This window comes from Bradyrhizobium sp. 25ACV (assembly GCF_054863005.1).
Genome location: NZ_JAVAYO010000007.1, coordinates 231,334 through 415,971 on the forward strand (window position 1 = coordinate 231,334; position 184,638 = coordinate 415,971).

At 65.1% G+C, this 184,638-nt stretch carries 171 protein-coding genes and 1 tRNA gene (1 of these 172 only partly in view); 87 read left to right on the plus strand and 85 right to left on the minus strand.

What is annotated here, in order from left to right:
• The 3 genes from RAD04_RS18525 to RAD04_RS18535 all read left to right on the plus strand — a co-directional run.
• Positions 1-1,760: the 3' portion of a sensor domain-containing diguanylate cyclase gene (locus RAD04_RS18525; RefSeq protein WP_201760022.1), read on the plus strand. The gene continues 145 nt to the left of window position 1, outside the view; 1,760 of the gene's 1,905 nt are visible here — the last part of the coding sequence; its start codon lies off the left edge, out of view; its stop codon occupies positions 1,758-1,760.
• 136 nt (positions 1,761-1,896) lie between these two features.
• A complete protein-coding gene (locus tag RAD04_RS18530) occupies positions 1,897-2,940 on the plus strand; it encodes a helix-turn-helix domain-containing protein (protein ID WP_461624900.1) in 1,044 nt (347 codons plus the stop codon).
• Between the two features lie 56 nt (positions 2,941-2,996).
• Positions 2,997-3,644, plus strand: a complete 648-nt coding sequence (locus RAD04_RS18535; protein ID WP_461624901.1) for an HAD family hydrolase — start codon at positions 2,997-2,999, stop codon at positions 3,642-3,644.
• Between the two features lie 113 nt (positions 3,645-3,757).
• On the opposite strand, the gene RAD04_RS18540 is transcribed toward RAD04_RS18535, so the two are convergent.
• The 6 genes from RAD04_RS18540 to RAD04_RS18565 form a co-directional block, all read right to left on the minus strand.
• Positions 3,758-4,726, minus strand: coding sequence for an ABC transporter ATP-binding protein (locus tag RAD04_RS18540; RefSeq protein WP_461624902.1), 969 nt, complete (start codon positions 4,724-4,726; stop codon positions 3,758-3,760).
• Positions 4,723-5,718 carry an ABC transporter ATP-binding protein gene (locus RAD04_RS18545; RefSeq protein WP_092255726.1) on the minus strand — a complete coding sequence of 332 codons (996 nt, stop codon included), beginning with the start codon at positions 5,716-5,718 and terminating at the stop codon, positions 4,723-4,725. Before RAD04_RS18545 ends, RAD04_RS18540 begins: the two co-directional genes overlap by 4 nt.
• On the minus strand, positions 5,718-6,635 hold the full coding sequence (locus RAD04_RS18550; protein WP_018316289.1) for an ABC transporter permease: 918 nt from the start codon (positions 6,633-6,635) through the stop codon (positions 5,718-5,720). Before RAD04_RS18550 ends, RAD04_RS18545 begins: the two co-directional genes overlap by 1 nt.
• Positions 6,601-7,560: an ABC transporter permease gene (locus RAD04_RS18555; protein ID WP_018316290.1), complete on the minus strand. Its 960-nt coding sequence runs from the start codon at positions 7,558-7,560 to the stop codon at positions 6,601-6,603. Before RAD04_RS18555 ends, RAD04_RS18550 begins: the two co-directional genes overlap by 35 nt.
• A gap of 29 nt (positions 7,561-7,589) precedes the next feature.
• Positions 7,590-9,380, minus strand: coding sequence for a peptide ABC transporter substrate-binding protein (locus tag RAD04_RS18560; protein WP_461619882.1), 1,791 nt, complete (start codon positions 9,378-9,380; stop codon positions 7,590-7,592).
• Between the two features lie 261 nt (positions 9,381-9,641).
• A complete protein-coding gene (locus RAD04_RS18565; RefSeq protein WP_461624903.1) occupies positions 9,642-11,060 on the minus strand; it encodes a M20 family metallopeptidase in 1,419 nt (472 codons plus the stop codon).
• A 283-nt stretch (positions 11,061-11,343) separates the two neighbouring features.
• Between RAD04_RS18565 and RAD04_RS18570 the strand changes: the two genes are divergently transcribed.
• The 3 genes from RAD04_RS18570 (at position 11,344) to RAD04_RS18580 (ending at position 13,698) form a co-directional block, all read left to right on the plus strand.
• A complete protein-coding gene (locus RAD04_RS18570) occupies positions 11,344-12,315 on the plus strand; it encodes a S1C family serine protease (protein ID WP_461624904.1) in 972 nt (323 codons plus the stop codon).
• A gap of 22 nt (positions 12,316-12,337) precedes the next feature.
• Positions 12,338-13,408, plus strand: coding sequence for a phospholipase (locus RAD04_RS18575; protein ID WP_461624905.1), 1,071 nt, complete (start codon positions 12,338-12,340; stop codon positions 13,406-13,408).
• A gap of 83 nt (positions 13,409-13,491) precedes the next feature.
• The gene (locus tag RAD04_RS18580) at positions 13,492-13,698 is read left to right on the plus strand and encodes a hypothetical protein (protein WP_018316294.1); all 207 of its coding nucleotides are present in this window, start codon (positions 13,492-13,494) and stop codon (positions 13,696-13,698) included.
• A 76-nt stretch (positions 13,699-13,774) separates the two neighbouring features.
• Here the strand turns inward: RAD04_RS18580 and RAD04_RS18585 are convergent, their stop codons facing one another.
• From RAD04_RS18585 to RAD04_RS18605, 5 genes are all read right to left on the minus strand, one after another.
• Positions 13,775-14,431, minus strand: a complete 657-nt coding sequence (locus tag RAD04_RS18585; protein WP_201760024.1) for a DsbA family protein — start codon at positions 14,429-14,431, stop codon at positions 13,775-13,777.
• Positions 14,432-14,517: 86 nt separating this feature from the next.
• Complete coding sequence (locus RAD04_RS18590; protein ID WP_104464249.1) at positions 14,518-15,240, minus strand: LrgB family protein; 723 nt, start codon at positions 15,238-15,240, stop codon at positions 14,518-14,520.
• On the minus strand, positions 15,237-15,620 hold the full coding sequence (locus RAD04_RS18595; RefSeq protein ID WP_461624906.1) for a CidA/LrgA family protein: 384 nt from the start codon (positions 15,618-15,620) through the stop codon (positions 15,237-15,239). Before RAD04_RS18595 ends, RAD04_RS18590 begins: the two co-directional genes overlap by 4 nt.
• A 34-nt stretch (positions 15,621-15,654) precedes the next feature.
• Complete coding sequence (locus RAD04_RS18600) at positions 15,655-16,140, minus strand: PaaI family thioesterase (protein WP_461624907.1); 486 nt, start codon at positions 16,138-16,140, stop codon at positions 15,655-15,657.
• Positions 16,141-16,143: 3 nt separating this feature from the next.
• Positions 16,144-16,572 (minus strand): acyl-CoA thioesterase, encoded by a 429-nt coding sequence (locus tag RAD04_RS18605; protein WP_461625027.1) that lies wholly within the window; start codon positions 16,570-16,572, stop codon positions 16,144-16,146.
• A gap of 106 nt (positions 16,573-16,678) precedes the next feature.
• Here RAD04_RS18605 and RAD04_RS18610 point away from each other — a divergent pair, with 106 nt between their 5' ends.
• Entirely contained in the window at positions 16,679-17,227 is a 549-nt protein-coding gene (locus tag RAD04_RS18610) for a TetR/AcrR family transcriptional regulator (RefSeq protein ID WP_461624908.1), read from the plus strand.
• Positions 17,228-17,272: 45 nt separating this feature from the next.
• Here the strand turns inward: RAD04_RS18610 and RAD04_RS18615 are convergent, their stop codons facing one another.
• Positions 17,273-17,761, minus strand: a complete 489-nt coding sequence (locus RAD04_RS18615; RefSeq protein WP_461624909.1) for a hypothetical protein — start codon at positions 17,759-17,761, stop codon at positions 17,273-17,275.
• Between the two features lie 205 nt (positions 17,762-17,966).
• Here RAD04_RS18615 and RAD04_RS18620 point away from each other — a divergent pair, with 205 nt between their 5' ends.
• Together RAD04_RS18620 and RAD04_RS18625 are read left to right on the plus strand one after the other, a co-directional pair.
• Positions 17,967-18,239: a PsiF family protein gene (locus RAD04_RS18620; RefSeq protein WP_461624910.1), complete on the plus strand. Its 273-nt coding sequence runs from the start codon at positions 17,967-17,969 to the stop codon at positions 18,237-18,239.
• Between the two features lie 101 nt (positions 18,240-18,340).
• Positions 18,341-19,426, plus strand: a complete 1,086-nt coding sequence (locus tag RAD04_RS18625) for an AbrB family transcriptional regulator (protein WP_461624911.1) — start codon at positions 18,341-18,343, stop codon at positions 19,424-19,426.
• Positions 19,427-19,589: 163 nt separating this feature from the next.
• Here RAD04_RS18625 and RAD04_RS18630 read toward each other — a convergent pair whose 3' ends face one another.
• A complete protein-coding gene (locus tag RAD04_RS18630; RefSeq protein ID WP_461624912.1) occupies positions 19,590-20,129 on the minus strand; it encodes a disulfide bond formation protein B in 540 nt (179 codons plus the stop codon).
• A 157-nt stretch (positions 20,130-20,286) separates the two neighbouring features.
• Between RAD04_RS18630 and RAD04_RS18635 the strand changes: the two genes are divergently transcribed.
• From RAD04_RS18635 to RAD04_RS18660, 6 genes are all read left to right on the plus strand, one after another.
• Positions 20,287-20,371, plus strand: a tRNA-Leu gene (locus RAD04_RS18635).
• A gap of 189 nt (positions 20,372-20,560) precedes the next feature.
• Positions 20,561-20,863, plus strand: a complete 303-nt coding sequence (locus tag RAD04_RS18640) for a hypothetical protein (RefSeq protein WP_461624913.1) — start codon at positions 20,561-20,563, stop codon at positions 20,861-20,863.
• A gap of 738 nt (positions 20,864-21,601) precedes the next feature.
• Positions 21,602-21,829, plus strand: coding sequence for a hypothetical protein (locus tag RAD04_RS18645; RefSeq protein WP_461624914.1), 228 nt, complete (start codon positions 21,602-21,604; stop codon positions 21,827-21,829).
• Between the two features lie 255 nt (positions 21,830-22,084).
• On the plus strand, positions 22,085-24,841 hold the full coding sequence (locus RAD04_RS18650; protein WP_461624915.1) for a DUF2235 domain-containing protein: 2,757 nt from the start codon (positions 22,085-22,087) through the stop codon (positions 24,839-24,841).
• A 149-nt stretch (positions 24,842-24,990) separates the two neighbouring features.
• The gene (locus RAD04_RS18655) at positions 24,991-25,674 is read left to right on the plus strand and encodes a response regulator (protein ID WP_461624916.1); all 684 of its coding nucleotides are present in this window, start codon (positions 24,991-24,993) and stop codon (positions 25,672-25,674) included.
• Positions 25,671-27,617 (plus strand): sensor histidine kinase, encoded by a 1,947-nt coding sequence (locus RAD04_RS18660; RefSeq protein WP_461624917.1) that lies wholly within the window; start codon positions 25,671-25,673, stop codon positions 27,615-27,617. The genes RAD04_RS18655 and RAD04_RS18660 overlap by 4 nt, the downstream gene beginning before the upstream one ends.
• Before the next feature lie 136 nt (positions 27,618-27,753).
• Here RAD04_RS18660 and RAD04_RS18665 read toward each other — a convergent pair whose 3' ends face one another.
• Positions 27,754-28,044: a hypothetical protein gene (locus RAD04_RS18665; protein ID WP_018316308.1), complete on the minus strand. Its 291-nt coding sequence runs from the start codon at positions 28,042-28,044 to the stop codon at positions 27,754-27,756.
• Between the two features lie 238 nt (positions 28,045-28,282).
• Here RAD04_RS18665 and RAD04_RS18670 point away from each other — a divergent pair, with 238 nt between their 5' ends.
• The gene (locus RAD04_RS18670; protein ID WP_028139882.1) at positions 28,283-28,507 is read left to right on the plus strand and encodes a hypothetical protein; all 225 of its coding nucleotides are present in this window, start codon (positions 28,283-28,285) and stop codon (positions 28,505-28,507) included.
• Positions 28,508-28,572: 65 nt separating this feature from the next.
• Here the strand turns inward: RAD04_RS18670 and RAD04_RS18675 are convergent, their stop codons facing one another.
• Both RAD04_RS18675 and mddA read right to left on the minus strand, forming a co-directional pair.
• On the minus strand, positions 28,573-28,995 hold the full coding sequence (locus RAD04_RS18675; protein ID WP_461624918.1) for a GFA family protein: 423 nt from the start codon (positions 28,993-28,995) through the stop codon (positions 28,573-28,575).
• Between the two features lie 216 nt (positions 28,996-29,211).
• A complete protein-coding gene (gene mddA, locus RAD04_RS18680) occupies positions 29,212-30,000 on the minus strand; it encodes a methanethiol S-methyltransferase (protein WP_461619867.1) in 789 nt (262 codons plus the stop codon).
• 133 nt (positions 30,001-30,133) lie between these two features.
• Here mddA and RAD04_RS18685 point away from each other — a divergent pair, with 133 nt between their 5' ends.
• Positions 30,134-31,681 (plus strand): winged helix-turn-helix domain-containing protein, encoded by a 1,548-nt coding sequence (locus tag RAD04_RS18685; protein WP_461624919.1) that lies wholly within the window; start codon positions 30,134-30,136, stop codon positions 31,679-31,681.
• A gap of 183 nt (positions 31,682-31,864) precedes the next feature.
• Here the strand turns inward: RAD04_RS18685 and irr are convergent, their stop codons facing one another.
• Positions 31,865-32,350, minus strand: coding sequence for a Fur family transcriptional regulator Irr (gene irr, locus RAD04_RS18690; RefSeq protein ID WP_461624920.1), 486 nt, complete (start codon positions 32,348-32,350; stop codon positions 31,865-31,867).
• A gap of 484 nt (positions 32,351-32,834) precedes the next feature.
• Between irr and RAD04_RS18695 the strand changes: the two genes are divergently transcribed.
• From RAD04_RS18695 to RAD04_RS18725, 7 genes are all read left to right on the plus strand, one after another.
• Complete coding sequence (locus RAD04_RS18695) at positions 32,835-34,385, plus strand: ABC transporter substrate-binding protein (RefSeq protein WP_461624921.1); 1,551 nt, start codon at positions 32,835-32,837, stop codon at positions 34,383-34,385.
• Between the two features lie 270 nt (positions 34,386-34,655).
• The gene (locus tag RAD04_RS18700; RefSeq protein ID WP_461624922.1) at positions 34,656-35,627 is read left to right on the plus strand and encodes an ABC transporter permease; all 972 of its coding nucleotides are present in this window, start codon (positions 34,656-34,658) and stop codon (positions 35,625-35,627) included.
• The gene (locus RAD04_RS18705; RefSeq protein WP_028139871.1) at positions 35,624-36,463 is read left to right on the plus strand and encodes an ABC transporter permease; all 840 of its coding nucleotides are present in this window, start codon (positions 35,624-35,626) and stop codon (positions 36,461-36,463) included. The genes RAD04_RS18700 and RAD04_RS18705 overlap by 4 nt, the downstream gene beginning before the upstream one ends.
• A 2-nt stretch (positions 36,464-36,465) precedes the next feature.
• On the plus strand, positions 36,466-38,085 hold the full coding sequence (locus tag RAD04_RS18710; protein WP_461625028.1) for an ABC transporter ATP-binding protein: 1,620 nt from the start codon (positions 36,466-36,468) through the stop codon (positions 38,083-38,085).
• A gap of 373 nt (positions 38,086-38,458) precedes the next feature.
• The gene (locus tag RAD04_RS18715) at positions 38,459-38,635 is read left to right on the plus strand and encodes a hypothetical protein (protein ID WP_461624923.1); all 177 of its coding nucleotides are present in this window, start codon (positions 38,459-38,461) and stop codon (positions 38,633-38,635) included.
• On the plus strand, positions 38,632-38,841 hold the full coding sequence (locus tag RAD04_RS18720) for a hypothetical protein (RefSeq protein ID WP_018316320.1): 210 nt from the start codon (positions 38,632-38,634) through the stop codon (positions 38,839-38,841). Before RAD04_RS18715 ends, RAD04_RS18720 begins: the two co-directional genes overlap by 4 nt.
• 162 nt (positions 38,842-39,003) lie before the next feature.
• Positions 39,004-39,942, plus strand: coding sequence for an AEC family transporter (locus RAD04_RS18725; protein WP_461624924.1), 939 nt, complete (start codon positions 39,004-39,006; stop codon positions 39,940-39,942).
• 15 nt (positions 39,943-39,957) lie between these two features.
• Here RAD04_RS18725 and RAD04_RS18730 read toward each other — a convergent pair whose 3' ends face one another.
• Positions 39,958-40,245, minus strand: a complete 288-nt coding sequence (locus RAD04_RS18730; RefSeq protein ID WP_461624925.1) for a hypothetical protein — start codon at positions 40,243-40,245, stop codon at positions 39,958-39,960.
• A 208-nt stretch (positions 40,246-40,453) separates the two neighbouring features.
• Here RAD04_RS18730 and RAD04_RS18735 point away from each other — a divergent pair, with 208 nt between their 5' ends.
• From RAD04_RS18735 to RAD04_RS18750, 4 genes are all read left to right on the plus strand, one after another.
• Complete coding sequence (locus RAD04_RS18735) at positions 40,454-40,774, plus strand: hypothetical protein (protein ID WP_104466053.1); 321 nt, start codon at positions 40,454-40,456, stop codon at positions 40,772-40,774.
• Positions 40,775-40,998: 224 nt separating this feature from the next.
• On the plus strand, positions 40,999-41,724 hold the full coding sequence (locus RAD04_RS18740; protein ID WP_461624926.1) for an outer membrane protein: 726 nt from the start codon (positions 40,999-41,001) through the stop codon (positions 41,722-41,724).
• 165 nt (positions 41,725-41,889) lie between these two features.
• Complete coding sequence (locus RAD04_RS18745; protein WP_461624927.1) at positions 41,890-44,043, plus strand: methyl-accepting chemotaxis protein; 2,154 nt, start codon at positions 41,890-41,892, stop codon at positions 44,041-44,043.
• A 233-nt stretch (positions 44,044-44,276) separates the two neighbouring features.
• Positions 44,277-45,338: an MBL fold metallo-hydrolase gene (locus tag RAD04_RS18750; protein ID WP_461624928.1), complete on the plus strand. Its 1,062-nt coding sequence runs from the start codon at positions 44,277-44,279 to the stop codon at positions 45,336-45,338.
• A 34-nt stretch (positions 45,339-45,372) separates the two neighbouring features.
• Here RAD04_RS18750 and aroQ read toward each other — a convergent pair whose 3' ends face one another.
• Complete coding sequence (gene aroQ / locus RAD04_RS18755) at positions 45,373-45,804, minus strand: type II 3-dehydroquinate dehydratase (protein WP_183258262.1); 432 nt, start codon at positions 45,802-45,804, stop codon at positions 45,373-45,375.
• 336 nt (positions 45,805-46,140) lie between these two features.
• Here aroQ and hemA point away from each other — a divergent pair, with 336 nt between their 5' ends.
• Together hemA and RAD04_RS18765 are read left to right on the plus strand one after the other, a co-directional pair.
• Positions 46,141-47,370 (plus strand): 5-aminolevulinate synthase, encoded by a 1,230-nt coding sequence (hemA, locus tag RAD04_RS18760; protein WP_461625029.1) that lies wholly within the window; start codon positions 46,141-46,143, stop codon positions 47,368-47,370.
• Positions 47,371-47,725: 355 nt separating this feature from the next.
• Positions 47,726-51,235: a PAS domain-containing hybrid sensor histidine kinase/response regulator gene (locus tag RAD04_RS18765; protein WP_461625030.1), complete on the plus strand. Its 3,510-nt coding sequence runs from the start codon at positions 47,726-47,728 to the stop codon at positions 51,233-51,235.
• 10 nt (positions 51,236-51,245) lie between these two features.
• Here RAD04_RS18765 and RAD04_RS18770 read toward each other — a convergent pair whose 3' ends face one another.
• From RAD04_RS18770 to RAD04_RS18785, 4 genes are all read right to left on the minus strand, one after another.
• Positions 51,246-52,070 (minus strand): SDR family NAD(P)-dependent oxidoreductase, encoded by an 825-nt coding sequence (locus RAD04_RS18770; protein WP_461624929.1) that lies wholly within the window; start codon positions 52,068-52,070, stop codon positions 51,246-51,248.
• An 18-nt stretch (positions 52,071-52,088) separates the two neighbouring features.
• The gene (locus tag RAD04_RS18775; protein WP_461624930.1) at positions 52,089-52,652 is read right to left on the minus strand and encodes a cytochrome P460 family protein; all 564 of its coding nucleotides are present in this window, start codon (positions 52,650-52,652) and stop codon (positions 52,089-52,091) included.
• A 72-nt stretch (positions 52,653-52,724) separates the two neighbouring features.
• Positions 52,725-53,753, minus strand: a complete 1,029-nt coding sequence (locus RAD04_RS18780) for an alpha/beta fold hydrolase (protein ID WP_461624931.1) — start codon at positions 53,751-53,753, stop codon at positions 52,725-52,727.
• 37 nt (positions 53,754-53,790) lie between these two features.
• Positions 53,791-54,210 (minus strand): organic hydroperoxide resistance protein, encoded by a 420-nt coding sequence (locus tag RAD04_RS18785; RefSeq protein WP_461624932.1) that lies wholly within the window; start codon positions 54,208-54,210, stop codon positions 53,791-53,793.
• A 198-nt stretch (positions 54,211-54,408) separates the two neighbouring features.
• On the opposite strand from RAD04_RS18785, the gene RAD04_RS18790 reads away from it, so the two are divergent.
• Entirely contained in the window at positions 54,409-57,264 is a 2,856-nt protein-coding gene (locus tag RAD04_RS18790) for an ATP-binding protein (protein WP_461624933.1), read from the plus strand.
• A gap of 5 nt (positions 57,265-57,269) precedes the next feature.
• On the opposite strand, the gene RAD04_RS18795 is transcribed toward RAD04_RS18790, so the two are convergent.
• Positions 57,270-57,941, minus strand: a complete 672-nt coding sequence (locus RAD04_RS18795; RefSeq protein ID WP_018316334.1) for a response regulator — start codon at positions 57,939-57,941, stop codon at positions 57,270-57,272.
• Positions 57,942-58,279: 338 nt separating this feature from the next.
• On the opposite strand from RAD04_RS18795, the gene RAD04_RS18800 reads away from it, so the two are divergent.
• Positions 58,280-59,905, plus strand: coding sequence for an MFS transporter (locus tag RAD04_RS18800; protein WP_461624934.1), 1,626 nt, complete (start codon positions 58,280-58,282; stop codon positions 59,903-59,905).
• Between the two features lie 77 nt (positions 59,906-59,982).
• On the opposite strand, the gene RAD04_RS18805 is transcribed toward RAD04_RS18800, so the two are convergent.
• From RAD04_RS18805 to RAD04_RS18815, 3 genes are all read right to left on the minus strand, one after another.
• Entirely contained in the window at positions 59,983-60,456 is a 474-nt protein-coding gene (locus tag RAD04_RS18805; RefSeq protein ID WP_461624935.1) for a secondary thiamine-phosphate synthase enzyme YjbQ, read from the minus strand.
• Positions 60,457-60,615: 159 nt separating this feature from the next.
• Positions 60,616-61,137 (minus strand): hypothetical protein, encoded by a 522-nt coding sequence (locus tag RAD04_RS18810; protein ID WP_461624936.1) that lies wholly within the window; start codon positions 61,135-61,137, stop codon positions 60,616-60,618.
• A gap of 42 nt (positions 61,138-61,179) precedes the next feature.
• Positions 61,180-61,422 (minus strand): hypothetical protein, encoded by a 243-nt coding sequence (locus RAD04_RS18815; protein WP_461624937.1) that lies wholly within the window; start codon positions 61,420-61,422, stop codon positions 61,180-61,182.
• Positions 61,423-61,497: 75 nt separating this feature from the next.
• Here RAD04_RS18815 and RAD04_RS18820 point away from each other — a divergent pair, with 75 nt between their 5' ends.
• The 5 genes from RAD04_RS18820 to RAD04_RS18840 all read left to right on the plus strand — a co-directional run bounded on the left by RAD04_RS18820 (position 61,498) and on the right by RAD04_RS18840 (position 64,142).
• Positions 61,498-61,872: an AtpZ/AtpI family protein gene (locus RAD04_RS18820; protein WP_461619846.1), complete on the plus strand. Its 375-nt coding sequence runs from the start codon at positions 61,498-61,500 to the stop codon at positions 61,870-61,872.
• A gap of 112 nt (positions 61,873-61,984) precedes the next feature.
• Complete coding sequence (locus tag RAD04_RS18825; RefSeq protein ID WP_091960050.1) at positions 61,985-62,734, plus strand: F0F1 ATP synthase subunit A; 750 nt, start codon at positions 61,985-61,987, stop codon at positions 62,732-62,734.
• Between the two features lie 53 nt (positions 62,735-62,787).
• The gene (locus RAD04_RS18830; protein ID WP_007599451.1) at positions 62,788-63,018 is read left to right on the plus strand and encodes a F0F1 ATP synthase subunit C; all 231 of its coding nucleotides are present in this window, start codon (positions 62,788-62,790) and stop codon (positions 63,016-63,018) included.
• 66 nt (positions 63,019-63,084) lie between these two features.
• Positions 63,085-63,651: a F0F1 ATP synthase subunit B gene (locus RAD04_RS18835; protein WP_461624938.1), complete on the plus strand. Its 567-nt coding sequence runs from the start codon at positions 63,085-63,087 to the stop codon at positions 63,649-63,651.
• 5 nt (positions 63,652-63,656) lie between these two features.
• Positions 63,657-64,142 carry a F0F1 ATP synthase subunit B family protein gene (locus tag RAD04_RS18840; RefSeq protein WP_091960043.1) on the plus strand — a complete coding sequence of 162 codons (486 nt, stop codon included), beginning with the start codon at positions 63,657-63,659 and terminating at the stop codon, positions 64,140-64,142.
• A 192-nt stretch (positions 64,143-64,334) separates the two neighbouring features.
• Here the strand turns inward: RAD04_RS18840 and RAD04_RS18845 are convergent, their stop codons facing one another.
• From RAD04_RS18845 to RAD04_RS18865, 5 genes are all read right to left on the minus strand, one after another.
• Positions 64,335-64,985 (minus strand): hypothetical protein, encoded by a 651-nt coding sequence (locus RAD04_RS18845; protein WP_461624939.1) that lies wholly within the window; start codon positions 64,983-64,985, stop codon positions 64,335-64,337.
• A 139-nt stretch (positions 64,986-65,124) separates the two neighbouring features.
• Positions 65,125-65,712: a GNAT family N-acetyltransferase gene (locus RAD04_RS18850; protein WP_018316343.1), complete on the minus strand. Its 588-nt coding sequence runs from the start codon at positions 65,710-65,712 to the stop codon at positions 65,125-65,127.
• Between the two features lie 39 nt (positions 65,713-65,751).
• Complete coding sequence (locus RAD04_RS18855) at positions 65,752-67,041, minus strand: M16 family metallopeptidase (protein WP_461619843.1); 1,290 nt, start codon at positions 67,039-67,041, stop codon at positions 65,752-65,754.
• Positions 67,038-68,456: a threonine synthase gene (thrC, locus tag RAD04_RS18860; protein WP_461624940.1), complete on the minus strand. Its 1,419-nt coding sequence runs from the start codon at positions 68,454-68,456 to the stop codon at positions 67,038-67,040. Before thrC ends, RAD04_RS18855 begins: the two co-directional genes overlap by 4 nt.
• 569 nt (positions 68,457-69,025) lie before the next feature.
• Entirely contained in the window at positions 69,026-69,670 is a 645-nt protein-coding gene (locus tag RAD04_RS18865) for a response regulator transcription factor (RefSeq protein WP_461624941.1), read from the minus strand.
• Positions 69,671-69,756: 86 nt separating this feature from the next.
• Here RAD04_RS18865 and RAD04_RS18870 point away from each other — a divergent pair, with 86 nt between their 5' ends.
• On the plus strand, positions 69,757-71,103 hold the full coding sequence (locus tag RAD04_RS18870; RefSeq protein ID WP_461624942.1) for a histidine kinase: 1,347 nt from the start codon (positions 69,757-69,759) through the stop codon (positions 71,101-71,103).
• 67 nt (positions 71,104-71,170) lie between these two features.
• Here the strand turns inward: RAD04_RS18870 and RAD04_RS18875 are convergent, their stop codons facing one another.
• The 9 genes from RAD04_RS18875 to coxB form a co-directional block, all read right to left on the minus strand.
• Positions 71,171-71,536 (minus strand): nuclear transport factor 2 family protein, encoded by a 366-nt coding sequence (locus RAD04_RS18875; RefSeq protein ID WP_461624943.1) that lies wholly within the window; start codon positions 71,534-71,536, stop codon positions 71,171-71,173.
• Positions 71,537-71,653: 117 nt separating this feature from the next.
• Entirely contained in the window at positions 71,654-72,406 is a 753-nt protein-coding gene (locus RAD04_RS18880; RefSeq protein ID WP_461624944.1) for an SURF1 family protein, read from the minus strand.
• A complete protein-coding gene (locus tag RAD04_RS18885; protein ID WP_461624945.1) occupies positions 72,403-72,804 on the minus strand; it encodes a DUF983 domain-containing protein in 402 nt (133 codons plus the stop codon). Before RAD04_RS18885 ends, RAD04_RS18880 begins: the two co-directional genes overlap by 4 nt.
• Positions 72,805-72,901: 97 nt before the next feature.
• Positions 72,902-73,798 carry a cytochrome c oxidase subunit 3 gene (locus tag RAD04_RS18890; RefSeq protein ID WP_091960002.1) on the minus strand — a complete coding sequence of 299 codons (897 nt, stop codon included), beginning with the start codon at positions 73,796-73,798 and terminating at the stop codon, positions 72,902-72,904.
• Positions 73,799-73,877: 79 nt separating this feature from the next.
• Positions 73,878-74,531, minus strand: coding sequence for a cytochrome c oxidase assembly protein (locus tag RAD04_RS18895; protein WP_461619837.1), 654 nt, complete (start codon positions 74,529-74,531; stop codon positions 73,878-73,880).
• Positions 74,532-74,536: 5 nt separating this feature from the next.
• A complete protein-coding gene (locus tag RAD04_RS18900; RefSeq protein WP_018316353.1) occupies positions 74,537-74,713 on the minus strand; it encodes a hypothetical protein in 177 nt (58 codons plus the stop codon).
• Positions 74,710-75,654 carry a heme o synthase gene (locus RAD04_RS18905; protein ID WP_038948601.1) on the minus strand — a complete coding sequence of 315 codons (945 nt, stop codon included), beginning with the start codon at positions 75,652-75,654 and terminating at the stop codon, positions 74,710-74,712. The genes RAD04_RS18900 and RAD04_RS18905 overlap by 4 nt, the downstream gene beginning before the upstream one ends.
• Positions 75,655-75,715: 61 nt before the next feature.
• Complete coding sequence (ctaD, locus tag RAD04_RS18910; RefSeq protein WP_461624946.1) at positions 75,716-77,335, minus strand: cytochrome c oxidase subunit I; 1,620 nt, start codon at positions 77,333-77,335, stop codon at positions 75,716-75,718.
• 86 nt (positions 77,336-77,421) lie between these two features.
• A complete protein-coding gene (gene coxB, locus RAD04_RS18915; RefSeq protein WP_461624947.1) occupies positions 77,422-78,261 on the minus strand; it encodes a cytochrome c oxidase subunit II in 840 nt (279 codons plus the stop codon).
• A 518-nt stretch (positions 78,262-78,779) separates the two neighbouring features.
• Here coxB and RAD04_RS18920 point away from each other — a divergent pair.
• From RAD04_RS18920 to RAD04_RS18935, 4 genes are all read left to right on the plus strand, one after another.
• Positions 78,780-79,283 (plus strand): invasion associated locus B family protein, encoded by a 504-nt coding sequence (locus tag RAD04_RS18920; protein ID WP_430649270.1) that lies wholly within the window; start codon positions 78,780-78,782, stop codon positions 79,281-79,283.
• Between the two features lie 216 nt (positions 79,284-79,499).
• Positions 79,500-80,927: a metalloprotease TldD gene (gene tldD, locus RAD04_RS18925; RefSeq protein ID WP_461624948.1), complete on the plus strand. Its 1,428-nt coding sequence runs from the start codon at positions 79,500-79,502 to the stop codon at positions 80,925-80,927.
• Complete coding sequence (gene lepB / locus RAD04_RS18930) at positions 80,924-81,703, plus strand: signal peptidase I (protein WP_018316360.1); 780 nt, start codon at positions 80,924-80,926, stop codon at positions 81,701-81,703. The genes tldD and lepB overlap by 4 nt, the downstream gene beginning before the upstream one ends.
• Before the next feature lie 15 nt (positions 81,704-81,718).
• A complete protein-coding gene (locus RAD04_RS18935; protein ID WP_461624949.1) occupies positions 81,719-82,285 on the plus strand; it encodes a nucleotidyltransferase family protein in 567 nt (188 codons plus the stop codon).
• Between the two features lie 106 nt (positions 82,286-82,391).
• On the opposite strand, the gene RAD04_RS18940 is transcribed toward RAD04_RS18935, so the two are convergent.
• The 3 genes from RAD04_RS18940 to RAD04_RS18950 form a co-directional block, all read right to left on the minus strand.
• On the minus strand, positions 82,392-82,982 hold the full coding sequence (locus tag RAD04_RS18940) for a PAN domain-containing protein (RefSeq protein ID WP_461624950.1): 591 nt from the start codon (positions 82,980-82,982) through the stop codon (positions 82,392-82,394).
• Between the two features lie 213 nt (positions 82,983-83,195).
• A complete protein-coding gene (locus RAD04_RS18945; RefSeq protein WP_028139831.1) occupies positions 83,196-84,566 on the minus strand; it encodes a glutamate--cysteine ligase in 1,371 nt (456 codons plus the stop codon).
• Between the two features lie 99 nt (positions 84,567-84,665).
• The gene (locus tag RAD04_RS18950; RefSeq protein WP_461624951.1) at positions 84,666-85,163 is read right to left on the minus strand and encodes a MarR family winged helix-turn-helix transcriptional regulator; all 498 of its coding nucleotides are present in this window, start codon (positions 85,161-85,163) and stop codon (positions 84,666-84,668) included.
• A 126-nt stretch (positions 85,164-85,289) separates the two neighbouring features.
• On the opposite strand from RAD04_RS18950, the gene gstA reads away from it, so the two are divergent.
• Positions 85,290-85,904, plus strand: coding sequence for a glutathione transferase GstA (gstA, locus tag RAD04_RS18955; RefSeq protein WP_461624952.1), 615 nt, complete (start codon positions 85,290-85,292; stop codon positions 85,902-85,904).
• A gap of 240 nt (positions 85,905-86,144) precedes the next feature.
• Complete coding sequence (locus RAD04_RS18960) at positions 86,145-86,453, plus strand: hypothetical protein (protein ID WP_461624953.1); 309 nt, start codon at positions 86,145-86,147, stop codon at positions 86,451-86,453.
• Positions 86,454-86,841: 388 nt separating this feature from the next.
• Here RAD04_RS18960 and RAD04_RS18965 read toward each other — a convergent pair whose 3' ends face one another.
• From RAD04_RS18965 to RAD04_RS18980, 4 genes are all read right to left on the minus strand, one after another.
• Positions 86,842-89,055 (minus strand): FAD-dependent oxidoreductase, encoded by a 2,214-nt coding sequence (locus tag RAD04_RS18965; RefSeq protein WP_461624954.1) that lies wholly within the window; start codon positions 89,053-89,055, stop codon positions 86,842-86,844.
• Between the two features lie 18 nt (positions 89,056-89,073).
• Positions 89,074-90,282: an acetyl-CoA C-acetyltransferase gene (locus RAD04_RS18970; RefSeq protein WP_461624955.1), complete on the minus strand. Its 1,209-nt coding sequence runs from the start codon at positions 90,280-90,282 to the stop codon at positions 89,074-89,076.
• Between the two features lie 55 nt (positions 90,283-90,337).
• Complete coding sequence (locus RAD04_RS18975) at positions 90,338-92,128, minus strand: acyl-CoA dehydrogenase C-terminal domain-containing protein (RefSeq protein ID WP_461624956.1); 1,791 nt, start codon at positions 92,126-92,128, stop codon at positions 90,338-90,340.
• 95 nt (positions 92,129-92,223) lie between these two features.
• A complete protein-coding gene (locus tag RAD04_RS18980; protein ID WP_461624957.1) occupies positions 92,224-92,607 on the minus strand; it encodes a nuclear transport factor 2 family protein in 384 nt (127 codons plus the stop codon).
• Positions 92,608-92,807: 200 nt separating this feature from the next.
• On the opposite strand from RAD04_RS18980, the gene RAD04_RS18985 reads away from it, so the two are divergent.
• From RAD04_RS18985 to RAD04_RS19000, 4 genes are all read left to right on the plus strand, one after another.
• Positions 92,808-93,398, plus strand: coding sequence for a PadR family transcriptional regulator (locus RAD04_RS18985; protein WP_461624958.1), 591 nt, complete (start codon positions 92,808-92,810; stop codon positions 93,396-93,398).
• A gap of 391 nt (positions 93,399-93,789) precedes the next feature.
• A complete protein-coding gene (locus RAD04_RS18990) occupies positions 93,790-97,326 on the plus strand; it encodes a tetratricopeptide repeat protein (protein WP_461624959.1) in 3,537 nt (1,178 codons plus the stop codon).
• Between the two features lie 351 nt (positions 97,327-97,677).
• Complete coding sequence (locus tag RAD04_RS18995) at positions 97,678-98,595, plus strand: sulfite exporter TauE/SafE family protein (protein WP_461619826.1); 918 nt, start codon at positions 97,678-97,680, stop codon at positions 98,593-98,595.
• Positions 98,592-99,362 (plus strand): TIGR02186 family protein, encoded by a 771-nt coding sequence (locus RAD04_RS19000; RefSeq protein WP_461619825.1) that lies wholly within the window; start codon positions 98,592-98,594, stop codon positions 99,360-99,362. The genes RAD04_RS18995 and RAD04_RS19000 overlap by 4 nt, the downstream gene beginning before the upstream one ends.
• A 111-nt stretch (positions 99,363-99,473) precedes the next feature.
• Here the strand turns inward: RAD04_RS19000 and RAD04_RS19005 are convergent, their stop codons facing one another.
• Complete coding sequence (locus RAD04_RS19005) at positions 99,474-100,385, minus strand: DMT family transporter (RefSeq protein WP_461624960.1); 912 nt, start codon at positions 100,383-100,385, stop codon at positions 99,474-99,476.
• A 97-nt stretch (positions 100,386-100,482) separates the two neighbouring features.
• Between RAD04_RS19005 and RAD04_RS19010 the strand changes: the two genes are divergently transcribed.
• Entirely contained in the window at positions 100,483-101,346 is an 864-nt protein-coding gene (locus RAD04_RS19010; protein WP_461625031.1) for a LysR family transcriptional regulator, read from the plus strand.
• 24 nt (positions 101,347-101,370) lie between these two features.
• On the opposite strand, the gene RAD04_RS19015 is transcribed toward RAD04_RS19010, so the two are convergent.
• Positions 101,371-101,616 (minus strand): hypothetical protein, encoded by a 246-nt coding sequence (locus RAD04_RS19015; RefSeq protein ID WP_177237082.1) that lies wholly within the window; start codon positions 101,614-101,616, stop codon positions 101,371-101,373.
• 204 nt (positions 101,617-101,820) lie between these two features.
• On the opposite strand from RAD04_RS19015, the gene RAD04_RS19020 reads away from it, so the two are divergent.
• Together RAD04_RS19020 and RAD04_RS19025 are read left to right on the plus strand one after the other, a co-directional pair.
• A complete protein-coding gene (locus tag RAD04_RS19020) occupies positions 101,821-104,337 on the plus strand; it encodes a glycogen/starch/alpha-glucan phosphorylase (protein ID WP_461624961.1) in 2,517 nt (838 codons plus the stop codon).
• A 188-nt stretch (positions 104,338-104,525) separates the two neighbouring features.
• The gene (locus tag RAD04_RS19025) at positions 104,526-105,341 is read left to right on the plus strand and encodes an acyl-CoA thioesterase (RefSeq protein ID WP_461624962.1); all 816 of its coding nucleotides are present in this window, start codon (positions 104,526-104,528) and stop codon (positions 105,339-105,341) included.
• 37 nt (positions 105,342-105,378) lie between these two features.
• On the opposite strand, the gene acmB is transcribed toward RAD04_RS19025, so the two are convergent.
• Both acmB and RAD04_RS19035 read right to left on the minus strand, forming a co-directional pair.
• Positions 105,379-106,572: a methyl acetate hydrolase AcmB gene (acmB, locus tag RAD04_RS19030; protein WP_461624963.1), complete on the minus strand. Its 1,194-nt coding sequence runs from the start codon at positions 106,570-106,572 to the stop codon at positions 105,379-105,381.
• Between the two features lie 55 nt (positions 106,573-106,627).
• Complete coding sequence (locus RAD04_RS19035; RefSeq protein WP_461624964.1) at positions 106,628-108,268, minus strand: flavin-containing monooxygenase; 1,641 nt, start codon at positions 108,266-108,268, stop codon at positions 106,628-106,630.
• A 194-nt stretch (positions 108,269-108,462) separates the two neighbouring features.
• Between RAD04_RS19035 and RAD04_RS19040 the strand changes: the two genes are divergently transcribed.
• Positions 108,463-109,491, plus strand: coding sequence for a helix-turn-helix domain-containing protein (locus RAD04_RS19040; protein WP_461624965.1), 1,029 nt, complete (start codon positions 108,463-108,465; stop codon positions 109,489-109,491).
• Between the two features lie 81 nt (positions 109,492-109,572).
• On the opposite strand, the gene RAD04_RS19045 is transcribed toward RAD04_RS19040, so the two are convergent.
• The 3 genes from RAD04_RS19045 to RAD04_RS19055 form a co-directional block, all read right to left on the minus strand.
• Positions 109,573-111,189: a phosphoenolpyruvate carboxykinase gene (locus RAD04_RS19045; RefSeq protein WP_461624966.1), complete on the minus strand. Its 1,617-nt coding sequence runs from the start codon at positions 111,187-111,189 to the stop codon at positions 109,573-109,575.
• A 286-nt stretch (positions 111,190-111,475) separates the two neighbouring features.
• On the minus strand, positions 111,476-114,064 hold the full coding sequence (locus tag RAD04_RS19050; protein ID WP_461624967.1) for a CHAT domain-containing tetratricopeptide repeat protein: 2,589 nt from the start codon (positions 114,062-114,064) through the stop codon (positions 111,476-111,478).
• Between the two features lie 78 nt (positions 114,065-114,142).
• Positions 114,143-114,877 (minus strand): HugZ family pyridoxamine 5'-phosphate oxidase, encoded by a 735-nt coding sequence (locus RAD04_RS19055; protein WP_461624968.1) that lies wholly within the window; start codon positions 114,875-114,877, stop codon positions 114,143-114,145.
• 240 nt (positions 114,878-115,117) lie between these two features.
• Between RAD04_RS19055 and RAD04_RS19060 the strand changes: the two genes are divergently transcribed.
• The 5 genes from RAD04_RS19060 (at position 115,118) to RAD04_RS19080 (ending at position 119,105) form a co-directional block, all read left to right on the plus strand.
• The gene (locus RAD04_RS19060) at positions 115,118-115,819 is read left to right on the plus strand and encodes a response regulator transcription factor (protein ID WP_008542552.1); all 702 of its coding nucleotides are present in this window, start codon (positions 115,118-115,120) and stop codon (positions 115,817-115,819) included.
• A gap of 119 nt (positions 115,820-115,938) precedes the next feature.
• A complete protein-coding gene (locus RAD04_RS19065) occupies positions 115,939-117,735 on the plus strand; it encodes a sensor histidine kinase (protein ID WP_201760035.1) in 1,797 nt (598 codons plus the stop codon).
• Positions 117,732-118,256, plus strand: coding sequence for an HPr kinase/phosphorylase (locus RAD04_RS19070; protein WP_461624969.1), 525 nt, complete (start codon positions 117,732-117,734; stop codon positions 118,254-118,256). The genes RAD04_RS19065 and RAD04_RS19070 overlap by 4 nt, the downstream gene beginning before the upstream one ends.
• A gap of 133 nt (positions 118,257-118,389) precedes the next feature.
• Complete coding sequence (locus RAD04_RS19075; RefSeq protein WP_007597752.1) at positions 118,390-118,791, plus strand: PTS sugar transporter subunit IIA; 402 nt, start codon at positions 118,390-118,392, stop codon at positions 118,789-118,791.
• A complete protein-coding gene (locus tag RAD04_RS19080) occupies positions 118,788-119,105 on the plus strand; it encodes an HPr family phosphocarrier protein (protein ID WP_018316388.1) in 318 nt (105 codons plus the stop codon). Before RAD04_RS19075 ends, RAD04_RS19080 begins: the two co-directional genes overlap by 4 nt.
• A gap of 130 nt (positions 119,106-119,235) precedes the next feature.
• Here the strand turns inward: RAD04_RS19080 and RAD04_RS19085 are convergent, their stop codons facing one another.
• Positions 119,236-120,861 (minus strand): glycosyltransferase family 39 protein, encoded by a 1,626-nt coding sequence (locus RAD04_RS19085; protein WP_461624970.1) that lies wholly within the window; start codon positions 120,859-120,861, stop codon positions 119,236-119,238.
• 114 nt (positions 120,862-120,975) lie between these two features.
• On the opposite strand from RAD04_RS19085, the gene lepA reads away from it, so the two are divergent.
• Complete coding sequence (gene lepA / locus RAD04_RS19090) at positions 120,976-122,787, plus strand: translation elongation factor 4 (RefSeq protein WP_026201664.1); 1,812 nt, start codon at positions 120,976-120,978, stop codon at positions 122,785-122,787.
• 25 nt (positions 122,788-122,812) lie between these two features.
• Here lepA and RAD04_RS19095 read toward each other — a convergent pair whose 3' ends face one another.
• Positions 122,813-122,995, minus strand: a complete 183-nt coding sequence (locus tag RAD04_RS19095) for a hypothetical protein (RefSeq protein ID WP_461624971.1) — start codon at positions 122,993-122,995, stop codon at positions 122,813-122,815.
• 188 nt (positions 122,996-123,183) lie between these two features.
• Here RAD04_RS19095 and RAD04_RS19100 point away from each other — a divergent pair, with 188 nt between their 5' ends.
• A complete protein-coding gene (locus tag RAD04_RS19100) occupies positions 123,184-124,404 on the plus strand; it encodes an MFS transporter (protein WP_461624972.1) in 1,221 nt (406 codons plus the stop codon).
• Between the two features lie 26 nt (positions 124,405-124,430).
• On the opposite strand, the gene RAD04_RS19105 is transcribed toward RAD04_RS19100, so the two are convergent.
• Positions 124,431-124,757, minus strand: coding sequence for a hypothetical protein (locus RAD04_RS19105; protein WP_461624973.1), 327 nt, complete (start codon positions 124,755-124,757; stop codon positions 124,431-124,433).
• Between the two features lie 196 nt (positions 124,758-124,953).
• Here RAD04_RS19105 and RAD04_RS19110 point away from each other — a divergent pair, with 196 nt between their 5' ends.
• A complete protein-coding gene (locus tag RAD04_RS19110) occupies positions 124,954-126,612 on the plus strand; it encodes an amidase family protein (protein ID WP_461624974.1) in 1,659 nt (552 codons plus the stop codon).
• On the opposite strand, the gene RAD04_RS19115 is transcribed toward RAD04_RS19110, so the two are convergent.
• On the minus strand, positions 126,584-127,330 hold the full coding sequence (locus RAD04_RS19115; protein ID WP_461624975.1) for a hypothetical protein: 747 nt from the start codon (positions 127,328-127,330) through the stop codon (positions 126,584-126,586). The genes RAD04_RS19110 and RAD04_RS19115 overlap by 29 nt on opposite strands.
• A gap of 195 nt (positions 127,331-127,525) precedes the next feature.
• Between RAD04_RS19115 and RAD04_RS19120 the strand changes: the two genes are divergently transcribed.
• Together RAD04_RS19120 and RAD04_RS19125 are read left to right on the plus strand one after the other, a co-directional pair.
• A complete protein-coding gene (locus RAD04_RS19120) occupies positions 127,526-128,683 on the plus strand; it encodes an acyl-CoA dehydrogenase family protein (RefSeq protein WP_461624976.1) in 1,158 nt (385 codons plus the stop codon).
• Between the two features lie 173 nt (positions 128,684-128,856).
• Positions 128,857-129,288, plus strand: coding sequence for a hypothetical protein (locus RAD04_RS19125; protein WP_018316399.1), 432 nt, complete (start codon positions 128,857-128,859; stop codon positions 129,286-129,288).
• Positions 129,289-129,320: 32 nt separating this feature from the next.
• Here the strand turns inward: RAD04_RS19125 and RAD04_RS19130 are convergent, their stop codons facing one another.
• Positions 129,321-131,483 (minus strand): putative bifunctional diguanylate cyclase/phosphodiesterase, encoded by a 2,163-nt coding sequence (locus RAD04_RS19130; RefSeq protein WP_461624977.1) that lies wholly within the window; start codon positions 131,481-131,483, stop codon positions 129,321-129,323.
• A gap of 543 nt (positions 131,484-132,026) precedes the next feature.
• On the opposite strand from RAD04_RS19130, the gene mepA reads away from it, so the two are divergent.
• The 5 genes from mepA to modC all read left to right on the plus strand — a co-directional run bounded on the left by mepA (position 132,027) and on the right by modC (position 136,216).
• Positions 132,027-132,971, plus strand: a complete 945-nt coding sequence (gene mepA / locus RAD04_RS19135; RefSeq protein ID WP_461624978.1) for a penicillin-insensitive murein endopeptidase — start codon at positions 132,027-132,029, stop codon at positions 132,969-132,971.
• 387 nt (positions 132,972-133,358) lie between these two features.
• A complete protein-coding gene (locus RAD04_RS19140; RefSeq protein ID WP_461624979.1) occupies positions 133,359-133,862 on the plus strand; it encodes a hypothetical protein in 504 nt (167 codons plus the stop codon).
• Positions 133,863-134,056: 194 nt separating this feature from the next.
• Positions 134,057-134,842, plus strand: coding sequence for a molybdate ABC transporter substrate-binding protein (modA, locus tag RAD04_RS19145; protein ID WP_461624980.1), 786 nt, complete (start codon positions 134,057-134,059; stop codon positions 134,840-134,842).
• A 13-nt stretch (positions 134,843-134,855) separates the two neighbouring features.
• Positions 134,856-135,551 carry a molybdate ABC transporter permease subunit gene (gene modB, locus RAD04_RS19150; RefSeq protein ID WP_461624981.1) on the plus strand — a complete coding sequence of 232 codons (696 nt, stop codon included), beginning with the start codon at positions 134,856-134,858 and terminating at the stop codon, positions 135,549-135,551.
• A gap of 2 nt (positions 135,552-135,553) precedes the next feature.
• Positions 135,554-136,216 carry a molybdenum ABC transporter ATP-binding protein gene (gene modC / locus RAD04_RS19155; protein WP_461624982.1) on the plus strand — a complete coding sequence of 221 codons (663 nt, stop codon included), beginning with the start codon at positions 135,554-135,556 and terminating at the stop codon, positions 136,214-136,216.
• A 222-nt stretch (positions 136,217-136,438) separates the two neighbouring features.
• Here modC and RAD04_RS19160 read toward each other — a convergent pair whose 3' ends face one another.
• Positions 136,439-138,232 (minus strand): potassium/proton antiporter, encoded by a 1,794-nt coding sequence (locus RAD04_RS19160; RefSeq protein WP_461624983.1) that lies wholly within the window; start codon positions 138,230-138,232, stop codon positions 136,439-136,441.
• Between the two features lie 207 nt (positions 138,233-138,439).
• On the opposite strand from RAD04_RS19160, the gene RAD04_RS19165 reads away from it, so the two are divergent.
• Together RAD04_RS19165 and map are read left to right on the plus strand one after the other, a co-directional pair.
• A complete protein-coding gene (locus RAD04_RS19165) occupies positions 138,440-139,756 on the plus strand; it encodes a mechanosensitive ion channel family protein (RefSeq protein WP_461624984.1) in 1,317 nt (438 codons plus the stop codon).
• Positions 139,757-139,941: 185 nt separating this feature from the next.
• A complete protein-coding gene (gene map / locus RAD04_RS19170; protein WP_461624985.1) occupies positions 139,942-140,760 on the plus strand; it encodes a type I methionyl aminopeptidase in 819 nt (272 codons plus the stop codon).
• A 14-nt stretch (positions 140,761-140,774) separates the two neighbouring features.
• On the opposite strand, the gene RAD04_RS19175 is transcribed toward map, so the two are convergent.
• Positions 140,775-141,371, minus strand: coding sequence for a bifunctional transcriptional activator/DNA repair enzyme AdaA (locus RAD04_RS19175; protein WP_461624986.1), 597 nt, complete (start codon positions 141,369-141,371; stop codon positions 140,775-140,777).
• Positions 141,372-141,502: 131 nt separating this feature from the next.
• Between RAD04_RS19175 and RAD04_RS19180 the strand changes: the two genes are divergently transcribed.
• The gene (locus RAD04_RS19180) at positions 141,503-142,450 is read left to right on the plus strand and encodes a DMT family transporter (RefSeq protein WP_461624987.1); all 948 of its coding nucleotides are present in this window, start codon (positions 141,503-141,505) and stop codon (positions 142,448-142,450) included.
• Positions 142,451-142,490: 40 nt separating this feature from the next.
• Positions 142,491-143,204 (plus strand): RadC family protein, encoded by a 714-nt coding sequence (gene radC / locus RAD04_RS19185; RefSeq protein ID WP_461624988.1) that lies wholly within the window; start codon positions 142,491-142,493, stop codon positions 143,202-143,204.
• Positions 143,205-143,265: 61 nt separating this feature from the next.
• On the opposite strand, the gene RAD04_RS19190 is transcribed toward radC, so the two are convergent.
• The 7 genes from RAD04_RS19190 to RAD04_RS19220 all read right to left on the minus strand — a co-directional run bounded on the left by RAD04_RS19190 (position 143,266) and on the right by RAD04_RS19220 (position 148,489).
• Positions 143,266-143,571, minus strand: a complete 306-nt coding sequence (locus RAD04_RS19190) for a hypothetical protein (RefSeq protein WP_026201668.1) — start codon at positions 143,569-143,571, stop codon at positions 143,266-143,268.
• Positions 143,572-143,667: 96 nt separating this feature from the next.
• On the minus strand, positions 143,668-144,042 hold the full coding sequence (locus tag RAD04_RS19195; RefSeq protein WP_461624989.1) for a hypothetical protein: 375 nt from the start codon (positions 144,040-144,042) through the stop codon (positions 143,668-143,670).
• Positions 144,043-144,144: 102 nt separating this feature from the next.
• Positions 144,145-144,837, minus strand: a complete 693-nt coding sequence (locus tag RAD04_RS19200) for an AprI/Inh family metalloprotease inhibitor (protein ID WP_461624990.1) — start codon at positions 144,835-144,837, stop codon at positions 144,145-144,147.
• A complete protein-coding gene (locus RAD04_RS19205; protein WP_461624991.1) occupies positions 144,837-145,826 on the minus strand; it encodes a 2-hydroxyacid dehydrogenase in 990 nt (329 codons plus the stop codon). Before RAD04_RS19205 ends, RAD04_RS19200 begins: the two co-directional genes overlap by 1 nt.
• On the minus strand, positions 145,826-146,644 hold the full coding sequence (locus RAD04_RS19210) for an ABC transporter permease (RefSeq protein ID WP_091959822.1): 819 nt from the start codon (positions 146,642-146,644) through the stop codon (positions 145,826-145,828). Before RAD04_RS19210 ends, RAD04_RS19205 begins: the two co-directional genes overlap by 1 nt.
• Entirely contained in the window at positions 146,641-147,456 is an 816-nt protein-coding gene (locus tag RAD04_RS19215) for an ABC transporter ATP-binding protein (RefSeq protein ID WP_461624992.1), read from the minus strand. Before RAD04_RS19215 ends, RAD04_RS19210 begins: the two co-directional genes overlap by 4 nt.
• Before the next feature lie 10 nt (positions 147,457-147,466).
• Positions 147,467-148,489: an ABC transporter substrate-binding protein gene (locus RAD04_RS19220; protein ID WP_461624993.1), complete on the minus strand. Its 1,023-nt coding sequence runs from the start codon at positions 148,487-148,489 to the stop codon at positions 147,467-147,469.
• Positions 148,490-148,654: 165 nt separating this feature from the next.
• Between RAD04_RS19220 and RAD04_RS19225 the strand changes: the two genes are divergently transcribed.
• The 3 genes from RAD04_RS19225 (at position 148,655) to RAD04_RS19235 (ending at position 152,229) form a co-directional block, all read left to right on the plus strand.
• Positions 148,655-149,461 carry a creatininase family protein gene (locus tag RAD04_RS19225; protein WP_461624994.1) on the plus strand — a complete coding sequence of 269 codons (807 nt, stop codon included), beginning with the start codon at positions 148,655-148,657 and terminating at the stop codon, positions 149,459-149,461.
• Positions 149,462-149,601: 140 nt separating this feature from the next.
• Positions 149,602-149,865, plus strand: coding sequence for a hypothetical protein (locus RAD04_RS19230; protein WP_028143817.1), 264 nt, complete (start codon positions 149,602-149,604; stop codon positions 149,863-149,865).
• Positions 149,866-150,258: 393 nt separating this feature from the next.
• Positions 150,259-152,229 carry a carbohydrate porin gene (locus tag RAD04_RS19235; RefSeq protein ID WP_461624995.1) on the plus strand — a complete coding sequence of 657 codons (1,971 nt, stop codon included), beginning with the start codon at positions 150,259-150,261 and terminating at the stop codon, positions 152,227-152,229.
• An 8-nt stretch (positions 152,230-152,237) separates the two neighbouring features.
• Here RAD04_RS19235 and RAD04_RS19240 read toward each other — a convergent pair whose 3' ends face one another.
• Positions 152,238-152,969: a sulfite exporter TauE/SafE family protein gene (locus RAD04_RS19240; RefSeq protein ID WP_461624996.1), complete on the minus strand. Its 732-nt coding sequence runs from the start codon at positions 152,967-152,969 to the stop codon at positions 152,238-152,240.
• Between the two features lie 117 nt (positions 152,970-153,086).
• Positions 153,087-155,162: a methyl-accepting chemotaxis protein gene (locus tag RAD04_RS19245; protein ID WP_461624997.1), complete on the minus strand. Its 2,076-nt coding sequence runs from the start codon at positions 155,160-155,162 to the stop codon at positions 153,087-153,089.
• A gap of 243 nt (positions 155,163-155,405) precedes the next feature.
• Between RAD04_RS19245 and RAD04_RS19250 the strand changes: the two genes are divergently transcribed.
• Positions 155,406-156,701 (plus strand): hemolysin family protein, encoded by a 1,296-nt coding sequence (locus RAD04_RS19250; RefSeq protein ID WP_461624998.1) that lies wholly within the window; start codon positions 155,406-155,408, stop codon positions 156,699-156,701.
• Between the two features lie 31 nt (positions 156,702-156,732).
• Here the strand turns inward: RAD04_RS19250 and RAD04_RS19255 are convergent, their stop codons facing one another.
• The 3 genes from RAD04_RS19255 to RAD04_RS19265 all read right to left on the minus strand — a co-directional run bounded on the left by RAD04_RS19255 (position 156,733) and on the right by RAD04_RS19265 (position 159,979).
• Positions 156,733-156,972 carry a PilZ domain-containing protein gene (locus tag RAD04_RS19255; RefSeq protein WP_461624999.1) on the minus strand — a complete coding sequence of 80 codons (240 nt, stop codon included), beginning with the start codon at positions 156,970-156,972 and terminating at the stop codon, positions 156,733-156,735.
• 103 nt (positions 156,973-157,075) lie between these two features.
• Positions 157,076-158,779, minus strand: coding sequence for an FMN-binding glutamate synthase family protein (locus RAD04_RS19260; RefSeq protein WP_461625000.1), 1,704 nt, complete (start codon positions 158,777-158,779; stop codon positions 157,076-157,078).
• A 426-nt stretch (positions 158,780-159,205) separates the two neighbouring features.
• A complete protein-coding gene (locus RAD04_RS19265; RefSeq protein WP_091959787.1) occupies positions 159,206-159,979 on the minus strand; it encodes a ferredoxin--NADP reductase in 774 nt (257 codons plus the stop codon).
• Between the two features lie 384 nt (positions 159,980-160,363).
• On the opposite strand from RAD04_RS19265, the gene RAD04_RS19270 reads away from it, so the two are divergent.
• On the plus strand, positions 160,364-161,170 hold the full coding sequence (locus RAD04_RS19270) for an ATP-grasp domain-containing protein (protein ID WP_461625001.1): 807 nt from the start codon (positions 160,364-160,366) through the stop codon (positions 161,168-161,170).
• Positions 161,171-161,361: 191 nt separating this feature from the next.
• Here the strand turns inward: RAD04_RS19270 and RAD04_RS19275 are convergent, their stop codons facing one another.
• Positions 161,362-162,303, minus strand: a complete 942-nt coding sequence (locus RAD04_RS19275) for an amino acid ABC transporter substrate-binding protein (protein WP_461625002.1) — start codon at positions 162,301-162,303, stop codon at positions 161,362-161,364.
• 9 nt (positions 162,304-162,312) lie between these two features.
• Positions 162,313-163,611 (minus strand): dicarboxylate/amino acid:cation symporter, encoded by a 1,299-nt coding sequence (locus RAD04_RS19280; protein ID WP_104465577.1) that lies wholly within the window; start codon positions 163,609-163,611, stop codon positions 162,313-162,315.
• Positions 163,612-163,823: 212 nt separating this feature from the next.
• On the opposite strand from RAD04_RS19280, the gene RAD04_RS19285 reads away from it, so the two are divergent.
• The 5 genes from RAD04_RS19285 (at position 163,824) to RAD04_RS19305 (ending at position 169,092) form a co-directional block, all read left to right on the plus strand.
• Positions 163,824-164,825, plus strand: a complete 1,002-nt coding sequence (locus RAD04_RS19285) for an NADP-dependent oxidoreductase (protein ID WP_461625003.1) — start codon at positions 163,824-163,826, stop codon at positions 164,823-164,825.
• Positions 164,826-164,969: 144 nt separating this feature from the next.
• A complete protein-coding gene (locus tag RAD04_RS19290; protein ID WP_461625004.1) occupies positions 164,970-165,812 on the plus strand; it encodes a cysteine rich repeat-containing protein in 843 nt (280 codons plus the stop codon).
• Positions 165,813-165,935: 123 nt separating this feature from the next.
• A complete protein-coding gene (locus RAD04_RS19295; RefSeq protein ID WP_028175115.1) occupies positions 165,936-166,151 on the plus strand; it encodes a hypothetical protein in 216 nt (71 codons plus the stop codon).
• 191 nt (positions 166,152-166,342) lie between these two features.
• Complete coding sequence (locus RAD04_RS19300; RefSeq protein ID WP_461625005.1) at positions 166,343-167,482, plus strand: FAD-dependent monooxygenase; 1,140 nt, start codon at positions 166,343-166,345, stop codon at positions 167,480-167,482.
• The gene (locus RAD04_RS19305) at positions 167,479-169,092 is read left to right on the plus strand and encodes a benzoate-CoA ligase family protein (RefSeq protein WP_461625006.1); all 1,614 of its coding nucleotides are present in this window, start codon (positions 167,479-167,481) and stop codon (positions 169,090-169,092) included. The genes RAD04_RS19300 and RAD04_RS19305 overlap by 4 nt, the downstream gene beginning before the upstream one ends.
• 159 nt (positions 169,093-169,251) lie before the next feature.
• On the opposite strand, the gene RAD04_RS19310 is transcribed toward RAD04_RS19305, so the two are convergent.
• Complete coding sequence (locus RAD04_RS19310; RefSeq protein ID WP_177237367.1) at positions 169,252-169,764, minus strand: MarR family winged helix-turn-helix transcriptional regulator; 513 nt, start codon at positions 169,762-169,764, stop codon at positions 169,252-169,254.
• Entirely contained in the window at positions 169,754-170,383 is a 630-nt protein-coding gene (gene maiA, locus RAD04_RS19315) for a maleylacetoacetate isomerase (protein WP_461619769.1), read from the minus strand. The genes RAD04_RS19310 and maiA overlap by 11 nt, the downstream gene beginning before the upstream one ends.
• Positions 170,384-170,485: 102 nt before the next feature.
• Here maiA and gtdA point away from each other — a divergent pair, with 102 nt between their 5' ends.
• On the plus strand, positions 170,486-171,526 hold the full coding sequence (gene gtdA / locus RAD04_RS19320) for a gentisate 1,2-dioxygenase (RefSeq protein ID WP_461625007.1): 1,041 nt from the start codon (positions 170,486-170,488) through the stop codon (positions 171,524-171,526).
• 208 nt (positions 171,527-171,734) lie between these two features.
• Here the strand turns inward: gtdA and RAD04_RS19325 are convergent, their stop codons facing one another.
• The 4 genes from RAD04_RS19325 to RAD04_RS19340 form a co-directional block, all read right to left on the minus strand.
• A complete protein-coding gene (locus RAD04_RS19325; protein ID WP_461625008.1) occupies positions 171,735-172,556 on the minus strand; it encodes an ABC transporter permease in 822 nt (273 codons plus the stop codon).
• Positions 172,549-173,322, minus strand: a complete 774-nt coding sequence (locus tag RAD04_RS19330; protein WP_461625009.1) for an ABC transporter ATP-binding protein — start codon at positions 173,320-173,322, stop codon at positions 172,549-172,551. Before RAD04_RS19330 ends, RAD04_RS19325 begins: the two co-directional genes overlap by 8 nt.
• A gap of 187 nt (positions 173,323-173,509) precedes the next feature.
• Positions 173,510-174,514, minus strand: coding sequence for an ABC transporter substrate-binding protein (locus RAD04_RS19335; protein WP_461625010.1), 1,005 nt, complete (start codon positions 174,512-174,514; stop codon positions 173,510-173,512).
• 35 nt (positions 174,515-174,549) lie between these two features.
• Positions 174,550-175,914: an FAD-dependent oxidoreductase gene (locus tag RAD04_RS19340; protein WP_461625011.1), complete on the minus strand. Its 1,365-nt coding sequence runs from the start codon at positions 175,912-175,914 to the stop codon at positions 174,550-174,552.
• A 111-nt stretch (positions 175,915-176,025) separates the two neighbouring features.
• On the opposite strand from RAD04_RS19340, the gene RAD04_RS19345 reads away from it, so the two are divergent.
• Complete coding sequence (locus RAD04_RS19345; protein ID WP_461625012.1) at positions 176,026-176,910, plus strand: LysR family transcriptional regulator; 885 nt, start codon at positions 176,026-176,028, stop codon at positions 176,908-176,910.
• 147 nt (positions 176,911-177,057) lie between these two features.
• Entirely contained in the window at positions 177,058-177,330 is a 273-nt protein-coding gene (locus tag RAD04_RS19350) for a hypothetical protein (RefSeq protein WP_461625013.1), read from the plus strand.
• A gap of 3 nt (positions 177,331-177,333) precedes the next feature.
• Here RAD04_RS19350 and RAD04_RS19355 read toward each other — a convergent pair whose 3' ends face one another.
• Positions 177,334-178,137 carry an enoyl-CoA hydratase-related protein gene (locus RAD04_RS19355; protein ID WP_461625014.1) on the minus strand — a complete coding sequence of 268 codons (804 nt, stop codon included), beginning with the start codon at positions 178,135-178,137 and terminating at the stop codon, positions 177,334-177,336.
• A 150-nt stretch (positions 178,138-178,287) separates the two neighbouring features.
• Here RAD04_RS19355 and RAD04_RS19360 point away from each other — a divergent pair, with 150 nt between their 5' ends.
• Entirely contained in the window at positions 178,288-179,262 is a 975-nt protein-coding gene (locus RAD04_RS19360) for a ketopantoate reductase family protein (RefSeq protein ID WP_461625015.1), read from the plus strand.
• Between the two features lie 2 nt (positions 179,263-179,264).
• Here RAD04_RS19360 and RAD04_RS19365 read toward each other — a convergent pair whose 3' ends face one another.
• Positions 179,265-179,942, minus strand: coding sequence for an alpha/beta hydrolase family protein (locus RAD04_RS19365; protein WP_461625016.1), 678 nt, complete (start codon positions 179,940-179,942; stop codon positions 179,265-179,267).
• 125 nt (positions 179,943-180,067) lie between these two features.
• Between RAD04_RS19365 and RAD04_RS19370 the strand changes: the two genes are divergently transcribed.
• Together RAD04_RS19370 and RAD04_RS19375 are read left to right on the plus strand one after the other, a co-directional pair.
• Positions 180,068-181,213 carry an acyl-CoA dehydrogenase family protein gene (locus RAD04_RS19370; protein WP_461625017.1) on the plus strand — a complete coding sequence of 382 codons (1,146 nt, stop codon included), beginning with the start codon at positions 180,068-180,070 and terminating at the stop codon, positions 181,211-181,213.
• A gap of 209 nt (positions 181,214-181,422) precedes the next feature.
• Positions 181,423-183,033 (plus strand): ABC transporter substrate-binding protein, encoded by a 1,611-nt coding sequence (locus RAD04_RS19375; RefSeq protein WP_461625018.1) that lies wholly within the window; start codon positions 181,423-181,425, stop codon positions 183,031-183,033.
• Positions 183,034-183,070: 37 nt separating this feature from the next.
• Here RAD04_RS19375 and RAD04_RS19380 read toward each other — a convergent pair whose 3' ends face one another.
• Positions 183,071-184,210, minus strand: a complete 1,140-nt coding sequence (locus RAD04_RS19380; protein ID WP_461625019.1) for an amidohydrolase/deacetylase family metallohydrolase — start codon at positions 184,208-184,210, stop codon at positions 183,071-183,073.
• Between the last annotated feature and the right edge of the window lie 428 nt (positions 184,211-184,638).

The window sequence follows — 184,638 nt, forward strand, 5'->3', positions numbered from 1 at the left end:
ACGTCACCAACCTCGCACATTCACTGATCCAGCACGCGGACGATACGTTCGAGCTGGTCGATACGCTCCTGGTAGGACTGGTCCACCGGCTCGAACTCGACGGGACTGGCCCCGACACGATCACGAAGCTCCAGGCCTATCTGCCGACGCGCAAATCATCGGACCGCATCCGCGGCATCTTCGTCTATGACGCGACGGGCCGGTGGCTTGCCACGACCGAGCGCCTCGACTTCTCCAAGCTCAACAACAGCGACCGGGAATATTTCCAGCGCCATCGCGACTCCACGGAGACGGGCACGCTGATCGGACCGCCCATCAAGAGCCGCTCCGGGGGCCAGTGGATCATCACGGCGTCCCGGCGGATCAACGATCCCGACGGCGGCTTCGCCGGCGTTGCCCTGCTCACGATCGACGTCAGCTATTTCGTCAAATTCTACGAGCGGTTCGACCTAGGGCCGAACGGCTCGGCATCGCTGCTCAACAATGGCGGCATCATGCTGGCACGCAGCCGAGACGAGAGCGGCGCCTTCATCGGACGCGACCTGTCCAATGCGCCCTTGTTCAAAGGCTGGAAAAGCCGCCCCGCCGAAGCGGTCTACTATTTTAAGTCGCCGCTCGATGGCGTGCAGCGCCTGAGCTACTACCAGCGCAGCAGCCGCTATCCCCTGATGGTGCTGGCGAGTAAGTCCCAAGACGACGTGCTGGCTCCCTGGCGACGCGCCGCCGCCACGCGCATAACTTTCGTCGTCGGCCTCGTCCTGCTGATCGCGGTGATCGGCTCCTACCTGGTCCGTCAGCTCTGGCAGCGGCAGCGGATGGCGCAGGCCCTGGTCGCCAAGGAGGCAAATTTCCGCCTGCTGGCCGAGCAATCCAGCGACATGGTAACCCGGATCGGGCTGGATAACCGGCTGCTCTATGTCTCTCCGTCATGCGTGCGCATCACCGGCTGGACCGCCGAGGAACTGCTGAACACGTCGGCCCTGGCCGGCATTCACGCCGACGACATGGAACGGGTCGCTCAGGCCATCACCGCGCTGAAGAGCGGAGAGGCCGAGGAAGCGCGGTTCGTCTATCGCCAGCGTCATCGCGAAAAAGGGGAGATCTGGGCGGAGGCGGCGCTGCACGTGACGGTGGCATCGGACAGCGGCGCGATCGACGGCGTCGTCGCTGTCGTGCGCGACATAACCGAGCAGAAGGATCTTCAGGACAAGCTCGCTTCGCTTGCGAGGACCGACGGCCTCACCGGCCTTGCCAACCGGCGCGCATTCGACGAACGCCTTGCCGACGAATGGGCGCGCGCCCGTCGCGACGGCACGCAGCTTTCGCTCTTGCTGATCGACGTCGATCATTTCAAGAAATTCAACGACCATTACGGACATCTGGCGGGCGACGGGTGCCTGCGCGCACTGGGCCGGATCCTGTCCACCCAGGCCAGGCGTCCCGCCGACCTCGCGGCGCGATACGGCGGCGAGGAATTCGCCGTGTTGTTGCCGAACACAGGTCCGGATGGCTGCGTGGAGGTCGCGGAAGCGGTTCGCCAGGCGCTGCACGATCTTGCCATGCTGCATGCGCAAAATCCGCCCTCCCGGCTGGTCACGGTAAGCGTCGGCGCCGCAACCGGTCTTCCGTCCCTGACCTCCACGGACTTCAGCACGCTGGTCGCCGCGGCCGACCGCGCGCTCTATGCCGCGAAGGACAGCGGCCGCGATCGGCTGGTGATGTCCGGACAGGTCGTGCCTTGGCCCGCGAAGACCGCGTGACGGGACCCACCTCGGCCTCGCTTGCGCACCGATTTCCGAATGGCTACATCCAGACCCGACATTGGCTTGCCGCCGATCTCGAGAAATCAGTTGCATGCGGTCTTCCGCATCGCGAGGGGATGTGGACGGGACAGCGTTGAACGGAAGCACGGCGGCGGACAATCCCGGGCGCGGTCCGGAGGCGCTCGCGCAGTTGCGGGCCATGACGGTCGACATTTGTGAGGTCATTCCGCGCACCGCGGAGGACGACTTCCATGTCACTACGGTGACGAGGATGACCCGCAACGCCCTGCTGATCGACACGCGTGCCACCGACCAGGACTATGACCGCACGCCCGCGCACGTCGCCCGCGGCGTCATGGATCATTTTCAGATCACCCTCTGCGTCGAGGGCGAGATGCAGTTCAGCTCGGGCCGGCGCGAGGTCACGCTGCGGCCCGGCGACATCGTTCTCATCGACATGGCGCAGCCAAACCGGACCGCGCTACGCGCCGCGGGCGGCCGCACCCATCTGATGTCGATCGTGCTGCAACGCGCGATTTTGGCGCCTCGGCTTGCCCATCCGGATGCGGCGACGGCAACCCTGCTGCCGTCGGATCACCCTCATGCACGCCTGCTCGCCAGCCACTACGCCGCGCTTGCCCTGCCGTCCGAGCCCGGGACGGACACCGCGACCGGCCATGCCGAAGCCACCGTCGAGGCGATCGCCGATCTCGTGGCGGCCGCCGCCGGCGGGACGGCCGAGATCGTCGCGGGCCTCGAGCGCGCCGAGCGGCACCTCTACCTTACGATGATCAAGCGCCGCATCGCGAACAATCTCGAAACCGATGCGCTCACCAGCGAAGAGCTCTGCCGCCACTTCCATATCTCGCGCGCGACCCTCTACCGGCTGTTCGAGGCCGAGGGCGGGCTTGCGCATTATGTGCGGGAGCAGCGGCTCAATCTCGCGTTTCGGCGCTTGATATCGCCATCCGCGCAGGACGGCCGTCTGATCGATCTCGCCGTCGACATGCGCTTCAGCAGCGATTCCACCTTCATCCGCGCGTTCCGTCGCAAGTTCGGCCTGACGCCGGGCGAATTGAGGGAATTGGCCGACACGTGGCTGCGCGAGACCGGAGCGGTGCCGGCCGTCGACACGGTGCTGCATCAACTGGCGCGGCGGCGCGCATCGCAGCCCTAGCCAGCACCTGATTTGTCGCCCGCGTTCCGGCGGGATATGACTCACGCCAGGGCCGGATGTTCGGCCAATGCGCGAGCGTCGCCGTGACTGATGCCATCAAGCTCGTCCTCTTCGACATGGACAATGTCCTCTGCGACTACGACAGGGCGACACGCGTCGCCTATCTGGCGGAGCTTGCGGGGACCAGCAGCCAAGCCGTCCACAACGCGATCTGGGACAGCGGATTCGAGCTGCTCGGCGATTCCGGCGCGCTCGAGGCCGCCGACTATCTGCGAGGTTTTGGCGAACGCATCGGCTATCCCCTCTCGCTCGATGAGTGGGTGGAAGCCCGGCGCCGTTCGATGCAGGCCGATCGCGCGATGCTGGACATTGCCGGCAGCTTGCGAAACACCGTCGATATTGCCGTCCTGACCAACAATACCACGCTGGTCGCCGACCACATCGACACGCTGCTGCCGGAATTGCGCCCGCTGTTCGGCGCCCGGATCTACACCTCGGCGCAATTCAAGACGGCCAAGCCGGACCCACACTGCTATCGCCGCTGCCTCTCGGAGCTCGGCTTGAGGCCGCAGACCGTCCTGTTCGTCGACGATCTCGCAGCCAACGTCGCCGGCGCGCGACAGGCGGGCCTGTTCGCGCATCAGCACACGTCCGTGGCGACCTTCAGGCAGGCCCTGTCGGAGCACGGCCTGCTTCGCGACTAAGATGGAAGTGCGTAGGGTGGGCAAAGGCGCGACAGCGCCGTGCCCACGTCTTCAGAATCGTGGGCACGCTTCGCTTTGCCTACCCTACAGGTTCTGAACTCGCTTTCGGAGCCTCAAGCCAGATGACACGCCACGAAGTGGCCGCCCGCCCCTTCCTTCAGCACGGGCGCGCTTTCCGCGCAGCGCGGCTGGGCGATCGGGCAGCGGGTGTGGAAGTGACAGCCCGACGGCGGCTTCATCGGGCTCGGCACGTCGCCCTTGAGGCGGATGCGCTCACGCTTGAGCTTTGGATCGGGCACCGGCACCGCCGATAGCAACGCCCTGGTGTAGGGATGCTGCGGGTGGCGGTAGAGATCGCTTGCTTTCGCCAGCTCGACGATCCGGCCGAGATACATCACCGCGACGCGGTCGGAGATGTGCTCGACCACCGAGAGGTCGTGCGCGACGAAGAGATAGGTGAGGTTCAGCTCAGCCTGGAGGTCTTCCAGCAGATTGATGACCTGGGCCTGGATCGACACGTCGAGCGCCGAGACCGGCTCGTCGCAGACGATCAGCTTCGGCTCGACCGCCAGCGCGCGCGCGATCACGATGCGCTGGCGCTGGCCGCCGGAGAATTCGTGCGGATAGCGCCGCATATGCTCGGCCTTGAGCCCGACCTTGACCAGCAGGCCGGCGACGCGCTCCTCGCGCTCCTTGGCGGAGGTCGCAAGGTTATGGATGGTGAAGGCCTCGCCGAGGATCGCGCCGACCGTCATGCGCGGATTGAGCGAGGCGAACGGATCCTGGAACACCAGCTGCATGTTGCGCCGCATCGCGCGCAGATCGTTGCCGCCGAGGCTGCGCACGTCCTGGCCGTCGAAAGTGACCTCACCGTCGGTCGGCTCGATCAGGCGCAGCACGCAGCGTCCCGTCGTCGACTTGCCGCAGCCGGACTCACCGACGAGACCGAGCGTCTCGCCGCGATTGACCGAGAACGACACGCCGTCGACCGCATAGACGGTGCCAACCTGGCGCGACAGCAGGCCACCGAGCACGGGGAAATGCTTCTTCAGATTGGAGACTTGCAGCAAGGGTTCGCTCATGCCGCGCCTCCCAGATTTGTATCGCCGAGATGACAGGCCATGCGATGGCCGGGTGCGATCTCGCGCAGCAGCGGCTCCTTCTCGGTGCAGACGTTCATGGCGAACTTGCAGCGCGGCGCAAAGCGGCAGCCGACCGGCGGATTGATCAGGATCGGCACCGAGCCGCCGATCGCCTCGAGCCGCGTCTTGTGCTCGCTGTCGAGATCGATGCGCGGGATCGAGCGAATCAACCCTTGCGTATAGGGATGGCCGGGATTGCCGAACAGATCATCGACCGGCGCTTCCTCGACCACCTTGCCGGCATACATCACGACGACGCGCTGCGCGGTTTCGGCGACGACGCCCATGGCATGGGTGATCAACATCACCGCCATGCCGAAGCGCTCCTTCATGTCCTGGAGCAGGTCCAGGATCTGGGCCTGGATGGTCACGTCGAGCGCGGTGGTGGGCTCGTCGGCGATGATCAGCTTCGGCTTGCAGGCGAGCGCCATCGCGATCATCACGCGCTGGCGCATGCCGCCGGAGAACTGGTGCGGATAATTGTGCACGCGGCCTTCGGCGTTGGGGATCTGCACCAGCTTCAGCATCTCGATGGTGCGATCGAGCGCCTGCTTCCTGGTCACGGCCTCGTGGCGGCGCAGGCTCTCGGCGATCTGCTCGCCGACGGTGAGCACCGGGTTGAGCGAGGTCATCGGCTCCTGGAAGATGAAGCCGATCTCCTTGGCCCTGATCTCGTCGAGCTCGTTGCTGGTCAGCGGCACGAGGTCGCGACCCTCGAAGATGATCTGACCCGCCGCGATGCGGCCCGGCGGCATCGCGATCAGCTTCAGGATCGACATCGCGGTGACGGTCTTGCCGCAGCCGGATTCTCCGACCACGCAGAGCGTCTCGCCCCGGTTGATGGAGATGTCGACGCCGTCGACGGCCTGGAGGATGCCGTCGTCCGTGGAGAAGTGGGTCTTCAGTCCCTTGATCTCGAGCAGCGGCGCCATCAGATCACCCGTCGCGCATCGAGCGCGTCACGCAGGCCGTCGCCGATGAAGTTGATGGCGACCACCGCGATGAAGATCGCGCCACCCGGAAACAGCGCCCAGTGCGGGCCGATGTCGAGAAAGTCCTTGGCGTCATACAGCAGCCGGCCCCAGGTCGGCGTGTCGGGCGGGAAGCCGAGGCCGAGGAAGGACAGCGTCGATTCCGCGATGATGGCGGCGGCGACGTCGATGGTGCCGGCGATGATCACCGGACCGAGCGCATTGGGCAGGATGTGACGCACCACCTGCCGCACCGGGCTCGCCCCGAGCGCCCGCGCGGCCTCGACGAACTCCTTCTCGCGGATCGACAGGAACTGGGCGCGCACGAGCCGCGCCACCGGCATCCAGCGCAGGCCGCCGATCACGAGCACGATCAGGATGAAGATGCCGCCCTCCGGACCGAACGCGGCCTTCAGACCGTCGCGGAAGAGATAAATCAGCAGCAGCAGCAGCGGCAATTGCGGCAGCGACAGGAACAGATCGGTCAGCCACATCAACCCGTGACCGAGCGCACCGCGCGACATGCCGGCGAGCGCGCCGATCAGCACACCGACAAAGACCGAGACCAGCATCGCGGCGAGGCCGACCGCGAGCGAGATGCGCCCGCCATAGATCATGCGGGCGAGGATGTCCTGTCCGAGATCGTCGGTGCCGAAGGGATGCGCCGGCGAGGGCCCCTGCATGCCCGCGACGATGTCGATGTCGTCGATCTTGACCCGCCAGATGAAGGGGCCGAGCACCACTGCCAGGATCAGAACGAGCAGCAGGAACGCGCTGACCACGGCAAGCTTGTGGCGGCTGTAGCGCCGCCACGTCTCGCGCCAGGGCGAGTAGACGCGCCGCTCAGCGGAGGGAGATGCGAGGGTCAAGCCAGCCATAAAGCACGTCCGCGATGAGATTGAACAGCACGACCAGACACGCAAAGACGAAGGTGACGGCCATCACCACCGGCGTGTCGTTCGAAAGGATGGAGGAGATCAGCAGCGAGCCGATGCCGGGTATGCGGAAGATCTGCTCGGTGACGATGGCGCCGCCGAACACCGCGGGCATCTGCAGCGCGATCAACGTCACGACCGGAATCATGGCGTTGCGCATGACATGCTTGACGATGACCTTGGCCTGCCCGAGCCCCTTGGCGCGGGCGGTGGTGACATAGTCGAGCCGGATCACATCCAGCATCGCCGAGCGCACGAAACGCGTCATCGACGCCGCCTGGAACAGGCCGAGCACCGCCACCGGCATGATCGCCTGACGGATCATCTCCAGCACCCAGTGGATGCCGGTGCCCTTGATGTCGGTGGTGTAGACGAAAGGCAGCCAGTCCAGCGTGACCGAGAAGATCAGGATGAACAGGATGCCGGTGAAGAACGTCGGCAGCGAGAAGCCGACGAAGGCGAGCGTGTTGGCGATCTGGTCGAACAGCGAATACGGCTTCGTGGCGGCATAGACGCCGACCGGAATCGCGATCAGCAGCGCCAGGATCTGCGCCGAGCCGATCACGTAGAGCGTGGCCGGCAGGCGCTGCAGGATGAGCGTGTCGACGTTCATCCTGCTGACGAAGGAGAAGCCCCAGTCGCCGTGCAGCATGGCGTTGAGCCAGTGCAGATAGCGAAGGTGGATCGGATCGTCGAGGCCGAACTTGGCCCGGAGCGCCGCCTGCACCTCGGGCGGCACGTTCGGGTTGGTCGCCAGCTCGGAGAACGGATCGCCGGGCGCGAGCGCGAGCACGACGAACAGCACGACCGAGATTCCGAGCAGGCTCGGAATCGCAATCATCAGGCGACGCAGGACGTATTGGCTCATGAGGGAAGGCCCCGTCTAGAGTTGGGGGATCATTCCTCGCGGTACCAGTCGAACAGATTGTCGGTTTCGTTGGCCCAGCCGGACACGACCGGGCGCAGATTGTTGGCCGCCGCCTCGACCTTGAGGCGATGCTGCACCGGGATGAACACGGTGTCCTGGTACATCAGGTCGTTGGCCTTGATGTAGAGCGCGGCGCGCTTGACCGGATCCATCTCGCCGTCCGCAGCCTGGATGGTTGCGTCGTACTCCTTGTTGACCCAGCGCGGGAAGTTGGTGCCCTGCCACTTGTTCTCCTTGGTGGCGACGAGGGTCGAGAGATAGCGGCGCATGTGCTGCGACGGATCGGGCTGGCTCAGCGGGATCTGGAACATCTCCATGTCGGCGTAGAACTTGGAATAGGTGTCGGGATTGCCGACGTCGGAAGAGAAGAACACGGAGGCAACGACCGATTTCAGCTCGACGTCGATGCCCGCCTTCTGGCAGGCCTGCTTGACGATCGCCTGGGTCTTCTGGCGCGGACCGTTGATCGCGGTCTGGTACAGCAGCTTCAGCTTCTTGCCGTCCTTCTCGCGGATGCCGTCGGCGCCCGGCTTCCAGCCGGCCTCGTCGAGGATCTTCGAGGCCTTCTCGATGCTGAACTCCCACGAGGTGTTCTTGGAGACGAACTTTTCGGGACCGTTGAGGAAGTTGGCCGTGGTGCGGCCGGCGCGACCGTAGATCGCCTTCTTGACCGACTCGCGATCGATCAGCAGCGACAGCGCCTTGCGCACCGCCGGATCCGAGAACAGCGGGTGCTTGGTCTTGATCGAAGAGCGTTCGCCATCGACCTCGGTGTTGGGATCGGTGAAGTTCAGTGCGATGAACTCGGTGTCGCCACCGACCGCATAGACGGTCTTGCCCTTGCCGCCCTTTTCCAGGCGCAACAGCACGTCGTCCTCGACCTGGATGTTCCAGCCGAAATCGTACTCGCCGGTCTGGATCACCGCGCGTGCGGCCGAGACGGCATCGCCGCCGCCCTTCATCTCGACGCTGTCGAAATAGGGGCGGTTCGGCATGTGATAATCGGGGTTGAGCACGCCGCGGACGAGATCGCCCGGCTTGAACTCGACGAACTTGTAGGGGCCGGTGCCGACCGGCGAGAGGTTGGTCGGCGCCTCCCGCGATTTGGACCCCATGTAGTCCTTGAACAGATGTTTCGGGATGATGGTGTTGGGCGCCCCGACGAAGGCGTCGGCCCAGAACGGCGTCGGCTTGTTGAAGAGGATGCGGACCGTGAGGTTATCTACCTTCTCGACGGTGATGTCGCGGAGCGTCGCGATCGTCAGCGCGGAGGTCGCCGGATCCTTGGCGTATTCCCAATTGAACACGACGTCGTCGGCCGTGAACGGCGTGCCGTCATGCCATTTCACGCCGGGCTTGAGCTTCCAGGTCACCGACTTGCCGTCAGCGGCCAGGCCGCCGTTCTGGATCGAGGGAATTTCGGCGGCGAGAACCAGCTTCATGTTGCCGTCGGGATCCCAACAGGCGAGCGGCTCATAGAACAAGCGCGCACCGTCCTGGTCCTTGGTGCCGGTGGCGAAATGCGGATTGAGCAAGGTCGGGCCCTGCCACCACAGCAGCTTCAGCGCACCACCGCCGCCACGCTTGGTCGGCTTGTAGGTCGAGGCACCCTCGGCCATGGCGACGCCGCCGAGCGCGAGGATCTGGTTGGCCAGCGGGGCGGTGAGACCGACCGCGGCCATGCGCGTGATGAAGGCGCGGCGATCCATCCGTCCGTCCTTCACCTGGCCGATCATCGAACGCAGTTCTTTATCCAGCATGGTTGTCCCCCGTCTGGTTCCCATCGTGATGAAGACGGCCGTCAGAGGCAGCCGCCCAATTAGCTGGCAGTAGATGGCACACCGAATGGGGGGCGCGTCAACTGGGACCGTGTGTATGCAAACGGTCTTCTGGCTGTCTGTTGGGCAAAACTGTGTTCTGCAGCCCATCCGTTCGGCAATCCAGCATCAAAACATGCTGGATTGCACGCTGCACTGCGGAAAATTTGTTCGCAGCATCAGACGAAGTGTGGAGGCGAAATTCTATGCGACGGACATGTCGAGCGGTGGCTCGACGTGATCCGGCAGCGGGCAGACATACGGCGTCTTGGCCGTCCGCTTCTTCAGGTCGGCCTTGGCCGACTTGATCAGTTCCGGATCGGTCAGCGCCTTGATGCCGAGACCGGCCATCGCCTTGGCGGCTTGCACCATGGCCTTGTGGGCATGCGGGCTCTTCCCCTGCGCCACCACCTGCCAGGTGTGGAACGGCGTGCCGATTGCAACCGTGGGGGCGTGAACCTGCACGGTCGGCACCACCCAACTGACGTCGCCGACGTCGGTCGAGCCGACCAGCGGGTTGCGCTTGGCATCGAGCGGCACCAGGAAGTCGGCCAGCGGCCGATCGGTCTGCTCCATGCCAATCGCGTAATAGACCGACGCGATATCCTTGTCGCTCAAGGTCGCGCGGATCTGGCTGGCAAAGCTCTTGTCGGCATCGTCGAAATGCGGCGGTCCCAGCTCTTCCATGACCCGGTGCAGCGCCTGCTCCAGCGGCGTGTTCGGCAGGATGTTGGAGACCGCGGAGATGATCTTCATCTCGACCTTGGTCTCGGTCATCAGCGCCGCGCCCTCGGCGATCTTGCTCACACGTCCGACCAGCTCGTTCATGCCCGGAAGGTCACGGGCGCGGATCGAATAGCGCACCCGCGCATGGGCCTGGACCACGTTCGGCGCAATGCCGCCGGTGTCGAGCAGCGCGTAATGCACCCGCGCATCGCTCGGCATGTGCTCGCGCATGTAGTTCACGCCGACATTCATCAACTCCACCGCATCGAGCGCGGAGCGGCCGAGATGCGGCGAGGCCGCGGCATGCGAGGTGCGGCCGGTGAAGATGAAGTCCGCGCGCGTGTTGGCGAGCGACGGCGTCACCGCGACCTCCCAGAAGCTGTGCGGATGCCAGGTGATGGCGATGTCGGCATCTTCGAACGCGCCCGAGCGCACCATGAAGGCCTTTGCCGCGCCGCCTTCTTCAGCCGGGCAGCCATAATAGCGCACGCGACCAGGCACCTTGTTTTCGGCAAGCCAGTCCTTCACCGCGGTCGCGGCGAGCAGCGCGGCGGAACCCAGCAGATTGTGACCACAGCCATGGCCGTGTCCGCCGGCTTCGATCGGACGATGCTCGGCGACACCCGCTTCCTGGCTGAGGCCGGGCAGCGCGTCATATTCGCCCATGAATGCGATGACCGGACCGCCCTCGCCCCACTCGCCCATCACCGCGGTCGGAATGCCGGCGACGTTCTCGGTGATGCGGAAACCCTGATGACGCAACTCGGCGAGATGCTCGGCGGCGGACCGCGCCTCGGTGTAGCACACCTCGGGCATGCCCCAGACCTTGTCGCTGAGGTCGATGAAACGCCCCTTGATCGTGTCGACGCCACGCCAGATATCGCTGCGGTTGTCCATGCTTCGATCCGTGATCCCTTGGTCAAACGAAGCGGCAATGGTTAGCAGCTTCATGGTACGGCGCCTAGCACCTCGCCGGACACCAGCCATGCGACGCATGCCGGATTGAGGGGCGCCTCCCGTTCGTGCACGAGGTGTTTCCGTGCCTTTCAAAGATTTCACGCGGCGTTCTCACGAATAGTTGGGAACGAGGCTTTCAAGACGGCCTGCCCCGGCCTAAATTATGCGTGCTTCGCGCGTCGCTCTGCAGCAATCTCGCGATGCACTCAGCCAGGAGAACTCCATGCCCGCTTTGACCGAATGGAGAGTGCCGCCGGCCAATCAGCCGCGTGCGAGCGACTACGGCTTCGATCTCGACCGCGCGCTCGCGTCCGTCGTCGGCCTGCACGCCATCGTCCCGCCGGACGCCTTCAGCGCCGAGACGCTGGGCACCGAACGCGCCGGCAACGGCGTCGTGATCGATCACGGACTGGTGCTCACCATCGGCTATCTCATCACCGAGGCGGAATCGGTGTGGCTGCACCTTGGCGATGGGCGGGTGGTCGAAGGCCATGCGCTCGGCTTCGATTCCGAAACCGGCTTCGGCCTGGTGCAAGCCCTCGGTGAGCTCGACGTCGAACCGTTGCCGCTCGGCAGCTCGGCAGAAACCGGGATCGGCGACCGCGTCGTGGTCGGCGGCGCCGGCGGTCGCACGCGCTCGGTCGCGAGCCAGATCGTGGCCAAGCAGGAATTCGCCGGCTATTGGGAATATCTGCTGGACGAAGCCGTCTTCACCTATCCCGCGCATCCGAACTGGGGCGGCACGGCGCTGCTCAACGAGCGCGGCGAGCTGATCGGCATCGGCTCGCTTCAGCTGGAGCGCGAGCGCGACGGCAAGGCCGAGCACGTCAACATGGTCGTGCCGATCGACCTCTTGAAGCCGATCCTGGACGATCTGCGCAAGTTCGGTCGCGTCAACAAGCCGGCGCGACCCTGGCTCGGGCTCTACTCGACCGAGATCGACAACCGCGTGGTCGTGATCGGGATCTCCCCCAACGGCCCTGCCGCGCGCGCCGAACTCAAGACCGACGATATCATCCTCGCCGTGAACGGGGACAAGGTCACGAGCCAGACCGCCTTCTACAAGAAGATGTGGGCGCTCGGCACCGCCGGCGTCGACGTGCCGCTGACCGTGTACCACCAAGGCGTCACCTTCGACGTCACGGTGACCTCCACCGATCGCTTCAAGCTCTTGAAGGCACCGAAGCTGCATTGATCCCACGCCGAAGGAAGCCGCAATGAGCGAGGCCGTGATCGACGACATCGTGGCCGTGCTGCCGCCGCTGCTCAATGCGCTGGAAGCGCTCGGCTTCTTCCAACGCCATCTGCATCCGCCGGCGTTCGCTTCCGTGATGAACGCGATCGGCGCACCGGATGAGGCGCTGCAAACGGCACACGCGGCTATTGGAGAGTGGCCGGAGCAGTTCGCGGGCCTCCGCGAGCGGCTCGATCGCGCCTGCGGCGAGACGCTCGCCGCCTTTGCCGGGATCCGCGAGGTCGAGCGCGGCAATGGCGATCTCGTCGCCGTCTTCCGCGCGCTACGCCACGTGCCGCGCGCGCAGGAGGCGCTTTATCCCCTGGCGATGCAGTTTCCTCCCGTAAGCAGCTTCTTCCTCAACACCGCCAATCGCGAAAATGCGGATCTGTTGTCGCGGCTCGACGTCGGCGCGAACGAAAATACTGGCATCTTCCACGATCACAACGAACCGGGCAGCCGCGGCGGCTTCTCGGTCTATGTGCCTGAGTACTATACGCCCGAGCGCGCCATGCCGCTGGTGATGGCGCTGCATGGCGGCAGCGGCAACGGACGCGGTTTCCTGTGGAGCTGGCTGCGCGACGCCCGCAGCCTTGGCACGGTTCTGGTCGCGCCGACCGCGACCGGTCCGACCTGGGCGCTGATGGGCGATGATGCCGATACGCCCAACCTCATGCGCATCCTCGAAACCGTGCGTGGCCGCTGGAGCATCGACACCTCGCGCATGCTGCTGACCGGCATGAGCGACGGCGGCACCTTCAGCTACGTCAGCGGTCTCGACGGCGCCTCGCCCTTCACCCATCTGGCGCCGGTCTCCGCAACCTTCCATCCGCTGATGGCGGAGATGGCGGACGCCGCGCGCTTGCAAGGTCTGCCCATCTTCATCACCCACGGTAAGCTCGACTGGATGTTTCCGGTGCAGACCGCGCGCCAGACCCAGGCAGCGCTCGCAGCGGCCGGCGCTGATGTCACCTATCGCGAGATCGACGACCTCAGCCACACCTATCCGCGCGAGATCAACGTGGAGCTGGTGCAGTGGCTGAATGCGGGGTGAACAACCCGTCCTTATCCGCGCCGCACTGCCGCGGAACCATCACTGCGGGCCGACGTTATTGCTGGCCCACCGGAGGTTCGCAAATGCAGACTTTTTTCGGAATGATCCTTGGCGCGCTGCTGCTTGCCGGCGGCGTGTATGTCTATGACTCCATGCAGACGTCGTCCGTCGCCAATGGCGAGGTCGCGACCACCAATCGCACCATCGTGAACTGGGACGTCGCGAAGGCGGATTGGGACGCGCTGCGCGACCGCGCGCACAAGGACTGGGTCCGGATCTCGTCGAAGTAATGACGCCGTATCGTGAAACGAGGCGCCGTCGCGAGCTCCGCGGCGGCGCCTTTGCGTTGGCTGCGACCGATGCGCCTCAGTTCATCTTGGCCTTGCGGGCATCGGCGATGACCTGCTCGAACTCGGTCATGCTGAGCACGCCCGGGACGCGGTACTTGCCGACGATGAAGGACGGAGTGCCGCTGAAACCGAAGGCTTCGGCCTGCTCGTTGTTGCGCTTGAGCAGCGCGTCGATATCGCTGCCATGGCCGGCGAGATCGCGCTTCAGGCGGTCCATGTCGACGCCGGCGGCGGCGAGCAGCTCGTTGATGCGCGGCTCGGTCAGGCGCGAGCTGACGCCCATCAAGGCGTCATGGGCCTGATGGTATTTGTCCTGGAATTTTGCGGCGAGAGCGGTCCGCGCGGCGGTGACGGAGACCGGCCCGAGGATCGGCCAATCCTTCATCACCAGCCGCACCTTGCCGTCGTCCTGGACGACCTGGCGCAGCTCGGGCTCGAGCTTGCGGCAATAGGGACAATTGTAGTCGGACCATTCGACGATGGTGACGTTGCCGTTGGGATTGCCAGCGACGGGCGTGTCGGGGTCGCGCAGCACCTTGGCTTCGGTCAGCACCTCGTTGTCGTCGGTCGCCGCGCGCGCCGAGGCGCCCGTCAGTGCAAGGGCGCCCGCCCCGATCAGCGTCAACGCCGCGCGTCGCGTCGGCGCAAGGCCCTTAGTCCCAAATCCAGCCATATCTCGTCCCGTTTCGGTCCCATCTCCCTGAATACGGTCGGGACCGGGAATTGTTACTCGTCATATAGAGTGTCGCGGCGGCGATGTCATCGCACCAGCAGCGTGACCGCCAGGGGGACCAGGAACGAGGTCACCAAGGCGTTGAGACTCATGGCGATGCCGGAGAAGACGCCGGCAATCTCATCGACCTGGAACGCTCGCGCGGTGCCGATGCCATGCGCGGCAAGGCCGGCGGCGAAGCCGCGAGCCCGGTAATCGGTGATGCCGGTGCGGTTCATCAGCGGCGTCACGATGATCGCACCCATGATGCCAGTGAGGATCACCGCCACCGCCGCCAGCGAGGGATCGGCGTGCAGGGATTCGGCGATGCCCATGGCGACGCCGGCGGTGACCGATTTCGGCGCCAGCGACAGCACCACGTCGCGCGGCAGGCCGGCGAGCTCGGCCAGCAGCACCACCGACACCACCGCCGTGACCGATCCCGCGAGCAGTGCCACCAGCATCGGCACGATGGATGACACGACGCGCCTGCGGTTCTCATAGAGCGGCACCGCGAGCGCGACGGTGGCGGGCCCCAGCAGGAAGTGCACGAACTGCGCGCCGGCGAAATAGCTCGTATAGGACGTGCCGGTTGCGAGCAGGAACGCGCCGATGATCCACATCGCGTGCAGCACGGGATTGGCGAGCGGATGGCGCCGCGTCGCCAGCGACACCGCATCCGTCGCCGCATAGACCAGCAGCGTCACGGTCAGCCACAGCAGCGGCGACTGCGAGAGATAGACCCAGAGCGAAAACGGATTGTCGTTCATCGCGCGTCCTGCTGCTTCAACAGGCGGCTGACGAGGCGAAAGGTCAGCACCGTCGCGAGCAGCGTGACGGCCACGGAGAGCGCAAGCACGAGGACGATGGCGATGCCATGGGAGGCGAGCAGGTCGAGCTTCTGCACGACGCCGACGCCGGCCGGCACGAACAACAGCGACAGATGTGCCAGCAGGCCCTTGCTTGCCGTTTCCACGCCGTCGTTGCGCAGCGGCCCGTATGCAAGCGCTGCGAAGCGATCGCGGGCGAGCAGCAGGATCAGGAGTAGCAGCAGACCGAGCACAGGTCCCGGCAAGGGTAGCCCGAGGCCGCGCACGACGGCTTCGCCGATCAATTGGCAGAGCAGGATGAGGCCGAGACTCGCAAGCATGACCAGCGCATCAAGGGATGCGCCGGCAGGCTTGTCAATCGCCGCGCGATGCGGGGGACATGCGCGACACCTGCGGAGCTTCGCGCGGCAGCATCGCCATCAACGTCCCGGTCATCGTGGCGATCAGCGTGGTGTTGCCCTCGTGCTCGGCAAACGCCTTGGCCTCGCAGAACGTCAGCGTGCGGCCGGGCTTGACCACCTCCGCCCTAAACACGAACCGTTCGCCGCGAGCGGGTGCCAGCAGGGTCGTCTTGAACTCGACGGTGAGGATGTCGGCCTCGCGCGGCATCAGGGTGAAGGCGGCAACGCCGCAGGCGTTGTCCAGCCCGGCGGTGATGATGCCGGCATGGACAAACCCGTTCTGCTGGGTGAAGGCCGCGGAATGCAGCATCGCCAGCTCGGCCTCGCCCGGTGCAAGGCGGACGATCACGATGCCGAGCGTGTGCATCGCCGGCTGGCCGTCGAACATTGCGATCGCCGCCGCGCGATAGCCCGGGTTCTTCGGCTCGAACGCAGCCATGGTTCAGGCCTCGGCCGGATCGGCGAGATGGCGCAAAGCGATCTCCCGGATGGCATCCGCGAACGGTGCCGATTTGCGCTGGCTCCGATCCATGTGCACGCCGGTGATCTCGCAAGATGCGGCGATCTCGCCGGTCTCGGCATTCGTCATGTCGTGCCGGAAGCGGATCGACTTGTCGCGGACCTCGAGCAGATGGCTGCGGATCTCCACGATGTCGCCGGCGAGCAGCTCGCGCCTGTAGGCGATGTTCTGCTGCACGGCGGCCATGCCGCGGCCGGAGGAGCGCAAATAGCTCGGCGTCAGGCCAAGGCGGGCGAACATGTTCCAGTTGGCTTCGTCGAATTTGCCGACATACCACATGATGTTCATGTGGCCGACATGGTCGCATTGCCACGGATAGACCGTGCCGCGATAGGTCGCCTCCTGCTCCATCGCCATTTTCCGCCCTCGTTGTTTATTGATCTTGATACGGTAGCGTATCAGGCACGAGACGCGTTAGCAATACGGCACCGTATCAAGCGTTCGAGAGGCTTCTTTCATGAGCGACGGCAAGGACGATGTCTGGGTCGAGGCGGGGTTTGCCGAGCTCGCCCGCTCGGGGGTCGAGGGCGTCAGGGTCGAGGTGCTCGCCAAGAATCTCGGCGTCACCAAGGGCGGCTTCTACCGCCGCTTCGCCGACCGCGCCGCGCTGCTCGAAGCCATGCTGCAGCGCTGGCGCGAGGGGCGGGCCGCGTCGATCGCGCAGCAGACGCGCCTCGATGGCCAACCGCCCCGCGAACGGCTGAAGGCGGTAATCCAGCTCTACTCCGAGCGGCTCAATCCGGAAGCCATGGCGATCGAGCTCGCGATCCGGCAATGGGCCCGCTCGGACGAGCGCGCCGCGGCCGCCGTGGCGAGCGTCGACGCAGCGCGGCTCAAGCACGTCGCCGAGCTCTATCGCGCGACCGGGCTTGCGCCCGAGGAGGCCGAGGCGCAGGCTTTCCTGTTCTACTGCTTCATCTTCGGCCAGAGCCTGTTGTTCGTCGAGCGCGGCCCGCGCAAGCGGTCGCAGCTGGTGGCGAAATCGGCCGAGAAATTGCTGGATTAGGCAAAAAGGCCGGAGCGTTGCTCCGGCCTTCGTATCAATTCGAGCTCAGGCGGCGCCCTTCAGCTTCTTGTTGCATTCGCTGTAGTAGCCGCCGCCCTTCTGAATCCACTTCATGCCGCCGTTGCCGTTGGTGGTCTTGTTGGCGTTGTACTGGTCGACGCAGGTGTGCAGGCGTCCCTTGCCCGGGGTCTCCTTGGCATATTTCGGATCGATCGCGTTCGGATAGATCGCAGGTCCCGCCGGCAGGGTCGGCGCGGCGGCCGGGGCCGCCTCCTTCTTGGCCTGCTTCGGCTCGGCGGGAGCGGCGGGCGCAGCCGCGGTCGGTGCAGGAGCAGCCGCCGGCGTTGCATCCGCACCGCACTGGGCCTTGCGGAAGTCATTCCACTTCATGGTGCCGAGCGAGCCGTCCTTCTTGGCCGCCTGGTATTTGGCGCTGCACTCCTGCGACGTCAGCGCCTGCGCTGGCGCCGATACCGAGAGCGCAGCAAATCCCGACAACGCAATCGCGCAAAGCATTTTTGATTGAATGGTCATCCTTAGGTCTCCTCCTTGGTCTTCCCCCGAGGGGAAGTGAAACAAGACTTGCTATCCTAGCGTGCCGGCCGTTTGCGACAAGGAAGCGATGGCTCCCGGCCGCCAAAATATAGTAACGGCGCCGTTCAGATTATTCATGTCGCGTTCAGCAACGCGAGCCGACGTTCGCAGCCCTTCGCAATTCTCGCAAGATGAGTGCAACACCATGACCCTCGCCTCTCGCCTCGCCGCCGTCGCCCTCGCCTCGCTGCTCGCCGGCGGCACTGCCTTCGCGCAGACCGCCGCGCCGGCTGCCAAGACCGAACCTGCCGCCACCGCCGACAAGAAAGCTCCGAAGGAGCGCTCGACCGAGTCGCTCGAATGCTCCAAGCAGGCCGACGCCAAGGGCCTGCACGGCAAGGAGCGCAAGAAATTCCGCTCCGAATGCATCAAGACCGCCAAGGCGGGCACCGCCGCGCCGGCTGCGGACAAGAAGTAGCCTCCGACACGATCCTCGGCGAGCTTCCAGCGAGAGGCGCGCGCATTGCGGCATGACGAGCCTGCAATTGTGCGCCTCTCGCTGATTTGCGATAAGGTGGCGTGAAGCAAATTGCCGCCTCCCTGTCGTTCGAATGGCCGAGCCGTGCCAAGGTCTTGAGCACGGCGGAGACGCTCGTCATCGGCGCCGCCGGCGGCCTTGTGTTTCTCCTCGCCGGCCTTCCCGGCGGGTTGATCTCCGGCTCGATGATCGCGGTCGGAATCGCCGCGATCGCCGGGCGCCAGCTCGCGCTGCCGCCGCTCCTGACCCAGACCGTGCTGGTGCTGCTCGGCATTTCGCTGGGCTCGGTGGTCTCGCGCCATCTGCTTCAGCAGGTCGGTGCATATCCCCTCACCATCGGGCTGCTAGCGCTCGCGACCTTCTGCTCGACCTTCGGCTCGAGCTATTACCTCCAGCGCATCCATGGCTGGGACCGCACCTCGGCCTTCCTGGCCGGCAGCCCCGGCGCGCTGTCGCAGATCACCATCCTGGCGGTCGAGCGCGGCGCCGACCTGCCGGGCATCGCGGTGGTGCAGACCATGCGCGTCATCATCCTCACCGCGGCCCTGCCGATGGTGCTCGCGTTTGCGGGCGTCGCCCCCTCCACCGCGCCGTCGCTGGCGACGACGATCGCCTCGCCGCTCGATCTCGTGGAGCTGGCCGCGGCCTCGCTGGCCATGGCGCTATTCCTGCGCCTGATCAGATTTCCGGCGAGCTGGATGTTCGGCGCCATGATCGCCTCCAGCGTGCTGCATGGCGCCGGCTGGGTCGAAGGCGGCCTGCCGGACTGGGTGCGCGGCGTGGCGCTGGTCGGCATCGGCGCACTGATCGGCAGCCGCTTTGCGCGGATGCGGATCAAGACGCTGGCCGGCCACCTCAACGCGGCACTGGGCTCGTTCACGGTCGCAATCGCCGTCTCCGCCATTTTCGTCGGCATCGTCGCAATGATCACCCAGGTCAGATTCTCCGACGCCGTCGTCGCCTTCGCGCCAGGCGCGATGGATGCCATGCTGGCGCTGGCGCTGACCTTGCACATCGACCCGATCTTCGTCGGGGCCCACCACCTGTCGCGTTTCGTGTTCGTGACGATCGCAACGCCGGGCATCGTGCATCTGTTCGGGCGCACGCAGGACGATGTGGATGATTAGTGGAGCGCGGTGCGCTCGCGAACTCCGCTCTTGTAGGGTGGCAAAGGCGCATAGCGCCGTGCCCACGTTCTCATTCGACCTTATCACTACGAGATAGTGGGCACGCCTTCGCTCTTCGAGCTACGGCGGACAAGTCGCTTTTGCCCACCCTACGGCAGCTTGCCTAGCCTCTCGCCGTCTTCGCAAATCCCCATGCGGCAATCGCGGCCATGAGCAGCGAGATCAGCACGTTGTAGCCGGCGAGCGAAAGGCCGAGGAAGCGCCACTGCACCTCGTCGCAGCGCACCACCTTCACGGTGTCGAGCCTTGAAAAGAGATCGCCGGCATTGCCGAGATTGACGACGGGACCGGAGCAATCGGTCGGCCCTTTCCAAAAACCCCATTCGACGCCGGAATGGTAGGTGCCGAGACCGGCATTGGCGAGCGTCGCCAGTACGAGGATCGCCAGCCCCGCCAGCAGCAGCGGCCGCGGCGCGCCGCTCCGCGCCGCCAGCGCCGTGAGCGCACCGAGCGGAATCGCGAGATAATAGGCGTAGCGCTGCTCCAGGCAGAGCGGACAGGGCAGGATCTCCAGCACGAGCTGGAAGAACCAGGCGCCTGCGATGGTCGCCGCGGCAATCAACGTGACGAGCAGCGAGGCCGTCAGCGCAGCGCCGCTGGCAGCCGGCTTGAACGCAGGTATGGCGGCACTCTGGGTCGTCACGGCAGCCTCTTTCCGATAGGTCGCGCCCTTAAGCCTCTAGCCCCGGTCCATGCGGCTGTCGAGAACGGCTGACATCACTTTGGCGCGGGTTGACCCCGCTTTGTCCATGGCTATAGTCCGCCGGCTTCGCGACGCTCCCTTCAAGGGCCGACCGAGGGCCCCTGTGGCGGAACTGGTAGACGCGCTCGACTCAAAATCGAGTTCCGCAAGGAGTGCTGGTTCGATTCCGGCCAGGGGCACCAGCCTTCGCTGCTTCGCAGCTACGGCTCGGCAAGCCGGGCGCAGCCATATCCATGCGAAGCGGCGAAGGCTGTCGCGCCGAAGCCTTGGCGAAGGCGGACTGGCTCAACACACTCGCTCCCCCACCCTAGCCATCCCCGCATCTCCACTGTATAAACCGGTAGCTTCTTCCGTAACTCGAAGGAGCTCATATGAACGACCTGCACGCGTGGCTTTCGCAGCAACACCACGGTTTGCGGACCTTCCAGACCTTTCAGCAAAAGCTCGAGACGCTCGGCAAGCACGATCCCGCCCAGCGCGGCCTGTGCCGCCTGCTCAGCGGTGTCGTCGGCAGCTATGTCGAGGCCTTTGACGAGGCCCCGCTGCCGGTCGACATTGCCGAGGTCGCCTATCGGCGCCTGCTGACGCTGGTCGAAAGCCTCGATCTGCACGGAAACGCCGCTCGCCGGCTCGCCGACATCAACCGCGTGGCGACCTGCGAGTTGTGGCGGTGATCGACAAGACGAGCCCGCCCACTTCAATTTCTGGATAACGAGACGCGCCGCTACGGCCTCGCGACGCATGACGCCCGAGTCCTGTGCTTCTCTCGACGCCCTTTCCTTGGAAAGGGCGCAGGGAAGGCCGGGCGCCGGCTGGCACCCGCGGTCCGCTGCGCGCAAATTGCGAAGACAAATGCACAGCGGCATACAGGGCAGCCCAGGACATCCCGGCCTTTCCCTGCGCAATGGTTTTACGGCTTATGGCGCGCTCTCCCCGGGGAGCGATGCACTATTGCCCCCGTCGCCTTGCGGATGGCTGATGCGCACGCCCGGTCGGGCAGCTCACATCACCGCAAGCCTTGACGCACAGACCCCGGGCGTCAGGACGACACGCTTTTGCCGTACGCGGACCGCATCGGTCGTGTGCGCGCTGCTCAACCGCTCACGGGCCAAACCCGCCCTGCGATTGCTGGCGCGCCGATGCACTCCACGTCCACCGCCACCCGGCCCGCGCATCGTGACGATCGCGAAACGCCCCTTATCCTTGGGTCGGGATGACGCAAAGCTACGATATTTCCGAATTTCGGTCAACCAGAATCTTTTGGGGCCGGCTCTTGAGGTTTGGGCTATGATTTTCCTGCGGCCATCCTTCGAGACGCCCAGCAGGCCATAAGCGGCTGCCCTGCCCCGTTCCACTTCGCCGCGCCAGTCCCTATATCCTTTGGCAGCAGATGTGATGCAGCGGACAGTTTGATGGCCAGGACACGCAAGACGGACGCCGACGACCTCCCCCGCTATTTCGTCTGGGTCCGGGGCCTCGAAGGCCCTGAGCCGCAGAAATGGATGGCGATGGATTTCGGCGTCGGCGACTGGAAGCGGCCGCTCGTGCTGGCCTATCTTGAGCTGCCGGCGGACGAGCGGGATATGTCGCTATCGATGCTGGCGCGGCGCTACCCGCCGCCGCGGGTGGATCTCTCGTAACGGCGTCAGCACATCCAGCACAAGTCTGTCGTCACGGAGACAACGACCGCTGGAAACAGCCCCGCCGGATCGCCGCTGCCATCCAGCGACGACCCGACACGGCGACGCCGCATGATCCCGCTTGCTACCTCAACGGGACTGTGCGCAGAATGCACCTGTATTTTCATGAGTCAGATATTTCAACCACTGATTGATTCCGGGAATTGAAGCCCGGTTTGGCCTGACGCTTTCCTTGTCGAATTGCCGGAGGGGCTCATGACGCATCATGATGTCGGGGGGAACGCCGATTCTCCGAGGCCGGAACGCGCGCCCAGCGATCAAGACAGCAATGCCGGCGCGGGCGCGGGCCTGCCAAGACGCAAGCTGGTGCTTTTCGCGGACGGCACCGGCAATGCGTTCACCACGCAGGAATCCAGCGTCTGGCGTCTCTATGAAGCCCTGGACCATACCCAGCCGGATCAGATCGCGCATTACATCAAGGGTGTCGGCACAGCGGGCTGGGCGCCGCTTGCCGCGCTCGACGGCGCCACCGGCATCGGCGTCCCCGGCAACGTCCGCAAGCTCTATCGCTTCCTGTGCTGGAACTGGCGACCCGGCGACGACATCTACATCTTCGGCTTCAGCCGCGGCGCCTTCACCGCGCGCACGCTGGCGGCGCTGATCTCGAGCCAGGGCCTGATGCCGGCGGAGATCGACGACACGCCGGTGTCGCATGCCGAGATGGGGCGTAACGTTAAGGCCGCCTGGCGCGAGTACCGGCGCGAGACCGTGCCCTGGACCAAGAGCCTGCCCACGATCTGGGTCACGCGCTGGATCCGCGACTTCCTGCTGTTCGTCTATCACTGGCTTTGCGGGCACCGTAGCTATGCCGAGGTGCGGGGCAAAATGAACGGGCGCAGCGAGGTCGAGATCGCATTCCTCGGCCTGTTCGACACCGTCGAGGCGTTCGGCGTTCCGGTCGAGGAGCTCCGTCTCGCCATCGATTGGGCGATCTGGCCGATCTCGTTCCGGAATCACCGGCTGTCGCACAAGGTCAGGCACGCCTGTCACGCGCTCGCGCTCGACGACGAACGCACCACCTTCCATCCGCTGCGGATCGACCAGAGCCATCTGGCGCAGGGGCAGATCGTCAAGGAAGTGTGGTTCACGGGCGTCCATTCCGATATCGGCGGCGGCTATCCGGAATCCACGCTGTCCTTCGTGCCGCTGGTCTGGATGGTCGAGCAGCTCGGCGACCGGTTGCGCTTCCAGGACGGCGAGATCGAGCATTTCGGGGAATATCAATCGGCGCTCGGACCGCGGCATGATTCCCGCAGCGGCGCAGCGGTGTTGTACCGCTACGGGCCGCGTCCGATCCTCGGCGGCGACGTGAATGGCGGGCTGCCGGTGGTGCACTTCGCCGTCATCGAGCGCATGCTGCTCGGCTGCGATGATTACGCGCCCATCATGCTGCCGGCGAACTGCCTGGTGCTGCTGCCGGATGGAACGAGGTTGCCGCTGCGATCCGAGGGAGAGAGCAAGGATATCGACGAGCAGCACGCGCGCGAGGTCATGAAGGCCGCCTATCTGGCAAAGGCGACGGGCCCTCGACGCGAGGAGGAGGCGAAAGCCTTCACCACGATGTGCACGCCCGACGACACCATGTCGAGCCTCACGCGCGACACCGTTTGGTGGCGGCGCGTCGCCTATTTCTCGCTCTTGTTCATGGTCGGCGTGATCGTCGCCTGGCCGTGGATCGCGCACGCGCTGGTGCAGTGGTCCGAAGACCGCGCCCTGGAGGGCACAGGCGCACTGTCTTTCATCACCAATATCGACTGGGTGATGGGCGCGATGGTGGCGCCGCTGACCAATCTGCTGCAAGACGTGCTGCCTTCCTATGCGGCCCCCTGGCTCAACATCGCGACCTACTATCCCTTCCTGACCTCGATCGTGGTGATCGTCACCTGGTGGATCTGGCACAAGAACGGAACGTTGCGTGACGACATCGAGGAGCGGGCGCGTCTCGCCTGGAACACGTCGCGCCGCAGGGCGAGCATGGAGCACATCGACAAGCCGGGGCCGTTGATGCGGTTCGGACACTGGATGCGCCTGAATGCCGGCCCGGCGCAGCGCGTCATCACCAGGGGACTGGTGCCGGCGGTCTTCCTGATCGCGATCTTCGGCTCGGCCGCGCTGATCGTGTCGAGCAGCCTGTTCACCGGACGTCTCGCCCTCGGCTCGGTCTGCTCGCCGCCTGCGGTCAAGGGCTCTGCCGCGTTCCAGACCGGCACGCCGGTGACGGACGAGCCGGTCGACGCGCGCGCGTTGTTCGACACCCGGGACTTTTGCTGGTGGAGCGGGCTCGCCGTCGAGAAGGGCCGCAAATACCGCGTCTTTCTCGAGATCAAAGAGCCGTGGTTCGACCGTACCATCATGAGCGGCGTGAACGGATTTGCGACCTACGAGCCGCACCACTACGTGGCGCTGCCGGAGCGTCGTCTGTTCGCCGCCGACTGGTTCCAGCCCGTGGTGCGCGTCGGCAGCAAAGGCATCAACGACCTGCCGCTCAAGGCAGTCAATGTGATGCCGGCCGACGAATTTCCCCGCCGCATGAAGCCCACCCTGCCCGCGGAGGACGACATCAGCAGGAGCCGCAATAGGTACCCCGTGCGGTTAGACGACACGGCCGAGTTCAAGGGCAGGCTCGACGGACTCGGCAAATTCGAACCGATTCCGCCGGCCATGCTCGCCGAGGCAGGCCAGGTCTGGACCAAGCAGCTGTTGACCGGCCGCGTCGTCGCCGAATTCGTGGCGCCCGAGTCCGGCGAGCTGTTCTTCTACGTCAATGACGCCGTCCAGATATTCCCGCGGCTGCTTCCGGAGTCGTGGGTCCCGTCCTGGCTCGATGCGATCCAGGGGCCGCGCGATCTGTTCTACCGAAACAATAGCGGCACTGCGAAGATCAAGGTCCAGCGCCTGCCGGCCCCACCGATGCCGCCGGACAAGCCGGCATTACCGCTGGCGAGCAACTGAGGCCCAGCGGGGACGCAGCGTCGAAGCGCTCCGCGCCGCGACTTGGACACGGAATTCCCGCCCCCATGATTATGGGTGTCGCTGCCCGCGTCCGGCGGTTAAACTTGCCCTTGCGCCGCGGGGGACACGCGGGTCGCGGGACCATGATCATGACCGAACAGGGCGAGACGGGTGAAGCCATCACCATCCTCCTCGTCGAGGACGACGCGCCGACGTGCTGGCGGCTGCAGGATGCGCTGATCAAGGCCGGCTACGAGGTGCGCAGCGCCGGCACGCTCGGCGAAGCCCGTTCCGCGCTTGCCGGCGGCGCGCCCCGCGTGCTGCTGACCGATCTGCGGCTGCCCGACGGCCACGGCGTCGAGCTGATCCGCGAGATGAGGCAGCGCTTCCCCGACACCGAGATCATGGTGATCTCGGCCCTCGGGGACGAGGAGAGCGTGATCTCGGCGATCACGGTCGGCGCCACCGGCTATCTGCTCAAGGACGCCTTTCCCACCGACATCGCCACCACCGTGCGCGATCTGGTCGCCGGCCATTCGCCGATCTCGGCCTCGATCGCGCGCTTCATCGTGCGCAGAACCCAAGGTGCCGCGACAAATTCGGCGGAGCCGCCGCCCGGCCCGGCGCTCAACACGGCGAGGCTGACACCGCGCGAGATCGACATCCTCTGGGGCATCGCAAAAGGCTTCAGCTATGCCGAGATCGCCAGCCATCTCGGCCTGTCCAAGCAGACCGTGCCCGGCCATATCAAGAACATCTATCGCAAGCTCGAGGTGCACACGCGCAGCGAAGCGGTGTTCGAAGCGGTGCAGCAGGGCCTGATCAAGCTGTGAGCGAGATCGCGGCCAAAGCGCCTACAAAGGCAGCTACGAAGGCGCCCACGCGGCCGCGGCGCCGGCTGATCGCCTCGCGCCTCGTGCCCTATCTGCTGCTGCAGGCGCTGATCGTGATCGCCACCATTCTCGGGCTGCGGCTGCTGCAGCCGAACGACCCCGACGATTTTGCGCTGAGCGGATTTTCGCTGCGGGAGGACGGCGTGACGCTGCCCGTGACGCTGCCGCATTTCACGGCTTCGCGCTATTCCCTGGTCGACCCGCCACTCTACACCGGCAGCTTCACGTTCCAGCGCGGCGAAGCGGCATCGGGATGGTCGGTCTATCTGCCGCGCTTCAGCAACGCGGTGGAGGTCGCCGTCGACGGCGTCGTCGTGCTCGATTCCCGGCGCGACGCCAACGCCAACCGGCCCGACCGCAACACGCCGCAGATCGCAGCTATTCCCGCCTCGCTGCTGCGCGAGGGCGCCAACGAGATCACGGTGCGCCTGTTCGTGTGGGGCCCGTTGAAGGGTTTTCTCGACACTGTCTATGTCGGGCCGGATGTCGCCTTGCGGCCAGCCTATGAGACGCGGACGCTGCTGTTCGTCACCCTGCCGGTGGTGTTTTCGGCCTGGCAGTCGATCCTCGCCGTCATCCTCGCGATCATGTGGCTGATGCGGCGCCGCGAGCCGGTCTACGGCGTGCTGGCGGCTGCGATGGTGCTCGGCGTGGTGCAGGCGTACGTACCGCCGCCGGTTCCGCCGGCCGCCACGTCGCGGCTTGCCGCGGTGCTGCTGGCGTCCGCACCGATCGAGAGTGCGTTGGTCGTCATGTTCGGCGTGCTGTTCTTCGGCTGGCGCTGGCCGCGCTACGGCATGCTGCTATTCGTGCCAGGCCTCGTCGTGTTCGTGGTCGGGCTGATCGGGGGCCCGCCGCTGCCGCGCATCCTCTTTCTGGTGCTCGGCATCCCCACCGTCGGGCTTTGCCTGTTTCTGATGGCCTGGGTGACCGCGACTGCGGTCGTCCGGCGGCAGGATGCGGCAAGCTTCACGATCGGCTGCGCCGTCACCATCGTGCTGGTCTGCTGGGTCCAGGACATGCTCACGGTGCTCGAGATCGTGAGCAACGATCGCATCTTCGTCTCGCGCCTGTCTTATTCGGCGATGCTGGTCGCGATCGGCGCGGGACTGACCTGGCGCTTCGCCCGCGCGCTCAACCAGGTCGACAGCTTCGCCGGCCAGCTGGTGACGCGCGTGCGCGAGGCCGAGGAGCGGCTGAAGGCGAGCTTCGTCCGCGAAGAGGAGCGCGCGCGCGCCGCCGCGCTCGCCAATGAGCGCACGCGGCTGATGCGTGACCTGCACGACGGCCTCGGCGGCCAGCTCGTCAGCATCGTCGCGCTCTCCGAGCGCGGCCATGAGGGCGCGACCATCACCGACGCTGCCCGTGCCGCGCTGAAGGATCTGCGTCTCGTCATCGATTCCATGGACGACATCGGCGGCGACCTGATGCTGGCGCTCGGCTCCTGGCGGGAGCGCGCGAGCGCGCAATTGCGGCCGCACGACATCACGCTCGACTGGCGCGTGGCGACCCCGCAGGGCCTGCCGCTGCACCCTGAACTCAGGCCATGGCACGTCATCCAGATCGTACGCATCCTCGACGAGGCCGTGACCAATGCGGTCAAGCACGCACAGGCACACCGCATCGCGGTCACCATCGAGACGCTCGATGCGAGCGAGGGGCCGTACGGCCTGATCAGTGTGACCGACGACGGCCATGGCTTTGCACTGGCCGGCAATGGCGAAGCCGGGCGCACCGGCCAGACCGCGCGCGGCTTGCGCAACATGAGAAATCGCGCCGCGCGCTGCGGCGCGATGCTCGACCTGAGTTCCGACGCTTCCGGGACGCGGGTGCGGCTGCAATTGCCGCAGCGTTTTCCCGACAGCGACGCGGCTGCGGGCTGAAAAGCCCCCTCTCCGAACGTGTGGGACGCGCGGAGAGAGGGAACGGGCCGGGTGATTTGCCGGCGGAGGACGGGGGGTTCGTCCGCAGGGCGCCCCGGGCCCGAGGTGATGCAATCAATTCAATCGAATGGAAATATCAGCGCACGCCGACGCGATTGACTGGGCCGCCGCGATTCATCGGCGTTCCCGCGCGCACGCCGACCCCGGGCGCGCCGACGCCGGGCGTTGCGACCGCGGCCCTTGCGACCGGCGCTCCCGGCGCGACCACCACGGCCGCCGTCGGCCGCACCACGCAGCCCTTGGGCACGCCGACCGTCTTGCAATAGACCACCGCCTGTGCCGGGCTCGTGCCCAGCGACACCATCGCCGCGCCGGCCAGCGCCATGACCGTCAGCCCCGCACTCAGCGCTCCAGCTCTCTTCGACATCCTTTGCTCTCCTGCTTCCCGTTCGGCGTCCCGATGCAATCACCGGGTTTCGCAGCCGAGGTGCAGCCTGAATGACAAAAGACGGCGCGCGGATACATGCCATGAAGATGGGGGTCGCTGCGGCCGGGACACCGGGCCGACGCCATGAACATGGCATGGACCCGTGCACGGCCTTCGCGAGATGGTCCGGCCCGATTGATCCCGGTCGGGACCAACGTCGATTCCAAAGAGGTGCTTTATGAAGATTTCAGCTGTCGCCGCGCTGCTGCTCGCCGCTTCCGCCCTGCCCGCTGCTGCGCAATCCGGTCCATCGGTCCAGGAGCAAATGGCCTGCCGTGGCGATGCCAGCAAATTCTGCGCCGAACATATCGGCAAGCCGCCGCAGATGAATGCCTGCCTGCGGGAGAACAAGTCGAAGCTCTCGGACAGCTGCCGCAAGGTCGTCGAATCGCGCGGTGGCTGATCCGTCGCCGTTCTCGCGAAGAAGAGAGGAGCGGCGCGCTGCCGCCCTCTCGACACCCCGCGCCGCTACTCCTGCATCATCTCGCCGCTGCCGCCGAACTCGGCCGGAAAATCCTTCAGCTTGGGCAGGCCGTCGCGCATCGGCAGCACGGACTCGGCATAGTTGACGTGAACGCCGGGCGCGAAGGCGAGCGTCGGGATGGTGGCGGTGAAGACGTCGACCAGTCCGAGCGGCGGATGGTTGGTCATGAGATGGCCGCCGCACTTCTTGCAAAATTTGCGCTCGCTGAGCGGCGTCTTGGCAAACGTCTCGACATTCTGAGCGCCTTCGGTGACGCGCACGGCCTCGGGCTTCCACAGGCTGAAGGCGTTGACCGGGCCGCCCGACCAGGAGCGGCAGGAACGGCAATGGCAATAGCCCATCGCCTCCGGTGCGCCCGTGACCTCGATCGTGACCGCGCCACAGAAGCAGTTTCCGACATGTTTCATTTGGTCATCTCCGTTTGATGAAGAGGAAGAAATCCTCTCCCCGTTCCTCGTCCACAATATGTCGGGACCGATGGGAATGCGGGGAGAGGTGTCGGGGTGAAGGGGGACATCACCCCGGGGGACGTTGAGGGGACGGGTATGTGAGATGCTCTCATACCTCAGCCGACGCGACCAAGCGTCCTCCGTTCGGCGGACGCCCGCGATGCCGCGCCGCGGCTAGAGTGACCGGCGCCAGGGAATAAGCATCGACACCCGTTGTTTGTACTGCCGGTACTCGTCGCCGAAGAGAGCGACGAGGTCGTGCTCCTCCAGCGCGATGCCGACGAAGATGTAGAGCGTGGTGACGACCGCAAACAGCAGATGCCCCGCGGTCATGGTCGGCGCCGCCCAGAACGCGATGATGAAACCGAGATAGATCGGATGGCGGACGAAATTGTAGAGCAGCGGCGTTCTGAAGCGCGGCGGCGTCATTTCCTTGCCGACCAGGTGATTGGTCACCTGATGCAATCCGAACAATTCGAAATGATTGATCAGGTAGGTGCTGGTGAACACCAGGATCCACCCAGCGAACGACAGCGTGACCAACGTCACGGCGAGATCCGGGTTCTCGACATTCCATACGATCGCAGGCAGCGGACGCCACTGCCAGAACAGGAGCAGTAATGACAGGCTCGCGAACAGCACATATGTCGAGCGCTCGACCGGCTTGGGGACGAACTGCGTCCACCACGCCTTGAACTGCTTGCGTGCCATCACGCTGTGCTGAAGGGCGAACAGCGACATCAGGAGGAGATTGACGATGACGGCTTCGGCCGTCGGCGTGTCGGTTCCGGTATCGATGGTCTTGGGCACCACCAGCCCCATGACGAAGCCGATGGCGTAGAGAATGGTGACGAAAAACACGAGATATGCCGCAATTCCGTACAGAAAGGCGATGAACTTGAACATGCGTGAGCCCGCAACCTCCGGGCTGATGGAATGAACCTGGTGATCAAGTTGGGTCATAGAACGCTCCGTTGTGCCGAGGCATCGGCACTGTTTGGTCTTCGCACCTTGCCGGATCGGACGCCCCCAGACTTTCGCGGACGGTTGATTTTCGCCTGAGACGACTTTGATTTTTGCTTGAGACGACAGAAACGTGCGATTTCGCTTTGAAAACAACGTGCTCGACGGCGACCTGCGGGAACTGACCTGCGGCGGGGCCGCCGTGCCGTTGCAGCCGCAGGTGTTCGATCTCTTGCTCTATCTCGTCGCGCAACGCGCGCGTGTGGTCAGCAAGGATGACCTGATCAGCCAGATCTGGAGCGATCGGATCATCTCGGATTCGGCGCTGAACAGCCGGATCAACGCCGCGCGCAAGGCGATCAGTGACGACGGCGCGACGCAGCGGCTGATCAAGACCATTCCGCGCAAGGGCTTTCGTTTCGTCGGCGAGGTCCGGGAAGATGTGGCAGCGCCGATCGTGCCGGCCGAAGCCAGGCCCGCCCCCTCGCGCGTAGGGGACCGCCCGGCGATCGCGGTGCTCGCCTTCGAGAACTTGAGCGGCGATCCCGCGCAGGACTATTTCGGCGACGGCATCAGCGAGGATATCCTCACGGCGCTGTCGAAGCAGCGCTGGTTCATGGTGATCGCCCGCAACTCGTCCTTCACCTACAAGGGGCGCGCAGTCCACCTCCGGCAGATCGCGGAGGAGCTCGGCGTCCGCTACGTCGTCGAAGGCAGCGTGCGCAAGGCGAACAACCGGGTGCGCATCACCGCGCAGCTCAACGATGCCACGTCAGGCAGCCATCTGTGGGCCGAGCGCTACGACCGCGAGCTGGTCGACGTCTTCGCCGTCCAGGACGAGATCACCAACGCGATCGCTGCGGCGATCGAGCCGCAGATTCACGCGGCCGAGAGTTTTCGCGCCCACCGCAAGGGACCTGCGAGCCTGGACGCTTGGGATTTCCTGATGCGGGCGTTGTCGCATTATTGGCGCGTGACCCGGCGGGATCACGAGACCGCACGGACGCTGCTGGAACGCGCGATCGGGATCGATCCGAATTACGGCCAGGCGCTGTCGGTGCTGGCGGCGAATTACATGTTGGGCGTGCATCTCGGCTGGGCCGAGCTGGCCACCGTGGTGCCGGTGGCGGAAGCCGCCGCGCTGGCCGCGGTGCGCTGCGACCATGAGGATGCCTGGGCGCATGTCGCGCTCGGCAGCGTCTGCTTCTCGACACGCAGGCTCGCCGACGCGCTGTCCGAGTTCGAGCAGGCGCTCGCGCTCAATCCGAACTTTTCGCTGGCGCAGGGCTATTACGCGCTGGCGCTGTCCTATGCCGGACGTTCCAAGGATTCGTTCGAGGCTGCCCAAAGGGCGATCCGGCTGTCACCGCGCGATCCGTCGCTGGCGATCTATCACGGCATCGCGGGCTATGCGCGCTTCACCGAACACCGTTATGACGAGGCCATCGCGCTGGCGCGCGAGGCGATCCGCCATCGCGGCGATCTTACCGGCGCCTACCGCGTGCTCGCGGTCTCCGCCGGCATGACCGGCGACGGAACGCTTGCGGAGACGGCGCTGAGCGAGCTCCGCCGTACCCAGCCCGACATCTCGCTGCACTGGATCGCGACGCAACTTCCGTGGGCCAATGACGGGGATCGCGAGCACTATCTGGAAGGATTTCGGCGCGCAGGGCTGCGGTGAAGCGTAGTGCTGCGCTTACCCTCCCCTGGAGGGGGAGGGTCGGCTCACATCTGAGCGGAGCGAAGATGAGAGGCGGGGTGGGGTGACGGCCTCTCCACTTCGCACACTGCCGGAGTGGAGAGATCACCCCACCCCGCTCGCGCTGCGCGCCATCGACCCTCCCCCTCCAGGGGAGGGTAAGTACTACGCGCGCTTGCGGCGCAAATGGACGATGACGTCGAGCCGCGCGATCTCGTAGCCGGGAAGCGCCTCGGGGATCTTGGTGAAGGCGAGGCCTTCGGCAACGTCGACCAGCACATCCTCGCCCTCGAGATAGAAGTGCGGATGCACCGATGTGTCGGTGTCGAAGAACGACTTGATGCCGTCGGCCGCGATCCGGCGCAAGAGGCCGGCCTCGGTGAACTGGTTCAGCGTGTTGTAGACGGTCGCAAGCGACGGATAGGCGCTCGCCGCCATCGCTTCTTCGAACAGGCTCTCGGCGGTGACATGACGATGGCCGCGCAGGAACAGCAATTGGCCGAGCGCAAGGCGCTGGCGCGTCGGGCGCAGGCCGGCATCGCTGAGCAATTGCAGACAGTGCTGCACCCCTGCATCGGGCGGCAACTCGAGGCCGGCGACATCAGGATCGCTATCGTCACTCGCAGGGAAATTCGTGGCCTGGATGTCCATCGATCGTCTCACGGCTCAGGGGGAGCAGGACGCACAGCGCCGGGTCCTGCCAGTTGCTATTCGATCGCAAAAGCGGCGGTCTGGCTTTGATCCGGATCAAATCCGGAGCGGGGCCGCCTCTGACCTATCGCAAGGCGGTCCGGTTTATTCCTGGCCCGTTGGGCGGCGACGGGCTCAGCGCATCATGACGGCCTGATGCTTTTGGTCGCAGGCGCAGGCTTGTGCAACGCCTTCGCAGACTCTCGACACGAGTAAGGCAGCTTGATCGCCCGGAGCGGGCCGATCCGCCGTGCGCGAAGGTATGCGGAAAACAGGACGCGCTGTACATTTTTTGTGCGAGCACTGTCGCGACTTTCATCTTGCGGCGCCGAACGGGACTATGTGAGCCTCAATATCGGATGGGGACTGGGATGGACCGGCCGTAGCTTCGCGCGCCATGGCGTGCGAAGCGTTGACGGCTGGTCTCGCTTGAGAAAGATACGACATGCCGAAACGAGTGTTGCTTGGTCTCCTCCTGGCGTGCGGCCTCACGGCTCCGACACTGGCGCAAGAGCCGAAGACCGGAGGTGTGATCAATGCGGTGATCCAGCCCGAGCCGCCCGGCCTGATGCTGGCGATGGTTCAGAACGGCCCGGTGCAGATGGTGTCGGGCAACATCTTCGAGGGCCTGCTGCGCTACAGCCCGAAGCTCGAACCGCAGCCCGAGCTCGCCGAGAGCTGGAGCGTCAGCGAGGACGCCAAGACCTACACGTTCAAGCTCCGGAAGGGCGTGACCTGGCATGACGGCAAGCCTTTCACCGCCGCCGACGTGCTGTTCTCGGTCGAGATGCTGAAGCAGACCCACGCGCGCGCCCGCAACAACCTCGCGCAGGTCGACAAGGTCGAGGCGCCCGACGATTACACTGTCGTCTTCACGCTGAAGCAGCCGTTCGGCCCATTCCTCGGCATCTTCGAGGTCGGCTCGATGCCGATGGTGCCGAAGCATCTCTATGAAGGCACCGACTGGAAGACCAATCCCTACAACAACGCCCCCGTCGGCACCGGCCCCTTCATGTTCAGGGAATGGCAAAAGGGCTCGTTCATCCGCCTGGTCAAGAACCCGAATTATCACGAGAAGGGCAAACCCTATCTCGACGAGATCTACTGGCAGATCATTCCCGACGCCGCGGCGCGCTCGGTGGCGTACGAGACCGGCAAGGTCGACGTGTTGCCCGGCGGCTCGGTCGAGAATTTCGACGTGCCGCGGCTGTCCAAGCTGAAGGACACCTGCGTCACCGGCGCCGGCTGGGAGTTCTTCTCGCCGCTGGCCTGGCTGTGGCTCAACAACCGCCAGGGTCCGCTCGCGGACAAGCGGGTGCGGCAGGCGATCATGTACGCGGTCGACCGCGACTTCGCCAAGGACGTGATCTGGAACGGGCTCGGCAAGGTCGCGACCGGCCCGTCCGCCTCGACCATCAAATACTACACCGACGATGTGAAGAAATATCCGTACGATCCGGCCAAGGCCAAGGCCCTCTTGAAGGAAGCCGGCTACAAGGGCGAGAAGATCCGCCTGTTGCCGCTCGCCTATGGCGAGACCTGGCAGCGCTGGGGTGAAGCCGTGAAGCAGAACCTCCAGGACGTCGGCATGAATATCGAGACCATCGCCACCGACGTCGCCGGCGGCAACCAGAAGATTGGCGACTGGGACTACGACATCGCCTTCACCTATCTCTACCAGTATGGCGATCCCGCGCTCGGCGTCGGCCGCAACTACGTCTCCAGCGCCATCGCCAAGGGCCAGATGTTCAACAACGTCGAGGGCTACTCCAACCCCGAGATCGACAAGCTGTTCGCCGACGGCGCGGTCGCGACCCCCGACTCCAAGCGTAAGGAGATCTACGAGAAGGCGCAGAAGATCCTGGTCGAGGACGTGCCGGTGGCCTGGATGCTCGAGCTGCAATTCCCGACCATCACCCGCTGCAAGGTCAAGAACCTGATCACCACGGGGATCGGGGTCAATGACGGCTTCAAGGACGCATGGCTCGACAAGTGACGGGCGCTTCGCGTCTGATCTCTCGTGCTGTAGCTTTCGCCGAATGATTGCCGTCCGAGCCACGGAAAAGGTGCACCTCTCCCGCTTGTGGTGGAGGTCGACGCGCGCCGGGCGATGCGAGGCATCGTCCCAAGCGCAGCGGGTGGGGGCTCTCTCCACTCGGGGACCTTCTCTGCGGAAACACCCCCACCCCTGCCCTCCCCCGCAAGCGGGAGAGGGAGCGCACCGTCGCTGCGGCGACCCTCTCGTCAAACAAGTGTCGCTCTAAGCATGCTCTCCTTTATCGCTCAGCGTGTCCTGAAGGGCGTGATCGTCCTGCTTGCGATCGTCGTCCTCAATTTCTTCCTGATCCGGCTTGCGCCCGGCGACCCCGCGGTGGTGATGGCGGGCGAGGCCGGGGCCAGTGATCAGATCTTCGTCAATCAGCTCAAGGAGAAATTCGGCCTCGACAAGCCGTTGCCGGAACAACTCTTCATCTATGTAAAAGGCGTCGTCACCCTCGACCTCGGCTTCTCCTTCCGCCAGCAGGCACCGGTCGCAAAGCTGATCGGCGAACGGCTGCCGGCGACGCTGCTGTTGACGCTGACCGCATTCGCGATCTCGCTCGCGCTCGGCATTCTCTTCGGCACCTTCGCCGCGCGCTTTGCCGGGACCTTCCTCGACACCGCCATCACCGTATTCGCACTGATCTTCTACGCCATGCCGATCTTCTGGGTGGCGTTGATGGGCATCCTGCTGTTCTCGGTCACCATGGATTGGCTGCCGAGTTTTGGTTACGAGACGGTCGGCGCCAATCTGACCGGCTTCGCCCACGCGGTCGACGTCGCAAAACACCTGATCATGCCGGCGATGACGCTCGGCCTGTTCTTCATGGCGACCTATACCCGCATGACGCGCGCCTCGATGCTGGAGGTGAAGCGGCTCGACTTCGTCAAGACCGCGCGCGCCAAGGGCCTCTCCGACGCCGTGATCCAGCGCCGCCACGTGCTGCGCAACGCGCTGCTGCCCGTCGTAACGCTGGCCGGCGTGCATTCGGGAACGCTGATCGGCGGCGCCGTCATCACCGAGACCGTGTTCGCCTGGCCCGGGATCGGGCGCCTGATGTACGACGCGCTGTTGCAGCGGGACTACAATCTGCTGCTCGGCGTCTTCGTGATCTGCTCCGCCATGGTCCTGATCTTCAACCTCATCACCGACCTGGTCTATCGCCTGGTCGATCCGCGCATCGAATTCGCCTCATGAAACAGTTCTGGAAATCGATGCTGCGTAGCCCGAGCGGCGTCATCGGGCTCATCATCCTGGTTCTCGCGATCTCGGTCGCGTTGTTCGGACCGATGCTGTTCCCGAACTCGCCATGGCGCATGGTGCAGCGGCCGTTCCTGCCGCCGTTTACGCTCTCCGCCGTGCCGCTCGGCACCGACGCGCTCGGCCGCGACGTGTTCGCCGGTATGATTTTTGGCGCGCGCGTCTCGCTGCTTGTCGGCCTCGTCTCCACGCTGGTCGCGCTGATCGTCGGCGTTCCCATCGGCGCCATGGCCGGCTATTTCGGCGGCAGGGTCGACGACGCCCTGATGCGTTTCACCGAATTCTTCCAGACCATTCCGAGCTTCGCGCTCGCGATCGTGCTGGTCGCGATCCTGCAGCCCTCGATCTACTCGATCGTGACCTCGATCGCGCTGGTGAGCTGGCCGCCGGTCGCCCGCCTCGTGCGCGGCGAGGTGCTGTCGCTACGAACGCGGGAATATGTCCAGGCCGCCGTGGTCACCGGCCAAAGCAACACCTGGATCATCATGCGCGAAATCCTGCCGAACGCACTGTCGCCCGTGATCGTGCTGGCCTCGCTGATGGTGGCGACCGCGATCCTCCTGGAATCCTCGCTGTCCTTCCTCGGCCTCGGCGATCCCAATCTGATCTCCTGGGGCTACATGGTCGGCGCCGGCCGCACCGTGATCCGCCAGGCCTGGTGGATCACCGTGTTTCCCGGTGTCGCCATCCTGATCTCGGTGCTCGGGCTCAATTTGATCGGCGAAGGCCTCAACGACGCGCTCAATCCGCGCCTGTCGCGGGAGGGACGCTGATGATGACCGCTCCACCCGCCGTCTCCATCAAGAACCTTCAAATTGCCCTGCCCAAAGGCGCCGAGCGTCCTTTCGCCGTCGACGGTGTCTCGCTCGATTTGCGGCCCGGCAAGATCGTCTGCGTCGTCGGCGAGTCCGGTTCCGGCAAGTCGATGTGCGCGCATGCGCTGATGGGCCTGTTGCCCGATACGGTCTCGGTCGCCTCCGGCGAGATCCAGTTCGAGGGACGCGACCTGCTCAAGCTCGACGACGACGGCTGGCGCGATCTGCGCGGCTGCCGTCTCGCGATGATCTTTCAGGAGCCGATGACCGCGCTCAATCCGTTGATGCGGATCGGCGACCAGATGGCGGAGATGTTCGAGGCGCACGGCCTGCTGACGCCGAGGGAGCGGCGCGCGCGAGCGCTCGCTTTGGCACGGGAAGTCGGCCTGCCCGACCCCGAGCGTATCGTCCGCGCCTATCCGCATCAGCTCTCCGGGGGCCAGCGCCAGCGCGCCATGATCGCGATGGCGCTCGCGCTCGAGCCGGCCGTGCTGGTCGCGGACGAGCCGACCACCGCGCTCGACGTCACCACGCAGGCGCAGATCCTCAAGCTGATCCGCAACCTGCAGCGTAACCGCAACATGGCGGTGATGTTCATCACTCACGATTTCGGCGTGGTCGCCGACATCGCCGACCAGGTCGTCGTGCTCCGGCACGGCAAGGTCGTCGAGGAAGGCCCGGCCGCGACCGTCTTCAACGCGCCTCAGCACGACTACACCAAGGCGCTGCTCGCCGCCGTACCCTCGATGGACCCGCCGGCGCGCGAGCCGCTCGACGACCAGGCCAGGGCGGTCGAGGTGATCGGGCTGGACAAGACCTACGTCACGTCAGGGGGCTGGTTTCGCGAGGACCGCCGCGTCGATGCCGCGCGCGCGGTCAACTTCAACATCCTCAAGGGCGAGACCCTCGGCCTCGTCGGCGAATCCGGCTCCGGCAAATCGTCGGTGGCGCGCCTGGTGATGCGGCTGATCGAGGCCGACCGCGGCACGGTGCGGATCGGCGAGACCGATCTCACCCAGCTCTCAGGCAAGGCGCTACGCGCCGAGCGCCATCGCATCCAGATGATCTTTCAGGATCCGTTCGCCTCGCTCAATCCGCGACGCAAGGTCGGCCACATCATCGCCGACGGCCCGATCGCGGCCGGCCTTGATCCGAAGGCGGCGTTCGACCGGGCCCGCGATCTCCTCAAGTTGGTGGGCCTGGATGCCGGCGCGCTCGAGCGCTATCCGCATGAATTCTCCGGCGGCCAGCGCCAGCGCATCGGCATTGCGCGCGCGCTCGCACTCGAGCCCGAGATCATCGTCGCGGATGAGGCCGTCTCCGCGCTCGACGTCTCCGTGCAGGCCCAGGTCTTGCGCCTGCTAGAAGACCTCAAGACGCGCCTCGGTCTCTCGATGCTGTTCATCACCCATGACTTGCGCGTCGCCGCCCAGATCTGCGACCGCATCGCGGTGATGCAGCGCGGCGCCATCGTCGAACTGAAGCCGACCGCGCAGCTGTTCGCCGCGCCCGAGCATGCCTATACGCGCGAGCTGCTGGCGGCGGTGCCGGGACGGAAAGAGCGCGCGCCGGCGGCGTGAGGATCGAGCGCACCGAGTCGCCAAATTCCGGGATTGTTCCAAAAACTTGCCCATGGCCCGAGGTGAAACATATTCGGTCCAGAAGAATTTTCTTGACGAGAATATCCTTGCTGATGAGTGCAGGGATCCAAGTCGACACCAGCATCCGTCGCGCCGCTCCTGAACCGCGCGACGGATGTGAGCTGGTGAGCGGTCTCTCAACCCGGCGCATCAAAGGCACGGGAGACGTTGGGATTCCGGAGTGCGCTCACGCGTTTTTTACTCCTTCGTGATCGGCGACACCGCTTCAAAGCCGAAGACGGCGTCTTAGATGACGATTAAATGATAAGCGTCATCTGATGACGGGATTTGCCAACTGATATTCGGAGCCAACATGGGCGAAGTCATTCGATTTGTCTCAAAGTCCGAGCGCGAGCGAGCACGTCTCATCCAGGAGGCGCGCGCCATCTACGACAGTATCTTCCCGCCGACCGACCCGGCCGGCGAAGGCCAGGATAAGGCCGCGATCGGCCGTACATATATCGGCCGCGAGGGGGGTAACCTGTCGTGATCAAGATCATCGCCGTGCTCTGCAGCCTTGCCTCCCCGACCAATTGTCACGAGCAGGTCGTCACCACCTCGGATTTCGCGCAGGTTTCGGTGCAGTCCTGCCTGATGGGCGCGCCGCAGCTCGCCGACTGGATGAACCAGCATCCAGCGGAGCGACTGGCTGCGTGGCGCTGCGTGATCGGTCAACAGGCCGGCCGGGGGATCTAACGTCTGACGGCCGCGTTCGATCGGCGCGTCGCGCCCGGCCATGACGGTCTCGACTGAAGGGAACGCTTGAGCCAGGGACCACGGCTCGACCAAACCCGTGACGACACTCCATTGCCGGGGTAACCTCTCGTTGCAGCCATTGGCAGCAAGGGGGGAATCCGGATGGAAGTCGCGAGCCTCGTTCTTCCCGTATTCGCGATCATCGTCACCGGCTGGCTGGCCGGCGAGCTCGGCTATCTCTCCCGCTCGCTCGCCGACGCGCTGGTGCATTTCGCCTATAACGTGGCAATGCCTGCGCTATTGATCGTCACCATCGCGCAGGAGCCCGCGCGCAATCTGCTGGAATGGCGTTTCCTGCTCGCGTTCGGCGGCGGCTCCCTCGTCTGCTTTGCGCTGGTCTTCCTGGTGGTCCGCGCCGGCGGAAAGCATGATCTCGCCAGCAGCACGATTCATGGCATGGCGGCGGCGATGACCAATACCGGCTTCGTGGCGCTGCCTATCCTGCACGCGATCTACGGCCAGCCCGCCGTCCTGCCTGCTGCGGTCGCGACGGTATTCGTCGCGGCCGTGATGTTTCCGATCACGGTTATCCTGCTGGAAAGGGACGCGCGCGGATCGGCCGCGCAGTCCGCGGGCCTCGCGAAGCAGATCCTGCTCAATCCGATGGTGCTGTCGACGCTTTGCGGTCTCGTCTGGGCGATCACAGGCCTGCCGATTCCGGCGCCGGTCGCGGCCTATCTCAACATGATTGCCGCCGCGCTCACGCCCTGCGCACTGTTTGCCATCGGCCTCGGCCTGTCGGTCGAGGGCCTGCGCTCCAACCTGAAGGCAACGTTCGCGCTCGCGGTCGTGAAGCTCGTGATCATGCCGCTGATCGTCTACGGCCTTTGTGTGATCACCGGCCTCAACGCGCTCTACACCGTTGCCGCCGTGATATGCGCCGCCGTGCCCACGGCGAAGACGGTGTACGTGCTGGCGCACGAGCATAAGGTCGAGGAGAAACTGGTCGCGGCCACGGTCTCGGTCACGACGATGCTGTCGGTCGCGACATTGCTGGTCGCGCTATACCTTCTCTCGGGTCTGGCGACCGGCACGCGCTAACCCGCATGGGCGCACTTATCGCGTGGTGTTGCTCCAGGTGGGCGCTGAATTGGTCACGCCGACCGAGGGCCAATTGTAAGATCCGACCGACGGTGCCGTGACCGTTCCGACCGTCTGGCCGGACGAGCCGTAGGACGCCCGGGGCTGCACAGCAGTGGGCGCTCCGGCGCCGCCATAGGTCGGGGCCACCACGCCCGTGCTGTAGTGTCGGCTCGACCGCGCCTTCTTCGCTTCAGCCGCAAAGGGCGCGGCAAGCAGCCCGGTCGTGATGAGCGCGGCAATGGCGAGTTTGATGCCTGTCATGGCTGATCCCTCTATCGTTGGGGCCCTTGTGCCATGTGTTCATTGATCGCACGATGTCCATAGGCACAAGTTCATAACTCCGTGTGCTGGCAAATGTGCCGAGGCAACGCGTTCGTCACATCCGCTTCGGGCGGATCATGCCCGCCTTCGGATGGACCCGAATCAGCGCTAGTGCATTGCCCTCAGCGACTTCGCGTATTGAGGCGACATGACCGGGCCCGAATTGAAGCAACTCCGCGCCGACCTCTCCGATGTCCTCGAGCGGAAGCTCACGGCGGCCGATATGGCAAAGCTCTGCGGATTGCCGGAGAAAGGCGGCGGCGACACCATCCGGCGCTGGGAGGTGAGCGGCCCGACGCCGGAGGCGACCAAGGTGCTGCGCGTGCTTGCGATGGCGAGCGAGCGCTATCCCATCCTGGAGAAGTTCGACATCTTCGATCGACATGACGTGCGCGAGGAGGACCGCCCCGCAAAGCGCGCGGCGTTCCGCGAACAGATGCGCGATGAGGCGCGACGGCGTCTTGGTTAACGAAGGACGCCCAGAGGTTACCGAAGCCCTGCGAAGTTAAACCTTCCTTCACCACTTCTTAAGTCGGCATTAAGCACGAAAATCATTTGCAGCCCAATAAGTTAGGTTGGGTCGCGCTGTGCCATGCATGTGACAGCATTTTCGTCAAAAGGAAGCTATCTGCAAAACCAACGCGGCGCGGAAAGCGCGCCTGCCGGGGACCTTAAGTGTCGGAGTTCAAGACGATGAAGAAGATTCTGTTTGCGACCGTTGCGCTGCTCGTGGTGGGCGCTGCTGCACCGGCCGTCGGCGCCGATCTCGGCAACCGTAACTATTACAAGTCGCCCGCGCCGGCCTATGCCGCGCCGATCTACAACTGGACCGGCTTCTACGTCGGCGGCCATATCGGCGGCGCGTTCTCCAGCGACAACAATTTCAACGGCCTTTCCACCGGCAACAACGGCAACGGCCGTTTCCTCGGCGGCGTGCAGGTCGGTGGGGACTGGCAGTTCCACCCGAACTTCCTGGTCGGCGTCGAAGGCCAATATTCCTGGCTCTCCGGCAGCGTCGGTGCCGTGTTTCCGGGCGGCATCGCCTACACCAACGACCAGCGTGGCCTCGGCTCGATCACCGGCCGCGTCGGCTACACCTGGGGCCCCGGCCTCGTCTATGTGAAGGGCGGCTACGCCTATTCGGACAACAACGAGAAGGTGACCGTCGGCGGCGTGCCGACCGCGTTCGTCATCACCGGCGATCACCGCAACGGCTACACGGTCGGCGCCGGCCTCGAATACATGTTCGCCCCGAACTGGTCGGCCAAGGCCGAGTACCAGTACTACAATTTCGGCGACTCGAGCTTCACCGGCGGCCCGCTCGCGGGCACCGGCAGCTTCACCACCGACGACCACACCATCAAGGCGGGCGTCAACTACCGCTTCAACTGGGCAAGCCCGGCCGTCGCGCGCTACTGATCGGTTACCACAACCTTACCATGACGGAAGGGCCGGCGATTTCGCCGGCCCTTCTTTTTTCGCTGTGCGGAACAGGCGCAACCGTTTGCGGAGATTGCGAATTTTTAACCCGCCGTGCGGATACTGCCGGCCACAAACAGAAGCAAGAATGTTGGGGGAATTTCAATGGCGATCCGTTTCAGCCTTGGCGGCTCACTTGGCCGGATGCGGCCTCGTTTCAAAATGCCGACCTGGGGCGTGCGCGGCAGCCTGTTCGCGGCCTTTGCAGTGGTCGCGGGCATGGGCCTCGTGATCGCAGCCGGCGCCGGCCTGGCGCTGCAGAATCTCGGCGGACGGATGACCGAGCTGAGCGGGCGGGACATTCCGCGCCTTGCCGCCAGCCTGCAATTGTCGGCCCTGAGCGCGAGCCTGGCAGCACAGGGACCGGCCCTGCTCGCGGCTCAAAGCGAGGAAGCCCTGAACGAGCGCACCAAGAAGCTCAAGGAGCTGCAGGAGCAGACGCAGCAGAAGCTCACCGAGATCATCGGGCTCGGCGGCGACAAGGCCGTCGTCTCTGGACTCAGCGAGACGATGAAGAGCATCAACGAGGCGGCGCAGAGCCTCGCCAAGGCCGCCCGCGAGCGGCTCGATATCGCCGCCCTCCATGACAAGCAATATGATGCGCTGCGCAGCGCGCAGGGCGCCTTCGTCGGCGCGGCCAGTCCGGCGATGCTCGACGCACAGACCCGGGTCAACGCCATTCTCGGCTCGGCCGACCTGTCCGCCGCAGATGCCAACGACGCCGCGCAGACCGTCGGCCAGCTCGGCAACGTCGTCGCCAGCGGCAATCTCGCAGCCGCCAACATGAGTGCGGCACTGTCGGCGAACACGAGCGACAAGCTCGACGACATCCAGAAGGAATTCAAGACGGCACAGGGACGCCTGCGGTCGAACCTCGATCTGTTGCCGGACAATCAGGGCAACAAGATGCTGCGCGAGACGGCGGAGAAGCTGCTCGCGCTCGGCACCGGCAAGACCGGCGTGTTCAATCTGCGTGAGAAGGAGCTCGACTCGGTCGATTACGGCCAGACCATCCTGGACGAGACGCGCAAGCTCAATGTCGGCCTCGGCATCAGCGTGCAACAGCTCGTCGACGGCGTGCAGAAAGAGACCAACGCCTCGACCTCGCAGGCGCAGCAGGAGACCTCGCTCGCGACCACCGTGATGCTGGCGCTCGGCTGCTTGATGCTGGTCGGCTCGGCGCTGTTCGTGTGGCTCTATGTCGGCCGCAACATCCTGCGCCGCATCCGTGAGCTTCAGCGGGCCATGCAGCTGCTGTCGGCCGGCGACCTCGACACCGAGATCGTCCGCTCCCGGCAGAACGACGAGATCGGCGTGATGAAGGAAACGCTGACCGTATTCCGCGACAGCATGATCGAAGCCCGGGCGCTCGCCGGCGAGCAGGACAAGGACCGTATCGCCAAGGCCGAGCGGGCCGCGCGCATGGAAGCGAAGATCGCCGAGTTCGAAAGCACGGTGCGCTCCGCGCTCGACAATCTGGCGCAGTCGGCCAATTCGATGCAATCGACCGCGCAGAGCATGTCGACCACCGCCGACCAGTCCAACGCGCTGGTCAACGCGGTCGCCTCCGCCGCTGAGGAGACCTCCGTCAACGTGCAGACCGTGTCGTCAGGCACCGAGCAGCTGTCGTCCTCGATCGAGGAGATCAGCAAGCAGGTCGTGACCTCGGCCGCGATCGCCAAGAAGGCGGTCGACGAGGCCGGCGCCACCGACACCACGGTGCAGAGCCTTGCCGACAGCGCGAGCCGCATCAGCGTCGTGGTCGACCTGATCCAGACCATCGCCTCGCAGACCAACCTGCTCGCGCTCAACGCCACCATCGAAGCGGCGCGTGCGGGCGAAGCCGGCCGCGGCTTTGCGGTAGTTGCCTCCGAGGTGAAGAGCCTCGCGAGCCAGACTGCCAAGGCCACGGAGGAAATCCGCACCCAGATCGCCAGCATGCAGGAGATCACGACATCGGCGGTCGGCGCCATCCAGGGCATTGGCCGGATCATCGGCGAGATCGACAATGTGACCACGACGATCGCGGCCGCAGTCGAGGAGCAGGGCGCCGCCACCCGCGAGATCGCGCGCAACATCCAGCATGCCGCCGGCGGCACCAGCGAAGTCTCCAGCAACATCGTCGGCGTCTCCACCGCCTCGGCCGAAGCCGGCGCCGCGGCAAACGAAGTGCTGGGCGCCTCCGACGCGCTCCGGCGCGAAGCCGACATGCTGCGCGGAGAGATCGACGCATTCCTCAACAACATGCGGGCGGCCTGACGTCATTCCGGGGCGCCTCGAAGAGGCGAACCCGGAATCTCGCAACAATCTCCAGATTCTCGGGTGCGCAACAGCGCACCTGAGTTCGCGCTCCGCGCGCCCCGGAATGACGACGTTTTTTACGGTCACGACCGGGACGCGGAAAAACGCCGCCCGGTATGACCGCCATGCGGAGACCACGGCCTGCCCTTTTTCGGCTGGCGCCCCGCTCGCTCTGGGTTTAAGCCGGTAGCATGAACCCGAAAACCGACACCGCACAGTCCTCAGCCGAAGCCCTGCGCTACCCCTGGGAACAGCACCCCGGTCACGACGAGGTCGTGGAGGTCAGGCCCGGCGTGTTGTGGGCGCGGCTGAAGCTGCCGTTCCGCCTCAACCACGTGAACATCTATCTGCTCGCCGACGGCGACGGCTATGCGATGGTGGATACCGGCTTCGGCAACGAGGAGACGATCGAGGCCTGGACGAAACTGTTCGACGGACCGCTGAAGGGCGTCCACATCACGCGTCTGATCGTCACCCACTCCCACCCCGACCATGTCGGACTCGCAGGCTGGGTCGTCGAGCGGTTCAACTGCCCGCTGGTGATGTCGCAGGTCGAATATCTGCAATCGGTCTATCACCAGAACCGCGGCACCGCGGAGCGGCAGGAGGCGCAGCGGCTGTTCTTCCGTCGCCATGGCATGGACGAGTCGCTCACCGAAAAGCTGCTCGGCCGCGGCCAGGATTATCTCAAGCGCGTTTCGGTGCTGCCGCCCTCCTACCGCCGCATCTCCCATGGCGACGACGTCGTGATCGGCACGCGCCGCTTCAAGGTGATCACCGGAGGCGGCCACGCGCTCGACCAGGTGATGCTGTATTGCGCCGACGACAAGCTGTTCCTCTCCGCCGACCAGGTGCTGAGCAAGATCTCGCCCAATGTCAGCGTCTGGGCGGTCGAGCCCGACCAGAACTCGCTCGGCGAATATCTGGCTTCGCTCGCCAGCCTCACCACGACACTGCCCTATGACGTCCTGGTGCTGCCCGGCCATGGCGTGCCGTTCTACGGACTGAAGACCCGCATCAAGCAGCTCGCCGACCACCATGAAGAGCGCTGCCGCCTGATCGCGGAAGCCTGCCGCGAGGTGCCGCAGACCTCGCGCGCCTTGGTGCCTGTCGTGTTCAACAAGCACGTGCTGGACGAGCACCAGATGGGCTTTGCCGCCGGCGAGCTCGTCGCCCACGTCAACTACATGATCGTCGAGGGCCGGCTGACGGCCGAGACGAAGGACGGCGTGCTGCAGTTCAGGACGACGTGAGTCGCTTCGTCATGGCCGGGCTTGTGGCGGCATCTCACTTCATATTCGCGATCGCGTGCAGCGCCGCGATGTAGCCGAACGGGCCCAGGCCGCAGATCACACCGGTCGCCACGAACGAGATCTTGGAGTGGCGGTGATATTCGTCGCGGGCGTGGATGTTGGAGATGTGGACTTCCAGCACCGGCCCTTCGAACGTCTTGATCGCGTCCATGATCGCGACCGAGGTGAAGGAAAAGCCGGCCGGATTGATGATGATTGCATCGGCGTCCTGCCGCGCCGACTGGATCAGGTCGACCAGCACGCCTTCGTGGTTGGATTGGTGGAAGGCGAGCTTGAGCCCGAGCGTTGCAGCGGCCGCCTCGCAGCTCGCGTTGACCTCTGCGAGCGTCGTCGTGCCGTAGATGTGCGGCTCGCGAATGCCGAGCATATTGAGGTTGGGACCGTTCAGAACCATGACACGCTTCATCGGGGCGTCCTTTCGCATGAGCTTGCCGGGCGCCGATCCGCGCCTCGCCAAGGCAAAGGCTACGACATCGGCGCGACCGGCTCAGCAAATCGGAGCGCGCTCCATGGACAAAATGTCCAAGCCAGCTGCAACGGTCCCCGGCTTTCCCCGGAGCCTTGGCCGTGCGGACGGGCAAGCGTTAGGCGTTTGATCCACATCAACTATCGCCGGCGATACGCCGCTATCACTGGACCTGCGCGCCTCGCCACAAATGTGTGCGGGCGCATGGACATTGGGGCTGGAAAAGCTCTAAAAATGAGCGGCCGCCGTGGCCAGGTTCCGTTGCAGGTTTTGCCGATGGATTACAACCAGTTCTTCGATACCGCCCTCGATCGTCTCCACTCCGAGCGGCGCTACCGCGTGTTCGCGGACCTGGAGCGCACGGCCGGCCGATTCCCGCACGCGGTCTGGCACTCGCCCAAGGGCAAGCGCGACGTCGTGATCTGGTGCTCCAACGATTATCTCGGCATGGGCCAGCATCCGAAGGTGGTCGGCGCCATGGTCGAGACCGCGACGCGCGTCGGCACCGGTGCCGGCGGCACCCGCAACATCGCCGGCACGCATCATCCACTGGTCCAGCTCGAGGCCGAGCTCGCCGATCTCCACGGCAAGGAAGCCGCGCTGCTGTTCACCTCGGGCTATGTCTCGAACCAGACCGGCATTCCGACCATCGCAAAACTCATTCCGAACTGCCTGATCCTGTCGGACGAGCTCAACCACAATTCGATGATCGAGGGCATCCGCCAGTCCGGCTGCGAGCGGGTCGTGTTCCGCCACAACGATCTTGCCCATCTCGAGCAGCTGTTGAAAACGGCCGGCCCTGGTCGGCCAAAGCTGATCGTCTGCGAGAGCCTCTATTCCATGGACGGCGACGTCGCCCCGCTCGCCAAGATCTGCGATCTCGCCGAGAAGTACGATGCGATGACCTATGTGGACGAAGTCCACGCGGTTGGCATGTACGGCCCGCGCGGCGGCGGCATCGCCGAGCGTGACGGCGTTATGCATCGCATCGACATCCTCGAAGGCACGCTGGCGAAAGCGTTCGGCTGCCTCGGCGGCTACATCGCCGCCAACGGCCAGATCATCGATGCCGTGCGCTCCTATGCGCCGGGCTTCATCTTCACCACCGCGCTGCCGCCGGCGATCTGCTCGGCCGCGACCGCCGCGATCAAGCATCTGAAGACCTCGAACTGGGAGCGCGAGCGCCACCAGGACCGTGCCGCCCGCGTCAAGGCGATCCTCAACGCCGCCGGCCTGCCGGTGATGTCGAGCGACACCCACATCGTGCCGCTGTTCGTCGGCGATCCCGAGAAGTGCAAGCAGGCGTCCGACCTGCTGCTCGAGGAGCACGGCATCTACATCCAGCCGATCAACTATCCGACGGTCGCCAAGGGCAGCGAGCGGCTGCGCATCACGCCCTCGCCCTATCACGACGACGGCCTGATCGATCAGCTCGCCGAGGCCCTGCTGCAAGTGTGGGACCGTCTCGGCCTGCCACTGCGCGAGAAGTCGCTCGCGGCGGAATAGGCTGTTCGCCTCTCCTACCGTCCCCGGAGCTACCCCCCTCCCCAACCCTCCCCCACAAGGGGGGAGGGAGCGAGACAGGTGTGCCCGCCTCACGTGATTGGCCACCCAACTCTGTCTCGTCTTCGTCGCGACAATGGACGCTCTCTCCGTTCCCTCCCCCTTGTGGGGGAGGGTCAGGGAGGGGGGGTGCCGCACGGGGACTCTCTCGGCGGCCCTCCAGCAATGCACTTAACGACAACCCCAGTTCCCACCGCCGCGCGGCATTTCGCTGTCGCCTCGCCCCGTCCAGCGCGCTAGAATTACTGGGAAAATGAGCTCGGGCGCGGCCAGCGCCCTTTCGAGAAGCGCGCTCGCCATGCTGCACGATTGGGGCGTGATCGCCGCCGCCTTCGGCTATATCGGCTTCCTGTTCCTGGTGGCGAGCCACGGCGACCGCCGTTCGCCGGCGGGGCGCGGCCGTGCCTCCGGGCTGATCTATCCGCTCTCGCTGGCGATCTACTGCACCTCCTGGACCTTCTTCGGCTCGGTCGGCTTCGCCACCCGCGCCTCGACCGACTTCCTCGCCATCTATGTCGGCCCGATCCTGATGATCGGGTTAGGGGCCGGCGTGTTGCGCCGCGTAATCCAGCTCGCGAAAACCCACAACATCACCTCGATCGCCGACTTCATCGGGGCCCGTTACGGCAAGAGCCAGGCGGTGGCGGCGACCGTCGCCCTGATCGCGATCATCGGCTCGGTGCCCTACATCGCGCTCCAGCTCAAGGCGGTCGCCTCCTCGCTCGAAACGATCCTGAGCGAAGACCAGGCCTTCTCCCACATCCCGATCGTCGGCGACGTCGCGCTGATGGTGACGCTGGCGATGGCGGCCTTCGCCGTGCTGTTCGGCACGCGGCAGACCGACGCGACCGAGCACCAGCACGGCCTGATGCTGGCGGTTGCGACCGAATCCATCATCAAGCTGGTCGCCTTCCTCGCCGCCGGCATCTTCGTCACCTTCTGGATGTTCTCGCCGCACGAACTGATCGAGCGCGCCATGAAGACGCCGGAGGCGGTGCGCGCCATCAATTATTCGCCGTCGATCGGCAACTTCCTCACCATGACGCTGCTGTCGCTCTGCGCCATCATGCTGCTGCCACGCCAGTTCCACGTCAGCGTGGTCGAGAACTCCTCGGATGCCGAGGTCGGCCGCGCGCGCTGGTTGTTCCCGCTCTACCTCGTCGCCATCAATCTGTTCGTGATCCCGATCGCGCTCGCCGGCCTCGTCACCTTCCCGTTCGGCGCGGCCGACCCTGACATGTACGTGCTGGCGCTGCCGATGGAGGGCGGTGCGGGGCTTCTCAGCGTCGCCATTTTCGTCGGCGGCCTGTCGGCGGCGACCGCGATGGTGATCGTCGAATGCGTCGCACTCTCCATCATGGTCTCGAACGACCTCGTGGTGCCGCTGGTGCTGCAACGACGGCCGGAAGGACGCGCCGGCGGCGCGGATTTCAGCGACTTCCTGCTGCGCTCGCGGCGGCTCGCGATCTTCGCCATCATGGTGATGGCCTATTTTTACTATCGCGCGCTCGGCAATACCCAGCTCGTGGCGATCGGCCTGCTCTCCTTTGCCGCCATCGCGCAGCTTGCGCCGAGCTTCTTCGGCGGGCTGCTGTGGCGGCGCGCGACCGCGCGCGGCGCCATCGGCGGCATGCTGGTCGGCTTCGCTGTGTGGCTCTACACGCTGTTCATCCCGAGCTTCATGGATACCTCGACATCAGGCATCCTGCTGCTGCAGCATGGCCCGTTCGGCATCGAGGCGCTGCGGCCGCAGGCGCTGTTCGGCGCCGATCTGCCTTCCTTGATGCACGGCGTGATCTGGTCGCTGTCGCTCAACATCCTGACCTATGTGCTGCTGTCGCTGGCGCGAAGGCCGTCGTCCATCGAGCTGCTGCAGGCCGATCTGTTCGTGCCCAATACGCTTGCGCCGATCTCACCGAGCTTCCGCCGCTGGCGCACCACCGTCACTGTGCAGGACATCCAAAACACGGTGGCGCAGTATCTCGGACCCGACCGCGCCCGGCATTCCTTCGAGGCATTCTCCGCACGGCGCAACGTTCGTCTGGAGGTGGGAGCGCCCGCCGATTTCGAGCTGTTGCAGCACGCCGAGCACCTGATCGCCTCCTCGATTGGAGCTGCCTCCTCGCGTCTCGTGATGTCGCTGCTGCTGCGCAAGCGCACGGTCTCGGCCAAGGCTGCACTCAAGCTGCTCGACGACTCGCACGCGGCCCTGCATTTCAACCGCGAGATCCTGCAGACCGCACTCAACCACGTGCGCCAGGGCATCGCCGTGTTCGATGCCGATCTGCAGCTGATCTGCTCCAACCGGCAATTCGGCGATCTCCTCAACGTGCCCCCGCATATCGTCCAGTTCGGCGAGCCACTGCGCGAGATCCTGGAATTCATCGGCGTGAGCGATCCGGACGACCCGGTCGAGCGCGAGGCCATGCTGGAGCGCCGCCTCGCCGCCTACACCACCGACAGCGAGCCTTATCTCGAACGCCTGCCGGAACGCCACATGGTGATCGAGGTGCTCACCAATCGCATGCCCGGCGGCGGCTTCGTCATCACCTTCACCGATGTCACGCCCACCTTCGAGGCGGCGGAAGCGCTGGAGCGCGCCAACGCGACACTGGAAAAGCGCGTGCGCGACCGCACCGAGGAGCTGACGCGGCTGAATTCCGAGCTGGCGCTGGCCAAGAGCGCCGCGGAAGACGCCAGCATCTCCAAGACGCGCTTCCTCGCCGCCGCCAGCCACGACATTCTCCAGCCGCTGAACGCGGCGCGGCTCTATGTCACGAGCCTGGTCGAGCGCCAGCACAGCGGCGAGGAGACGCGGCTGGTCGAGAACATCGACGAATCCCTGCAGGCGATCGAGGAGATCCTAGGCGCGCTGCTGGACATCTCGCGGCTGGACGCCGGCGCGATGACGACCTCGACCTCGAGCTTCAAGATGGCCGATCTGATGCGCTCGCTGGAGATCGAGTTCGCGCCGATCGCGCGTGCCAAGAACCTGGAGCTCACCTTCGTACCCTGCTCGCTGCCGGTCGAATCGGACCGGCTCCTGCTGCGGCGCCTGCTGCAGAATTTGATCTCGAACGCGATCAAATACACCCCGCGCGGACGCGTGCTGGTCGGCTGTCGCCGACAAGGCCCTTCGCTCAAGATCTGCGTCTACGACACCGGCGTCGGCATCCCGCCGGTCAAGCGCGGCGAGATCTTCAAGGAATTCCACCGCCTCGAGCAGGGCGCGCGGATCGCGCGCGGGCTGGGGCTCGGCCTGTCGATCGTCGAACGCCTGGCGCGCGTGCTCAAGCACGGCATCGCCATCGACGGCAACAGAAGCGGCGGCTCGGTCTTCTCCGTGACGGTGCCGACGGCGAAAGCGATCACCCACACCGCCGCGGTGACCAGCGCGACGCCGCTGGCGCGCACGCCGATCTCGGGCGCCCTGATCGTCTGTATCGAGAATGACGCGGCGATCCTCGACGGCATGCGCACGCTGCTGAAGGCCTGGGACGCCGAGGTGATCGCGGTCGCCGATCCCGAAGGTGCGATCGCCGCCATCGAGACGGCGGGACGGCGGGTCACCGGCCTCCTGGTCGACTATCATCTCGACCGCGGCAACGGCATCGCCGCCATCCGCGACATCCGCCGTCGCTTCGGCGACGGTATCCCCGCGATCCTGATCACCGCCGACCGCAGCCCCGCCGTGCAGGTGGCTGCGCGCGACGAGAAGGTCGCGGTGTTGAACAAGCCGGTCAAGCCGGCTTCGCTCCGCGCCCTGCTCGGCCAGTGGCGCACGCAGCAGATGGTGGCGGCGGAGTAGGACGCGCCGGTCAATAGTCGGTCGAGACACTGAGCGTTCGCCACTTCTCCAGTTCTTCGAGTCGGAGCCTGTCCGTCGCAGCGATGGCGTTCACGGCGTCGCTGCCGAGCGCGATGCGTAGCGGTGGGCGTTTCATATCAGCGAGCTTCAGCACCACGGCGGCGGCCTTGGCGGGGTCGCCGGGCTGGCGGCCATCGTAATCGCGCTGCATCCTGACCGCGGCGCCGACGACGGCGTCGTACTCCGGGCGTCCTTCGTCCGTCGCATGCGCGACCCGGGCAAAGCCGGTCCTGAATCCGCCGGGCTCGACGATCGTCACGTGCACGCCGATCAATGCCGTCTCCCGCGCCAGCGATTCCGAAAAGCCCTCGATTCCCCATTTTGCGGCCGAATAGGCCGCGCGTGCCGGCGCACCGATGCGGCCGCCGACGGACGAGACCTGCACGATATGCCCATGGCCCTGCCGGCGCAGCACGGGGATCGCCGCCTTGGTGACGATGATGGTGCCGATCAGGTTGGCCTCGATCTGCTGACGGAACGAATCCAGGCCGGTGTCCTCGACCGATCCGAGGTCGCCGTAACCGGCATTGTTCACCACCACATCGACGCCGCCGAACGTCTTCAGGGCAAGACCGATGGCCGCATGCGCTGCCGCCTCGTCGGTCACGTCCAGCGTTGCAAGCTGGAGCGTTTCGCCGAAGCGCGCAAGCAGCGGTTCGAGCGGCTTGGGGTCCCGGGCCGAAGCAAGCACGCGATCTCCCGCCGTGAGTGCGGCTTCCACGATGGCGCGACCAAGACCGCGCGAGGCGCCGCTGACGAACCATGTCTTCGACATCTCGATCTCCAGATGACCTTAAGGCGCCAGCCGCGTGAAGACGTAGTCCCGGCTCTTGGCGCGAGCTTCGTGACAGCCCCAGCAGGTGCGATGCTGGGCCTCGTCGACCGGTTTGCCGCCGATGAAGCGGCCAAAGCCCCAGCCGCCGGTCGAGGCATATTTCTTGGAATCCTTGACCATCACCTGGACCGTGGTAGCGGCGACGGGAATTGTCGCGGACGCAAACTCCGGCGACTGTTTCCGCTTCCAGGCGCGCTTGACCAGAATGGTGCCGTCGGGAAACGGAAGCTTGTCGGCTTGATACGCGTCGATTGCAGTCTGGTTGCCGACCACAGCGCGAAGCTCGTCGAGCGGCGGCGCCTCTTCGGCCGGCGCGATCAGCTCCCACTGCTTGTAGCCCGGCGGAATCGTGACGCCGAAGATCGGCGAGGCGTCCGCCGTGTCGCGTGCCGCCGGCCCCTCCGCGGAAGCGATCGTGACGAGATACGGCACGCAGGTCAGGAGCACGACGAGGAGGACCACGGCGAGCACGATCATCGCGGCGTAAGGAGATTTTTTCTTTTCAGGTTCGGCTGGCGTCATGACCATTCATCAAGCTGGGTTCAATGGGCGATCCTCGGTCCAGCCCGGCTGGACCGAGGTGCTGACAGATGCTCAGGCGCCGTCGGCGTCGATGACGGCCTTGGCAAAGGCTTGCGGTGCTTCCTGCGGCAAATTGTGGCCGATGCCGCCGGTGATCAGGCGAAACTCGTATCGGCCCGAGAACTTCTTGGCATAGGCGCTGGGGTCGGGATGCGGCGCGCCGTTGGCGTCGCCTTCCATCGTGATCGTCGGCACGTCGATGACGGGAGCCGCCGCCAGCTTCTTTTCGAGATGCTCGTATTTCGCCTCGCCCTGGGCGAGCCCGAGCCGCCAGCGATAATTATGGATCGTGATCGCGACATGATCCTTGTTGTCGAGCGCCGCCGCACTTCGGTTGAAGGTGGCGTCGTCGAACTTCCATTGCGGTGAGGCGAGCTTCCAGATCAGCCTGGCGAAATCATGGGTGTACTTTTCGTATCCGGCGCGGCCGCGCTCGGTCGCGAAATAGAATTGGTACCACCATTGCAGCTCGGCGGACGGCGGCAACGGCGCGTTGCCGGCGGCCTGGCTGGAGATCAGATAACCGCTGACCGACACCAGCGCGCGGCAGCGCTCCGGCCACAGCGCGGCGATGATGTCGGCGGTGCGCGCGCCCCAATCGAAGCCGGCGATAACAGCCTTCTTGATATCGAGCTTATCCATCAGCGCGATGACGTCGGCCGCCATCGCGGCAGGCTCGCCGTTGCGCGGCGTCTCGCTGGAAAGGAAATGCGTCGTGCCGTAGCCGCGCAAGTGAGGGATGATCACGCGATAGCCGGCCTTGGCCAGGATCGGCGCGACGTCGACGAAGGCGTGAATGTCGTAGGGCCAGCCGTGCAGCAGGATCGCCACCGGACCGTTCGAGGGACCCGCCTCGGCATACCCGACATTGAGGACGCCGGCATCGATCTGCTTGATCGTGCCGAAGGACGCAGTTGATGCGGACGATTTCGGCGCTTCGGTCTTAGCGCGCGCGAGGTCGATCACGCCGAGGCCGACGGCGACGGTTCCGGCGGCGACGCCAAAGAACTGGCGGCGATGCTGGTCGATGATCTGCTTCATGGTGGTGCTACCTTTGTTGATGGTTGGTGATGGCGCGTCAGATCAGCGCGACCGTGACGTCGATGTTGCCGCGAACGGCCTTGGAATAGGGGCAGGTCTGATGCGCATCATCGATGATGCCGCGTGCGATCTCGGGATCGAGGCCCGGCAGGCTGACACTGAGGCGCGCCCGGAGCGAGTAGGCACCCTCGTCGAGGACGAGATCGATCTCCGCATCGATCGCGCATTTCCTGGGAAGCTCGATCTTCCGCTTGCGCGCCGCGATCTCCATCGCGCCCTCGAAGCAGGCCGACCAGCCGGCGGCGAACAATTGCTCGGGATTGGTGCCGATGCCTGCCGCGCCCGGCGGCGACAGCTTGACGTCGAGGCGGCCGTCGGAGCTGCGCGATACGCCGTCGCCTCGTCCGCCGCTGGTGTGGGTCTTGGCCGTGTAGAGTGTTTTTGCCGCCTGCGTCATGGAGCTGTCCTTTCCGTTGCGCAACTGACTAGCAGTGGCTGGTGCAGGACACCCGTTGGGAGTTGTGAGAAGTTGTGAGGCCAGACCTCGCGCGCTTAACAAGGCCTGCACCCGCGGTCTGATGCCGATGCAGCGGCGGCCTTGCCGGATCGCGATCATCTAGCTATCGGGTCCTGTCGAAGGGACCCGAGATTTGCCATGACAGAGCCGGCCGGCACCGCAACGGGAACTTTATCGTTCGGGCCATTCTCCGTGACGCCGCATGAGAGGCTCGTGATGCGCGATGGCGTCGCGTTGCCGCTCGGCGCGAAAGCGTTCGACACGCTGATGGCGCTGATGTCGCGACCGAACCAGGTCGTCGGCAAATGGGACCTGATGGCGCTGGTGTGGCCCGGCATCACCGTCGAGGAGGCCAATCTGCGCTTTCACGTCGCAGCGCTCCGCAAGGCGCTCGGCGACGGCAAGGACGGCGCCCGCTACATCACGACGCTGTCCGGCCGCGGCTATTGCTTCGTGGCGCCGATCTCGCAACTCGCAGCGCCGATTTCGCAAACAGGCATTGCGGCAGCCCAGCGCCCCGCGCCGCGGCTGGAATTGCCGCCGGTGAAACTGCCGAACCGGTTACAGCGGATGGTCGGGCGCGACGATGAGATCGCCACCGTTTCCGACAAGCTCATCGCCTCGCGCTTTGTCACGATCGTCGGTCCCGGCGGCGTCGGCAAGACGGCGGTCGCAGTAGCGATCGCCCACGACCTGCTCGAGACCTTCTCCGATGCCGCGCACTTTGTTGACCTCGCCGCGCTCAGCGATCCCGATCTCGTGATCACCTCGATCCTGCTGATGCTGGGCTTGCCGGCCGAGGATCCCCTGCCCGCGCTGCTCGCGCATGTCAGTGACAAGCGGATGCTGCTGGTTCTCGACAATTGCGAACATGTCATCGCGACCGCCGCACCGCTGGCGGCGGACATCTTCCAGGCATCGCCGCATGTTCATATCCTCGCGACCAGCCGCGAAGCGCTGCGCGTCGAGGGCGAGCAGGTCTATCGATTGGCGCCGCTTGCCGTTCCGCCCGACGGCTCCGGACTGACGGTCGCCGCAGCGCAGACCTATCCGGCGCTGCAACTGTTCCTCGAACGTGCCACGGCCAGCGGCGCGCAGATCAGTCTCGATGACGCCAATGCCGCGATCATCGCGAGGATCTGCCGCAAGCTCGACGGCATGGCGCTGGCGATCGAGCTCGCTGCCGGCCGGGTCGAAGCGTACGGCCTGGAGCAGACGGCCACACTGCTCGACGAGCGCCTCAATCTGCTCTGGCAGGGCCAGCGAACGGCACCGCCCCGGCAGAAGACATTGCAGGCCACGCTCGACTGGAGCTACGGACTGCTGTCGGATCTCGAACGCCTCGTACTGCGCAGGCTTGCGGTCTTCGCCGGGCATTTCACCATCGACGCGGCGCTCGAGGTCGTGCCGGACGAGCGCGTCGACCAGGCCCGCCTGTTCGACGCCGTCGACAGTCTCGTGGCCAAATCGATGGTCGCGCCGCGCCCCATCGGCGCCATGATGCGCTACCGCCTGCTCGACACGACGCGCGCCTATCTGCTCGAGATCGCGCCCGACGACGCCGCTCTCGCCGCCCGCCACGCGACTTACTACCGGCGATGGCTGGAACAGGCCGGCATGACATGGGCCGCTGTGCCGAGCGCGGACGAGCGAGCTGCGCACTTCTCCGCACTTCACAATGTGCGCGCCGCGCTCGACTGGTGCTTCGGGGCGGGCGGTGATCTCGGCATCGGCATTGCGCTCACCGCCGCCGCGGCGCCGATCTTCCTGGCGATGTCCTTGTTGATCGAATGCCGGCGTTGGTCGGAACGGGCGCTGCTAGCAATGGCCCCCTCCTCGCGCGGCAGCGCCGAGGAAATGCACATCCAGGCCGCCCTCGGACTGACCCTGATGTTCACCCGCGGCGGCAGCGAAGCGGCGCGCAGCGCCCTGAGCCGGAGCCTTGCGATCGCCGAAGCGCGCGGCGACGAGATCAACCAACTCCAGCTGCTCGGCCGGATGCATATCTTTCACGAGCGGATGGGAGAGTTCGACGCCGCGCTCGGCTATGCGCAGCAGAGCCTCGCGGTCGCAAGGTTGTTGGGCGATCCCGCCTCGATCGCCCTCGCCCATTCCCTCCTCGGCGTCTCCTTGCATCTGGCAGGCCGGCATCGCGACGCGCTTGAGATGCTGGAGGTGGCCTGGCGGGGACCGGGCACGGAGCGAATCAGCACCGTCCACGGCTTCGATCATCGCAACCGGGCCGGCATCACGCTGGCTCGCGAGCTCTGGTTGCAGGGCCGGCCCGCGGATGCGCTGCAACTGGCGCGACAGACGGTCACCGAGGCCGCGCAGATGGACCACCCGATCACGCTCTGCATTGCGCTGATCTGGACGGTCGCGATCGACCTGTGGAGCGGAGACCTCGACGGTGCGGAGGCGAATATCGACCGCTTCATCGCGCATGCGACGTCGCGCTCGATGGGGCCTTATCTCGCCGTCGGCCGCGGCGTCAAAGGCGAGCTGGCGATCCGGCGCGGCGATGCCGCAACTGGCGTCGAGACGATCAGGACTTGCCTGCGCGAGCTCCACGACGCCCGCTACGAGCTGCTGACCACGACGTTCAACATCGCGCTTGTTCAGGGATTGTTGGCGCTCGGCCAGATCGAGCAGAGCGCACAGCTGATCGAGGACGCGATCCGACTCGTCGCGCAGAGCGGCGATCACCTCTACATGCCCGAGCTGTTGCGCATGAAAGGCAAGGTCCTGTCGCACCTACCCGAGCCGCAGATCGAGGAAGCCGAGGCCTGCCTGGTGCAGGCGCTGGAACTCAGCCGCGCGAAGGGCGCCAAAGCGTGGGAACTGCGCGCGGCAATCGATCTGGCGCAACTTCTTGCCCACCGGCGCCGCGGCAAGGAGGCCAGGCGATTACTTCAATCGGCACGCGAAGGTTTCGCTGCAGGTTCCGAGACTGAAGATATCAGGGCCGCCGCTGCGCTCCTGAAGACGCTGTAGCGGGCTCACCCCGTCGGCGTGCCCTGCTTCCACTGGCCGCCGGCGATCTTGGCGGCCGCGATCACCGCCTGCGTCCGGCTCTCGACGCCGAGCTTTTGCAGGATCGCCGAGACATGCGCCTTGATGGTGGCCTCGGAGACCCCGAGCTCATAGGCGATCTGCTTGTTGAGGAGGCCCTCCGACAGCATCATCAGGACCCGGACCTGCTGCGGCGTCAGCGTCACCAGGCGGTCGCGCAGCCGCGTCATGTCAGGATCGGCCGCAGCCGACAAATCGGTATCGGCGGGAACCCAGACGTCGCCTTCCATCACCTTGAGGATGGCGTCGCGCAGGGTCTCCACGCCGAATCGCTTGGGAATGAAGCCGGAGGCGCCGAAATCGAGCGAGCGGCGGATCGTGGCGCTGTCGTCGGACGCCGAGACGATCACCACCGGGATCGCCGGGTATTGCGCACGCAGATAGATCAGGCCGGAAAAGCCTGAGATCCCGGGCATCGAGAGGTCGAGCAGGATCAGGTCGACATCCGAGGTCTGTTCCAGGAGCTTGGTCAGATCCTCGAACGATCCGGCCTCGTCGATCCTGGCCGAGGTCAGGACGCCGGCCACCGCCTGTCGCAGCGCGTCGCGGAAAAGAGGATGGTCATCGGCGATGACGAGATGGGTCGAGGGAGCGTTCATCGTTCTCTTGCTGTCGTTCGCGGGCCGGCGGACAGATCCCGGATGTATCAATTCTTCCCCGAGCGGCCGTGGCATGCAAGTGCACATTATCCCTTTGCTGCAAAGGGGTTAATCCGGAAGCCTACGTGGCGGCGCGCCGGTGCCCGATACCGGGCGTCAGCTACGCGTCAGTGCGCAAGGCCGAAAGTCGTATTGGGGCGGGTTTCACGCCGATGTTACCTTGCGGGCAAGACCTGGGTTGATCCGGCATGTCCGGACGTCTGGGGCGCGAGGAAACGCAATTCGGGGAGCGACTCAATATGTCGACAATGGCCGTATCTCAAGCAGGCGCGGGAGGGATGACGAAGGACGAACGGTTCGTCATTCTCGCCTCCTCGCTCGGTACCGTCTTCGAGTGGTACGATTTCTACCTCTACGGTTCGCTGGCCGGCATCATCGGCGCGCAGTTCTTCTCGGCCTATCCGCCGGCAACCCGCGACATCTTCGCGCTGCTGGCGTTCGCAGCCGGCTTCCTGGTGCGTCCGTTCGGCGCGATCGTGTTCGGCCGCGTCGGCGACATCGTCGGCCGCAAATACACCTTCCTCGTCACCATCCTGATCATGGGTCTGTCGACCTTCATCGTCGGCCTGCTGCCGAACGCGGCGACCATCGGCATCGCGGCCCCGATCATCCTGATCGCGCTGCGCCTCGCCCAGGGCCTGGCGCTCGGCGGTGAGTATGGCGGCGCGGCGACCTACGTCGCGGAGCATGCTCCGAACGGCAAGCGCGGCTACTACACCTCCTTCATTCAGACCACCGCCACGCTCGGCCTGTTCCTGTCGCTGCTGGTGATCCTGTTCACCCGTAGCGCCCTCGGCGAGGCCGACTTCGCGGCGTGGGGCTGGCGCATCCCGTTCCTGGTCTCGGTGCTGCTGCTCGGCATCTCGGTCTGGATCCGGCTTCGCCTCAATGAATCCCCGATCTTCCAGAAGATGAAGGACGAGGGCAAGAGCTCGAAGGCGCCGCTGACGGAAGCTTTCGGCAACTGGCAGAACGGCAAGCTCGTGCTGCTCGCGCTGCTCGGCGGCGTGATGGGCCAGGGCGTCGTCTGGTACACCGGCCAGTTCTACGCGCTGTTCTTCCTGCAATCGATCCTGAAGGTCGACGGCTACACCGCCAACCTGCTGATCGCCTGGTCGCTGTTGCTCGGCACCGGCTTCTTCATCGTGTTCGGCATGCTGTCCGACAAGATCGGCCGCAAGCCGATCATCCTCGGCGGCTGTCTGATCGCGGCGCTGACCTTCTTCCCGATCTTCAAGATGATCACCACCAATGCCAACCCGGCGCTGGAAAAGGCGATCGAATCGGTCAAGGTCGACGTGGTGGCGGATCCCGCGGGTTGCGGCGACCTGTTCAACCCGGTCGGCACCCGTGTCTTCACCTCACCTTGCGACACCGCGCGCGCTTATCTGTCGCAATCGTCGGTCAAGTACTCGACCACGCCGGGCGCAGCAGGCTCGGGCGTGAAGGTTGTGGTCAACGGCAAGGACGTCGCCTACGCCAACGCCAAGGACGGCAACCCGGCGGTTCTCGCCGCGGTGCAGGCGGCTGGTTATCCGAAGGCCGGCGATGCGGGCATCGTGAAGATGTCCCATCCGTTCGACATCTTCCGTCCGCAGGTGGCGGCGATCATCGGCCTGCTGTTCATCCTGGTGCTGTTCGTCACCATGGTGTACGGCCCGATCGCAGCGATGCTGGTCGAGCTGTTCCCGACCCGCATCCGCTACACCTCGATGTCGCTGCCCTACCATATTGGTAACGGCTGGTTCGGCGGCCTGCTGCCGGCGACCGCCTTTGCCATCGTGGCCTCGACCGGCGACATCTATGCCGGCCTCTGGTACCCGATCATCTTCGCCTCGATTACCGTCGTGATCGGCTTCTTCTTCCTGCCCGAGACCAAGGACGTCGACATCAAGGCGACCTGATCGAAAGCAGCGATAAGCACAACGAACCGGCCGCGGAGCGATCCGCGGCCGGTTTTGTTTTGAGCGCTAGAATTGCTTTACTGATTGCTGCCGACGAATTGCAGCACCACCTCGCGCTGGTGCGGGCGCTTGCGGTGCTCGATCAAGTAGATCGCCTGCCAGGTGCCGAGGGCAAGCCTGCCGCTCAAGACCGGGACCTGAAGCGAGGCCCCGGTCAGCATCGTCTTGATATGTGCCGGCATGTCGTCGGGTCCTTCGGTGTCGTGGGTCCACCCGGCATTCTCCGGCGCCAGCCGGGATAATGCCGTGGTGAGATCGACGAGCACGGACGGATCGGCATTCTCCTGGATCGTCAGCGAGGCCGAGGTATGGCGGATGAACAGCGTCAGCGCGCCGTCGCGCGCGTGAACCTCGGCGATGAATTTTGCAGCCTCGCTGGTCAGATCGGTGAAGCCGTGGCCCGATGTCTGCACGGTCAGCAATGACGATGCGATGGTGACGGCTTGCACCGACGAGGTCGCCGAGCGGGTGACTGATCTGGCTGGTGTCATGTAAGGTCTCGACTAATCGAACACTGCCGTAGGGTGAGCAAAGGCGCAAAGCGCCGTGCCCGCGATCTCGATGCCGTTGCGTCAATTGGTGGGCACGCTTCGCTTTGCCCACCCTACGGCACTACGGCACCTCAACGCATGGATGGCGCGAAGGGGTCCTCAAATCTTGCCCGACACGTCCTTCTGGACGCGGTTGGCCATATCGATCAGCCGCCGCCAGGCCTTTTCCAGAAACGACATCACGCGGTCGACGTCCTGGTCGCTCGGCAGCGGGATCTCGATCTTGCGCTCGCCGTCGGCGCCCTTGGGCTCCGCTTTCTTCAGCGGGTCGGATTTCGGCAGCGCCTCGTCGATCTTGCCGGACACCGTCGGTCCGGCCGCGAGCTGTCCCTGCAGCCTCTCGACCTCGGCCTGGAGCCGGCCGATCTCGGCGTCGAGCGCGGTCCGTTCGTCGGGCACCGCGTAGCAGGCCCAGCCGGCGCCGTTCTTGGTGCAGGTCGATACCGTGCCGGTGCGCGTGTCGAGCCGCAGCACGCCCTCGGGGATGGGCGCCATGCTGTAGCGGCCGTTCTCGCTGTCGGGCGCGGACTGCGCGGCCTCGAGGTCGCCGCCGATCGCCATCGCGGCGGCGAACGCGGCCAGCGCTAGCCATGATGTTGTGGATGACGTCACTGGTCTCATCGCGCTCTCCGCCACGACGTGCAGGTGGCTCTCTCGCAAATTCTACACCCCGGTGAGGCGATCCGCCGCCCAAAACACGCACCCCGTATCAACGATCGCGGCGGCGTCTTCGATCCCGGCAGCGTGGCGAAAGGGCGGCCGCCTTCGCCGATCCTGAAGCCTGCTGCTGCGGTGCGGCGTCACGCTGTGTGCAGCGCTGCCGTGCGCGCCAATATCATCAAGTAAATCAGTCACATAATCGAAAGCGACGCAATCGTGACTTGGCTTGACTTGATTATGGGCCATCAGTATGGTCCGCGCGGCTTTTGAGGGTGGCGGGCGCAATTTCCATTCAGCCGCGGCGTTTCGGGTCTTCGTTGCATGACACAGGGCACGGGACACGGCGAGAATGGGGATCGCGATAGATCGTCCGAGGAAGCTGCGCTTTCCGAACGGCTCGGAAAACTTGATCAGCGGTTGTCCGAATTCCGGGACCGACGAATCAAGACCGAGCAACCCGCAGGTGACGGTGAAGACAGAGCGGCCAGAGCTTCGGCGATGGCGCTTGGCTTCCGGTTATCCTCCGAGTTGATCGCCGGGGTCGTTGTCGGAGCGGGGATTGGCTGGGGTTTCGACCGCTTGCTGTCGACGTCGCCTTTCGGATTTATCGTGTTCCTGTTGCTGGGCTTCGTCGCCGGCGTGGTGAATGTGGTGAGAACGGCGGGTGCGGGTCAAAACAGGCGCGGTGGGTCTTAGCCGATCCGCACCAGGACAGGAATGATCGTGCCGGCCTTGCCGGTACGGGCCGGCCCGGCCGGCAGACCGAGACCCGCCGGCATCGCCCGGCAGACCAAGAGATGCCGCGCTGATGAAAATCGACCCGATCCACCAGTTCAACATCGAGCCTCTCTTCACCCTGGGCCATATCGGCAATCACACGATCGCCTTCACCAATTCGTCGCTCTACATGCTGGTGGCGGTGGCGGTGATCTCGATCCTGATGCTCGCCAGCGGCACGCAGCTGGTTCCCGGGCGTCTCCAGTCGGTCGCCGAAATCTCCTACGAATTCGTCGCCTCGACCATCCGTTCGACGGCCGGCGCGGAAGGCATGAAGTTCTTCCCGCTGATCTTCTCGCTGTTCATGTTCATCTGCGTCTCGAACCTGGTCGGCATCATCCCCTACACCTTCACGATCTCGAGCCATCTGATCGTGACGGCGGCGCTCGCGCTTCTGGTCTTCTTCACCGTCCTGATCTACGGCGTCGCCAAGAACGGTCTGAAATTCTTCTCGATCTTCGTGCCCCACGGCGTCCCCGGCTACATCCTGCCGCTGGTGATGTTCATCGAGATCCTGTCGTTCTTCCTGCGGCCGGTCTCCCACAGCGTCCGTCTGTTCGCCAACATGCTGGCCGGCCACATCGCGCTGAAGGTGTTCGCGGGCTTCGTCGCCATGCTCGGCTTCTCGCTCGGGGCGCTGGGCTGGGTCGGCGGCGTGCTGCCGCTGGCTCTCACGGTTGCGCTGTACGCGCTCGAGATTCTGGTCGCGTTCCTGCAAGCCTACGTGTTTGCGATCCTGACCTGCATCTACCTCAACGACGCCATTCATCCGGGACACTGAGCGGTCCGGGGAATTTCCACCCACAACCCAATCTTTCTTCCAAGGAGTCTAAAATGGATCCGGCAGCAGCAAAACTTATCGGCGCGGGCATCGCATGCATCGGCATGGGCGGCGCGGGCGTCGGCGTCGGCGTGATCTTCGGCAACTACCTCGCCGCAGCCGTTCGCAACCCCTCGGCCGCTCAGGGCCAGTTCGGCAACCTGATCTTCGGCTTCGCCGTGACCGAAGCGCTCGGCATTTTCTCGCTGCTGATCGCGCTGCTGCTGCTGTTCGTTCCGCTCTGAGGACGACGTTTTTCGCGCCGTTCCATTCCATTGGGACGGCGCGTGTGACAGCAACAGGAGAACTCCGTGGCTGAAAGTCATGGCGGCGCAAAAGGTCCGGCGGCGGGCGCTCACACCGGGGCTGACGGTGGTCACCACGGTGGCGGTTTTCCGCCGTTCGAGAGCAGCAACTACGCTTCACAGCTGGTGTCGCTCGCGATCTTCTTCGTCCTGCTTTACGTGATCGTGTCCAAGCTTGCTCTGCCGAAGGTCGGCGGTGCGATCGAGGCGCGTCAGAACAAGATCGAGGGTGACCTCGCCGAGGCGCAGAAGCTGAAGGACCAGTCCGACGCGGCGCTGAAGGCCTATGAAACCGAGCTCGCTTCGGCGCGCACGCGGGCACAGGCGATCGGCAACGAATCCCGCGACAAGGCGAATGCGCAGGCGGAAGCCGAGCGCAAGACGCTGGAAGAACAATTGGCGGCCAAGCTCGCCGAGGCGGAGAAGACCATCGCCTCGACCCGCGCCACCGCCATGAGCAACGTCCGCGGCATCGCGGCCGATGCGGCAGGTCAGATCGTGCAGCAGCTCACCGGCGTCGTTCCCGACGCCGCGTCGGTCAATGCCGCGGTCGATGCGTCCCTGAAAGGTTAGTCGAGATGTTCTTCGATCCTGAAACCTGGGTCGCCATCGCCTTCGTGATCCTGATGGTCGTGTTCGCCTATCTCGGGGTCTTCAAGTCGGCGATGACGGCGCTGGATCATCGTGCCGCCCGCATCAAGGCCGAACTCGACGACGCGACGCGCCTCAAGCAGGAAGCTGCCAAGGTGCTTGCCGACTACAAGGCGCGCAGCGCCACGGCCGAGCGCGAAGCTGCTGACATCATCGCCAACGCCAAGGCCGAAGCCGAGCGCATCGCGGCCGACGCCAAGGCGAAGATGGAAGACTTCGTCGCCCGCCGGACCAAGACCGCGGAGAGCAAGATCGCGCTCGCCGAGGCCCAGGCGCTCGCCGATGTCCGCGCTGCCGCCGCGGAAGCCGCCGTCCAGGCCGCCTCCACGATCCTGTCGCAGTCGGTCAAGGGCTCGGTTGCCGACGATCTGCTCGCCAAGGGTATCACCGAGGTTCGGCAGAAGCTGAACTGAGGGCGTCGCCTTCACCAATCAAAAAGCCGGCGCGATGAGCGCCGGCTTTTTTTGTCGAAAGACTCTCATGTCCCGGACGCGGCGCGTCATGAAATGACGCGACGCTGAGCCGGGACCCAGTGTGCCGGCGGCCCCCGGCTCTGCAGCGCACCGCTGAAGAAGCGCTGCGCTGCGTCCGGGGCGCGCCCCCCCCTACTTCTTCTTCCGTCCCTTCGGCTCGGGGGAGAGCGCCTGCGGGTCGAAGCCGACATAGAAGACATAAGAATCGGCGGTCGCGGCCGAGGGCGTCGGATAAGCCAGATCCTCGACGATGAAGGTGAAGGGCACGCTGCCGCCTTCCGACATCTCGACTGTGGTCCGGTAAGCCTTCGAGGCGATCACTTTCTCGCCGACGCCGCCCTGCACCACCGCGACACGCAAGGGGACCTCGACGGTGGCGGGCGCGCCGGCGGGACCGGCGATCACGCGGCCCTGGATTCCGATCCGGGCCGTGATGCCGACACTGCTGCGGGAACATTCGCGCGCCATCTTGGTGATCGAGGCCTGGAAGCGGATCTCGTTGCCGACGGCCGGCTTGCCGGCCGCCCCCACCGCGTAGGTCGATGCGCCTGCGCGCACCGTCACCTGCGGGCAATCGAGGTCGTCTTCCGCCGGCTGGCCAGGCGCAGGCGCGGGCTTGGGCGGGGCCGGCTCATCCGACTTGCCGCCGAACAGGCTCTTGAAGCGGTCGGTCAAGGACTGGGCGGTCACCGGCGAAACCGCCGCGAACGACATCGACAATGCCAGCGCCATCGCCGGCATCCGCCGCAGCACATTCCGCGATGACCGAAGCTGCTTCACCATCAAAGCCCGTACTCCAATGACAATTATCCGGCCGATCGCCCGCCGGGGCATGCGGGTTATATCGCCAAAATCGGCGAACCCAAGGCAGCAAAAAGGGGGACTTGGCCAGGGACTTGGCCCAATGAATGAAGCGAGCCGCTCAGCCGCGGAAATCCTCATGCAGCAGGCCGAACAGCAAATGGTCCTGCCAGACCCCGTTGATGCAGAGATAGCGGCGCGCCAGGCCCTCGCGGGAGAAACCGCACTTCTCCAGCACCCGGATCGACGGCGCATTGGTGGGGATGCAGGCGGCCTCGACCCGGTGCAGATTGAGCTCGCCGAACAGCGTTGGCAGGAGCACCCGCAGTGCAGCCGTCATGTAGCCGCGATGGGCATGGGGTTGGCCGACCCAATAGCCGATGGTGCCGGCCTGCACGATGCCGCGCCGGACATTGGCCAGCGTGATGCCGCCGACCATGGCGCCGTCGAGCTCCCGGAAGATCAGAAAGGGATAGGAACGGTCCGCGGCAATGTCCTCGGAATAGCGGCGCAGGCGGCGGCGGAAGCCGGAGCGAGTGAGATCGTCAGACGGCCAGATCGGCTCCCAGGGCGTCAGGTAATCGCGGCTGGTTTCGCGCAAATGCGCCCATTGCAGGAAGTCCGACATTTGCGGCGCGCGCAGCAACAGCCCGTTACCGCGCGGCGCGAGGGCGGCGGGTCCACTGGACGGCAGGCGAAAGAGGGCCATGGTGATGCTTCCCGGGGCAGCTCAGCCCGCGCGCGGCTCCTAATGCAGCCGCGCCTTGGCACGTGCCCGCGTCAATCCTTCCGCAAAAGACACCGCCGTGTCCAGACCCCTGCCACTGCCTAATGCGACAACGGCGGGCCGGCTCCGCGACAGCAGCGCACGCGCGGCGTCCCGGGTCGATTCGACGCTGACGGCGTCGATCCGGGCCACCAGCTCCTCGACAGTCTGCGGCCGGCCATAGGCCAGCACGTGGCGCGCCAGCTGCTCGGCGCGCGATGAGCAGCTCTCCAGCGCCATCAAGAGGCCCGCCTTCATCTGCGCCTTGGCCCGCGCGATCTCCGCCTCGGTCAGGGTCTCGACCGAATCGTTCATGATGTCGACCACGACCTCCATCATCTCCGGCGCATCGGCCGGATCGGTGCCGGTGTAGAGGCCGAAGAAGCCGGTGTCGGTATAGGGCGCGTGGAACGAATAGATCGAGTAGCAGAGACCGCGCTTCTCGCGCACCTCCTGGAACAGGCGCGACGACATTCCGCCGCCGAGGATGTTGGTGAAGACCTGGAGCGAGAACAGCGACAGATCGCTCTGCGGCACGCCTTCCAGCGCCAGCGTCAGATGCGCCTGCTCCAGCTCGCGATGCACCACCTTGGCGCCGCCCTTGCCGAACATGGCCGCCTGCGGTTTGGGACCCGGCGTCCCCTCAAAACTTGCGAAGCGCTTCTCGACCTCAGCGACCACTTGCTTGTGATCGACCGCACCGGCCGCGGCCACCACCATGTCGGGCCCGCGATAATGCGTCGAGAGATAGTCGCGCAGCGAATCGCGATTGAAGGCGCGCAGCGTCTTGGCCGTGCCGAGCAGCGAGCGGCCCATCGGCTGGTCGGGGTAGCAGAGCTCGTTGAGATGCTCGAACACGACGTCATCGGGCGTATCCTGCGCGGCACCGATCTCCTGCACGATGACGTTCTTCTCGCGCTCCAGCTCGTCGGGCTCGAAGGCGGGATTGGCGAGGATGTCGGCAAGCACGTCGAGCGCGAGCGGCACGTCGGCCTTGAGCACCCGCGCGTAATAGGACGTGGTCTCGGTCGAGGTGCCGGCATTGAGGTCGCCGCCGACCGCCTCGATCTCCTCGACGATCTCGCGCGAGGAGCGTTTCGTCGTGCCCTTGAACGCCATGTGCTCGAGCAGATGCGAGATGCCGTGCTCGTTCGGCTTCTCGTCGCGTCCGCCGACGCCGGCCCAGACGCCGAGCGCCGCGGTCTCGAGATGGGGCATCTTGTCGGTGACGACGGTCAGGCCGGAAGCAAGCTTGGAAATCTCGACGCTCATCCGGCAACTCCCTGCTTTGCGGCGCGGCTGACCGACAGCACGAACCGCTCGACCTCGGCCTGATCGTTCTTCATCACCTTCATGTGTTCGGATTTGGTCATCAATCCGTCGAGCCAGGCCGGCAATTGCGGCCGCTGGCCGCAGGCCACTTCGACAGCGTCGGGGAATTTGGCCGGATGGGCGGTGGAGAGCACGATGCTCGGCACCCCAGTGTCGGTGGTGTCGCGATCGGCGACGGCGAGCGCCACCGCCGTATGGGGATCGACCAGCTCGCCTGCCTCGCGCCAGCCGGCGCGGATCGCAGCCGCGGTCTCGGTCTCGTCGGCGCGCCCGGCGTCGAACTCCTCGCGGATCGCGGCCAGCGTCGCATCGGGCAGCACGAAACGTCCGGACTGCTTCAGCGATTCCATCAGACGGCGCACGCCCGCCGCATCGCGCTTACCGGCCTCGAACAGCAGCCGTTCGAAATTCGACGAGATCTGGATGTCCATCGACGGCGACGCCGTCGCGTGCACCTCGCGCACCTCGTAGATCCCGGTCTTCAGCGTGCGCGCCAGGATGTCGTTGACGTTGGCGGCGATGCGCAGGGTCCGCACCGGCAGCCCCATCCGCTTGGCGACGTAGCCGGCGAAGATGTCGCCGAAATTGCCGGTCGGCACGACGAAGTCCACCGCGCGCGCCGGCGCGCCGACCGCAACGGCGGAGGTGAAATAGTAGACGACCTGAGCGACGATGCGCGCCCAGTTGATGGAATTGACGCCGGAGAGCGAGGTCGCATCGCGGAAGCGATGGTTGTTGAACATCCCCTTCACCAGCGCCTGGCAGTCGTCGAAATTGCCCTCGATGGCGAGCGCATGGACATTGGCCGCGCCTGTGGACGTCATCATCCGCCGCTGCACCTCGGAGATGCGGCCGTGCGGGAACAGCACGATCAGATCCACGTTCTCGAGGCCGGCGAAGGCTTCGACCGCAGCGCCGCCGGTATCGCCTGAGGTGGCGACCACGATGGTCGTGCGCTGGCCGCGCTTCGCGAGCACGTGGTCCATCAGCCGCGAGATCAGCTGCATCGCCACGTCCTTGAAGGCGAGCGTCGGACCGTGGAACAGCTCCAGCACGAATTGGTGCGGCGACATCTGGCGCAGCGGCACCACCGCCGGATGGCGGAAGGTCGCGTAGGCCTCGTTCGCCATGCGGCCAAGCTCGGCGTCCGAAATCTCGCCGCCGGCGAAGGGACGGATCACGTCGACCGCGACCTCCCAATAGGGGCGGCCGAAGAAGCCGGCGATGGTCTCGGCAGAGAGCTCCGGCCAGATCGTCGGCACATACAGGCCGCCGTCGCGCGCAAGCCCGGTCAGCATCACGTCGCAGAAGCCGAGTTCGGGGGCCTCGCCCCGGGTCGAGATATAACGAGTCAAACTGCCCTCCAAAGGCCGACCGGGCCTGCGCCCGCTCGTTAAGCCTTTGATTTTACGAAATTACTTGTTAACAGCCAGAGGCTTTGGGCCACCATAAAGTGTTTTGCGGCATCAGGAAACCGCTTCCCGCCTTTACCCCTGCCCAGCAAAAAGGGCTGCGGCGATGCCGCAGCCCTCTCTTGGAAGGTCTGTCGTTGATATGTGCAGACCGGTTTGCCTCTGGGGTCGCCGCCCCCGCTGAAACTTGTCCGGCAACCTTTCGCCGTCAGTCACGAAATCGTCAAGGGCGAAAACGACGAGTGCGGGAAGATGTTCCTATTTTTCCCGAAATGCCCAAGCTTATGCGGGCGCGTTCCAGCGAAGCGGTGCCAAGGATTGCCATTTTATCCCGACAATTGCCGGGGCTTCGGAACGAATGCCCCCTCGACCCATTGTGTCCGCGGATGGGTGTCGGCTGTGTCCATGCATTGCCCGGCTGCACGCCGACATCAATCCGTCTCGCCGAACCGGCTGCATCCTGGAGCAGCCGGTTCGGTGCCGTCGGTGCCGGGCCGCCAGTGCCCGGGCCGTCAATTCAGCCCGATCTCAACCGCGATCCTGATCAGGTCGGAATGGTTCTTGGCTCCTAGCTTCTGCTTGAGCAGGGACGTGGTGTTGGCGACGGTCTTGTAGGAGATGCCGAGCGCCTCGGCGACCTCCACGATCTTGTCGCCGCGTCCGAGCAGGCGGAGAATTTCGAGCTCCCGCGGCGTCATCTGCGAGGCCGGGTTGGCCTTGATCGCCGCGCCGGAAAACGTCACGGCTTCCGCGAGTTGCGGTGAGATGTAGTTGTCGCCCGCGACCACCTTGCGCACCGCTTTCAGCAGGATCCTGGGATCATCGCCCTTGGAGACATAGCCCTGCGCCCCAAGCTCGACAGCCCGCACCACGAAGGCCGGATCGTCGTTCATGCTGAACATGATGATCTTGGCGTCGGGGTCGTCCTTGCGGATGCGTCGCATCAGCTCGAAGCCGGAGACATCGGGCAGGCTGATGTCGATCACGGTAACGTCAGGCCGCTTGCTGACATAGGCGCGATGGCCGGATTTGGCGTCGGTCGCCTCGTCGATACGGATCGAATGGTCCGAAGCGAACAGGGTGCGGCAACCGGACAGCACCACGGGGTGGTCATCGACAATCAGGATCCTGGTCGCCGGCTTGGCGGTATCTTGCATCGCGCACTCTCTTGTTTTTCGACTCATAGACCGGCGGGAACAAATGGAAAGAGTAAATCCCGCCGATGCGCGTTAGAATTGACCTAATGTGGCAACGACTCTCGTTCAGAACGCAACTGTTTCTTCCGCTCGGCGCGAGCTTTCTCGCAGCGCTGATCCTGGGCGGCGTGCTGCTCCGGATCTTCGCGGCCGGTCAGCTCGCCGACGAGAACGAGCCGGCTCGACGTTCGACCCGGACGATCGCGACCGCACTCAACAACACTCTGCGCGCGTCGGACGACCCCCGGAAGACGCTCGACGCCTTTGTCCAATCCTTGACCACCTCCTCGGACATCCAATTCCGTTCCGCGGAAGGCCCTGCTGCGGAGTCGCCAAAGGACGGCCTGCTCAACCTGCAAGGGGTTCCGCAGTGGTTTGTCAACCTGCTCATGGTACCGGACATGGACGCTGCGACCCCGGTGCTGATCGATGGCAAGCGTGTCGGCGATATCGTGTTCCTGCCGGACCTCTCGGCCGACCTGTTCGAGAAGTGGATCGGCTTCCTGGCGCTGACCGGCCTCGTCGCCATGCTGACCGTGCTCACCGGAATCATCGCTTACGTCGTCGCGGGATCGGCACTGCGTCCCCTGCGGCATCTCGGTGAAGGCCTCACACGGATGCGGCGCGGCGACTACGCAAAGCCAATCCCGGTCGGAGGGCCGCCGGAGATCCGGCAGAGCTGTGCGGAAGCAAATGCGCTGGCCGAGACGCTGGCGCAATTGAGCCAGGACAATCGCGATCTGATGCACCGCCTGGTGTCGCTCCAGGACGACGAACGGCGCGATCTCGCCCGCGAATTGCACGACGAGCTCGGACCGCTGCTGTTCAGCATCCGCGCCGGCACGATCGCGCTGGTCGACGCCTCGCCACAGGTGGGAAATCTCGGCAAGTCAGCCCAGGATGTGCTGCAATCGGTTGAGGCGCTCCAGCAGACCAACCGCCGTATCCTCGATCGGTTGCGGCCGCTCTACATTCAAGAGCTTGGCCTTTCGACCAGCGTGCAGACGCTGCTCCAGAATTTTCGCAAGCAGGCGCCGCACATCGTCCTGACGGACACGATCGATCCGGGTCTCGACGGCATCGCCGGGCCGCTGGCCCAGACCGTCTATCGCGTGATCCAGGAGGCGCTGACCAACGTGCTGCGCCACGCCAAGGCCAACAACGCCCTTGTCCAGGCAACCGTCACCGGCGAGGCGCTCGTCGTCGAGATCTCCGACGACGGCGGCGGCTTTCCCGAGGGCAACGTTTTCGGCCGCGGCCTGACCGGCATGCATGAGCGCGTGCGCGCGCTCAGCGGATCGCTATCACTGTTGCGCGTGGATGGGCGAACCCATGTACGCTGCCGCCTTCCGACCGGACCCACGCGCGAGGCGCCGGTCCAGCCCATCGGATGAGGATGTCTTGTCGAAAAACCGCTGCACACCTTGCGCTAGCGCGGCCCTTTCGGGCCCGGAGCATGCCCTAACAGGCGCAGCCATGATGCGCGTTCTGTTGCGCCGGCTCGCACAGCGTGCTGCGGATCTTGCCTTCCGGGCTGAAGCGAAACGAGGCGTGAATGCGTAGCGCGCCGGCGACGGAGTATTCGAGATCGACGCCATTGGGCGCGGGATGGATCTCCTCCAGCCCGAAACCTGCCAATGAGAAGGCACTGAGTCGCGGCTGCCAATAGGCCTCGAGCTCGCTGCGGCCGCGATAGCGCTGCGCACCGTTGCACGTGCACTCGACCTGGGCGTCGTCCGCATAGAGGTCGAGCAACGTCGTGAGGTCGCCTTTCCGGCAGGCGTCCACCCAATCGACGACAATTCCCATCTGGTCGAAATCGCTCACGCCGCAATCCTGTCTGCCGCGGAAACTCACCGGCGGCTTAGAACCACACTCGTGAATGCGCGCTGAATAATAAACCCCGGGCGATACCGGGTTCCCTCGGGGTATCTACGGTCGAGCTCAGCTCTGCCGCCGGCCTCTTGCCCACACGGCGAAGGCGATCAGCACGGCGCCGGCGAGCATGAACCAGGTGACGGCGTATTGCAGGTGATCGTCCTTCAGATGCACGTCGAGCGGCCCCGGGCGCGGGATGCCGTTCTCGGGCACCGGTTGCTCGAGGTCGACATAGAACGGCGCAACCGCGCCCCAGCCGAGCGCACTTGCGATGGCCGGATGATCGCGCACGAACCAGAGCCGCTTGTCGCGGTTCTCCGCCGGCGTCAGCCAACCGGACGGCTCGGGAAAGCGCAGATAACCGGTGAGCGCGACCGGCTGCCCGGTAACGAGCTTCTTCACCGCGCGATCCTCGACGCTGCGGTCCTGCATGGTGTTCTCGACGAAGCCCGCATCGATCACGACCGTCTCGCCGCTGGGAAGTCGCGCCGGCAGGAACGCCCAGGTGCCGGGGCCGGAGGCATCCTTGCGCACCGCCGAGCCGGAGGAATAGACCATCGCATCCGGCAGGGCTGCGTAGGTCGCGGTGAAGCTGACGCGGCGGAATTCGTCGCGCGCGGGATTGAGCGCGGCCCATTGCGAAGGCGGCGGCAGTGCGATGGGCGCCTCTGCAAGGCGCTCGGTGAGCGCCGCGACCAGCGCGTGCTTGGCGGTCCGGCGCTGCAATTGCCAGACACCGAGCGCGATGAAGACGGCCGTCAGGAACAGCGTGAACAGCGCGAAGCCGGCCACGCGAGGCTTGCGTGCAGGCTGGTTCATTTCGCGCGGTCGACCAACCGGCCCGGCGCCGCCTTGTGGTGGAATTGCAACGCGATCAGCAGCGACTTCATCGCACGCAGCGGCAACAGCGTGGTGGCCAGGATCAGCGGCAACCACAGCGCCGCATGCAGCCAGTATGGCGGCTGGTACTTGACCTCGACGATGAGCGCAGCCGCTACCACGATCCCACCGGCCAGCATGATGATGAAGATCGCCGGCCCGTCGCCGGTATCGATGAAGGCATAGTCTAGACCGCAGCGGTCGCAGCCGGGTGCGAGCGTCAGGAAGCCCGCATAGAGCTTGCCCTGGCCGCAGCGCGGGCATCGGCAGGCAAGCCCGCGCAGCGCGCTTTGCAGGACGGTGGTTTCAGGCGCGGGCTTGCCGGCGGTGTCGTTCATGATGGCAGACTCTATCACAGTTTTCGCGGGAGCTTCCGGCGGCCCAAAAGCGAAAGGGCGGCCCAGCGGCCGCCCTTTCTGATCTCCTTGTCGCGGCTCAGTGCGCGCCGTGGGCCATGGTCTCGGCGCCGTGTCCCCAGACGTAGATGCAGAGGAACAGGAACAGCCAGACCACGTCGACGAAGTGCCAGTACCAGGCGGCGAACTCGAAACCGAGATGCTGCTTCGGCGTGAAGTGGCCGGCATAGGCGCGGAAAAGGCACACCAGCAGGAAGATGGTGCCGACCAGCACGTGGAAGCCGTGGAAGCCGGTCGCCATGAAGAAGGTCGCGCCATAGACGTTGCCGCCGAACGAGAACGCCGCATGGCTGTACTCATAGGCCTGCACGCAGGTGAAGAGCGCACCGAGCACGACGGTGAGGATCAGGCCGTATTTCAAGCCCTGGCGGTCGTTCTCCAGCAGCGCATGGTGCGCCCAGGTCACCGTGGTGCCCGAGGTGAGCAGGATCAGCGTGTTGAGGAGCGGCAGGTGCCAGGGATCGAAGGTCTCGATGCCATGCGGCGGCCACGTGCCCGGAACGGCGCAGGCACCGGCCTGGGTGCCGAGGCCGCAGCCGAATACGGCATCGCGGGTGGCGTGGACGGCGTCGGCCGGAAACAGCGCGGCGTTGAAATAGGCCCAGAACCAGGCGACGAAGAACATCACCTCGGAGGCGATGAACAGGATCATGCCGTAGCGGTGATGCAGCTGCACGACGCGGGTGTGGTCGCCCTTGTACTGGGCTTCCTTGATCACGTCGCCCCACCAGCTCGCCATGGTGTAGAGCACGCCCACGGTGCCGACGCCGAAAACGATCGGCGCGGCCGCGAACATGTGATGCATCCAGGTGATCGCGCCGACCGCCATGATGAAAGCCGAGAGCGAACCAACGGCCGGCCAGGGCGAGGGATCGACCAGGTGATAGTCGTGATGCTTGGTGTGCGCCGTTGCCATTTGCGGTCTCTCTCCTCAATCCCGTGCCTGTCGGGCACTTATCCCCTTGTTTCCAACCGCCTGAGCGTGAGCCCGGCGGTCAGAGATTTCCCTTGCGCTTGTCTGCTTCGCCCGATGCCAGCGGCTTCACCACGGGATCCTTCACCGGATAGAAGGTGTAGGACAGCGTGATCGTGTTCAGTCCGTCGTTCTCGTGATCGTCGGCGATCGACGGATCGACGTAGAAGACAACAGGCATCTCGCGCTTCTCGCCGGGCGCCATGGTCTGCTCGGTGAAGCAGAAGCAATTGATCTTCTGGAAGTAGGAGCCGACCGTCAGCGGCGCGACATTGTAGGCAGCCTGCGCGGAAGTGGTGCGCGCAGCCTGGTTGGTCACGGTGTAGAAGACGGTCACGACCTGGCCGATATTGACCTCGATCTCGCTCTGCTCCGGCTCGAACTTCCAGGGCAGGCCCGGGGCGACGTTGGAATCGAAGCGCACCGAGATTTTCCGCGCGATCGGGCCGGTGGCCGGCGCGGAGGTCGCAACCTGGGTCGTGCCGTTGAAGCCGGTGGCGCGGCAGAACCAGTTGTAGAACGGCACCGCCGCGTAGGAGGCACCGACCATCAACGCGACCACGCCGCCGCAGATGGAAGCAACCACCACATCGCGGCCCAGCCCGCGGCCCTTGGTCGGCTCACGCTTGGCCGGCGTGGCACTGACATCCTGCGATATGGTCGGCTCGTGATCCATGTTTCCTACATCGGCCGCACGAGGACTGCCGGCCCCTTGACCATGGTGACGGCGAAGAACAGCACCACGAGCACGCCGAGCGCGAGCGCGATCGCGATCGAACGCTGACGACGGCTCTTCTTCTGCGCCTCGGTGAGGACGATTCCATCTGGCTCGGGTTTGTCGACCATCCCTGCGATCATGCGCCCCCTACCAGCGGAGCAAGCGCCCGGAACACGACCTCGGCCAGCAGGGTCGCGAACAGCACGAACAGATAGAGGATCGAGAAGGCGAACAGCTTGCGGGTCGCGCGCAGCGACGCAGCTCGCTCGCGGCGCAGATAGACGTTGATCGCGAGCACCAGCATGCCGGCGCCGAGGATCAGCGAGACGATGCCGTAGACGGCGTCGAAATAACCGAGCGCCCAGGGCGCGGCGGCGACCGCGATCAGCACGATGGTGTAGAGCAGGATCTGGAGCCGCGTCGCGTCGGGACCGGCGACGTTGGGCAGCATTGGAATGCCGGCGCGCGCGTAATCGTCGGAGCGGAACAGCGCCAGCGCCCAGAAGTGCGGCGGGGTCCAGAAGAAGATGATGGCGAACAGCAGCAGCGGCTCGACGTCGACCGTGCCTGTGACCGCGGCCCAGGCCACCACCGGCGGCAGCGCGCCGGCGGCACCGCCGATCACGATGTTCTGCGCGGTCCAGCGCTTCAGCCACATCGTGTAGATCACGACGTAGAAGAAGATGGTGAAGGCGAGCAGCGCCCCCGCGATCCAGTTGACGAGGATGCCGAGCGTCATCACCGAGAAGAAGGACAGCGTCAGGCCGAACGCCATGGCTTCAGGGCGGGTGATGCGGCCGCGCGGGATCGGCCGGTTCGCCGTGCGCGACATCTTGGAGTCGATATCGCCTTCCAGCGCCATGTTGAGCGCGCCGGAGGCACCGGCGCCTACGGCGATGCAGAGCAGCGAAGTGATCGCCAGCACCCAGTGGAAATGCCCGGGCGCCATCGCCATCCCGACCAGCGCGGTGAAGATCACCAGCGACATCACCCGCGGCTTCAAGAGCGCGATGTAGTCGCCGACCTCCGCTTCGGAGATGCGGGGATTGATGTCGATGGCGTTGTGGTCGAGGACGGACACTTAATTCAACTCGCTTCGTTATAGAGCCGCGGCGCCCGTCACGGGCGCCGCGGGAGATCGATCACTGCACGCGGGGCAGCACTTCGAACTGGTGGAAGGGCGGCGGCGAGGGCAAGGTCCACTCCAGCGTGGTCGCACCTGCACCCCACGGATTGTCGCCGGCCGGCACCTTCTTCATGAAGGCGTCGAGCACGCAGTAGAGAAAGATCAGCACGCCGAAGCCGGAGATGTAGGAGCCGACCGACGAGACCAGGTTCCAGCCCGCGAACGCGTCGGGATAGTCGACATAGCGGCGTGGCATGCCCGACAGGCCGAGGAAGTGCTGCGGGAAGAACACCAGATTGACGCCGATGAAGGTGACCCAGAAATGCGCCTTCGCGAGCGTCTCGTTGTACATGTAGCCCGACATCTTCGGGAACCAGTAGTACCAGCCGGCGAAGATTCCGAACACCGCGCCCAGCGACAGCACGTAGTGGAAGTGCGCGACGACGTAGTAGGTCTCCTGCAGCACGCGGTCGACGCCGGCATTCGCCAGCACGACGCCGGTGACGCCGCCGACCGTGAACAGGAAGATGAAGCCCACCGCCCAGATCATCGGGGCCCGGAATTCGATCGAGCCGCCCCACATCGTGGCGATCCACGAGAAGATCTTCACGCCGGTCGGAACCGCGATGACCATCGTCGCGGCGACGAAATAGGCCTGCGTCGCCGAGGACATGCCGACCGTGTACATGTGGTGCGCCCACACCACGAAGCCGATGCCGCCGATCGCGACCATGGCGTAGGCCATGCCGAGATAGCCGAACACGGGCTTGCGCGAGAAGGTCGAGATGATCTGGCTGACCATGCCGAAAGCCGGCAGGATCAGGATGTACACCTCGGGGTGACCGAAGAACCAGAACAGATGCTGGAACAGCACGGGGTCGCCGCCGCCGTCAGGCGCGAAGAACGTCGTGTGGAAGTTGCGGTCGGTGAGCAGCATGGTGATCGCACCGGCGAGCACCGGCAGCGACAACAGCAGCAGGAACACCGTCACCAGGATCGACCACACGAACAGCGGCATCTTGTGCAGGGTCATGCCCGGCGCGCGCATGTTGAAGATCGTGGTGATGAAGTTGATGGCGCCGAGGATCGACGAGGCGCCCGCCAGATGCAGCGACAGGATCGCGAAGTCGACGGCCGGGCCCGGATGGCCCGAGCTCGACAGCGGCACGTACATGGTCCAGCCGGCGCCGACGCCGTTGGCACCCGGCTCGCCCTCGACGAAGGTCGACATCAGGAGCAGGGCGAAGGAGGCCGGCAGCAGCCAGAACGAGATGTTGTTCATGCGCGGGAACGCCATGTCGGGCGCGCCGATCATCAGCGGCACGAACCAGTTGCCGAAGCCGCCGATCATCGCGGGCATGACCATGAAGAAGATCATGATCAGGCCGTGAGAGGTCACGAACACGTTATAGGTATGCGTCTCGTGGAAGATCTGCACGCCCGGATACATCAGCTCGGCACGGATCGCGATCGACATCGCGGCGCCGATGACGCCGGCGATGACCGCGAAGATCAGGTACATCGTGCCGATGTCCTTGTGGTTGGTCGAATAGACGTAGCGGCGCCATCCGGTCGGATGGGCATGCTCGTCATGTCCGTGGGCGTGATCGCCGTGTGCCGCTGCGCTCGTTGCCATTTTCAAATCCTGCCTTGCGTCCCAATCGGACCTCTGGAGGTCCCGCCCTTTGTCGCTTTCAGTCCCTTAGAGCCGTCACCCGACGCTTACTGCGTCGGGCCGGCCGCGGAGGCGTAAGTGCTGGTGCCGCCGCTCGCAAACTTCTTCTTTGCCGTCTCGACCCAGGAGGCGAACTCCTGGTCATTCACGACGCGAATCGCGATCGGCATGAAGGCGTGGTCCTTGCCGCAGAGCTCCGAGCACTGGCCGTAGAACATGCCGGTCTTGGTCGCCTTAAACCAGGTTTCGTTCAGCCGGCCCGGAATGGCGTCGATCTTGACGCCGAAAGCCGGCAGCGCGAAGGCGTGGATGACGTCGGCGCCGGTGACCTGGACACGAATCACCTTGTTGACGGGCACCACCATCTCGTTGTCGACGCCGAGCAGGCGGGGCTGCTTGTCCTGCGCCATCAGCGAATCGAACTCGAACTTGCCGTTATCGGGATAGGCATAGGACCAGTACCACTGCTTGCCGGTCGCCTTGATGGTGATATCCGCCTTCGGCACGTCGAGCTCGAGGAACAGAAGCCGGAACGACGGCACCGAGATGCCGACCAGGATCAGCACCGGAACCAGCGTCCAGGCCACCTCGATCAGCGTGTTGTGGGTGGTCCGCGACGGCACCGGATTGGCCCGCGCGTTGAACTTGACGACCACGATCACGAGCAGCGCCAGGACGAACAGCGTGATCAGCGTGATCAGCACGAACAGGAAGTTATGGAACCAGACGATGTTGTCCATCACCGGGGAGCCGGACTCCTGAAGCGTCCATTCCCACGGCTTCGGCTGTCCGAGCTCGGCAAATGCCGCACCGCCCGTCGCCAGCGTCAGACCCGCCACGGCCAATCCCAGCAAGTGCCGGCCCACCGGGCCCATCGACATCTTCATGCCGTTCGCGCTCCCCTTACGAAATCACCCCAAGTGCGCTCCCCTGTTTGTGGGAAACGCTTATTCGATCCGCCCGCCTGACAAACCGCCGCGCAAGAATACCTCTAAGAGGAATTGGGGCCAGATCGCTAGAACGCCGAAATCAAGCCTCTCAAACCATAATTCTTGATCTATCGCAATGCAGTCTTGAGCCCCGTCTGCCAGCGATCACCCGCAAGATATTTCCTAGTAAGATCAGACAAAAATACCGTTTGCCGGGATGCTGCCGCTTGACAGCGGAATTGCCCGCGGTAGGCACTGACAGATGGCCGCGCAGGAACCTGATTCGTGCGGGCGGCGGCGGCGCGAGGCGGCGTGGAATTTGCTTGGGAATCGCCTTCAAGACGCCGTCATTCCCGTATCAGTCCGCCAGATTAGTCCGCCAAGCGCGCGCGACCCAGGCGAGCAGAGGGACCGACCCGATGGGGCTTTCGAAATCGATGGCAGGGCTGGCTATGGCTAGGCTGGCTAGAAGGCAGATGACCCGCCTCCCGGCGCTGGCCAGCCTGCTGGCTGCGCTCGTCCTTCTGGCACTCCCCGGCCTCGCCCATGCGCAGGGCGCAGTCCGCTCCGTCCATGGTGACTGGCAGATCCGCTGCGACACCCCGCCGGGTGCCCAGACCGAGCAATGCGCCCTGATCCAGAGCGTGGTAGCCGAAGACCGCTCCAATGCCGGCCTGACCGTCATCGTGCTCAAGACCGCCGACCAGAAGAGCCGCCTGATGCGCGTGGTCGCGCCGCTCGGTGTCCTGCTGCCCTCCGGTCTCGGCCTCAAGCTCGACAACCAGGACGTCGGCCGCGCCGGCTTCGTCCGCTGCCTGCCCAATGGCTGCGTCGCCGAGGTCGTCATGGACGACAAGCTGCTCGGCCAGCTCCGCACCGCCAAGACCGCCACCTTCATCATCTTCGAGACCCCGGAAGAGGGCATTGGCTTCCCGCTCAGCCTGAACGGGCTCGGCGAGGGCTACGACAAGCTGCCGTAGGGGCAGGTCTCCGGTCGCACATTCTCAATCCCGTCATTCTGAGGCGCGAGTTCGGCAGCGCGATCGCGCTGCCGGTGCGAGCCTCGAAGGATAACGGCCACGCTGCCAGGAGCGTCCCCTCCGATCTTATCGTTCCGTAATGTGACGCCCCGCCCCCTCGCGGAACCGGTCCGAAACCATTATCTTGCCCCACATCTTCCGATAATGGACGGACGCATGACAAATCCTGCCACGACCTCCCTGCTCGACCGCGCCAATCTCGACCGCGACCAGGTTCGCCACGAGGTCGCGCGCGGGCTTTCCGGTGCCGACGACGGTGAGCTGTTCCTGGAGTACAGCCAGACCGAAGCGCTGATGTTCGACAATGGGCGGCTGAAGCAGGCGACCTACGACACCTCGCAAGGTTTTGGCTTACGCGCAGTCAAGGATGATGCCGTGGGCTACGCCCACTCCTCCGACGTCTCGCTGCCGGCGCTGATCCGCGCCGCAGACGCGGTCGCGGCCGTGCGCGGCGGCTATTCCGGCACCTTCGCCGCGCCGCCGGCGCATACCAATGTGCGGCTCTACGGCGACGACAACCCGCTCGATGCTCCGGGCTTCGAGACAAAAGTAAAACTGCTCGCCGAGATCGACGCTTATCTGCGCGACAAGGATCCGCGGGTGCGGCAGGTCAGCGTCAGCCTGGGTGCGACCTGGCAGGTCGTCGAGATCCTGCGGCCCGACGGCGAGAGCTATCGCGACATCCGTCCGCTCGTGCGCGTGAACATTTCCGTGGTTGCCGGCCAGGGCGACCGCCAGGAGAGCGGCAGCAAGGGTTATGGCGGCCGCGCCGGCTATGCCGAATTCATCGAGAGCAAGAACTGGCGCGATGCCGCCGACGGCGCCTTGCGCGAGGCTTTGGTCAATCTGGAATCGATCCCCGCCCCCGCCGGCGAGATGGACGTCGTGTTAGGGGCCGGCTGGCCCGGCGTGATGCTGCATGAAGCGGTCGGCCACGGCCTCGAAGGCGACTTCAACCGCAAGAAGACGTCGGCATTTGCCGGCCTGATGGGCCAGCAGGTCGCGGCCAAGGGCGTCACCGTGGTCGATGACGGTACCATGGCCTCGCGCCGCGGCTCGCTGTCGATCGACGACGAGGGCACGCCGACCAATCGCACCGTGCTGATCGAGGACGGCGTCCTGGTCGGCTACATGCAGGACCGCCAGAACGCGCGGCTGATGAACATGAAGCCGACCGGCAACGGCCGTCGCCAGGGCTATGCCCATGTGCCGATGCCGCGCATGACCAACACCTACATGCTCGCGGGCGACCGCGATCCGGCCGAGATCCTCGCTTCGGTGAAGAACGGCGTCTTCGCTGCGAATTTCGGCGGCGGCCAGGTGGACATCACCTCGGGCAAGTACGTGTTCCAGTGCACCGAGGCCTACAAGATCGAGAACGGCAAGTTAGGTGCGCCGCTGAAGGGCGCCATGCTGATCGGCAACGGGCCGACCGACCTGCATCGCATCCGCATGATCGGCAACGACCTTGCGCTCGATACCGGCATCGGCACCTGCGGCAAGAATGGACAGGGCGTGCCTGTCGGCGTCGGCCAGCCGTCGCTGCTGATGGAGCGCATCACAGTGGGTGGAACGGGCGCATGAGCGTAGAAGAAAAGGTCACCGTCACCCCCAAGCGGAAGAGCAGCGGCTGGGGCGGGCAGATCGTTCAGCTCGCCGGCATCGTCGCCGCCGTCTTCATCGCAAAGGGCGCGCTTGCCGAGCCGTTCTACGTGCCGTCGGGCTCGATGGAGCCGACGCTGCTGATCGGCGATGCGCTGCTCGCCTCGAAATTCCCCTACGGCTACGGCACCTCGTCGCTGCCGATCCAGATCAGCCTGCCCGAGAGCGGCCGCGTCTTCGCGGAGACGCCGAAACAGGGCGACGTTGTGGTGTTCCGCTGGCCCGGCGATCGCTCGCAGGCATGGGTCAAGCGCGTCGTCGGTCTGCCCGGCGATCGTATCCAGATGCGGCAGGGCCAGCTCTTCATCAACGACCGCCCCGCCGAGCTCAAGCCGGACGGCGTTGGCGCGGCCGAGGACGACAATGGCGGCAGCGAGCCCGCCTATCGCTATGTCGAGACGTTGCCGAACGGCGTCTCGCATTTGATCTTCAAGATGCGCGACAACGGTCCGCTCGACAACTCGCCGGAAGTGACGGTGCCGGCCGGCCACCTCTTCGTGCTCGGCGACAACCGCGACAATTCCGCCGACAGCCGCGTGCCGCTGCGGTCCGGCGGCGTCGGCCTGTTGCCGATCGACAATCTGATCGGCCGTGCCGATGCGGTGCTCGGCTCCTGGGATCTCGGCATACGCGGCCAGCCGGTTTACACCTGGCTCTCCGGCTTCCGGCTCGGCCGGTTCTTCACTGCCGTGCATTGAGCCGCCTCATCGCTGATGAACCGTGACGAATTCCTCGCGCTCGCGCTGAGAAATCCCGTCAACATCACGATCATCGACGCGCTGGCGCGGCTCGATCTGCCAGATGCATGGCTGGTCTCGGGATGCCTCGTGCAAAGCGTATGGAACGTGCTGACCGGCCGCCCCATCGATCACGGCATCGCCGACTACGACGCGTTCTATTTCGATCCTGATACATCGTGGGAGGCGGAGGATTCGGTCATCCGCAAGCTGCATGCGCAGCTCGGCCATCTCGGCGCCAAGGTCGAGATCCGCAACCAGGCGCGTGTGCATCTGTGGTATCCCGACAAGCACGGCCTGCCCTATCCGCCCCTGAGAAGCTCGAGGGAAGGCATCGACCGCTTCCTCACGCAGAACACGCAGATCGGGGTCAGGCGCACAGGCGATGGCTACGAGGTCTACGCGCCGCACGGATTCGACGATGTCGCAGGGCTGATCGCACGGCCCAATCCAGGCCCGAATTTTTCCGCTGCGAACTACGCGGTGAAAGCCGCGCGATGGAAGGCGCTGTGGCCGGAGCTCACGGTGATCGCGACGGAGTGAGGTGCCGTAGGGTGGGCAAAGCGGAGCGTGCCCACGCGTCTGTCGCGTATCGGAAAAGATCGTGGGCACGACGCTTCGCGCCTTTGCCCACCCTACGCCACCTTGCCTACCGCACCACGCCCGACGTGAATCCCGCCTTCCGTCGCGGCGGCTTGATTTCCTTTTTCAGGAAGCAGCGCGCCTCGCGTCCGGTGTAGCCGGGGCGGGCATAGGTGAAGGCGCGGCATTTGTTGTCGGCGGTGCAGGCTGCCTTGCAGGCTTCTTCGCCCTCGCCGTCCTTGAGCTCGAAATTGCGCAGATCACCACCGGGGCGGTCGATCGAGGTCTCCACGCCCTCGACGCGCGGCTCGATCACGCCGGCGCCGCGCACACCCGAGATGCAGCAACTTCCAGGCACCCGCGCCGGCACGGTGTTCTTCAGCCAGCACACCGCCGCGCCGCCTTCGACATCGGGATAGCTGAAGCTCCACGAGCGGCAGCGGCGGTCGCGCTCGCACAGCAGCGCGCAATCCTCAGGATCGCCCGAGGCGACCGGTGTGCTGAAATAGTCGCCGCCGGGCCGGTCGAACGCAGTCTGGGCGTGCGCCGGCACGCTCGCGCATGCGAGCGAAAGCAACGCGGCGCATGCCACGACGCTCGCCAGGACTTTTGCCAAGACCTTTGCCATGACGGCGCCGGACAGGCGGCCCTTCCCCATCGGAACAGCTTTCGAGTTATTGACGACGCTCAGGTTTTTCAGCCGGTCATTTGATCGCCGCAAACCTGTATGGGCGATGAACGGCTGAATCCCCGACCGGGGGCTGACCGGCTTAAAGCGCGATGCGATTAGGATGAATCGTCATCGCGCTTTAGGTTGTTGTTTAAGCATGATCTTTTCGGAAAACCGCTGCGCACTTTTCCGGAGCAGGCTTTAGAACGCGTATTCCGCGTAGGCCGGTTCCACCGAGCCCTTCCAGGGACCGTTGAACTTGTCCAACATTTCCTCGGCCGGCGTCCGGCCGGAATCGATGATGCGGTCGAGCGGCTCCAGATGCCGCGTTTCGTCGCGGCCGAGCTGGTCGATGCGGCCGCGCCGGCGCAAGCCGGCATGGGCCAGAACCAGGCATTCCTTGGCGATCTCGAACAGATAACGGTTCTTGATCCGCGCCTTGAAGCCGAAGCGCGTCACGTCGTCGCGCAGGGCCTGACGCTCGGGCGCGCTCCAGTGCTTGACGATCTCCCAGGCCGCATCGAGCGCGACGTCGTCATAGAGCAGCCCGACCCAGAACGCCGGCAGCGCCGGCAACCGGCCCCACGGGCCGCCGTCGGAGCCGCGCATCTCGAGATAGCGCTTGAGCCGCACTTCCGGGAAGATCGTCGAGAGATGGTTGGCCCAGTCCGACAGCGTCGGACGCTCGCCGGGAAGGTTGTTGTTGCGGCCGTCGAAGAACGCGCGGAACGAGGAGCCCGACACGTCGATGTATTCCTCGCCGCGCTTGACGAAATACATGGGCACGTCGAGCGCGTAGTCGACATAGCGCTCGAACCCCATGCCGTCCTCGAAGGCCCACGGCATCATGCCCGACCGCGCATTGTCGGTGTCGCGCCAGATCTCGGAGCGGAAGGACAGGAAGCCGTTCGGCTTGCCTTCGGTGAACGGCGAATTGGCGAACAAGGCGGTTGCGACCGGCTGCAGCGCGAGCGAAACGCGCAGCTTCTTGACCATGTCGGCTTCGGAGGAGAAGTCGAGATTGGTCTGCACCGTGCAGGTCCGGTACATCATGTCGAGGCCGTATTGGCCGACCTTCGGCATGTAGTTGGTCATGATCTTGTAGCGGCCCTTGGGCATCACCGGGATATCGGCGCGCGACCAGGACGGCGTCATGCCGAGACCGAGGAAGCCGATGCCGAGCGGCGTTGCGATCTCGCGCACCTGTGCAAGATGCGCCATCAGCTCGCTCTGGGTCTGGTGCACGTTCTCGACCGGCGCGCCGGAGAGCTCGAACTGTCCGCCGGGCTCGAGCGAGATCGCACCGCCGCCGGTGACGTCGTAGAGGCCGATGATGTTGCCCTTCTCCATGATCGGCTCCCAGCCGAGCAGGAGCTTCATGCCTTCGAGCAATGCACCGATGCCGCGCGCGCCCTCGTAAGGCACCGGACGGTGGCCCTCGAGCGTGAACGGCGTCTTCTCGTGCTCGGTGCCCATGCGGAATTCGGACGGGTCCTTGCAGCCTTCCTCGAACCACGAAACGAGTTCGTCGCGCGATTGCAGCGGCGTCATATCGATCTGGTCTCGCGCCATATCAAACTCTAATCAAAAGGCGCTTCGATCGAACGCGCGCGGGTGACGGGATGGTCCGCGAACCCACCGGGTGCACGGACGAGCTGGTGTGCCGCGCGATCATCGCGACGGCGAGGTTTCGTTGACGTTGACGACGGGCGGCAGTTTCATCTCGCCGCACGAGCAGCCCAGGCGATCGAGCAGACCGCTGAGCTTGACGGCATCTGCGTCGGATAGTTTCGAACCGACATATTTCTCGATCGCAGCCGAATAGGCGCTCCACATCCGCTTCTGCAGCTCGCGGCCGGCTTCGGTGATCTCGACGAACTGGCCGCGCTTGTCGATCTTGCATTCGCGCCGCGAAGCGAGGCCCTCGTCGACCAGGCGGTCGATCAGGCGCGAGGTGGAATATTGCGGGATCAGCATCTGCCGTTCGAGTTCCACCGGCCGTAGCTCGCCCGAGGGAGCCCGCGACAATTCGAGCAGCGCATCATACCATGCCAGCGGCGGGAAGCCGGCCTTCTTCAGATCCTGCTCGACGCAATCGAGCACGCGGCTCTGCACCCGCATCAGGCGGATCCAGGCGGAAGTCGCCTCGGTCGATGGTTTGCGTTTCATGGTCCCGCTCAAGCTCGTCGTCCGTCTCTTACCCCATTTGATGCAGCTGCATCAATATTGACTGTTACAAGCAGCTGCATGTAGTTGTTCTTTCCGCCGAACCAAGCGTCAAGAGGAGGAAATTCCATGAAACTGTACTATTCGCCCGGTGCCTGCTCGCTGTCCCCCCACATCGCGCTCCTGGAAGCCGGCCTGCCCTACGAGCTGGTCAAGGTCGATATCCGGGCCAAGAAGCTCGAAAATGGTGAGGATTATCTGAAGCTGAACCCCAAGGGCCAGGTCCCTGCGCTGGGCCTCGACAGCGGTGAGATCGTGACCGAAGGCCCGGTGATTGTCCAGATGATCGCCGATCAGGCATCAGCTAAGGCGCTGGCGCCCGCCCATGGCAGTTCCGAGCGCTACAAGCTGCTGGAGTGGCTGAATTTCCTCACCTCGGAGGTGCACAAGAGCTTCGGTCCGATGTTCGCGCCGGCCCTGAACGACGAAGCCAAGGCTTTCTTCAAAGATCGCGTCATGGGCAAGCTGAAATATATCGACAGCCAGCTCGCGGGCCGCGACTACCTCATGGGCAAGCAGTTCACGGTCGCCGACGGCTATCTGTTCACGATGCTGACCTGGGGCGAGCGGATGAAGTTCGACCTCTCGGCGATGCCGAACCTTGCCGCCTACAAGGCCCGCGTCGAGGCGCGGCCGCAAGTGCAGGAAGCGCTGAAGAAGGAAGGCCTCGCGCAGGCGAAGTAAGACCAGCCCACGACAGTCGAGACGACGAAGAGCCGGATCGACGATCCGGCTCTTTTTGCTTGAACCAGTTGCGGAAGCCCGGACGTTCGCGAGGTCCTGGGCATCAATTTTACGAGCATTGTCGGAGTTAACAATAACTCCGCCTTGTGTGCGCGGCAGAGATCACCATCGTTGTGAGAGCAATCCAGTTGGCTCAATTTCAGCCATATACCGCGATGCGGCCTGAACTGGGAAGCTCTCGTGACAACCGTACTCCTCCTCTTGCTCGCGAGCACGATCACCGGCTTGACGGCGGGACTGTTCTTCCGAGTCTGGAGTCTATTGCTGGTCTCGCCAGCGACCGCGATCCTCGTCGCAACGGTCCTTCAGACCTCGGGCTTCGGATTTTGGACGGGCATTCCCATCGTCGTCGGCTGCCTGATTGCCGGCCAGGTCGCCTATTTGGCGGCGACGCACTTTGTGCACAGAGGCGAGCTCTCAATGCAGGACAACGTCGACGGCGACCCAGGCAAGCACGGCCATCGCAATATCGATGAAGAGAACGAGTAGCGCCAGGCCGACCCAGGAGGGGATTTTTCTGCGCCGCCGGAAGAGCCTGCGCCGCGGCCACGGCTGCCCCAGCCGCAAGAGGGGGGAGTATCTTACGGCAACGCCGGCTGCGCTGTCTTGAAACACCGTGGGGATCATTGCGGGACACCTTTAATGCTAACGAGCCATCCGATGGATCGTCAGCAAGAGCGGTGCCAGGGCGGAGCGAGCGCGGCTGGGCGGGATTTGGAGCGGCGTTTTCTCGCCATTCGGCGACTGCAAATAGAAAGGCCGGATCGACGATCCGGCCTTTCTTGTTTCCGCGTAGCCCGGATATCCGGGGTGCTCTCGCGAGTTGAAAAATTGGTCCCGGATTTCGCTACGCTCCATCCGGGCTACAGGCTTCTCGTCAGGCCGCCGCTTTCTTCGGCGCGAAGCGGCCGTAGAAAGTTTCGCCCTTCGCCGCCATCTCTTCGAGCAGCTTCGGCGGCGTGAAGCGCGAGCCGTACTTCGCTTCCAGCTTGTGGCAAAGCTCGACGAACTTCTTCGTACCCATGAAGTCGATATAGGACAGCGTGCCGCCGGTGAACGGCGCGAAGCCGAAGCCGAGGATGGAGCCGACATCGGCCTCGCGCGGATCGGTGATGACATGGTCCTCGACCGTGCGCGCGGCTTCCACCGCCTGCACCACCAGGAAGCGCTGCTTCAGCTCCTCGATATCGAGCGTGTCGGGGTCGAGTTGCTTCGGCTGCAAGGCCGAGAGGCCCGGCCACAGGCTCTTCTGGCCCTTGCCCTTTTCAGGGTAGTCGTAGAAGCCCTTGCTGTTCTTGCGGCCGAGCCGGCCCTGCTTCTCGACCAACTCCACCATCAGCTTCTTCTGATCGGGATTGATGGCGTTGGGGCCGAGATCGGCCTCCGTCGCCTTCATGATCTTGAGACCGAGGTCGAGCGCGACTTCGTCCGAGAGCGAGAGCGGGCCGACCGGCATGCCGGCCATCTTGGCGCAATTCTCGATCATCGCCGGCGGCACACCCTCGAGGAACATCTCGTTGCCCTCGGCGACGTAGCGGCCGACGCAGCGATTGGCGAAGAAGCCTCTGGAGTCGTTGACGACGATCGGCGTCTTGCCGATCTGCCGGACGTAGTCTAGCGCAGTCGCGAGCGCGAGGTCGCCGGTGTTCTTGCCCTTGATGATCTCGACCAGCATCATCTTCTCGACCGGCGAGAAGAAGTGGATGCCGACGAACTTGCCCTGATCCTTGAACGATTCAGCCAGCGAGGTGATCGGCAATGTCGAGGTGTTCGACGCGAAGATCACGTCGGGCTTCATATGCTCCTGCGCCTTGGCGAAGGTATCGGCCTTGACCTTGCGGTCCTCGAACACGGCCTCGATGACGAGGTCGACGTCCTTCAGCGCCGCATAGTCGGCGGTCGGCGTGATGCGCGCGAGCAGGGCTTCGGCATCGCCGGGCTTGGCGCGGCCCTTCTTGATCTGCTCCTCGATCACCTTCTGCGCATGGGCCTTGCCCTTCTCGGCGCTCTCCTGGTCGCGGTCGATCAGGACGACGTCGAGGCCGGCACGGGCCGAGACGTAGCCGACGCTCGCGCCCATGAAGCCGGCGCCGATCACGGCGATCCTCTTCACCTTGGTTGCGGGCACGTCCTTCGGACGGCGCGCGCCCTTGTTGAGCTCCTGCATCGACAGGAACAGGCTGCGGATCATCGCGGCCGCTTCCTTCGAGCGCAGCACCGAGGTGAAGTAACGCGACTCGACGCGCAACGCGGCGTCGATCGGCAACTGCAGGCCTTCATAGACGCAGCTCATGATGGCGCGTGCGGCCGGATAATTGTCGTAGGTCTCGCGGCGATAGATCGCGTTGCCGGCCGGGAACATCATCATGCCGGCCTTGGAGAACACCGGGCCGCCGGGCAGCTTAAAACCCTTCTCGTCCCAGGGCGCAATCGCCTTGCCGCCGCCCTTGATCCAGTCCTTCGCGGCCTTGATGAGATCGGCGGCCGGAACGATGGCGTGGATCAGGTTCAGCGCCTTCGCTTTCTCGATCGTGACCGGATCGCCCTTGAGCAGGATCGTCATCGCGTCCTGCGGCGGCACCAGGCGCGGCACGCGCTGCGTACCGCCGGCACCCGGGAACAGGCCGACCTTGACCTCGGGCAGGCCGAGCCGGGTCTTGGGATTCTCCGCGGCGACGCGATAGTGGCAGCACAGCGTGATCTCGAAACCGCCGCCGAGCGCGAGGCCGTTGATCGCGGCCGCCCATGGCTTGCCTGATGTTTCGATCGAGCGCAGCACCAGCGAGAAGCGTCGGCTCTGGTCGAACAGCATCTGGTTCGCCGCGGTCTCACCCTGCTCCTTGAAGACCTTGGCATAGGCCTGGTTCATGCCCTCGAGCATCGACAGGTCGGCGCCGGCGCAGAACGCTTCCTTGGCGGAGGTAATGACGACGCCCTTCACCGCGGCATCCGCCGTGGTCGCCTTGACGATCGCGTCGAGCTCGTTGGTCGAGGTCTCGTCGAGCACGTTCATCGAACGGCCCGGGATGTCCCAGGTAACGAGCGCGATGCCGTCGGCGTCGGTCTCAACCTTGAAATTCTTGTACGACATGTTGGTTGCTCCCTACCCTTAGACCCGCTCGATGATGGTCGCGGTGCCCATGCCGCCGCCGATGCACAGCGTGACCAGGGCGGTCGACTTGTTGGTACGCTCGAGCTCGTCGAGCACGGTGCCGAGGATCATCGCACCGGTCGCACCAAGCGGATGGCCGAGCGCGATGGCGCCGCCATTGACGTTGATCTTGGCGTTGTCGATGTCGAAGGCCTGGATGTAGCGCAGCACGACCGAGGCGAAGGCTTCGTTGAGCTCGAACAAATCGATGTCCGACTTCTTCATGCCGGAGCGCGCGAACAACTTTTCGGTGACGTCGACCGGACCGGTCAGCATCATCGCCGGCTCCGAGCCGATATTGGCGAACGCGCGGATTTTTGCACGCGGCTTCAGGCCGTATTTGCTACCGGCCTCCTTGCTGCCGAGCAGCACGGCGCCGGCGCCGTCAACGATGCCCGACGAATTGCCGGCGTGGTGCACGTAATTGACCCGCTCGATCTCGGGGTGCGACTGCAGTGCGACGCCGTCGAACCCGCCCATCTGCGCCATCATCGTGAACGACGGCTGCAGCTGCGCCAGCGACTGCATCGTCGTCGAGGGACGCATATGCTCGTCCTTGGCGAGGATGGTGAGGCCGTTGATGTCCTTCACCGGGACGATCGACTTGTCGAAGCGGCCTTCCTCCCAGGACTTCGCGGCACGCTGCTGGCTCTGCACCGCATAGGCATCGACGTCGTCGCGCGAGAAGCCGTATTTGGTCGCGATCAGATCGGCCGAGACGCCCTGCGGCATGAAGTAGGCCGGCACTGCCATCGAGGGATCCATCGGCCAGGCGCCGCCGGAGGCGCCGATGCCGACGCGACTCATGGATTCGGCGCCGCCGCCGATCACGAGCTCATGCTGGCCGCTCATCACCTGCGCGGCGGCAAAATTCACGGCATCGAGGCCGGAGGCACAGAAGCGGCTGATCTGCACGCCGGGCACGGCTTCGCCGAGACCCGCTTTCAGCGCCGCGAAACGCGCGATGTCGGAGCCGGCTTCACCGACCGGATCGACCACGCCGAGGATGACGTCGTCGACGGAATCCTCAGGCAGATTGTTGCGGTCCTTCAGCGCCTTCAACGGCACGGTCGCGAGCGCCAGCGCCGTGACTTCGTGCAGCGAACCGTCCGCCTTGCCGCGGCCGCGGGGGGTGCGAACGTGGTCGTAGATGAATGCCTCAGGCATGACGCCCTCCTGATGTGATGTTCAATACGATTGGGAGCAGGCAGCGGAAGCAGCCTCAGAACGCTTCCGCCGGCAATTCCATGATGGTGGCGCAGCCGGCCTGGATGCGCGCGAGATTGGCGGCGGTCTCCGGCAGCATCCGCTCCATGAAGAAACGGCCGGTGACGAGCTTGGTGGAGAGATAGGGCGTCGCCCCGCTCTCGGCAATCTTGGCATTCGTCACCTTCGCCATCTTCGCCCACATGTAGCCGAGCGCGACGAAGCCGAACAGATGCAGGTAATCGGTTGCGGCGGCGCCGGCATTGTCGGGTTTCGCCATCGCGTTCTGCATCAGCCAGGTCGTCGCCTGCTGGAGATGGCCGAGCGAGGCCGACAGCGGCGCGATGAAGGGCTTGAGCGCCTCGTCGCCGCCGTTCTCCTTGGCGAAGGCCATGACCTCGCCGAAGAAGGCCATGATGGCGCGGCCGCCGTCGCGCGGCAGCTTGCGGCCGACGAGGTCGAGCGCCTGGATGCCATTGGCGCCTTCATAGATCATGGCGATGCGCGCATCGCGCACGAACTGCTCCATGCCCTGCTCGGCGATGTAGCCGTGGCCGCCATACATCTGCTGCGCCTGCACCGCATTGGCAAAGCCGTAATCGGTGAGGAAGCCCTTCAGCACCGGGGTCATCAGGCCCATGTGATCGTCGGCGGCCTGGCGGTCCTTCGGATCCTCGGAGCGGTGGGCGACGTCGCTCTTCAGCGCGGTCCAGATCACGAAGGCGCGCGCGGCCTCGTTGAAGGCGCGGATCGAGAGCAGCGTGCGGCGCACATCGGGATGCACGATGATCGGATCGGCCTGCTTGTCCGGCGCCTTCACGCCGGTGAGCGAGCGACCCTGGATGCGCTCGCGCGCATAGGCGACCGCGTTCTGATAGGCGACCTCGGATTGCGCGAGGCCCTGAACTGCGACGCCGAGCCTCGCCTCGTTCATCATCACGAACATGCCCTGCATGCCCTTGTTCTCTTCGCCGATCAGCCAGCCGGTGGCGCTGTCATAGTTCATCACGCAGGTCGAATTGCCGTGGATGCCCATCTTGTGCTCGATCGAGCCGCAGACGACGCCGTTGCGGGCACCGACTGAGCCATCCGGATTCACAAGGAACTTCGGCACCACGAACAGCGACACGCCCTTGATGCCGGCCGGTGCGCCCTCGATGCGCGCGAGCACGAGGTGAATGATGTTCGGGGCGAGGTCGTGCTCGCCGGCCGAGATGAAGATCTTGGTGCCCGTGATCTTGAAGCTGCCGTCGGCCTGGCGCACCGCCTTGGTGCGGAGCATGCCGAGATCGGTGCCGCAATGCGGCTCGGTCAGGTTCATGGTGCCGGTCCATTCACCCGCCACCATCTTCGGCACGTAGGTCTTCTTCTGCTCGGGCGAACCATGAACGATCAGCGCGGCGGTCGCGCCCATGGTGAGGCCGCCATACATCGAGAACGCCATGTTGGCGGAGATCTGGAATTCGTTGACCGCCTGGCTCAGCGTCACCGGCAGGCCCTGGCCGCCGAACTCGGTCGGCGCCGACAGGCCGAGCCAGCCGCCTTCGGCGACCTGCTTGAACGCATCCTTGAAACCCTTCGGCGTGGTGACGCTGCCGTCATCCGTGCGCTTGCAGCCCTCGAGATCGCCCACACGATTGAGCGGCTGCAGCACCTCTTCGGCGAGCTTGGCGGCTTCGCCGAGAATGGCTTCGCGCACGTCGCTCGACGCATCGGAGAAGCCGGCGAGGTTGTCGTAGCGGTCGATCTGGAAGACGTCGTTGAGCAGGAAGTTCACGTCTTCGACGGGGGCTTTGTAGATCGGCATGGGATTCTCCCGGCAATGGGCCTTGGTGATGTCTGTGAGTCCAGCGGCGCAGCCTTGCCCGCGAGCTTAGCGGGTTCTGCAACCTCAGGGCAGGGTCATGATGGGGCGGCCAACTGCTCCGCCATCAGACGGTGCAGCATGTTGATCGCCTTGAGCGGACGCACCATCACCTTGAAATGCGTGATGCGTCCCTCGGCATCGAAGCTGATGATGTCGACGCCGTTGATCTCGATACCGTCGATCATGGTCTTGAATTCAAGCACGGCGCCGCGCTCGCTGGTCCACTCACCGACATAGGTGAAGCCGGGGCCGCCGAGCACCTTCTCGGCGCTGGAGAGGTATTTGAAGGTGATGTCGCGCCCGCGCTGCGGCGAATGCACGACGGGACTTTCGAAGACGGCGTCGGGATGAAGCAAGTCCCAAAGCGCGGTGCGGTCGTGGGACTTCATGTAGCCGTACCAGGAGTCGAGGCCGGTCATTCCAGGATGCCTCCCTAAAGGCCTTGGCAAAAAACGCGAAAACAACCCCATGCACAGTAGCGTGCCGATTGATTCCGCTGGGTTTTTCGGGTCGGATCTTCAGCCCATCCCCGAGTGTCTCATATGCACATTGACGCATATGCGCCGATGCGCATAAAGTCAAGCGAGTTGGTCGAGGTCGAAGAAGAAGGAGGCCGGTCATGGCACTGGGCGACGCAATCCTCGCATGCCTGACGGAACGCCCCATGACGGGCTACGAACTCGCCAAGACATTCGACTCCTCGATCGGCTTCTTCTGGAAGGCCGACCATCAGCAAATCTACCGCGAGCTCTCCAAGCTGCGCGACCGCGGCCACATCCAGGGCCGCGAGGTCGTGCAAACGGGCAAGCCCAACAAACTGGTTTATACGCTCACTCCGGAGGGGCGAACAGCGCTGCGGCACTGGGCCGCGCGACCAAGCACGCCAGCCTCCACCAAGGACGATCTCCTGGTCCGCCTCCATGCGCTCGACAGCATCGACATCGAGCCGCTGCGCACCGACCTGATGGCCCGCCTGGAGCACCACCGTGACCGCCACGCCAATTACGAACGCATCCTGAAGAAGCGCTTTCCGGAGGGCACGGCGGAGGGCCGACTCGACCTCGGAAACCTGCTCCTGCTTCGTCTCGGCGCCCGACACGAGCAGATGGTGGCCGACTTCTGCGAAGAGACGCTCGATGCGCTGTCGGCGATGAGCGGCAAGGCCACGGTGGTGCCGATCGAGGATGGCAAGCGCGAGGGGAAGGGCTGAGGGGTGGCCCGACCCGACAGGAGACTGTCACCACATTTACCGGTGTCATGCTCCGCGAAAGCGGGGGCATCCAGTACTCCGAGGCAGCGCGGCTGGAATCGAGCCGCCGCGGCGTGCTGGATCGCCCGCCTTCGCGGGCGATGACAGCGGAATATATGGCGGCGGCAGGTCGCGAAGGATGCAATGACGCCGCTTCCGGCGTGCCCCAGAGTTCCCCCGCCCAACTTTAAGACACCGGGCCGGCGTTCCTTAACCCGTTATTTACCGTAACGGACAAAAGTCGGTTTTCGAGGCAGACGACCCGCGCCAAATCCGATTGTCTTTGCAACCGGCACGCGAGGGAAGGCTGGAGGCGCCGGGTGGGGCGCCGGAGTCGGAACCGGACAGAGTCATGAATTCGCGCGTATCGTGGAGTGTTGACGGCATCGATCCGTCCGTCAGGGAGCGGGCCGAAGCTGCTGCGCGTCGTGCCGGCATGTCACTCAACGATTGGCTGAACTCCACCCTCGGCGAGACTGCTCCCCCGAACTTTCGCGAACCTTACGATCAGCGTCCGCAAGCCCCGAACGTTCAAACGCGGGCACCGAGCCAGGAAAGCCGCGAAGTCGCCGACATCCACCAGCGGCTCGACGCCATCACCCAGCAGATCGAGCGGATCTCCAAGCCCGCGCAGCGCCAGGATTCGTCACGACAAGATTCGTCACGACAGGATTCGTCGCGGCCGGACGTCGCGCGCGAGCAAGGCGTCGCGCGCCAGCTCAACGATGCGATCTCGCGGCTCGATGCGCGGCTATCGCAAATCTCCCGGCCGCAGCAGCCTCAACCGCAGCTGCCTCCGGCTCAGCGCCCCGCGCCGGCCGAGACGCGCCAGCGCCAGGCCGATGCGGTCGAGCGCGCGGCGGCGCAGGTCTATCGCAACTCCCCGCCCCTGAGCCCCGCTTCGTTCGACGTCGCCGTCGCCGAGATCACCGCGCGGCAGAGCGAGCTCGACGGCTTCACGCCGCGGCAAATGCCGCCGCGCGCCGCGCCCTCGATCGCGCCCAATGCTGCTCCCTGGGCCGCTCCTTACGCACCTCCGATGGCGCCACCCGCGCCTGCCTATGCTCCGCCGCCACCGCAGCCGGGGCCGGATTTTTCCGCGCTCGAGCGCCATCTGCTCAAGATCACGAGCCAGATCGAGTCGCTGCAGCGCCCCGACAATACCGAGCAGGCGATCAACGCCTTCCGCAGCGAGCTTGCCGAGATCCGCGCCGCCATCACCGAGGCGATGCCGCGGCGCGCGATCGAATCGATCGAGAACGAGATCCGCTCGCTGCATCGCCGGATCGACGAGACGCGTTCCAACGGCACCGACGGCCAGGTCCTGTCGGGCATCGAGCACGCGCTGTCCGACATCAAGCAGGTGCTGCGCACGCTGACGCCGGCCGAGCAGCTCACCGGTTATGACGAGGCAATCCGCAATCTCGGCGCCAAGCTCGACCTGATCCTGCGCGCCAATGACGATCCCTCGACGGTGCGCCAGCTCGAAGGCGCGATCACCGCCTTGCGCGGCATCGTCTCCAACGTCGCGTCCAACGAAGCGCTGGCACGCCTGTCCGAAGACGTGCAACTGCTGTCGTCCAAGGTCGACCAGGTCACCCGCGCCTCCGGCCAGGGCGACAGCTTTGCGGTGCTGGAGCAGCGCATTGCGGCGCTCACCGCGGCGCTGGAAACGCGCGAGCGGCCTCAGCCGGCCGAGAGCACGGAGCACCTGGAATCCGCCATCCGCGCGCTGTCGGACCGCTTCGACCGCATGCAGGTCGGCAACGATTCGGCCTCGACCTTTGCGCATCTCGAACAGCGCGTCTCGTATTTGCTGGAGCGGATCGAAGCCGCCGCCGATCCGCGCAACGGCAATTTGAGCCGCGTCGAGGACGGGCTGCACGACATCCTGCGCCACCTCGAGCGGCAGCAGGCGACCTATTCCGCGCTGGCCGAGAGCCGCGGCTCCGCAGCCCCGGCCGATTCCGGAATGGTCGATCTGGTCAAGCGCGAGCTGTCCGACATCCGCTTCAGCCAGGCCGAGACCAACCGCTGCACCCAGGACTCGCTCGACGCCGTCCATAGCGCGCTCGGCCATGTCGTCGATCGCCTCTCCATGATCGAGGGCGATCTGCGCGCGGTGCGCACTGCGCCGCCCGCCGCTGCGCCGCAGCCGATGCCCATGCCGATGGCCGCTGCCATGGAGCCCGCGCCGCCGATGGCGCGTGAGCCGCGGCCGCAAGCCCAGCAGCAACCGAAATACGATCCGAAGCCGGAGCTGCCGAACCCCGCCGCGCAGCAACAGGCCCACGCGCAGCAACAGGCCCACGGCGCCTTCGCCCAAGCCGCCTTCTCCGCCGCGCCGCGTGAATTCCATGCCGCTGCCCCCGCCGCGCCGCCGCCGGTGCCATCGGCACCACCGGTGCCATCGGCACCACCGGTGCCGCCGCGCGCGATCAGCGAGATCCTGGAGCCGCACACGGTCCCCGCGCGCACCGCGCTCGCGCCGGAATTACCGCCGGATCATCCGCTCGAGCCGGGCACACGGCCGGGTGGACGCGTCGCCACGCCATCGGAGCGCATCGCCGCCTCCGAGAGCGCGATCAGCGACATTCCCGCTGCGCCGAAAGAGCCGGTGTCGTCGTCGAGCTTCATCGCGGCCGCCCGCCGCGCCGCCCAGGCCGCCGCCGCGCAGCCGGAAAAGCCGGCACGCGGCGCCAAGGGTGGTGCGAAGGCCGGCGCCGATCGCGGCAAGGACAAGGTCAAAGACGGCAGCTCGACCATCACCTCGAAGATCCGCTCGCTGCTGGTCGGCGCGAGCGTGGTCGTGATCGTGCTCGGCACCTTCAAGATGGCGATGAACCTGCTCGAGGGCAGCGCGCCGCCCGCGCCGCAGGCCATGGACAATACGTTGAGCCAGCCCGCGCCGCAGGCCCCACCGCCACCGCCGGTGATCGAGAACAAGCCCGCCACGCCCGAGCAGGTCACGCCATCGATGACCTCGCCGACGCCGATTGGACGGCAGTCCCAGAACAACGCCGCGCCGGCTCCCGCCGCCAATTCGGGCAACTCGGCCTCGGTCGAAATTCCTCCGGCGCCTGCCGCGGCCCCAGCGCCTGCCTCCAGCGACGTCACCGGCGCCCTGTCGGGCACGAGCCGCGCCAAGCTCGGCATGATCCAGGTGCCGCCCAGCGAAAAACTGCCCGACGGCATCGGCGGCCCGGTGCTGCGCTCCGCCGCGATGAAGGGCGATGCGACCGCGGCCTACGAGATCGGCTTGCGCTTTGCCGAAGGCAAGGGTGTTGCCACGAATTACGACGAAGCGGCCAAATGGTACGACCGCGCGGCGCAGGCCGGCGTGGTGCCCGCGACCTTCCGCCTCGGCACGCTCTACGAAAAGGGGCTCGGCGTGAAGAAGGACGCCGACATCGCCCGCCGCTACTACACCCAGGCCGCCGAGCGTGGCAACGCCAAGGCGATGCACAATCTCGCGGTGCTCGACGCCGACGGCGGCGGACGCGGCGCCAACTACAAGAGCGCGGCGCAGTGGTTCCGCAAGGCCGCCGATCGCGGCGTCGCCGACAGCCAGTTCAACCTCGGCATCCTCTATGCCCGCGGCATCGGCGTCGAACAGAACCTCGCCGAATCCTACAAATGGTTCAGCCTCGCGGCTGCCCAGGGTGACGCGGACGCCTCCGGCAAACGCGACGACGTCGCCAAGCGCCTCGACCCGCAATCGCTCGCGGCCGCCAAGCTCGCGATCCAGACCTTCAGCGCCGAGCCGCAGCCCGACGATGCCGTCAATGTCATGGCGCCCGCCGGCGGCTGGGACAGCGCGCCGCAGGCGAATGCAAAGCCGGCACCGAAGCAAGTCGCGACCAAGCGCTCGGCCTCGGCGGCACATTAAAGGCGAATTGCTTTAGACAGACCGAACGAGCCGCGCGCGCGGTGCACCTCTCCCGCTTGCGGGAGAGGTCGCGGAGCGAAGCGACGCGGGTGAGGGCTCTCGCCTCTTGGGGGTTCTCGCGAGAGGAGACACCCTCTCCCCAACCCTCCCCCGCAGGCGGGGGAGGGAGCGCATCTCGCGTTATCGCAACGATCGGGGCCTCGTTCACGACCCTCGTCAACATTCACCACGCCCGAAATTCCCGGTCCCTCCCGACGGTAAATTCCGCTATTGAGGGGCGCGGCAACCGTTCCGACCTTCCCGCGAGCATTCCGCGACAATCGATCCGTCTCGCCGGCGTATGGTTCTTCGATGCAGCTCTATCTTCCGATCGCCGATCTTCCCGTCAACGTCTTCCTGGTGCTCGCCATGGGCGCCGCGGTCGGCTTCGTCTCGGGCATGTTCGGAATCGGCGGCGGCTTCCTGATGACGCCGCTGCTGATCTTCATCGGCATCACGCCCGCGGTCGCGGTCGCCTCGGTCACGAGCCATATCGCGGCCTCCTCCTTTTCCGGCGCGCTGTCTTATTGGCGGCGGCGCGCGATCGATCCGGCGCTGGCGAGCGTCCTGCTCTGCGGCGGCGTCACCGGCACGGCGCTCGGCGTGTGGACCTTCACGCAGCTTCGTGCGCTCGGCCAGCTCGATCTGATGATCGCGCTCTCCTACGTGGTGCTGCTCGGCACCGTCGGCAGCCTGATGTTCTCGGAAGGGCTGCGCGCCCTGATGCGGACCCGGCGCGGCGCGCTGCCGCCACGACGCACGCACAATTGGATTCACGGCCTGCCGCTGAAGATGCGCTTCAAGCGCTCGAAGATCTATCTCTCGGTCATCCCCGTGGTAATCGTCGGCATCATGATCGGCTTCATCGGCGCCATCATGGGCATCGGCGGCGGTTTCATCCTGGTGCCGATCATGATCTATCTGTTGAGGGTGCCGACCTCGACGGTGATCGGGACCTCGATGGTCCTGACGCTCGTCACGATGCTGTTCGCGACCATGCTGCATGCGGTGACCAATCACCTCGTCGACGCCGTGCTGGCACTGATCCTGATGGTCGGCGGCGTCACCGGCGCGCAGTTCGGCGTCCGCGCCGGGCAGAAGATCCGCGGCGAGCAGCTGCGGCTGCTGCTCGGCCTTCTGATCCTCTCGGTCGGAATCCGCTTCGCGATCGAGCTGGTGATCCGGCCGGAGGATCTCTTCACCATCCGCGAGTTGGGAGTGAGCGGATGATGCGCGCAGCTCTCGCACTCCTGCTCGTCCTGCTGCTCGGCTCCGCCGCGCGCGCCGAGCGGCTGATCGTCTCGGTCTCCAACCACCGCGTCACGGTGACACCGAACTATTCCGGCGAGGAGCTGGTGCTGTTCGGCTCGGTCGAGAAGGACGCGACGTCGCCCGCCGATCGCACCGCCTACGATCTCGTCGTCACCGTGATGGGCCCGCGCGCCGACATGGTGACGCGGCGCAAGGAGCGCACCTTCGGCATCTGGATCAACACCGACTACCGGCAGTTCCTGCAGGTGCCGAGCTATCTGGCGCTGTTCGCCAACCGCTCCTTCGACGCGATCACCTCGCCCGAGATTGCGCGGCGGCAGCAGATCGGGCTGAACAACGTGCTGCTGACGCAGCGGGTCGGCGGCGATTATGCCGACGTGGTGCCGAACGACGCTTTTCGGTCCGCGTTTATTCGCTTGCGCACCCAGCGCGGGCTCTATCGCGAGGATCCAAGCGCCGTCACGTTCCTGACGCCGACGCTGTTCCGCACCGGCATCCCGCTGCCCGCGGAGGTGCCGATCGGAACGTATGAGGTGGAGATCAAGCTGTTTGCGAACGGCGCGTTCATCGGCAAGACCGAGACCGCGTTCGAGATCGTCAAGGTCGGCTTCGAACAGTTCGTCGCCACCACTGCCAGGCAGAACGGTCTGATCTACGGCCTCGTCACCGCCGCGATGGCCCTGATGACGGGATGGATGGCGTCGATCGTGTTTCGGAAGGATTGAGCACCGTCATTGCGGCGCGCGCGCGGCGCGAGCCCGGAATCCATCCATCTCCAAAGTTGGTGGCGCGATGGATTCCGGGCTCGACGCTTCGCATCGCCCCGGAATGACAGCTCACTGCGCCACCTTCCCCGGCCGCGTCACCAGGTAGATGCCGAGCGCGACTGGAATGATCCCGAGCAGATCGCGCGCCTCGACGTGCTCACCAAGGACGAGATACGCGAACAGCATGCCGAGCGGCGGCATCAGGAAATGATAGGCGCTGGCGGCGGTGGCGCCGCACACTTTCAGGAGATGAAACCAGAGCCAGTAGGCGAGGATCGAGCCGCCCAGAACGAGGAAAGCGAAGGCGCCGAGCAGGCTCGGCGTGACATCGATCGCATGCACATCGGCGAAGGTGAACGCGACCGGCGTCAGCACGAGGCCGGCGGCAAGATTCTGCACGCCATTGCCGATCCACAGGCTTCCCTTCGGCGCGAGCAGCTTGAACAGGATGGTGCCGGCAACGAGCGAGGCGAGCGAAGCCAGCGTGAAGACGATGCCATGCAGGGAATCCGTGCCGACCGACAGGCGATGCCAAACGATCAGGGTCACGCCGGTGATGCCGAGCAGCAGGCCGCCGGCCTTGCGCCAGGTCATGCCTTCGCCGAGCAGCAGGGTCGCGAGCGCCGCGGTGAAGACCGGATTGGCCGAGACGATCAGGCCGCCGAGGCCGGCGGAGACTGATTGCAGGCCGGTGTAGCCGAGCCCGAGATAGAGCGCGTTGTTGGCAATCCCAAGCACAGCGAAGATTGCCGCATCGCGCCAGGTTAACGACCAGCTGTCGCCGCGGACCAGCGTGGCGCCCAGGATCAAAATGCCGGCGAGCGAGAAGCGCGCGGCGAGCAGGATCAGCGGCGGGCAATGGGTGACGCCGATCTTGCCGGCGACAAAGGCGTAGCTCCAGAGCAGGCAGAACAGGCTGATAGCGAGCGGCAGCGTGTTGAAGCGGCTGCACGGAACGGGAATCGAGGGGGCAAGCGACATGAGGGCATTCTCCTGAGCCTCGATCTAGGGAGCCCGCTTGCCATTTGGAAATTAAATGATTAACTCTCTATCAGTGGATTTTCGAATGGAGGCGGTTATGCTCGATCTCGAGCTCCTGCGCAGCTTCGTCTCGGTGGTCGAGGCCGGCGGCTTCACCCGCGCCGGCGAGCGCGTCCATCGCACGCAGTCGACCGTCAGCCAGCAGATCAAGCGGCTGGAGGACGATATCGGCCAGGTGCTCCTGCACCGCGACGGCAAGACCGTTCGCCCGACCGAGGCCGGCGAGCGGCTGCTCTCGTATGCGCGGCGCTTGCTCTCGCTCGCCGAGGAGGCGCGCGACGTGCTGCGCCAGCCGGATGGCGAAGGCGCGATCCGGCTCGGCATCCCCGAGGATTTCGCGGCGTACCGGCTGACCAAATTACTGGGCGCGTTCGCGCGCTCGCATCCGGGCCTGCGGCTCGACGTCCGCGCCGACCAGAGCAAGCACCTGGCGCGCGATCTCGAACGCGGCGAGCTCGACGTTGCGCTATTCAAGCGTGCGGCCGGCGAGAAAGGCGCCATCGCGGTTTGGCCGGAGCGCGTGCACTGGGTCACCAGCAAGGGCCATCCGGTCGATGTTCATGCCGCGTCGGTGCCGCTGATCGGTTTTCCGACCGGCTGCCTCTACCGGGCCGGCGCCATCCACGCGCTGGAAAGCGTCGGCCGTGCCTGGCACATGGCCTATTCCTCGTCGAGCCTGTCAGGCATCCAGGCCGCGGTCGCCGCCGGCATGGGCCTCAGCATCTTGTCGGAGATGTCGATCCAGTCCGACCACCGCGTGCTGACGGCGAAGGAGGGATTTGCGCCGATCAACAAGACCGAGGTCGCGCTGATGGCCTCGCCCGATGCGAGTCCGGCAACGCTGCGGCTTGCGGATCGCCTCGCCGAGTTTTGCGATGCGGTGCAGGCGAAGGCGGCCTAGATTCGCTGGCGTTGTCGCCGCCTCTCAATTCGCCGCGGACATCAGCCTGTCGCCGCACGCATTCGCATAGAACTTGCCGCCGCATTGGCGCTTGATGGCGGCGCAGCGGGCCGCGGGCGAGGCATTCTGCGGGACCGTGAAGCCGCAGCTGAGGCCATCGGCGCTGCGACCGGGCTTGCCGGCGGCAAACGCGGCACTGAGGGTGCCGATGCAGACGACGAGCAGGGCCGCCGCGGCGATCTCGATCAGCAGTCGCGTCAGCAGTCTCATGGGAATGTTCCTCCACACTGATGGCTGAATTGATCCGCAATCTAGCACCGAATCCCGGTTTCTCCGTGCTCGCCCGGGTTCCCAAACGGCCCGTTCCTTGCATAAATTTGCGCCAGCGCAGTGCACGGCCGCTCCAGTGGCAGTTCCGGCGCAGGGGCAAGACGCGTAAGGGTTAGTGGTGTGTTCGACCAGGAAGTGACGGCTTTGCAAGATCAATCGTTCCAACCCAGTTTTCCCGCCCCCGGCCAGCCGATCGACGAGCTCGCGCTGGCTGAGATCAAGGGCGCGATCCTGGCGAAGCTGCGCCTTGCCATCGGCAAGGATGCGGGCATGGCGACCAGGCACGACTGGTACCAGGCCGCGGCGCTGGCGCTGCGCGACCGTGTCGTGCATCGCTGGCTCACGGCCGAGAAGCACAGCTACGATGCGGGCCGCAAGCGCGTCTATTATCTCTCGCTCGAATTCCTGATCGGCCGTCTCTTCACCGATGCGCTCAACAATATGGGCCTGCTCAAGATCTTCGAGGTCGCGCTCGGCGATCTCGGTGTCTCGCTGCCTGAGCTGCGCAAATGCGAGCCGGACGCCGCGCTCGGCAATGGCGGCCTCGGGCGGCTTGCCGCCTGCTTCATGGAGAGCATGGCGACGCTGTCGATCCCCGCGATCGGCTACGGCATCCGCTATGATTACGGCCTGTTCCGCCAGATCATCAATCAGGGCTGGCAGCAGGAATATCCCGACGAGTGGCTGAGCTTCGGCAATCCCTGGGAATTGCAGCGCCCCGAGGTGATCTACGACATCTTTTTCGGCGGCGGCGTCGAGCATGTCGACGACAAGGGCCGCGACCGCGCGATCTGGCATCCGGGCGAGACCGTGCAGGCGATCGCCTATGACACGCCGATTGTCGGCTGGCGGGGCCAGCACGTCAACGCGCTCCGCCTGTGGTCGGCGCGTTCGCCCGATCCACTCAAGCTCGACGCCTTCAACAAGGGCGACTATGTCAGCGCCACCGCCGAGCAGTCGCGCGCGGAAGCGATCTGCAAATTCCTCTATCCGAACGACGAGAGCCCGGCAGGCCGCGAGCTGCGCCTGCGCCAGGAATATTTCTTCGTCTCGGCCTCGCTCCAGGATCTCGTCAAGCGGCACCTTGCGTCCGACGGACAGCTGCGCAGCCTGTCGAGCAAGGTCGCGGTGCAGCTCAACGACACCCATCCGAGCCTTGCCGTCACCGAGCTGATGCGGATCCTCGTCGATTTGCACAATTTCCGCTGGGACGAGGCCTGGAAGATCACGGTCGCCACCCTCTCCTACACCAACCACACGCTGCTGCCCGAGGCGCTGGAGACCTGGCCGGTCGAGCTGTTCGAGCGGCTGCTGCCGCGGCATCTCGAGATCATCTACCGCATCAACGTGCAGCATCTGGCGCTGGCCGAAGCGCGCTGCCCCGGCGACATCGACTTCCGCGCCTCGGTCTCGCTGATCGACGAGAAGAGCGGGCGCCGCGTGCGCATGGGCCAGCTCGCCTTCGTCGGCTCGCACCGCATCAACGGCGTCTCGGGGATGCATTCGGACCTGATGCGCGAGACCGTGTTCCACGACCTCAACCATCTCTATCCCGGCCGCATCACCAACAAGACCAACGGCATCACCTTCCGCCGATGGCTGATGCTGGCGAACCCGAAGCTGACCGATCTGTTGCGCGAGACCTGCGGCGAGGCCGTGCTCGACGATCCGACCCAGCTCTCGCTGATCGAAGCGCGCGCCAGCGACGTCGAATTTCAGAAGAAGTTCCGCAGCGTCAAGCTTCACAACAAGACCGCGCTGGCGCGCCTGATCGGCGAACGGCTCGGCATCAAGGTCGACCCGACCGCGCTGTTCGACGTGCAGATCAAGCGCATCCACGAATACAAGCGCCAGCTGCTCAACGTCATCGAGACCGTCGCGCTGTACCAGGCGATCAAGGACGATCCCACCGGCAATTGGGTGCCGCGGGTGAAGATCTTCGCGGGCAAGGCTGCCGCGAGCTATCGCTACGCAAAACTGATCATCAAGCTGATCAACGACGTCGCGGAGGTCGTGAACAACGATCCCACGATCGGCGGCAAGCTCAAGGTGGTGTTCCTGCCCGATTACAATGTCAGCCTCGCCGAAGTGATCATCCCCGCGGCCGACCTGTCCGAGCAGATCTCGACCGCGGGCATGGAAGCGTCCGGCACCGGCAACATGAAACTGGCGCTCAACGGCGCCATCACCATCGGCACGCTCGACGGCGCCAATATCGAGATCCGCGACCATGTCGGCGCGGAGAACATCGCGATCTTCGGCATGGAGGCCGGCGACGTGATGATCCGGCGCAAGCAGGGGCTGGACGCCTCCGACCTGATCCGCAATTCACCGAAGCTGCAGCGCGCCATCAATGCGATCGGCACCGGCGAGTTCTCGCCGGGCGATCCCGGCCGCTTTGAATCGATCGCGCACGCGCTGCGCCATCTCGACCATTACATGGTCAGCGCCGATTTCGATTCCTATTACGAGGCGCAGCGCAGCGTCGATGCGCGCTGGCTGGTCTCGCCGGCCTGGACGCGTGCCTCCATCCTCAACGTCGCGCGCATGGCGTGGTTCTCCTCCGACCGCACCATCCGCGAATACGCCGAGGAGATCTGGAACGTGCCGGTCAATCCGACCACGCCGCTGCTGCCGAACCTGCGCGACGTCGCGGGCTGATTTTTCCGCGGCGTGGAAGCGTTACCCGACAGGTAATTGCACAGGCAGCTATTGGCTGTGATATGACGACCGTCATTCCGGGGCGGCTCGCAGAGCCGAACCCGGAATCTCGAACTTCCGGGTTCGATGCTCCGGGCCGCGCGACGCGGTCCCGTCGCATCGCCCCGGAATGACAGACGGAAACGAAAATGCACGCCAAGCTTCCCCACCCCTTCGACGACGCCACCCGCGTCACTGCCGGCGACTCGAGCTGGCAGGGGCACACCAGCGACGATTACTGGGCCTTTGTCGGCCCGTTCGGCGGCGCCACAGCCGCGACCATTTTGCGCGCGCTGATCGACCATCCGGAACGCGCCGGCGACCCGCTCGCCCTCACCGTCAATTACTGCGCGCCGATCGCCGAGGGGCCGTTCGATCTCGACGTGCGGCTGGTGAAGGCCAATCGCTCCAGCCAGCATTGGAGCGTCGAGCTCAGCCAGGGCGGCGGCGAGGTCGCAACGCTCGCCACCGCGGTGTTCGCCGAGCGCCGGCCGTCCTGGGAGCACCGGGTGGCGCAATATCCCGACGCAAAGCCGTTCGAGGAAACGCTACCGTTTCCGAAGATCGCGGCGTCCTGGGCGAACCAATACGAGTTTCGCTTCGTCGAGGGCGAGATGCGGATCGGGCCGCAGCAGGCCGAGCCCGCCAGCACCTATTCGAAGATCTGGATCAGCGACCGCACGCCGCGCAAGCTCGACATGCTGTCGCTGATGTCGATGTCGGACGCCTTCTTCGGCCGCATCTTCCACGCAAGGCGCGAGCTGGTGCCATTCGGCACGGTGTCGCTGACGACCTATTTCCACACCGAAAGCGACGAGCTCGCGGCTGAGGACATCACGCGCGTGCTGGCGACGGCCGATTCGAAGATCATGCACAAGAGCTACGCCGACCAGAACGCCGAGCTGTGGTCGCCGAACGGCCGGCTGCTCGCGACCTCGACACAGATCGCGTATTTCAAGGCGTGAGCTCTCTCCACCCCTCGTCCCGTTCTTGCCGGGGTTCCTAACCCGCCATTCGCTGCCTCAGGCTCTGATAAAACGCCGTCTCGAAATTCATGTAACCGATGAACGAATTTGGATCGCCGAACGGAAGAATCTGCGTGGCCCAGAACCCGCCGAACCCGTTCTGCCGGTCGATCCAATAGAACAGATTGGCAAGGCCCGCCCAGCCGAGGGCGCCGGCGGGACGCCCGGTGGGTGCTTCCTGGTCGTTGATCATGAACGAAAGCGCCCAGGACTTTGATTGGCCCGGGAAGAACTCGGCATCATTGCACAGCGCTGGGATGACGCCGGTGATCGGTGTCACCTTCTTGTCTCCGAGATGATTCTTCTCCGCCATGCGCACGGTCTCCGCCTTCAGCACGCGGCCATGCTCGCCGGCACCGTCATTCAACCACATCCGGATGAAACGCATGTAGTCGCCGACCGTGCCGTAGAGGCCGTGGCCACCCATATGCACTTCAGGCTTGGCGGGGAGCTCGAAATCCATCGGCGTCAACGAGCCGTCGGCGCCGCGCGCGTGGATCCCCGCCAGTTTGCTGCGCATGGCGTCGGTCAGCTCGAAGGTCATGCTCTTGATTCCGAGCGGCTCGAAGATGCGCGTCTTGAAAACCTCTCCAAGCCGGCGCCCGGCGATGGCCTCGACGATTTGGCCGCACCAGTCGAGATTGGTGCCGTAGTCCCAACGCTCGCCCGGATCGAACAGCAGCGGCGTCATCAGGCAGGCTTTGGAAGCGGTGATGACGCTGGGCTGGCCCTTCTCCTCGGCCAGGCGGTTATAGGTGTGGTTGATGAAGTCGTAGCTGAGACCGGCGGTGTGCGTCATCAGCATCCGCGTGGTGATGTCCCGCTTGGGCGCCCGCAGCATTGGCTCACCCGCCGCATCAAAGCCCTCGATGACCTGGAGCTTGCCGATGTCCGGAGCGTAGCGCTTGGCCGGTGCGTCGAGATCGAGCTTGCCCTCTTCAACGAGTTGCAGCACGGCCGTGCCGGTGATCGCCTTGGTCGTGGAGAAGATGGCGAAGATGCTGTCGGTCGTCATCTCGGCTGGCTGGTCGACACGCCTCTTCCCCGCAGCACCTTCGTAGATGTTGCGATAACGGTCCGTCACCATCGCGACGACGCCGGGCACGCGCGGCGTGGATGTAACGACACCGTCGAGAACGGCGTCTGCAGCAGCACCGAAATTCGTGCTCATGGTTGTCTCCCGTTTGGATTGAATGAATTCCGTCGACGCAGCGCTTCGCGAGCACTCAATTCATGGTGAAGCCCAGGTAGCCGCTGGCGGCGACCTCGTTGCATTTCTGCCGGTAGGCGCCGACGCCGCCGCAGTAGGACAGAACGCGGCGCGGTTTGCCTTCGACGTTCGAACCCAGGTACCAGGAATTGGTCTTCGCGATCAGCGTCGCATTGGCGATCTCATCGTGATGCGCCACCCATCCGTCTTCGGCATCCCTGGTCGGCTCAACCACCTTCAGGTTCTTCGTACGCACGAACCTGATGCAATCGTCGATCCATTCGACCTGCTGCTGGAGACAGGTGGTCATGTTGCAGAGCGCAGCCGACGGAGCCAGCGGCACCGCAGTCGTGAACAGGTTCGGATAGCCGTGAACCTGAAGGCCCATCGTGGTGCGGATATCCTTGCTCCAATCCTCCTTCAGCGACCGCCCACCACGGCCCCTGATATCGATGCGCGTCAACGCGCCGGTTCCAGCGTCGAATCCAGTCGCCAGAACGATGACGTCGAGCTCGTGGATCGTCCCGTCCGCGGTCTGGATACCCGTGGGTGTCACGCGTTCGATCGGATTGGCCTTGACGCTGACGATCTCGACATTGGGGCGATGGAAGGCCTCAAGGAAGTTCTGCTCCAGTGGCACCCGATGCGTTCCGAAACCGTAGTCGGCCGGAATCAAGGCATCGCACAGCTTTGGATCCTTCAGTCGCTCGCGCATCTTCTCGCGCACGAAGTCGGAGATCTCGGCGTTGACCTCGGCGTCGAAGAACAGCTCGGCAAAGGACGAGATCCACAGCTTCAGGGAGCCGTCGTTCCAGCAATCCTCGATCACCTCCCGGCGCCGCGCCGGCGTCAGGCCGGCCCAGGCATGCTCGAAATCGTATTCGAATCCGGTGAAGGTATGCGGCAGGCGCTCCGTGAGGTGCTGGAATTTCGACTTGTAGGCCTCCGCATCTGCCGCGCTGTACTTGGGATTCTTCATCGGAATCATGTATTGCGGCGTACGAACAAAGACTTTCAGATGACCGACCTCGCCGGCGATCGTCTGGATGACCTGGATGCCGGTTGCGCCGTTGCCGATAACGCCGACGCGCTTGCCGCCGAATTCGACCGGCTCCTTGGGCCAGCGCGCCGTGTGGAACAGCTGCCCCTTGAACGTCTCCTGTCCCGGAAACGATACGTGCGGGGCGGAGAGCATGCCGCAACAGGTGATCAGAAACTGGGTGTCGATCACGTCACCCCTGTCGGTCGTGACCAGCCAGCGCTGTGTGGCTTCGTTGAAATGGGCGCTTTTGACGATCGTCCCGAACTGGATGTCCTTGCGCAGATCGAGGCGGTCGGCGATGTAGTTGAGCCAGCGCTCGATTTCCGGCTGGCCGGGGAATTTCTCGCTCCAGCTCCATCCCTTGTAGAGCTCCTCGGAGAACAGATACTGGTAGATGTGGCTCTCTGAATCGAAGCGGGCGCCGGGATAGCGATTCCAATACCAGGTGCCGCCGACGCCTGCGCCCGCGTCAATCGCCCTGACCTTCAATCCCTGTTCGCGCAAACGATAGAGCTGATAGAGCCCGGCGACGCCGGCGCCAACAACCACCGCGTCGAATTTCGCCGTTACATGCGCGCCATTGCTTCCATTGGGTTTGGTTGCCGTTTCTGCCATTTGTCCCTCCTAGGTCTTCCCAGAGCGCGCGGCCTTTCCCACCCGTCGTGTGATCGGATGGTCGTGCATCGCGTCATTTGTCGGTCCCGCAAGCGCTTGCGGCTTCTCACCGTTCTTCCGCACTTGCCCGGAACGCGAGGGAGGCTATGAGGCGGGCTGCGTTCCCGGCTTGAACAAAACCGACAATCCTTTGAATGAAGCCGGAGGCCGGCGCCGACCTCGCCCGAGCTCGCTTGGCAAATGGCAAATCCGGCCTATGCTGCTGCCTTGCCGATCGGCCAATGAGAACAACAAGCAGTCGACCATGCCAAAACTCCAGGGAGGAGGCTCGCGCGATGGGGCAGTTCATCACGGTCGAGGAGCTGCCACGCTATGCTCCCGGCGAAATGATGTTGGACAGTTCAGCGGTGGGAAAAGCCGATTTTCGGCTGCGCGTGTTCCGCTATGCGCCATCCGATATCTGGGTGCCGCCGTCCGATAACTTTCTGATCGTGATCTATCGCGAAGGCACCACGGCGATGAAACGCCGCGTGACCGGATCCTGGAAGCAGGATCAAGTCGGCCGCGGCGTCACGACGCTGCTGACGCGCGCGGAAGCTTCGAACTGGCGATGGTGCCATGACATCGAAGTCAGTCATCTCTACATCTCGCCTAGTCTCATGGCGAAGACCGCAAGCGAGGCTTTTGACCGGGATACCGAAAGTGTCGAGCTTCATGATCTGCTCAGAATCGAGGATCCGGTTCTGACCTGGATTGCTGACCAGATGGTGCAGGAGGTTTCCGCAGGAGGTCCGGGCGGCCGGCTCTGCTACGATGCCATGGCACTTCAGGCGAGCATTCACATCCTGCGAAAATACGCCTCAGTGCAATTCAAGATGCCCTGTGCGCAAGGGCCCTTCAGGCCGGCGCATGCGCGAATGATCGAGGATTATATCGAGCAGAACATTTCCCGGAACATCACGCTCGACGAACTGGCCAACATCTGCAACTGCACGCCGGTGCAGTTCGCCCGCAAATTCCAGGCACACTATGGCATGCGGCCGCACGCGTACGTCCTCGCCCGCAAGGTGGAGCGCGCCTGCGAACATCTGCGCAAGGACCGCTTGGCGTTGAAGGAGATCGCCCTGTTGAGCGGATTCTCCGACCAGAGCCATCTCAACCGGATCTTTCGCCGGCACATGAGTACGACTCCCGCAGAATATCGCAAGCAATGCACGGGCTAGGCAGCCTGACGATGCTCACGCCGTAAAAGAAAGGGCGGCTGATCCAGCCGCCCTTCCTCGTCAATCACGTCCTGCGAAAACTTACTCAGCCGCGAGCTTCACCTCCGGCGCGGCGGCGCGCACCTCGGCATCCACCTGGGCTTCGAACTTGGCGAAGTTCTTCTGGAACATGCCGACCAGCGCGCGGGCGGTCTTGTCGAACTCGTCCTTGTCCTTCCAGGTGTTGACCGGGTTGAGGATCTCGGCCGGCACGCCGGGCAGCGCGGTCGGGACCGCGAAGCCGAAGTACTTGTCGGTGCGGAATTCGACGTTGCGAAGCGAGCCGTCGAGCGCGGCGGTGAGCAGCGCACGCGTCACCTTGATCGGCATGCGCGAGCCGACACCATACTTGCCGCCGGTCCAGCCCGTATTGACCAGCCAGCAATCGACATTGTGCTGGGCGATGAGGTCGCGCAGCATGTTGCCGTAGACGCTGGGGTCGAGCGGCAGGAAGGGCGAGCCGAAGCAGGTCGAGAATTCCGGCTGCGGCTCGTTGCCGAGACCGCGCTCGGTGCCGGCGACCTTCGCGGTGTAGCCGGACAGGAAGTGATACATCGCCTGCGCCGGCGAGAGCTTGGCGATCGGCGGCAGCACGCCGAAGGCGTCGGCGGCGAGCATCACCACGTTCTTCGGCTGCGGCGCGCGGCCGGTGCGCGAGGCGTTCGGGATGAAGTCGAGCGGATAGGCCGACCGCGTGTTCTCGGTCTTGGAGCCGTCGTCGAAATCCACCACGCGGGTGTCTTCGTCGAGCACGCAGTTCTCGAGCACCGCGCCGAAGCGGGTCGAGGCCGCGAAGATCTCGGGCTCGGCTTCCTGCGACAGCTTGATGCACTTGGCGTAACAGCCGCCTTCGAAGTTGAAGACGCCGTTCGGGCCCCAGCCGTGCTCGTCGTCGCCGATCAGCGTGCGGTTCGGATCGGCCGACAGCGTGGTCTTGCCGGTGCCGGAGAGGCCGAAGAAGATCGCGGCATCGCCCTTGGCGCCGACATTGGCCGAGCAATGCATCGGCATCACGCCGCGGTCGGGCAGGTAATAGTTCAGCGTGGTGAAGACCGACTTCTTCATCTCGCCGGCATAATAAGACCCGCCGATCAGGACGATCTTGCGGGCGAAATCGATCGCGACGACGTTCTCCGACTTGCAGCCGTGACGTTTGGGATCGGCGCGGAAGCTCGGCATGTCGATGATGGTGAGCTCCGGCACGAAGGTCGGCAGCTCGATCGCCTCGGGGCGAATCAGCAGCGTGCGGATGAACAGCGAGTGCCAGGCGAGCTCGGTGAAGACGCGCGTCTTGATCCGGTAGGCCGGATCGGCGCCGCCATAGAGGTCCTGCGCGAACAGGCTCTTGCCTTCGGCGTGCTTGAGGAAGTCCTGATAGAGCGTCTCGAACTGTTCTGCGGTGATCGACTGGTTGCCGGCCCACCACATCTTCTTGTCGGTGGTGGCGTCACGCACCGTGAACTTGTCCTTCGGGCTGCGCCCGGTGAACTCGCCGGTGTCGGCGCAGAGTGCGCCGTCAGCGGACAGCACCGCCTCGCCCGCAGTGAGCGAGTATTGATAGAGTTGCGGCGCACCGAGGTTCCAGTGAACCTGCTTGAGATTCTTTAAACCGAACTTGTCGGCGCCAAAGGCACCGTTGCGCACGCCCGTCTCTTGCACGAAAAAATCCTCCTAGAACCCGCGACATTCAGCGCGACCAGAACTTCAGCACCATCGCGGTCACCGTGATTTATAGGCCAACCGGCCTCGGCTGGGCGACCTAATAATGATGAACGCTGGCGTTGCCAAGCTGATCCCGCAGGATTTGGTTTATTCAAGGACCGCGCCAAACGTCGCGCATGTCAGCTCTGAGCAGCTGCATCAAAAAATCACGAATGATCGCGCAACCAAATGCGGAATTCGGCGTTGATCATGGTTTTTGCGACGCACAATTCCGACTGCCGGCTTATCGTACCTCGCCTTCGCCAATGAGCGCGAACGGTCCCCACATCGCCGGGTAGGCGTTGCGCGGCGACGAGGCGTCGTCGACAAACGTTAACATCGCGCGGCGCAAGGCTTCGGCGCGACCGATTTTCGGTTCGTTCTTGAGCAGCTCGAACGTCGATGTGGTGAGGCGGGTGGCGGCTTCCGAATCCACGGCCCAATGCGAGACCAGCAGCGCGCGGGCACCGGCATAGAAGAAGGAGCGCGCCAATCCCGACAGCGCTTCGGCGCCGGGCTTGTCGCCGGCGATGGTGTTGCAGGCGGACAGCACCACCCAATCGGCGTTGAGCTTGAGCTGGGCCACTTCGCTCGCGGTCAGAAGGCCGTCGTCGAGCTCCGACGGCTGATCGGGAATGGACAATGCAAGCGAGGGCTCGCCCAGTCCCTTGACGTCGCCGGCAACGAGGCCGTGGGTGGCAAAATAGATGATGCCGTATTGAGCAAGCGCTGCACGCTTCAGCGTCGTTTCGCTGGCATCGCGTCCGAGATGGATGTCGGCATCAGTGGCACCGACATCTCTCGCCACGGCCTTCAGCTCATCGGCGGTATCGGGCAGTTGCGGCAGCGCCTGCGCAAGCCGCGCGCGGTCGACCCCGGCGCCGCGCCAGAAATCGGTATAGGCAATCGTCGCAATGCTGCGCGCCGCGACCTTGCCGCCTGCGGCGCGACGGTCGGCGGGCCCTTCGGCCGCGGGGTTGAAAACGGGATCGCCGAAGCCGGTCATCGGCTTTGCGCCCTGATCCCTGCGCGCGAAGGCACGCAGCGATTTCAGGCTGATCACCGACGGCAGCACCGAGACGGCCTGACGCCGCAGCAGCCAGGCGGCGTCGCGATAACCTTCGAGCCTGTCCGGGATCGCAGCCTGCGGCTTCTCCGTCACCAGCAGATGGAACGGCAATGCGGTCAGCGCCGCCGATGGCACGACCAGCAGATTGCGCTTGTCCTTCGTCAACGCCTCGACCGGGCCGAGCAGCGCGACATAGAGCTCGTTCGCGAGCGCAAGATCGAACAGCCCCGATTTGCCGGAGGCATCGCGCGCCTTGCCGACATCCAGCCCTTTGCGGAAGGCAGTGACCTTCTGGGTCATTGCATCCGCGCCGAGCGGAATCTCCTTCCAGTCGGCACCATCGCGCGTGATCGCGACGACATAGCTCTGCTTCTCACCGACGGAATAGATCACCATCGCCTCATCGGCTGACAGCAGCGGCTGGATGTCCTTCACCGCCAGCGGCAGCGGGTTGGAGAGCGAGGCGTAATCGGGAAATTCAACGGCGAGCGTCTTCTGCAAGCCAGCACGCTCGTTTCCGATCGCCGCGATCCGTGCGCGGCTGCGCTGCTCACCCGCGGCGTCGCGTTGCCCGGCCTGCTTGGACACCGCCGCGATGATCGCCTTGTCGAGCGCCTCGGCTTCGGCTCCGAGATCCTGGTCTCTGCGCACGAGCTCGGCGAGCCGGTCGGTCCCGGCGGCGAGCCGCACCGCGAGCTTGTTCACGGCCGATGCGGCCGAGGATTGCGTGCCGCGCTGGATCGCGGCCAGCGCCTTGTCGAGCGCCTTGTCGTCGGGCAGCAGATGCTGCTGCCGCGCGGAGAACAGGATCGGCAGCACGATGCGCAACTGCGCGCGGCCGCTGGCAAGCGTCTTGTCCGCGAGCGGCAGCGCATCGGCGGTGCGCCCGGAAACGTAGAGGAAATAAGCGAGATTGCCGGTCGAGGTCAGGGTGTCCGGATGGTCCGCCCCAAGCGCGCGTTCGCGGATCGCAAGCGCACGGCGATACAGCGGCTCGGCATCGGCATAGCGCTGCTGATGCTCGTAGAGGCCGGCGAGATTGTTCAGCGAGCGGGCGACGTCGGGATGATCGGACCCCAGCACCTTTTCGCGGATCGCGAGCGAGCGCTTGATCGGCGCCTCGGCGTCGGCATCGCGGTTGAGGTCGCGATAGACCTGGCCGATGTTGTTCAGGACGGTCGCGACCGCGGAATGCTCGGGTCCGGCGGCCTTCTGGTAAATCACGAGCGCCCGCTGGAACAGCGGCTCGGCGTCGGCCGGGCGCTGCTGCTTGGCGTAGAGCGTGGCAATATTGTTGAGGGACTGACCGACGTCGGGATGCTCGCGCGGCAGCGCCTTCTCACGCACGGCCAGTGCACGTCTGAACAACGGCTCGGCCTCTGCGAAGCGACCCTGCCGCTGATAGAGCGCGGCCAGATTGGTCAGCTCGGCCGCAACCAGTGCGTTGTCGAGGCCGAGCGACTTTTCCATGAGCGCGATCGCGCGCTTGTAGAGCGGCTCAGCCAGATCGTCTCGCCCCTGACCGGCATGGACCCTGCCGAGATTGTTCAACGCGCCGGAGAGATCGCGGCCGTTGTCCTTCTCGAGGCTAGCGACCATCGCCTGCGCGAGCGGCAGCGCCTCCGAATATTTTCCGGCACCGATGAGCGCGTTGAGCCGCGCGCTCTCCGCGGCAAGACCCTTCTGCGCAAGGCTGGGTGTAACAAGCGATGCGGTGATCGCGAGCGCCAGCCCTGCGATCAGCGTCAAACGACGGCGTGTCATGAACCCTCTCGCGGCCGACCTCGAACCATTACGGTGTTGGGTCGCCGCGGCGGGGAACAGCGTTCAAAGGCTCGCGCTTCAGTCCACCTTCGTGCGCGCTTCGCCAGCGAGGCGGACCAGCATCTTGCGCAGCGAGGTGCCGTCCGTCACCCGCTCCGGGAAGTCGAGCCGCAGCGCGGTCTGGCCCTCCTGCATGTCGAGACCTTCCGGATCGCAGCCGGTGCAGCGCCAGTCCCCCGCGGCAGCGCCAAGGAGCTTTGTCGCATAGAGGCCCATGGCGTCGCGATGATCGGCATTCATATGTGCGACCGCCCCCTCCTCCGCCGCCAGCAGATCCTCGGCGCCGGAGAGGTCCGTGAGGAACTGGGCGGGCTTGAGGTCGACGATACGGCCGAAGCCGGCGACCAGATGAGTTCCCGTGGGGCGGATCCGGAAGAAATTGAAATCCTTAAAGGAAACAAAGCCTTCCGCCGACGGATGCGCATTGAGATACCGTCGCTGGAGCAAATCCTTCTCGGCATCAGCCTGCTCCGCCCGGCCGGACAGCATGATCCGGGCGCCTTCCAGCGGATCGCCCGCCGCGCGCTCGTCCAGCATCAGCGAGACCCTGCTGTCGGCGAGAAGGTTCCTTGTATGCACGGCGAGGCCCGAGATCAGCAGGATGGGGGAACCGTCGGGATGGCTGGCCAGATTGACCAGGGAACAATAGGGGTCGCCGCTGCCGGCCATGAGGGTGGCCAGCGCCCCCTGCCGCGATCGCCGCAGCAGGGATTTGGCGAGCTTTGCGGGGTCGAAATCAGGGGTCGGTTGCATCGGCTTTCTCGGCTCAGGTGGTTGCAAGGGGGGCCATTTTTCGGGTAAACGGGGCCTGGTTATGGGTCGACATGCGGCGAATCTGCCGTGTTTCGTGGAACTTGGTCACACTTCAGCCCAGCTTGCATTGCTCGGTGACAAGGTTCGAACGCCGACATCGGCACCCATGTATGCGGCGCATCAGTGGATTGCTCGCCGTTTCAAGCCACGACCCAAACGGAAAGCAGAAAGCAGAGGCTCATGCCCACAATCGCTTTGGTCGACGACGACCGCAACATTCTCACATCCGTCTCGATCGCGCTGGAAGCCGAAGGCTATCGCATCATGACCTACACCGACGGCGCTTCCGCGCTTGACGGTTTCCGCACCACCCAGCCCGATCTAGCCATCCTCGACATCAAGATGCCGCGCATGGACGGCATGGAGACGCTGCGCCGGCTCAGGCAGAAGTCCGACCTGCCGGTGATCTTCCTGACCTCCAAGGACGAGGAGATCGACGAGCTGTTCGGCCTCAAGATGGGCGCCGACGATTTCATCCGCAAACCGTTCTCGCAGCGCCTCCTGGTCGAGCGCGTCAAGGCGGTGCTGCGCCGCTCGGCGCCGAAGGACCCGACCGTCGCGCCGAAGGAGAACGACGCCAAGGCGCTCGACCGCGGCCTTTTGCGTATGGACCCGGAACGGCATACCTGCACCTGGAAGAACGAGCCGGTGACGCTGACCGTCACCGAATTCCTGATCCTGCAGGCGCTCGCGACCCGGCCCGGCGTGGTGAAGAGCCGCAATGCGCTGATGGACGCCGCCTATGACGACCAGGTCTATGTCGACGACCGCACCATCGACAGCCACATCAAGCGGCTGCGCAAGAAGTTCAAGGTGGTCGACAACGAGTTTGAGATGATCGAGACGCTCTACGGCGTCGGCTACCGCTTCAAGGAAGCCTGAGGCGCGGGGCGCCTTTCACGAGAGACAGAGAGCATCGCCGGTTCTCGTTCCATCGGGACCGGGATGGCTCTAGGATGCGGGGACCATTGCCACGAGCTGTCCTAACGCGGGCGTAAGCATTGCTGGACCGAACGCAGCCTGACGAGAACCAGAGCGCCGGGGAGATCACATCCGACGGCGTTCCGGAGCAATTTGCCGAAGACAAGCCCCAGGGCTTCCGGCCGCTGAACTGGCTCAAGCGCGCCGGGCAATTCTTCTTCGCGCTGTCCTTCTCCAGCCTGACCCGCCGCATCGTCTCCCTCAATCTCGCCGGCCTCGTCGCGCTGGTGGCGAGCATCCTGTATCTGTCGCAATTCCGCGCCGGCCTGATCGACGCGCGGGCGCAGAGCCTCCTGGTGCAGGCCGAGATCATCGCCGGCGCGATCGCGGCCTCCGCCACGGTGCAGACCAACGCCATCACCATCGATCCCGACCGGCTGCTCGACCTCAAGCCGGGCGAGACCTATGGCGGCTCGGACGAGTACTCGCCGCTGGACTTCCCGATCAATCCGGAGCGCGTGGCGCCGGTGCTGCGCACGCTGATCTCGCCGACCAAGACGCGCGCCCGCATCTACGATCCGAACGGCAGCCTGCTGCTGGACAGCCGCAACCTCGAAAACGTGCTGCGCCTCGACCTGCCGCCGCCGGCCGAGAAGCCCGGCTTCGTCGAGCGCGGCATGGTCGCGGTGCGCACCTGGCTGAACCGCGGCGACCTGCCGCTCTATCGCGAGCTCGGTCCCGAGAACGGCAACGGCTATGCCGAGGTGGGCGATGCGCTCCAGGGCCAGAAGCGCTCGATGGTGCGGGTCAATGCCCGCGGCGAGGTGATCGTCTCGGTTGCGGTCCCCGTGCTGCGCTCGCGCGCGATCCACGGCGCGCTGATGCTGTCGACGCAAGGTGACGACATCGACCAGATGGTCACCGCCGAACGCCTCGCCATCCTGAAAGTCGGCGGCGTCGCGGCCGCCGTCATGATCATGCTGTCGCTGCTGCTCGCGAGCACGATCGCCGGGCCCGTGCGCCGGCTTGCCGACAGCGCCGAGCGCGTCCGCCGCCGCATCAAGGCCCGCATCGAGATCCCCGATTTCACCCGCCGCCGCGACGAGATCGGCCATCTCTCCGGCGCCCTGCGCGACATGACGAGCGCGCTCTACAGCCGCATCGAGGCGATCGAGATGTTCGCCGCCGACGTCGCCCACGAATTGAAGAACCCGCTGACCTCGCTGCGCTCGGCGGTCGAGACGCTGCCGCTGGCGCGCAACGAGAACAGCCGCGCACGTCTGCTCGAGGTGATCGAGCACGACGTCAAGCGGCTCGACCGTCTGATCTCCGACATCTCCGACGCCAGCCGCCTCGATGCCGAATTGCAGCGCCAGGATGCGATCCCGGTCGATTTGCGCCGCCTGCTGACGACGCTGGTGTCCGTCGCCAACGAGACCAAGCTTGGGCACGACGTCGCGGTCGAGACGCGCTTCGAGGGCCGCAGCCCGACCGACACTTTCGCCGTGAGCGGCCACGATTCACGGCTCGGGCAAGTGGTCTCCAACCTGCTCTCCAACGCGCAGTCGTTCTCCGAGCCCGGCAGCAAGGTGCGCCTCACCTGCCGCCGCGCGCGCGGGGAGATCGAGATCGTGGTCGACGATGACGGCCCCGGCATTCGCGACGACGCGCTGGAACGCATCTTCGAGCGCTTCTACACCGACCGTCCGCATCAGGGTTTTGGCCAGAACTCCGGCCTCGGCCTGTCGATCTCCAAGCAGATCATCGACGCCCATGGCGGGCGCATCTGGGCCGAGAACCGCGCAGGCCCGCCGGATGACGAGGGCGTGCCGACGGTCGCAGGCGCGCGCTTCGTGGTGAGGTTGCCGGCGCTATGAACGACGGCGGGCCCAGCGTTCACGCCTCCGCAGTCAAGGTCGGACAACGGGCGGTGCTGATCCGCGGTCCCTCGGGCTCGGGCAAGTCGCGCCTTGCCTTTGATTTGATCATTGCCGGACGCTCGGGCGTGATCGAAAGGGCCGTTCTGGTCGGGGATGACCGTGTCCATCTGGCGACACTCGGCGATGAAATTGAAGTCCGCCCCGCGCCGGTCTTGGCTGGCCTGATCGAGATCCGGGGCCTCGGGATCCGCCACTGCGACTTCGTGGAGCATGCGACCGTCGGTCTCGTGGTCGATCTGGATGCCGCGGACGCCGAGCGCCTGCCTGCGGCGGATTCGCTGAAAACCATCATTTCCGGTGTCGAAATACCGCGAATCCCTGTTGGCCGCGAATATTCACCCCTCCCATTGGTTGTCGCGGCCTTGACCACTACCAAGAGTTCATCTTCGGTTAACCCCTCAGGCGATTGTTTGAAGGGAAATGGTAACCATATGAACCCCACTATCGCGACCGAATAGACCGGCGCAGCTCCCCTCATCCATCCGTCTAGATTCAGGGAGATACGCAACATCCCCTCTTGCGCAGGGGCTCTGGATGGTCAAAGTGGCGCGTTCGTGCGGTGCACCAAAAGCGCCCGCGAGGAGTTTTCCGATGATTGGTCTAGTACTTGTGACCCACGGGCGCCTTGCCGACGAATTCAAGGCAGCGCTTGAACATGTCATGGGCCCACAAAAGCAAATCGAAGCGATCACGATCGGTGCCGAAGATGATTCCGATCTCTGCCGAAGTGACATCATCGAGGCGGTTAACCGCGTCGATTCCGGCGACGGCGTTGCGATCCTCACCGACATGTTCGGCGGCACGCCGTCGAACCTTGCAATATCCTGCATGAGCCGGCCCAAGGTCGAAGTGCTCGCGGGCATCAACCTGCCCATGCTGGTCAAGCTCGCCAAGGTGCGCGAGGAGCGTCCGCTGCCCGACGCGATCGCGATGGCCCAGGAAGCAGGCCGCAAATACGTCACCATCGCCAGCCGCGTGCTCGCCGGCAAATGAGCGACGAGGCGCCACAAGCGGGGACAGGCGTGCCCGCTGGCGCGATCTCCAAGGACCTCCTGATCATCAACAAGCGCGGCCTGCATGCGCGGGCCTCCGCGAAATTCGTCCAGGCTGTCGAGCGCTTCGACGCGCAGGTGTGGGTGACGCGCGGCGGCGAGACGGTCGGCGGCACCTCGATCATGGGCCTGATGATGCTCGCCGCGGGACCGGGCACGACGATCACCGTCGCCGCCGCCGGCACCGACGCGGAAGCCGCGCTCGCGGCGATCACCGAACTCGTTGAAAGCAAGTTCAACGAGGAAGGTATCTGAGCCGCGCGCTCGGTTGCCGTAGGGTGGGCAAAGCGAAGCGTGCCCACGACTTTTCTGCGATTGGCGCGAGATGGTGGTGGGCACGGCGCTCCGCGCCTTTACCCACCCTACGACACCGAGACCGCCGCAATCACTTCGCCGGCGGCGCGATGTAGACGTTCCAGCTCATCGCCGGGCCGGCCTTGCCGCGGGTGAAGCGGCGCGTGGTCATCATCACGCGCTCGGCGTTCGGCGCGACCTCCGAAACCCACTTCTCGAACTTGGGCAGGCGTTCGTCGGTCGCATCGACCACACCGATGAAGCCGTATCGCTTGACGTCGTCGAGTGAGGTCAGCCCGGACGCCCAGGCTTCGTTCGGCGTGAACGGGCTGGGGTGATCGGGGCTGTAGAACACCATCGGCTGGATCGTCTCCATCGACCCCGCAACGACCGCCCAGCGCGAGGCGAAGCGCGCGTGCCATGCCTGGGTCAGCTCGCGCGCGAGCTCGGAGCGCGCGCCATAGGTCGCCGTGTTGCCGGCATTCGCCGTCATCTCGCGCGCGGCGATCCAGGGCGAGGCGGCGAGCGTGGCAACGCTGAGCACGAGCCAGATCGCAGCGATGTTGAACAGGCTCGCGCTCTGCACCCGCAGCGTGGGAATCGCGACCAGCGCGAGCGGCACCAGGAAGAACAGCGAGATGCCCCAATCGGTCTTCAGGTAGACGCCGAAGACCAGCGCGCCGAGCGGCGGGCCGAATGCGACGATGATCTGGATCATCCACACGTTCAGCGCCTGCGGGACATTGACGCCCGGATTGGCGCCCCGCGCCCAGGCGCGCGTAACGATGCGCAAGGGCGCGCGCAGCAGCAATGTGAACCACGGCGGCACCAGCGCGATCGCGAGCCCGGCGAGCGCCACCGGCAATGCCAGCAGTCCGAGATTATGCAGCATGTAGCCGGTGACGAGCTGATGCACCTGGCCGCTGTCTGCGAGGCTGTAGGTGTCGCCGGCATAGGTCAGCGGCACGAAATGCGCCTCGGCCAGCCAGACCACGTGCGGGATCATTGCCACGACCATCGTCGCGATCGCGACCCACGGCGCCGGCGATACCAAAAATCTCATCCGCTCCGGATGGATCAGCGCGGCAAGCCCGATGGCGCCGATCATGGTCAGCACCCAATATTTGGTCATTAGCGCCAGCGCGCCGGCAAGGCCGAGCAGGACGCCGGACTGCCAGCTCCGCTTCTCGAACGCGTTGAGATAGGCGAGCACGAGCAGCGGCAGGGTGACGAGCTGGAGCAGGTCCGGATTGTACTTGAACCCCTTGAAATTGAAGATCGGGTAGAGCGCGACCATCACCACGACCAGGAACGCGCGCCGCGCATCCACCACGCGCAAGGCAACCAGCCAGCAGATCACCATGCCGGCGCTGACCGTCGCCATCGCCAGCGCATAGGTCGCCCAGTCCGCCGCCGGGAACAGCTTGAACCAGAGCCCGGCGACCCAGCCCGACAGCGGCGGATGCTTGCCATAGCCCCACAGGAATTTCTGGCCCCAGCCATAGGCTTCTGCGACGTCCATGTGAACGTCCTGCGCAGCCTTCAGATTGACCAGGATGAAGGTCCAGAGCACCGCATGGAGGATGGCGAGCTGGATCACCAGCCACAATCTCGCCTCGGGACGGACCGCGCAGGCAACCAGCCAGGCCCGGAAGCGGCCAAAGCTCAGGCGGGCCTTCGCGCGCACTCGGGGGGTGGGAAGAGACGTGGTCGACATGGGCGCTTGCCTAGCGCGTTTTGGCCCATCGTGGAATCAGCTTGGCGTGAACAAAGGCCCTGAAATTACAGCAATATGGTTGCCGCACGGGGATGTGAGTGGTATCCCGCGCCCATGACGACCGTCCCCATTTCCAACATCCGCAATTTCTCCATCGTCGCCCATATCGACCATGGCAAATCGACGCTGGCCGACCGTCTGATCCAGATGACCGGCGGCCTCTCCGACCGCGAAATGGCGGGCAAGGAGCAGGTGCTCGATTCCATGGACATCGAGCGCGAGCGCGGCATCACCATCAAGGCGCAGACGGTGCGCCTGCAGTACCGCGCCAAGGACGGCAAGGATTACATCTTCAACCTGATGGACACGCCCGGCCATGTCGACTTCGCCTACGAAGTCTCGCGGTCGCTGGCGGCCTGCGAAGGTTCCCTGCTGGTGGTCGACGCCAGCCAGGGCGTCGAGGCGCAGACGCTCGCCAACGTCTACCAGGCGCTCGACAACAATCACGAGATCGTCCCGGTCCTGAACAAGGTCGACCTTCCCGCGGCCGAGCCCGAGAAGATCAAGCAGCAGATCGAGGACGTCATCGGCATCGATGCCTCCGACGCGGTGATGATCTCGGCCAAGACCGGCCTCGGCGTCCCCGACGTGCTGGAAGCGATCGTCACCCGCCTGCCGCCGCCGAAGGGCGACCGCAATGCGACCTTGAAGGCGCTGCTGGTCGACAGCTGGTACGACGTCTATCTCGGCGTCGTCGTTCTCATCCGCGTCGTCGACGGCGTCATGAAAAAGGGCAGCCGCGTGCGCATGATGGGCACGGGCGCCGCCTATGACGTCGAGCGCGTCGGCTTCTTCACGCCGAAGATGCAGCAGGTCGACGAGCTCGGCCCCGGCGAGATCGGTTTCATCACCGCCGCGATCAAGGAAGTCGCCGACACCCGCGTCGGCGACACCATCACAGACGACAGGAAGCCGGTGACGGAGATGCTGCCGGGCTTCAAGCCGGCCATCCCGGTGGTGTTCTGCGGCCTGTTCCCGGTCGACGCCGACGATTTCGAAACGTTGCGCGGCGCCATGGGCAAGCTGCGCCTCAACGACGCCAGCTTCTCGTTCGAGATGGAAACCTCGGCCGCACTCGGCTTCGGCTTCCGCTGCGGCTTCCTCGGCCTGTTGCATCTGGAAATCATCCAGGAGCGGCTATCGCGCGAGTTCGATCTCAATCTGATCGCGACCGCGCCGAGCGTCATCTACAAGATGAAGCTCACCGACGGCACCGAGATCGAGATCCACAATCCCGTCGACATGCCCGACGTGGTCAAGATCGCCGAGATCCAGGAGCCCTGGATCGAGGCCACGATCATGACGCCCGACGAATATCTCGGCAGCGTCCTGAAACTGTGCCAGGACCGCCGCGGCTCGCAGAAGGAGCTGACCTATGTCGGCTCCCGCGCCATGGTGAAATACGATTTGCCGCTCAACGAGGTCGTGTTCGACTTCTACGACCGCCTCAAGTCGGTTTCCAAGGGCTACGCCTCGTTCGACTATCATCTCACCGACTACAAGCCGGCCGACCTCGTCAAGATGCAGATCCTCGTCAACAACGAGCCGGTCGACGCGCTCTCGATGCTGGTCCATCGCACCCGCGCGGAGGGACGCGGCCGCGCCATGGTCGAGAAGATGAAGGAGCTGATCCCGCCGCACATGTTCCAGATCCCGATCCAGGCGGCGATCGGCGGCAAGGTGATCGCGCGCGAGACCGTGCGCGCGCTGCGCAAGGACGTCACCGCAAAGTGCTACGGCGGCGACATCACGCGTAAGCGCAAGCTTCTGGAGAAGCAGAAGGAAGGCAAGAAGAAGATGCGGCAGTTCGGCAAGGTCGACATCCCGCAGGAAGCTTTCATTGCCGCGCTGAAGGTGGATAGCTGAGGCGGCGCTGGCTTTCACAGTCACATCAGCCGCCGTCATGCCCGGGCTCGTCCCGGGCATTTGCGTTTTGGTCGGGACCCGGCAAAACAAAAATATCGAAAACAACCCCATGCACAGTAGACGAGCGCTTGCTTGGATTGGGGTTTTCGATTTTTTCGAAATCAATTTGACCCATCGGGCAAAACAGTGGCATGATGGCATTGCGCAATTGCGCATCTGAGAATCCCTCGCACAGTAGGCAACAAGGAGAGATGGATCCCGGGTTCGCACCAAGTGGCGCGCCCCGGAATGACGACGGTTACGAAAACGCGTAGCCGCCAGCCTTGCCCTCTCCCGACTGATAGGCCACCATCCCCTCGCCCATCACCAACAAAACCAACAGCGCTGAGGAAACGCATGAGCAAGCCGTCACGCTTCGACTATGGCTGGGTCGTTGTCGCCGCAGGTGCGCTGATGACTTGTGTCGGGTTCGGCACGATGCTGTCGCTGGCGGTGTTTTTGCAGCCGATCTCGGAGGCGATGGGCTGGTCGCGCGCCGGGGTGTCGGCGGCGGCGACGCTGGATTTCCTCTTCATGGGATTTGCCGCGTTCCTGTGGGGCACGCTGTCGGACCGGTTCGGCACCCGCATCGTGGTTCTCGCGGGAAGCGTTCTGCTGGGGCTCGGCCTCGTCACTGCGAGCCAGGCGACAAGCCTGTGGCAATTCCAGCTGTGCTTCGGCGTGCTGATCGGGATCGCGGCCGGCAGCTTCTACGCGCCGATGATGGCGCTCGCCAGCGCGTGGATCGAGACCAACCGCAGCCTTGCGGTGGCGCTGGTCTCCGCCGGCATGGGCGTGTCGCCGGTGACGATCGCGCCGACCGCGAGCTGGCTGATCACGACCTATGACTGGCGCACCGCGATGCTGGTGATCGGCATCGCTGCGTGGGCGCTGCTGATCCCCGCCTGCTTCCTGGTGCGCCCGGCGCCGGCCCCGGCAGGCGGCACTGCAGCAGACGCAGCACCGGAGGTCGAGCTCACCGCGTCGCAGGCGCTGCGCACGCCGCAATTCATCGCGCTCGCCGCGGCGCATTTCGCCTGCTGCGCCGCGCATTCCGGCCCGATCTTCCACATGGTGTCCTATGCGATGGTCTGCGGCATCGCTCCGCTCACGGCGGTGGCGGTCTACAGCGTCGCCGGCGTCTCGGGCCTCGGCGGCCGCCTGCTGCTAGGCACCCTCGCCGACCGCATCGGCGCAAAGCCCGTGCTGGTCGGCGGCCTGCTCGTGCAGGCGATGTGCATCGCGACCTATCTTGCGGTCGCGCAACTCGGCGAGTTCTACGCGCTCTCGGTGGTGTTCGGCCTCGCCTATGGCGGGGTGATGCCGCTGTATGCGGTGCTGGTCCGCGAATTCTTCGGCGCGCGCATCATGGGGACCGTGTTCGGCGCGGTGTCGGCGTTTGCCAGCCTCGGCATGGCGCTCGGACCGTGGGCTGGCGGGCTCGTGTTCGACAATTTCCAGCGCTACACATGGCTGCATGTCGGCTCCTTCGCGATCGGCCTCGCCGCCGTCGCGGTGGCGCTGAGCTTCCCGACGAAGCGCAGACCATCGCTCGACCTGGGCCGCGCTGCGGCCTGACGAGGTGGCGCACCCGCCGTCTCCACTCACGGCACGGCCGGGCCCGTGATCGCAGCGGCCGGCGCCGGTTCGCGTGGTGCGCGGCGGCCGTTCAGCACCACGCCGACAATGGAAAAGCGCACCAACAGGTGATAGCTCGCCAGCATCGCGGGAAGTGCAACGGCAAGGATGATCGCGAACTTGACCGGCCCGGGCCAGCCGAGTTGCGACACCGCCACCTGCAGCGCCATGACGATCGGCATGTGGATCAAATAGAGCCAATAGGATGCGATCAGCAGGAACACGCCGCTCACCGCGCCGCGCAGCCCGAGATCGATGGCCGTGAGCCCCATCGCGTTCACACCCTGCACCATGCGCTTCCCCCCGAAGATCGCTTCTGACCCGAACCAAACCTATGGTGGGTCATCGAGTGACCGTTCCATGAGGATCGTGTTCATCGCCATAGGAGCTGTCGCGCACGGTCGCGTGACCGGCAATCGGCTTGTCGCGCAACCGAGCTCAATGCTACCATTGGTAGCATAATCGTCGCAAGCCGCCCGAGAGGACACGATGGACCAGCCGATCCGCGGCGATGCCCGCCGCGCTCCGATTGCCGCCAGCACGCAGGCGCCGGCCGCGCTGACGCCCGAGCACGCGCCGTTGAGTGAGATCATCGACGCCTTGGCCGGTGGGCAGCTCACCGCCAGCGCGCTGGCCGAACTTTATGTCGCGCGCATCGAGGCCTGCGACCGCAACGGCCCCGCGCTCAATTCGGTCCGCGCGCTCAATCTCGATGCGCGCGCGATCGCGGCCGAGCTGGACGACATCAAGCCATCGGTCGGGCGACCCCTGGCCGGCGTGCCGATATTGTTGAAGGACAACATCGCCACCGGCGACCAGCAGCCGACCACGGCAGGCTCGCTGGCGCTGGAAGGCGCGCGCGCCAGGGACGACGCGACCCTCGTCAAGCTGCTGCGCGACGCCGGCGCGGTGATCCTCGGCAAGACCAACCTGACGGAGTTCGCCAACATGCTCGCAGTCGACATGCCCTCGGGCTATTCGTCGCTGGGCGGTCAGGTGAAGAACCCTTACGCGCCGGCGCCGGCGGACGAACACGGCATCCCGGTCGTGCAGCCAGGCGGATCGAGCTCGGGGTCGGCGGTCGCGGTGGCGGCCGGCCTGTGTGCGGCGTCGATCGGCACCGAGACCTCGGGCTCGTTGCTTTTCCCCGCCAGCCAGAATGGTCTCGTCACCGTGAAGCCGACGGTCGGACTGATCAGCCGCGCCGGCATCCTGCCGCTCGCGCACAGTCAGGACACCGCGGGGCCGATGACGCGCACCGTCCGCGACGCGGCGCTGCTGTTGAACGTGCTGGCCGCCAGGGACCCGCGCGATCCGGCGACACAAAAGCAGCGGCGGCCCCTCGACTTCACGGCGGGCCTTGCCGCCGACGCTATCAAGGGCGCGCGCATCGGCGTGCCGAGCGACCCCGCCGATCCCTTGAACGATTGCTATTACGGCAAGCTGCCGCCCGACTGGGTCAAGGTGATGATCGAGACGATCAAGGTGCTGGAGGATCTCGGCGCCGTCATCGTACGCGCCAACATGCCGACGCTGGGCTGGATCGGCGGGCCGGGCACGACCATGGCCGTGCTCAACCGCAATCCGCTGAGCGCGCACAAGGGCACCATCGCGAGGCCGCCGGTCGTCTTCCTCTACGAGCTGAAGCACGATCTAAACCTCTATTTGAGGGATTGGGCGACCGGCACCGACATCAAGACCATCAGCGACATCGTGGCCTTCAACGAAGCGAACGCGGGTACGGCGTTGCGCTTCGGTCAGGACCATTTCCTGGCCGCTGATTTGACCAGGGGCGATTTGAGTGAGCGCGAGTACAAGTCGGCGCGTGCCATGGACCTGCTCTCGGCCAAGACGCGCGGCATGGACGCCTACATGAACCAGCACAAGCTCGACGCTGTGCTGTTCGCCGGCGCCACGGGCGCCGCGATTGCCGCCAAGGCAGGCTATCCCAGCGTCATGGTGCCGGGCGGCTTCGTCTCGGGGACGGTCGACGGCAAGGACACGCCAGACTATCCGCTCGGCGTCGCCTTCGCAGGGAGAGCCTGGAGCGAGCACAAGCTGCTGCGGCTGGCCTATGCGTTCGAACAGGCAACGCGCGCCCGCAAGCCGCCGCCGGGGCTCAATTCACCGCTCGCAGCGCGGCCGTGAAGGCGGCGAGATCGGTTCGTGCCGTCTCGTCCGGTGCCCATCTCGGAAGGTCGGCAAGTTGCTCGATCACGCGGGCCCGATCCTGCGGCAGCAGGAAGCTCGCCCAGACCTCGCGCGTGTCGCGGATGGCGGCGGCGACCAGACGCGCGTTGGCGGATTTGCCCGCGCCCTGAATCGCCGCGCAGACCGTGCCCAGGATGAATTCGGCGGCGCTCCGGCGGAAGCCCGTAAATCCCTCCTGGCGGATGCGGGTGCGCTGCTCCGGCGCGAGGCTCGCCATGAACAGCTCGCCCGCAACCGCCTCGCGCGCCATGCCGCGGATGACAAAGTTCATCGCCGCCGCGTACTGGTCGCCATAGTCGGTCATGTTGCGCTGAATCATCGCAAGATCGGGCTGCGCCCCCGGCTTCGCACCATAAAGCGCGAACAGCTTGTAGGTCGCGTTGGCGGCGTCCATCCAGTCCATCAGCCAGCTCATGTCGCTCGCCTTCGCCGGCGGCAGCGCGTCCAGGGCCTCGACATTGAAGACGCGGCCGAGCAGCGCGCTGGTCTCCGGCCGGGTCAGGTCAGGTCGCTCTCCCTTTTTCGCCACGCCTTCGACATAGGCCCGGAACATCCGCGCGGCCTCGCCCGCGGCGGCGGCATCACGAGCGCGGTCCTGCGCCAACGCCGGCGAAGCGAGCGCGAGCAGGACGATGAGGATTCTGACGATCGGCATGGGCAACCTCAACCGGCGCGCTACGCGGCGCGACGTTCGCGACGATGGCGGTTGTTGGTCGCGAGGCGCGCCGTCAAGGTTCACGGCTCGGCCCTCACGCCTCGCGCGCGGAGATCGCCGCACCTTGATCCTCCCCGTCAAATAGACCACCATCCCGTCCTCACCGCTCACGACAGAAGGGGCGAGGACACGCGAATGTCGGAGCTTCCCGGATCTGATCTCGTCGAACGTGCCCGCGCCATCGCGCCGCTGATCGCGCGCGAAGCGGACGAGATCGAGCGGACGCGGCGGCTGACGCCTTCCGTGGTCTCGGCGCTGATCGAGAACGGATTCTATCGCGCCCTCCTCCCGCGGAGCCTTGGCGGTGCGGAAGTCTCCATCGAAACCTTCATGCAGATGCTGGAGGAGATCGCCAAGGCCGATGCGTCCACGGCCTGGTGTCTCGGCCAGTGCAGCGTCTGCGCGATGATCGCGGCCTCGCTCGATCGCGATGCCGCGCAGGAGATCTTCAACACCGCGCCCGGTATCCTGGCGTGGGGCGCGATCGCGCATGAGGCGCGCGCGGTCGCGGGCGGCTATCGCGTCACGGCGCGGTGGGATTTCGCCTCGGGCTCGCGGCAGGCGAATTGGCTCGGGGCGCATGTGCGCATCGTCGGGACTGACGGCACACCGCGCAGGAATGCCGATGGCTCGCCGGAAGTGCGCACGATCCTGTTTCCGGTTGCGAACGCGACGTTGCACGACGTGTGGCAGGCGATCGGGCTCGCCGGCACCGGCACCGATTCCTACGAGGTGAGCGACCTCTTCATCCCCGAGCGCTTCACGGCGTTTCGCGACGTGCCGGCCGCGTTGCGTGAGCCGGGCCCGCTCTACAGGATCGGCACCGGCGCTGCCTTCAGCCTCGGCTTCGGCGCGGTGTCGCTCGGCGTGGCACGCGCGACGCTGGATGCAGCGATTGCACTTGCGCGCGAAAAGCGCCCCTCGCTGGCGGCCGCCGCGATGCGCGACAACGACGCAGTCCAGGGCCTGATCGGCCGCACCGAGGGCGATTTGCGCGCCGCGCGCGCCTATCTCTATGCGACCGCGACCGCGATGTGGCGCGAGCTGTCCGCGACGGGCGAGTTCAGCGCCGCGCATCGCAGCGCGGTGCGACTGGCCGCGACCTGGACCATCCATCAATCGACAAAGGTGGTCGACACCGCCTATCACATGGCCGGGGCGACGGCGGTGTTTCGCAGCAACCCGTTCGAGCGCCGGTTTCGCGACATGCACGCCATCGCCCAGCAGATCCAGGCGCGGGATAGCCATTACGAAGATGTGGGGAAGGCAATCCTGTCAACGCCCGAGCCGTGATCCGCTTGTCGGCTCAAGCTCGGTGCGCGCCGAGCGGCGGCGGCCGATCGCGGACACGGTGGCTGGATCCATGGGGTTGCTCAACGCATTTTGATCACACCCTTCGGCAGCCTAAGGTAGCGTCTCACAACAGCATGAATCTGCAGGACACGCCCAGACAAGAGGGAGGTGATATGCGCCGGATTCCAACCCTGATCGGTACGATCCTCTTCACGTTGGTCATGGCGGCGTCCGCCTCTGCGGAAAAGGTCTATTACCTTCACGACCCCGGCGGAAACACCGCCGCGCATATCTACACCTACACACACGTCAACGCAGAATATGATCGCGTGGTGATCGACGGTCGCTGCAAGTCGTCTTGCACAACGGTCCTGGGGGTCGTTCCCCTCGACAAGATCTGCATTGCCCCGAGCGGCTATTTCATGTTTCACGCCGCGCATCACGGCGACCGCAGCATCAACCCCGGCGAGACTCAGTTGATGATGTCGTCCTATGCGCCCGCGGTGCGGGACTGGGTGATGAAGCACCACGCGCTCGAACAGGTGGACCCGTACACGTACCTATACGCCCGGAATGTGACGTTCATCCGCCACTGTCGCCGGTAGCCCCGCCAACCTGGAAGCGGACGCTCCAAGAGCTACGCCACCAGCGCGGCGTCCTCGCCGTCGATGCCGCGCTGCGCGGCCAGCAGGCTGATGATCTCCGCGTTGGGCCGGGCCTTGCTGAACAGAAAGCCCTGGCCTTCGTCGCAGCCCTCGGTGCGGAGGCAGCTGAGCTCGGCTTCGGTCTCGACGCCCTCGGCGGTGATGATGACCCCGAGGCCCTTGCCGAGGCTGACGATGGAGCGGATGATCGCCTGGGCCTCGCGGTTGGCGCCGAGATCGCGCACGAAGGACTGGTCGATCTTGATCTTGTCGAACGGAAAACTGCGCAAATAGCTGAGGCTGGAATAGCCGGTGCCGAAATCGTCCATCGAGATGCGCACCCCGAGCGCGCGCAGCGCATGCAGCGTCGCCAGCACCTGCGCGCTCTTCTCCAGCAGCAGCGTCTCGGTGATCTCGAGTTCGAGCCGCCGCGGCGGCAGGCCGGAATGCCTCAGCGCGTCCGTCACGATCGAAAGCAGATTGCCGCTGCGGAACTGCAGCGGCGATAGGTTGACCGCGACGCGAACGTCGTCCGGCCAGGTCGCAGCGTCCAGGCACGCTCGGCGCAGCATCAGACCGCCGAGCGGATTGATCAGGCCGGTATCCTCGGCGACTGGAATGAACTCGGCCGGCGAGACCATGCCGCGCTCGACATGCGGCCAGCGCACCAGCGCCTCGAAGCCGGTGATGCGGCCGCTCTGCAGGTCGATCAGCGGCTGGTAATAGGGGCGCAGCACGTCGTTCTGGATCGCGTCGCGCAGCTCGACCTCGATCTTGCGGCGGCTCTGCGCCCTGGCGTCGAGTGCGGCCTCGAAGAAGGCGAAGCTGCCGCGCGCGTCCAGCTTGGCGCGCGACAGCGCCATGTCGGCGCTCTTGAGCAGCTTTTCGGAATCATCGCCGTCGCCGGGCGCCATCGCGATGCCGATCGAGGCGCCGATCACCACGGAATGGCCGTCGAGCAGATAGGGATCGGCGATCGCCGCAAGCAGACGTTTTGCCAGCATCACCGCGTCCTCGGGACGCGTCAGGCCGCTCTGCACGATCGCGAATTCGTCGGAGTTGAGCCGCGCCAGCGCGTCTTCTTCGCGCAGCGTCGAGCGCAGCCGCTTGGCGACGCCGCGCAGCAGCTTGTCGCCGACCGCATGTCCCAGCGTGTCGTTGACCGACTTGAAACTGTCGAGCCCCAGCATCAGCAGCGCGACCTTGTCGGTGCTGCGCCGCGTATGCAGCAGCATCTCGTCGACCTGCTGGCGCAGCAGGCTGCGGTTGGGCAGGCCGGTCAAGCCGTCGTGCTGGGCCATGAAGGCGAGCCGCGCCTCGGCGCGCTTGCGTTCGGTGATGTCCATCAGCGCGAGCAGCACCGCCGGCCGCTCGGCATAGGTCAATTCGCGGGAATAGATCGCAAGGTCGATCAGCGCGCCGTCGGCCTTGACGTGCTTCCAGGTGCGGCCGGCCTGCTCCGCGCCGGTCGGATCAGCGGTCCAGGGCGGCTCGCTGTCGAAGGCCTGCAGCGAGCGGATCTTCAACCGCTCGAACTCGGCGCGGCTGTAACCGTAATGCGCGACCGCGGCGTCGTTGACGCCGAGGATGCGCTCGTCGTCCAGCGCGCAGACGATCATGGGAACGGGATTGCCGTCGAACAGCAGGCGGAACGAGGCCTCGCGCTGCTTCAACTCGGTGATGTCGACGCGAAGGCCGACGACGCCGCCGTCGTCGGTCAGGCGCTCGTCGATCAGGATGACGCGGCCGTCCGACAGCTTCTGCTCGTGGCGTGCGCCGGGCTGATAGAGCCTTTGCAGGCGCTCGGCGATCCACTCGTCCTCGTGGCCGATGGCCTCGGGGTAATCGCCGCGGGCGACGCCGATGCGCAGCGTATCTTCGAGACGCGCGCCCTCTTCGAACAGATCGGCGGTCTTGCTGTAGATCTCTGCGTACTTCTTGTTCCAGAGGACGTAGCGGCCCTCGGCGTCGAGAAACACGATGCCCTGCGGCAGTATGTCGACGGCCTGGCGCAGGCGCTCATGGGATTTGCGCGCGTCCGCGATCGCGGCTTCCGCCTCGGCGCGGCTGCGCAGGACTTCATCGCGTTCCGAATGGGCTCGCGGCGCGCGCGCGAAGCGCGGCTTGCGCGGCGATTGGCCGGCCCGGGCAAGCACGCTTTGCTTTCGCTTTCCTGTTTTTCGAGACCCCAAACCCAACTTCACTCGTCCCAGTCGCGCCCAACGGCGCAAGTTTTGGGGCAAGTGTCTGAAAAAAAAGTAATCTTGGGTGGCCCGGCCGGCCGTGGCCGCGCCTTGCGGCAACCCTAAACCGGATCGATTTGCCTGTTTGAGAGGCGCAGCAGCGTCACGGGGCGCGGCAAACCTGTTGCCTCGCCGCTAGCGGAGAAAGACGCGACGCAAATATGCGCGCTATTCATGATTCAATTCCGAAAATGCATCGGCTTGCATGCCGCCGGAAAACGGTCCGCGCTCCGCGCATGAATTTTGGTCAATACAGGATACGGTTATCGCAGTGTTAAGAATCCGGCTGGCCCCGCAAAAAACTACGACTTTTGGACGACCTTGTTGGATATGGGGATCGACATGCCGGGCGCGCCTTCGCAATGGGGCAACGGCCGTCAAGACGCCGTGAGATCGTCCGCCGCAGCATAGCCCGATTCTTAACCCCGACGCCGTGTTGGGCTATAAGGGCTGCGCATGAGTCCCCGCCATTTCGCCCCTCTCCTGCTCGTCATGACGCTCCTGGCCGCCGGCGGCGCGCTGGCCCAGGACAAGGGTAGCGTCAACCCGAAGCCGCTGCCGCCGCTGGCCAATCCCAACGACCCCGATCTCGCCGCCAAGGAGCTGTTCGCGCGCAAGCTGCTGCCGTCGAAGGGGGCGGCCCATGTCATCGGCTCCTACACCAAGGGCTGCATCGGCGGCGCCGAGCAGATGCCGCTCAACGGCGACAATTGGCAGGTGATGCGGCTGTCGCGCAACCGCAGCTACGGCCACCCCGAGATTATCGCGCTGATCAAGCGGCTCGCGGCCAAAGCGCGCAAGGACGCGGGATGGCCGGGCATCCTGGTCGGTGACATCGCCCAGCCGCGCGGCGGGCCGGCGCTGTCGGGCCATGCCAGCCACCAGATCGGCCTCGATGCCGACATCTGGCTGACGCCGATGCCGGACCGCCGCCTCTCGCGCGAGGAACGCGAGGACATGTCGGCGGTGATGATGGTGCGCCACGACCGGCTCGACATCGATCCAAAAGTGTTCACACCTGGCCATGTGCTGGTGCTGCGCGACGCGGCGCGGGAGCCTGCGGTGCAGCGCATCTTCGTCAACGCCGCGATCAAGAAGGCGCTGTGCCGCGAGGCCAAGGGCGACCGCGCCTGGCTGTCGAAGATCCGGCCCTGGTGGGGCCACGACTACCACTTCCACATTCGCATGCGTTGCCCGGCGGGCGCCGGCGAATGCGAGGGCCAGCCGTCGCAGGCCGAAGACGAAGGCTGCAAGCCCGCCGATCTCGCTTATTGGTTCTCCGACGCGGTGCTGCACCCCAAGCCGCCGCCGGAGCCGCCGAAGCCGAAACCGCCGATGACGCTGGCGCAGATGCCGGCGGCGTGCAAGGCGGTGCTGCATGGGGCGGATGCAAAGCCGTAGTTTGTGCAGATGGGGGCAAGCTAACGCCAATCCACGGCTGTCGTCCCTGCGAAAGCAGGGACCCATAACCACAGGAGTTAGTTGGCACGAAGCAGGTCACTCCGAGTCCCCGTAACCACACTCGCCTGTGGCTATGGGTCCCGGATCGGCGCTCCGCTTTGGACAAGGCTACGCCTCGTCCAAAGCTGCGCTTGTCCGGGACGACAGCGGTGATTGCGGCGCGGCTGTCGGGATGACGAACTCGTTGGTTGGTTCATAACAGCCAAATGCGCTAGGATGACCTCGCCGCTCAGCCGTAAGCCCGCGGCATCTCCGGGACGCGCATCCCGTCGAACAAGCCTGACCGCAAGCCTCGCGCCGCTCGCGCGGCCAACGATGGGATTTCACATGCGCGTCCTCGCCGTCCTCGCTGCGCTCTCGTTCAGCGCGACCTCCGCTCTCGCCGCTGAAGAACCGAGCGGCTGCGACAAGTTCAAATGGCCGATCGAGCGCGAGCGCGCCGCGCTCACCGCGCCGGACCGCACAACGCTCGCATCGGGCAGCGAGCAGGCGAGCTTGCCCTCCTCGGCCATCACGCTGGGATTGGTTGCCCCAAGCGAGGCAAAACTGCCGACGCAGCCGGAGCGCGCGCCCAAGGACGGCAGCTTTGCCGGCTTCACCAGCGTCACGTCCGCCACGGCCGGGCTTTACACGATCAGCCTGTCCGCCGGCGCCTGGATCGACGTGATCCAGGAAGGGCATGTCCTCAAGCCCGTGGCCTTTAGCGGTGCGACCGATTGCAGCGGCATCCGCAAGACCGTGAAATACGAGCTGTCGGCGCAGCCTTTCGTCCTGCAGGTCAGCGGCGCCAGGGACAATTCGGTCTCGATCGCGATCCTGCCGGCGCAATAGGCCCGTTTAACCGGACAAACGGTCACCCTTTGACCTCAGGCGCCAGCCTGCTATCTTCGCAATTGCGATATCCCTGCCGGCCGTAAGCCGCAAGCCGGGCCCGTGGAGCAGCGCTTCCACCCGTCGCGACCTGACCCACCAACGCCAGACCTGTGCGTGCATCTTGCGCGCGCGGACTCGCACGGAGCGCTCCCATGTTACGCATTTGTCGACTTTTCACCGCCCTCGTGATCCTCGCAAGCGCGAGCCTTTCGCAGGCCGCCGCCGAGGACAAGACCATCACCGTTTTCGCAGCAGCATCGATGAAGAACGCGCTCGACGAGATCGACGCCGCCTACACCGCCAAGTCCGGCGTCAAGTTCTCGGTCAGCTATGCCGCGAGCTCGGTGCTGGCGAGGCAGATCGAGCAAGGCGCGCCGGCCGACGTGTTCGTCTCCGCCCACACCGACTGGATGGACTACGCGATCTCCAGGAAGACCATCAACGAGGCTTCCAGAGTCAATCTGCTCGGCAACAGCATCGTGCTGATTGCGCCGAAGGATTCCAAGATCGACAATGTCACCATCGCGCAAGGTTTCGACCTCGCCAAGCTCGCCGGTGACGGCAGGATCGCGACCGGCGACGTCAAGTCCGTACCCGTCGGCAAATACGCCAAGGCGGCGCTGGAGAAGCTCGGCGCATGGCAGGCCGCCGAGCCGAAATTCGCGATGGCCGAGAGTGTGCGCGCCGCGCTGACGCTGGTGGCGCGCGGCGAGGCCAACCTCGGCATCGTCTATGCCACCGACGCCAAGGTCGAGCCCGGCGTCAAGATCGTCGGCACATTCCCGGCGGAGTCGCATCCCGCGATCATCTATCCGGTCGCCGCGACCACGACGGCGAAGGACGGGACCAGCGACTATCTCGCCTTCCTGCGCTCCTCGGCCGCCAAGACCATTCTGGAAAAATACGGCTTCAAGTTCCTGGTCAGCCCGACAATCTGATAATCACCACTTGATGTCAGACATCTCTCCCGCCGAATGGACCGCGATCCTGCTCTCGCTCAGGGTCGCGATCATCGCAACGCTGGTGGCGACGCCATTCGGCATCGCGCTGGCGTGGCTGCTGGCGCGGCGCGATTTCTGGGGCAAGTCGATGCTCGACGCCGTCGTGCATCTGCCGCTGGTGCTGCCGCCTGTCGTCACCGGCTATCTGCTGCTGCTGACGTTCGGCCGCCGCGGCCTCGTCGGCGGCTTCCTCGCCGATTATCTCGGCATCGTCTTCTCGTTCCGCTGGACCGGCGCCGCGCTGGCCTGCGGGGTGATGTCGTTTCCACTGCTGGTGCGGCCGATGCGGCTGTCGATCGAGGCGATCGATCGCCGGCTCGAGCAGGCCGCCGAGACGCTCGGCGCCGCGCCCTGGAAAGTGTTCTTCACGGTGACGCTGCCGTTGGCGCTGCCGGGAGTGCTCGCCGGCATGGTGCTCGGCTTTGCCAAGGCGATCGGCGAGTTCGGCGCCACCATCACCTTCGTCTCCAACATTCCCGGCGAGACCCAGACGATCTCGTCTGCGATCTATTCGCTGATCCAGACGCCTGATGGCGATGCTGCGGCCGGCCGGCTCGTGATCGTCTCGATCGTGCTGGCGCTGGGCGCGCTGATCGCCGCCGAATGGTTCGCCCGCCGCGCCACTGCGCGCCTGCACGGGAATTGACCATGCTGCGCGTCGATGTCGAAAAACAACTCGGTGAATTCTCGCTTCAAGCATCCTTCACGGGCGAGGGCCGCGTCATCGGCCTGTTCGGCGCGTCGGGCTCCGGCAAGACATCGCTGGTCAACATGATCGCGGGGCTGCTGCGGCCGGACCGCGGCACCATCGTGCTCGACGGCGAAACCGTCGACGACACTGCGGCCGGCATCCATGTCCCGGCCTGGCGCCGCCGCATCGGCTACGTATTCCAGGACGCGCGGCTCTTCCCGCATCTCAACGTCGCGCAGAATCTCGACTATGGACGGCAGATGAACCGCCTGGCGCCGGATCCGGCGCAGCACAAGCGCGTCATCGATCTGCTCGATATCGGCACCCTGCAGGGCCGCCGCCCCGGAAAGCTCTCCGGCGGCGAGCGCCAGCGCGTCGCGCTCGGACGCGCGCTGCTGGCAAAACCGCGCCTGCTGCTGCTCGACGAACCGCTCGGCGCGCTCGACGAGGGCCGCAAGCTGGAGATCCTGCCCTATCTGGTGCGGCTGCGCGACGAGGCCAATGTTCCCATGGTCTATGTCAGCCACGACGCCGCCGAGCTGCGCCAGCTCGCGACGCAGATCGTGATGCTGAAACAGGGGCGGGTGACGAGTTTTGGCGGAGTGAAGGTGCTGGCGTGAGGGCGTGGGTGCGGCATATGTGGAGCCGTGCTGGCGCAACACTCACCGCTGTCGTCCCGGCAAACGCCGGGACCCATACCGCGTGATTTATCGAGGATTTGCGGTGCGAATACCGGCGAATAAAGACTAACTGCAAGTCTTCGCCAAACTCCTCCCTGTGGTTATGGGTCCCGGCATTCGCCGGGACGACATCGGAGATTGGCGAGAGGACAGAACGCTTCCCTAAACCCCCGCCACCGAGGTCCACACATCCGCGAGCCTGCGCCGCAGCGCCTGCCTACGCGTCAGCGGTGCGGGCGTTTCGTCTTCTTCCGGCAGGCGCAGGCCGACGACGTTGACGCGGCCGCCGGAGATGCTGCGCGCGACCAGCACGATCTCGTCCAGTGGCAGCTCGGCGCCCTCTTTCGGGGCGCGGTCGAGATGGACGTCGAAATAATCGGCCAGCGTCAGCTTGCTCTCGTCCTCGCCGACCTTGACGCCGTAGATCTCGGCAAGCTCGGCCAGCGTGTGCTCGCCGGAGACCATGAAGTCGCCGAGCAGATGCGGATCGGGCGCCGAGCTCGGCTGCATGTCGACAAAGAATCGATCGAGCGACTCGGCCTTTTCCGGCGGCGCGAGCAGGTAGATGTAGTCGCCGGGCGCGATCGGATCGGCTTCCGTCGGCGTCAAAATGTTCTCGTTGCGGATCACCAGCGTCGGCTTGGACCAGGACGGGATCAGGCCGCGACGGAAATACAGGCTCTTGGGCCGCACCGGATAGCCGACCAGCTGCTGCTCGAGCTGGCCGGGCAGGTCCAGCTCGACACGCCGAGGACCGCGCTCGGCGCGCGGCAGAGCGACATGCAGCTTGCGCGCGGCGGGGGCCAGCGTCCAGCCTTGCAAGAGCAGCGAGATGATGACGACGACGAAGGCGACGTCGAAATAGAGATAGGCCTTGGACAGGCCGACCAGCATCGGGATCGAGGCCAGGAAGATCGCGACGGCACCGCGCAGGCCGGTCCAGGCGATGAATATCTTTTCGCGCCAGTTGAAGCGGAACGGCGCCAGGCACACGAATACCGCGATCGGTCGCGCCACCAGCATCAGCACGAAGGCGACCCCGACCGCCGGCAGCACGCTGGCCCCTAACCGGCTCGGCGAGACCAGCAGGCCGAGCAGCACGAACATCACGATCTGCGCGAGCCAGGTCGCCGCATCGAGGAAAGCCACTACCGAATTGTGCGCGCGGGTCGGCCGGTTGCCGATGATGATGCCGGCCAGATACACCGCAAGGAAGCCGGAGGCGTGCATGATCTGCGAGCCGCCGAAGATCACCAGCGCCGCAGTCGTCACGAACGGCGCGTGCAGACCCTGCGGCAGCGCGACCTTGTTGAGCGCGATGACGACGAGCCGACCGCCGAAGACGCCGACCACGGCACCCAGCACCGCCTCCTGGATGAACTCCATCGCCACATGGCTTGCGGAGCTCGATCCCAGCGAGATGTATTCGACCAGCATCAAAGTGAGGAAGATTGCGAAAGGATCGTTGGTGCCGGATTCGGCCTCCAGCGTCGCGCCGACGCGCGGGCGCAGGCGCAGGCCCTGGGTGTGCACCAGCAGGAAGACCGCGGCGGCGTCGGTCGAGGCGACCACGGCGCCGACCAGCAGCGACTCCGTCCAGTTGAGGTCGAGCGCGTATTTGGCGAACGGCGCCGTGATCAGCGCGGTCAAGAGCACGCCGACGGTCGCGAGCACCACGGACGGCGCGAGCACGGTACGGATGCTGGCAAAGCGCGTCCGCAGGCCACCGTCGAACAGGATCAGGGCCAGCGCCACAGAGCCGACCAGATAGGTGGTGCGAACGTCGTCGAACTGGAGCCGGCCGGGGCCGGAATCGCCCGCGAGCATGCCGATCACAAGGAAGACGAGCAGCAAGGGCGCTCCGAAGCGCAGCGCAAGCAGGCTCGACAGGATACCGGCCATCACGAGGACGGAGCCGAGCAATATGGCGATGCTGACGGAGTCGAGGGAGGCCATCCACCTTCCGGGTAAAAACAGCTGGAATTGCATCCTTATCGTCGGCAGACTCGCGCGCCAACCCATTTTCTTCCGCTCGCGGCAATCTGCCCGCGTTTTGCGGCCTTAACGCGCTTCACTTAGCGGTGTATCGATGGCCCGGCCGCGCCCGTTGTGGGATTCTGCGGCTCGCTCGAATCGATTCCTCCCTACTTGCCGACGAGACCGATGGACATGGACCTCAAGGACTTCATGGAGTTCGTGCAGACCACCGCGCGCAGCGTCGGGGCGGAAATCTCGTCGCCCTGGTTCTACCTGCAATTCGGCCTCATTCTCGCTGCGGCCGGCATCGCCTATGCCGCGGAGACCGGCGTGCGCAACCGGGTCGACATGACCGCGCTGACGATGCGCTGGCCGCTGCCGCTCCGGCACTTTGCCCGGGTGATGCTCTCCAGCGCCTCGACGGCGGTGTTCACCCTGCTCGTGATCGTCTCGCGCGTGGTGATGTACCACGCGACTTGGCCGAGCCGCTCCTATCTGCTGATGGTCGCCGCCAAGCTGGGCTTCGCCTGGCTCGTGATCCGGCTGGTGACCTCGGTGCTGCGCAATGCGTTCATCGTCCGCCTGGTGTCGATCACGGCGTGGCTTCTCGCCGCGCTCTCAATCCTCGGCCAGCTCGATACGACGGTCGACTTGCTCGATTCCTACGCGATCGTGCTCGGCGGCCTCAGGCTGACCCCGCTGCTGGTCCTCAAGGCCGGCGCGCTCCTGCTGATCGCGCTGTGGCTCACCAACATCGCGAGCAATTTCGCCGAGAGCCGGATCAACGCAACCACCGACCTGACGCCGTCGGTGCAGGTGCTGCTGGTCAAGATCATCCGCATCGGGCTCCTTGCCGTCGCAATCGTCATTGCGCTCGGCGCGGTCGGCATCGACCTGTCGGCGCTCGCGGTGTTCTCCGGTGCGGTCGGCGTCGGCATCGGTATCGGCCTGCAGAAGATCGTCGCCAACTTCATCTCGGGCATCATCCTGCTCGCCGACAAATCGGTGAAGCCCGGCGACCTCGTCACCATCGGCGACAATACCGGCCGCATCAGCGCGATGAAGACGCGTTATATTTCCGTCGCCGCCGGCGACGGCCGCGAATTCCTGGTGCCGAACGAGGATCTGGTGACGCAGAAGGTCGTCAACTGGACCTATACCGACAAGAACACGCTGGTGAAGATCGCCTTCGGCACCAATTACGACGCCGACCCCCGCCTGGTCACCAAGCTCGCCGCCGAGACCGCCGCCGCCCATCCGCGCGCGACCAAGGGCAAGCCGCCGAACTCCATCCTGACCGAGTTCGCGGAAGCCGGGATGAAGTTTTCGCTGACGTTCTGGATCGCGGACCCCGACGGCATGGACAACGTCAAGAGCGACGTGATGCTGGCGCTGTGGGACGCCTTCAAGCGCGAGGGCATCCGGGTTCCCTACCCCGTCCGCGAAATCCGCATCCGCGGCGGCGCGCTGCCGGTGGAAACTACCGTAGAAGTCCCGAATTAGGCCCGCTTTCGGGCGCAAGAGGCGGCAAGATCCTCATTTTGACGCGGTTTCTTCACACGAACCGGTAGCCACTTCGCTCGAAAACGCTCTGCCTTGGCTTGCGCGAAGGCCCGCAATCATTAAATTGGGGCCTGAAATCAAGACTTTCCGCCGATATCGAGCCCACCTCAGAAGATTGCGCCCGCATGAGCTACGTCGAAGCCTCCGATACCTCCCTGCGCAAGACCGGACAGATCAAGCTGCATGGGCCGAGTGCCTTTGCCGGCATGCGCAAGGCGGGCGCGCTGGTGGCGAAGTGCCTCGACGAGCTCACCGACATCGTCGGGCCCGGCGTGCCGACCGAGCGCATCGACGAATTCGTCCGCGACTTCGCCTTCAGCAACAATGCCTATCCGGCGACGCTGATGTATCGCGGCTATCGCTACTCGACCTGCACCTCGCTCAACCACGTGGTCTGCCATGGCATGCCCGGCGACCGCCCGCTGAAGGAAGGCGACATCGTCAACATCGACGTCACCTTCATCGTCGACGGCTGGTATGGCGATTCCAGCCGGATGTATGCGGTCGGCCCGATCGCCCGCAAGGCCGAGCGGCTGATCGAGGTGACGTATGAAGCGACGATGCGCGGTATCGCCGCGGTGAAGCCCGGCGCCACCACCGGCGACATCGGCCACGCCATCCAGAGCTTCGTCGAGCCGCAGGGCATGAGCGTGGTGCGCGATTTCTGCGGCCATGGCCTCGGGCGCATGTTCCACGACGAGCCGAACATCATCCATATCGGCCGGCCCGGCGAGGGCGTGCAGCTCAAGCCTGGCATGTTCTTCACCATCGAGCCGATGATCAATCTCGGCAAGCCGCATGTGAAGATCCTCTCCGACGGCTGGACCGCCGTCACCCGCGACCGTTCGCTGTCGGCGCAGTTCGAGCACTCCGTCGGCGTCACCGCTGATGGGGTCGAGATTTTTACGCTGTCAGAGCGGCACGGCGAGAAGCAGATCGGATAAGCCCGGCGCGTCTCCTATCGCCGACGGCGAAATGACGATGGCGCTCTCTTGTAGGTCGCGACGAAGGCGTCGTTGAAGCGGCGCACACTGCCGAAGCCGGCCGCAAACGCAATCTCCGCCAAGTTCATCCCGGTCTGGTCGATCAGCCGCTTGGCTTCCTGCACGCGCCGGGTTGCCGCGATCTCGCTGGGGCTCGCGCCGGCGTGGCGCATGAACAGGCGCAGCAGATGACGCGGCCCGACGCCAAGGGCCTCCGCAAGCTCCGTCATCGACGCCCGATCCAGGAAACCGTCATGGATCAGCCGCATGCCGCGCGCCACGGTGGTGGCCGTTCCCATCCAGGCCGGAGAGCCCGGCGCCGTTTCCGGCCGGCAGCGCAGACACGGGCGGAAGCCGGCCCGCTCGGCCGCCGCCGCGGTCGCATAGAAGGTGACGTTCTCCGAACGCGCCGGGCGAACCGGACAGACCGGCCGGCAATAGATGCGCGTCGAGCGCACCCCGGAGAAGAACAGCCCGTCGAATGCGCGCGCACGCGCCAGGCGCGCCCGATCGCAGGTGTCCCAGTCGAGATGCGGTGGCAGCGTTTGCCGGTGTCCCGAGCCTGTCGCCATGGCAGAAGACTAACGTTCGCATGGCGAGCCGAGTAGCTGAAATCGGCCTCGACCGGGTGATGAGGTCCGAATTCAGCCAGCCTGCAGCGCCGCTCCGGATCATGGTGCCGATCGCTTCAGGAGCAGATTGCATGAGCGCACAGCCGCAACAGACGACGTCACCACAAACCGGTCTCGCATTCGAGATCGGGCTCCTGCTGCTGCTCTCGCTGATCTGGGGCAGCTCATTCACGCTCATCAAGATCACGGTCCCGACGATCCCACCCGTCACGATGGTTGCCGTGCGGGTGACGATCGCGGCCATTCTCCTGATCGTGCTCGCAGCCTCGCAGGGACACGCCCTGCCCCGCCACGGATCGGTGTGGGCGGCGTTCGCCGTGCAAGGGCTGTTGCAGAGCGCGCTGCCCTTCGCCCTGATCAGTTGGGGCGAGATGCATATCGCAAGCGGTCTTGCCGGCGTGCTCAACGCGACCCCGCCTATGTTCGTGCTGATGATCGCGTTGATGACCGGGCGCGGACGTCAGGCGATCAGCGGCCCGAAGATCCTCGGCGTTGCGCTCGGACTTGCGGGCGTTGCCGTGACGATGGGCGCCGACGCGCTATCGGGGATCGGCACGGCCAACCCGCTGGCGCAGATGGCGGTGCTCGGCGCCAGCCTCTGCTACGCGCTCGCGCCGATCTGGGGACAGCGGTTCGCGGGCCTCCCCGCAATCGTCACGGCGGCCGGCGCGATGAGCTGCGCCGCGCTTCTCATGCTCCCGGCCGCCGCCGCTCTCGAACAGCCGTGGACGCTGGCGCCGCCGCCCGCGCAGGCGATCGCGGCGGTGGCCGCTCTCGCGGTGGTCTGCACCGCCTTCGCGATGGTGATCTTTTTCCGGTTGATCCACACGCTCGGCCCGCTCGGCACGACCAGCGGCAGCTATCTGCGCGCAGGATTCGCGGTGGTGCTCGGCACCGCCATTCTCGGCGAGAACTTGACTTGGTCCAGCCTTGCCGGAATGACGCTCATTCTCGCCGGGGTGGTGACGGTCACGGCGCCCGCTCTCAGGAAATCGGCCGGCGCGACGGCGCGCAATTGACGGTTGCAAAAACAGAGGTCCCCGGCGATGCTGGCGGCCGATGCCCGCCAAAGCCGATCACGACAAGAGCAAGCCTGAGGACGCGCCGCATTATCTCGGCCATCGCGAGCGGCTGCGCGAGCGCTTCTACAATGCCGGCGCGGATGCGCTGAGCGATTACGAACTCCTGGAGATGGCGCTGTTTCCGGCGCTGCCGCGGCGCGACACGAAACCTCTGGCCAAGACGCTGATCAAGACCTTCGGCTCGTTCGCCGAGGTCGTGCACGCCCCGGTGGCGCGCTTGCGCGAGGTTGACGGCATCGGCGGTGCCGCGATCAACCAGCTCAAGCTGATCGCGGCCGCCGCGAGCCGCGTGACCAAGGGCGAGGTCAACAGCCGCAACGCGCTGTCGTCCTGGAACGAGGTGATCGATTATTGCCGCTCCAGCATGGCCTTTGCCGACAAGGAGCAATTTCGCCTGCTGTTTCTCGACAAGCGCAACCAGCTCATCGCCGACGAGGTGCAGCAGACCGGCACCGTCGACCACACCCCGGTCTATCCGCGTGAGGTGATCAAGCGCGCGCTGGAATTATCGGCGACCGCGCTGATCCTGGTGCACAACCACCCCTCCGGTGATCCCTCGCCCTCGCAGGCGGATATCCAGATGACGAAGGCGATCATCGACATCGCCAAGCCGCTCGGGATTGCCGTGCACGATCACATCATCGTCGGCAAGAGCGGACATGCCAGCCTGCGCGGGATGCGGTTGATCTAGGGCGAGACAACCGGCCGTCACGATGCGCGCTGCGGCCGCTCGCCTAGAACTCGCCGATCGCTCAGTAGCAATACCTGTGATCGACCCGGACGTAGTAGCCGTCCGGGCGCTGCATGTAGCAGCCGCGCTGATAGGCGTAGTAGCCGGAGCGGCGGCGCTCGCCTTCGGAGGCGATCGCGGCGCCCGTGCCGGCACCGACGACGGCGCCGATGGCAGCACCGCGGCCTCCGCCGAGCGCACCACCGAGGATCGCCCCGCCGACGCCGCCGATGATCGCGCCGCCGATGGCATCCTGGGCCGCCGCCTCATGCACCGGCACCGCCATCGCAACCGTCAGACACACCGCCATTCCAACAGCTCGCAGCATCCCGAATCCTCCCGATTGACGCCGCCAGTCATAGCGCTCGGAGCGGCGCCGGACCAGACCAATTGTCGCAGCCGGCGCGGGATCTCAGGCCGAAGATTACGGTTCGACCCAGCGCTGCACGGCCTCGACGGTATCGGCGGGCGTGGTGTTGAAGCAGATCGCAGCATCAGGCGCCAGGCGGTGGACGAGGTTGAGCACCTTCTCGAACAGCACGAGGCGCTCCTTCGGCTCGCGCAGGCCGGCGCCGATCACGACGCAGTCGAAGCGCTCGTCGCGCAGCGCCGCCGTGACGCCGGCTTCCGCGGTGGCGTCGAGATCGATCAGGCAGCTCGTGACCTCGAAGCCGAGATCGCGCAGACGCAACAGCTGCGCCTCGATGTAGGTTCGCACGAGCTCCGGCGTGAGCTGCGGGAATGCGCTGTAGTCGGCACTGCCGGGTTCGATGCCGATCGCGAGGACGCGCTTGGCCATGCCGGACCTCCCAAGGAAATCACCTCTTCCGTCAACGAGATGCCCGGTCTGCAGGTTCCGCCTTCGCGTGGCGCCATTCGGCGGCAACGAATGTCGGGCCGCCTATTGCCGCAGCATGATCAGGGGATCGGCGGTATCGGGGACGCGCCGCCATTGCGCATTGTCGTCGGCTTCGAACTGCCAGACGTTGCCCGATCTCGACATCAGGATGATCTGGCCGCGCTCGAGCCGCCATTGCGTCGGGTTGAACTGCGCGATGGCCGCGTCGCATTTCGGCTTGAGGAAGACCTGGAAATTGTCCTGGCCGGCTTCGGTGTTGGTCAGCGTCAGCCCGCAGACCGGCTGGCCGTTGCCGCGCACCATCGACCAGTCGCCGATCATCTGGTCCATCGACTTGGCCATCGAGCGTGCGGCGGCGAGATCCTGCAGGATGTAGACGCCCTCGCCCTGGCGCAGGCCTTCGAAGATGCCGGCCTCGACCTCGGTGAAGTCGATCACGGCTTCACCGGTCGCATCCTGCAGACGGACGATGTCGAGGCCCCTGACGCTCCAGGCGACGATGTCCTTGGTGAAGGGCAGCGCCGCCTTGCAGGCCGGCTCCAGCTCGAGCTTGAAGCCTTGCCCCGCGGCATCGCCCTTCATCGTGACGACGCAGGTCTTGCTGCGCTCGGTGGTCGAGAGCTCCCACTGCCCGAGCATCGATTTCTTCAGGGTCGTCGTATCCTGCGCATGCGCGATGCCGATCGCGGCCAAGGAGGCCGCGACGGCGAATGCAACGACCCGAAGACTTCGCATCAGCGCCCCTTGAATGGCGTTTCGGCCACCGGCGTCAACGGCGCCTTGCCTGAGAACCATGACTTGAGGTTGTCGACCACGAGCTGGTCCATCGCGTTGCGCGTCACCACCGAGGCCGAGCCGATATGCGGGAGCAGCACGACGTTCTGCATGGTCTTGAGCTCGTCCGGCACAGTCGGCTCGGCCGCGAACACGTCGAGGCCGGCGGCCAGGATGGTGCCGGACTTGAGCGCCTGCACAAGCGCCGGCTCGTCGACCACCGAGCCGCGCGCGACGTTGACCAGCACGCCACGCGGGCCGAGTGCCTTGAGCACCTCGGCATTGATCATCTTGTTGGTCGAGGCGCCGCCGGGCACGATCACCATCAGCGTGTCCACCGCCTTCGCCATCTCGATCAGATCAGGATAGTGCTTGTAGGAGACGTCCTTGGACGGATTGCGCGAGTGGTAGACCACCGGCACCAGCGAGGCATCGAGCCGGCGCGCGATGGCCTGGCCGATCCGGCCCATGCCGACGATGCCGACCTTGCGGTCGCGCAGCGAGCCGACGCTGAGCGGATAGTTCTGCGTCTGCCAGAGCCCGGAGCGCACGTAGCGGTCGGCCTTGATGAACTCGCGCAAGGTGGAGATCAGCAGGCCCATCGCGACGTCGGCGACCTCCTCGGTCAGCACGTCGGGCGTGTTGGTGACGATGATGCCGTGCTCGGCCGCGTATTTGGCGTCGATATGGTCGTAGCCGACGCCGAAGCTTGCCACCATCTCGATCTTGGGCAGCTGCGACAGCGAACCCTTGTCGGCACGGACGGTGTGATAGGTCACGGCCACGCCGCGGATCTTCTCGCGGATCGCCGGCGTCAGCCGTTCGAGGTCGCCGTGCGTCTCGGCCTTGTGCACGACGAAATGGTCGGAAAACCCGTTCTCGAGGATCGGCCGCACCGGCCCATAAATCAGAAGGTCGATCTTTTCGGACGAAATCGAACCGGCAGCCATCAGTTTTCCTTTCCAAGCGCGCTCTCATGCCAGCGCCGTAAAACGAGGTGGGAAACTACCGCCAGCACCCCATAGATGACAATCCCGGCCAGCGACAACAAAAGCAGCGCTGCGAACATGCGGGGTATGTTCAATCGATAGCCCGACTCGGCGATCCTGTAGGCGAGCCCGGAGCCCGCACCGGCCGTTCCGGCCGCAATCTCGGCCACGACCGCGCCGATCAGCGACAGACCGCCTGCGATGCGCAGGCCCCCGAGAATATAGGGCAACGCCGCGGGCAGCTTGAGAAAGCGCAGTGTCTGCGGCTTTGAGGCGCCATAGAGCTGGAACAGGCCGGCGAGGTTGCGATCGACCGAATTGAGCCCGAGCGTGGTGTTGGACAGCACCGGGAAAAAGGCGACGATGAAGGCACAAACCACGACGGCGGTTTGCTGCTCCAGGTAGATCAGCAAGAGTGGCGCGATCGCGATGACCGGGGTGACCTGGAGGACGATGGCATAGGGGAACAGCGAATACTCCACCCATTTCGACTGGTTGAACAACAGCGCCAGCGCGATGCCGCCGATGCTGGCCGCGGCAAAACCTTCGAGCGTGGTCAAAAGCGTGGTGGCAAGCGATTGTGACAGCACCGCCCAGTCCTTGATCAGAGTCAGGACGATGACGGAGGGCGCCGGCAGCACGTAAGGCGGGATGTCCTTGATGCGGACCATGAGTTCCCAGGCGAGGATGCCGGCCGCGAACACGATGACGGGAAGCACGAAGCGCATCGCGCGTTGCGCGCCTCGCGGTTTTGCGGTGACGGCAGCTTGCGCGCTCATAGCGTCGACTGCCCCGAATAAGACGGGGCCAGCGCGGCCGACACCTTCCGGCAATAATCGGAATAGGCGGCGGAGGTGCGAAACGTCTCGCTGCGCGGCTCGACCGTCTCGATGCGGATGTCGGCCTGGATGCGGCCGGGCCGCGCCGTCATGACCACCACGCGCTGCGACAGATAGACGGATTCGAACACCGAATGGGTGACGAAGATGACGGTCTTGCCGAGGCTGCGCCACAGCGCGAGCAGATCATTGTTGAGGCGAAAGCGCGTGATCTCGTCGAGCGCGGCGAACGGCTCATCCATCAGAAGGATATCCGGATCGGTGACGAGCGCGCGCGCCAGCGACACCCGCATCTTCATGCCGCCGGAGAGTTCGCGCGGAAAGGCATCGGCGAAATCGGCGAGCCCGACGCTCGCCAGCGCCGCATCGGCACGGCCGCGCGCCTCCGCCTTCGGCACGCCGGCGAGCTTCAGCGGCAGCCGTACATTCTCGCGCACGCTGGTCCAGGGCATCAAGGTCGGCTCCTGAAACACGAAGCCGATACCGTGCCCCGGCAGCACCTCGCCCTCGTGACGCGCCACCCGCACGATGCCTGACGACGGCGCGCTGAGCTCCGCGATCAAACACAACACCGTCGACTTGCCGCAACCGGACGGACCCAGCAGCGAGATGAACTCGCCCTTGCGGACAGTGAGGTCGAACGGGCCGAGCGCCATGACGCCATTGTCATAGGTCTTCGTCACGCCGCGCAGGCTGACGGCGAGATGCGTCAGGCCGGCGTCGGCCGCGGACGAGGTTTTGCCTGATGACATCGAGCTAGCGTTACGGCTTGCTCGGGCGCAGCTCGACGCCGACGCCCTTGTTGACGAAGCGTAGCGTGTAGGATTTGCGGAAGTCGAGTTCGGGCTTCACGACGCCGGCCTTGACCATCTTGTTGAAGAAGGAGGTGTAGCGCTCGTCGCTCATCGCGCCGATGCCGTTCTTCAGGCTGTCGCCGGAATCGACGATGCCATGCTCCTTCATCTTGGCGACGGAATAGGCGAGCAGGTCGTCGGTCATTTCCGGGTTGAGCTTCTGGATCATGGCATTGCCGGCGGAATTGTCGCGATAGATGTAATTGTACCAGCCGATCATGGAGGCATCGACGAAACGCTGCACCAGGTCGGGCTTCTTCTCGACCACGTCGCGACGCGTCTCGATCAAGGTCGAATAGGTGTTGAAGCCGTAATCGGCCAGCAGCAGCACGTTGGGCTTGAAGCCGGCGGCCTTCTCCACCGCGAACGGTTCGGAGGTGACATAGCCCTGCATCGCGCTCTTGGGATTGGCGATGAACGGCTGCGGATTGAAATTATAGGGGCGGACGTTCTTCTCGCTGAAGCCGTATTCGGACTTCAGCCACTGGAAATAGCTGGTCATGCCCTCCTTGGAGACGAACAGCGTCAGCGGCTTGAGGTCCTCGATCTTGCTGACCTTGGCATCCGGCTGCGTCAGCATCACCTGCGGATCCTTCTGGAAGATCGCGGCGATGGTCACGACGGGGACGTTGTTGGCGACCGCATCGAACGACATCAGCGTGTTCGCGGCCATGAAGAAATCGATCTTCCCGGCGATCAGCAGCATCCGGTTGTTCTCGTTCGGACCGCCGGGAACGATGGTGACGTCGAGGCCATATTTCTTGTAGGTGCCGTCGGCGACCGCCTGGAAGAAGCCGCCGTGCTCGGCCTCGGCGACCCAGTTGGTGCCAAAGGTGACCTTGTCCAGCGTTTCGGCCCGCGCCGGGACGCTCCAGACCAGAGCGGTCATCAGGCCCGCAGTTAGCGCTCTGCGCAGATGAAAGGGGGTCATAATGGCACTCCGTCGATCGCTTCCAGCACAATCGCGTCTGGCTCGTGGCAGGCCAACGCGATAAAACCGCATGACGTCAGGGGACACGAGCCGGCCGGGCCCGCGTCCCCTGATACCCCAAATTACGTGACAAATTCGGGCAATGAAACCTCCAAAGAAAACTCAATGATGCCATCCCGCGACTGGACCGAAATCCGCTGGGCCGATGCGCCCCCCGCGGAGACGTCGCGCTGGATTGCGGTGCTGCCGCTGGCGGCGACCGAGCAGCACGGCCCGCATTTGCCGCTCACCACCGACGTGCTGATCGCGGACGCGTATCTTACGCGCGTGCGCGAGCTTCTGCCCGACAACGTTCCGGCCAGTTTTCTTCCCGTCGAACCGGTCGGGATTTCCACCGAGCATATCGACTATCCGGGCACGCAGACGCTGCCGACTGAAACCGCGCTGAAGCGATGGACCGGAATCGGCGAGGACGTCGCGCGGCGCGGCGTGAAGAAGCTCGTCATCATCACCAGTCATGGTGGCAACAGCGCGGCCATGATGCTGATCGCGCAGGATCTGCGCGCGCATCAAAAACTGTTCGTGGTGACGACGTCATGGTCGCGGCTATCAGGCGCCGACACCTTGTTCCCGGCCGACGAGGTGCGCCACGGCATTCATGGCGGCGCGGTCGAGACCTCGATCATGCTGGCGCGCTATCCCGATCAGGTGCGCAAGGATGCCATCGCGGATTTTCCTGCGAGCAGCATCGCACTGGAGCAGCAATACCGCTGGCTGTCGACGCAGCGGCCCGCGCCGTTCGCCTGGCAGGCGCAGGATCTCAACGCCAGCGGCGCCGTCGGCAATGCGACTCTGGCCGTGGCGGCGAAGGGCGAGCAGCTCATCGATCAAGGTGCCCGTGCTTTTTGCGAGCTCCTGAGCGAGGTCGATAACTTCGACGTGAACAGGCTCGCCAGGGGGCCCCTCGGCTAGCCAACATCCTATTGGAATCATTCACGAAAACTCCTCGCTCCGGGAGCGGATTTGCCGCATTCGAACCGGACGCGGGGAGCCTCCGTCAAACTGGGCACGCGGGCCACAACGGACCGCCTCAACCCCGGATGGAGTTTCACATGTCGATCAAGACCAAGATTGCCGCTCTCGCTCTCGCGACCCTCGCCGTCACCGGCAGCATCGTGTCCACCACCTCTTCGGCCGAAGCCAAGCAGCCCGGTTGGGTCTGGGGTGTTGGTGCCGGCATCGCCACCGCCGCCGTCGTCGGCTCCGCGATCGCCGCCAACAACGACCCCTATTACTACGGCTATCACCGCTGCGGCTGGGTCGCCCAGTACAACGCTTTCGGCCAGTACGTTGGCCGCGTTCGTAGCTGCTACTGATCTGAGTACCTGAGGCCGATCTTACGTGGATCCTGCGTCCGACACGGGCGCCTCATCCACCCCGTGTCGTGCCCCGACCCCGCCCGGCTGTCCCCCCGGGCGGGGTCATTCTTTTTGGGCCGGGAATTTGTTGCCGTCCCGTCACACAGCGGTGCGAACCATCCCGTGCGCCAATCTTGACCAGTTGCTATTGCGAATTAATCGCAATAAGGTTCGCGACAGGCTCAGGAACTTGGGACGAAATGGCGTCGAATCGAGATCATCTCGGTGACGCGAGCAACCAAGACCTGATGACAGGGCCGCCGCGAATCGGCAGGGATATCGCGACGGGTGAGACACATTCGCGTTTTGGGGGCGTGCGTTTTGACGTTGAGAAGTCACCGTTACAGATACTTGCGAACGGCCACGGCGATTGCCTCGGGCGTGCTGGCATTTCCCGCCGCGGGGCGTGCGGCCGATCTGCCGCTGAAGGCGCCGGCGCTGAGAGCGGTCTATGACTGGACCGGCCTCTATATCGGTGCGCATGCCGGCTATGGCCGCGGCTCGTCGCAGTTCGCGCTGAACGACGGCACAGCGATCAACGACAGCGGCGTCTTCAGCGGCATGATTGGCGGCGTGCAGGCGGGCTACAACTACCGCCTCAACTCCGGCTGGCTGGTCGGCGTCGAAGGCGATTTCACGTTCCCCAACTACATCACCTCGAATTCGATCGTCTCCTTCCTGACGACACCCGCCAACACTGTCACGCAGCAATGGGACTACACCGCCAGCCTGCGCGGCCGCGTCGGCTACACTACCGGTCCGTGGCTGGTTTACGCCACCGGCGGCTTTGCCTGGATGGGCGAGCGCTATTTCGACACGCCGGCCTCCGGCGCCGAAGTCCCGAAAATCCTGAACACACGGCCCGGCTGGATCGCGGGTGCCGGCGTCGAATACGGCTTCGCGCCGCATTGGAGCGCACGGCTCGAATATCTCTACAGCCGCTTCGACGGCGCCAATGTCGCCTTCTCCACGGGGGCCCAGTACAGCTCTTCGTCGCTCGACTTTCAGCAGGTCAGGCTCGGCCTCAACCGCAAGGTCGATTGGCCGGGCATGCCGAGCTACAACCCGAACAGCTCGCTGGTCGACACCGAATCGGATCGCTGGGAAATTCACGGCCAGAGCACCTATCTGCCGCAAGGCTATCCGTCGTTCCCCGCGCTCTACAGCGGAACGAACTCTCTCTCACCGTCGAGGCAGGCCAAGGCGACCTGGAGCAACAGCCTGTTCCTGAACGCGCGGCTGTGGGACGGCGGCGAGGTCTATTACAATCCCGAGCTGCTCCAGGGATTTGGCCTGAACGACACGGTCGGCGCGGCCGGCTTCCCGAACGGCGAAGCGCAGAAGTCGAACTTCCCCTATCCGCATTACAACACCTCGCGCCTGTTCGTGCGCCAGACCTTCGGCTTCGGCGGCGAGCAGGAAGAACTCGCCAGCGGCCAGTTGCAGCTAGGCCAAAAGGTCGACGTGTCCCGCCTCACCGTGCAGGCCGGCAAGTTCGCAGTGGTCGACGTGTTCGACGGCAATGCCTACGCCAAGGACACCCGCAGGGATTTCATGAACTGGTCGATCTGGGCCCCCGGCGCCTTCGACTATTCCGCCGACAAGGTCGGCCTCACCTACGGCGTCACCGCCGAGCTCAATCAGAAGCAATGGGCGCTGCGCGGCGGCTATTTCCTGATGGTCGCAGAGCCCAACTCAAATCATTTCGACACCAAGGTCGGGGAGCGCGGCCAGTACGTGATCGAGCTCGAGACGCGCTTCTCGCTGTTCGGCCAACCCGGCAAGCTCAGGACCATGGGCTGGCTCGACAGCGCCAACATGGGCAGCTTCCGCGAGACGTTGAACAATCCCGCGCTCAATCTCGACATTGCGCAGACCCGGCGCGGCCGCACCAAGGTCGGCTATGTCGTCAACCTCGAGCAGGCGATCACCGAGGATGTCGGACTGTTCGGCCGCTGGAGCTGGAACGACGGCAAGAGCGAAACGCTCGCCTTCACCGACATCAACCGCAGCCTGTCGGCTGGTCTTTCGATCAAGGGCACGAAATGGGGCCGGCCTGACGACGTGGTCGGCGTCGGCGGCGCAATCAACGCGATTTCGCAGGACTACCGGGACTTCCTCGCCGCCGGCGGCCTCGGCGTGCTGGTCGGCGACGGTGCGCTCAACTACCGCAAGGAGCGCATCCTCGAAACCTATTACGCCTATGCGCTGAACAAGAATCTCACCCTCACCGCCGACTACCAGCTCATCGTCAACCCCGCCTACAATGCCGACCGCGGACCGGTGTCGGTCATCTCCGGGCGGCTGCACGGGGAGTTCTGAGCCGCGGCTCAGAACAACAGCGCGACGCCAGAGACGAGCAGCAGCGCCAGCACGATCCTGCGGAACGTGGTCTCGTCGATCCGGCCGAACAGTTTGAGCCCGAGCCACGTGCCGCCAAACAGGAACGGCAGGCCGAGCGCGAACAGCTTTGCCGTCTCGAACGTGAGCGCTCCCTTGGCGCCCAGCAGCAGCGCCGCCACGGCGAACACCGCGACCGCGACCGGCTGGAACGTCGCGCGTTGGACGTCCTTGGGCAGGCCGCGCAGATTGCACCAGATGGTGATGATGATGCCGGCAAGGCCGGTCAGCCCGCCGAGCAGGCCGTTGACGAAACCGATCGTTATATCGGTGGCCAGCGGCACATTGGTCGCGACCTTGAGCTGCGGCCGGAGCAAGGCATAGAGGCTGTAGCCGATCAGGATCGCTCCGACCGCGATGCGGACGCGTCCGGGGGCCGCCCAGGTCAGAAGCGACACGCCGGCCGGCACGCCAAAGGCGGCGCCGGCCATGAATGGCCACAGCCGACGCCAGTCGAGTGCCGCGCGCAGCTTCCAGACCGAGTAACCCTGCACCAGAAGGCCGAAGCCGACGATGAGGCTCGCGCTCTGAAGCGGCGTCAGCACGTAGAGCCACAGCGACGCCGCCACCAGGCCGAAGGCAAAGCCGGAGAGGCCGGCGACGAACGCGCCGGCAAAGGTGGCCAACAGGAAAAGCGGAAACTCGATTGCGATCCCGTCCATTGCTCGCTCCATGAATCAGCGAGCAGCGCTTGCGTGGGATCACCACTTCACGGGGAGGCCGCGACATCCCCGGCGTGAGAAACCTAGGGGAAGCGAGGTGTTTCCACAATCAACTTCTTACGCCGCGCGGATCGCGTCCAGGAACTTGCCGACCTCGACCTTGAGACGGCTGCTTTCGCCGGACAGCGATCTGGCCGAGGCGAGCACGTTGGAGGAGGCCGATCCGGTCTGGCTCGCGCCGCGCTGCACGTCGACGATGCTGGCGGAGACCTGCTGGGTGCCGCGGGCCGCCTGCTGCACGTTGCGGGAAATCTCCCGCGTCGCTGCGCCCTGCTCCTCCACCGCCGCGGCGATTGCGGATGCAATCTCGGACATGCGGGAGATGGTGTCACTGATCGACCTGATGGCGCCGACGGAGTCCTCTGTCGCGGTCTGGATTCCCGTGATCTGCTGGCTGATCTCGCCGGTGGCCTTGGCGGTCTGCTCGGCCAGCGCCTTGACCTCGGAGGCGACCACCGCAAAGCCGCGGCCGGCCTCGCCGGCGCGCGCCGCCTCGATGGTGGCGTTGAGAGCCAGAAGATTGGTCTGGCCCGCGATCTGGCTGATGAGCTCGACGACGTCGCCGATCCGCCCCGCGGCCTTGGCGAGTTCGCCGACATAATCGTTGGTCCGGCCCGCCTGCTGTACCGCCTCACCAGCGATGCGCGCGGAATCCTGCACCTGCCGGCTGATCTCGTCGACCGACGAGGCCATCTCCTCGGCCGCCGCAGCAACGGTCTGCACGTTGGTGGAGGCCTGTTCGGAAGCGGCCGCGACGGTCGCGGTGACCTTTTCCGATTGATCGGCCGTGCTCGTCAGCGTTCCCGCGGACACTTCCAGCTCCGAGGAAGCCGACGACACCGTGTTGATCACGTCGCCGATCATGGCTTCGAAATCACGCGCGATCTGGTCCATACGCTGGCTGCGCCGCAGCTTCGCGTCGGCCTCGACCGCGGCCGCCTCGTCGGCGGCCTTCTTGGCGAGCAGTGAATCTTTGAAGTGCTGCAGCGAGCCCGCCACCTGGCCGATCTCGTCATTGCGGCCCGTCGCGGGAATCTCGACGTCGTGCTGTCCGGCAGCGAGCGTTGCGATCACGTCCGCGAGCCGGCTGAGCGGCGTCACCACGCGCCTGCGCAGCATCATGGTCACGCCACCGAGAGTCCCGAGCAGCGCCAGCACCACCACGCCTGCGAGCGCGAGCATCGCCAGTGCGCCATCGCGCGAGGCCGAGGCACGCTCGGAAGCTTCGGCCAATGCGGCATCGCGCACGCCGTAGAACATCTGGATGGCCGGCACGATGACCTTCGCCAGTTCGTCGGCGTTGCTGCTGTACTTGCCGTCACTCCGGGCTGCGGGAATCTCCTTGTCCACGGCAGCCGCAGCTTTGCCAAAATACGCTTCCGTTGCCGCCTTGTGCGCGGTCGCGATGCGGGAGGGATTTCCGAGTTGGTCGATGCCTGCCTCGATGCGCTCGCGGTCGGCCTCCACGCGGCCTTGCATGCGATCCATCAGCGACAATTCGGTCGGCGTGAGCGGGCGGCTCGCGGACAGCGCCGGGGACAGCGTGGCGGCTCGGCTGCCGGCCGCGACACGCAGGTCCTGGGCCGTCCGCGCCAGGCTCAACAGCGCCGCGAGCGAGGAATCGGCGTTGATGACTTTCGCTTCGAGCCGGTTCATGACCGGTTCGATGTTGCCGATGACCTCGGCAACACCGGGCAGAAAGCCCTTGATCACAACACCATCGCGCGCCGCCAGGGGGACGCTCATCGCGCGATCTGCCGCCGCGGTGACCTCCTTCAGCCGCAGTGCGGCACGGTCGAGATTCTCGACAATCGTTCCGCCGTCATCCAGCACCAGGATGGCGCGCCTTGCAGCCTCGAAGCCGGCCTCGGCAGCTTTCGCCGCCTTCCCGGCGGCTTCGATCTGGGCTGGCGTCGCCGCGGCTTCCTGGAAGATCGGACCGATATAGGGGGCGCGAAGTCCGGCGACGTGCTGGCTGGCCATCAGGGTCGCACCAAAGGCATCGACAGTCTTGATCGCGTCGGAGCGGTTCGTGAAGATGCGCGTCTGGGGTATCAGCACCTCGGCGCCGAGGATGACTGCAAATACCGTCACCGTCAGCATCGACAGCGCGAAAAGCTTCCCGATCCGCATCCCTGGGGTCCCCCGAATACATTTCTGCAATGTCGAAAACCTAGCCGGGCGGCCACTAAGAGCCCGTTAAGCAACGGCATTCCCGTAGTTCCACGGGAGCTCGCGCAAGCGTGTCGAAGCCAGCGGCCACACGGTTCCGTCGGGGCGCCAAATGCGGCAAAATTGCCGGCATTTCTTCGCGGAATACCTATATCAAGGCGTGTGCCGTCCTATTCGGCCACACTCCCTTACCTCGGAACGTCAATGCTCTCGGTCGAACTCGTCATCGTCGTCGTCCTGATCGTCATCAACGGCCTCTTGTCCATGTCGGAGCTGGCCGTGGTCTCGTCCCGCCCGGCCCGGTTGTCGATGCTCGCCGCCAAGGGCGTGCGCGGCGCCGAGCGGGCGCTGACGCTGGCAGCCAATCCCGGCAAGTTCCTCTCGACGGTACAGATCGGCATCACGCTGGTCGGCGTGCTCTCCGGCGCGTTCTCCGGCGCGACGCTCGGACAGCGGCTGACGCAATGGCTGCTCGAGCTCGGTCTATCCGCGGGAATTGCCGACATCGTCGGCGTCGGCATCGTCGTGACGCTGATCACCTACGCCACCCTGATCGTCGGTGAGCTGGTGCCGAAACAGGTGGCGCTGCGCGACCCCGAAAGCATCGCGGTCAGGGTCGCGCCCGCCATGCACGTGCTTGCGAAGGTCTCGCTGCCGCTGGTCTTTCTGCTCGATCTCTCGGGCCGGCTGATCCTCACGCTACTCGGCCGCGGCGGCAAGGCCGAGGAGAAGGTCTCGGAGGACGAGATCCACCACCTCGTCAGCGAGGCCGAGAACGCGGGCGTGCTCGAGCCCGGTGAGAAGGAGATGATCGCCGGCGTGATGCGGCTCGGCGACCGGCCGGTCGGCGCGGTGATGACGCCGCGCACGGAGGTCGACGAGATCGACCTCAACGACGATCCGGCGGCCATCCGGGAAATCATCGCCAAGAGCCCGCATTCGCGCTTTCCCGTCTCCGACGGCGACCGCGACAAGCCGATCGGCGTGCTCCAGGCCAAGGACCTGCTGATCGCCTATATGAACGAACGCACGCCGGACCTACGCGCGCTGGTGCGCGAGGCGCCCGGCATCCCGGCCTCGGCAGACGCGCGCGACGTGCTGACCATCCTGAAAGCTGCGCCGGTCCACGTCGGTTTCGTCTACGACGAATATGGCGGCTTCGAAGGGATGGTGACGGCCGCCGACATCCTCGAATCGATCGTCGGCGCCTTCCATTCGGAGGCCGGACCGCCGGAGCCCGCCTTCGTCAGGCGCGCCGACGATTCGCTGCTGATCTCGGGCTGGATGCCGGTGGACGAATTCGGCGAATTGCTCGGCGTCGAACTGCCGCCGCACCGCTACAACACGGTGGCGGGCCTGGTGCTGCAACAGTTCAACGTGCTGCCCGACACCGGCGATGCCTTCGACTTCGGCGGCTGGCACATCGAGGTGGTCGATCTCGACGGGCGTCGGATCGACAAGATCCTGGCGAGCCGGTTGAGTGAGGTCGAGACGGGGTGAATTGAGCGATAGCGCCAACTCGCCCTCACCCTCACCCGAACCTCACGCCGATCCGCTTCTCCTTGCGCCAGACCACGGTGCAGGCGAGATGCTTTCCGTCGGCCTGGACGAACAGGGTGAAATGATCGGGGATGCCGACCGGGCTGGTGACGTCGAGCGCGGCGCCGGTGTCGGACAGGTTGCGGATGGTGCAGTCGATCGCGCCGCCGCCGAACTCGATCGTTCCGGCCTTCAGCACGCGATGTCTCGCCTTGTCGCGCCGTTCGTCCATGGGCACAATCTACACCCAAAGTTGAACAAAATCTTAAATGCTAGTTACGCTCGCGACGAATCTGCGCGGGCCGGGCCGGTGCTGGCACGGGCCGAGCGATGCCTTACAGGGCCGGCTGGAACGTTTCCGCCTGCGCCATCCGCCAGGCGTCGCGGAATCGTGGGTCTTCGGTGCCCTCGAGCAGCTCGCCAGGACGCAGCGCCGGATAGAGCTGCGCAAAGGATCTCACGTTGGTGGTCGAGGTGCGCTGGGTGAAGTGAATCGGGCGCAGCTGCTGCGGATGCTCGAGGCCTGCCGCGGCGATCAGCTCGGTCAGCGAATGCAGCGTTGCGTGGTGATAATTGTGCACGCGGTCGATCTTGAGCGGCACGTAGAGCGCACGCGCGCGCGTCGGGTCCTGCGTCGCCACCCCGGTCGGGCAGCGGTCGGTGTGGCAGCTCAGCGACTGGATGCAGCCGAGCGAGAACATGAAGCCGCGCGCCGAATTGCAATAGTCGGCGCCGATCGCCATCGCGCGCGCCATGTCGAAGGCGGTAGCGATCTTGCCGGACGCACCGATCTTGATGCGGTCGCGCGCATTGATGCCGATCAGCGCGTTGTGGACGAAATTGACGCCCTCGCGCATCGGCATGCCCAGATGGTCCATGAATTCCAGCGGCGCCGCACCGGTGCCGCCTTCGTTCCCATCGACGACGATGAAATCAGGATAGATGCCGGTCTGAAGCATCGCCTTGCAGATCGCCAGGAACTCCCAGGGATGGCCGATGCACAGCTTGAAGCCGGCCGGCTTGCCGCCGGACAGGCGGCGCATCTCGGCGATGAACTGCATCATGCCGGCCGGGGTGGAGAAGGCGCGATGCGAAGCCGGCGAGATGCAGTCCTCGCCCATCGCGACGCCGCGGATCTTGGATATCTCCTCCGAGACCTTTGCCGCCGGCAGCACGCCGCCATGGCCGGGCTTGGCGCCCTGGCTGACCTTGAGCTCGACCATCTTGATCTGGTCGTCGCAGGCGACGCGCGCGAACGCCTCGGGATCGAAGGTGCCGTCGAGATGACGGCAGCCGAAATAGCCGGAGCCGATCTCCCAGATGATGTCGCCGCCCATCTCGCGGTGATAGGGGCTGACGCCGCCCTCGCCGGTGTCGTGCGCGAAGCCGCCCTTCCTGGCGCCGGCATTGAGCGCGCGCACTGCGTTGGGGCTGAGCGCGCCGAAGCTCATCGCGGAAATGTTGAACACCGAGGCCGAATAGGGCTTCTGGCAGTCGGGCCCGCCGATGCTGATGCGGAACTTCTCCTCCGCATGCGCCTTCGGCGACACCGAGTGATGCATCCACTCATAGCCCTGGCGGTAGACGTCCTCCTGGGTGCCGAACGGACGCTTGTCGAGCTCCATCTTGGCGCGCTGATAGACCACCGCGCGGGTGTCGCGCGAGAACGGCATGCCGTCCTTCTCGCTCTCGAAGAAATACTGCCGCATCTCCGGGCGGATCTCCTCGAGCAGGAAGCGGATATGCGCCGAAATCGGATAGTTGCGCAGCACCGCGTGGCTCTTCTGCAGGAGATCGCGGACGCCGAGCAGCGTCAGCGCGCCGAAGATCAGGATCGGCACCAGCAGGATGTCGAAGATCTTGCGGTCGGCGATACCGATACCGATCAGGAGCGCGGTGACGACTGCGCAGATCGTCAGCACGATGAAGCGCGGCGAGAATGGCAGCAGCAGGGTCTCCATGATCCCCTCCTCCGCCAGCGGCAGGCGTTTGTGGGATGAGTGTTGGGAGGAGTCCTGCGTCTTGGTGTCGTCGGCCACGATTCCGATCCTCTCGCCAGCATGAGGCGGTACGATACGCCCTTGCCTGTCATACGGATATGACGCGGCCCTTGTTTCAGGCTAGCGAATTCGGCCGAGACAAATCAATCAGCCGAGAGGATAGGGCTTTTGCAGTGCAGCAGATGGGGTGGTGGCGGGAAGCGGCGGACGCTGGGCCCTTAATGGCCGCGCGTGGGGTCACACTGGATTCCCCAAGCTCAGCTGTCGTCCCGGGCAAGCGTAAGCGCAGACCCGGGATCCATAACCACAGGATGTCGTGGCGAGAGAAAGCTGTCCACTCCGAATCTTCGCATAACCACGGCCTGTGGCTATGGGTCCCGGATCGGCGCGCGCTTGTGGCGCGCTTGTCCGGGACGACGAGTGAGCGTGAGGCGAAGCCGTCCCACGCTAGCGGGACGAAGGCGCTTAGCGCTCGACGAACGCCTTCTCGATCACGAAATGGCCGGGCTTGTTGCCGCTGCCTTCGATGAAGTCGCGGCCTTCGAACATCACCTTCAGCTCTTCTAGCATCCCCGGGCTGCCGCACATCATGATGCGGTCGGTGGCGATGTCGAGGGGCGATTGCCCGATATCGTTGAAGATCTGCTCGGAGTTGATGAGGTCGGTGATACGGCCGCGATTCCTGAACGGCTCGCGGGTCACGGTCGGGTAGTAGATCAGCTTGTCCGCGAGCAGTTCGCCGAACAGCTCGTCCTCGCGCAAGGAAGCGACCAGCTTCTCGCCATAGGCGAGCTCGGAGACCTGGCGGCAGCCGTGCACCAGCACGATGGATTCGAACTGGTCATAGACCTCGGGGTCCTTGATCAGGCTCGCGAACGGCGCGAGGCCCGTTCCGGTCGAGAGCAGCATCAGCCGCTTGCCGGGAAGGAGGTTGTCGGTGATCAGCGTGCCGGTCGCCTTGCGGCCGACCAGGATGGTGTCGCCTTCCTTGATCTTCTGCAGACGCGAGGTCAGCGGGCCGTCCTGGACCTTGATCGAGAAGAACTCGAGCTCTTCCTCGTGGTTGGCGCTCGCCATGCTGTAGGCGCGCAGCAGCGGACGGCCGTCGATCTCGAGGCCGATCATCGCGAACTGGCCGTTCTGGAAGCGGAAGCCGGTATCGCGCGTGGCGCGGAAGCTGAACAACGTGTCGGTCCAGTGCTGGACGGAAAGAACCTTCTCTCGGTAAAACGCGCTCATGATTTTCGATATTCCGAATAATTGCGGTTTTAGGGCAAAAGCGTTGCCCGGCCCTGAAACCGGGCGGACACCATTGCCATGGCGGAGGATTTCGCGTGTGTGATCTACGCCATTGAGACCAATAATCAACCTCGTTCCGGATGCAATTGATGCCGGTCAAACCGGCATTTGCGGCGGAATTGGCCATATTGTTAATGAATCTGCTGCCCGGCGCGCGCCGCGGGCAATTTCTTTTCCCTGCAGCGTTCGAATGCAGCACTTAATTTCCATCGCGCTCGCGAGAATTTCATTAAGAATAGCTCTGACTTTCACCCTGGTTCGGCGCCGTTTCCCGCATTTTTGCGGCTTTTGGCGCCAGGAACGTCTGAAACGCGACAGAAGCACATGGCGGCAAGCGACGAGCGAATCTTCGTCCAGGCGATCAGGCGCTATTGCGCGGCGCATGGCATCGCGGTCGATGTCGGGGCCGATGGCTGGCTGATCGCGATGCGCCGGGGTGATGAGCGGCGCTTCGCCTTCGGCTACGACATCGGCCTCAACAGCGCCATCGCCCATCGCCTCGCCAACGACAAATCGGCGACATCAGAGGCGCTGGCGCTGGACGGCGTGCCCTGCATTTCCCATCACCTCCTCCTCAACCCAAAGCTGGGCGTGCACGTCGCCGGTGCCGATTGGCGTCAGCGGATGCTCGCGCTGCTGGCTCAGAATCCGCAAGGCGTGGTGGTGAAGCCGAACGAGGGGACATCGGGGCGCTCGGTGTTCAAGGTGACGACGGCGGCCGAACTCGACCGCGCGGCCAGCGAGGTTTTTTCGATGAGCGCCGGGCTCGTGATCTCGCCCTATGTCGCGATCGAGGACGAGGTCCGCGTGGTGCTGCTCGATGAGGCACCCCTCGTCGTCTACAGCAAGCAGCGCGGCACGGATTGGCGACATAATCTCGATGCCGGCGCAACGCCGGTGCTGCTGGAGGAGGGCGAGGTTCGAACTGCCTGCGTGAAGCTCGCGAGCGATGCCGCGAGCGCGATCGGCATCGCGTTTGCGTCGATCGACGTGGTCCGTGTCGAGGGCGAATGGAAAGTGCTCGAGATCAATTCCGGCGTGATGATGGAAGCGCTGGGCAAGCTGCATCCGCGACTGGTGCAAGCGGCGTATGACGCGGCGCTGAATCAGGTGTTTGGGGGAAAAGCGTAACAGCCGGGCCGGAAGTTCTCACCCTCCCCTGGAGGGGGAGGGTCGCTGTGCATGGAGCGAAGCGGAATGCGCAGCGAGGTGGGGTGATCTCTCCACATGAACACTGCCCGTGTGGAGAGATCACCCCACCCCGCTCGCGCCGCGCGCGATCGACCCTCCCCCTTCAGGGGAGGGTAAGAAAGACCGCCGCTCTAATTATTCGCGCTCGCTGAATCGTCCATCGCCTTGAACGCCTCCTCCAGCTGCAGCGAGATCGGCACGTTCAGACGTTCGCCGGTGGGAAGCCTTGCGGTGAACCATTTGTTGTAGAGCGGGACGAGGTCGCGGTTGGAGCCGAGCTTGCGGAAGGCGCGCTCGACCACGGCCGATAGCTGCGGCTCGCCCTTCCTGAACATGATGCCGTAGGGGTCATAGGACAAATAGTCCCCGACCACCCGAAAATACGCCTGCGCCTTGTGGCGCGCGATCAAGCCGTGGAGCAGGATGTCGTCGGTCGCGAATGCATCAGCCTTGCCGTCGTTCACCATCTGGAACGACTGCTCGTGATCCGGCGCGGTCACGATGTTGAGGCCGAGCGAGAGCTTCTTGTCGACGGCGTGTATCGCCTGCTCGTTCGTCGTACCCTTGGTCACCACGACGGTCCTGCCCTTCAGGTCCGCGATACCGGAAATTGCCGCTCCCTTCGGCACCATCAGCTTGGTGCCGGCGACGAACATCAGCGGCGAGAAAGCGACGCGCTTGCCGCGCTCGGCATTGGCCGTGGTCGAGCCGCATTCCAGGTCGATCTTGTTCTGCAGCACGGCATCGATGCGGTCGTCCGAGGTGACCTTGACGTAGTCGATTCTGAGATTGGGATCGTCGACCTCGACGCCGATCTCCTCGACGATGGCCTCGCAGAGCTCGAGGCTATAGCCGATCGGACGGCCCGACTGGTCGAGGAACGAGAACGGCGGCGAGCTCTCGCGATAGCCGAGCCGCACGGTGCGCGCCGTCTTGATGGCCGACAGCGCCGGGCTGAGCCCTTCGCCGCCGGTCTGCGCGGATGCCGAGGTCGCGAACAAGGAGGTCGCGAGCAACGATGCCGCAAGCAACAAGCCGCCTGAGGTCAGTGACCTCGCCAGTGTATGGCCCATGGTTCGCTCCTATCCATGGCCGGCCATCGCGGGCACTTCGCCCGGTACCATGTCCCCGGGCACGACGTCGCCGGGTCCGAGCTCGTGCTCGGGCCCGAGCTCGCCTTCCCATTTGGCCACGACCGAGGTCGCGAGCGTGTTGCCGATCACGTTGGTGGCGCTGCGACCCATGTCGAGGAAGGTGTCGATGCCCATGATCATCAACAGGCCCGCCTCGGGGATGTTGAACTGCGCCAGCGTCGAGGCGATCACCACGAGCGAGGCGCGCGGCACGCCGGCGACGCCTTTCGAGGTGATCATCAGCGTCGCCAGCATCGCAAGCTGGGTGCCGAGCGGCATGTCGATGTGATAGCTCTGCGCGATGAAGACGGCCGCGAACGTGCAGTACATCATCGTGCCGTCGAGATTGAAGGAATAGCCGAGCGGCAGCACGAAGCTCGAGATCCGCGACGAGGCGCCGAAGCGGTTGAGCGCCTCGAGCGTCTTCGGATAGGCCGCCTCCGAGCTCGCGGTCGAGAAAGCGATCATCAGCGGCTCGCGGACCAGCTTCAAGAGATGGCTGTAGCGCGGCCCGATGACGATGAAGCCGACGATGACCAGGATGGTCCACAGGATCGCCAGCGAGAGATAGAAGCCGCCCATGAACACGACGAGCTTCCAGAGCACCAGCAGGCCGTTCTTCGCCACCGTCGCGGTGATGGCGGCCCACACCGCGAGCGGCGCGAACAGCATCACATAGCTCGTGACCTTGAGCATGATGTGGCCGACGTCGTCGATCATCGCGAGGATCGGCTTCGAACGTTCGGGCATGGAGCCCATCGCCACCGAGAAGAACACCGCGAAGATCACGATCTGCAGGATCTCGTTCTGCGCCATCGCGTCCGCGATCGAGGTCGGGATCAGATGGGTCAGGAATTTCTCGATCGAGAATGCCGACACCGGCAGGCCGGTCGATTGCCCCGCCTGGGGCAGCGTGCCCGGGAAGTTCGCACCGGGCTGCAGCAGGTTCACCATCACGAGGCCGAGCAGCAGCGAGACGAAAGAGGCGCTGATGAACCAGCCCATGGTCTTGGCGAAGATGCGGCCGAGCTTGGAGCCCGAGCCCATATGGGCGATGCCGCCGACCAGGGTCGCGAACACCAGCGGCGCGATGATCATCTTGATCAGGCGCAGGAACATCATGGCGATCAGGTTGATGGAGGACGCCCAGTCGGCGCGGGTGTCGGGCAGGAAGTTGTAGATTGCCGACCCCATGATGATGCCGAGCACCATCGCGGCCAGAATGTATTGCGTGAACCTGTTCGACATCGCTTACCCCCACGTACACCGGCGCTTCATGATGTCGCAGATATCACAACGACGCAACACGCTTTGCGTGTGATCGCGTTTTCAGGATGTTCCCGTTGTGAAATGGAACGCCGCGATCTAGCCTTCATGCAGCGCACAACGCATGCGGCCTGCACGTTTTGTTTGCGGCCGCTGCATCAATAATCGTCAAGACAATCAAAGAGGGAAACGCCATGAGCGGCAACATCAATCATCAGATTCTGCTGGTCGAAAAACCCAGCGGCAAGCTCGGCCCCGAACATTTCAAGATGGTGGAGAGCACGGTGCCGGAGCCGAAGGACGGCGAAGTCCTGCTGCGTGTGCGATACATTTCGCTCGACGCCGCCAACCGCGCCTGGATGCACGGCGCGACCTATCGCTCCGCCGTCGAAGCCAACAGCGTGATGGCTGGCGGCGCCACTGCCGAGGTCGTCAGCTCGAAGGCCGAGGGGCTTGCGGCGGGCGACATCGTGTTCGGTGACACCGGCTGGCAGGAGTTTGCTGCGGTGCCGGCGAAGCATCTCACCAAGATGCCGAAGCTCGAGCCGATGACGCACCTGCTCAGCGTGTTCGGCATCGCCGGACTCACCGCCTATTTCGGCCTGCTGGAGATCGGCAAGCCCAAAGAGGGCGAGACCGTCGTGGTCTCCGCGGCCGCGGGCTCGGTCGGCTCGATCGTCGGCCAGATCGCCAAGATCAAAGGATGTCGCGTGATCGGCATCGCCGGCGGCGCCGACAAGTGCAGCTGGCTGACCTCCGAGCTCGGCTTCGATGCCGCCGTGGACTATAAGGACGGCGCGGTCTTCAAGGCGCTACGTGCAGCTGCACCCAAGGGCATCGACGTCTATTTCGACAATGTCGGCGGCGACATTCTGGAAGCCTGCCTGCCGCAGATGAACAATTACGGCCGCATCGCCTGCTGCGGCGCGATCTCGCAATATGACGGCGCGCCCTCCGCGCACGGTCCGCGCGGCGTGCCGGGCCTGATCGTGGTGAAGCGGCTGGTCATGCAGGGCTTCATCGTGATGGATTACATGAAGGAGAGCCAGCGCGCGCTCGCCGAGCTCCAGGGCTGGGTCAAATCCGGCAAGCTGAAGGTTCAGGAGGACATCATCGATGGCCTCGAGAACACGCCGAAGGCGCTGATCGGATTGCTCGCGGGCGAGAACCGCGGCAAGCGCATGGTCAGGCTCTGACGGCGCAATTGCACCGGCATAATTGACTTGCGGGTGACGTCAAAGCGGCAAATGATGCTGGTTGCGAGGCGTCACTCGCGAAGATTGCGATTGCATTACATTTTAAGAATCGTCGGCGTGACCGACGGGGCAGGAAATCACCAGATGTTCAACACGTTGAAACAGGCATCGACGCGCAAGGCGTTGCTCGCGGCAGCGTTCTTCGCAACTGCAACAGGGGCGGTCGCGCAAGCACCGACCGAGGCCCAGAAGGGCGCCATCCGCTCCGCATGCCGTTCGGATTTCATGGCGCATTGCGCGAGCGTGACGCCCGGCGGCGTGGAAGCGTATCAATGCCTGGCGAAGAACATGTCCAGCCTGTCGGCGGGATGCCAGACCGCGGTTCGCGCCGTCGAACCGGCGAAAACCGAAGCTGCGCCCGCGCCGAAGAGCGAGGCCGCGCCCAAGGCGGAAACGGCGCCAGGCGCACCGAAGGCTGAATCCGCCCCCGCGGCCAAGCCGGCTGCCGCACCCGCGCAGAAGGCCGCTGCCGCCAAGCAGCCGAGCAGCGCGCAGGTTGCTGCGGTCAAGAGCGCGTGCCGCGCCGACTATCCCAAGGTGTGCGCGAGCGTGCCGCCAGGCGGCGCTCCCGCGCTCGAATGCCTGGAGAAGAACAAGGCCAAGGTCTCACCCGCCTGCGAGAAGGCCGTGAGCGCCGCAGCCGGCGGCGGCGCTGCCGCAACGGCGGCGCCCGCGGGTGCGGCTCCCGCAGCAGCAGCCCCCGCGGCGGGAGCCGCGCCGGCGGCAGCGCCAGCCGTGATCGTGTTGCGCCCCTTGCTGCCGCGCGAAGAGCTGTTCATCCTGAGGTCGGCCTGCGGCGCCGACATCCGCACGCTTTGCGCCGGCGTCGCGCCCGGAGGCGGCCGCATCATTCAATGCATTTCCAACAGGGCTGCCTCGCTGTCGCCGGCCTGCAGGGACGTGCTCGCGCCGTTCGCGGCGAGATAACGCGGCACACGCGCCAAAGCGCGCGACAATGACGAACGGCGTGCGCATGAATTTCCGCACGCCTGCAACGACAAATCTTTTGCAGATATCCGATTTCGATCACGACAAGACCGGGAGGACAACATGCGTTCATTGCTGCTGGTTGCTTCTGCGCTCCTCGCCTTCGGAGCGACGATGACGTTCGAGGCCACCGACGCCAATGCGGTGGTGTGCGCCCGTGGCGTCTATCGCGCCGGCTGCGCCGGGCCGAACGCGGCCGTCGTGGTCCGGAAGCCGGTTCCGGTCGTCCGCTGCACCCGGGTGCTGGTGAACGGGGTTTACGTGAAACGCTGCGTCTGACGGTGCGGATGGCCAAGCCGGCGCGGTTTGGCTATGATTCGGACCTGATGATTTCGGACATGCGTAAAAATTGTGTCCGGAGATGCGCTTTGGCGCGCCTGCGCTGGCCGATAATTCCGCTGGCGCGGGACGCCCGAGCACATTAGTCTACCCCTAGATAGTAAGTATACTGTCAATTAGGGAGGCAGACGTTGCGGATCGCCGTGATTGGCGGAGGGCCCGGTGGGCTCTACTTCGCCTATCTCTGGAAGAAGCGTCATCCCGAGGATCAAGTCGACCTGTTCGAACAGAACCCGGCCGACGCGACCTGGGGCTTTGGCGTGGTGTTCTCCGACCAGGCGCTGGAATTCCTGCGTGCCGACGACCCCGAGACGGTCGATGCGATCGCGCCGCACATGGAAAGCTGGCAGAACATCACGCTGAACCTCGGCAGCGACAGCGTCGCCATCGACGGGGTCGGCTTCTCCTCGATCGGGCGGCTCGAGCTGCTCAGGTTCCTGCAGCAGCGCGCGCTCGACGTTGGCGTCACGCCGCGCTTCGACACCCAGATTCATGCCATCGACCAGCTCAACGGCCATGATCTGATCGTCGCCGCCGACGGCTTGAACTCGCTGGTGCGCCGCGCCTTCGAGGGAGATTTCGGCACCTCGCTGTCCTATTCCTCCAACAAGTTCGTCTGGTACGGCACCTCGAAGCGCTTCGACACGCTGTCGCAGACCTTCGTGAAAACAGATCGCGGCGCCTTCAACGCCCATCACTACCGCTACTCGCCCGCCATGAGCACCTTCCTGGTCGAATGCGACCACGCGACCTGGCAGGCCTATGGCTTCGCCTACAAGGACGTCGAGCAGTCGAAGGGCGTCTGCGAAGAGGTGTTCGCGGACACGCTTGGCGGCCATTGCCTCGTCTCCAACAAATCGGTCTGGCGCAACTTTCCCTGGGTCTGGAACGAGCACTGGTCGTTCAAGAACATGGTGCTGATCGGCGATGCCCTGCATTCGGCGCACTTCTCGATCGGCTCGGGCACGCGGCTTGCGATCGAGGACGCCATTGCGCTGGTCAAGGCGCTGGAATCCGATGCGCATCTTGCGACCGCCCTGCACCGCTATCAGGCCGCGCGAAAGCCCGTGGTGCAGAAGCTCGTCAATGCCGCGCGCACCAGCGCCTTCTGGTACGAGCATTTTGCCCAGCACATGCAGCAGGATCTGATGGACTTTGCCTATAGCTACATCACCCGCTCCGGCCGCGTCGACGATGCACGCCTGCGCCATATGTCGCCGGCCTTCATGGCGCGTTACGAGGCTGCCAAGAACGGCGGGGACGAGGCATGAGCAACGAGATTTCCGACCAGGTGCCCGCCGACAGCGAGGGGGCGTGCGAGATCGGCTTTGCCGTTCCTGAAATCTACAACGCCAGTCGCGTGCTGTTCGACAATCTCGCCAAAGGCCGTGGCGGCAGGGTCGCGCTCATGGGTCCGGCAGGCACGCGGACCTATGCCGAGCTCTGCGACGAGGCTTGCCGCTGGGGCAACGGTTTTGCATCGCTCGGCCTGAAGCGCGGCGACCGCGTGCTGCTGTTTCTCGACGACACGCCCGCCTACCCGGCCGCGTTCTTCGGCGCGGTGCGGGCCGGCTTCGTACCGCTCCTGATCAACACGCTGACGCCGCCGGATTTGCTTCAATTCAACCTCGCCGATTCCGGCGCCAGCGTTGCGGTGACGGATGCCAAATTCGCGCCACGCTTCAATGCCGAGGCCTGCAAGGACACGCTCCTGCGCACGTTGATTGTCGCCAATGGCGAGGCGGGCGATCACGCCGCCCCGAGCGCGCTCGCGGCGACGGACTGGCTCAAGCAATTCCCGGCCGAGCTGGCGGAAACCCCGACACATCGCAACGAGATGGCGTTCTGGATGTACTCGTCCGGCTCGACCGGCCGGCCCAAGGGCATCGTGCATCTCCAGCACGACATGGCCTATAGCGAGCTCGCCTTTGCGCAGAACGTGCTGAAGCTGACGCCCGACGACATCTGCTTCTCGGTGCCAAAAATCTTCTTCGCCTATGGCTTCGGCAATTCCGTCACCTTCCCGTTCTCGGCGGGCGCGGCAACGCTGCTGCTGCCGGGCCAGCCGAAACCCGCGGCGATCTTCGCCGCGATCGAGCAGTACAAGCCGACGGTCTTCTTCGGCCTGCCGACGCTCTATACGTCGCTGACCAAAGCCGAAGGCGCTGACAAGACCAACTTCTCGTCGCTGCGCATGTCGCTTTCGGCTGCGGAGGTGCTGTCGGCGGAGGTCTTCAACGGCTGGAAGACGCTCACGGGCCTCGAGATCGTCGAAGGCCTCGGCTCGACCGAGGTGTTGCACATCTATCTCTCCAACCGCCCCGAGCAGAAGAAGCTCGGCGCCGCGGGCCTGCGCGTACCCGGCTACGAGGTCGCGCTGCGCGACAAGGATGGACGCGACGTCGCCGACAACGAGGAAGGTATCTTGTGGGTGCGCGGCGATTCCAACACGCCGCTGTACTGGAACCGGCCGGACAAATCCGCCGAGACGATTCGGCAAGGCGGCTGGATCTACACCGGCGACCGCTTCATCCGCGATGCCGACGGCTTCCACTTCTTCCGCGGCCGCGCCGACGATCTCATCAAGATCTCGGGACAGTGGGTCTACCCGCTCGAGGTCGAGCTGTGTCTCGCCGACCATCCCGATATCCGCGAATGCGCGGTGTTCGCCGCCGAGCTGCCGGACCGGCGAATGACGCTGAAGGCGGTGGTGGTGATGAACAACCGCACGGTCGATGAGGGCGCGGCGACGCGCAAGCTGCAGGACTATGTGAAGGGCAAGCTGCTTCCTTACAAATATCCGCGCGAGGTGATCTTCACCGACGAGCTGCCGAAGACGGGCACGGGGAAGATCGACCGGCAGGCGTTGCTGCGGATGTGAAGCGAGGACGGTGACACACGCACCGCAATCGTAGGGTGGGCAAAGCGGAGCGTGCCCACGACTTCCGATCGTTGGAGAGAGGTGGTGGGCACGGCGCAAGGGCGCCTTTGTCCCCCTACGAAATCTGAGTGTCGGGCGCGACCATCGCCCCACATCCCCTCACCCCGCCTTCCCCAGATGCTCCAGCGCATCCTCGGCCCGCAGCGGCACGCGTGAGGCCTCGTTGTTGAGATCGACGAGCTGCACCAAAAGCCCCATCAACTCCTTGCGGTCGGCGGGCTTGAGCGGCTCCAGCATGCGCGCCTGGGCGCGTTCGACGGCGGGGATGATCTCGCGCAGGATCGCGGCGCCGGATTTGGTCAGATAGAGCAGCTTGATCCGCTTGTCCTCGGGGGCCGGCTTGCGCTCGACATAGTCCTTGGCCTGGAGACGCTCGATCACGCTGCCAAGCGTGGAGCGGTCAAAGGCGATCACCGCCGATAGCCGCGTCGCGTCGATGCCGGGATGGGTGTGGATCGCGATCAGCGCCGCATATTGCACCGGGGTCAGATCGAACGCCTTGCACTCCTCCATGAAGATCGAGACCGCGATCTGCTGCATGCGCCGGAACAGATAGCCCGGCGCGGCATAGACCGCGTCGATCGTGATCGGCGGAGGCGGCTTACTCGGCATCGGGCTGCTTCTCCGGTGCGGCATTGGCAAACGCGGCGAGCGCCTTTGCGGCCGCCTCTGCCGCGAGCAGACGCGGATAGGCCGACACATCGACGCCGAAACGGCGCGCATTGGCGAGCTGCGGCACCAGGCAGAGATCGGCGAGCGTCGGCGCATCGCCGAAGCAGAACGGCCCCGGCTCGTCCCTGATCAGCGTCTCGCAAGCCGACAACCCTTCGCGGTTGACCCAGGCGGCCCAGTCCTGGACCTTTTCTTCGGGCAGACCGAGCTCGCGCAGCCGCGCCAGCACTTTCAGGTTCTGCACCGGATGGGTGTCGCAGGCGATCGCCAGCGCGAACGCCCTCACCTTGGCGCGCCGCAGCGGGTCCTTCGGCAGCAGCGGCGGATTGGGGTGGGTCTCGTCGAGCCATTCGATGATCGCGACCGATTGCGTCAGCACCGCGCCGCCGTCCTCCAGCGCCGGCACCAGGCCTTGCGGGTTGATGGCGAGATAGGCGGGCGCGCATTGCTCGCCCTTGCGCAAATGATGCGGCAGGTGCTCGGCACCGAGGCCCTTGAGGTTCAGCGCGATCCGCACCCGATAGGCAGCGCTGGAGCGGAAATAGCCGTGCAGCTTCATCGGAACCCTCCCGTTTTCTCGTTGCTTGTACGTCGTTCGTCACGTTGACGCTAACCAGATTGGCAGTATACTGTCAATTTAGAAACGAGCAGGAGGCGCGCCATGGAAGCGGTGACCAAGACGCCGGAACGCGAGGCGTTCTACAAGAAGATCGACGGCGAGAATCTCACCGCGCTTTGGACGGTGATGAGCGACCTGATCACGCCGGAGCCGAAGAGCGCCTGCCGGCCGCACCTCTGGAAATTCGAAATCATCCGCGACTACATGACGGAAGCCGGCAAGCTGATCACCGCCAAGGAAGCCGAGCGGCGCGTGCTGGTGCTGGAGAATCCCGGCCTGCGCGGCCAGTCCAAGATCACGACCTCGCTCTATGCCGGCGTGCAGATGGTGGTGCCCGGCGACGTCGCGCCAGCGCACCGGCACAGCCAGTCGGCGCTGCGCTTCGTGCTCGAAGGCAAGGGTGCGCATACCGCCGTTGACGGCGAGCGCACCGCGATGGAGCCAGGCGACTTCATCATCACGCCATCGATGACCTGGCACGATCATTCCAACGAGACCGATCAGCCGATGTTCTGGCTGGATGGTCTCGACATTCCGCTGGTGCAGTTCTTCGATTGCTCTTTTGCGGAAGGATCGAAAGAAGACCAGCAGAAGATTACGAGACCGGCCGGCGACAGCTTTGCCCGCTACGGCCACAACCTGCTGCCGGTCGACGTCAAGCGGAGCTCGAAGACCTCGCCGATCTTCAGCTATCCCTATGCCTACACGCGCGAGGCGCTGGAGAAGGCCCGCACGAGCCAGGAGTGGGACGCATGTCACGGGCTGAAGCTGAAATTCAGCAACCCCGAGACCGGCGATTTCGCGATGCCGACCATCGGTACCTTCATCCAGCTGCTGCCCAAGGGTTTCAAGACCGCGCGCTATCGCGCGACCGATGCGACGGTGTTTTGCCCGATCGAAGGCCGCGGCCGCAGCCGCATCGGCGATGCCGTCTTTGAATGGGGTCCGCGCGATCTGTTCGTGGTGCCGAGCTGGCAATGGGTGACGCACGAGGCGGATGACGATGCCGTGCTGTTCAGCTTCTCGGATCGGCCGGTACAGCAGAAGCTGGATCTGTTCCGGGAGGATCGCGGCAACGCGTGACGGTCACGCTGTCGGACAAATACTCAACTGTCGTCCCGGCGAACGCCGGGACCCATAACCACAGGGGGTAGTTTGGCGAAGACTTGCAGTTATCCAGCCGGTACGAAGACCGCCCACACTCGATAGATCACGCGGTATGGGTCCCGGCGTTCGCCGGGACGGCGGTGGAGGTGTGGCGCATCTGCACCCCGCATCATTGCGGACGCGGCTACCGCCAGTGCAGCAGCCTAAGCTCCAGCCAATTGATCACCTTCCCCACCGCCAGCCCGAACACCGATAGGATCACCACGCCCGCGAGCAGCTGATCGGTCTGCATCAGATTACCGGCCTGGAGCACGAAGGCGCCGATGCCGTATTGAGCGCCGATCATCTCGGCGCTGACGACGAGCAGCAACGCCACGGATGCCGTGATGCGGAAGCCGGCGAGGATCGCGGGCAGCGCACCGGGCCAGACCACCTTGCGCACGATGGTTGCGAAGGGAACGTTGAAACTCTGCGCCATGCGGATGAGATTGCGCGGCACCGCGTCGACGCCGCTATAGACCGAGATCGCGGTCGAGAAGAACACGCCCAAAGCAATGGTCGCGATCTTCGGCTCTTCGCCGATGCCGAGCCAGAGGATCAACAACGGCAGCAGCGCGATCTTCGGGATCGGGAACAGCGCCGAGATGAAGGTGATGCCGACGCTGCGCGCGAGCCGCGACAGGCCGATGGCGAAACCGATGGCGACGCCGGCCGCCGTCCCCAACAGCCAGCCGACGCCGATGCGCAGCAGCGAGGCCGACAGATGCTGCCAGAGCGCGCCTGAGATCGCGAGCTGATAGATCGCGCGCGCGATCGCCGATGGCGCAGGCAGAAACAGGGGATTGACGAGGCCGGTGCTGCCCGCCGCCTGCCAGATCGCGATGACGAAAGCGAGCGCGATCCAGCCGCCGAAGCGGCTCGACGCGGGCACGAAGCCGGCGCCGCGGAAGCGGACGCGCCGCGTCGCGCCGTCCTTCGCAGTGTCAGTCGCCGCGCGATCAAGCATGCTGGACCTCGCGCTCGGCATCGATGGCTTCGTTGCGGATCAGCGACCAGATCTGGTTCTGCAGCGCCAGTAGTTTTTCGCGCGCCGCGGCGTCACCGCGTTCAGTGCGCGTCATCGGCACGGTCACGACCTCGCGGATGCGGCCGGGCCGCCGCGACAGTACCACGATGCGATCGGCCAGCCGCGCAGCCTCTTCGAGATTATGGGTGACATAGACCGCGCCCATGCCGCCATCGGCGAGCAGGCGGACGAAATCCTCCATCAGGAGTTCGCGGGTCTGCGAATCCAGTGCCGACAGCGGTTCGTCCATCAGCAGGATGGCGGGCTTCACCGCCAGCGCGCGCGAGATGCCGACACGCTGGCGCATGCCGCCAGAGAGCTGCTTTGGATAGGTTGTGCGGAAGTCGGTCAGGCCCGTCCGGCGCAAGGCGTCGTCGACCAGCGCGCGGCGCTGTGTGGCCGAGAGCTGGGTGTGCAGCAAAGGGAATTCGACATTCTGCTCCACGCTCGCCCAGGGCAGCAGCGCGAAATCCTGGAACACGAAGGTCAGCGGATTGAGGCTGTCCGCCGGTGGCGCGCCGCGCAGCTCGGGCGCGCCTGATGTCGGCTGCAGCAGGCCACCGAGTATAGACAGGAGCGTGCTCTTGCCGCAGCCGGACGGCCCGACGATCGCCACCACCTCGCCGGCGCTGACGGTGAAGGAGACATCGTCGAGCACGGCGAGGTCGCCGAAGCGGTGGGAGATGTGGTTGGCGATCAGGTCCATGGGGAACCTTCAACTCTCAACCCGTCATCCTGAGGTGCGAGCATTGCGATGCGTTTGCATCGCGATGAGAGCCTCGAAGGATGAACGGCCGAGGCGCATCCGGGCCGTACGCCCTTCGAGGCCCACCTTGCGGCACGCCGCAAGGTGGGCACCTCAGGGTGACGGGGATAGTTGGGAGTACGGGGCATCAATCCGCCTTCACAAATTCCTTGGCGATGATCGCATTCGCGTCAAAGCCCTTGTCGGCGAAGCCCTGCTCCTGCAGCCATTTGATCTGGTTGTCGACGTTCTTCACGTCCAGCTTGCCGTCGGGATCGATATAGGCGCAATTGCCGACCACCTGCTCGACCGGGAGATTGGTGTACTTTGCGATGATCTCCAGCAGTGGCTTGGTCTTGTCGTTGATCGGGGCGACGCCGTTCTTCATCGCGGCGAGGATGACGTCGTGATATTCGCGGTCGGCCTTGGCGAGCGCGCCGAGCAGCTTCGTCACCAGCGCCTTGTTGGTCAGCGTCTTCGGCGAGGCGAACACCGCACCCAGTTGCCAGGGCGTCTCGTCGCCGACCCACCCTAAGAATTTGGCGCCGCCTTCGTCCGTGAGCTTTCGCGCGGTCGAGATCGGCAGCAGCGCCGCATCGACAGTCTCGCCCTTGAGCGCGGCGGCGGCGTTCGACAGCGATTGCAGCGGCACGATCTTCACGTCCGCAAGCTTGAAGCCGTATTTGTCGGCGAGCAGGCCGAGCGAATAGTGGAAGGAGGAGCCGACCTGCGTCATCGCCACGCGCTTGCCGGCGAGGTCCTTCGGCGTCTTCAGCCCGGCCGCGTAGGCGTTGTTGCTGGCGAAATAGCCGATCAGGGGATAGCCGGCCTTCTCGCGGCTCATGCCGCCGATCACCTTCAGCACGCCCTTGCCGGCGAGATTATAGAGACCGGCGGTGAAGGCGGTGATGCCGAAATCGACGTCGCCCGAGGTCGTGGCGACCGCGATCGGCTGCGCCGCGTCGAAGAATTTCAGCTCGACCTCGAGGCCGGCCTCGCGAAAATAGCCCTTGTCCTGCGCGATGAAGACAGGCGCTGAGGACGACAGACGGAGCACGCCGATCTTGGCCTTCAGCGCATCCTCGGCGTGGGCTGTACCCATGGCCATGATCGCCAGAAGACTGGCTGCCGCGAGTCGCGCAATTCCGATCATCCCGTTTCCTCCGCCGTCGTTTATCTTGCAGTCCGTTACAGGCCCTCGGGCACCGGCTGGTCCCGTCCGATGAAGGCACCCTGTTGTTTCAACGTTTCCTGCAATTTTTCAACCGGGATGTCACGCGGGATCCGGTTTCCGGAGAGCGCCAGCGCGGCGGCGGAACCGGCCGCCTCGCCCATCACGAAACAGGCACCGGAGACCCGCGCCGCGGACTGGCCCTCATGGGTCATGGAGGCGCAGCGGCCGGCGACCAGGAGGTTGTCCACGCCTTCGGGCACCAGCATCCGGTACGGCAACTCGTTATAGCCGCGCGATTCCGGGATCGGCGGGAAGGTGAAGACGACGTCGCCGGGCACATGGGCCTCGATCGGCCAGCCATTGATGCCGATGGAATCCTCGAAGGAGGCGCAGCCGAGCACGTCCTCGCCGCTGAGCTGGTAGCCGCCCTTGATGCGGCGGGTCTCGCGGATGCCGAGCTGCGGCGGCAAGTCGACGATGTAGGATTTTTCAAAGCCCGGCACGGTGCGCAGGAATTCGAAGGCGGCGAGCGCCTGCTTGCGACCCTCGATCTCGCCGCGGGTGAGATCGTCAGGCTCGACGCCGTTGATGGCATGGCCGTCCTCGCGCGCCACTTGCGTAAAGTTCACCCGCCATTCGATGCCGGATTTTTGCGGCCGCACGATCGCGCTTTTCCGCGGAAATTTATGCGTGCCGGTCGCGATGGCCTCTTCCATCAATTGCGGGATAGTGCGCCAGGCGTCGCCGGCCTTGTCAGGATCGATGCCATTGAGGCGGAGCATCATCGAGGGGTACATCGGATGGCCATGCGCGTCACCGATCTCGAACGGCGCGCCGGCCCAGACGGCGAGATCGCCGTCGCCGGAGCAATCAATGAAGATTTCTGATCGCACCGCCTGCCGGCCGGCCTTGGTCTCGACCATCAGCGCGTCGATGCGGCTGTTGTCGCCCATCACGACGCCGGCGCCGAGCGCGTGGAAGAGGATGTGCACCTTGTGGCTGGCGAGAAGCTGATCGGCCGCGATCTTGTAGGCCGCGGTGTCGTAGGCCTGCGCAAAAACCTTACCCAGGATCAGATGCGGGGTGTTCAGGCCATTGAGCCGATCGATCCGCGCCAGCAGCTCGGACGCCATGCCCTGCACGAGGCGATGGGCCTGGCCGTAGACATTGCCATGCAGACCGCAAAAATTTGTGACGCCGGCCGCGGTGCCCATGCCGCCGAGGAAGCCGTAGCGTTCGATCAGCAGCGTCTTCCGCCCGGCGCGCGCGGCTGAGGCCGCGGCGACGATGCCGGCGGGGCCGCCGCCGAGCACGACGACTTCATATTCGCCATAGAGCGGCACCTGTCGTGCCGGTTCTTCGATCGTCATGGCCCGCATGGCGCGTCCCTTCCCAAATTCCTTTGCTTGGGAGCGACTATGAATTAGCGCGCACCGAGGTACAATCCACCAGAATAAGTGATCAGCTTTCGCGAATCGAGAAAGGTCTACATGGACATCCTGGTGAACCTGCAAGCCTTCCTCGCCACCGCCGATGCGGCCGGCTTCTCGGCCGCCGCGCGAAAGCTCGGCGTCTCGACCTCGGTGGTGGCAAAGCGCGTCACGCAGCTGGAGGCGCGGATCGGCACGGCGCTGTTTCACCGCTCGACCCGGCAGTTGCGGCTGACCGAGGCCGGACAGCGCTATGTGCATCGCGCACGCGGCGTGGTGACCGATGCGACCGACCTGCTCTCACGCATGGGCGAGAAAGGCCACGATCTCGTCGATCATCTGCGCATCAAGGCACCGACCTCGCTGACCGTCGCTCGACTCGCGGACGCCTTCAGCGCGTTCCAGACCCAGAACCCGAAGCTGAAGCTCGATATCGTGCTGATCGATCGCCCGGTCGATCCCGTCACGGAAGGCTTCGACATCGCCATCGGCGCCTTCCCGCATTCGTTCGGCGGCGTCGTCGACGAGCCGCTTTGCGCGCTGAAGCGGCTGCTCTGCGCCTCGCCCGCCTATTTGAAGAAGCACGGCACGCCAAAGCACCCGCGCGATCTCGTCGAGCATCGCTGCCTCAGCTTTCTGCCGACCGGCCCGGAATGGATCTTCGACGGACCGCGCGGCCGCATCAGCATCCAGGTCAGCCCGCTGCTCTCCTCCAACGAGGGACACGTGCTGGCGCGCAGCGCCATCGCCGGCAACGGCATTGCGTTGCTCTCGCATTATCTCGTGGCCGATGCCTTGCGCGCCGGCACGCTCAAGCCGGTGCTGCGCGACTTTCCGATTCCGGAGCTGTGGGTGAAAGCCGCGATCCCCGAGCGGCGGCGCAATGCCGCCGCGGTACAGGCGCTGCTGACACTGCTGAAAACGTCGCTGGCGCCGGCGCTGTGAGCAACGTCGAATGTGGATGGTCGTAGCCCGCATGGAGCGCAGCGGAATGCGGGAACGTCCGCCCCGGATTGCGCTTCGCTCCATCCGGGCTACACACGTGCCACAAGACGGTTGCTTGCAAATGACGGACCTGACAGAAGTGCCGCCATGGATTCGACGCTTTTGAAATTCGCCCTGCCCGCCCTCATCGCGCTCGCGCTCTCGGCGCCTCCCGCCGCAGCCGTGGAGCAAAACTGCCGCTTCATCCAGGCCAAGCCCGAGCGCGAGGCTTGCTACAAGCGGCAGGAGGACGAGCTCGCCGCGAAGCGCAAGCCCGTTGCGCCTGCCAATGACGGTCAGACACTCGAAACGCTGCGCCAGATGCGGCAGGACGACGACGCCGTCTATCGCAGCATCAACAACATCTGCCGCGGTTGCTGACGTTCAACCTTTCCCACCACCCCAATTCCCTGCCCGCTTCTCGGCGAACGACGCCAGCCCTTCTGCAGCCTCCGCGCTCTGGCGCTTGAGAGAATGCAGGTGCACGAGCCGGGCATACGCCGCATCGTCCACCGCCATTCCGCCGAACGAGCTCTCCAGCGCGAGCTTCTTGGTTTCAGCCATCGCCTCCGGCCCGTTGGCGAGCAATTGCTCGACGACCTTGGCGCCGGCGGCTTCGAGTTCGGCGAGCGGCACCACCTCATGGACGAGGCCGATGCGGCGGGCGTCCTCGGCGCCGAAACGCTCGCCGGTCAGCGCGTAGCGGCGGACCTGGCGCACGCCGATGGCATCGCAGAGCTGCGGGATGATGATCGCCGCGGTCAGGCCCCAGCGCACCTCGGTGATCGAGAACAGGGCGTTGTCCGCGGCAATCACGACGTCGCAGCCTGCGATCACGCCGGTGCCGCCGCCGAAGCAGCCGCCCTGCACCAGCGCGACCGTCGGGATCGGCAGCGTGTTGAGCCGTTGCACGGCCTCGAAGGTGGCGCGCGAGGCGGCCTCGTTCGCCTCTGCCGATTGCGGCCGCACGCCATTGATCCATTTCAGGTCGGCGCCGGCCTGGAAATGCTTGCCGTTACCCCTCAGCACGACGACGCGAAGGTTTGGCTTTTTGCCGAGATCGTCCATCGCCGCCAGCACGCCCGCGATCAGCGCGCCGTCATAGGCGTTGTTGACTTCCGGCCGGTTCAACGTGACGGTCGCAACCCCACGCTCATCGAGGGTCCACAGGACGGCGTTGGCGGTCATCGGCGATCCTCCGGTTGTTTGCCGCGCACTATGGCCGAGGCCGCGCGCCTTGATCCATATCTTTCCGGCGTAGGGCAGCCGCGTCCATCGCATGGCGGCTTGTGTCATGCTGCCGCCTGATGGCACCAAGGGATCAGGGACGGGATCAACATGCGCATCTGCATTTTCGGCGCGGGCGCCGTCGGCAGCCACATTGCGGTACGGCTGGCGCGCGCCGGCCATGAGGTCTCTTGCGTGATGCGAGGCGCGCATCTGGAGGCGGTGCGTGCGGGCGGACTTAAGCTGCGGGTCGGCGATTCCGAGGTTTCCGCCAAGGTGAACGCATCAGGCGATCCGGCCCAGCTCGGTCCGCAGGACGTCGTGATCTCGACGCTGAAGGCGACCACGCTGACGGGACTGGTCTCCAGCATCAAGCCGCTGCTGCAAGACGACACCGCCATCGTGTTCGCGCAGAACGGCATTCCCTGGTGGTACGGTATCGGCCTGCCGCCGCGGCATCCGACACCGCCAGACATTTCCTTCCTCGACCCCGGCGGACGCCTGCGCGCCTGCATCCCGAAGGAGCGGATCATCGGCGGCGTCGTCTTCTCCTCCAACGAGGTGACCGCGCCCGGAGTGGTGCAGAACCTGACGCCGGACCGCAACCGCCTCCTGATCGGCGAATGCGACGACCGCAATTGCGAGCGCATCACCAAGCTGCGCAACGTGTTCAACGACGCGCGGCTGGAATCACCGCCGGTCGCGGAAATCCGCGAGGCGATCTGGTCAAAGCTGCTGACCAACATGTCGCTGTCGGTGCTGTGCCTGCTCACCGGCCAGACCGCACGAGGCGTGCGCGACGACGCCGCCTTTGCGGAGGTCATCCCGCGCATGCTGAACGAGGCCAACGACATCGCGCAGCATTTCATCCCCGAGGTCAAGCGCGTGACGCGCAGTGGACCCGCTCCCAATCACAAGCCCTCGCTGCTGCAGGATTACGAGCTTGGCCGCGCCATGGAGATCGACGTGCTGGTCAAGGCGCCCGCCGCCTTCGCGCGCACCGCCGGCCTGTCGACGCCGACGCTCGACCTGATCGCCGCGCTCGCGATCCAGAAGGCGCGTGATAAGGGGCTTTACTCCGCCTGAGCTCAGGCGAGTTTGTCGATCCAGGCCGAGAGCGTGTCGAGCACCTCGGTCAGCGCCTCGTCGTTGCTGCGGCCCGACTTCTTCAGCACCGCGAAGGAGTGATCGCCGCCTTCAACCTCATGCAGCGTCGCCTTCGGGCCGAGCTTCTCGACGACAGGCTTGAGGTAGGCGAGATCAGCAAGCCCGTCGCGCGTGCCTTGCAGGAACAGCATGGGGATGGCGATGTCCGCGAGATGCTCGGCCCGCTCGGCCGACGGCTTCTTGGCCGCGTGCAAGGGAAAGCCGAGGAAGGCGAGCCCTTTGACATCGGGGAGCGGAGACTTCGACTGCGCCTGCGAGGTCATGCGGCCGCCGAATGATTTGCCACCGGCGACGAGCTTCAATCCCGGGCACAACCGCGCCGCCTCCGCGACGGCCGCGCGGATGGCGGCGTGCGCGACTGCCGGCTGGTCCGGACGCCCCAGCTTCTTCTCCATGTACAGGAAATTGAAGCGGAACGTCGCGATGCCGCGGCCCGCGAGACCCTCCGCGACCTTCTCCATGAAGGAATGACGCATGTCGGCGCCTGCGCCATGCGCCATCACGTAGCAGGCGCGCGCATGGTCCGGCTGCGTCAGGATCGCTGAGACAGTGCCGATGCGCTCGATGTCGAGCTTGAGCTCTTGAGTTTTGACAGCCAAAATCACGACCCTGGCAGGCGCATTTCCGGCCGCCTTGATAGCGTCGCTGGCGCAGCCTGAAAACACAATAATTGCCGCGCCCGGCTGGCCTACCAAGCCGGAACGCCGCACCAAACGAGGTAACGATGTCCTACCGCTCCTCCTGGATGACCGACGAGCTCGAGATCTTCCGCGACCAGTTCCGGAAATACCTCGCCAAGGACCTGGCCCCGCATGCCGAGAAATGGCGCGAGCAGAAGATGGTCGACCGCTTCGCCTGGCGCGGCCTCGGCGAGATGGGCGCGCTGCTGGCGAGCGTGCCGGAGGAATATGGCGGGCTGGGCGCCACCTTCGCCTATGACGCCGCCGTGCTGGACGATCTCGAAAGCACGGTGCCGGAGATGACGACCGGCGTCTCCGTGCACAGCGCCATCGTCGCGCATTACATCCTCAATTACGGCTCGGAGGAGCAGAAGAAGCGCTGGCTGCCGAAGATGGCCTCAGGCGAGATGGTCGGCGCCATCGCCATGACCGAGCCCGGCACCGGCTCCGATCTGCAAGCCGTGAAGACCACGGCGAAGAAACAGGGCAATTCCTACGTCATCAACGGCCAGAAGACGTTCATCACCAACGGCCAGGCCGCCGATCTCGTCATCGTGGTCGCGCGCACCGGCGACGCCGGCGCCAAGGGCATTTCGCTGATCGTGGTGGAGACCGCGGGCGCGGACGGCTACAAGCGCGGCCGCAACCTCGACAAGATCGGCCTGCACGCCTCCGACACCTCCGAGCTGTTCTTCGACAACGTCACCGTGCCGCCCGAGAACTTGCTCGGCAAGGAGGAAGGCCAGGGTTTTGTCCAGCTGATGCAGCAATTGCCGCAGGAGCGCCTTGCGCTCGCAGTCGGCGCCGTCGCCTCGATGGAGCGCGCGGTCAAGCTCACCACCGCCTACACCAAGGAGCGGAAGGCGTTCGGCAAGCCGCTGATGGATTTCCAGAACACCGCCTTCAAGCTCGCCGAGCGCAAGACCGAAGCCATGATTGCGCGCGTCTTCGTCGACTGGTGCATCGAGCGCCTGGTCGCCGGGGATCTCGACACCGTCACGGCGTCGATGGCGAAATACTGGTGCTCGGAGAAGCAGGTCGAGACCGCCGACGAATGCCTTCAGCTGTTCGGCGGCTACGGCTACATGCAGGAATACCCGATCTCGCGCATCTTCATCGATTCCCGCATCCAGAAGATCTATGGCGGCACCAACGAGATCATGAAGCTGTTGATCGCGAGGTCGCTATGAAGGGCCTCACCGACGCGGAGGGATATTTGGGGCTCGGATAGGCCGCGAACAGGCGCAGCACGCCAACGGCGCAAGCGCCTCTTGCCCAAAGGCTCGGCCTAGATCAATCTGGTCAAGCGGCCCGGGCTTGTCATACGATGCCAAGGTGAATTTTGGACGCGATCGTGATCGACAATGGCGCCGCTCACGAAAGGTCAGGAGACAAGCGAATGGTTCACGTCTCGCGCCGGAAACTCCTTCAGCTCGCTGCGGTTGCCCCGTCCGCCCTTTCCGCCGCCTGGACGTCGCCCGCATCCGCCGCGGGCGGAAAGAAGACCCTGACCGCGGTGATGCAATCGGACCTTCGCGTCACTGATCCCGGCTTCACGACGGCCATCATCACCCGCGACCATGGCTACATGGTCTACGATACGCTGCTGGGCATCGATTCCAGCTTCAAGGTGCGGCCGCAGATGGCGGACTGGACCGTGTCCGCGGACAAGCTGACCTACACCTTCACCCTGCGCGACGGCCTCAAATGGCATGACGGAGCGCCGGTGACGGCGGAGGATTGCGTCGCCTCGCTGAAGCGCTGGGGCACGAGCGTCGACGGCATGGCGCGCAAGCTGATGGATTTCACGGCAGGCATCGAAGCCGCAGACGCCAAAACGATCGTCCTGAAACTGAACGAGCCCTATGGCATGGTGCTGGAGACGATCGCCAAGCCGTCGGCCGTTGTCGCCTTCATGATGCCGAAGCGGTTGGCCGAGACCCCGATCACCAAGCAGATTCCGGAGCAGATCGGCTCCGGCCCATTCAAGTTCGTCGCGAGCGAATTCCAGCCTGGCGTGAAAGCCATCTACGAAAAGAATACCGACTATGTGCCGCGCAAGGAGCCGGCCGAATGGACATCGGGCGGCAAGGTGGTCAAGGTCGACCGTGTCGAGTGGATCACGATGCCGGATGCGCAGACCGCGCTTAACGCGCTGCAGTCCGGCGATGTCGATTTCGTTGAAACGCCGCCGTTCGACATGCTGCCCACGCTCGAGTCCAATCCGGACATCACTGTTTCCATCCTGAACAAATTCGGCTTCCAGTCGTTCGGCCGGATGAACTTCCTGCATCCGCCGTTCGACAATGTGAAGATCCGCCGCGCCGCGCTGCTCGCGATCAACCAGAAGGACGTACTCGACGCCCAGATCGGCAATCCCAAATATTACAAGTTCTGCGGCGCGTTCTTCATCTGCGATACGCCGCTGGCCAGCGACGCCGGCGGCGAGACCCTGATCAAGGGCAACGGCATGGCGGACGCGAAGAAGGCGTTGGCCGAGTCCGGCTATGACGGCACGCCCGTGGTGATCCTGGCGCCCGGCGACCAGATCCTGCTGAAAGCGCAGCCGATCGTGATCGCACAACTTTTGCGCGAGGCCGGCTTCAAGGTCGACCTTCAGGCGATGGATTGGCAGACCTTGGTCACCCGCCGCGCCAACCAGAAGTCGCCAAAGGAGGGCGGCTGGAACATGTTCTTCACCTACCAGGGCGCCGCCGACTCCTTGAACCCGCTGGTCAACGTCCCGATGGGCGGCAAGGGCACGAGCGGTGGCTGGTACGGCTGGTCCGAGGACCCCAAGCTCGAGCAGCTGCGCGACGCCTTCGCCCGCGCCACCTCGCCGGAACAGCAGAAGAAGATCGCATTCGAGATCCAGAAGGAAGCCTACGACCAGGTGATCTACGTCCCGCTCGGCCAATTCCAGGCGCCGAGCGCATGGCGCAAATCATTGACCGGCGTGATCGACGGCCCGGCAACGCCGATGTTCTGGAATGTCGACAAGACCGACTAGGCTCTTAAGGACTCCCACCACTGGTGGGATGCGAAGCTCAATTCGGATGCCACCAGCGTCCGCCGATGACGACACCCTCGGACACGATCTTGCGGTCGCCGATCAGGTGCTCGCCGACGACGTCCTCGTAGTCGAACTGGCCTTGCTTGACCGTAACAAGCGTGGCGTCGCCGACGCAGCCGGGCTTGAGGCTGCCGAGCTCGGGACGCCGCAGCGCCATCGCCGCGTTCACCGTCGAGGCCGCGATCACGTCGGACAGCTCCATTCCCATGCACAAGAACTTCGACATCGTCGTGACCTGGTCGAAGGTGGGGCCGTCGATGCAGAGCTGGTGGATGTCGGAGGAGATGGTGTCCGGATAGAAGCCGTTGGCGAGCATCGCGCGCGCGGTTTTGAACGCGAATGAGCCCTTGCCGTGGCCGATGTCGAACAGCACGCCGCGTTCGCGCGCGTCCAGCACCGCCTTCTTCACCGTGCCTTGCGCGGTCGCCGGCGTGTTCGGGAAGGGCCGGAACGCATGGGTCAGCACGTCGCCGGGACGCAGACGAGCCAGCACCTCCTCATAGCTCGGCGGCGGATGGTCGATATGCGCCATCAGGGGCATGCCGACCTCGTTGGCAACCTCGAGCGCGATGTCGAGCGGCACCGCCCCCGACGTGCCCGAGGAGTGCAAGCCGACGCGCACCTTGATGCCGACGATGAGATCGCGGTTGGCATCGGCCACCTTGGCCGCCTCGATCGGATTCATCAGCCGCAACTCCTCGCTCTCGCCGACCATGATCCGGTGCGAGAAGCCGAAGATGCCGGCATGGGAAACGTGCAAATAAGCGAGGATGCGGACCTGGCTCGGCTCGATCACATGCTTGCGGAAGCCGGCGAAATTACCGGGCCCGGCGCTGCCGGTGTCGACCGCTGTGGTGACGCCGGAGAGCCGGCAGAATTCTTCGGCATCGATACCGAGCGAGGTGCCGCCCCAATAGACATGGGTGTGCAGATCGATCAGTCCCGGCGTCACGATGAGCTGCGAGACGTCGCGCACCTCCGTGCCCGGATCGGCCTTGAGGGCGCCGCCGATCGCCGCCACCTTGCCGCCGGCAAAGGCGACGTCGGTCACGGCATCGAGCTTCTGGGAGGGGTCGATCACCCGCCCCCCGCGCAGGATCAAGTCGAAAGGCATCGCGGTCTCCGGATGAGGCAGTGAGGTGCCGGCGGCATGGCAGCCGGGCCAGCGAGGAAGGAAGCCGTTCGCTTCTAGCAATTTTCACGCCGAATGGCGCGGCAAACCGTAACGGTGGCCCATGAAAAATGGGGATCCCGGGAAGTTTCGAACTTCCGACCTACGGTTTAGGAAGCCGTGGGCGGGGGATCACCCCGCCATCGAACTTCAGTCGTAGCCTTATCGGAGGATCCCCCAAGGGATCCTCCGAGGCAGTTTTGTCGAGTACCAGCTTGTGCTGACTGACCCGTCTCCTACGCGAAGTGGAAGTCGTGGCTGTTCAGCTTGTCGAGCTGCGTGTTCTTCAGCGTGAGGGTGTCGCTCCCCGTCGCGATCACGACGTCGTGGCCTGACTGGGCCGCATGGGAGAGAACGCTCGCAAAGCTGTC

Excerpts from the sequence above, each read along its gene's own strand:
- RAD04_RS19010 (WP_461625031.1), top strand. The coding sequence starts at position 100,483 with ATGCTCGATCTCGAGCTCCTGCGCAGCTTCGTCTCGGTGGTCGAGGCC.
- RAD04_RS19060 (WP_008542552.1), top strand. The coding sequence starts at position 115,118 with ATGCCCACAATCGCTTTGGTCGACGACGACCGCAACATTCTCACATCC.
- RAD04_RS18645 (WP_461624914.1), top strand. The coding sequence starts at position 21,602 with ATGGCCAGGACACGCAAGACGGACGCCGACGACCTCCCCCGCTATTTC.
- RAD04_RS18745 (WP_461624927.1), top strand. The coding sequence starts at position 41,890 with ATGGCGATCCGTTTCAGCCTTGGCGGCTCACTTGGCCGGATGCGGCCT.
- RAD04_RS19120 (WP_461624976.1), top strand. The coding sequence starts at position 127,526 with ATGTCGGAGCTTCCCGGATCTGATCTCGTCGAACGTGCCCGCGCCATC.
- RAD04_RS18580 (WP_018316294.1), top strand. The coding sequence starts at position 13,492 with ATGCAGACTTTTTTCGGAATGATCCTTGGCGCGCTGCTGCTTGCCGGC.
- RAD04_RS18575 (WP_461624905.1), top strand. The coding sequence starts at position 12,338 with ATGAGCGAGGCCGTGATCGACGACATCGTGGCCGTGCTGCCGCCGCTG.
- RAD04_RS19375 (WP_461625018.1), top strand. The coding sequence starts at position 181,423 with ATGGTTCACGTCTCGCGCCGGAAACTCCTTCAGCTCGCTGCGGTTGCC.
- RAD04_RS19270 (WP_461625001.1), top strand. The coding sequence starts at position 160,364 with ATGGCGGCAAGCGACGAGCGAATCTTCGTCCAGGCGATCAGGCGCTAT.
- RAD04_RS18800 (WP_461624934.1), top strand. The coding sequence starts at position 58,280 with ATGACGAAGGACGAACGGTTCGTCATTCTCGCCTCCTCGCTCGGTACC.
- RAD04_RS19225 (WP_461624994.1), top strand. The coding sequence starts at position 148,655 with ATGATGCCATCCCGCGACTGGACCGAAATCCGCTGGGCCGATGCGCCC.
- RAD04_RS18895 (WP_461619837.1), bottom strand. The coding sequence starts at position 74,531 with ATGGATCACGAGCCGACCATATCGCAGGATGTCAGTGCCACGCCGGCC.
- RAD04_RS19115 (WP_461624975.1), bottom strand. The coding sequence starts at position 127,330 with ATGCCGATCGTCAGAATCCTCATCGTCCTGCTCGCGCTCGCTTCGCCG.
- RAD04_RS18715 (WP_461624923.1), top strand. The coding sequence starts at position 38,459 with ATGGGCGAAGTCATTCGATTTGTCTCAAAGTCCGAGCGCGAGCGAGCA.
- modA (WP_461624980.1), top strand. The coding sequence starts at position 134,057 with ATGTTACGCATTTGTCGACTTTTCACCGCCCTCGTGATCCTCGCAAGC.
- RAD04_RS18785 (WP_461624932.1), bottom strand. The coding sequence starts at position 54,210 with ATGACGCAGGCGGCAAAAACACTCTACACGGCCAAGACCCACACCAGC.
- RAD04_RS18610 (WP_461624908.1), top strand. The coding sequence starts at position 16,679 with ATGAGCGACGGCAAGGACGATGTCTGGGTCGAGGCGGGGTTTGCCGAG.
- RAD04_RS18765 (WP_461625030.1), top strand. The coding sequence starts at position 47,726 with ATGCTGCACGATTGGGGCGTGATCGCCGCCGCCTTCGGCTATATCGGC.
- RAD04_RS19265 (WP_091959787.1), bottom strand. The coding sequence starts at position 159,979 with ATGAGCGCGTTTTACCGAGAGAAGGTTCTTTCCGTCCAGCACTGGACC.
- modB (WP_461624981.1), top strand. The coding sequence starts at position 134,856 with ATGTCAGACATCTCTCCCGCCGAATGGACCGCGATCCTGCTCTCGCTC.
- RAD04_RS18670 (WP_028139882.1), top strand. The coding sequence starts at position 28,283 with ATGAAGATTTCAGCTGTCGCCGCGCTGCTGCTCGCCGCTTCCGCCCTG.
- RAD04_RS18970 (WP_461624955.1), bottom strand. The coding sequence starts at position 90,282 with ATGCCTGAGGCATTCATCTACGACCACGTTCGCACCCCCCGCGGCCGC.
- RAD04_RS19230 (WP_028143817.1), top strand. The coding sequence starts at position 149,602 with ATGTCGATCAAGACCAAGATTGCCGCTCTCGCTCTCGCGACCCTCGCC.
- RAD04_RS19000 (WP_461619825.1), top strand. The coding sequence starts at position 98,592 with ATGATGCGCGCAGCTCTCGCACTCCTGCTCGTCCTGCTGCTCGGCTCC.
- RAD04_RS19100 (WP_461624972.1), top strand. The coding sequence starts at position 123,184 with ATGAGCAAGCCGTCACGCTTCGACTATGGCTGGGTCGTTGTCGCCGCA.
- RAD04_RS18595 (WP_461624906.1), bottom strand. The coding sequence starts at position 15,620 with ATGCTTGCGAGTCTCGGCCTCATCCTGCTCTGCCAATTGATCGGCGAA.
- RAD04_RS19125 (WP_018316399.1), top strand. The coding sequence starts at position 128,857 with ATGCGCCGGATTCCAACCCTGATCGGTACGATCCTCTTCACGTTGGTC.
- RAD04_RS18740 (WP_461624926.1), top strand. The coding sequence starts at position 40,999 with ATGAAGAAGATTCTGTTTGCGACCGTTGCGCTGCTCGTGGTGGGCGCT.
- RAD04_RS18815 (WP_461624937.1), bottom strand. The coding sequence starts at position 61,422 with ATGGCCCATAATCAAGTCAAGCCAAGTCACGATTGCGTCGCTTTCGAT.
- RAD04_RS18940 (WP_461624950.1), bottom strand. The coding sequence starts at position 82,982 with ATGGGGAAGGGCCGCCTGTCCGGCGCCGTCATGGCAAAGGTCTTGGCA.
- RAD04_RS19080 (WP_018316388.1), top strand. The coding sequence starts at position 118,788 with ATGAGCGACGAGGCGCCACAAGCGGGGACAGGCGTGCCCGCTGGCGCG.
- RAD04_RS18975 (WP_461624956.1), bottom strand. The coding sequence starts at position 92,128 with ATGCCGATCTACAAAGCCCCCGTCGAAGACGTGAACTTCCTGCTCAAC.
- mddA (WP_461619867.1), bottom strand. The coding sequence starts at position 30,000 with ATGACCCAACTTGATCACCAGGTTCATTCCATCAGCCCGGAGGTTGCG.
- RAD04_RS19110 (WP_461624974.1), top strand. The coding sequence starts at position 124,954 with ATGGACCAGCCGATCCGCGGCGATGCCCGCCGCGCTCCGATTGCCGCC.
- radC (WP_461624988.1), top strand. The coding sequence starts at position 142,491 with ATGCCCGCCAAAGCCGATCACGACAAGAGCAAGCCTGAGGACGCGCCG.
- RAD04_RS19220 (WP_461624993.1), bottom strand. The coding sequence starts at position 148,489 with ATGACCCCCTTTCATCTGCGCAGAGCGCTAACTGCGGGCCTGATGACC.
- aroQ (WP_183258262.1), bottom strand. The coding sequence starts at position 45,804 with ATGAAGCGTGTCATGGTTCTGAACGGTCCCAACCTCAATATGCTCGGC.
- maiA (WP_461619769.1), bottom strand. The coding sequence starts at position 170,383 with ATGAAGCTGCACGGCTATTTCCGCTCCAGCGCTGCCTATCGGGTGCGG.
- RAD04_RS18545 (WP_092255726.1), bottom strand. The coding sequence starts at position 5,718 with ATGGCGCCGCTGCTCGAGATCAAGGGACTGAAGACCCACTTCTCCACG.
- RAD04_RS19290 (WP_461625004.1), top strand. The coding sequence starts at position 164,970 with ATGTTCAACACGTTGAAACAGGCATCGACGCGCAAGGCGTTGCTCGCG.
- RAD04_RS18950 (WP_461624951.1), bottom strand. The coding sequence starts at position 85,163 with ATGAAACGCAAACCATCGACCGAGGCGACTTCCGCCTGGATCCGCCTG.
- RAD04_RS19335 (WP_461625010.1), bottom strand. The coding sequence starts at position 174,514 with ATGATCGGAATTGCGCGACTCGCGGCAGCCAGTCTTCTGGCGATCATG.
- RAD04_RS19355 (WP_461625014.1), bottom strand. The coding sequence starts at position 178,137 with ATGACCGCCAACGCCGTCCTGTGGACCCTCGATGAGCGTGGGGTTGCG.
- RAD04_RS18705 (WP_028139871.1), top strand. The coding sequence starts at position 35,624 with ATGAAACAGTTCTGGAAATCGATGCTGCGTAGCCCGAGCGGCGTCATC.
- lepA (WP_026201664.1), top strand. The coding sequence starts at position 120,976 with ATGACGACCGTCCCCATTTCCAACATCCGCAATTTCTCCATCGTCGCC.
- tldD (WP_461624948.1), top strand. The coding sequence starts at position 79,500 with ATGACAAATCCTGCCACGACCTCCCTGCTCGACCGCGCCAATCTCGAC.
- map (WP_461624985.1), top strand. The coding sequence starts at position 139,942 with ATGAGCTACGTCGAAGCCTCCGATACCTCCCTGCGCAAGACCGGACAG.
- RAD04_RS18965 (WP_461624954.1), bottom strand. The coding sequence starts at position 89,055 with ATGTCGTACAAGAATTTCAAGGTTGAGACCGACGCCGACGGCATCGCG.
- RAD04_RS18945 (WP_028139831.1), bottom strand. The coding sequence starts at position 84,566 with ATGGCGCGAGACCAGATCGATATGACGCCGCTGCAATCGCGCGACGAA.
- RAD04_RS18615 (WP_461624909.1), bottom strand. The coding sequence starts at position 17,761 with ATGACCATTCAATCAAAAATGCTTTGCGCGATTGCGTTGTCGGGATTT.
- RAD04_RS19070 (WP_461624969.1), top strand. The coding sequence starts at position 117,732 with ATGAACGACGGCGGGCCCAGCGTTCACGCCTCCGCAGTCAAGGTCGGA.
- RAD04_RS19160 (WP_461624983.1), bottom strand. The coding sequence starts at position 138,232 with ATGGCCTCCCTCGACTCCGTCAGCATCGCCATATTGCTCGGCTCCGTC.
- RAD04_RS18850 (WP_018316343.1), bottom strand. The coding sequence starts at position 65,712 with ATGGCCCTCTTTCGCCTGCCGTCCAGTGGACCCGCCGCCCTCGCGCCG.
- RAD04_RS18900 (WP_018316353.1), bottom strand. The coding sequence starts at position 74,713 with ATGATCGCAGGGATGGTCGACAAACCCGAGCCAGATGGAATCGTCCTC.
- mepA (WP_461624978.1), top strand. The coding sequence starts at position 132,027 with ATGAGTCCCCGCCATTTCGCCCCTCTCCTGCTCGTCATGACGCTCCTG.
- RAD04_RS18885 (WP_461624945.1), bottom strand. The coding sequence starts at position 72,804 with ATGAACGACACCGCCGGCAAGCCCGCGCCTGAAACCACCGTCCTGCAA.
- RAD04_RS18995 (WP_461619826.1), top strand. The coding sequence starts at position 97,678 with ATGCAGCTCTATCTTCCGATCGCCGATCTTCCCGTCAACGTCTTCCTG.
- RAD04_RS19055 (WP_461624968.1), bottom strand. The coding sequence starts at position 114,877 with ATGCAACCGACCCCTGATTTCGACCCCGCAAAGCTCGCCAAATCCCTG.
- RAD04_RS18570 (WP_461624904.1), top strand. The coding sequence starts at position 11,344 with ATGCCCGCTTTGACCGAATGGAGAGTGCCGCCGGCCAATCAGCCGCGT.
- RAD04_RS19350 (WP_461625013.1), top strand. The coding sequence starts at position 177,058 with ATGGATTCGACGCTTTTGAAATTCGCCCTGCCCGCCCTCATCGCGCTC.
- modC (WP_461624982.1), top strand. The coding sequence starts at position 135,554 with ATGCTGCGCGTCGATGTCGAAAAACAACTCGGTGAATTCTCGCTTCAA.
- gstA (WP_461624952.1), top strand. The coding sequence starts at position 85,290 with ATGAAACTGTACTATTCGCCCGGTGCCTGCTCGCTGTCCCCCCACATC.
- lepB (WP_018316360.1), top strand. The coding sequence starts at position 80,924 with ATGAGCGTAGAAGAAAAGGTCACCGTCACCCCCAAGCGGAAGAGCAGC.
- RAD04_RS18700 (WP_461624922.1), top strand. The coding sequence starts at position 34,656 with ATGCTCTCCTTTATCGCTCAGCGTGTCCTGAAGGGCGTGATCGTCCTG.
- RAD04_RS18790 (WP_461624933.1), top strand. The coding sequence starts at position 54,409 with ATGACAGAGCCGGCCGGCACCGCAACGGGAACTTTATCGTTCGGGCCA.
- RAD04_RS18555 (WP_018316290.1), bottom strand. The coding sequence starts at position 7,560 with ATGAGCCAATACGTCCTGCGTCGCCTGATGATTGCGATTCCGAGCCTG.
- RAD04_RS19085 (WP_461624970.1), bottom strand. The coding sequence starts at position 120,861 with ATGTCGACCACGTCTCTTCCCACCCCCCGAGTGCGCGCGAAGGCCCGC.
- irr (WP_461624920.1), bottom strand. The coding sequence starts at position 32,350 with ATGGACATCCAGGCCACGAATTTCCCTGCGAGTGACGATAGCGATCCT.
- RAD04_RS18980 (WP_461624957.1), bottom strand. The coding sequence starts at position 92,607 with ATGACCGGCCTCGACTCCTGGTACGGCTACATGAAGTCCCACGACCGC.
- RAD04_RS18605 (WP_461625027.1), bottom strand. The coding sequence starts at position 16,572 with ATGGAGCAGGAGGCGACCTATCGCGGCACGGTCTATCCGTGGCAATGC.
- RAD04_RS18725 (WP_461624924.1), top strand. The coding sequence starts at position 39,004 with ATGGAAGTCGCGAGCCTCGTTCTTCCCGTATTCGCGATCATCGTCACC.
- RAD04_RS19370 (WP_461625017.1), top strand. The coding sequence starts at position 180,068 with ATGTCCTACCGCTCCTCCTGGATGACCGACGAGCTCGAGATCTTCCGC.
- RAD04_RS19005 (WP_461624960.1), bottom strand. The coding sequence starts at position 100,385 with ATGTCGCTTGCCCCCTCGATTCCCGTTCCGTGCAGCCGCTTCAACACG.
- RAD04_RS18870 (WP_461624942.1), top strand. The coding sequence starts at position 69,757 with ATGTGGCAACGACTCTCGTTCAGAACGCAACTGTTTCTTCCGCTCGGC.
- RAD04_RS18795 (WP_018316334.1), bottom strand. The coding sequence starts at position 57,941 with ATGAACGCTCCCTCGACCCATCTCGTCATCGCCGATGACCATCCTCTT.
- RAD04_RS19340 (WP_461625011.1), bottom strand. The coding sequence starts at position 175,914 with ATGCGGGCCATGACGATCGAAGAACCGGCACGACAGGTGCCGCTCTAT.
- RAD04_RS19280 (WP_104465577.1), bottom strand. The coding sequence starts at position 163,611 with ATGTCGAACAGGTTCACGCAATACATTCTGGCCGCGATGGTGCTCGGC.
- RAD04_RS18780 (WP_461624931.1), bottom strand. The coding sequence starts at position 53,753 with ATGAAGCAGATCATCGACCAGCATCGCCGCCAGTTCTTTGGCGTCGCC.
- RAD04_RS18560 (WP_461619882.1), bottom strand. The coding sequence starts at position 9,380 with ATGCTGGATAAAGAACTGCGTTCGATGATCGGCCAGGTGAAGGACGGA.
- RAD04_RS18535 (WP_461624901.1), top strand. The coding sequence starts at position 2,997 with ATGTTCGGCCAATGCGCGAGCGTCGCCGTGACTGATGCCATCAAGCTC.
- RAD04_RS18865 (WP_461624941.1), bottom strand. The coding sequence starts at position 69,670 with ATGCAAGATACCGCCAAGCCGGCGACCAGGATCCTGATTGTCGATGAC.
- RAD04_RS19240 (WP_461624996.1), bottom strand. The coding sequence starts at position 152,969 with ATGGACGGGATCGCAATCGAGTTTCCGCTTTTCCTGTTGGCCACCTTT.
- RAD04_RS18650 (WP_461624915.1), top strand. The coding sequence starts at position 22,085 with ATGACGCATCATGATGTCGGGGGGAACGCCGATTCTCCGAGGCCGGAA.
- RAD04_RS19140 (WP_461624979.1), top strand. The coding sequence starts at position 133,359 with ATGCGCGTCCTCGCCGTCCTCGCTGCGCTCTCGTTCAGCGCGACCTCC.
- RAD04_RS19210 (WP_091959822.1), bottom strand. The coding sequence starts at position 146,644 with ATGAGCGCGCAAGCTGCCGTCACCGCAAAACCGCGAGGCGCGCAACGC.
- ctaD (WP_461624946.1), bottom strand. The coding sequence starts at position 77,335 with ATGGCAACGAGCGCAGCGGCACACGGCGATCACGCCCACGGACATGAC.
- RAD04_RS18890 (WP_091960002.1), bottom strand. The coding sequence starts at position 73,798 with ATGGCAACGGCGCACACCAAGCATCACGACTATCACCTGGTCGATCCC.
- RAD04_RS18825 (WP_091960050.1), top strand. The coding sequence starts at position 61,985 with ATGAAAATCGACCCGATCCACCAGTTCAACATCGAGCCTCTCTTCACC.
- RAD04_RS19215 (WP_461624992.1), bottom strand. The coding sequence starts at position 147,456 with ATGTCATCAGGCAAAACCTCGTCCGCGGCCGACGCCGGCCTGACGCAT.
- RAD04_RS19325 (WP_461625008.1), bottom strand. The coding sequence starts at position 172,556 with ATGCTTGATCGCGCGGCGACTGACACTGCGAAGGACGGCGCGACGCGG.
- RAD04_RS19025 (WP_461624962.1), top strand. The coding sequence starts at position 104,526 with ATGCACGCCAAGCTTCCCCACCCCTTCGACGACGCCACCCGCGTCACT.
- RAD04_RS18990 (WP_461624959.1), top strand. The coding sequence starts at position 93,790 with ATGAATTCGCGCGTATCGTGGAGTGTTGACGGCATCGATCCGTCCGTC.
- RAD04_RS18805 (WP_461624935.1), bottom strand. The coding sequence starts at position 60,456 with ATGACACCAGCCAGATCAGTCACCCGCTCGGCGACCTCGTCGGTGCAA.
- RAD04_RS19205 (WP_461624991.1), bottom strand. The coding sequence starts at position 145,826 with ATGGCTGCCGGTTCGATTTCGTCCGAAAAGATCGACCTTCTGATTTAT.
- RAD04_RS18820 (WP_461619846.1), top strand. The coding sequence starts at position 61,498 with ATGACACAGGGCACGGGACACGGCGAGAATGGGGATCGCGATAGATCG.
- RAD04_RS18550 (WP_018316289.1), bottom strand. The coding sequence starts at position 6,635 with ATGGCTGGCTTGACCCTCGCATCTCCCTCCGCTGAGCGGCGCGTCTAC.
- hemA (WP_461625029.1), top strand. The coding sequence starts at position 46,141 with ATGGATTACAACCAGTTCTTCGATACCGCCCTCGATCGTCTCCACTCC.
- RAD04_RS18710 (WP_461625028.1), top strand. The coding sequence starts at position 36,466 with ATGACCGCTCCACCCGCCGTCTCCATCAAGAACCTTCAAATTGCCCTG.
- RAD04_RS19380 (WP_461625019.1), bottom strand. The coding sequence starts at position 184,210 with ATGCCTTTCGACTTGATCCTGCGCGGGGGGCGGGTGATCGACCCCTCC.
- RAD04_RS19040 (WP_461624965.1), top strand. The coding sequence starts at position 108,463 with ATGAAGCCGGAGGCCGGCGCCGACCTCGCCCGAGCTCGCTTGGCAAAT.
- RAD04_RS19285 (WP_461625003.1), top strand. The coding sequence starts at position 163,824 with ATGAGCGGCAACATCAATCATCAGATTCTGCTGGTCGAAAAACCCAGC.
- RAD04_RS19175 (WP_461624986.1), bottom strand. The coding sequence starts at position 141,371 with ATGGCGACAGGCTCGGGACACCGGCAAACGCTGCCACCGCATCTCGAC.
- coxB (WP_461624947.1), bottom strand. The coding sequence starts at position 78,261 with ATGAAGATGTCGATGGGCCCGGTGGGCCGGCACTTGCTGGGATTGGCC.
- RAD04_RS18735 (WP_104466053.1), top strand. The coding sequence starts at position 40,454 with ATGACCGGGCCCGAATTGAAGCAACTCCGCGCCGACCTCTCCGATGTC.
- RAD04_RS18840 (WP_091960043.1), top strand. The coding sequence starts at position 63,657 with ATGTTCTTCGATCCTGAAACCTGGGTCGCCATCGCCTTCGTGATCCTG.
- RAD04_RS18695 (WP_461624921.1), top strand. The coding sequence starts at position 32,835 with ATGCCGAAACGAGTGTTGCTTGGTCTCCTCCTGGCGTGCGGCCTCACG.
- RAD04_RS18600 (WP_461624907.1), bottom strand. The coding sequence starts at position 16,140 with ATGGCTGCGTTCGAGCCGAAGAACCCGGGCTATCGCGCGGCGGCGATC.
- RAD04_RS19295 (WP_028175115.1), top strand. The coding sequence starts at position 165,936 with ATGCGTTCATTGCTGCTGGTTGCTTCTGCGCTCCTCGCCTTCGGAGCG.
- RAD04_RS18540 (WP_461624902.1), bottom strand. The coding sequence starts at position 4,726 with ATGAGCGAACCCTTGCTGCAAGTCTCCAATCTGAAGAAGCATTTCCCC.
- RAD04_RS19075 (WP_007597752.1), top strand. The coding sequence starts at position 118,390 with ATGATTGGTCTAGTACTTGTGACCCACGGGCGCCTTGCCGACGAATTC.
- RAD04_RS18770 (WP_461624929.1), bottom strand. The coding sequence starts at position 52,070 with ATGTCGAAGACATGGTTCGTCAGCGGCGCCTCGCGCGGTCTTGGTCGC.
- RAD04_RS19195 (WP_461624989.1), bottom strand. The coding sequence starts at position 144,042 with ATGGCCAAGCGCGTCCTCGCGATCGGCATCGAACCCGGCAGTGCCGAC.
- RAD04_RS19360 (WP_461625015.1), top strand. The coding sequence starts at position 178,288 with ATGCGCATCTGCATTTTCGGCGCGGGCGCCGTCGGCAGCCACATTGCG.
- RAD04_RS19035 (WP_461624964.1), bottom strand. The coding sequence starts at position 108,268 with ATGGCAGAAACGGCAACCAAACCCAATGGAAGCAATGGCGCGCATGTA.
- gtdA (WP_461625007.1), top strand. The coding sequence starts at position 170,486 with ATGGAAGCGGTGACCAAGACGCCGGAACGCGAGGCGTTCTACAAGAAG.
- RAD04_RS18855 (WP_461619843.1), bottom strand. The coding sequence starts at position 67,041 with ATGAGCGTCGAGATTTCCAAGCTTGCTTCCGGCCTGACCGTCGTCACC.
- RAD04_RS19275 (WP_461625002.1), bottom strand. The coding sequence starts at position 162,303 with ATGGGCCATACACTGGCGAGGTCACTGACCTCAGGCGGCTTGTTGCTT.
- RAD04_RS19345 (WP_461625012.1), top strand. The coding sequence starts at position 176,026 with ATGGACATCCTGGTGAACCTGCAAGCCTTCCTCGCCACCGCCGATGCG.
- RAD04_RS18565 (WP_461624903.1), bottom strand. The coding sequence starts at position 11,060 with ATGGACAACCGCAGCGATATCTGGCGTGGCGTCGACACGATCAAGGGG.
- acmB (WP_461624963.1), bottom strand. The coding sequence starts at position 106,572 with ATGAGCACGAATTTCGGTGCTGCTGCAGACGCCGTTCTCGACGGTGTC.
- RAD04_RS18730 (WP_461624925.1), bottom strand. The coding sequence starts at position 40,245 with ATGACAGGCATCAAACTCGCCATTGCCGCGCTCATCACGACCGGGCTG.
- RAD04_RS18585 (WP_201760024.1), bottom strand. The coding sequence starts at position 14,431 with ATGGCTGGATTTGGGACTAAGGGCCTTGCGCCGACGCGACGCGCGGCG.
- RAD04_RS18640 (WP_461624913.1), top strand. The coding sequence starts at position 20,561 with ATGAACGACCTGCACGCGTGGCTTTCGCAGCAACACCACGGTTTGCGG.
- RAD04_RS19330 (WP_461625009.1), bottom strand. The coding sequence starts at position 173,322 with ATGGACCTGATCGCCAACCACATCTCCCACCGCTTCGGCGACCTCGCC.
- RAD04_RS19255 (WP_461624999.1), bottom strand. The coding sequence starts at position 156,972 with ATGGACGAACGGCGCGACAAGGCGAGACATCGCGTGCTGAAGGCCGGA.
- RAD04_RS18775 (WP_461624930.1), bottom strand. The coding sequence starts at position 52,652 with ATGACGCCAGCCGAACCTGAAAAGAAAAAATCTCCTTACGCCGCGATG.
- RAD04_RS19180 (WP_461624987.1), top strand. The coding sequence starts at position 141,503 with ATGAGCGCACAGCCGCAACAGACGACGTCACCACAAACCGGTCTCGCA.
- RAD04_RS18985 (WP_461624958.1), top strand. The coding sequence starts at position 92,808 with ATGGCACTGGGCGACGCAATCCTCGCATGCCTGACGGAACGCCCCATG.
- RAD04_RS18880 (WP_461624944.1), bottom strand. The coding sequence starts at position 72,406 with ATGAACCAGCCTGCACGCAAGCCTCGCGTGGCCGGCTTCGCGCTGTTC.
- RAD04_RS19245 (WP_461624997.1), bottom strand. The coding sequence starts at position 155,162 with ATGCGGATCGGGAAGCTTTTCGCGCTGTCGATGCTGACGGTGACGGTA.
- RAD04_RS19200 (WP_461624990.1), bottom strand. The coding sequence starts at position 144,837 with ATGCGAAGTCTTCGGGTCGTTGCATTCGCCGTCGCGGCCTCCTTGGCC.
- RAD04_RS18750 (WP_461624928.1), top strand. The coding sequence starts at position 44,277 with ATGAACCCGAAAACCGACACCGCACAGTCCTCAGCCGAAGCCCTGCGC.
- RAD04_RS18830 (WP_007599451.1), top strand. The coding sequence starts at position 62,788 with ATGGATCCGGCAGCAGCAAAACTTATCGGCGCGGGCATCGCATGCATC.
- RAD04_RS18935 (WP_461624949.1), top strand. The coding sequence starts at position 81,719 with ATGAACCGTGACGAATTCCTCGCGCTCGCGCTGAGAAATCCCGTCAAC.
- RAD04_RS18665 (WP_018316308.1), bottom strand. The coding sequence starts at position 28,044 with ATGTCGAAGAGAGCTGGAGCGCTGAGTGCGGGGCTGACGGTCATGGCG.
- RAD04_RS19165 (WP_461624984.1), top strand. The coding sequence starts at position 138,440 with ATGGACATGGACCTCAAGGACTTCATGGAGTTCGTGCAGACCACCGCG.
- RAD04_RS19050 (WP_461624967.1), bottom strand. The coding sequence starts at position 114,064 with ATGACACGCCGTCGTTTGACGCTGATCGCAGGGCTGGCGCTCGCGATC.
- RAD04_RS19015 (WP_177237082.1), bottom strand. The coding sequence starts at position 101,616 with ATGAGACTGCTGACGCGACTGCTGATCGAGATCGCCGCGGCGGCCCTG.
- RAD04_RS19190 (WP_026201668.1), bottom strand. The coding sequence starts at position 143,571 with ATGCTGCGAGCTGTTGGAATGGCGGTGTGTCTGACGGTTGCGATGGCG.
- RAD04_RS18845 (WP_461624939.1), bottom strand. The coding sequence starts at position 64,985 with ATGGTGAAGCAGCTTCGGTCATCGCGGAATGTGCTGCGGCGGATGCCG.
- RAD04_RS18620 (WP_461624910.1), top strand. The coding sequence starts at position 17,967 with ATGACCCTCGCCTCTCGCCTCGCCGCCGTCGCCCTCGCCTCGCTGCTC.
- RAD04_RS18675 (WP_461624918.1), bottom strand. The coding sequence starts at position 28,995 with ATGAAACATGTCGGAAACTGCTTCTGTGGCGCGGTCACGATCGAGGTC.
- RAD04_RS19105 (WP_461624973.1), bottom strand. The coding sequence starts at position 124,757 with ATGGTGCAGGGTGTGAACGCGATGGGGCTCACGGCCATCGATCTCGGG.
- RAD04_RS18590 (WP_104464249.1), bottom strand. The coding sequence starts at position 15,240 with ATGAACGACAATCCGTTTTCGCTCTGGGTCTATCTCTCGCAGTCGCCG.
- RAD04_RS19250 (WP_461624998.1), top strand. The coding sequence starts at position 155,406 with ATGCTCTCGGTCGAACTCGTCATCGTCGTCGTCCTGATCGTCATCAAC.
- RAD04_RS19305 (WP_461625006.1), top strand. The coding sequence starts at position 167,479 with ATGAGCAACGAGATTTCCGACCAGGTGCCCGCCGACAGCGAGGGGGCG.
- RAD04_RS18810 (WP_461624936.1), bottom strand. The coding sequence starts at position 61,137 with ATGAGACCAGTGACGTCATCCACAACATCATGGCTAGCGCTGGCCGCG.
- RAD04_RS18655 (WP_461624916.1), top strand. The coding sequence starts at position 24,991 with ATGACCGAACAGGGCGAGACGGGTGAAGCCATCACCATCCTCCTCGTC.
- RAD04_RS18920 (WP_430649270.1), top strand. The coding sequence starts at position 78,780 with ATGACCCGCCTCCCGGCGCTGGCCAGCCTGCTGGCTGCGCTCGTCCTT.
- RAD04_RS19310 (WP_177237367.1), bottom strand. The coding sequence starts at position 169,764 with ATGCCGAGTAAGCCGCCTCCGCCGATCACGATCGACGCGGTCTATGCC.